Genomic DNA, 188,245 nt, shown 5'->3' on the forward strand with positions numbered 1-188,245 from the left:
TCAGGCATAGACTTTGATTCCTGAAAAAATAGATGATACTTAAAGCACCAATAATCAAAGTAAGAAACAGCGACTTGATTATCCAGTCATAGTCTATCGGTGTAAATCCATTATTTAGGATAAAACTGATCGGCACTAAAAGACTAAGTGCAATTGCACTTCTTTTAAATTTAAAATAGCCTGTAAAAATCTTCTTCACCAATATTGAAATGAGGAAAAATTTAACCAACTCGCCAAATAATTCGCCAATTACAATTCCAATAAGACCAAACCTGATAGAAAGCAAATACATAGTTAAACAACCACAAAAGGTTCCTGTAATAGATGCATAGCTTAAAGCATTATTCTTTTTTCTAATTAGTATACCTGTAGATATTAGATCAGACATTCCATAGAGTATATAGGCTATAGATAAAATTCCTATTAAATACTGACTATCGGCAAACTTTTCTGAGGCAAAAACAATTAATAATTCCTCGCCAAACAGAATCAAAACAACAGCTATTACAGAGGCAATAAAGGCAAAGAAATTGTAAAAATCATTAAACAACGCCTTGCTTTCCTTGTTCTTGTAATTATCAAAAGTATATGGATGCCATGCCATTTTTAAACTATGGGTCAATAGCAACAATGGTAATAATACTTTTGTTGCAATTGCATAGATACCAATCTGACTTAAGGAAAATAGAAAGATAATTAAGATTCGTGCCACATACTTTTGCCCCCATTGAGCAAGAACTACCGGAATTAATGGAACTCCATAAGTCAACATTTCCTTTAAAACAGGAAAGGATATATTTAATGAAACATATTTTTTGGCTTTAAAGAGAGCAATTCCTGCAAATACAATACTGACAACGCATCTACTAATTAAAAGACCAAGCAATCCATATTTAAATATCGCAACAAATATTATCCCTAATAAAGCATTACAGAAAACATAGATAAGATTGAATATCGTATATCCTTTTCTGTTAAATTCAACCCTAAAAACAATAACAGAATATTCCAATACATTCTTAAACATCAGTTCACTTATCGCGATAATAAGAAGAATGCTATGATCTGTTGATTGCAATATTAAATTTGCCAGAGGTTTATTGAATGCAATCAGCACCAATGATAGAATGATACTTCCCGGGATAATTATCCATAGTCCGGAAGAAAACAGATTCCTCTTCTGCTTAGTTTCTTTCTTATCAAAGAAAAGCCTTAAAAAACTACTCTCAAGCTGGAAAGTCGACAAAAATGCCAAAAGAACCATAATTACCGAGAGTATTTCTAGAATTCCAAAATCAGCTTTAGATAGAAATCTGGTATAAATTGGAATGGTGAAAAAGCCTACAAATTTGCTTATTACACCTACTGTTCCATAGGAAAAAAAGTCTTTTAATAAATTGCTTTTCATTAATTAGGTTGGATCCTATTCTTAGAAACTAATTTTAGCTTTTTATAAACTGTAAAAGGTTAATTATTTTAAGAATCACTTGCAATTACTATAGTCTTCTATCTACTAAAGATTTTGGATATATTGCCTTCACATCATATATAACTGCATCATGTCCATTTTTTAATTTCTTCACATCTACTTTCTTGATCTCATCATGTGCTACGGCAGCAACAACCGCATCATATCTATTTCCATTCAAATACGGTATTATATTTAAATTGTACTTCTCTCTCACTTCCATTGGATCAGCTAAAGGATCATAAACGTCTACCGTACAACCAAATTCCTCTAAGTCTCTTATCAAGCCAATTACTTTTGAATTTCTAATGTCAGGACAGTTTTCCTTAAAGGTAACACCCATAACCAAAACTTGAGAACCTGGTATGCGGAATCCTTTTTTTACCATTTCTTTAATCACATTAAAAGCTACAAACGAACCCATTTCGTCATTTAAACGTCTTCCGGCAAGAAGTATTTGAGGATTATATCCAACTTCGAGCGCTTTATGTGCCAGATAGTAAGGATCAACACCAATACAGTGTCCTCCAACTAAACCTGGTTTAAATGGTAGAAAATTCCATTTTGTTGACGCAGCTTCTAGAATTTCATTTGTATCTATTTCTAAACGATTGAAAATAACAGCAAGTTCATTTACAAATGCAATATTAATATCTCTCTGTGCATTTTCAATCACTTTTGCAGCTTCTGCCACCCGAATTGACGATGCCCTAAAGGTTCCAGCAGGAATAATCGATTGATACAAATTATCAACAAAATCTCGAATTTTTGGAGTAGAACCGGATGTTATTTTCTTTATCGTTGTTAATGTATGTACCTTATCTCCAGGATTTATTCTTTCAGGAGAATAACCACAGAAAAAGTCTTTATTGAACTTTAATCCGCTGTAGCGTTCCAAAACCGGGACACAATCTTCTTCAGTTGCTCCTGGATATACAGTAGACTCGTAAATAACCACATCACCTTTCTTTAGGACTTTTGAAATGCTAATTGAGGCATTGATCAAAGGACTTAAATCGGGATGTTTGTTTTTATTTAATGGAGTGGGTACAGTAACAATAAAAACATTACAATGTTCCAGATCTTTAGTGTTATCGGAAAGTTCCAAAAACTTTGAAGAAGTTATTTTATCTCCACCAAAGTCTTTTCTCCAATCTTTCCCTTTTTTAAGATCATTCACTCGTTTTGAGTTGATATCATATCCCAATGTAGGATACCTCTTCCCAAACTCAATTGCCAAAGGCAAGCCAACATATCCTAATCCCAGAATTGCAATTTTTATCTCTTTCATAATAACTCCGTCCTCCTCTAATCAAAAAAAACCTTAGTTGCCTATACTCAAATTCGGTTGTTCAAACTATCACTTCGTATTTCTGTTTTTACATTATTTATGTGCACCTGCACATTATCATTTATCGGTTTCTTTATTTCTTGTAAATCACGCAATTGATAAATTCTTTCAATAATATCAACCACTTTTAGTCCTTCAAGAGCATTAGTGGCAATTGAACCATTATTTTGCAGTTTGTTTACTACATTTCCTATTACATAATGGTGATTCTGAGCCGAACCTTTGTAGTTTCCGTAATCAATTGGTGGATTTGATGGTTTTAGTTCAGGCATTGCGTAATTATCAATATCACAATACACCACTTCGTTCATATATTGACCGGCAACTTTAACAGTACCCTTCTCACCAATAACAATTACTGAACTTTCCAAATTCTTATTATGAACAGATGTTGAGTAATTTAAACATCCAATACCCCCGTTTACAAACTCGAAACTGACAATTCCTGAATCTTCAAAATCTGTTAAATATCTATGATTAAAATCTTTAAATATTCCATTCACTTTGGTTATATCTCCAAACAACCAATACATGATATCTATAAAGTGTGAAAATTGGGTAAACAAAGTTCCTCCATCTTCCAATTGTTTTCCTCTCCATGAATTCGATTCATAGTAACGATGATCACGGTTCCAGAAGCAATTCATCTGTACAATATAAATATCTCCTAATAAATTTTGATTGATAATATCTTTCAACCAAATAGCAGGAGGTGAATACCTGTTCTGTTTTACAACAAATATGTGTCGTGATACTTCAAGTGATTTGTATAGCATTAATTCAGCTTCCTGTTTACTTAATGCCATTGGTTTTTCACATACCACATGAAATCCTGCCTCCAAGGCATCAATTGCAATTTGAGCATGAAGTCCATTAGGCACACAAATATTTAAAACATCCATTTCCGGATGATTTTCCAGTAACTGTTTATAGTCCCGATAAAAGGAAATTCCTGGTATATAAACATTCAGTTCTTCCAGAGGCAATAAATCACAACAAACCACAACTTTTGCATCTCTATTGTTTCTTATCATTTCTAAATGCCTCTTACCTATATGTCCTAACCCAACAATCCCAAAACGGATTTTCCTCTTCTCCTCCATATCCCTTTAACTTAAAAGTTAGATTTCTATCTTAAAAACTTCATTATTATCTAATTTGTACTGACAGCCACTTTCCACACAGTTAACCAGATCTGTTCCATTAAATAATAACCTATGCCCATATTCACTCATCCAACCTATTTGCTTAGAAGGATTCCCAACAACAAGGGCAAAATTTTTAACGGATTTAGTTACCACTGCCCCAGCACCTACAAATGCATATTTTCCTATTTCAATTCCACAAAGAATTGTTGCATTAGCTCCAATACTGGCTCCTTTTCGTATTATAGTTTTTTGATATACACTCTTTCTAACAATAGCAGATCTGGGATTAATAATATTAGTAAAAACCATTGATGGTCCCAGAAAAACGTCATCCTCACAAATTACACCTGTATAAATAGATACATTGTTCTGAACTTTAGTATTATTCCCTAATTTTACTCCACTAGCAATAAATACATTCTGTCCAATGTTACAATTTTCGCCAATTACGCATTCTTTCATTATATGACTGAAATGCCAAATTTTTGTACCTGATCCTATCATACAACCCGGGTCAATTACAGATGATTCATGTTTATAATAATTCATAACTAATTCTATATTTTCGTCTTAATACCGACTTTACAATGATTATAAGCAGCACTAAAAGCATTGACTACCTTAGTTGCTCCTAACCTATTTATCTCTGTATGCATTGGCAAAGACAGTACAGATTTTGTCAGATTTTCAGTTATGGGTAAACTATTCTTTAAAAATTGCTTAGATAAATAAGCAGCTTGTAAATGAACCGGAACCGGATAATAAACCACACTTGGTACTCCTATTTTATGCATTTCTTTACGCAAGTGATATCGGAATTCTTCAACATTAATATCTCCCGATTGTTCAATTACTATTGTGTATTGATTAAAAACATGTGATGTATAGGATTCTGTAAAAGGAGTTTGTATCCCCATTAAATCCTTTAGTCCATTATTATAAAACTCCGCAACTTTTTGTCTTGCCTTCGTAAATTCATTTAAATATTTCAACTTTACACGTAATACAGCGGCTTGTATACTATCTAATCTAGAGTTACAACCCACTATTTCATGAATGTACTTCACTTTTTGACCGTGATTGGCAATCATTTTAGCACGCTTGGCCAATTGGTCGTCATTAGTAAATAGTGCACCTCCATCACCATAACAGCCTAAATTTTTTGATGGAAAGAATGATGTAGTTCCAAATGTTCCCATACTGCCAGCCATATATGTATTTCCATTAGAATTTGTGTATTTAGCCCCTATTGCTTGGGCAGTATCTTCAATACAATATAAATTGTAATCTTTGACAATTTTCAAAATCTCCTCCATTTGAGCACATTGACCAAACAGATGTACCGGAATAATGACTTTAGTTCGTTGTGAAATTTTCTTGACAAGATCAGGAATACTAATTGTAAATGTTCGGGAATCGACCTCAACAAATACTGGTTTATAGCCTAATAGTCGAATAACTTCTGCACAAGCCACATAAGTAAAAGATGGAACAATTATCTCATCACCTCTATTTAGTTCAAGAGACATAAGTGCAATTTGTAATGCATCAGTTCCATTTGCACATGGAATTACATGTTTTACTTTAAGGTATTTTTCCAATTCATTCGCAAATAAACCTACCTCTATCCCATTAATAAATTCTCCTGAATTTAAAACTGATTGTATTGCGAAATCGATCTCAGATTTAATTCTTATATACTGAGAATTTAAATCCACAAATTTTACATCATTTTTCATATAGATATTATAAAATGAGACATAAATCAACGCATCATCTACAAAATGACGTTTTATAATTTAAGATTTAGAAAAGGGTAATGGGAGGAAAATAATAGAACAAGTCCCATTTTGAACTGAAGTAAGGGCACAACTTCGTTTCCTCAGTCACATAATTGGGATTTACGTGATAAGTGGATTTTGTTTTATTGGGGCAAATAAAACATGATATTAATTGTATAGTTACGAAATGTTACAAAAACACTCTTGCTATTGTACAATAATATAAAAACCTAGATAATACGAACAGTTATAAAAGGGACGTATTATAAGAGCGAGTAATACAATTTCAAACCATTTTAAATAAAAATCAAGCTTGGATCGCATGAATCTTTTTTTTTGACAAGTTTCTTTTATGAATTAAGAGTTTATCTGGATTAACACATGATTCAGATCCATAAGAAAAATTAAACAAATTAGCTAAATATAAGGCCGTTACTAGCTTTATTTGTTACAAATCTTAAAAGATATTGTTTAAAGCTAGTAAGTGGTTATCGTTTAATTTGCTAGTAGTCTTAAATTTTTATAATCTAATAAATACTCATAACTTAAGAATTCTTATTCATTTTTTTATTTTGAACAATGCATAAACACGGATTTTTAATAACTGCTTATAAAGATCCAACTCAATTAGAGAAGTTAATTGAGTCACTGGATTGTGAATACTCATATTTTTATATTCATATTGACAAAAAAAGTAATCTTTCCAATCATAAAACAATTGTCAATTTAAAAGCAAAATATAATGTTAGTATTCTTGAAAATTCCATATGCGTTAATTGGGGAGGGTTTTCTCACTTGGAAGCAATACTTGAACTTATTAAAGAATGCTATAGTATTCCTGAAATAAGTTATTTTCATTGTTTGAGTGGTCAATGTTATCCTATAAAGTCAATTGAGGAAATTTGTTCATTTTTTGAAATAAACAACAATTCTGAGTATATAGAGTATTACAAAATGCCAACAAATAAATTATTTGATGGTGGCATGAGTCGAGTTCATTACTATAGACCCAATGATTTACTAAACGAAAAAGGGAGCTTTTGGGAAAGAAAAATCTACACTCTAATAGTTAAATCTCAACGCTTATTTAGTATTGTTATTCCCTACTCAAAAAAATTTCCCCCGCTTTACTGGGGAAGTACATGGTGGTCTTTAAGCAGAAACAGTATTGCATATATCTTGAACTACATTGGTAAGAATCGATCATTCTTAAAACGCTTCCATCATACCTTTTGCGCGGAGGAAATGTTTTTTCAAACCATACTTCTTAACTCTAAGTTCAAAAATAGAATTGTAAATAGTAATCTTAGACACATTGATTGGGAGTATAAAAATGGCAACTCTCCTGCCATTCTTGATGAATCAGACTTTAAGGCTATAGTAAAAAGCAAGCATTTGTTTGCACGTAAATTTGATTCTGAAATTAGTAGTAATTTGATTCTAAAATTAGAAGAATATATCGAAGCAATAAATAGCTGAACATAGTAAAGAAATTAAGCACAATTATATTAGTATGTCAAAACTAAAAGAAGCTGCCGATAAAAATCGACAACTTCTTTTAGTTATATTTTAATTTAGCATTTTCTGTCTATATATATTAAATTTCATCAGCACCAACATTCTGACTCGATTTAGATCTGTTATTACCATCAAAATCAATATCTGGGCAATCCTTAGCCTCCACATTAAATTTCGACGCATCAGAAGAAGCAGAAATATGTAGATTTCGTGCTTGAAAGTCAACAAAACCAACATCATCAGTATCAAGCAAATTATAAGCCTCATATTCAGCCGGATGTTGAGGTGATACAAACAAACAATTTTCCGAGTCTTTAGTATTAATTAAAATGTTACCATAAATCTCAAAGTTTGCTTCCATATAATAACCAGAATCCACCCATAGAGTTTTTTCATCATTACTACTTACAATAGTGTTAAATCTAATTATAGCTTCACCAATATGAGACTCGTTCGGTCCTCCCATGATATGAATACCCTTTCGATCATTATCGTAAATAATATTGTTCTCAATTAGTAAACTACCATTAAAACCAGGATGATCACAAGAATAATCAATTCCAGATCCAGTAACATTATAAATTTTATTTCTACTAAGAGTTCCGTATGTTCTGGATGTTATACCTGCCGCTGCACCCTCCCCAATATCGTAAATCGTATTGCCTTCAACGTGAAAACCTTCTCCAATCAAGTATACTCCATGTGGTCCTTTTTCTGGATCTAAGGCTGTGCGATAGATTTTATTATTTAAAATCTGAACGTTAACATGCCCTTCTTGAGTAAGTATCCCACAATTGTCAATATCATAAATTTCATTGCCCTCAACTCTAATATTATTGGATGTTCTTGTAGTTGCAAATCTAACTGCATTACCTGTAATATTTCTAAATGTACATCCTTCCACTATTACCTCGTCAACATCACCTAAGATTAGTCCTTCACCGGTAATATTCTCAAACGTACAGTTTCTAATTACCAGACTATCATATTCATGACCATAATAAGTAACAGTTTCTGTAAAAGTCATATTCTCTATTACAGTTCTGTTTTCATCTCCAGTTTCACCATCATTATTATTGGAATCATCATCCCCTCCTTCATCCTTCTCACCATCAGAATCTTCCCCGTTGTTATCATCATCTCCAGGCTCTACGATCTCAGGAGAGTTTGTATCTTCAACAAACTCATCATCGCAACTTGCGAATGAAAACCACATTGCCAATATCATTACAACCATACTCACTTTTCCAACTATTCTCATTGATATTCTATTTAAAGATAATTATTTCTTATTTAAATTTTACACAAAGAATTCTCTGTCTATACCATAAATTATGGCATGAATGTGAACTTTGGGATCTGCCATAAAGGCTTAAATCGCACCAATATTCAAGATTCTTATCTATTATTGGGAAATTGTAACGGAATCCGCCATATACTTTTCTCGGAAGGCGAACTGTTCACTAATTTTATTGTGGTTATGGAAAGAAAATTCCTTAGGTTTAAAAAAAATATCAAATACTACTTTGGGTAAATGCTTTTCTTTACTTGTTATCATGCTTATTCAATTAGATGTTTCAACTTCACAATTCTTACAGAGATTTCTATGCCAAAATCCATTCACACAGGGATCTAATCGTTTAATTTTCTTTAACGTTCAAGTTTTCTGAATGTTACAAAAAACACTTATTTCTTACTAAGACCTATTAAAGATTATAGAATCTTTAAATGAGGAAATCATCTACAAAAATTGTAGAAACATTCCTCTTTTTTAACTCTCAGTATATCAATCGGTGACAAAAAAAGAGATTATTTTTAAATAACTTAAATAAAAAATTGTATTTTCTTCTATATTAAAGAATTTTAACATCTAGATTTTGAAAACATGAAAAAGATAGCCCTACTACTATTAATATTTCTTCCTGGATTAATAAGTGCTCAGGATATAAGATTTGGTGTAAAAGGAGGTTTCAATCTTGCTAATTTTCAGGGAGAAAATAACGGTGGACATTATAAATTTGGTGGATATGCAGGTTTATTTGCATCCTATAACTTTACAGATATTATTGGCTTACAAACCGAAGTAATGTATGCACAACAAGGGTTCAGAGATCATATTGATGGTGAATCAGCAACCATCAGTTTAGATTATATTACCGTTCCTCTTCTGGTAAAATTTTCATTACGTAATTACGAGCAATTCAAATTTTTACTTGGACCTCAAGTTGGTTATTTGCTGCGTTCCAAGGAAGATCCTGATGTTTATTCCGATGACAATCCAGTTGCTCAGATCTTACCAAAATCTGATACTTTTGAAGATTTCGACTATGGTGCCGTACTTGGATTGGAATACGAATTTTCTGATCAATTCCTTTTGAATGCAAGATATTATCATGGCTTGGCAGAATTTTTCAATCAGGATAAAGTTGAGTCAGAAGCTCAAAATAGAGTATTTTCTTTAGGTATTGCTTATCGCTTTTAAAAAAATACAATTGTTGGAGATTCTATTGTTGTGATTAAATAAAAATTACTTTACATTTCGAAAAATCCAAAGCATCACATTTTTTTTATGAATATTCCTTATTTAATTCTTTTTTGTTCAGCCCAAATTGTTGGTCTGATCCTAATCTTGCTACGAAAAAAATTTAGAACACTTCCCAACCATATTTTAAAGCTAATTTTTCTCAATATTATATTCCACTACGTTTATTATTACTTCTTTTACAAAGGATTTGTAAATCTAGATTCAAATTGGCCGTTTGTTATTGTTCCGATTGCTACCGTTGCGCCATTGGTGGTATACTACTATGTTATGTCGGTTTTATATGGCAAACTTAAATATACCAAAATCAGTCTTCTTCATACCATACCATTTCTGATTAACGGAATTATCTATATTTTCTATAAGAATTCCGATTTATATAAGAATGTCTATTTGCTAATAGCAAAGAATGTACTTGTCTCACTATATATCATTTATCCATTTTTAATATTAAAGATGATTGGTAACTTTTATAAGATTAAAGGCTATTCTCTTACTATCTTTAATTATAACAAAAAAAGAACAGCTCTAATCAAATTACTTTGTATCATGATGACCATTCATTTCGTGATTTTAGAGCTTAAAACCAACCTTCCTCTGGTAATATCTGGTACAGAACCGACCATGGACATCATCAATATAAGCTTTCTAATGATTTTAGGATATGCAATTAGTTATGTAATTGTTAGTGAACCAAGATCCTTACATCTAAGTACAGAAAAAATAGGTTTAGGCGGTTTCAAGAAATATGACAAATCGAAACTTACACGTAGACTGGCCGAGGAGAATGTAATAAAGATGAATCAGGTCATGGAGAGTGACAATTTATATTTAAATTCTGAACTGAATCTGTCAAGTTTTTCTCAGCAATGCGATATTCCTACTCACGAATTATCTGAAACATTAAACGGATTATTGAATCAAAGTTTTAATGATTACATCAATAATTACAGGGTGGAAGAATTTAAAAGGATCGCACGACTTGAAAAATTTAAAAACTATACCATACTGGCATTGGCATTTGAAGCAGGATTCAAATCAAAAGCTACCTTTAATGCAGCTTTCAAGAAATTCACAGGCAAAACTCCTTCACAATATATAAAAGAATCTGAATAACTGTTTTTCAATTTTTTAAAATGATCTTGCCAAGCCTTAATTAATTGGCAGACGTCCGAAATTATTGGCTCTGTCGCTAAATCAGTGTTTTAACTGCAGTTTTGAACTGGATCAAAAACATTGACGTAATGAGCAAAATCAAAAAACAAGCAAAATTAAATCGAAGGGATTTCTTTAAAATTGGAGGAATTTCAGCTGCAGTGGGAGCATCAGCTTTAACTACTTTACCGCAAAAAACTGCAGCCAAAGAATTAGATAAACGTCTTGTGGATAAAATTGTAACCACTCACGATGATTTTCCTGCTGAAGTACGTGACGATTATGTACCTCCGAGAAATTGGGATCACGTACAGGCACGTTCATTTTTCGTAAATGAAATTAAAGCCATTGGAGAAACTGTAGAGGATGATATCGTAGCAGATGGAAAAGCTTTTGTTGAAAAGATGAATTTTGCCTACGACAATAATAAACCAGGATACAATCAGGCTGATAAAGCCCTGCTTGCAGGTGCCTGGGCCATGAATAATTATGCCGCGGGTCCAAGCCCGGCAGCCATTCCAAACTTTGGAGTTAATTCATGGGAACAACGTGATGAAAAAGTTCAATTCGCACTTTTCGACAACGACTATGTAGTAAAGGAAAAATATAAGTTTAAAAATAAACAGGAAGCAACGAACCAAATCAAACGTGCAGCTAAATTATTTGGTGCCGATTTGGTGGGTATTACCCGAAGAGACAAAAGATGGGATTACAGCAAATTTTTAAATCCAATTCCACCATTATTTAGAAAACCATTATTAGCTCCACCTAGCAAAGAGCAAATGGAAGAACTTCACAATTGGGGGCCTGATAAGTTTGTAACCGATTGGAGTGATTTTCCTTTCGAGCCCAAAACAGTAATTGTAATGGCATTTAATATGGATTACGAAGGAATATCAACCTCACCTTCCTTTATTGGTAGTGCGGCAGCCGGTGCAGGCTATTCTGATATGGCAAAGGTTCCTTACCAATTAGCAGTCTATTTTAAAAATTTAGGTTTCAATGCGGTTTCTGCAGGTAATGATATGGGGTTAAGTGTTCCTTATGCTATTGCGGCAGGATTAGGTGAAGCCTCTCGTTTAGGACAAGCTGTTACCTACAAATACGGACCAAGAGTAAGATTGGCTAAAATTTATACCGATTTTGATTTTGTAGAATACGACAAGCCTAAGTCTTTTGGCGTAATGGATTTCTGTAAAAATTGCATGCGTTGTGCTGATGCCTGTCCTACTAAAGCTATATCATTTGATAAAGAGCCATCGTTCGAACCAACTCACGATAATAAAGACAATGCCTGGTACAATGTTAAGGGTGTTAAGAAATATCATGTAGATGCTAAGAAATGCTTCAAACTTTGGGGAGAACTTGGAGATGATTGTGGTATGTGCATGGCTTCCTGCCCATACAATAAACCGGACTTTTGGCATCACAGGTTAGTCGACAGTATTACAGCAGCTATGCCAGGACCTGTTCATGATTTAATGCGTGAAATGGATGAGCTATTCGGTTATGGAAATGTGGAAGATAAAGAATCAATTAAAAAATTCTATAGTCCCGATGGCAAAAGTTACGATGGGCATTAATTCATCTTACTTTTAGAATTGAAACATTCAAATTTATCACAATTAAAATTCAAACTTATGATATTTACAGGAATAGAAATATTGTTTTTTTCCTTAGGCGTGATCACTACTTTAGCCATAGGACTTATATATTATTACAATCAAAAATTGAAATTTAACATCTCCACATGGATTAGCAGTTGTATTGGAATCTTCTTATTCATTTTTGGAATTGCATGGTCATTTAGTTCTATACTGGAAGGTGAGCCCAGAGCAGCAAGTATGGGATTGATTGTTTTTGTGATTCCCTCATTAATTCTTCTTGTGTTTTCAAGGAAATTGGCATTAAAAAAAGCGGTAAGCAAATAGTTTTTGTTCTAAGAGAATCGAAGTCATACAGAGTTATGACTTCGCTCTCTATTCATTAGGATTCAATATAGTACATGAAAAAATATATAAATTGGTTTGCCTGGATAAGTTTGGGTTTGGCTTTTTGCTATGGCGTAATATTTACAAATAACACGCAAGAACTTGAACATCTAAAAGTATTACAATCGGCAAATCTTAAACTGGGAGAAGCAAACAAAGGTGTTCATCCTGTCTACAAAAATGATAGTCTGTTTGGTTTTTTGGCAACAGGTTCATCGCAAGGATATGGTGGTCCTTTGCAGGTTGCTGTTATTAGCAACACAACAGAAGGAATTGTAAGTACTGAATTGTTGAAAAGTTTTGAAACCCCTTCGTTTGTGGCAAAACTTTCGAACAAAAAATATTACCAACAATACGAAGATAAAAATCTAACAGATCATTTTCAGATAAAACAGGATATTGAAGCTGTATCTGGTGCTACAGTAAGTTCTTTGGCAATAGCCAATGCTGCTCGCGATGCTTCTTATCTAATTGCCAACAATGTATTTAAGCTCCAAACCCCAAAAATAGAGAAGAATTGGAGATTAACTCCAAAAGAAGGAATTGTTGCTGTAATCATTGTTATCGCATTCTTAGCCATCTATTTTAAGAGTAAGAAATTGATTTATTTCAATCTATTTTTGGGATTGGTGTTCATCGGTTTTCTGTTTAATGCATCACTTTCCTTAACTCACTTCGGACGAATATTGTTAGGGTATTTCCCTGAGATTCACTCCCATTTAAGTTGGTGGTTACTTGTTGCGGCAACACTTAGTTTAATTATTGTTTGGGGCAAAAATGTATATTGTACAGCAATTTGTCCATTTAGAGCAAGTCAGATGTTGCTGCATCAAATTTCTGGGATCAATATCAAAATGGATAAAACAATCGGGAAGATATTAACTCACACTCCCCTGGTTTTAATTTGGTTGTCTCTTCTACTGATATTTATCTCACAAAATCCAAGTGTCTCTTCCTATGAACCATTTGCGATGTTGTTTTCCTTAAAGGGTGCAGGAATTCAGTGGTATATATTACCTACTTCACTTATAGGGGCATTGTTCTTTTCAAATTTCTTTTGCCGATTCTTTTGTCCGGTAGGTGGTATTTTAAATTGGTTGATAGCCAGAAGAAATCAAGTTAAAAATCTGATTCAAAAATAGAAACAACATGCTTAAAAAGATCAAAATCAATAAAGAAACAATGGCTGGATTTGCTCTGTATACAATCTGTCTGCTGTCTATCCTTCTTTATATAGCTAGTAACTTTTAAATAAATATAGACTTGTAGTTGGCGCTTGGGTTTATAAAAAAACGGTTTTACTGCACTTGCAGTAAAACCGTTTAATATTTTCTATATCTACTTCAATAAATGAAGATTTCTAAGACATTGTTTGCAGACAACACTGCTTGTATTTTTTACCTGATCCGCAAGGACAAGGATCATTTCTGTTCACCTTCCCTCCTTGCTCAATAGGCGACTCAGTAGAAGCAAATAGGTGCTCCATATGCTGGTAATGATTTTTCCATTCAGGATCGCGCATTTCACAAAAAGCTACTCCTTTTTGAAAATCTGTCACTCTTCCCTCCATCACATCAATATAATACTGCAATTCAATTGCCGTGTGTTTTCCTTCGAATTTAGGTAAGAGCTCTTTGAACTTTTTAAGTGTATCTTCTCTCATCAAGTCCCCTAATACTCTTATGTAATGATCCAACCAATGAAAGTTTTCTTTTTCTAAAATGGAGTGAATTCTGCCAAATTGCTCTTCCGTTGCATAATATAAAGCTTCGAAACAAAAAATGTAAGGAGTTTTGTGTTCCTTCTTAATATTCTCCTCGATAAAGTACAAAACCTTATCTACAAAAGCACTAGGATATTTCTTTGCCAGCAGTCCAGCCAAATAAACAGCTTGCTCATTCATCAAATCCCAATCCTCCTCGGTAGTGAACATTTCCAGTAAAGGCTCAAACAGATCTTCTGATAAATGTTTCTCAGCAACAATAGCATACCACAAAGGTGCTGGCAACATTATTCTCAATTCATCGGAATAATATGCTTCACCATTATAGGCATTTTTTAATGCATAAACTAATTTCTTGTTAATGTCATCATTACTTTCCTGATTTCTCAAGTAATCAATAGCCTCGTAAGGAATTCCCTTCGATTGGGTATCTAATATTTCGAATGCGTGTATTGTGGAACGAATCATATATTCAAATTTTATGGGGCAAAGATATGGATTTTTATATGCTTACACAGTTTGCAAACTCTACTTTAAAACAGTTTTTATAATCGGTATCTATTCAATTTGCGGATATGAGCGTCAATAAAAAAAGAAGCTCTTCAATTCACAGATATTATTACAAAACAAAAAATCAAAATCATTATCAAAATAAATGAGATTTTGACTGAACAATTCATGTACAAAGACACACTTCAATCAATTTATTAAACTCTCAGCAGCTTTAAACTGGGCTATTTCACATGTTTCTCACTGATTTTCTGATGTTAAATACGCTTTAGATTTGTTTAAGAAAAATTACCATCTAGAATAATCCTATACAAAATGGTGATTCCAACTATTTTTAATGATAAAAAAAATCCCAGGACAAATGTCCTGGGAACAAAATCAAAAAAACTAAACTTTGTGGATTAATTTTCCACTTTAAAAACTTTCTTTAAGATATCATCCATTAAACACCATTTGGTAATGGACGATTGTAAGAGATTTAAACCAACAAATGCTGTTAATAACAACCAGTTGATGTTCACATAAAATGCCAATAAGATACTTACTAGCACCATAGTTCCGGCAATTGCTCTTATAATTCTCTCTCTCATTTCTTTATATTATTGATTTTAAATAAACTTTTCCACATCAAGCATGTATGCGTGTATTGGGCTACAGCAATCAATACCTGAGTTAAATGTCTCAATATGTTTGAGTAAGCTATCCCCTTTTTCTTCGTTTAAAAATGCGAATGTAGCAGTGGAATCGTAATGGTTTTTACTGGAAGCAAACCAATTGGGAGCTTCACAATTTCCACCTTGCTTTTTCGTATATCCTTTCACATCAAATTCACTGTAAGCATCAACGCCTGCTTTATTGTAAATTTGCTTTAACTCTTCGTAAAAGGCTTTTACACAAAATATAATAACAACTTTCATAGATTAAATATTAAAATTACTGATCATTATTTTCTGTTAATTCTACATCATTTTTCACTTCAGGATACTTCTTCTTCTCTGTCATGTAATAGGTTAATGGTACAATTACCAATGTTAGGAATGTTGAAGCAATAGAACCTCCCATTAATGAAATGGCTAGTCCCTGAAAAATAGGATCGAATAGAATTACCACAGCACCAATCACCACCGTACCTGCAGTTAGTAAAATTGGAGTTGTACGAACTGCACCCGCTTCAATCACCGCTTCTTTTAATGGCGCACCATCCTCTAATCTTAAGTTGATAAAATCGATCAGCAGAATGGCATTTCTCACCATTATCCCTGCCAGGGCAATCAATCCAATCATTGATGTTGCTGTAAAAAATGCACCCAACATCCAATGACCAACCAATATTCCAACTAATGATAAAGGAATGGAAATCATCATTACAAATGGTACTTTAAAGTTTTGGAACCAACCGATAATTAGCATGTAAATTACCAGAAGAACAACTGCAAAGGCAGTTCCCAAATCACGGAATACTTCGTAAGTAATTTGCCACTCGCCATCCCATTTCAGACTGTAATTATCCTCGAAAAATGGTTGCTCGGTATATTCTTCCATCAATTCATATCCTTCAGGAACCTGAACATCTGATAAATGTTCTGATATTTCCATGATACCATAAACCGGACTTTCCAATTTACCTGCAACATCGGCAGTTACATAAACCACACGTTTCTGATTCTTACGATAGATGCTCTTCTCCTTAATTTTTTCTTTAATTTCAACAATATCACCTAGAGGGATTAATTGCCCCGTTTTGGTTAGGATATTGATTTTCTTCAGATCACTTAAGCTGCTTCTATCCTTCTCCTGCAAACGTAGATCAATTCCCACCTGCTCGTGTTCGTGCTGCTGATACAACTGAGAAACCTCATGACCACGAAGCGCCATATTTAAGGTATGCACAACCTGCTGAGTTGATACTCCAGCCAACATTGCCTTTTCCTTATCCACATTAAACTGGAATTCGGTTTGATCATCTTCTACTAACCAGTCGATATCAACAACATCATCGGTTTGCCCAAAAATAGATTTCACTTGTTTCGCAACTTGAATTTGTCCTTCAGTATCTGGTCCGTAAATTTCGGCAACAAGGGTTGACATTACAGGAGGTCCCGGAGGAACTTCAACTACTTTAACATTGGCATTGAATTTCTTTCCTATCTCTTGTAAGCCCGGACGAATTGCTTTCGCGATATCATGACTTTGTAAATCACGATCTTTCTTATGTGTTAAATTCACCTGAATATCAGCTACATTTGAACCTCTTCGTAAATCGTAATGACGAACCAATCCATTAAAGTTCATTGGAGCCGCAGTTCCTACATAAGTTTGGTAATCTATCACATTTTCCTGCTGAGCAATGTAGGCAGCCAATTCTTTAGCAACAACCGCAGTTCTTTCCAAAGTTGTTCCCTCAGGCATATCAATCACCACCTGAAATTCATTCTTATTATCGAAAGGCAACATTTTAACAGCAACAGACTTAAAGTAGATCAAAGTCATAGATGCCAATAACAAGACACTTACAAAACTGATGAATCCCCATCGCTTTAATCTAGACTCCAACATTGGTCTGATGGTAGCGCCATACATTTTGTAGATTACAGAATCTTCCAATTTAAATGCTTTCTCATTTTTATCCTCTTTCACATTAAATTGCAATAATCTATATGCCAAATATGGTGTAATGGTTAAGGCAACCAAAAGTGAAAAAATCATGGCTATAGAAGCACCAATTGGCATTGGACTCATGTAAGGTCCCATTAATCCGGAAACGAAAACCATTGGCAATACCGCTGCAATTACGGTAAATGTTGCCAAAATTGTAGGATTACCAACTTCGTCGATTGAACGTAATGCCGCCTGCATAAATGGCAATTGCTTCATTTTAAAATGCCTGTGCATATTCTCGGCAATGATTATGGAATCATCTACAACAATACCAGTTACAAATACCAAGGCGAATAATGTAATTCTATTTAATGTATAATCTAGAAAATAGTAACTGAACATGGTTAGTGCAAAAGTAATTGGTACCGAAAGGAATACAACCAGTCCACCACGCCATCCCATGGCAAGCATTACAACAAAAGTTACCGCCACAATAGCACCTAAAAGGTGTAATAAAAGTTCGGAAACCTTATCAGAGGCAGTTTCTCCGTAATTTCTGGTTACATCAACTTGAACATCAGAAGGAATTAAATCTTTCTGAAGCGCTTCTACTTTTGTTAGTATTTGTTCTGCAACTTTCATTGCATCTGCGCCTCTTCGTTTAGCTACCGAAACGGTTACTGCAGGGTATTCTCCTCTGAAATTCTCTTTCGCCTCATTTACTTTTCCGTATCCAAAACTTACATACTGTGAAGATATTTCAGGTCCATCGATAACTTCAGCAACCTGCTTCAAATAAATCGGACTTCCCTTATAAACACCCACAACCAAATTGGAAACATCTTCAGCATTTTCGAGAAATTTTCCAGTCTCAACTAAGTATTCGGTATCATTACTATTGAAAGCTCCCGATCCTATTTGTTGATTTGAGATTTGAATTTGTTGAGAAATACTTAAAGCATCGATATTGTAACCAGCCATCTGTTCGCGGTTCAAAACAACACGAACTTGTCGCGAACGACCCCCAATTACCTTTGTTTCCGATACTTCGCTTACTTTTTCAATCTCATCGTTCACTTCCTGAGCAATTCTCTTCAACTGAAAATCGTCGTAAGTCTCGCTCCAAAAAGTCAAACCAAGCACAGGAACATCGTCAATTGCCCTGGTTTTAATCAATGGCATAGATGTGCCTTTTGGCATCTCATCCATGTGTTTCATGATCTCATTGTACATTTTCACAAGAGATCTTTCCACATCTTCGCCTACATAAAACTGAACAATTAACATAGCTTGTCCCGGCATTGATGTAGAATAGACATACTCTACTCCCGGAATATTTGCTACCACCTTTTCCAATGGCTGCATCACACGCGATTCTATTTCTGAAGGACTAGCTCCCGGATACATTAAGAATATATCAGCAATGGGAACATCAATTTGTGGTTCCTCCTCTCGAGGCGTAAGATAGGCGCTATACACACCAATCACCATAAAGGCAGCCATTAATAAAGGAGTTAATTTTGAATTTATAAATAGTTGGGCTATACCACCCGCAAATCCTGTTTTCATCTATTTTTGTTTTTAGGAATTCATAAAGAGATCAATTCAAATTCGGATCATCATTAAACCGAAAATTAATTGTCTTTACTTTATAACTACACTTGCACCATCCCAAATTTTCCCCTTGTAGGAAACAATGTATTGCTCACCATCACTTAATCCCGATAGAACTTCAACCATATTATCGGTAGATTTTCCGGTACGAATCCAACGTAGCATTGCTGTTCCCGATTGACTTACAGTGTAAAGCCCTGTTAATTGTCCTTTTCTTACTAAAACATTCTTGGGAATCATGATGCTCGGCATTCCGCCCTTTTTAATCATTACATTTGCATACATTCCACTAAATAATTTCCTTTTCTGTTCTTTTGTAGGATTTAAAACTATTTTGGCTTCGAACTGATTTCCAGTGTACAAAGCGGAAGGGTTAACCTCAGTAACCATGCCTTCAATTTCAATATTGTTTAAAGCGCTAATTTTCACTTTTACAGCATCATTCTTTTCTATCTTCGAAATTTCAGTTTCAGGTATTCTGGCAATCACTTTATATTCTCCTGGCTTTTCAATAGCAACCAAAGGCATACCTGGCGAAGCCAAATCACCATCATTCATATATTTTCTAGTGATAATACCGCTGTAAGGAGCTTTAATCGCAGCATATTGTAGCATTTCATTAACTTCTTCTTCCATTTGCTTTACCGCTTCCAATTCAGCTTTTGCCATATTGTAATTGGTGCTTACATCATCCATTTCCTTTTGAGAAGCACTTTTTTGTTCAAACAAAACAGTAAAACGATCAAAATCCTTTTTTGCATTATTGTAAGCAGCTTCCGCTTTCAACATATTTGCTTTTACCTGTAATTTTTTAGCCTGAATATCTTTATCCTGAATTTGAACTAATAGCTGACCTTTTTTTACTTTTTGACCAGACTCCACATAAATTTTAGCAATTTGTCCCATAATTCGAGTACTTAAATTTGAATGTGTTTCGGCTTCAATTTTACCCGAAAAACTCAATATTTCAGGTTGGTTTTCCATTTTAACAGTTGCAACCGATACAGTAAGATCAGTCTTAGCATTTCCATTTGCATTAGACTTCTCTCCGCACGATTGGAAGCCAACAGCCAGAGTTGCCACAATTGCTATGATAAAATATTTGTTAAGTTTCATATCTGTAAATTCTTTGAGATTAGTTTTTATTATTGTAGATCTTTTTCAAGAAGTAGTTCTAATTGAAATACCGACACATGATATTTATATAAAGCACTTATATATTCCAGGTTCTTAAGCAATGAAACAGATTCTGCTTGAAGAACATCGGTAGTTTTCTCTAAACCTTGCTTGTAACGATCATTTCGAATCCTAAATGCTTCTTCGGCTTGAACTTTTGCCAGTTTACTTAAATTAATTCTGTCATAAGCAACCTTAAGATTACGCTTCGCTCCTTTTATTTCCATGCTATTTCTAAACTCGTAATCGGCTAAGTCTAATTCTGCAATTTTTAATTCGGCTTTTGCCTTTTGAACTTTTCCAGCATTTTTATACCCACTAAATAAATTCCAGGAAAGACTGGCACCAATCATATAATTATTAGCTGATGTTCCCAATAGCTGATCATCGTTCCATTCGTAAGCACCAAATGCATTTAATCGAGGAAGAAATCTCATCTTTTCAGATTTCAACATATTTTCTCTTGCTTCCATTCCTTTCTTGTAAGCCATTAAATCCGAACGAACTCCTTCATTCTGGTTATTATTAAGGCTCTGAAGTATCGAAGGTTTTCTTTCTAATTTATCTACTGTAACAATCGACGTTTGAATATCAACACCCAACATGTAAGCTAAGAATTCACCCGCTTGCTTTCTATTATTTTCTGCATCAGCCAGCTGAGTATTTATTTCCAGAACTCTTACTTTGGCTGCCAGAACATCGGCATCTTTCACATAGCCTTGTTTCAAATTGTTTTCGGTAAGTTCTAATGCAGACTGTGCAGTTTCCAATGATTTTTTATAGACTTTTACCGCCTCATTCGCCAATTCCACCTGATAATATGCTTTTTTAACTTCGAAATTGGTGAAGTAGATCGTTCGTTCTGTTCTAAAATCTACAGCTTGTCTTTTTGCATTGGCTGCCTTTCTTCCATAAATCCCATCGAAATTGATTAATGGTTGCTCAATAGCAATCTTTGTATTGTAATTCTCAATGCGATCCGGATTATTTAATAACACAGGATTAAAATCAGCCTGTGTTGTTATTTCCTGCTTTAATTTAAATCCAAAAACTGTGAGTGGATCATTTGTTGTTATCGCGGTGTGTGAAAGATTAATAGTAGGTAAAAAAACAGAATTGCTTTGTCGGAACTCTGCTTTTGCTACTTGTCCTTGCTCCTTAGCCTTGTTTATTTGCCTATTATTTTCCGATGCCTTAAGCAAGGCATCTTTCAAACTTAATTTCAATTCTGTTTGCTGCCCCATAACTGGATTGTAATTTCCAACAAGCAGAATACTGATAATTAGATAGGTGAAGTTTCGCATGTTTTTTGTCTCTTTTTTTTGATTTCAGATCAAATCTATATTGTTTTTTCTATATATCCAAATATCTACATGTTTCGGATTTAAATTTAAATTTATAAGTTCTTATTAAAAAACAGATTAGTTACTGAAATTTAGGATATTAAAAATCAAAAAACAATAATTACTTTATATAATATATGCTAACTTAACATGAAATAAAAAAAGCTTTCCATAAATGGAAAGCTTTTTTCTCTTAAATTCGAATGAGATATTTTATTCTTTCAACTCGATAAGAAGGAGATTCAGAACTTTTAGTGCTGCCACACGAATGTTTCGTTCTCGAACTTTGTAAAGTGATAACTTTTGAGAAATTACTTTTGATTTAGATGCTAAAGCAATCCATACCGTTCCAACCGGTTTTTCTTCTGTACCTCCATCTGGTCCCGCAATTCCAGATGTTGCAAGTGCATAGTCCACATTTAAAGCCTTTCTCGCTCCTATTGCCATTTGTTCAACAACCTGTTGACTAACCGCACCAAAGTTGTTTAAATCCTCAACATTTACACCCAGAACTTTTTCCTTAATTTCATTGCAATAGGATACAATACTTCCTTTAAAATATTCTGAACTACCAGAATGTGAAGTTATCAAATGTGCGATATAGCCACCTGTGCAACTTTCAGCTGTACCCATTGTCAAACCTTTTTCTTTTAAAAGTTTGGCAACACTTTCCTCCATTGGAGTATCATCAAAACCAAAAATATTTTCAGGAATAATTTTCTCTAACAATTCAACTTGTTTGTTGATTGCAAGCTCCAAATCTTCTTTATTTTCACCTGTAACGCTTAATCGCAATCGAACTTGTCCTGGTGATGGTAAATATGCCAGTTTCATTCCTTTGGGAAGATTTCCCTCCCAATCTTCTAACATTTCAGCTAATAAGGATTCACCAATCCCTTGAGTCATAATTGTTCTATGAACAATTGCTGGAGTTGAATAGCACGTACGTAAAGCATTTAATACACCATTCTCCATAATTCCTTTCATTTCGAAAGGTACGCCTGGCATGGATATAACTACTTTGCCATCACGTTCGAACCACATGCATGGTGCCGAACCAAAATTATTATCAATAATTCTGGCTTGATCAGGAACAAGAGCCTGTTCCACATTAAAATGATTCATTGGAATACCATAACGCGACAATCTTTCCTGAATTTTTAGGTACAACTTATCATCTTGCACCAATTTCATCCCAAAATAATCACTCAATGTCTTTTTCGTAATATCATCATTGGTTGGTCCCAATCCTCCTGTCATTAACACCAATGAAACTCTCTTAAATGATTCTTCTATGGAATTAATAATATCATTTTTTTGATCTGAAATACTATTGATTCTGGAAACATCGATACCAATTTTATTCAGTTCTTTTGCCATCCATGCTGAATTGGTGTCTACGACTTGTCCAATTAGTATCTCATCACCAATGGTTATTATTTCTGCTTGCATGATACTTGAATTTCTAATAATAAAACTAATTATTTAGGATTCTTTTTTATAATTAATTGCTTTTAATCGTTGTAATAGTGTTGGGTGTGAGTAATAAAAGAAAACGTATGCTTTGTGCGGTGTTAAATTACTTAAGGAACTAATTGACAGTTTTATCAATGCATCACCCAATGCTTTTCCATTGTAATTTACATCAGCAAATTCATCGGCTTGATATTCATTATGTCTCGACCAAACATTCATAATCAATCCTAAAATTGTTGAAATTGGCGAATACAATATGCCAAAGGCTATTAAACCTAAATGAAAACCATGTACTTCGGATCCTAATGCTTCTGATAAAGCAGGATTACCAATAAAAATGGAAAAAATATAAAACATTAAACCGGTTTGCATCAAGGATAAAGCGATTCCACTTAAAGTATGTTTTTTCTGATAATGACCAATCTCGTGAGCCAAAACCGCTACAATTTCTTCTGTTGTGAGTTCATTAATTAAGGTATCAAATAAAACAATTCTCTTTTTAGCTCCTAATCCACTAAAATAGGCATTTCCTTTAGATGATCTCTTTGAACCATCCATTACAAAAACATTGTCCAGTTTAAAATCAGCCTTGTTAGCAAATTCTTCTATTGCCGATTTTAATTCTCCATCTTCCAAAGGAGTTTGCTTATTAAAAAAGGGTACAATCACAGAAGAGTAAAACATGGTCATAAAAATCATAAAACCTGCAAGAACAGACCACGCCATCCACCAAAAATTATCGGTAGTTTGCAGATATATCCATATCAATAATGCCAATAAACCTCCGCCAATTATTATTCCTAAAATACCGCCTTTAATTCTATCTAAAATGAAAGTTTTAATGGTGGTTCGATTGAAACCATACTTTTCTTCAATCACAAAGGTAGAGTAATAAGTAAAGGGCATTCCAACAATACTTGAAGCAAGCATAATTACACCAAAAAACAATAGTGCAATTAAAATTGGATGATCTGTAAATTGTCTTGCCAACTCATCAACCCAGGCAAAACCGCCTAAAACAATCATTAAAAAACTCCCTATAAAGCTTATAGTTGATGATAAAAAACTCAGTTTGTATTTTGCACGTTGATAATCTTGGGATTTTTTATATTTCTCTTGGTCGTATATACCTTCTAAAACTATAGGTAATTCTGGCGTCCAATTTCTAAGATTTAAAACATCCAATATCCTTTCTAAAAAGAAATCAAATGCAAGAATACTCAAAATTACATATAGTATAACTGTCGGTGTCATTGATATTTTTTTTAATGAATTAACAAAATTAAAAAACCCCTAAAAGAATCAACCTTTAGGGGGAATATTTTTATTGTTTTTATTATTTTTCACCAAAGAACTTGTCCAATCTGTAGTTATTTTGTGTTCGTTCTGTTAACAATTTGTAATACTCTTTTACTATTTTATATTCAGATGGTTTTTTCTCCAAATTACGATAAAAATTAATTGATTTTCTCATCCAATGATTAGCTTTTGAAAATTCTTCTTTTAATTCATATCCCATTGCCATATTGTAGGCAGCTCTTCCGGCAATTTTAACTTTTTCAGATTTTGATAATTTCTCCCAAAGCAACATAGATTGCTCTAAATCATCATTTTCAAGATAATATCGAGCCAAACCAAAATCCTTATCTCCTGCACTAAAGTACTTTCTGGAAATGGTATTCCAGGTCGGAGAAATCAACTCAGCATATTGTCTACCAATTTCGTACGAAACTTCCGACATTAACGTTATTCTTCTTGGTAACTTCTCCTCCACCAGAGTTTTATGCGATGTAGAATTCACTTCTGTAAATAAACTATCCGTAATTATACGTTCATCATGATATTTCTTTACCAATGGATCATAAATTCGCCAAATCGAGTAATAATTTATATCTGTTATTCCCCAATATTCCTCTTCTTCCAACACTTCGTACTTATTAAAAATTTGAATATCCTCCAAGCATATTAACACATCTGAACCTGTTAATTCACAAACACTATCAACTTGTGCCCATGACATTGGTTCAAAATTCCTATCCCCTACAATATATTTAGGAGGTAATTGTATAAAAGGGATTGTATCAACTTCCAAATATTCTGATAAATTTTCAGATAGACCTAAATGACAATTTTCTGCTTTGATACTATCATAATTTGTAGAATCGAAATAATTTAATGTGTTAAGTTTAAAATATTGCCCTAATGTATCAATATCAAAATTTGTGTTTCGGTCGACAAAACCATAAGTTTTTACATCGGGTGGGATAATAATATCAGGTGCTCTTAATGCTTCAAACTGATACAATGCCGTAGTTTGGCAGGATGATAATAAAAACAGAGAAAATACTACACAGTAATATCTCCAGAGTATTTTGCTTTTGTTAATAAAATAATTAGTCATTTGGCAGTTATATTCTTTAGATTTGGATTAGTTTCCTAACCAATATTTTCGCAAAAACCATTCCAAAATCATTATTATGACAATAAAACTTAATAAATATACTAAATCAACAGCATAACCATAACTTACTTCTGTTGTAACTGTAGGTTTCGTTCTTTTTTCGGATAACAGAAATTTCTTTAATTTTTCCAAATTAAGCAATGTAAAATACTCACCATTGGAACTTTTCGAAATTTGTTTTAATAATTTCCCATTTGCCTCCAAGTTCTTTGATTCAAGATTATTATCTCTTACGACGAATGCGCCATTTGCTTTTAATTCTTTTTCTAGACCAACAGTTTTAATCTGATATGTATATTTATCTTTCTCAAGAAAATTTAAAGATAAAGAATAAGCAAGATCATCTTTGTTAAAATTATAATTGTAATTTTTCCCTTTGCTATCTGTAAAAACAATATTTAAATCCGGTTTGTTCGTAATCTGATAACTTTTATTATACAATTCCGCATCAATTTTAATCACATCGCCTTTAATAAAATCTTTATCATGCTTCAAAATCAATTGATCTTTATTCACTTTAAGAGCCTGATATTGCACCATTCTATTTAAAAGCTCATTAAAAGAATCATTCGATTCATACATCTGAAATTCATACAGTTTCCATCGCCACAATCCCTCTCCAAAAATCCAAGCAATTTTTTGATCGTAGATAGAACTAAAAGAAATTAAAGGATATTTAGTACTAATTCCTTTCACTTTCTGATTTGCCAAAACTTGATTTTCCACATTAAAATTTACCATTCCAAATGGAGCTTGAAGTGGCGGCAATTTTTCAAAAATATTATCCTTAGAAATATCAGATTGGAACAAACTAAATAACTTATTTCCATCATAAACTGCATTCTGAACCAAGTCGCTATTTTGGGGAAAGTTTACACCTAATTCCAATATATTTAATTCTGCTAAGCCTGAACTTCCTCCAATAATCATCAACAAAGGAATTTTTTGTTGAACCACTCTTTGAAACAAAGCAGCATAAGAATTTTCTGTAGATGGAATCTGATACATCACGCACAAATTCACATTTTTTAAATCAACATTTTTCTCCGATACATCAATTAATTCTGTATTGAAGTTTTTGTTTTCATCCAAAGCCGATTTTATAGCCGCAAGATCAGGATGATATTGATCAAAACAAATTGCTATTTTTCTTTTACTTTCCAATACTTCTACAACAAATTCGCTTGAGTTATTCTTTAATGTATACTCTTCGGAATCACTTATTACATTAACCACAAATCGTTGAATTCCTTTTTTATTAGCTTGTATAAAATAATCCTTTTCAATATAAAATGATGTTTTTTCAGAACTGATTTCATCCTGGATTAAAACTTTATTTTCTCTTTTAATCTCAATTTGAAAATTACCAGAAGTGATATTATTTGCTTTAATACCAACTCTAACCGGCATTTTATTATTTGTAAATGCAATTTTATTCGATTTTACAGAATAGATAGAGACATCACTTATTGCACTTGTATCACCCAATTGTATGGTATGTATAGGAATTCCTAGTTTATTTACCTCATAAGCTGGATTCTTTCCGGTATTGTACAATCCATCACTAGCTAAAAGAACCTGAATATTCTCATTTGCACCATAATTATCTTTTAAAAAAGTCAAGAATTCTGAAAAGTCTGTTTGCGAATCTTCGAACTGAAAAGTATCCAGGTTTTTTACATTTTCGCCAAATGTGAATTTATTGATTTTGTATTTCCCTTCTACATCCTTAAAAAAAGTTGTGATTTCATTGGGATACTGATTTAAATAATAAGAGGAATCTTTAGAAAAACGTATGGATGAAGAATTATCCTGAGCGAAAATAAGAATAGGTTTATTCTCTACTCTTTTATTGTATTTTACCCGTGGTCCTAAAAGAAGAGATAAGATTAAAAAATAGGCTGTAAACCTAAGACCTGACAGCATTAAAACTTGCAATCGAGACAAGTTATTATGATATTTATTTTTGTGAAAATACTGCCAATATACAAGTCCTAAGGAAACTAATATTATAGGCAATAACCACCATAAAGATTTTTGTGTTACAAGAGATACGTCCAATTCTAATATTTTTATTATTAAAACAAATGTAACAAACTATTCCTGTCGATTATTAAAATACAAACCGATATTTTATTAGAATTGTCATTTTTCAAAAGAGTACAAATTCAACTAAATAATATTCAATCATTTCATAAATCAATCTCAAATGCAATTTTTAAAATAGACTTTTTAAATGCAATAAGAATCTAGTCAATCTATTGATTTTAAAATGTGATTTCACCAATAATATTCCATTTAAATAGATTGAAATCACAAGATTTAGCACCAAAATCTATCTTGAATTAATCTAAAGAAGCAAGATAATTAAAGTTTTAAACTTCTTTAACACTTTTTCAGTCCATTTAACCCCAATCTCAGCTACATTTGTAATAGACAAAACAGAAAAGTGGTTTTTTCATAGAAGAGAATAGGGTTATAAAGTGAATAGAAAGAAGTCGGGGTGGTTCCCGACTTTTTTATTTAATAACCATCTGTTTTAAATCCTTCCATTTTAGCTCTGCAAACAGAATCCCACAGAAAATCAATAATCCTCCTATAATTGTTCTCTCAGTTAATGCTTCGTTTAAATAGAAATATGCGGTTATTGCAGCAAATAATGGTTCAAATGAAAATATAATGGAAGTTGTAATTTCTGATATGTATTTCTGATAATAGTTTTGCACCGTATACATAAATGCTGTTGCAAATAAAGCAGTAAACAAAATTGCCTGCCATAGTTTATATTGCGTTGGAACATATAAATCTCCATTTATTCCCGCATAAACAATGCATACAATTCCAACCAATAAAAATTGTAACAGCGATAACAAAACACCATCACATTTTTTGCTGTATTTCCCAACCATAATTATATAAATGGCAAATAAAATTGCAGATAAAAACACCCAGCTATCACCTATATTAAATTCTATTTTACTCCCTAATGTTAGCAAACTTAATCCTGAAGTTGCTAAAACAACAGCTATTAGAATATTAATTGAAGGTATTTTCTTCTGAATTATGGCTAAAATAATTGGCACAAAAACAACCGACAAGCCAGTAATAAAACCGCCTTTTGATGCACTGGTATATTGCAACCCAATGGTTTGAGCCAGAAAACTAAATAGAAGTGGGAGTGATAAAAGAGAAGCATTCTTAAAGGTTTCCCAATTGATTTTTCTAAGTCTTTTTATAAAAATAAGACCAAGTACAAGGCTTGCCAATAAAAAGCGATACCCAAGAAAGCCAGCAACACTAATTAATGATACGGCATCTTTAATAAACACAAATGTCATTCCCCAAAAAATGGTTCCTAACAGAAGTAGTAATATTGATTTGTTTTTTATACTCATATTTCAACTGATTTGATATTTACATGTAAATTATTCACATTTTAATTGAACTATACAATTAAGCATGTGAGACCGAATGCAATATCCACTCAGCAATCTACTTGTAAAAAATATCCAAAATAACTTGTTGAATTTGTCCCAAATCAGCTTCATAACTTATCAATTAATAAGTGAAGCTATGGTACACAGTGTAGATCTGTGATGAGCTAAGATGATATTCGAGGTCTTCCATAGCATGGAATATCATCAACTGTAATTCTTATAGATGCTCAATCTGTTGCGAAGGTAATTTTTTTAATGAAATACTCAAATAATTTTGATTTTTACTTACAAAAAAATAAAACTCAATAAAATATCTACAATTAGTATCTTTCTAAATATCAAATCCCGGTCGTACAAAATCTCTTGAGTTAGGAAATACTTCTTCAACCAATGATCTCATACCAGAAAGTAATAATAACATTGGCAACATTCTGTCTTCCGATTCCGGAAATCGATTCAAATACAAGGTCCAGGCATCAATAGATTTATCAATGGATATTAATGCTACTTTTCCTGAAGCTATACTATCGTGTTTATAGAATTCATTTCCTGTTTCTTCGGTATTGGCACGACTTCTTAACGAACGAAATAATTTACTAGGAATAATGAACTGATACCAACGTATAATTTCTGACACATTAAAAACCATTCGCTCATCCTCATTCATTTCCTCTTCTTCCTTAAAATCAAAAAGTTCTTTCAAGCTATTCGATCCGACATATATCAATGTTTCGTAATCAGAAAACCATGCATCAACCAACTCTGAATATTTGTCTGCCTGTAGCATAATTTGACTCTTAAAAATCAACTCATCCTTTTCTTCCTCTTCTTCAGCATCAAAATCCAATGCCTTTTTGGGCAATTCCATACCCAAATCCTTAGCTGCTTGATTTAAAAGTTCCATACTCAATTCGAACATCTCATCGAGATTTTCCATTGCAGATGAAGCTTCAGAGTCGGATTCTGTAGATTTAATATCAGGAACTCCTTCCTCCATCATTTTATAGTTAAGGCAATTACCGGTAAAATCACAGCGTTCACACCAACCATCGCAATAGTTATAAATGCCAGGAATTAAATTCGGATTTTGAATAAGTGCAAAGAGTAAATCTTTATTCATGTAGTAGTTTTGATCTTAAACAATAGTATTTAGGAAAATTTTAGTTTAAATGATATTTAGTTTTAATCAAAAAACGATTGACTTTTACTTCGTAAAAGTTTATGTTGTTGATAATAAATGATCTATTACATAAACCTTGCCCTCCTAATTATTTCGATGCTTATTCAGCAATAGTAAGCATTCTTGGTTATCAAACACATTGTACTAATTATTGTTCATTTAGTTTCATTAATTCGGCATGTTTTTTAAAAATATTTTACCACATAAAAACTCTTCATCAAGCAATACTCTATTGTTCAGTATAATTATTGCAATTCTTGGTGGATTTTTAGTTGGTGGATTTTTACCAAATATTGCAATTAAATTTTCAATTTTTGGAGAGATATTCCTGAATATACTAATGATGTTGGTCGTTCCAATGGTAATATTATCAATGTTGGTTGGAATTTCTAAACTCGATGATTTAAGAAATCTTGGCAGCATAGGAAGCAAAACTCTCCTTTATTATATGCTAACAACTGGAATTTCGGTTTGTATTGGAATTCTTTTGGTTAATCTTATTCAGCCGGGAAGCCATATAAACATACCTCTCCCTGATGATGGATTGAATGTAATATCAAAAAATATACAAATATCAGAAACCCTAAAAGAATTAATTGTTGGAAATCCTGAAAATGAACAACAAGGTATAGTTGCATACAACCTATTTTTAGCCATGGCTAAAATGGACATTCTTCCATTAATAATGTTCTCTCTCTTTTTTGGAGCAGCTTTGGCATCATTAGGCAAAAAAGCTAAAAGAACCATTGAATTTATATCCGTTTTAAACGATGGAATAATGAAATTGGTAAATTGGGTAATGTATCTTGCTCCTATCGGAATTTTTGGATTAATAACCGCCAGAATTGGCAAAGCAGGAGGTTATGAAGGCTTTTTACCCGAATTGCTTTCGCTTGGAAAATTTAGTCTTACTGTTTTATTAGGATTATCAATTCATGCTCTAGTAATTTTGTGTATTGCTCTCAAGATATTTGGAAAACGAAATCCCATTAAATATGCCAAAGGTGTTGCAACTGCGCTAATGAATGCATTTTCTACTGCCTCAAGTACCGCAACACTTCCACTTACATTGCAAGGTGTAAATCAACAAAATAGAATTTCCGAAAGAACCAGTAATTTTGTACTCCCTTTAGGTGCAACCATTAATATGGATGGTACTGCCCTATACGAAGCGGTTGCTGCCATATTTATTGCACAACTTTATGGATTGGATTTAAGTTTTGCACAACAGTCAGTAATATTCTTAACTGCCACATTAGCTGCAATAGGTGCTGCAGGAATTCCAGAAGCCGGACTAGTTACTATGGTTATAGTATTAAAAGCTGTTCACTTGCCAATAGAAGGCATTGGTTTAATACTATCTATCGATTGGTTGTTGGATAGATTCAGAACCACAGTAAATGTTTGGGGCGATAGCGTAGGTGCTGCAATTATCGAAAATTACACCAAAAAGAAAGCCACTTCGGATTGAAATGGCTTGATAGTAATAATTGAATTCTATTTATAGTTCTTCTATTTCAGACATGTATTCCGAAGTATGAACTAGTAACTTTTGCAATTCAACCAAAAGTTCTGTTTTATTCTCCTCTTCCATTCTACTCATTGGTGATCGAAATTCTTCCTTAACTTTTCCCATAAGGCTTAAACCTGTTTTTACAGGAATAGGATTGGATTCGATAAAACACAATTGAATAATTTTCAGATATTTTAAATGTAGGTCTCTTGCAGCTATTAAATCACCTTTTAAAGCAAAATTCATTAAATCATGAAATTCTTTTGGAAAGAGATTTGCAATCACAGAAATCACACCATCAGCACCTAAACATACAGCTGGAAAAGCCAAAGCATCATCTCCTGAGAAAACCATAAAATCTTTTGGTTTATCTCTTAAAATACAAGCCATTTGCTCTAAATTACCCGATGCTTCTTTTATTCCGGCGATATTATCAAATTTATTAGCCAACTCAATTACAACATCACAAGGGATATTGCAAGCCGTTCTGCCAGGAACATTATACATTATTACAGGTATGTCAATCGATGTCGCAATCTGCGAAAAATAGTCAATCAATCCTTTTCTTGTAGGTTTATTGTAGTATGGAGCAACGACAAGAACTGCATCAGCACCTAAAGATTCTGCCAAAAGTGAATTTTCAATAGCTGTAGCCGTGCAGTTAGAACCAGTTCCAACAATTACAGGCACCTGTTTATTCACTTTTTTCACCACAAATTGAATTACTTCAGCATACTCTTCTTTCGATAGAGTTGCTGCCTCACCTGTGGTGCCGCATACAACAATCCCGTTGGTTTCATTTTCTAAATGAAAATTAATTAAACCGTCGAATGATGCGTAATCAATACTTCCATCTGCATTAAAAGGTGTTACCACAGCAACAATTGATCCCTGCCAGTTTTTTCTCATTTTACTTCTTTTAATAATTCATAATATGAATTGAAATCTAAAATAACCCCAATAAACTCCTGATTTACATTACATCAATATACAAAACAAACAGAAGCTTATTGGTATTATTCCTTGATTAAAAATCCTACTTGGTTAATGTAGGGTTGTGGTTTACGGCTGCAAATATAGAATGGGAAGGGATATCAATAAAATTTTTAGAAAATTTATTCAAAAATTCTACATTCTGTTAGTTTTTCAACATATTTGTAGAGAAATTCAACAAACATTAAGAATAATGATAACAATTCCACAAGTTGTAGAAAAAATTGTAAGTGCTCAACCCTTTTTAGCAGAAGCTTTGGTTGAAGGTTTGATCAACGTTTCGTCATTGGCCCGCAAAATACAGAATCAAGTTGAACAAAGTGTAAAAAAACCTGTGAAAATTGGTGCAATTATAATGGCTCTAAATAGATTGGCTCCTAATCTTGAGGTAAAAATTAATCCTGGATTAAAAGAAGTAATCACAAATGTAGGTGACATAATTGTGAGATCTCATCTTGTTGATTTCACTTATAAAAACTCAAATACACTGATTGAAAAACACACAGAATTATTAAAATCTATTGGTCCAAACCAAGAGTTTTTTTACACAATGGTACAAGGTGTTTTTGAATCGAATCTGGTTGTTTCAAGTTCCTTACAGGAAAAGGTTGAAGAAGCTTTTTCGGGCGAATACCTGGTGTCTAGAAGTCAACAGCTATCGTCGGTAACCTTAAAGTTACCTGCTGCCAATAGCCAACAACTTGGTTTTTATTATTTTATTCTGAAAAATATTGCCTGGGCTGGCATAAACATACAAGAAGTAGTTTCTACAACAAACGAATTTACTTTAGTTGTTAACGATGCCGATATAGATAAGACATTTTCTGTTCTAAAAAATATGGGGAATCATTAGTAGATTCCCCTTTTATCTTATTTGCCAAAGCAACACTTCTTGAACTTTTTACCACTTCCACAAAAACAAGGCTCATTTCTGCCTGGTAAACTTTCTTTCGTTATTGTATTAGGAAACTCTCCCGAAACATAAACCCAACTTCCATTTTCCTTTATAAAATATGATTTTTCATGAATAAATTCACTTAAACGATTCTCAAAGAAATGAGCTTTAAATTCAACAATACCTTCAGTATCGGCTTTAGTACCCAACTTGGTTTTCAAAACCTCCAACCTAATCCATTTTACCGATTTAGCCCAATTGAGAATTCCTTCTCTATCTTCTGTTGGTCTTGTTTCCGAAGCATAGGTTTTTAGAATATAATCAATATCCGCTAGAACAAAGGCCGAATATCTGCTTCGCATTAGTTCTTCTGCCGTTTTAGCTTCTCGAGTACCATTATGAATTGCCCCACAGCACTCCTCGTACGTTAAACTATTACCACAATAACAAAATTCATCCATAGTTATTTAATTTTCAAATTTCGCAAAAAACTGATCCAGTTTATCGAAATCCTGCTCTCCAATTAAGCCTAAAAAATTGGCAAAATTAGGTGTAATACTTTCTAAAGATTCTTTGATCTTAAACATAGCATTAAATTCAGTAATGAACTCTGCGCGCATATCAAAAGAACTTACCAAAGTCTCGTAGAAAACTCTAAACAAACCAGCATCACTATACAAAACCTGATCATCGATAGAAATCACCTTAAGTAAATTCATTAAAAGTTTTTTATCTTTTAATTCGACAGCTACAGCCAACCCTTTGGTAAAGTTGGCAAATAACATCTGTAGGGACTCCTTATCGTTGTATTCAGGAATTGGAACTGGAGTAAACTTGCAGTTCTCATACACATTAATTGCATTCTCTTTATCTCCAGCTGTTAGATACATAAAAGCACGAACATTTATCAAACTCAATTGATAAAATTCCTGATATTTATCCTCTGGTAAATCAAGTAAAGCCTTATCTATAACCTCACCACCTTTAGCCATAGCTTCCTTAATCTTTTCCTCTCCTCTTTTAAAAGAATACTCGGCCATATATTGCAAAGCCCAATTCAATCCATACACCCATTTTCCAAGCTTAGAACATGATGAATATCCCTTTGCATATTCGTCACCTGCCTCGTTAAGTTCTCCAAATAAAGAGAATGCTCCGGCACGTAACTGTAAAATCTCTAAATAAAATTGAGCCTCCTCTTTTAGCTCCTCTACTCTATTGTCATTAAGAAATTGACGAATTATTTTTGGATCTTTTCCTTGAATTCCTTTGTTGTACAACTCAATTAAAGATTGGTATGTTTCCTTACTTGTCTGCATATTATATTGATTTATTTATTCTAATTAATTGAACAAATCCCAATGATACCACACTTAAAAATGCTCCAGCTAAAAATGGTATCTGAGGGTTTATCATCCATAAAATTCCGCCAATAACGGGAATTACCACTGCCGAAATATGATTAATTCCAAATCCTACAGCCATGGAAGGGGCAATATCTTTTTTATCTCCTGTTTTTTGAAAATAGGTATTAATTCCCATTGAAAATCCGAAAAAGATATGGTCTATAATGTATAAGGCAGCTATCACAATTCCATTATCGATAAAAGCATATCCCAAGAACACAAAAATCAGAAAAGAATACTCGGCTGATAGCATTTTCCGTTCACCAAATTTATTAATTCCTTTCGCAATATAAGGGGATATGAAATAGGTAATTATATTATTTACAACGAATAATACTGCAATATTACTTACAGTGTAATTGTATTTTTCTACCAACATAAACACTGCAAAAACTACAAATATTTGTCTTCTCGCACCACTTAAAAAGTTAAGTACATAAAACAACCAATATCTTTTTCGAAGCACCATTCCTTTATTCTGTGGAACGATATTTTTATCAACAGGATCCCAAAATAAAGCCCACACACCAAGAGCAAAAACAGCAACTCCAATTAGTATAAAGCTGGCTTGTAGCGATATGATTTGAGAAATACCGAAAATAAAGGCTCCCATACTAATGTTTGCAACTGCTGTCCAGCTTTTCTGTTTTGCAAAAACAAAAGGTGATTGTTCAATCGAAAAATATTGTAGCGTAAGTGATTTATTAGTTGTTTCGAAGTAATGAAAACCAACCGACATAATAAGAGTGGTAAATACCAAGCCCAAAAAACTTGGAAAAAATCCAGTAAGAGCAACTCCCAATCCAACAAACAATACAGAAATCGCAGATAATCGATGCTCTTTAATAATCAATAATAAATAGATAACCAGAAAAACTAAAAAACCGGGTATCTCACGTACTGACTGTATTACACCTACCTGAAAGCCATTAATACCAACCTGATCAACTGCAAAGTTGTTAAATAAAGTTCTCCATCCCTGATGTCCTGCCGTAGCTGCAATTACCAATAACATTAAGTACTGGTACATTATATTTTTTCTCAGCTCTCTAGTCATTCTCAAAATCTATTTTCATTAAGCCGCGAAGGTACAAAAATGTACGCAGAGAATAGTTTCTTTAGACGATGAAAAGATAATTTCACAGAAGGCTTTTGTCTTGATCATTAATTTCTCAATTTTGTACTCAAATCAATAAAAAACGAAAAGCATGGATTTTAAAACATTGATATCAAATCGTTATTCTGTACGATCCTATTTACAAAAAGAAGTTGAGGAAGAAAAACTAATTAAAATTCTTGAAGCTGGACAAATTGCTCCTTCTGCAGTAAATTTTCAGCCCTGGCATTTCATTGTAGTAAGTGAACCTGAGAATCGTGAAAAATTTTCTGAAATTTATCACCGTAATTGGTTTAAAGAAGCGCCTGTGTATATAATTGTTTGCGGTGATCACAAACAAGCTTGGAAAAGAAAAGAAGATGGGAAAGATCACACTGATGTTGACGCAGCCATTGCTATTGATCACATGACATTGCAAGCAGTTGAATTAGGTCTTGGTACTTGTTGGATTTGCAATTTTTTTGTAGATAAATGTAAAGAATTTTTCAATTTACCAAAACATATTGAACCAATTGCAATTCTTTCATTAGGATATCCAAATAATGATAAGATACCTGCAAAAAAAAGAAAATCACTGGAAGAAATTGTTCATTGGGAAAAGTTTTAATTTATGAGTAAAATTCCAGTAACTGTAATAACAGGCTTTTTAGGAGCAGGTAAAACCAGCTTACTCAACCATTTAATTGATATTTATCCTGAAAAGAAATTTGCCATTATCGAAAATGAATTTGGCGAAGAGAATATTGATTCCCAATTGGTTGAAAACATCCAAAACGAAGATATTTTTGAATTAAGTAATGGTTGTATCTGTTGCAATTTAAATCAGGAGTTGTTCCTTGTTTTACAAAAATTGATTGATTCTAATCATTCATTCAATCATTTGTTAATTGAAACAACAGGAATTGCTGATCCTGGAAGTATTTTGGCTTCATTCATTAGCGATCCGATTGTTAAAAAAGAATTTGAGCTCGATAGTGTAATTTGTCTGGTTGATGCCTCCGTTTCGAAAGTAGATCCAGAAAAGGATGATATCTTAAACAAGCAAATTGCCGTTGCTGATCTACTTTTAGTCAACAAAACCGATTTGGTAGATAAAAAGCACTTACTTGAGTTGAGAAATTCTATTCAAATGAAAAATAATTTTGCCCAAATTTTAAATTGTGTTCACTCCAAACCAGAATCAAAAAAAATATTGGATAGATACGCCTACAATCCTTCCAATATATTCCAGCATATTCTAGGAATTGAAAAAAGAGAATCATCGACTACTAACTCTCATGGAATTCAGAGTATGCTTTACACTTCAGTAAAGCCTTTGAATCAATTTAAAATTGGCATGTGGCTCGATGCATTCCTCCAATTCAATCAAGATACTATTTACAGGGTGAAAGGTATATTGAATATTTCGGATGTTGATAATCGAATAGTACTACAATCGGTGCACACGCAGATACAAGCAACAGTTGGAAAAGCTTGGCAAAAGGAAGAAATACGAGAAAGTAAAATTGTTATTATTGGAAAGGATTTAAATCAAGATGCAATTCGAAAGAATCTGAAAGAACTTAGTGAATAAAAAAACGAGAGCCGCGGCTCTCGTTTTCTTTATATATCATCCGGTTTCACTAATTCGTTCCAATTGATCAAAATCTATAACACTAAGCTTTCGTCCATCTAGTTTTATAATGCCCTCGTTATGGAACTCTTTTAATATTCGAATGGCACTATCTTTCGACATCCCAGTAAGATCTGCTACATCCTGTCTTGAAAGGTGTAAATTAAACTCGGCACTCTCGTAAATTTTACTTGTAAGATAGATTAATCCATCTGCTATTCTTCCATGCATTTGTTTTTGTGAAAGACTAACCATTTTTTCAAACGAATAAATGCCTTTTTGAGTACAATTTCTAATAAACTCTTCTGCAAACAATGAATTTGATTTGATCAAACTTTTAAATGACTCAATATCAATAAAGCATGCTGTACAATCATCCAATGCCGCAATAGAATAGTGGTGTCTATTATCAAAATACAATGATGCTTGACCAACAATCTCCCAGGGTTTTACAATTCTAATTATTAATTGCTTATCTTGAACGCCTTCAACATACAATTTTGCCAATCCTGTCGTTAATATTAGCAAATGAGTAGCTGAGGTACCTTGTTTAAAAATTGTTTCGCCAGCTTTAAATTTAACTTCAAATCGGCTTTTATTTAATTCAATTAACTCATCATGTGAAAGCAAACTCAATTGGGGGATTCTCATATTGCAATCAACACAGTTTTTGCAATTATCAGATTTAGAAAATTTAGCCATAGTATTAGGTTAGAAATAGGGGTTTCAAAAATGGGTATTTAAAGCTATTTTAAAAAAAATTAAAATCAAATCATTTTTCACCCAAAATACTAGTGAATCATATGCTTCGTAATTAATATTTTCTATCAAACAACTATTAAATATAGAAAAAAGAGTGAGATAAGCCTAGTGAAACACTGATAAATGTCGATTTGAAAGAGACAAATTCCTTTTTTTCATAAAATAAATCTCGCCACGCCATAATCGCTGCTATAATTCCAAATTTTTACCTTTAGAATGAGGTGAAAAACCTTAAAGAACCTAATCAGTACTTAATCTAAAATCTAAATACTATGCAAAAGAGCAAATTAGTACACCTGTTACCGATTTTTGCGGCACTGCTCTGCTTTGTCTCCTGTGAGTACGATACAGTAGAATTCGATGAAATTGTAATTCCACCAGATCAAGAGGTTACTTTTGGTAATGATATCCAACCGATATTCAATGCTAATTGTGTTGATTGTCATGATGGTGGAATAGATCCGGATCTAAGAGAAGCAAATGCATACACTGCTCTACAAAATGGTGGTTACATCAACACCGAAACACCTGCCGATAGCGAACTGTATAAGGTTTTACTGGAAGGATCTCATAGTACAAGGGCTTCTGCCACCGAAAAGCAGTTGATTCTTGAATGGATAACCCGAGGTGCTAACAACAACTAAAAATTAAGACTATGAATACAAAATATATCAGTAAAAGAGATAAATATTCCTTTTTATCGATTTTCCTTCCATGTCTATTAATATTGACTTTTATTATTGGAATGTCGATACCAACTCTTGCCCAAGAAGATGAATTCGCTAACGAACCTGTAAGTGGCACATTCGAATCAGGCTTATTAGGTGAAACACAAACTACTGAAACTCCATTTGCAGGTGAATTTGGTTTGCATATTCAGCACCGTTTTGGTTTAATCGAAAATGGCTTGGAGGATGTTTTTGGAATATATTCTACATCTAATATCCGAATGGGTATTGATTATGGTATAACCGAAAAATTCATGATTGGTTATGGTTATACCAAAGAGTTCAAACTACAGGAATTTCATGGTAAGTACAGAGTTTTTACACAAACTGAATCGAATTCTATTCCTGTATCAGTTGCTCTGTATGGAAATTTAGCCATTAATTCCCAAGATGAAATGGTATTTGGAAATGACTATACATTCTCGGACAGATTAGCCTATTTCTCACAAATTATTGTAGCTCATAAATTCAACGATAACATTTCACTTCAGTTAGCTCCAAGTTTTACACATTTTAATAAAACAGATTCTCTTGTTGAACACGATAAGTTTGCAATTTCATTAGCAGGTAGAGCTAAAGTTACACCTTCAATGTCAGTATTCTTTGAATATGATCAACCTTTAAACATTGATGATATGAGAGAATATGAATCTGATGAGAACGATCCAGAAGCAAATTTATCTTTTGGTATAGAAATTGGTACTAGTACGCATGTATTCCAAGTGTTTATGTCGAACTATGAGGGAATTACTCCGCAGAGGAATGCTTTATACAATAAAAATAAAATTAGTGACGGAGATTTTCTTGTTGGATTCAACATCTTAGTAAGATTTTAAAATCTCTCATAAAAAATTAAGCTTATGAAAACGATAAAAATTTTTACCTTAATTGCTATTGCGATAGTTGGTTTCGCATTTACAGTGCAACAAAAGAAGGCGGGACCGTGGGAAGTTCCTGCAGAATATATGAGTATGGAAAACCCTATTGCAGATGATCAAGCCAGCATTAAAAAAGGTAAAATGGTTTACATGAAACATTGTCGCTCTTGTCACGGGAACCAAGGATTAGGTGATGGACCAAAAGCAGCTCGTCTTAAAACATTTCCTGGAGACTTCTCTTCAGCAGAATTTCACGCTCAAAAGGATGGTGAAATTTTATACAAGTCTATTATTGGTAGAGATGAAATGCCTAATTATGAGAAAAAAATACCTAGCAAGAAAGACAGATGGGCTGTTGTAAATTACATGCGCTCATTTAAAAAGTAAAATTATTTTAAGGATTAAAAAGGGTATAATTACATTGCATTATACCCTTTTTTTATCTTTTACCAGACCCGATTTATAATTAACCCAAGTAACAAAACCATTATGCTAAAACATTTAACGGTTTTTATCGGATTAATCTTCACCATTACCTTACTACATGCGCAAGATAATCCTTCTGCCGACACAAAAAAGAACCATGAATGCCTAAAGTGTCACGGAAACAGTACATATAAGTATATGAATGAGGATTTCGGAATGGAAATCAAAGAGTCGATGTGTGCGAATAGAATGATTGATACCATTGCCTATGCTCAATCTAATCATGGAATGTTTAAATGTACTGATTGTCATTCACCCGACTATGAAACTTTCCCACACGCAGGAAACCTTCGCATGGAAATGATGTATGCTTGTAATGATTGTCACGCAGGTGATCCTGAATATGAAAAATTTCATTTCGAAGCTATTGAAGAGGCATTTTATGAAAGTATGCATTACAACCGCTCCCCTGATGCTTTTACCTGTTGGAGTTGTCACAATCCACACACGTATAAAACACAAGCAAGGATTAGCAAAAAAATCTCTGAAACTGTCCTTTACGATAATAACATTTGTTTAAGTTGTCATGCTGATATCAGTAAATATGAGCTATTAACGGAAAGAGAAAACATTAATATTCTTAAAACACATGACTGGTTGCCAAATCAAGAGTTACATTTTAAGAATGTTAGGTGTATTGAGTGTCACACTCAATTAAATGATAGCTTATTAGTTAGCCATGTTGTGATGCCAAAAGAGAATGCGATTCGAGAATGTACTTCATGCCATTCGGAAAATTCTCATTTAATGGCAAGTTTGTACAAGTATAAGAGTCTCGAATCAAGAAAAAGTGGCGGATTTCTAAATGCTGTAATTCTTAACGATTCGTACGTAATTGGTGCAAATAGAAATCAATATCTAAACATATTAAGTGTAATTCTTTTTGGACTGGTATTAGTTGGAATATTTACACATAGTCTTTTCCGAATTTTTAAACGCAAATAAAATGGCTGACGAAAAATTATATTTATATCCTGTTTGGATTCGAATTTGGCACTGGTTAAATGCAATCATATTCATTATTCTACTTTTAACCGGTGTTAGCATGCAGTACTCAAATCCTGAAAATCCGTTATTGATTCCATTTGAACTATCTGTACAACTTCATAATATTTGTGGTATCCTTATAAGCATAAATTACCTGATATTTATTATCGGGAACTTGTTTACTTCAAATGGGAAACAATACAAAATGAAAACGAAGGGTTTATTTAAAAGATTATTTGATCAATCCATTTTTTACCTGTTTGGAATGTTTAAAAAACAGGAAGCTCCATTCCCGATTTCACTTGATAATAAATTCAATCCTCTTCAGAGATTTATTTATTCTACTGCAATGTATATTGGCTTTCCAATAATTATTGCAAGTGGTATAGCAATGCTATTTCCTGAAATAATTCTACCTCAAATATTTGGATTAAGTGGACTTTTACTTACTGCTTTAGTTCATGTTATTATAGGGTTTGTACTTTCACTATTCCTTTTTATTCATATTTATGTATGTACAATCGGAAGTTCTATTAGTAGCAATTTTAAAAGTATGATTACGGGTTGGCATTAATTCTACCTGTTTTTAAGATATAAAGACCGAACAATTAGTTGTTCGGTCTTTTTTATTGCGATAAACAAATTCTCTTTAATAATGATTTATAAACTGTTAATTTACTCCTAAGAATAATAAAAACTATAACATTATTAGATCTCGCTACGTACTTAGAATCAATACATTTCAATAATATCGAAAAAATTTAACAAAAATTTAGCTATTTTGTTTCACCCTTTTTATAATTTTGCCTGTCTATATAACAAATACATTAAGTTATTAAGTATCGAGTAAGCAAATGAAACAACCGCTTAAAAATATTTTTTCTATGATTCTGTTGGTTTTTTACCTAACAGGAATATGCGGTATTCATTTCATTAAACATAGCTGTTTTTCATGTAATCATTCAGATCTTCACATCACACTTAGTGCTGATAATTTCGCAACAGAAAGCGAACATTGCTGTTGTGAGAGTCATGATCATTCTCGTGAATCGCATTTTGAATCAACTTCGAATACATCTCAAATATGCTGTGATTACGATTTTGTTTTTCTAAAAACTAATCCGACTACTACCATTAGTAAAAATAGTAAAGCTCCCAATATTTTGGAGTTAAATATATTTGTTACCGATAATTTTAAATTTCTTTCATTTTTAACTCCTGTAATTCCATCATTGGAATACATTGATTCTTATCCAGATTCTTCAGATAAAATCATGCAGGATTTCCTTTGTTGCTTCCTTTGTTGATATTCAATCAAATACTTTGATTCATGATTTCAATCAATATTGAAACCATTTAATATTCTTATAACAACAAACATTTATTCTGGAAATATTTATTAGACTAAAGATCAATATAACTTGGTCTTAAGGTTCTAATACTTTACAATTACTTTTTATGAAGATTAGAATTATTACGATAATCCTTTCTCTACTTCCCTGTATAAGTTTTGCAAAAGATATAAAAGGGAAAATTATAGAAAAACCAAATTCAGGAGAAATCATCCCTCTGGCAGGAGCTTCTGTGTTCTGGAAAAATACCAATATTGGTACTGCTGCCAATGCCGATGGTGTATTTAACTTGAGTGCAACCGCTAAATCAAACACATTGGTTGTGCAATTCGTTGGTTACGAAACCAAAGAAATCTTAATAAATGAGAGTAACAAAGATGAGATCCTGGTAGAATTAGTTCCAAACATTTCTTTAAATGAAGTAGTAATTTCTAAAAGGAAAGTAGGAACCGTGTTAGATCGGGACAATCCAATACAATCACAAAGTATTACGGGTGCAGAACTGTGTAAAGCTGCCTGTTGTAATCTTTCGGAAAGTTTTGAAACCAACGCTTCTGTTGACGTATCATATGCCGACGCAGCTACCGGTGCTAAATCGATTAAATTATTGGGACTCACCGGTAAATATATCGAAATGATGACTGAAAAAAAACCCAATTTTAAAGGCTTAGCTTCAGTCTATGGAATGGTATATGTTCCTGGTCCGTGGATGGAATCAATTCAAGTATCAAAAGGTGTAGGCTCGGTTATAAATGGATATGAATCTATCACCGGACAGATTAATATTGAATATCAAAAGCCACAAAAATCACCAAAATTCTATTTAAATACCTATGCAAATAGTATGGGAATGGCTGAGGCAAATATTATTACATCAGCCAAATTATCACCTAAATTGTCTACTTCTATATTGGCACATGTTCAGGATAATGATAAAGAAATTGACAAAAATCATGATGATTTCTTAGATGATCCAATGGTAACGCAATACAATTTTATCAACCGATGGAATTGGGATGCAAGTGAGTTTTTAAAAGTACAATTTGGTGCAAAATTTATTGATGAGAAGCGAATTGGAGGTCAAAAAGGGTTTGATGAAAGCAAACCTAATGATTCTAACAATACCTATCGCATTGATATTGACACCAGAAGATACGAGGCTTTTGCTAAATTTGGTTATATCTTTCCAAATGATGATGATAAAAGTATTGCCTTGATTACCAACTTTGCCTCACACGAGCAAAATTCCTTTTATGGACTAAGGACTTATGATGCGAATCAGAAGTATTTCTATGCCAATTTATTGTTCCAATCATACATTGGTAATTTAAAACATAAATACACAGCAGGTTTATCCTTTGTATATGATAATTTTAAAGATCACCTTAGCGGCGATAATTTAGGTACTAACAGAACTGAGAAAGTGGGTGGAGCTTACGTGGAATACACCTGGTTACCTAACGATAAAATAACCTTGCAAACAGGTTTAAGATATGATGATCACAATATTTACGATGGCTTTTTAACGCCTCGTGTTCATTTCAGATATCAATTTGCTCCTAAATCCACAATACGCCTTGCTGCCGGTAGCGGAAGAAGAACATCAAATCCGATTGCCGAAAACAGTTTCTTGTTAGCATCGAATCGTTCATTTGAAATTTTAGAAGATTTAAAACAGGAAAAAGCATGGAATTTTGGCTTAAGCATGACTCAATATTTTAATTTATTCGGAAAAGGTTTTACGCTTTCAGCAGATTTCTATCGAACTTCTTTTGAAAATCAAGTTATTGTTGATTTGGACCATAGTGTAAACACAGTACAATTCTATAATCTAGATGGTAAATCGTGGGCAAACAATTATCAGGTAGAATTAAAATTTGAACCGGTTGAAAGGTTTGATGTAACAACGGCAATTCGATTTTCTGATGTAAAAGCAGATATTAATAATGAGTTTCAAAAAGTTCCGTATGTAAATCAATATAAAGGTTTAATCAATTTATCTTATGCCACAAACTTTAACAAATGGCAATTTGATTTTACAACGCAATTCAATGGTGATATGAGGATTCCTTCAACTCAGGAAAATCCAACACAACACCAGAGAAGGGAAAAGTCTCCAACTTATGCCCTGATGAATGCTCAGGTAACGAAAAGGTTCAGAATTTGGGAAATTTACGTAGGAGCAGAAAACCTTGGAAACTATACTCAGAAAGATCCAATTATTTCTGCAGACAATCCATTTAACGAAAATTTTGATGCCTCAATGATTTGGGGACCCATACAAGAACGTAAATTCTATGTTGGCGTACGATTTACAATTGACCGAGAATAAACAATACTAATACCTAAACCATAAAAAATTTAAACATGAAGAATTTAACACAAATTTTTAAAAGCACAATTTTAGCCCTTAGCATTATCTTACTTTCTAACGTTGCTTTTGCAGGAAACAAAGATGCCAAAAAAGTAGAATCTGTTGTATTTAAAGTAGAAATGGACTGCATGGGATGCGCTGGCAAAATTGAAAAAAACATTCCTTATGAAAAAGGAGTTAAAGAATTAAAAGTTGATTTTAAGAATCAAAAAGTAACGATCAGCTATAAAACTGATAAGACTAATAAAGAGAATTTAAAAAAGGCTCTTGAAAAGTTAAAATTTAAAGTTAAGGAAGTAAAATCATAACTTATAAAAAATAGCAAAAGGGCTGTTGTATTGACAACAGCCCTTTTTGATATCTAGTAAATTGTTTTAGTTAATCAAATATAGCAATTGATTCTTCTAGTAACGCTTCTGTGTAACGTGGATTATGAACTCCTAAACTTTGGTCTTCCAATACAGTTTTGTAATTGTATAATGCACCTGCTTGTTCAGCTGGATAAGTTCCAAGAACAATAGCTCCGTCAACATCAAGCAAGCCAGCCGTTGTAAGTTCCGCTTTTAAATCATCCATCAAACCTTGGATTTTTGTTTGGAATCCATTATGGTCAAAAGTTGTCAGCGATGTGTGACAAGCTGTACAAGACTCAATTGTAGGAACCCAGTCGTGAGCTGCTACATCATCTTTATCTGCCATGTGACAAAGAACACAAGAACCAGCTGTTGCATGCGTAGATGTACCTGCGGTTGGATATTCTCCTGTTAAAGTTTCATAACCTGCGATACCCGCTACCATAGTTGCTTGAGGTGAATGATGAGGTCCATATCGAGAACTAGTAACTTCGAAATTACCATCACCGTCAGGTACAGTTGGTCCTGTTCTTGGTTGATGACAATTGGCACAAAGGTTACTACTATTGCCAAAATCAACTTCTGCATTCTTATCAATTAATAAGGCTACAGGGATATTTGTGCTTAATGCATAATCCTGACCATCTGTCTCAAAATCCAATGTACCATGAGTTGAATGGCAAGTATTGCAAGTTATATTTGTTGGAATCTCGAAATCTGCTGCTGTGGTATCTCTACCTGTCTTTTGAGTTTCTATAAATCCTTCGTGTGAGTGACATTTTGCACAATCATTTCTTGCACCAGCATAATCAGAAACCAATGGACTTCCTGGGTAGAAGTTTTGACTACCTCCATGAGTAGATGATTCGTATTGCGTAGTTATTAATGTTTGAACAGCATCATTGTGACAGGCTAAACAAGTAGTTGTTCCATCCGTTCCATTTGTACCATTTGTTCCATCGGTCCCATCAGCACCTGCTGGTCCCATTGGTCCCTCCTTTGTACAACCAACAATAATTAATGATATAGTGAATATTCCAATTCCTATAAGTTGAAAAAACAAGCGAGCTTTTTTCATAATCCAGAATATAAGGTTAATATTTGATAGTTACATTTTCATAGAAAGAGGAATTCCTCTTATACCTTTAAATATAGAAGAATGTAAAAAGCTTATCAATAATTACCTAGCGAGATATGTAAACGAGAATAAAGAGGTTTACGCCATTAAAAATACGATGATTTTGGTTTTAGAATCGATTTTTATCTATAATATATCGGCGTATGTCGTTAATTCTTATTCATGAAATATACCAATAGGAGCAGGAATAAGAAATACTTCTATATCTCTGGCTAGTTGATTACTAGCATCAAAACCATCATTAACAATAAAGCTAATTGTTCGATTGCCAGTAGTCCTTGAGCTGTCATTTTTAGTATTTCTATATTTAACCGTGATTAATGCATTCTGCATATTAGTAACACTTGAAGAACTCAATTGGATGGTTTGATCTGTTATTGTAGCAGTAACACCAGATACTGTTGAATAAATCAATTGATCTTCACCAGCAATAAAACCTCCTGAAATAGTTATTGTAGCTGTTAGCATATCATTGTCATCGTCAGCAACCGTAATTGAAGAACTTACTACTTCATCTCCATTACAGTATTCTATGTTGGTTGCTTCAATATTTGTTAATTCAGGAGCCGAATTTAACTTTCCAAATGTAAAATATTGTCTATTGACAAAATCAAAATCTACTTCCCAATTGCTACCATTAGAGTTTAATGCAATTTTTTCAGTTGCTGTTGTATTCGGAAATGATACATCTGAACTTACAAAAAGTGTGGTAACTCCTGCGGTAACACTACTTTTTGGTATCTGTAAACTAACAGTTCCTATAGTTCCCGTTTCAGATACTCTCCATATTCTGTTAATTCCATTATTGGAAACACCTAAATAATCTCCTGTCATATCAGTTGAAGTACCGCCATTATTACTCCAAATTAAAAAAGAATTATCAATCGAAATTGCTGTAGGATTATCTATATCTGTACCATTTGCGATTGTTACTATAGCTGTAGAATTAATACTCTTGGATTTAAATTGAGCCAAACTAGTATTTACATCCAAACCAATACCAGTAATATCATTGTTAAATAACGAATTATCAGTTCCATTCCATACTACAGTTCCGTTTGACGACATATAATTTTGAGCACTACTTTGATCTAAAGTAATACCATATTTTAAAGCTAAATAAGTTTCAATCTTGTTTCGTTTATCTGTGTCCAGATACTCTTTTGCGTAAGAAATTTCTGCAAAATGTCCCTTGAAAAAATAATTATTACCTGATTGATTGTTAACATTGGGCTCAAAGTAGGAATCTCCAACCATACCTCCAACTCCAATATCTGCTCCGTGAGCATACAATCGACCTACACTAGAAATGGTCTGCCTCACATCTCCAGCCTCTACTAACTCAATAATTCCATTTTCTGAATTCGTTCCATTAAAATTAAATGTTAACAGATATGTTTTGTTTGCAACAATACTTATTTTCTGAGAAAAATACCCCCATGGAGAACCTGCTCCATCATTATTTAAATTCCAGGCACCAATATATAATTCTCCATTAAAAATATATGTATTAATACCACGAGCTGTTCCTCCTTCTTCATATAAAACCTGTCTGGTATTTATATCGCTACCCGCAGTAAATACAATACTAAAAGCCTTCTCTAAAGTAGAAGTCATATTATTCAGCTCATCTGAATCCGGAATGGTTAATACTCTATTTGTAGAGCCTGAATAGTCTAAAATAGGATTAAAATTTAACCTATTAGTTCGATAGATAGGCTGAGAAATACCAGACCTTTGAACAGCATTATTACCATTCAATTGATCAGACCATGTAGTAACTGCTACCCCATCCGTCGTTGTACTAGTTCCTGCATCAGCTTTAAGCCAGAATTCCAGATTTGCTTCTCCACCTCCGGGAGCTGGCTTTGGTTTTGTAGCTAAAGTAATATACTGATTATTTGTTACTGATACATTTGTAAAAGTAAGTACATCCTGACTAGCATTTAAACTTATACCTGTAACATGTTCAGTTGCACTTGTAAAATCCTCTGAAGAACTAATCAACAATGCAAAATCATTAACATTTGGAGAACTTATCCCCAAACTTGCCAAATCAAAACTCAATTCTACAGTTCCAGGATTACCAGACCTGGCTACTTTCCATATTCTTGCAATTCTCTCTCCTCTGCTTGATGGCACCTCCGTGCTTCTATCTGTTAGGGTAGCATTATCATTTCCAAATATCAAGTAAACCCTATCACTTAAGGTTGATTCAGCTTGAATATCAAGTGCTGCATCACCATTAATACTTTTTGATTGAGATTGATTTAAAAGAGAAATATTATCACGACCAATACCAAAAATATCGTTATTATAAGCGCTGTTTGATGCGGAATTCCAAACTATACTGCCATCTGAATTGATGTAATTTTTATTCTCAAGGGTAATACCATATTTAATGGCTAAATAAGTTTCGATCTGATTTTGTTCCTGGTTAGATAAACGGTCGTCATAGGAAATAATCTCAGCGATATCTCCATAATATCCTCTATTATTATAATATCCACCAGCATAAAATTTATTTGTGTGTGAATTTCCCCTTTCCTGATAGACAATATGCCACTCTCTATCATGCTGATATCCAGCAGAACCATTAATAAATGAATTTCCACCACTATTCCAATCATCATTATTATAACTTCCCCAATAATTACTGTCATCAGCTTTTCGAATTCCTTTATCACCTTCTAACCCAACAAGACCTGCAAGACTATTGGTAGAATTCGATTTTGTTACAACTACAATAGTTTGTGCCTCAACATTCTCATCTGACACAAGATTACGATTCGTATTATTCATTCGAACCACTGCATTATAATTCAATAAATCTCCACTTGAATTTTCAAAAGATGCATTGGTATTTGCTCCCTGTATCTTTAAATAATTATTAAAAGCAGCTAAATTTTCCCATGATTTCAATTGTTGTCCATCTCCAATACTTCCAGATAAATTGTCATTTGGAAAAATGTAATTTGGATCTGCCATAAACCAAATTCTTAGACCATCCAAATGTCCTCCAGGACCTCTTACTGGATTAACTCCAGGCACTTCAGGATCAATAACAATATCTATCGGTTCATCCGTTCCCTCATTTCCAGAATGATTTCCTCCAGTATTATCTTCACCATCTGCACCATTACTACCTGAAGTATTCACTCCAGAAGGAAAAGCTATTGATGAATAGATCAGACCAGATCCACCACCACCACCACCACCATGAGCAGCACTTGAACCAACATTTCCACCATCACCACCATCAACAGTTAAATTTATCTGACAAGAATTAGGTTGATAATTTTGTGTGTGAATTAGTATAACTCCTCCAGCTCCGCCGCCGCCGCCGCCATCATTCCCAGAATTGCCTACAGAATTTCCTAAAGCTGAAATTACATGGTTCGCACTGCAATTTGTAGTTAAAGTATTTACAATTAATATAATTATACCACCACCATTACCACCATTAGTTCCAACGGAGTTATTTTGCTGACCACCACCTCCACCACCACCAAAGAATAATCTTTGACTAGTTTTATTATAAGTCATTGCATCTCCTGCTGTTCCTCCAGCATAATTAGATGAGGTACAATTCCAACCTATTCCACCTTGACCACCTTGTCCGTGGTTAGATCCTCCACCTCCACCGGCATTGTGAGTAGATCCTCCACCTCCACCATTGGCTATAGGACCTTGACCTCTCAAATTTGATGAATAAGTAGATATTCCTTCTCCTTTTTCTCCGTAGATACTACTGTTACTTCTATAAATTGTAGTACAACCATTTCCATTGTTACTACTTCTTGCACCACCAACGAACCCTTGACCATCAACACTAATATTTGCTCCCAATGTAAGAGTATTAGCTTGCAGTATTAACACACCTCCATAGCCATTGGATTGATTCCAAGCTTGAGATGTTAAAGTTCCATTCGTAGTTACATTATTATATTGTGGAATACTAATCAATTGAACCATTCCATTCGTAGAGTAGGAATTCACTACACTTGTAAAAGTAACAGTATTCCCACTTCTTGATTGCACAGTTGCTATTTCGTAACGACCTGCATTTCCTAAAGTGCTTACTTGTCCAAATGAAGAATTATTACCAGTATTAATGCTAGCACCTTTAGCCTGATAAATAAGTATTTTTTTCCCAGTATCAAAATCACTTAATGATGCTCCGGTTTTACCAGCAGGAGTCCCAATTGTAAATTGATTTCCTACAATATTTGTTACTCTAGCATAACTATTCACAATACCATTTATGGTTTGTGAATAAGTCAAGTTAACAACAAGTAATAAAATTATCAAAATAAAAAGTGAGGATATCTGGCTTAACTTCATACTTGCTATTGTTTATTTTTTATTAATCGGTAAATATATAAAATACCACTAATATTGTGTCCTTAATCGATTATAACTGACAGAAAAGACTAATTTTACTACGAAAAAAAAGAGGACATGTTATTAATAACATGTCCTCTTTTTTTATTTAAAATGATTTAATATTGAAGGATTTCTGTTTCATTACGAACAATCATACTACCATAATGGCTAAGTGCTCCTAAAACTTCCGCTCCCGGATATACCGTAACAGGTGCTATTTTCTCAACCCTGATCCGAATTTCTCTAACAAACTTTTCATCCTTAGCCATTCCTCCGGTTATAATTATTGCATCAACTTTTTCATTTCCAAAAACGGGATACATTCCTCCAATGGATCTTGCAACCTGATAAGCCATGGCTGAAAGCACATCTGCTGCCTTCTGATCACCAGCATCTCTCATTTTACAGACATCATATCCACTGTGGGTATTAAAATAAGCATATAAGCCTCCTTCTCCTGTTTGCATCTTCATCATCTCTTCCTGAGAATACTTACCTGAAAAACACATTTGAATCATTTCGCCCATTGGCAAACTACCACTTCTTATTGGTGAAAATGGTCCATCTCCGTCATAAGCTTGATTGGAATCAACTACCTTCCCTTTCTGATGTGCACCAATACTAATACCGCCACCCAAATGAGCTATAATCAAATTCAATTCTTCATACTTTTTATATATGCTTCTTGCATATTTTCTTGCGCTTGTTTTTTGATCCAAAGCATGAAATATAGATTTCTTTCTGAACTCTGGGCGCCCGGTAATCCTAGCAATTTCTTCTAATTCATCTACTACAACCGGATCTGCTATATATGCCTCTGCACTTTCAATTTGAGCGGCAATTTTATTTGCCAATAAGCCTCCAAGATTAACAACATCGTTTCCAAATTCGCAATCGGAAAGATCATTAACCATAGATTCATTTACTTTATAAACACCAGATTTGACAGGCTTAAGCAAACCACCACGACCAATTACAACCTTAATATCTTCAAGTCTGATATCATTAGATTTCAACTCCTCTAAAATAATATTCGCCCGCCAATCATCTTGCTCACAAAAACATTTAAAACCTTCTAATTCTTCCGGTTTGTGATTAATTTTCTTCAAAAAAACGGTTGTATTCATCCGGTAAACAGCAATTCGGGTAAATTGCATGCGTGGATTCAAGGCTAGTATCAATTCTCTACTCATAGTGCAAGTATTTTGGGTTAAACTAATAGTTATTTCACTTTTATTTTAATCTATTCATTCAGAAGATATCTTGATATCACCAAGCGTTGTATCTCCGAGGTTCCTTCGCCTATTTGTAACAATCGCTGATCTCTGTAAAAACGTTCCACCGGATATTCCTTCATCAAGCCATATCCTCCATGAATTTGTACAGCTTCATCAGCAACCTCTTTAGCTATTTCAGAGCAATACAATTTCGACATTGCAGCCTCTTTAGCAAATGGTTTCCCATTATCTTTCAACCAACAGGCTTTATACAATAGATTTCGTGCCAACTCTATCTTTGTAGCCATATCAGCCAACTTAAAAGATATGCTCTGAAATTTTGCTATCGGTTTTCCAAATTGTTTTCTTTCTTTAGAATACTGAAGAGCCATTTCATAAGCACCTTGCGCCAATCCTAGTCCCATGGCTGCTATAGATAGACGACCAGAATCTAAGGTTTTTAACATGATTTTAGATCCCATTCCCCTTTCTCCCAGCAAACTGTCTTTTGGAATGCAGCAAGTATCAAAAAACATTTCTGCAGTATCGGAAGCTCGCCACATTAATTTGCCGTGCATGGCTTTCGACGACCAACCTGGGGTTCCCTTTTCTACAATAAAAGTGGAAAATTCCTTTTCTTCTCCATTTATAGCTGTCACAGCCTGAACCGTAACGCCAGAACACATTTCACTTGATCCATTGGTTATAAAAATTTTTGAACCATTGATCTCCCAGTTGCTACCCTTATCCTTAGCAAAGGTTTTTGATCCTCTTGAATCAGATCCTGCATCGGGTTCGGTTAAACCAAACGCCCACAATTGCTCTCCTGTGCATAAGCCAGGTAAATATTTCATTTTCTGTTCTTCGGTTCCGAACATATACAATGGACCAACTCCTAATGAATTGTGAGCGGCCAATGTAGCTGCATGTGATCCGTCAACCCTTGCCATTTCTTCAACAGCAATTATATAAGAAAGATAATCCGTAGCCTGTCCGCCATACTTTTCAGGAATAAACATCCCAAACAAACCCATTTCACCCATCTTTCGAGTTAAGTCTATCGAGAATTCTTCTTTCTCATCGAGCTCGTGTGCCAATGGTTTAATCTCCCGTTCAGCAAAATCGCGAACAGCTTTTCTTATGATATCATGTTCTTCGTTTAAATCGAAATTCATATGATCTAATAATCTTTAGTCAAGAGCTATCAAATATTGCTTTTCAATATTTAAATTCACTCACTTTTAAGTTAGCAATAATCCTGAACTATCCCAATCAAATCAGCTAGTTCAAGACATTATTTTTGCGCCTCAGCTTCCATTTTTGATGAAAGTAATTTTTCAGGTATCATGATTTCCTGATTCAAAAGTGCGGATGCAAATGTTTTTCCCTGAGCATCAATCATTAAAGATTTGGTACCACCTCCATCCAAAGATTCTTCTAAAAGGAAGTTAAGTGCCAACAAATTATCTATTTCAAATCGGGTAACTTTACCTTTGGTTAATCCTCCAAACATATTCTTTACCTTTTTCGCGCTTAAATCATGCTTTAAATATTGATAAATCTCTTCAGATCTTGCCAAAACACCAACATTTACCGTATCACCCTTATCACCAGAACGTGCCAAACAAATCTCTCGCAATGGAACTGTTATCAATCGATCATCCTCCCAGGCAGGATCAACAAAATCAGTATGTTCAGTAATGTCCATAAAGATCAATTCTTCTTCATTACCTAAAACAGAACCAATATCATGACTTTCAGTCACCACACCTTTCTCATTTAAAACATGAACTGCAGATACAATGCACTCCTTAGGAATTAATGTTGGCCAATAAGTAATTACCTGTTGCATTCTTGCTCTGCCTCCTATTACCGCAACTCCAGGAGGTCCGCTTAAAATTAAAGGTGCAATACTCATCGAGAAATTCTTAAGTTTACTTACATCAGTATCATAAACCGATAAACGCAATAAAACCTCATTTGGATCGATATCCTCAGCCAAATGCTGATGACAGGCGTTATACCCTACAAATTCGGTGTTCTTTTTCAGATATTGAGTATTCAAGCGCTCCCAAAAAATCGTTTCAAATTCCTGTGCTTTATTCAGAACACGTCCGCCACTAATTACAATAGAACTGGTAGCTTTGTAACCATCCTCGAATGCCATAGACACTTTCAGATATGGCGTAGATGGATATCCTTTTGCACCACTTACCAAAACCTTATTGGTATCCAGCTCCTCTAATTTTAAATGCGTAAAATCCGCAACCACGTCTGGACTAATGTACTGATCCGGATTTCCCATTTCGTAAACCAATTGTTCACAAATGGTATCAATGCTAATCAGCCCACCAGTATTCTCATGCTTGTAAACCGTGAATGCGCCAGATTGATCCATTTCAACTATCGGATAACCCATATTGTCCCAGCGAGGCACTTTTTGCCAGTCGGTAAAATTACCACCTGTTGATTGCGCACCACATTCAATAATATGCCCCGCAACCAATCCTGCTGCCAGCTTATCCCAATCATTCAATTTCCATCCCAATTCATGAATCATTGGCGCCATTGTAACCGAAGTATCAGTAACACGACCAGCTAGAATTAAATCGGCACCACTTTCCAAAGCTTTCAGCAATGGCGGTACACCCAAATACACATTTGCGCTTTGAATATTATCGATAATGGTATCAAAATCCTCACCTGAATCCATATTCTTAAAATTGGCTTGTCCAGGATAAAACTCACCTATCCGTTCTACGATATTATCACCATCGACCACGGCAATTTTAAGGGATACACCTTTCTTTTCCAACTCTGATAAAATCTTGCGAGCGCAACCAATAGGGTTAATTCCCCCTGCATTGGTAATCATGCGAACACCCTTAGATTTCATCAGATCTGCCACATCCACAATCTGATCGACAAAATCAGTTACATAGCCTAGAGACTCATTCTTCAATTGCTGTTTTCGAAGAATACTCATGGTAACTTCAGCTAAAAAATCGGACGAGATGTAATCTATTTCTCCACCTTCCAACTGTCGGCGAAGTACTCCCAGGTCATCCCCCCAGAAACCTCCGGCATTTGCAATTCTGATTTTGGTCTTCATCTGTTGTGTTTTAATATTTAGTATTCCATCTATTTCTCTGTATTTTCCTCCTGCATGCTGCAGGAACCTTTATTGCAACCGTATTTTTCATGCTGCAGGCTACAGCAAACATTTTACACCCTGTATTTTCCTTCCTGCAGCTTACAGGAAGCTTTTTACATACTGTATTTTTCATCATGCAGGTTACGGCAAGAAAAATACAGTATCAACTAATGATTCACATTTATCAGCTGAATCAACTCCATTTCATTCTTCACCTGTTCACCCTCTTCTACAAACACCTGCTCAATTTTCGCTTCGAAAGGAGCCAATATGTTGTTCTCCATTTTCATGGCTTCCACAATAATCAAAACATCACCTTTGGCAACCATTTGCCCTTCCTTTGCCTCAATTTTTACCACCTTTCCCGGCATTGGGGAAATAATTCTTCCATCATTTTGTCCAATATTTGATCCTCCCTCGCTCGCCTTTGCCTGAATCTCTGACCATCGTTCCAATTCACGAACAATTCCACGACAACTTACAAAGCTCTTTCCTTCAGAATTTTTAGAACGATAAAAGCGATAGCGAGCTCCTTCATATTCGAAGGTCATATAAACCTCGTTAAACTGAAGATTATCAATAAGGTATTCACTCTCATCTATTTTGATTCTGTAAGGATTCTCCTCTAGTATTTCTACGTCAACAGTACTTTCGTCAGTCACTCGCAATATCGTTCCATTCTGGCGCCAATAACCAATCTCTTCCCAAACCGAATTGGCTTCTTGCCTGTTCAATTCGAACAAAGCAAAGCTGATATGAAACAAAAATGCCGGAACATCTTCCTTCTCTTTCAGCATGATATCATTCAGCTCTTCGGCATGTTGCTGACAAAAATGAGTGGAGATTTTATTCTGTTTGTAAAAATCTGTATTCAGAAGGGTATGTAAATACATGATATTGTTCTTGATACCATGTATCTGATAATCGTGCAAAGCCAAATGCAAGCGCTCTATTGCCAAATCACGATTCTCATCCCAAACCACTAATTTGGCTATCATAGGATCATAATCGGGATGGATGGTACAAGCTCCGGTTATTGCAGAATCCAATCTCAATCTTCCCTCAAATAATTTAGGGGGATTGTAAAAAGTAATCTCCCCAGGAGAAGGAATAAAATCCTTTTCGGGATCTTCGGCATAAATTCTTGCCTCAATGGCATGTCCATTTATCAAGATGTTCTCTTGTTTCAATGGCAATGTTCTACCCGAAGAAACAAGCAACTGCTGCTCTACTAGATCAATTCCAGTAATCATTTCCGTTACCGGATGTTCTACCTGAATTCGGGTATTCATCTCCAAAAAAAAGAAATTCAAATCCTCATCCACCAAGAATTCAACCGTTCCTGCATTGCTGTAATTCATTTCTTTTGCCAGAAGAACTGCTGTTTCACCCATTTTTGTCCTCAATTCGGGTGTTAATGTTGGTGATGGCGCTTCCTCAATCACTTTCTGAAACCTTCTCTGTATCGAGCACTCCCTCTCAAATAAGTGAATCACATTTCCATGCTGATCAGCCAATACCTGAACTTCTATATGACGAGGGTTTTCTATATATCTTTCTATCAGAACAGAGCCATCGCCAAAATAGCTGGCTGCCTCTCGAGAGGTAGATTCCAATGCTGCCTGCAATTCCTCTTTTTTGTGAACAATTCGCATTCCCTTACCACCACCACCTGCAGCAGCTTTTATCAGTATTGGGAATTGCATTTTATTACTCTCCTCTATCAGTTTAGCATGATCTCCAACCACACCTTCTAAAACAGGAACTCCAATTGATTTGGCGAATTCCCTTGCATTAATCTTATTCCCCATTAACTCAATTGCCTCGGGTTTGGGACCAATAAAATCTATTTTAGCATTGCTACACAATTGGGAAAATCCGGCATTTTCAGCCAAAAATCCATAACCTGGATGAATGGCATCTGCTTTTGCCTTATTGGCAATCTCTACAATTTGTTGTGCATCGAGATAGGTTGTTTGCAAATCCGATCCTTTCAAAGGATATGCCTCATCCGCTTGAATCACATGCTGAGCATCTCTATCCAAATCGGAATAGAGCGCAATGGTATGAATGCCCAAATCTTTTGCTGTGCGCATAATTCGTAGGGCAATCTCACCTCGGTTTGCTACTAATATTCTTTTGTAATACATATTTTATTTATGTGGTACAAACGCACGGCAGTGCGTCTCTACAAATATTAATTATCCAATATCCAATTTGGTTTGCGTTTTTCAAGGAATGAACTCATGCCTTCCTGTCCCTCATCCGATTGACGCAAATCAGCAATCATTTTAGCAGTATTTTCCATCGCCTCTTCATGTGTCCATTCATTCTCCACATCATAAATCAGACGTTTACAGGTTGATACCGCAACAGGACCACTAGTCTTTAATTTCGAGATTAAATCAGTCAGTTTGGCTTTCAATTTCTTATCTCCATGCGACCAATTTGCCAAGCCAGCTTCCTGTGCTTCCTTTCCATTAAAGCGCATTCCAGTCAGCATTAACTCTTTCGATTTGTATTCACCTACACGTTTCATCACGTAAGGAGAAATACAGGCAGGAACAATTCCTATTTTTACTTCACTTAGCGAAAAAACGGTATTCTTATGAGCCAATACAAAATCACAGGCAGCCAACAATCCATTTGCACCGCCAATAGCAGCTCCATGCACCACAGCTATGGTTGGAAATTTGCATGAATACACCGCATTAAAACACATCGATAGCTTATAACTCTCCAAATAGTTTTCCTGATAAGAGTATTCTGCAACCCCTTTCATCCAGTTCAAATCTGCCCCAGCACAAAAGGATTTACCTTTACCTTGCAAAATCACAACACGTAAATTGTCATAATCCTGTTTTTCAATTTCCTCGAAGCAATCAATGATCTCTGCAATCATGGTTTCATTGAATGCATTGTGAATATCAGGACGATTTAATGTAATCGTACCTATTTTATTATCGATGTTGAAATCTATTGTATTGTATGTTTTCATTTTATTATAATTTCGCACCTATGGTGCTTTTATCCAAATTTTGTTTCTTTTCTACCATAATGACGTGCTGATGGCACTCAATTAAATTCCCTTTAGCTCTTTAGGACGATATTATTCATCAATAAAATCAAATACATATTCATCTTGAAATTTAATTTCAAACTTCTCTAATAAATCCAGGTACTCTTCTTTAAATGATCTCATTTTATGATGTTCTTCTTGTGTCATTATATATTGAATGACATTATTCCTTTGAGATTTGGAATATGAAAATGCTCCATATCCTTCTTGCCAGAGAAACTTTCCTAAAACAAATTTGTTTTGATTCATCCATTTAGATGAATTGGATTTTACTATTCTCATAACATCAGATAAAGCCATAGTAGGATTCAATTCAAAAAAAATATGGATATGATCAGAATAACCATTAACAGCCAAAGGAAACTGTTTAATATTCTTCAAAATACCATGAATATATTTAAACAACTCTTCTCGAACATTTTGCGTTAAAATATTTTCTCGCCCTTTGACCGAGAAAATCGCATGTATGTTTATTTGAGAATATGTGTTTGCCATATTAATTCTGATTTTCAATTATGTCGCACCTACGGTGCTTTTTCTAAAACCTCATCTTTATCTACCATAATAGCGTGTCTACGACACTTTAATATTTAGCCTATTAGGGCGATATTATGGTAGCAGTCAATTGTGAAAATTTCATTAGTCCCATAGGGACGATATTATTCTTTTCTCCTATTCAATTATTTTAAAATTACATTCTAAACACTCCAAAATCTGGTTCTCCAAATTCTTTGTTTAATGATGATGCAATCCCCATGGCTAAAACCTTACGTGTATCTGCCGGATCAATAATTCCATCATCCCACAATCGTGATGTGCTGTAATAAGCTGATCCTTCTTCCTCATATTTTTTAAGGATCTTTTCACGCAATTTTACTCTCTCTTCTGAATCGAATTCCTGTCCTCTGTTCTTCAGTTGCTGTTCTTTTACCTGAACCAAAACTCCTGCAGCTTGCTCACCACCCATCACAGATATCTTGGCATTCGGCCACATAAACAATAACCTTGGTTCGTAGGCTCTTCCTGCCATGGCATAATTTCCAGCTCCAAACGATCCACCAACAATTACCGTAAATTTGGGTACCTGAGCATTGGCAACGGCGTGAACCATTTTTGCTCCGTCGCGTGCAATTCCTTTGTGTTCATATTCCTTACCCACCATAAATCCAGTAATATTCTGAAGAAACACCAATGGGATCTTGCGGAAACTACACAATTCAATAAAGTGAGCTGCTTTTAATGAGGTCTCTGAAAAGATAATTCCATTATTGGCAATAATTCCAACAGGAAATCCCATAATCTTAGCAAATCCAGTAACAATAGTTGGTGCATATCGCTCCTTAAATTCCTGGAAGGAACTATCATCAACGATACGAGCAATTAATTCTCTGGCATCAATGGGTTTCTTTAAATCCAAAGGAGCCAAACCATACAGCTCTTCAGCTGGATATTTCGGTTCTTTAACCGCTTCTCTTTCCAAAGGATATTTCTGAACCTTTGGCATTGATTCGAAGATATCTCTGCAAATTTGAATGGCATGTCTATCATCTTCTGCCAAGTGATCTGCAACCCCGGAAATGGAAGTATGAATCTCCGCTCCACCTAACTCTTCGGCAGTAACTTCTTCTCCGGTTGCAGCTTTTACCAAAGGTGGTCCACCAATAAAAATGGTTCCCTGTCCTTTTACAATAATGGTTTCATCACTCATAGCAGGTACATAGGCACCACCCGCAGTACATGATCCCATCACAATAGATATTTGTGGAATACCACGAGCTGACATCTTTGACTGGTTGAAAAAGAATCGCCCAAAATCATATTTATCAGGAAAAACCTTTGATTGCTCTGGAAGGAAAACACCCCCTGAATCGACCATATAGATACAAGGCAAATGATTCTCCATTGCAACCTCCTGCGCTCGGATGTGTTTTTTGATGGTCTCCTTGATATAGGTTCCACCTTTAACTGTTGCATCGTTAGCCACAATTACACATTCACGACCATGAACAACACCAATTCCTGTAACAATACCTGCTGATGGAAACTGATTTTCATATTGATCGCAAGCTGCCATTGCTGATAATTCCATAAAAGGAGTATTCTTATCCAATAAGAGCTCAATTCGATCTCTAACCAACAATTTCCCTCTTTTCAAATGTCTATCCCGAGCCTTTTCATCAACGCCTTTCAGCACTGAATTCAAACGCTCCCGATATTCCTGCATCAAGAGATTATAAGACTCTTTATTCTTTAAAAAGTCTTCAGATTTTGTGTTTATTTTTGATTTTAATTGTTTCAATTTATCATCGATTTACAGTACAGACGCAAGGCATTGCGTCTCTACCAATAAAAATTACATATTTCGTCTATATTGACCACCTACCTCGTACAGAGCATTTGTAATTTGTCCAAGTGTGCAAAATTTACAAACCTCCATTAATGCAGCAAAGATGTTCTCGTTCTTCAATGCTGTTTCTTTCAAATTTTGAAGAGATTGCTCTGCTTTTTCTTTGTGGTTAATCTGAATCAGTTCTTTGAACTTCACCTGATTTTCCTTTTCTGAATCATCAGATCGAATGACCTCTTTGGGTTGAACGGTTGGTGAACCTTTTGAGCTTAGGAAGGTATTCACACCTACAATTGGTAGATTCCCATTATGTTTCAAACTCTCATATTGCAAGGATTCTGATTGAATCTTACTCCGCTGATACATGGTTTCCATTGCACCCAATACTCCACCACGTTCTGTCAATCGATCAAACTCAACCATTACGGCTTCTTCAACCAACTCAGTCAGCTCATCTATAATAAAAGCTCCCTGTAGTGGATTCTGATTTTTCGCTAATCCTAATTCCTTGTTAATAATCAACTGAATTGCCATGGCTCTACGCACCGATTCTTCTGTTGGCGTAGTTATCGCCTCATCGTAAGCATTTGTATGCAATGAGTTACAATTGTCGTAGATTCCTGTTAAAGCTTGCAATGTGGTTCTGATATCATTAAACTCTATTTCCTGTGCATGTAGTGATCTTCCCGAAGTTTGAATATGATATTTCAATTTTTGAGAGCGATCATTTGCCTTGTATAAATATCTCATCGCCTTTGCCCAAATGATTCTTGCCACACGTCCAATTACCGTATATTCAGGATCCATTCCATTGGAGAAGAAAAAAGACAAATTTGGAGCAAAATCATCCACATTCATTCCTCTCGAAATGTAATATTCCACCAATGTAAATCCATTTGCCAATGTAAATGCCAATTGAGTAATTGGATTTGCACCTGCTTCCGCGATATGGTAACCCGAGATCGATACGGAATAAAAGTTCCTCACCTGATTGTGAATGAAATACTCCTGAATATCTCCCATCATTTTCAGAGCAAAATCAATAGAGAAGATACAAGTATTCTGTGCCTGATCTTCCTTCAGCATATCCGCCTGAACCGTTCCCCTTACCTTACAAATGGTTTCTGCTTTTATCTTCTCGTAAACATCTTTCGATAAAACCTGATCACCTGTAACGCCTAATAGCATCAAACCTAAACCATTATTGCCTTCCGGCAGATCTCCAATGTATTTTACTCGATCTTTCCCTTTATAAATTTCCGCAATTTTATCCTCAACCTCATTTTCTAATCTATGTTCTTGAATGTATTTTTCACATTCTTGATCAATAGCTACATTCATGAAATAACCAACCAACATTGGAGCTGGTCCGTTAATGGTCATAGAAACAGAAGTTTTTGGATCGCAAAGATCAAAGCCTGAATACAATTTCTTGGCATCATCTAATGAGGCGATCGAAACACCTGAATTACCAACCTTTCCGTAAATATCAGGACGATAATCAGGGTCGGCACCATAAAGAGTTACCGAGTCAAAAGCCGTTGACAAGCGCACTGCTGGCTGAGCTTTTGCCAGGTAGTGGAATCGCTTATTGGTTCGCTCAGGAGCACCTTCGCCAGCGAACATTCTGGTAGGATCTTCTCCTTCACGCTTAAATGGGAATACTCCAGAGGCATAAGGAAATTCTCCAGGAACATTTTCCTTCAAATTCCATTTTATGATATCCCCCCAACTCTTATAATTCGGTAGAACGATTTTTGGAATTCTATTGTGTGATAAGGTCTCTATATGTGTTTCAACACATATCTCTCTTCCTCTTACTTTATATTTAAATATCTCTTCTTTGTATTTTCTTCTCTTCTCTTGCCATGAATCAAGAATTTCCTGATGCTTAAAGTCTTTTTCAATCTTTTCGTATTCCTTATTTAAACTTCTACGACTCAATTCATCATCAATCAAATTTGCGGATTTATTTAAAGCATACAATTGATCTGCAATTTCAGCCTGATCTTCAACCTTTCTATTGTATTTACGAACCGTTTCCGAAATATCCGAAAGATATCGAACTCTTGAAGGAGGAACAATTTCTATTTTATTACTAGTCTCTAATAATGGTTTTCCGTTAATAGTAAAACGCTCAACTCCTTTTTCTCCCAGAAAATCGATTAAGGCATGATAGAGTTCATTTACTCCATGATCATTAAATTGAGAAGCAACGGTTCCATATACTGGCATATCATCAGGATCCTTATCCCAAAGTAAATTGTTACGTTGATATTGTTTTTTTACATCACGTAAAGCATCTTGAGCACCTTGTTTGTCGAACTTGTTAATCGCTACCAAATCTGCAAAGTCGAGCATGTCAATTTTCTCCAACTGTGTTGCAGCTCCAAATTCAGGAGTCATCACATAGAGTTTCACATCACTGAAATCAACAATTTCAGTATCCGATTGACCGATCCCAGAACTTTCCAGAAAAATGCAATCAAATTCTGCAGCTTTCATGATCATCAAAGCGTCATCAACATGCTTTGAAAGCGCCAGGTTAGCACGTCGAGTCGCTAATGAACGCAGGTAAATATTTGGATTCTGAATGGCATTCATTCGAATTCGATCCCCAAGAAGAGCACCACCACTTTTCTTACGAGATGGATCTACAGAGAGAATTGCCAATTTCAAATCAGGATAATCAATCTGAATTCTTCGAATCAATTCATCCGTTAAAGAGGATTTTCCTGCACCACCAGTACCTGTAATTCCAATAACTGGTGTTCGACTGATTTTGGCATTGTTCTTTATTTTAAGATATACATCAGAATTCTGAATCTGATCTTGTTCTGCTAAAGTAATTAGACGAGATAGGAGATTTACATTTTTATATTTGATTTCTGAAATCTCCGTCAAATCGACCTCATTCAATTTATAGTCAGCGCCAAGTAAAACTTCATTAATCATTCCTTGTAAACCAAGATTACGTCCGTCATCAGGTGAATACAATCCAGCTATTCCGTATTTCTCCAATTCTTCAATCTCGGCTGGAAGAATTACACCTCCACCTCCACCAAAAATTCGAATATGTCCTGCATTTTTCTCTTGTAATAAATCGTACATGTACTTGAAGAATTCAATATGACCGCCCTGATAAGAACTAATTGCAATGGCTTGTGCATCTTCCTGAATAGCACAATCTACAATCTCTTCAGCAGAACGATTGTGTCCCAAATGAATGACCTCAGCACCCGAAGCCTGAATAATTCTTCTCATGATGTTAATAGAAGCATCATGTCCATCGAACAATGAGGTTGCTGTTACGATTCTTACAGAGTTTTTTAATTGATATGCAGTAGGTGTATCCATTTTAGGTGTAATTACAGATCTAGAGCTTTTTCGATAATTTCAGCTACATCCAGATTTTCTAATTCGTTCTCTTTATTCTTTAATTTGATTCCATCCGTTAACATGGTCATGCAAAACGGACAAGCAGAAGCTACCTTATCCACTTTTCTGTCAATAATTTCTTCGGTACGTTCAATATTTACTTCCTTATTCCCCTTTTCTGCTTCCTTAAACATTTGAGCTCCACCAGCACCACAGCACAATCCAAAACTTCGGGATCGCTTCATCTCCTTTACTTCTCCAAATACTGCTTTCACAACATTTCTTGGAGCTTCGTAGATATTATTTCCTCTTCCCAAGTAACACGGATCATGATAAGTAATTGTTTCTCCCTTGAAAGGATTATCCTTTAAATCCAATTTCCCATTCTGAATCATCTCATCCAGAAATTGAGTGTAATTGATCACCTCATAGTTGCCACCCAATTCAGGATATTCATTCTTTAAGGTATTGTAACAGTGAGGACAAGTACAGATAATCTTTTTAATTTCATATCCATTTAAAATCTCAATATTTTGCATGGCTTGCATTTGGAAAAGCATCTCGTTTCCGGCGCGCTTGGCAGCATCACCAGTACAACTTTCCTCTTTTCCTAAAACTGCATAGCTCACTTCCAAGTGATTCAAAATTTTAGCAAAAGCACGAGCTACTTTCTGATATCTATCATCGAAAGCTCCGGCACATCCAACCCAGTAGAGATATTCAGGTTGTTCACCTTTTGTAGCCAAATCAGCCATTACCGGCACGTGTAATTTTATGTCTGTCATATATATTTTTTTCTGTAGGGACATACGATCGTATGTCCTTACAATTGTATCATTTATCCTTCAGTCCATTTGAGGCGATCCTCAGGCGAATATTGCCATGGTGCACCGTTGTTTTCAATATTGGTAAACATGGTATTTAGCTCTGCCGGAGCAGCAGCCTCTTCCATCACCAGATATCTGCGCATATCCATAATTAAATTTGGATGACTGATATCAATTGGACATTCCTGAGCACAAGCATTACAAGTAGTGCAAGCCCACAATTCCTCTTCCGAGATATAATCTCTTAATAATGATTTTCCATCCTCTTTTCCCTTCACAGCCAATGGACCAATTTCATCCATTCGCTTTCGCAGATCAACAAATATTTTTCTAGGAGAAAGCAATTTTCCAGTGATATTAGCAGGACAAACATCCGTACAACGACCACATTGTGTACATGCCAGGGAATCCATGTAATTCTTCCAGGTCACATCTTCAATGTCCTTAACACCGAATCGAGAAACTTCTTCATTCTCATCATACGCTGCTTCCGGATCCAGCATCAATTTTACTTCTTTAGTAATACTCTCCAGGTTTGGATACTTGGTAAGTGGCTCAAGATTTGCCAGGAATACATTTGGTACAGAAAGGAAAACGTGGAAATGCTTAGAATAAGGCAAGTAGTTGGCAAATATAAATATCAGTAAGATATGCACCCACCAACCCGGTTCCTGTAACCAGCTAAAATCCCATCCAAATAAATTAACCAGTGTAGTCGAAACAGGATAAATACCTTCATAATTATTTGGATGATTACTGACATAGCCCATGTTGAAGCAAAGCAAGGAAACCATTAAAAACGCAATAAGATAAAGTGATATTTGCGCATCCCATTTAGATTTTAAGTTCATTTCGACACCAGAAAACCGTTTAATATTCATAAAGGTTCTACGAAGTATAAATAGCTTTATAAAAGCAATAATAAGCAAAGCAAAAATATCTCCAGAAGCTATTACAACATCATAAAACCATCCTGTAAATGCAAAAGATCGTTCAACACCAAACGCTCCATCAACAACTATTTCAATACTCCCTAATGTGATTACTAAAAATCCCCAGAAAACCAATGCGTGCATTAATCCAATTACTGGTTTACGAAAGATTTTAGTCTGTCCAAAAGCAATATCCAGAGTATGCGATATCCGCGCTCCAATATTGCGAATTGGATAGGAAGGCTTTGTCAATTTAAAGAAAGCCCACAATCGCTTAACGGAATAGGCAAAAACGCCTAAGGTTATTGCCAATGAAATGATAAAGAGGATTTGTTTGGTCATTGTTTCTGATTTTAGGTGTACAAATTCAAGTTATTATGCCATCTATTTTTGATTCCTCTACAATTTTAGAAGATTCAAGCTCCAAGCCTCAAGCCACAAGTTTTCTTGGTACTTGAAACTTGCCACTCGAAACTATTATCATGATTTTGAGTTTCGAATTGCTTCTGTTATTTTAGGTAATACTTCCATCACATCTCCCACAATACCGTAATCAGCAACACTAAAAATTGGTGCTTCAGGATCGGTGTTAATAGCTACAATACACTTGCTTCGACTAATTCCTGCAACATGCTGAATCGCTCCGGAAATACCAGCTGCGATATATAAGTTTGGAGCAATTACCTTTCCGGTTTGTCCAACATGCTCTTCATGTCCACGCCATCCTTCATCCGAAACCGGACGAGAACAAGCCGTAGCGGCACCTAAAACCTCTGCTAAATCTTCTACTGGTCCCCAATTCTCAGAACTTCTCATTCCTCTACCTGCAGAAACAACTATGTCAGCATCGGAAAGGATTACTTTATTCTTCTGCTCTTCTTCTTCAATCACCTGAACTTTAAATAGATTAGCATCTACTTCAGGAGTGAATTCCTCAATTACAACATCAAGTTTATTTTCAATTAAACCAAAACAGTTCTTAGCAATGGTTAAAACCTTCTTTTCAGAATCGATTTGAACATGACCAAAGGCTTTTCCTGAGAATACTCTTTTCTTTACAATGAAAGGATCAAAAGAAACAGGCATTTCCTGAACTGCCGCTACCATACCAGCTTTCATTTGAACAGATACACGTGGTGCAATCGCTTTTCCACTGTTATTATCACTTAAAACCACAATTGTCGCACCTTCTTTATCAGCAACCTGAGAGATTACCTTAGCATAAACACGACTCGTTAGGGTATTCAATTGAGGATCGTTAACAGCAATTATTTTATCTGCTCCGTAATTCCCTAATGTATTTAATTCATCAGTAGATACTTCCCCAATAGAAAGTACAACCAGATTTGTATTTAATTTATTGGCTAATTCTTTAGTATATGATACCAACTCGTAACTGGAATTCTTAAATTTCCCATTCCAATTTTTGGCAAATGCAATTACAGACATAGGCTCATTTTTAATTCGTTAATAATAGGATTCATTAAGATTTCAATTACAAAACCTTGGCTTCATTCTTTAGCAATTCAACCAATTGTTCGGCTGATTCTGATTCGATCATTTTACAAACACCTTTTTCTGCAGGCAATTCAAATTTTACCGATTTTGTCAGTATTTCAATATCTGCAGATGGCTTTACTTCTAAAGGTTTTTTACGTGCCATCATAATTCCTCTCATCGAAGGAATTCGAGGTTCACTAGCAATACCTTTTTGAACAACAGCAACAAAAGGAGTCTCAGTTTTTAAAACTTGCTTTCCGCCTGGAATGGCACGCGACAATTGAATATCGTCATCGTCTAAATTTACTGAAGTAACAGAAGAAATACCTGGGTAATCCATAAACTCGGCAATCATTGCTCCTACTGAAGAACCGTTGTAATCACTCGATTCTATTCCACTGAATACAATGTCAAAAGGATTCTCTTTCAAGTATTCTGCAATTTGTCCTGCAACATAGTAGGCATCCGCAGCACAGGCATCAATTCTAATGGCTTTATCAGCACCAATTGCCAAAGCTTTTCTTAGAGTAGCATCGGCACTTGCAGTACCAACATGGATGACACAAATCTCATTCACAGAATTTCCAGCATCCTCCTTAAGTTCCAATGCTCGAGTTAAAGCCAGCTCATCCCAAGGATTAATAATCCATTGAACTCCTGAATCATCAAATGAAGTATGATCGTCCTTAAACTTTACCTTCGTTGTCGTATCTGGAACATTACTTATACAGACTAATATTTTCATAAGCGATATTTTATATATAATAAACTAAGAGAAACGAAATACCAGATTCTTTTCTCTTATATTTTTAAAAATTTTAATCGATTAAACCTCTTGAAATTACAATTTTTTGAATTTCAGATGTACCTTCATAAATCTGGGTTAGTTTGGCATCTCTCATCAATCTTTCCACATGATACTCTTTAACGTATCCATATCCGCCATGTATCTGAACCGCTTCTGTTGTTACCTTCATTGCTGTATCAGCCGCATATAACTTTGCCATTGCACTTGCCTGTCCGTATGGTTTGCCCTGATCCTTCAACCAAGCCGCTTTTAAACAGAAATAGCGGGCAGCTTCAATCTCTGTAGCCATATCTGCTAGTTTAAATGCAATTGCCTGATGATTGATAATCTCTTTCCCAAAAGCTTTTCTTTCCTGAGCATATTTTAGTGCTAATTCGTAGGCTCCCGATGCAATTCCCAACGCCTGAGATGCGATACCAATACGTCCTCCTTCTAAGGATTTCATTGCGAATTTAAATCCAAATCCTTCCTCTCCAAGAAGATTCTCTTTAGGCACTTTAACATTGTTAAACATTACCGAGTGGGTATCCGAAGCACGCATTCCCATTTTATTTTCGTGAGGTCCTACCGAAATTCCTTCCGAATCTGCTTCAACAATCAAAGCATTTATTCCCCTGTGTTTTAATTCAGGATGAGTTTGAGCGATCACTACATAGGTAGAAGCTGATTTTCCACTTGTAATCCAATTTTTTGTTCCATTTACCAGGTAATGATCTCCCATATCAACAGCAGTCGTTCTCTGGGATGTTGCATCCGATCCTGCCTCTGGTTCTGATAGTAAAAAGGCACCAATCTTCTCTCCACGAGCCATTGGTTTTAAATATTTTTGCTTCTGCTCTTCGTTTCCATATTTTTCTACCCCCCAGCAGACCAATGAATTGTTCACCGACATGATAACAGAAACCGATGAATCGATTTTAGAGATTTCTTCCATTGCCAATACGTAAGAGATGGTATCCATACCACCACCATCGTAATCCAATCCAACAAGCATTCCCAGAAAACCAAGTTCCCCAAGTTTCTGAACCTGTTCTGTAGGATATATTGCTTTTTCATCTCTTTCTATTACACCAGGCAACAATTCTCTTTGCGCAAAATCTCTTGCAGCATCTCGAATCATCAACTGTTCTTCGGTGAATTCAAAATTCATAATTTAATTTTTTAGGTGTGATAAAATAAGCTAACAGCTGTTAGCTCCCGATAACTATTAGAATAGCTATTAGCTTATTTACATTATTTCTATTTCATTTTAATCGTTTTCGTGCTACTCACCTCTCTTGTATACAATTGCTACAAGAGATTTATCATCTCCTCCCATATTTACGGTCATACCGTATGGTCTGTCTTCTTTCATTTCAATTTGCGCATCACCGGCATTTCCTGTTAATTGTTCCCAGATAGTAACCGCCTGATGAACTCCTGTTGCTCCTGTAGGATGCCCCCAACCAATTAAACCACCAGTTGTATTGAAAGGCACTTTACCACATCTTGAGGTATGACCTGCTAAAACAAAGTCGACTCCTTTTCCTTCTTCAGCAAAACCAATCGCCTCAGCTCCCATAATACCAGCAATTGAGAAGCAATCATGCACCTCAACAGTACCGATTTGATCAACTGTAATTCCAGTCATTTCCATTGCTTTTGCAGCAGCAGCTTTCATGGTTGTAAGGCTTGTCATATTTTCCGGATCTTTAGTAATATCAGCAGCAGCCTGACCAAAACCTACAACTTCAACAGCAGCCTTTGGGTCTATTCCAACCTTTTTCAATCCTTCTTCGGAGACAATAGCAATTGCCGAAGCTCCATCAGATACCTTTGAACAATCCGAATAATTCAAATGATCAACAAATTTTTTAGGATTTACAGGCATATTCGCCGCTCCTTCTAAATCTTTATTTCGATTGTGATACTCCTGAGCAGTTTCACATAAACGAGCATTCTCAATGGCATTACAATACCATTTAGCCATTGCCTCGCGAGTCTTTTCTCTACCAAATTTCTCATAGTAAGCACCTGCTCGATTACTGAATACTCCTGGGAAGAAATAGGCATGCCCATCTTTTCTGGTCTTCATCCAACCAGCACCTGCAAGAATATCCGCACCATACATTGCTTTCATCGTATTTTGCACCTCGAAACCAACAGCAAGAACCACATCGGCAGTTTCTGCTAAAATTGATTTTATTCCTGTTGCTAAAGCTAATCCTCCCGATGCACAAGCACCTTCAACACTAATAGCTGGTTTGTGATTCAATCCTTCATCAATCATTGGTAAAAAGGCTGGCAAATTTGCTTGCTTGTTAAAACGAGAAGCCATAAAGTTTCCAATAACGCCCTCATCAACATTTTTAGCACCACCAATTTTTTCCAAGGTTGCTTGTCCCGCTTCTTTGATATAATGCTCCATATCCGGACGCGGTTTCTTTGGATGAAACTCTTTTCTACCGGTTCCCATTGAAATGGTATTGTAACCGGCTACCATATATATTTTTTTGCGTAAAGCTTTCATGTTTGTGTTTCTTTGTGCTTTTAGAAATAATCATTAATTGGACCGTATGCATGGAAAAATCCTGTTTCCAGTACAGTATTTACATCTTCAGCAGAAGCTGCGACTTCAGTATTAACAAGCATTTGACCAATCGCTTTTGAATTTTTACCATAAGCAACTGCAAGGTTTGCACCCATACTGTCAATTTTGTGCAACTCTTCGAAAAATTTCCCCAAAAGCTCTGCTTTGTTTTTCTCTCTTACTACCGATTTCCAATAAACTTTCAAGGTTGGTAATTCACCAAGCTTAGCCGCACAATCCATTTCTATCTCTTCAGTAGAAACATATTTTCCTGTAGCTAAATCGTAAACCTCTTTAATTCTTCCTTTTTGATACTTGAACACACCATCCTTTTGTGAACCATCAGCATATTGACCACCTTTTACATCAGCGCCAAGCATTTGATTTAGTACTGTATGCGATAAAGTTTCATTTGGAAATGATGGTTGCATACTATCTAAGATAAATCGGGTAACATCAATTCCCACATAATCCAACAATTGGAAAATCCCCATAGGACGAACCAAAAGATCTCTACTAATAGTATCAATCATGAAGAAGGCTTTTGCCCAACCTATTGTCTCAGATAATTTACTTGCCTCATTTAAAGCATACAAAGCATCACGCATAAAGTGACCATTACCAATAAACCCGGCAACGTCTCTTGAAGGAACTACAATTTTACGCATTGACTTTGCCAAAGCAACTGAAAAGTCGTTCAATTCATCGGAAGTATTCTCACATCTAATAATTTCTAATAATCTTTGAACCACTGGTGGGTTATAGAAATGATAACCCAGAATATCTCCATTTAAACCTGCTTCTTGTTCAATTTCCCCAATCGGAACTGAAGAAGTATTGGTTAAGAACCATGCCTTTGGATTGTTCTGTTTGATTTGTGAAAATAATTTTACTTTAAGTGCCTTATCTTCTTTAATGGCTTCAAAAATCAAATCTGATGAATAAGTTGTCTCAATTCTTGTTGAAGTTTGGATCATAGCCATTACATCCTCAACAAACTGATTGATTACCTCTTCATTATCTACAAGGTCAGCTCTCTCTTTGTACCATTCTCTTAACTCTACAATGTTCTTTTCGGCATGCTTTACCAACTGTGAACGAACATATCCCAACAAATCGATTAAAGCTGGCTGTGATACATCAATTGCATTTAAAACAAACTCTTTATCTTCCTTTTTGCCAAGTTTTAACTTCGCCATCTCAAAGGACAATAGTACCAGAATACCGCTTCCCATTTTTCCTGCAGCTCCCAGCACACTTACGTTTTCCATTCTTCGGACTAAATCCATATTGTTTTGTTTTTTAATTTTGATTCTTCTTAATCTAAACAAGATATAACTCTTCCAATTGAGCTACTCTATAAAACCCATCACCTCTACCTGCTTAGTATGTTATTCTACTAAGTCTCCCCACAAAAAATGATTATTCCCAATTTGGATGACGCTTCTCTAAAAAGGCATTGATTCCTTCTTCCCGCTCCAAATGATCTTCTTTAAAAAGACGTCCAAATTCTTTGGATTCCATCTTTCCTGCTTCCTTGCTATTCAGTTCCAAACCTTCGCGTACCATCTCCTTTATTAATCGCAGAGCATTAGGTCCTTTGGTAACTATTTTTTCAGCAAGAGCAACAGCTTCATCAAGTGTACTCTCAGGTGGAGTTAGCTTCTGAACAATGCCCAACTGATAAGCCTCAGTGGCAGTAATTCCTTCGCCTAACATCATTAAATACATGGCATTTCCTGCTCCAACAAGTCGTGGTAATCTTTGAGTACCATTAAATCCAGGTATCAAACCCAAATTAACTTCTGGCAATCCCAAGCGTGCTTTCTCACTAGCTACACGAATGTCGCAAGCTAATGCAAGTTCTAACCCTCCCCCAAGGGCAAAACCATTTATCGCAGCAATTACGGGAACTTCCAGATTGGCTATTTTATCAAATACCATTTTACCTGTTTCTGAAAAATCATAAGCCGCTTGAGGAGAATACTCCTGCATGGCTTTGATATCAGCTCCGGCAATAAAGGCTTTTCCTTCGCCAGTAATAACAAGTGCACGTGTTGATTTTACATCCTCACTCTCGAGGAAACAGGTCAGCTCTTTAAACACTCCCTCATTTAGGGCGTTTAAGGCTTTTGGGCGGTCAAGAGTTAGAATTCCAATTCTACCTCTTTTTTCAAATTTTAAATAATTAAATTCCATAGGTGTAAGTAAGACTTTTTTTCATCTACATATCTAAATATAATAAAAACTCTCAAGACTCAAAAGGTAAAATATCATACTTCTGAACCACTAAGCTACACCCCTTAGATTTACAAGGCTTTAGGAAAATAAAAAAGTTAAAAAAAGACCTGTTTTTCTTTTTATATAAACTGCAAAATAAAAAAGCCTGACTCCTTATTCAGGGGCAGGCTAATTATATCGTAATATAATTATAATTTTATTCTATTATGCCATGTTGTGATAAACATTTTGCACATCATCATTGTCTTCCAATTTCTCCAATAGTTTTTCAACATCAGCAACCTGATCTTCCGGAAGTTCCTTTGTATCCATAGGTATTCTTTCGAATCCTGAAGAAATAACTGTCATGTTATTTTCCTCAAGATAAGATTGAATTCTTCCGAAATCAGTAAATTCACCATAAAGCATAATACCATCTTCTTCGGCAAAAACTTCTTCTACTCCAAGGTCAATCATTTCCAATTCTAGCTCTTCCACATCCTGACCAGCATTTTCAATCTTGAAATGGCATTTACGTTCGAACATGAATTCTACACTACCTGCAGTACCCAAACTTCCTTTACATTTATTAAAGTAAGAACGAACATCAGCAACAGTTCTGGTATGATTATCAGTTGCAGTTTCTACTAAAATTGCAATACCATGTGGTGCATATCCTTCGTAAACAAGCTCTTTAAAGTCTTTCTGCTCCTTTGATGAAGCTTTCTTAATCGCACGTTCAACATTATCCTTAGGCATGTTGACTGCTTTAGCATTTTGAATCACAGCACGCAAACGAGCATTTGATGTCGGGTCAGGGCCACCTTCTTTTACTGCAATAACAATATCTTTCCCAATTCGGGTAAAGGCTTTAGCCATCTTATCCCAACGCTTCATCTTACGCGCTTTTCTAAATTCAAATGCTCTTCCCATGATTTATGTATAAAATTTTCCGCAAAAGTAACACATGTGATCCAATCTGTAAAGCAATTTGCCATTTTTCTTCTTTAACAGTGTACAAAGTTTAGTATTCAGCAGAACGATTCCTTTAGACATGATTAATGAGATTGCTCATTGTTTGGTTTCTCTCAATTCGTTACTTTAGTCGCATAAATTCAAATCATAGATAACAAACCTAAATCAATGAAAAAGATTATTTTTCTTTTTACAGCATTACTGGTTTTATCCATTTCGGGTAATCCAGTTAAAGCAGAACAAAAGGCAGATGCATCAAACATCTCCTCTGCAACTATCAGTAAAACAATTGAAGAATTAAGCAAAAACGCTCCTGAGAAAAACCTACTTGAAAAAGGTGTGAAGCACGCGGCAAGTTTATGGCGCAAGAGTGATGGATCGGAAGCCGATTTTAAAGCTTTTTGTACAAAAAACTTCATTATAGATAAAGCAGAAAAAGAGTTGGTATTTCAGAAAATATCAAGAAATATCGAGATTATCACAGGACATTTTAATAAAATCACATTGGATTTATTGGAGCCTGTACACTTGAATATTTTCGAACAACATCCTATCGACAATGCTTTTGGTGCTTACAGTGTAGGTTCGCATTGGATGAACGATTTTTATAACAACAAAATCGCTTTCAACATTGCTTTGAACTTCCCATCGTTTAGCTTAAAAGAAAAAGAGGCAAATGCAAAAAACTGGACTCGTCAGGAATGGGCATACGCTCGTTTGGGTGATTACTTTACTGCAAGAGTTCCTTCTGAATTGTTACAAGCTGCTGGAACAGCTGCTGCTGGTTCTGATGTTTACATTGCCGATTACAATATTTATGTTGGTCACTTAACCGATAAGAAAGGAAATCGTTTCTTCCCTGAAGATAAAGTTCTTTTATCGCACTGGAACCTGCGTGATGAAATCAAGGCAAACTATGCCAACAAAAATGATGGGTTGGAAAAGCAAAAAATGATTTACCAGGTGATGCAGCGTATCATCTCTCAGGAAATCCCTGAAAAGGTAATTAATAGCGGTGCTTTTGAGTGGGACCCATATGCAAATGTGGTTTACAAGGATGGAAAAGCAATTGATGCAACTCCAGAACCAAACGAAAGATACCAGCAGATTCTGAACAACTTCCACGCTAATAAGGCAATTGATCCTTACTATCCTGACCAAAATACTTTCATTAAGAGACAGTACGATGGTGCTAAAGAGATATCTGCGGAAGCAACTGAAAAGATTTTTACCGATTTCTTGCGTTCTGATGAGACCAAGAAAGTTGGTAAATTGATTCAGAAAAGATTGGGTCGTAAATTACAGCCATTCGACATCTGGTACGATGGATTTAAAGCACGTAGCGGAATGGATGAGTCGAAATTAGATGCGCAAACCAGAGAATGGTATCCAAATGCTGCAGCTTTGGAAGCTGATTTGGCCAACCTATTGGTAAAATTAGGTTACGACAAAGAGAGAGCGCAATGGTTAGCTGACAGAATTGCTGTAGATCCAGCTCGTGGTTCAGGTCATGCCTGGGGTGGCGCTGCAAAAGGACAAAAAGCTCACTTGCGTACTCGTATTGGTGCAAAAGGAATGGATTACAAAGGCTACAATATTGCTATCCACGAATTTGGTCACAATGTAGAACAAACCATCTCATTATACGATGTAGACAACTTTGTAATGAACGGTGTTCCAAATACAGCATTTACAGAAGCTTTGGCTTTCATCTTCCAGAAAAGAGACATGTTGCTTTTGGATATCAACGATGATTCGCCACAGAAAGATGCGTTAAAGAAATTAGATTTATTCTGGAGCGCTTACGAAATTATGGGTGTATCGGTAATGGATATTCGCATGTGGAGATGGTTGTATGCAAATCCTGAAGCTACAGCTGCTGAACTTCGCGATGCTGCCATGGACATTGCCAAGAAAGTATGGAACGAATTCTACGCTCCTGTTTATGGCGTAAAAGATCAAACCATTTTGGCTGTTTACTCACACATGTTGAACAGTCCGTTGTACTTATCGAACTATGCTTTTGGTAATGTAATTGAGTTCCAATTGGAGCAACAATTAAAAGGAAAAAGCTTCCCGAACGAGGTAGATCGTATCTTTAAACAAGGACGTTTAACTCCGAACCAATGGATGGTTGAAGCTACTGGTAATGATTTATCGGCTCAGCCACTATTGAATGCGGCTAAAGAAGCTTTGGAAGAATTAAAATAGAAGTTAAGGTATTAGCGATTGGCTTTAGCCATTAGCTTAAACAATAAGAAGAGGCCGTCCCAAATGGGATGGTCTTTTTTGTATCTATTCCGTTTTATATTTTTCTTGATGAACATCCTCTGTGAGACTTTGTGATCTCTGTGCTGAATCAGTAAACCATTAGTAATGTTCAATTATTAATGAACCACAAAGCACACCGAGCTACACTGAGAAAAAACAATTAATTTTACGCCAAAACTATAAATCAAACCTTACTTAGAATTTGATACTAGAAAAAACATATCATCCCTTTTCCCCACTCAATCAGTTTGTGGATGTTATTTGGTTGGGTAAATCCACGGAACTAAATGTGGAATCGAGTCATCATGCAGCTTTGTTTACCGAGCTGATCTTCAATTATGGCGATAACTTTCAGGTAGATGGGCAAAACATCGAGAACATCATTAACAAGCACGATCATCAAATTATATCAGGGTTAAAAACAGAACCCTTTCAAACCAAAATATCAGGCACTTATGGAAGCATCGGATTGCTACTAAAACCATTTTGTTATGGCATTTTAATCGAGAAGTTTGGTTCCCGTGCTATGGAGCAAATTTCTGAGATACTTTACGAGCACATCTTTGTTCCCAAGGAAGCAGATTTTAAGCTGGCAGAGCAACACCTGCTCCAATTGTTCTCGGGCAAACATATCGATCCCGACTTTATCAAATTTGAGAATTACATTTCATCCAATTTATTGGGCAAAGGAGCGCTTAAAGATTTTAACCTCTCCTTATCAATTACACAAAAAAGCTTTATCCAAAAATTTAAGAAGCATTACCTCTTAACACCTAACGATTACCTGAAACTAACAAGAGTAAACACCGCCATACAATTGCTTCAGAATAACAAATCAGAGAAATTGATAGGTGTAGCTTTGGATTCCGGCTTTTACGATCAATCCCATTTTATCAAGATATTCAAGAAGTTCTGTGGTTGTACTCCAAAAAAGTTTTATAAATTGTAGTGTAGGGTAAATTCTGTACAATTTTATCGGTAGTAAATCAAAGACATTTGCAGAAACTAAAAACACAGCAAAATGAAAGGTAAAAATTACGTATTTATAGCAAACAGTTTAGACGGGTACATTGCAGATAAAAATGGAGGTATAGATTATTTAAACACTGTTCCCAATCCAGATCATGATGATGCAGGCTACAACAATTTCATGAAAAAAATTGATGCCATTGTAATGGGTCGCTCCACTTTCGAAATTGTGCTGAGCTTTGGTATCGATTGGCCCTACCAGGTTCCTGTATTTATCTTGAGTAACAGCCTGCAAGAAGTTCCGAAAGATTACATCGGGAAAATTGAAATCGTATCTGGTACGCTTACCAATATTGTGAAAAATCTCAATCAAAAGGGATACCATCACCTGTATATCGATGGCGGCAAAACCGTGCAAAGCTTTCTACAGGAAGACTTGATCGATGAAATGATCATCACTACTATTCCTATCCTTCTGGGCGGTGGAATTCCTTTATTTGCAGAATTGCCAAATGAAATGAGATTTGAGCATACCCATACAGAAATCTATCTGAAAGAGATGGTTCAGAGCCATTACATTCGTAAAAGATAAAACTTACAAATAAAAAACCCCTGATTCAAAATCAGGGGCAAGTATTATATATTTTAGAGTTTACAAGCTAGCCCCCAACTGCCACAAGTCAATTATATAGTATTTATTGGGGATGTGTAACAGTTACTTTTGTTGTAGTCTGTTGTTATTCACAATTCGATAAAGATTCATCTAAATAACTGCCCAATAAAACCAATTCATCCTCTTCATATTTAAGCTCTATTTTCTTCTCATCAATAGGTTCATACCCTTTATTTTTACCAGAAGTTCCTCCATTTCTAGTTGGTGTGATAGAAATATCATTTTCTTTTCGATATATCTCGACTAATTTTGAAAATGACATTTGTTTTCTTATTGATGATAATCCAGTTTTCTTTTTATAATTCTCAGACATCTTCACAAAATCGTAATGCTTTTCTCTGACTGATTTTGATAATTCTAAATGTTTTAAGATTAATTCCTTTTTTCGCTCTGAACTTATATCTTTAGATTCAATCGTTAATAAATCTGTCTGCTTCCAAAGACCGCTTTCTATTCTGTAATAACTTTCAAATACAATTTGATTAGGATAATCGATTACAGTTATAAGATGTTCTTTAATGTTTTTATTAAAAATATTTAATAAGCTAATCATAGTATCGGATTTATTTTCTTCACTATATCATTTAGTCATTTTATACTGAAGTCTAATTCAATAGACTACAACGTTGTTAATAAGTGGTCGTGGGCTGATTTGAAAAACTAAACCTTCAAAATCCCACTTAGCCGAAGCTTTTGTTTGGATGTAAATTTATTCTTTTCACTAGCCGAAACAAAAGTATCGGCGATTTTATTAAACGAGCTAAACTCCCAAATTACATCTGACAGCCTATGACCTTTATTTATTGTTGGACACTGGCATTTTTTATTTACTTCAAGGCATTATTAAACTTTCATTCTCTATGTCAATTCTAAAATACCTCTGATTTTTTTCATAAAATTCCCCAAATCCAAATGACATCATTCTGTCAAAACATTCAAAATAATGCTTTCCTCTCCTTTTTCTATTTGCCAATAAAACTACGCACCATTTTTCTCCTGTATCAGAAAAGTACCCTAAGTATTGTCTATCATATTTGTTTAGAAATCTACCTACGTTTCTTTTTCTTTTATATTCTATTACACGAGAGTCTTTTAAATGAACTTCGTTGTACTGAGTTATTAACACTGATTCAATTAGTACTATTTCATTTTCACTTAGTCTAAATGTGGTTTTATTTTTATCAACTAGGTCGCCATGGTAACCTTCGGGGAAAATATAACCAACAAATCTTCTAGCTTTTACAAAGTAAGAAGTGTCTGAGAGCAATCCTTGTTCTTTGAGATATTCATATTCTTCACATTGAGAAAAGGCTGGTCGAATGATGACCAAAACCAATATTAATAATATATACGCTGTCTTCTTCATATTGCTGTATGTACAGGGAGATAGTTTACAGTTGTACAAATCACATGGTTTACACTATATGATTTGTTAACCGAATACTCTTTTATCTGTATTTTAAAAGTTTGTCGTTTAAGTAGCATAAAAATACATTTCTGTAATAGACCTTCCAAATTCCATTGCCTTTATGTTCAAATTCAAGCTGCTTTCCTACTAAAAGCAACAGATCCATTTTAAGACCTCAATAATTTTACTTTTTCAAGAACTGAAAGCAAAAAACAAAGCCTTAAAAGCTTGCCAAGAGACAAACTTTTAAGGCTTTTATAATGTAATCATCTAATTTTATGTGGATGCGCAACGGTTACTTTTGTTAGGCACTGTATTATTTTAATTCAATTCTAAATTCCTTCATCAATGTTACAGTTTCATCAATAAGTGACTCTTTAATTTGATCTTGGTTGTCCTCGAGAAACTTTTCAATTAAAAGAATGTCATGTTTGCTAATTAATTCCCTTTCATATTTTAATAACAATTCAAAAAGATTTAAACCTAGAAGTTGCTCTTCAAGCAAATAGAAGTCAGGATTGTCAATTTGCTCTATGATTGAGAGTTTTGCGTATTCAATGAATGTGAAAACTTTATTGTCATCTGAAAGGAGGGCAAGTGATGCAAAACAAAATGCTCTGCGTATTTTCATTCTTCTATTTTCAGTTGAATCCTCATATTCCCATAAGCTATTTTTATATAAGTATTTGAAAAGTTTTTCAATATCTCTGTTGAATTGTCCTGTTTTATCAAAATCCGTTCTTTTAACTAGATTTCTCTCAAATACATTTACAATGGAATCTGATTCTGGTTTGTGTGATGGATTTTGATCACAGTAGATAAAAGTCTTCAAAATTAAATTCTGTGTCTTCTTTGCTATAACTTCATTTTTAGCAAAAGCAGTTACCCAGAATAATCCAAGTATTAATATTGAAACTATCTTTTTCATCTTTGCGCTATATGTTTGTTAAGGCACATCCTTTACACAAGTTAAAGATTAGCCTTTACACTAAATTAATCTCTACCCTTGTTGATGATTCTTTTGATCTTAATTTATTTTCGTTAAAGTAGCCTAAAAATACATTTCTGTAATAGACCTTCCAAATTCCATTGCCTTTATGTTCAAATCCAAGGCATTTTCCTTCTAAAGCTGTAGATCCATTTTAAGACCTCAATAATTTTACTTTTTCAAGAACTGAAAGCAAAAAACAAAGCCTTAAAAGCTTGCCTATTGACAAATTTTTAAAGCTTTTATATTCTATTCATCTAATTTTATGTGGATGCGCAACGCTTACTTTTGTTAGCCACTGCTTTATTGTGTCAATTTCATTCTTCATTTCAATTTTGATTCCTTTACTATAGTTAGGATCCTCAAATTGAATTTCGATTCTAGAATTCTTTTCAGTCCATTGAATTATTCTGGCCTTTGGTAGACTTGTCATTCCTACATCAAATATCAATTCCACAGGGTAAGCAAATCCTATGAAACCAAGCCCAAATCCTTTTCCCATTAGTATTATCGATTTTTTCGTTAGAACTAAATCTGAGTTATTAAAGTCATAAATTGTTTTATTGATATTTGGAGGGAATATTTTTTTTACACTGAATAAGTCAAACCCTTTGATGTATACTTTAACTTCATTGAGAATTATATATTTACTATCACTTAATTCTCTAATAGCCTCACCACCTCTAGAATACATTTTATAATTCATTCCATATATAAATCCTTTCATACCTATAAATGCAAGTGAAATGAATGAAACTCCAACCAATAATGAACCAAGATTCAAATTAATAGTTTGAATAATTACAATTAATAATAGTATAAAGAACCCCAAATTAAATGGCCAAACAAATATGAATGGAAGTTTTGTGATCCTTATAAATGTTAGAAATTTTTCCTGCCTAAATTCCATAATAATTTAAAGTTATGGCTAACGGTCTTGCTACAATTTGTGGGCGATTCACAACTGCCATCTTATCAAAACCGCCCTGGGTTTATTGTTTTTGTAAAATTATCTAATTGAGCGTCACCACCCATTAATTTTACTTTTGTTGTAACCTGTTTTAACGGCACAACAATATCATCAATTACTTAATTTTTATCAAGAAAAGATTTTTTTAATTCTTCCTCCGTAATATATCCATGTTTTATCCAGCTTATATGAGCTCTTTCTTTAAAATTTGAGTGAAACTCCTTTATGATGGAATCATTTTCATTTTTAATTTCGAAGAATGTCAATATAGTATCATTAAGTCGTATTAATGTATCAGAACGAGAATTGCTATTAAAAATAAAGATGGAATCTGTGTTATTAATGATGGTTGCTTTATAATCAGAATGAAAGTATTGAATAGTATCGCCTTTAATTATATATTTTTGTGGAAACATATTTCCCATTACATGCATGTATGGATGTACAGTATCTGAATTTATATAGTATTCAACATAGCCGTCCTTTCTTGAAAAACTATACCATTTACCTTTTATATCATATGATTCACTTTGATTTCTACACGAAATTATATTAGCAAGTATTAAGACAGTACAATATATAATTAAAAGTCTCATAGAATTAAATTAAAATTGGCTACAACGTTTCGCGGGTATGGCGTCGTGCCGCCTTGTCCGCAGGTCTGTTGTTTTAAGTTCTATCGTTCAAATCTCACTTCTGCATCCAGCCGAGCCAAACTGCGGCATGCGCTATGACCCGCTGTTAGCGCAAGTTTTTATTTAATTATTTCAATTCTTTTCTGCCCCTCCACTTTTGGAAGAGCTTTGTTTACGAAAAATTTGTTCATATCAGAGTTAGTCTCGTAAAAAGTCACAAAATCCGTATTGAATTGCATACTACAAGCCGTAATTTGATCACCAATATTCCGATACTTCTTTAATTCGATTTCAACTGAATGCAGAGTCTGACCGATAATTTTTTTCCAGCTTTCTTCCTCATTTAATTCTACTCGTCTCCAAGATATTATGTCTGTCTCTGATACATTGAAGGACTTTGGCTCTGTTAGTTTTTTATTGTCTGCCTTTATTGTTTCAGCGTCTCCCTTTCCTGTCAAGCTCAAAAAAGAATTGTCAACAAACTTTATTTCTAAATCACCAACCCCATCTTCATCTTCTTGGTCATTTAAGTAGGTTTGAACTCTCGCAACTCCCAGAACAGTTTTACCTATACAATTCTGGATTGACTTTATGGTCTCTGTACAGTCTTTTGTTTTTGTCATTTAAATTTGCGCTAACTTGTTTGTTAGCTTAATAAAGTTGTGTTTATTTTTCTTTTATTCATTCAATTTATCAGTTTACACATCCGATATGGCTGTGTAAGCTGATAAGTTGATGACGAATTCCAGAGTTCATTAAGAGAATTAATAATTTTCTTTATTAAAATCATAAATGCAAATCTTACTAATTCTTACTCAAATCAGATCAAAATAATAGGCAAACATGCATGTCTTTCGAACACCATACTCTTTCTATTATTTATAATGTGCACAATCAGTACATTTCATCCCCTCCAGTACTCCTCAAACAAAGCTATTTACAATAGCTACTGCTTATCATTAAAGCTTTGTTAAAGTTAACAAATTGATTAAACCAAACAATACATATTATAATATATAAATAAGCTATTCCAATTAAAAATCACAAAATTATCAACGATTACTTCTCTTTCAACAAGCAATCCATATTGCTTTGCAAATTCTGATAAATCCTAATTCTTAACAACAACACAATTTGCAATCACAAATAGAGAACTAAAGCACAACAACCATTAAAAGCCACCTTACCTGATAAGTATATGCCCATTCAGTAACAAATCAATAGTACTTCACATATCATCGTTCATTTCATTTTTCCATTCATCCTTTTTCAATCCGCAGCATTCTTTTTACAATCAGAAGTATTTTTTTTAAAATCAGAGTCATCCTTTTTTCATCAGAAGCATTCTTTTTAAAATCAGAAGCATACTTTTTACAATCAGAAGCGTTCTTTTTAAAATCAGAGTCATCTTTTTTTAATCAGAAGCATACTTTTTAAAATCAGAAGCGTTCTTTTTAGAATCAGAAGCATACTTTTTTAAATCAGAGTCATTCTTTTTATCGGCAGGCTATACAATTTTGTAGAATCACAATTCTAAATCTTCACAGAATGCATATTTTCATTAAGCTGCCAATACATGATAGAATCAATATCACAATCGATAAATAAATGGCTAGTACTGGCTGTAGTGTCAACAGCACAGATTTTTGCGGATGGTAATTTTCAGTCAGTCTCATAGTAGTAGTCGAAATAAAGTTTAGTAATATTTTTGATTATCTATTCAATTTCAAAAAATCACATGTTCAAAGCGTCTTCTATTCATTCCAATCCTTTTAGAATTCATTCTAAGCTCACCCTCTCCCATCACAATACTTCCCTTTCACACTTGCTACCCACTTCACTTAAAAATTATCTAAAAATGCAATCCAAATCAACATCATCATTCTAATTAATAATTTTTAAATATTTATATTATCTACTATACAGAACAATACGAGATCACTAACTTCCAGAAACACATTAGAACCTCTCCATTCGGCATCATGAAAAAGATCATTAGAATTGAAGCAATGCCTTAGTAAGATCGGGAAGCTAAGAACTTGTTCGAAGATCATCCGATCGCACTTAGGTATTGCAATAAGAATCATGATCTTTTTAATGTAGCCTTGACCTTTTTGCTTCGTTTTTGGGTCAAGCCAAAAATGAAGAGCCCGTCCGGCTTAAGGACAAAGCATATTTTTAATTAATCATTACAAAACACCCCTCTCCCTATCGGGATCTCCCCTAAAAGGGAGAAAACCAAAATCAACCTTCTCAACCATTCAAACGAAACCACCGACCCGCATCAGACAAAAATCCCGTAAAGAAAATCGAAAGAATGAAGCGTTAAAAAAACTGGCGTGTTTGAGGAACGTTAGGCTCGATCCGAAAGTAATCGGAATCGAGTCTAAAAGGACGAGTTCCAGGTTTTAGCGAAGTGATTCGATTTTTAGAGATTTTTTCTGCCGCGGTAGATTTTTGTTTACTTTTCATCAATGGAAAAGTAAAAGCCCGTCCGGCTCAAGGACAAAGCATATTTTTAATTAATCATTACAAAACACCCCTCTCCCTGTCGGGATCTCCCCTAGAAGGAGAGAAAACCAAAGTCAACCTTCTCAACCATTCCAATAAAACCACAACCCGCATCAGACAAAAATCCCGTAAAGAAAATCGAAAGAATGAAGCGTTAAAAAAACTGGCGTGTTTGAGGAACGTTAGGCTCGATCCCGAAGTAATCGGAATCGAGTCTAAAAGGACGAGTTCCAGGTTTTAGCGAAGTGATTCGATTTTTAGAGATTTTTTCTGCCGCGGTAGATTTTTGTTTACTTTTCATCAATGGAAAAGTAAAAGCCCGTCCGGCTCAAGGACAAAGCATATTTTTAATTAATCATTACAAAACACCCCTCTCCCTGTCGGGATCTCCCCTAGAAGGAGAGAAAACCAAAGTCAACCTTCTCAACCATTCCAATAAAACCACAACCCGCATCAGACAAAAATCCCGTAAAGAAAATCGAAAGAATGAAGCGTTAAAAAAACTGGCGTGTTTGAGGAACGTTAGGCTCGATCCCGAAGTAATCGGGACCAGCATAGCTGGAGAGACTAAAAGGACGAGTTCCAGGTTTTAGTGAAATGATTCGATTTTTAGATTTTTTCTGCCGCGGTAGATTTTTGTTTACTTTTCATCAATGGAAAAGTAAAAGCCCGTCCGGCTTAAGGACAAAACATATTTTATAATTAATCACTAAAAACACCCCCTGCTAGCACGAGCTTGTAGCTCGTGTTTTGCGAAAGCAATAGAGTTAATAGTTAAAACAAAAAAAATCTACAGAGAGAGTTTTTATTACTACATTTTAAATCTGCCATGGCAGAGTACGAGCTATAAGCTCGCACTAGCAAGAGCAGGAAAAATGTGCTTGTAAAAATCGAACATAGAGTCATATTCTTGCTTCTTCGGATACATATAAAACCTGATAGCTTCGTTTTATACTAAAAGTGATGAATAAGAAGCCATATAAAACATTATCTCATCTATTTTGTGTATTATTAGGACTAATTATAAATAGTAGCATTCTAGAATGGCAAGATCACACGGAACAGACACCTCAAATATTCCCAAAGGAAAAATTAATAAAACAGGCTTACGCAGTGCCTTACGACTTTACAAATACATTAAACCCTACCGGGGACAGTACTTTTTAGGTATCTTCTTCTTACTGGGATCGAGTTTGGCAAGTCTGGCTTTTCCAAAGCTCTTAGGCGATTTGGTAAATACCGGAAATAGCACAACACTTGGTCAGAGTTTGAATCAAACTGCCTTTTTAATTGTTGGAGTCTTAATTGTTCAGGCAAGTTTCTCCTATTTGCGTATCGTATTGTTTGTAAATGTAACCGAGAAATCGTTGGCAGCTTTGCGTCAGGCAAGTTACAGGCATTTAATAAAATTGCCTCTGCAGTTTTTCGAGAGAAGAAGAGTTGGAGAACTCAATAGCAGAATATCGGCAGATGTGGTGCAACTTCAGGAAACCATGACAAGTACCCTAGCCGATTTTATTCGACAGATTATTGTGATTACAGGAGGAATTGTTCTATTGGCAATTATTTCCCTTAAGCTCACTGCATTTATGCTGATTACTCTCCCTCCTACTATGATAGCAGCGAGATTCTTTGGCAGATTTATCCGTAAATTCTCTAAAGATGTACAAACCAAGCTAGCCGATTCCAATACCATTATTGAAGAAACCCTGCAAGGAATTCAGAGCGTAAAGGCATTTACCAACGAATACATAGAAATTGCCCGCTACAAGAAAAAAACATTGGAAATTGCCGATTTGGGAATGACACGGGGCAAGTATCGAGGAGCTTTTTCTTCTTTTATTATTCTGGGACTTTTTGGTGCCATTGCAGCCATGGTGTGGCAAGGATCAAGATTGTTACAGGCAGGTGAAATGGCTGCAGGAGATTTGTTTTCTTTTGTGATCTACTCCGTTTTTGTAGGTGGAACCATTAGTGGATTGGCAAATGTGTACACCAACATTCAAAAGTTTATTGGTGCAACCGAAGATCTTTTCAAAATTTATGACGAGGAACCGGAAGACATTCAGGATGTCAACCATATCGATCCTAAGTTTAAAATGAATGGAGAAATCAGCTTTCGAAATTTGAATTTTGCTTATCCATCGAGAAAAGAACAGTCGGTTTTAAACCATATCAATTTAGAAATTAAAAGTAATAATATGATTGCTCTGGTGGGACACAGTGGAGCTGGTAAAAGTACCATGGCTGCTTTGCTATTGATGTTGCATCGCCCACCTAAGGACAGCCTGTTTTTCGATCAGTTGGATAGCTATGATTATCCTCTTTCTGCATTAAGAAGTCAGATCTCCCTGGTGCCACAGGACATTTTCCTATTTGGTGGAAGCATTAGCGAGAACATTGCCTATGGGAAGCCCGGAGCTAGCGAAGAAGAGATTTACGAAGCGGCAAAAAAAGCCAATGCTTTGGAATTTATAGAACGTTTTCCGGAAAGATTTGATACCATTGTTGGAGAACGTGGTACTCAGCTATCAGGCGGTCAGCGACAGAGAATTGCCATTGCACGTGCCATTTTAAAAGATCCTAAAATTCTAATATTAGATGAGGCAACCTCTTCTTTGGATTCTGAATCTGAAAAATTGGTGCAGGAAGCTTTGGAGAAATTGATGAAAGGAAGAACATCTATTGTGATTGCTCACAGATTGTCAACAGTTAGAAAAGCGGATGAAATTGTGGTGTTGGAACAGGGTGAGATTGTTGAGAAAGGCACTCATGAAGACTTGATGAAGATCACCGAAGGAAAATATAATAAATTGATACAGTTGCAGTATTCTAATTAATTCGAAGATTAAGATATCTCTTTCGAATTGTAAGTATCATAAATTATTTATAATTTCATTCAATACAAACTAACCCGCTTTTTTTGAAACTATGTCGGCAAGTAATATTTTTCTTATTCTAATCAGTGGTCTTGGAGTACTTCATGGCTTATTTCTAGCAGTTTATCTGCAGATACAAGAGAAATACAATACGACATCGAATAAATTTTTGGCGCTATTATTACTTGTTCTCTCCTTTCGTGTGGGGAAATCAGTTTTCCTGGAGTTTGCAGATACATTGGAACTTTGGTTTATATTTATTGGATTAGCTGCCATAATGACTATTGGTCCCCTATTTTATTTCTATATAAAATCATTAATCAATTCTGAATTTAAACTCAAGGCTAAATATTACCTGCACTTTATTCCTGCCTTAGGCGGTATTGCTTTTAGTATTTGGACCAATACTCAATCTATATTTTCCATTCCAAAAGTGGTTTTGGTAGTGGCTTTTTTATCCTATTACATTCACTTTTTACTTTACCTGATAATTTGCTATCGATTTATTCGTAAAAACCGTAATAAGGGTTTGGATACCAATTCTTACTCCCTTCTAATGCTTTTGTTCTATTCATTATTGGCAGTTTGGTTGGTCTACGTACTTAATTTGTTCGACGAGTTTATTCCCTATATCATTGCTCCAATTCTATATACTATTATTGCTTATGCAATTAGTCTGATAGTGATAAAAAAAGGCTATTTAAAGACAGAAAAATACAAAAGTTCAAATGTATCAGAAGAACTTATTAATGAGATTTGGTTGAAAGTTCAGAGGCTGGTTGTAAATGAAAAGCAATTTAAAAATGGAGATCTTACTCTAAAATCATTAAGTAAACAGCTAAATGTAACGAGTCAAACTCTTTCATTGGTGATTAATAAAAAGAACCAGACGAACTTTAATAGTTTTATCAATAAATACCGCATTGAGGAATCCATTCATCTCTTTAAAGATGAAAAATACAAGGATTATACAATAGCTTCGGTATCCTACGAGGCTGGTTTTAATAGTGTTTCAAGTTTTAACAATGCATTTAAACTATTTACCAACAGCACTCCATTGGCTTACCGAAAAAGCCTGATCAATTGACCATTTAGTTTATCGAAATGATCATTTTATAAAAATGAATCATAGAATTTACCTTGATTTGAAGCAATAATCAATCAAAAGTAAATTCTATGTTGAAGTTTAAGAAATATCCCATTTTAAAATGGTTATTAAGCATTATTAGCTTACTAATTGTATTCCTAATCGCTTTCGGATTTTGGTTCATTAGCCTAATTCCAGCTGGTCCCAATCAGGCAATTTTAAATCAAACACAAGCCAAAGATCTTCCCTACATAATCAATAATAATCAAACCAAACATGGCAAAATACTAGCTGTGCTTACCAGTTGTGAAACCATGGGAAACAGTGGAAAAGATACCGGTTATGAATTGACGGAACTGTCACGCGCCTACTATGTTTTTCAAGCAAATGGTTTCGAAGTTGACATTACCAGTCCAAAAGGTGGAAATCCTCCTGTTGTAATTGATGATGACGATATGGCTGAATTTGATTTCGCCTTTTTAAATGATCCTATTGCTCAACAAAAAATTGAAAATACAAAACCATTAGCAGAAGTAGATGCAGAATTGTATGATGCCATTTATTTTGCAGGAGGAAAAGGTGCCATGTTCGATTTCCCGGATAATGCAAATATTCAGGAAATCTTAAGAAATTACTACGAATCAGGAAAAGTGATTGGAGCTGTTTGCCATGGTCCAGCCGCCTTAGTTAATGTGCGCCTTAGCGATGGCAGCATGCTAGTGGACAAAAAGAAAGTCTGTTCCTTTACCAACCAGGAGGAACTGTTCTTACTATCCGATGCCAAAGAGATATTTCCTTTTTTATTGCAAGATCAATTAACAGCCAGTGGAGGAATTTTTATAGAAGGAGATCAATATCTAAACAATGTAACTGTAGATGGCGATCTGATCACGGGTCAGAACCCTTGGTCTACCTGGACCTTGGCAGAAACCATGATCGAAAAACTTGGATATATTCCTGTAAAAAGAGAAATAACAGAAGAAGAGATTGCCATAAATGTTCTTTTGACTTATGAAACCAAAGGATATCGAAAAGCCAAAGAATTGGTGAATAGCATTGTAAAAAAGCAAGAAAAAACTGTTAGCAGAAACCTCTTGGGTATTCATAGTATAATTGCCATCATGAAGTTGGATCTCAAAAAAAGTTTTGATTTGATTCGACTCTTGAAATACACGAGTGATATTGCTGAAAAGAAATAGTAATCTATTTGGCTTGATAACATTTGATTAGAATTGAACTTTAATCTAGTCTTCAAGCCAGGTAGACTTTTCTTTCATGCATTCTCTCTTTAATCTATAGATCTTTTACCATTACTTCTGGAAAGCATTTTACACCCAATTGATCGCAGCCATTGCAACCGACATGAGGAGCTTCCGATCTCACAATTGTTGAAAAACCTTGAGTTCTAAAAAAACCAGGAGCTCTTGCACATAAGAATAGTTTTGAAGCATTTAATGCCTTTAGATGAGTCAGTGCCTTATCCAGAAGGCGTTCTCCTATGCGTTTTTTTCTATAATTTGAATCTATAGCTATACCATCAAGAACATAGTCACCATTCCTAATTCCTAAAACGCATGCACCAACTAACTTTTCACCATCGAGCGCTTCCCAATAATTGATCACCTTGTCTGTAATTTGTTTTTGATCCTCGGTGAATTCCAATTCATTGTCAATAAAAAACTGAATGATTTCTGTATATCGACTTGACTTTTGGATATTTATCATCTCTTTTGTCTCCTATAATTAGAACATATAAGTTTGAATTGCCATTACGAAATAAATCATGATAACAGTTCTATGCAAGTTACTGGATTTTATGAAAGTTGCTCCGCCCCTTTATAAATTTCTTCAATACAGTTGCTCCATGACTAGGATATTCCTTATCGTTCCATTTTTTCATGTCTTCGAAATATGGACCAGTGGAGCTGTATGGACAAAATATATTACGAAATTTGATAGCTTTGTGCTTTCAAATCCTGTTGTAACAAACTCATAATTTTCGAGCTTGTTATTCGCAACAGGAATTATTTAAAAATCAAGCAATAAAAATGCAAACAAAAATACTTAGCAATCAAGATAAACTTCCTTTAACCTGCTCTCGTACCGGAAACTGCTGCTTTGGGAAAGTTATTTACCTAAATCCATGGGAGTTGTTCCACCTTGCTACAGAGAAAAAAAATACAGCAAAAGAATTTCGTGATCTCTATACAGATTTTAAAGGCATTCGTTTGAAGTTTGATGGCGAAATAGGCTATAAAGGACAACAAGCTTGTTCTCAATATGTGGCTAATTTTGGATGTGATGTGCATTTAGGACGTCCGCTAGCCTGTCGTTTGTACCCACTGGGTCGACAAGTACAAAGCGAAAAAGTTCATTACATGTATCAGGGAGATGAATTTCCTTGCTTGGAACCCTGCCCTGAAGTGGTCGATTTAGAGCAATTGCAAGTAGGTGAATATCTTAAAGGTCAGAAGACCGATGCTTTTGAAAAGGCTCAAGATGCCTATTTGGAAATGATGCAAAACATTGCTGATTTAGCATTTGAATTACTTCTAGATACAGGTTTGGCTGAATCTGGAGATAAGAAAACATTGCCACTATGGAGAAAAATGGGTGATGAAGATCCTGAGGAATTAACGGAAAGAATCGGAGAAGAGTGGTTAGATTGTCTAATGATTCCAAATATTTCTGAGACAGACCCTATTGGCTTTGTTTCGAAGCACAACAATTTAATTTTATCAAAAGCACAGGAGAAATTTGGAGCCATACAAACACATCAGGAATTGCATGAAGCTTCTGTTTTAATGATGGCAGTTGCTCTGCATCTGGCTCGTGGTTTAGGTGCTAATCCAAAAGAACTATCTGAACTTTGGGTTGATATTGCCAAGAACAATGGGGCTCAGGAATAGTATTTCAATCTTGTCTTCATTAATTTTATAAAAATATGCACAAAAAAAAGGCAACACCCAAAGTGTTGCCTTTCCTATATCATATCAGTTCAACTTACAATCCGAAAAAGTAAGTAAATACATTACGAACGTAAGTATTGTCGGTTACACCACCAGTTTCGCGAACAGAGTGCATTCCGAACATTGGATTTCCTATGTCTACGGTACGAATATCAACCTGACCAGTTGATACATTTCCTAATGTACTCCCACCAACTAAGTCGGAACGGTTCACAAACTTTTGGTAAGGAATATCTGCATTCTTACAAAGAGTTTCGAATACAGTTCCCGAATCACCATCGGTTGTGTACTTCTGGTTGGCATGAATCTTAATTACCGGTCCTTTGTTAATGAACGGACGATTGGTAGGATCATGCTTCTCTGAAATATTTGGATGAACAGCATGAGCCATATCCGCAGAAATCATAAATGAGCTATAAATGGCACGGTGAAGTGCTTCCATATCTTTACCCAATTTAAATACGATACGTTGCAATAAGTGACGCAACACAGGAGAACCCGCTCCCTGCTTGGTTACACTACCTACCTCTTCATTATCAAAAATGGCAAGCATCTGAGTTTTCTTACTTCCTTCGTTTGCCAATAAAGCTTTTAATCCAGCATGCGACATCGCCAAATCATCCAATCGAGGTGAAGAAATGAACTCATCATTCAGTCCAAAAATACATCCCTTTTCTACTTCATAAAGATTCACATCAAAATCGATGATTGCATCTGCATCTATCTTCAATTCTTCAGCCATTAACTTTACCAAACAATTGTCTTTCTCCATCTCCTCAGTAATCATCGAAAGTAGAGGAAGCATATCTTTTTGCTTGTTCAATGCAACACCGTCGTTTACAGCGCGATTCAAGTGAATTGCCAGGTTTGGAATCACCATCAATGGTCTGTCAATCTTAATATACAAGTGTTCAGGGTGTAAAGGATCATTCGATTTTACTGATACTCTACCAGCAATAGAAAGTGGACGATCCATCCATGTATTTAGAATTGGACCACCATAAACTTCTGTATTTAGTTTGATGTAATTTCCTTCAACTTCAATCTCTGGGTTTGGCTTAATTTTAAAACCAGGTGCATCAGAGTGTGCACAAATCAATTGGAATCCTTCTTCCTCAATCTCACCTGTCCCAATTCGGAAAGCAAAAATTGCTGAACCATTTTTAGTTGTAAAATATTTCCCTCCTTTGGCAATCTTCCATTCATCACGAAGGTCTAATTCCTCAAAACCAGCTTCCGTTAATTCTTCACGGATATTATTAATGGCATGATAAGTACTTGGACTACGATGTATAAAATCGATCAGTTCCTGTGCTTGTTGTTTTTCAATACTCATGTGTATGTTTATTTTGTGTTTTCTAATTTATTGAGTCCCAAATCTACATTATTTTTAAGAATTAAGAATTAAAAAACAGACTTATTGATACAATTAAATTTTGAGTAAATTAATTCATAATTTATGTCTCGCTACTCATAATTTCATCAATAATCTTATATTTGCTGTAATCTGTTACCCTAATAAAAACTAACTATGACAAGCGATCCAATTCTGGAACTCTATAAGCATCAATTTGCAATTATCTCACTAGAAACTACTGGTATTTCTCCTCAACATGGAGATCATTTGGTAGAATTAGCCATTCAAACCGTTAATTGGAATGGAGAATTATTAGACAGTTATGAAACATTAATTCATCCAGGAATTGATGTGGAAGGATTTCAAATTCACGGAATCACCGATTCAATGGTAAAAAATGCACCTTCGGTATCCGAAATTGTTCCTGACATATTATCCAGATTAAATGGTAAAACGGTTGTTGCGCATGATTTAGATTTTGCACTTCGATTTTTAGAACCCGTTTTAAATGGCAACCTAATAAAATTACAAGGCATTTGCACTTTAAAGCTTTTCAATTTGGTTGCACCAGATTCTGGTTTGCGTAGATTGGAACAGCTTTGTACCTATTACGATATAGATATTTCTTTGCGACATTCAGCAAAATCAGATTCCTTGGCAACAGCAAAACTTTTCTCAATATTAAAGAACCTTTACTCCCAGCAATTTGAATTGGAGAAATTTGTGGATGATTTTCTTCATACGACAGAAATAGATAACTGTCCGAATGAGCGTAATGTTTTTATGAGAAGAAAAGAAGCGAAAAACATTGCCAACATTCAGAAAACCAAACTGTACGATTTACTAAACAGATTGACATCTAATGCTGGTGATTCTGTTCCCGTTCGTCAGTATTTAAATGTTTTAGATCGTGCATTAGCCGATAGGATATTAGAAGAAAAAGAAATCATTTCATTAGTTGATTTGGCTACCGATTACAAGCTCTCCAAGGAACAGGTAATGGAAATTCATGAAGAATATTTACGAAAATTGATTCGTATTTATCTTTTGGATGAAATTTTAACCAATATGGAAATGGACGATCTCAACTTGGTTTCTGAATTACTTTGTATTCTTCCAAAAGAATTGGATTTACTGATTAAGTACGAACGCACAAAAATTCCAATTACAACACCGGGCATTCAAAAGCAACTGAAATCATTAGCTGGTAAGAGCGTGTGTTTCTCAGGACATTTGAATTGCAAGATTAATGGGAATAGAATTGATCGTGAATTGGCTCAGCAATTGGTAAAAGAACGTGGTTTGTTTGTAAAACGCGTGGTTTCTAAAAATGTTGATTACCTAATTACCGCTCATGCCGAACAATTCTCGGCAAAAGGTCGCAAAAATCGTAAAGCCATGGAATACCATGTAAATGTAATGGACGAAAAAATATTTTGGGAGATGATTGGTGTTCTCGTTGATAATGAATAATAGAAGTAGCGCTCCTGCAAATTGGTAATTTGCAGATTTCGAAAATAGGGATTTGTAATCGCGATAAGCACAAGTAGCAAACTGAAACTTCATGCTCCAATACCCCAGATTACAAATCTGGGGTGGCTATTCAATTCAAATTAGATTCTGACAACTAATCAAAACTTTGTCAAGTCTTTGCTAGAAAAGTGACACAAGAATTTTTAGTTTGCATCTTTCAGATTAATTAAACCAAGCTTTTTAACCAACTTACCAATTGTAAGACCTTGAATTATTATAGAAAATAGGGCTACAGAATACATTAAAAAAACAAATAGATCACCAAAATCTTCCGGTGGGATTGATAAGGCCAGAGCAATTCCCAAAGCACCTCTTAGTCCTCCCCATGTTAGCATAATAATAGTTTTTCGATTGACTTTTTTATTGGAGTGTTTTATCAACTGAAATGGAATAAGAACCGAAATATACCTGGAAATTAAAACTACGGCTATTGTAATAATTGCAAAAGGAACATGGACAACATCAGGATTAATGATCGTTATAAAGAATCCTAAAAGAACAAACAAAACTCCATTTAAAATCTCATCTAAAACGTCCCAAAATCCGACCAATTGCATCAAATTTTTCTCCGAATATTCTTTTGTGTGAATCTTTTTACCCAAATACAAGCCAGCAGCAACCATTGCCAAAGCAGGAGAAACATGGATATTTTCGGCCAAAGCATAACCTCCTGCGGCCATAACAATTGTAAGCATCACGTGTGCCTTTGCATTAGCCTCGGTTCGTTTTAGTATCTGAAAACCTAAAAAACCAATCAAAAGACCAAAGCAAATTCCTCCAATTGCTTCTCTAAAAAACAGGAAAATAACTTCGTCAACATGTATGTTCTGATAGCCTCGGTTAATAATCTGTAAGATAACAACGAAAAGAACCATACCTACACCATCGTTAAAAAGAGATTCACCTTCGATATTCATCTGCAAATCTTTCCTAACACTGTAGTTTTTTAAGATACTGAGAACAGCAATAGGGTCGGTTGGGGATATTAAAGCACCAAATAAAAGGGAATAAATAAAGGGGATGTTTATCGCAAAGAAATGCGCAACATAGTAGGTAAGCGTTCCCACAAGAAAGGTAGAAAGTAAGGTGCCAAAGATGGCAAAAACAAAAACCGCTTTCCGTTGCTTCTGTAATTCTTGAATATTAATATGCATAGCTCCTGCAAATAGCAGAAAACTAAGTATAATTTCTAATAAAAATTCTCTAAAATGGATGTCTCTTTCGAAAGTTGGAATAAACTGATAAACCGAAGGCGATAATTCTTTTAGTAAAAGAATAAATACGGACATAATAAGTGCTAAAATCATCATACCAATGGTGGAACTAAACTTCAGGTATTTAGAATTTACAAGGCTAAAAAAAGCGGCAAAAGCCAAAACGATTACAAAAGAATCAAACATTTTAATTTTTATTATTAGTTATGTGTCAGAATCTAAGATTTAGACTCAGGAAATAAATACACTTTATTATTCAACCAATAGAGTAAGCTAAAGTCAATTTCCTATTAAATAATTTCAAAAGGTCAGAAAGCTCATTACTCTATTAACAATAAGAGAATGAGACTCTCTTATCATCAAGGAAAACTTATAAAGGTGTTCTAAGTTAATTGCAAACTAACTTTTGTTGATTTTGAGAGGGATTAAAATCAAGTTAAATCTTACAATGATAGAATTCTTAATCGGTCGCGAATTTATAGAAAACTAGATGCTAAACAAAAAAAAAGACTATTTGTTTATCAACCACAACTAATTTAAATGCTAGTCTTTTGAATACAATTCAAAACTCGTACAATACGGAAACATTAACTTTCAGTAGCTTCAAATCCATATTTTGTACTGTATAAGAATAAAATAGAATTTAAAGTACTATTGAACTTCTGCATTTGTTTTTTCTTTAAGATACAATGATGATTTCATTACCTCATTTAATGCAGAGCTGGCAAAAACCAAAGGGTACATATCCTCAAAATACCAAAGGGAAGCAAAATACAAACCTATTGGAGTGGCTTTTATATCATTTAAATCATTAGGTAAGTGCAGATTTAACCAAGTCAATCCTTTCTCAATTTCTTCTTTTTTATTGTAGGATGTTAAAGCTCTAATGGCTAGAGATGTTTCTTCAATTGTAGAAATGATATTTGCATTTCCACCCCAGCCACCATCCGTATTTTGAGCAGAAATAAGAAAGTCCATAGCTTTATCTCTTACTTTATCAAAACCACTTAAACTATCTGGCTTTAAGCCTGATAAATAATACAAAACAATTGATGTTCCATAAACTGGATTTTTATGCTGCTGATCGTTCTCATTTCCGAACCATAGTGGCAACCAGGATCCTTCATCTTGCTGAGAAGATTTTAGATATCTCCAGGTATTTTTAATGCTTCGATCAATTTTTGTCTTCATATTAGAATCCAGATTCTCTCTCCACAAACTAAAAGCCTTAATGGCATGTGCTGTAATATCCGGACAAGAACAATCAAAAGGCAATTTTCCCCATCCTCTGCAAAATGTAGGCATTCCTCCATCACTATTTTGCATTTTGATTAACCAATTGATACCATTTTCAATTGCTACAATAGAAATTTTCTTGGATTCTTTCAATCGATGTAAGGCAATTAATGCTCCCGAAGTATCATCTGTATCAGGAACACCTCCTTGTAGATGAGTCCAAGCCCAACCTCCAGCTTGTGCTTTTGTAAAAGGATGAACCGTTTTCAATTGCTGATCCAGAAAACAATCCACCAACTTGTCTTTGTCCGATAAATTCTGAAAACTTTCCTCACTAAGAGCATTAACCGATAAGGATGTTACCCAGGTTGCCAAATGCGTATCAATTGGCCAGGATCCATCTTGTCGAATCGATTTTTCCAGAAAATCAGCGGCTTTGGAACAAATTTCCAGATCCTTCTCTCCTGCTCCAATCAAACTCATCAATACAAAGCCAGTTAAAGGAGTCGCCTCTAAAAAACCCCCATTATCGGGTTGTTTTTCAGCAAGAATTCTTAAGACTTTTGGTTTTACCGATTTATTTATAAATGCAACAGGTTTGGCTACTTTACTATTGGTGGCTTTTACCAAACCAATTGCTATTAAAGCTGGAATAGCATAACTAACCACCGAGAGATTCAATATTTTAAAAAACTTGTCAGGAAAAACCGCCATTTGAAATGGCAATTGAGGAACCAAATCCCATCCTTTATTGCCCAATCGACCTGATAAAGCACACATGGCTAAAATGGGAACCGAAAAGGTTTGATCTTTTTGATAATGGTTCAAAATGGCTGAACTGATGGATTTTGGATCTAGTTTTTTCAACCGATCTGTCAACCAATTTTCAGCATTGTAAATGGTATCTGCATATTCGGACCTATCTTTGGCAATAGACAAGCATGCCCATGTTAAAAGAGTGGTGCTTAAATTACTTTTGCTACGAATCGTATCGCCCCAACCTCCATCTAAATTTACATTGCTAGCCAACCAATTTAACCCTTGGTTGATCTGAAAATCATATTTCCTTTTATCATATCTCCATAATGCAAAAACCGCCACCGCTGTAGATAAAGCACTACTGGATAATTTACCATCCCAGCTTCCTTTGTCGTTACGAAGAGAAATGATGTGATCATCTAATTTTTGTTTGAGCTGTAGTATGTTTTCTGATGATGCGTTCATTTAGAAGAAAGTATCAAGTAAATAGAATCAAGTATCAAGACAAAACACCCAATCCTAAAAGAGCGTAATAGGTGTATTCTACATCACAGGTCATATCGGCGATACTTCCGAAGAAGCCACCAGACTGATCCCAGTGAAGGTTGATGAAATTTACGGAATTTTCAGCATAGTTTTGCATATTTTCTCCATCCAATTTCAGAGCCAACAAAGCTGTTGATGTGGATAAAAGATCGGCTATTGGAACTCCGGTAGCAGCCATAAATCCACCTCTTTTTGATCGCATTTGAAGCAACCAATCTTTACTTTTTTCAGAATAGGTATTCATTATCAATCCAGCAGCAGTGGCAGAAGTAACTCCATCTGCACTATTGCCTTCATTGGCATAAGATCCATTCTTCAACATTAATACTCGATTTGCATTTTGAATTTCCTCGAGTGTTTCTGTCTCCATTTCCAGATCCTGATACAAAGTCCACATTAAATAATTGGCATAAACCGTAGATTTCTCTGCACCTTTTTCATTATGGTTGTACCCATCATCTTTTGAAAGATAGGTTTCCAATTCCCAAAGTACTTTCGGGCAATCACTCCTTGTTTTACTTACCAATTTTCTTGTTATAAGATTTTTAGCAAAACTAAAACCTAAGAACTTTGTAGCCTTAAAACCCGATTTCTGCTTTAAATCGATGAGATGAATCAAAAAGAAAGCTCGTACCAAACAGACAGAATGAACAAAATCCAGATTTTGCTGATCGAAACTTTCAAGATATTTTTTCTCTGTATTGATATCCAATTTTAAATCAAACACCAATGCAAGTGTATATCCAAAAACCGAATAGTATAAATCCGATTGGCTGGCTCTATCGACAAAGCCTCCACCATCACTCTTCTGAGAAAGCAGAAACGATTTGATATGATTCTGTGCTTCTTCACTTAAAACTTCTATGGATTTAAGCAGGGCTTCTAAAATAGATTGATTGCAATTGACTTTAGGGTCTTTTGATATTGACATATTTATTCTGGAACTATCCTATTCAACAATCGGCTTAGTAATATTTTAAGCGTTGGATTCTTTAATGGCTTGAGCGCTTTAAGTGCATTTCGCTTGTATAGATCAAGCATTTCCTCAGCCTCTTTCATAGCTGCTTTCGTCTCATCCCAAAGGAGAAATTCAGTTTCAATACTTTTATCTTCCTTTTTGTTCCTTTCCAGCCATTCCTGCATTTTTTTAGGATGCTTTTGATTCAACAGAGTAGAAACCAATGAGGGTTGTATGGTATTGAATCCACCTGGAATCGATTCCTGTTTGAAATCATCCAGATCATCATTTATTTGGTAAGCAATTCCCATTGCTGTGCTATACTTTGAAATGATCTTTTGCACTTCTTCATCAGCATCTGCTAAAATGGCTCCAAACTGCAAGGCAACTTCGAATGCAGGTGATGTTTTATTACTGAAAATGCGTAAAATCTCTTCCTCACTCAATAGTTTTTCATTGCTTCTCCACAACAATTCCTCACCTTGACCTAAAGATAAATCTCTGTGACCGTGTGAAGCAACTTTCAATAACTTTCGAATGTGTTTAGCTCCCGATTCTGCAATCATTTGATAACCATATCCAAGTAAAAGGTCACCGACATTTAGAGCAACAGGAATATCATATTCCTTATGAAGGGTTGGTTTGCCATATCTTTCATCATCTTCATCGGCAATATCATCATGAACCAATGAAGCTTTGTGAAAACATTCGATGGAAACGGCTAGTTTTTGAATTGCCTCATCGTACTCTCCAGATTTACCGGTTAAGGCTTCGTAAACAGCAAGCATGATAATAGGTCGCCAACGCTTCCCATCCTTTTCCATCCAATTAATGGCAATATCAATGGTCTTATCATTTTCTCCAAACAAATGATTCAGATGATCAGTTGCAAACCATTCTCTAACAACCACTTTTAGCGAATCCAAATCAATCCATCCTTTCCAATTGCTCTCTTTACGGATTGCCAAAATCTCATCCAGCCAAATCTTGTCAACCTTAGAATCTTTACAATCGTTATTATATAATGGAATTGCAATGGATGGAACAGCTTCTTTTACTGCCAATGGAAAAGATCGTTCAAAAGAATGCAAACAACCGACCCCAATCACACATTCTACCTGTCCTGAGGATAACAACAAGCTTGCTGAGGTTGTTCCCTCGCTAACTATGGTATGATAGCCCAATTCATCAGCCTGGGAAATGATTTCGGATAAATCGCAACGCCCACATTGTTCGCAAAGCAAACCCAACTCGTCGTACTTTGCAGGACATTGGGTTGAATGAGATATACATTTGGGCAACAATAGAATTCTGCGATTAAAAGGAATGCCTGCAACAATCTGACTCCATGCATAATTATTAATCATTACAGCCAACAATTTCTGATACAAGAACAACTCAGGATGCCTGCTAATCAACTCGCCTGAATGGAAAATGACTTCCTCTTCCTGCATAGGTGGAACCAATTCACATTCCGCAGCATAATCACGAATTAAATCGCGAATTTGCTTCAGCTTTTCGGGCTGTTGAGGTAAATCGTTACCCAGATTTATATTTGGTTTGTTGTTTCTTAAAATCATAAATTAAGTATCAAGTAAAAAGTATCAAGTAAAAAGAATAGTGCAGTGGCAAATTCAATTATTCATTGATAATTAATCATTATTAATTTATTATCCGTATGCTCCAAAACCAAAGAACGAATACTTCTTGGCAAATCGATACACCCAGCTTTTCTCCGGAATTTCCTTTCCTGGAATGTGATGACCTGCACATGGCTTCATTTTCTTTAATTCTTCAAAAGATGCGCTTCGTTTAGAAGAATCATAAGCATTTACATCCTTAAGCATGGTGTGTAAATGTTCCGGATCATCTAAAAGAATACAACCTTTGGTCCTTTCATTAATTCCTTTTCTCAATCCTGAAATGTAATCCGATTTCTCGATTACATTCACGATGTCCGATCCATCGCCTACATTCTCGCCCGCGAACTGAATTGGTGGACAGAATTCAATATCACCGTAAGGATTGATATGATGCGACAAACCAATAGCTCCAGGACACAATGCCTGACCTTTCTCATCCCAATAGGTATCTATTATCATCAAAGGAGCTTTAACACGAATATCGACCATGAATTGCCTCAATTCCAGTATTTCCTCTTCAGATAACGCCAACTCCGTAGTTGGACGTTCTCCAACAGGGCGGTAAATGTAATACCACAAATAGTGAATTCCTTTTTCCACGCAAGAGTTCACAAATTCTTCGCTCACCAAATCCTTAAAGTTCGATTTACAAACACTTGTAGCAACACCTGTAAATAATTTATTCTTAGTGGAAGCCTCAATTCCTGTCATGGTTCTACCGTAAACATTCTTCGCTCCGCGTCGAACATCACTAACATCTTGCAATCCTTCCACACTAATCAGTGGAGAAACATTTCCCAATTGTCTTAATCGCGCTGCCACATCATCAGTAAGTAATGTGCCATTGGTAAACATTTGGAAATAACAATCAGAATGACGTTCGATAACATCCATTAAATGCGGATACATTAGTGGTTCACCACCCAGTAATCCAAAGAAATACGATCCCTTCTTTTTACTTGACACAATGATATTCTCCAATGTTTCCACATCCATTCCTTTGGATGTATTATCGATGGTTACCCAACAGCCCTGGCAATTCAGATTACAATTATCGGTCACCGATATCATCATAAAAGCAGGATACAATTCACCATTTTTCAAGCGTTTTTTGTGCTTGACAACGGCTTTCATCCCCTTCCATCCCAAATTGTAGCCCAGCTTCCAAAGCAGGCGTAAATCAACTTGTCTAAGTATTCTTGATCCTAATGAAATTATCATCCTTAGTTTATTAAAAACCTGTCAGGTTTATATCATATTAGCAACAACAAGAGTTCGATCCATCTTCTTTACAATCGCAATCGCAACTGCTTTCGGTATTCTCTTTGCAATTGCAATCACAATCGCATTTTTCCTCTTTCTTCTCTTCTATTTTTTCAGTACCGCCACAACATGCTCTTCTCTCTTCTTCAGCCATTTTAAACTGATCGTTCTTCAGCAGTGATACTTGAAAATTCTTTCTTCTGGCACTCAAAACAGAATACACATCCTCGTTCTGAATTTGCTCCAGAATATCCGTCTTTTCATTTTCAGTTCCGTCACCTTCTCCTCCATCGATAGGACTTTCGGCATGTTTTGGAAAGATGATTGCATTTTGAGGGCACACTCGTGCACATGCAGGACACATATCTTTACAATTGGCTGAAGCTGATACTACAACCGTTCCGTCATCCTCAACAGAATACACACTAAACAAGCAAAAGTTCAAACACTTTCTGCATCCATTACAACGATCGTAATCGATAACCGGATACCAGGGTTTCCATGAGTCAGAATATTTAATCTTTATTGGTTCACCTGTATTCGATTCAAGGCTGGAAATCAACTCCTCCTGTCCTTCATCATCAACATGATGATAGTCAGTCGTATTTTCTTCAATCTTACGCCCCGAATTGTCCACCAGGTGTTGCATGGCACGAGCCTGACAGCCAAATACAATTGCATTTTCAGCCTTATACAAACCTTCCAAATCATCAGGATTTTTCAAGATTGTACCACACATATCCTCGATATAAGTATAGGCTATATTCTTCTCATTTAAAGTACTGATGAGCTTTTGAACCGACTCTTTCTCAATCTTTCCATCCTTCTCACAGCCACAAACAAATACTTGTTTAGTCATGTTGTTGTATTTAATTCTTTATTGATTTCTCAATTAACTCTTCTTCTTAATATCATAAGCCAACAAAGCATCTCCATGACGCACATACAAAACACCATTGTTGATGATAGGTTGAGCAAAATGTTCTTTGGTTCCTTTTGTCACTTTAAATTTGCTCACCAACTCCATATTTTCAGGTGTTACCTTCACAAGACCAACCTGACCTCTTTCGTTGTAACAATATAACATTCCATCAGCTGCAATTGTTGCACCTCGTCCAAATTTTAAAGTATCTCTTGTTTCACCAGTTTCGGCATCAACACTTTTCCACACTTTCTTGCGATGACCTGAGGCAATAATTTTACCATTCAACTTCACAGCTCCACCCATAATGTTATCTAGCTCTTTATTTCTCCAAACTTCGGTGATACTTCCACCGTCTTCAGCAATTTTCATTTTTACAGTCCCATTACCACATCCGGTAACGTAATACAGATAACCATTATCGAAAATTGGAGTATTTCCATTTATATCACAAAGGGTATCCTGCATTTCAGTCCACAATACTTCACCAGTTTGCGATTCTATTCCTATTAAAGCATGTTCCGAGAAAGTTATCAATACATTTCTGGTAGGAAATTCAATCAATAATGGAGAACAGTAAGCAGGTACTTCACCAACACCTGCATTTGTCCATTTTGTCTCACCTGTAAAACGATCTAAGGCAATAATGTTATCTTCTGTTCCACCTGGAGCAGCATATACCAAATCACCATCAACCAATAAAGATTGTGAGTAACCAAAACGAGTATTTTTACCTTCGAATTTCTCCAGCATGTTAATCTTCCATTTCAACTCACCTGTTACTGCATGAATACAAGCCACATCACCTAAACCTGATGCCACATATACCATATCATCAACAACAGTCGGAGCCGAACGAGATCCGATAAAATTCTTCATCCAATCGTGACCAAACTCTGTCTTCCATTGAACCTTTCCTTGTAAATCCATTGCAATCAGATAAGCAATGCTATCAATTTCACCATTTACATACAAAGTATTACCACTAATAACAGGAGAACCATATCCATTTCCAATTCCTTCGGCATCCCAAAGAAGATTTGGACCATCCTTTGGCCATTCCTTTAAAAGATTCGTCTCATTGTAAATTCCAGAGCGATTATCACCTCTCCATTCACTAACTTTTTTCTGCTTTGGGGTACACGAAAATAGCGATACCGCTACCAATAGTAAGATATAGTTTTTCATAGGTTTGGGGTTTTATTTATATTTCAAACAATTTACCGTTATCAAGCTTGTATATTTTTTTCATCTTTTTTGCCAATTCTATTGAGTGGGTTACAACAACAAGAGTAACCTTCTGTTTTTCGTTGATTGATACCAATAAATCACCCAACTGATCGGCAGATTTTTTATCCAAAGATCCTGTTGGCTCGTCTGCCAGCAATAATCCTGGCTCATGAATCAAAGCTCTTACAACTGCAGCTCTTTGGCATTCTCCGCCCGATAGTTGTCCGGGCAATTGATACTTTTGATCTTTTAAGCCAACAAAATCGATCAATTGCTGAGCTCTCTCCTCTGCATCCTTTCGCATTTTCTTATCCTTTTCAGGGATTAACGGAACCAATACATTCTCAATCAAACTCAACTGTGGCAACAAATGATGCGATTGAAAAACAAAACCTAAATTCCTGTTTCGAAACTGAGACAGCTCTTTCTCTTTTAGATTTTTGATTTCATCACTATCATGTAAAATGCTACCGGAACTAGCATGATCCAAAGAACTAATCAGGTTCAACAATGTACTTTTACCCGATCCAGAGGGACCTACAATAGCAACCGAATCGCCAGACTTAATGGTAAGCGACAATTCATCTAAAACCGTTCTTTTCTCACCAGAACCGGCGTGCTGATAATATTTCGATATTTTATCTAGTTCTACAATCATATATCAATTCTTTAGGAATGCTTAAATTATTAATATTCCCTCTGTTTATCACATTTTTTCGTTCTACAGCTCATATCTGCCGATAAAATGAGAAAACGAGCTTTCTTCACTATTTATTAGCCCATTCGATTCCGAAAGGCTCCCTGCGCAAAAATCAAGTCTTCTATCGTCTGATCTTCCTTCCCATAGCCTAAAGTGGGCTCTCCATAGCTTAATTTTCAGCTTCCTTCGTGTTTTTTACCCGTCCATAGCCTAAGTATGATCTTCCATAGCCAAAATTACCCTCCCATAGCCTAAGTGACCTAGCCTGCGCGGGGCTTTCAGAAGGTTTTTACTTCTCACCAAAAGCATAAATACTTCCATCCATAGCTGTTACCACAATCATACCCTCCACCACGGCAGGGGTTCCTACAATGGCTCTTCCTATCTCGTATGACCAGATTTTCTGACCATTCTCCTTGTTCAAAAGGTAAATTCTTCCATCTCCCGATCCCATAACTACGGCGTTAGCAGCAATCACTGGCGAGGCTTCTATTTTATTTCTGGTTTTAAATTGCCATTTGATATTTCCACTCTTTTTATCGAAACAATACACTTGTCGGTTTTCCGCTCCAATAATTATTTCCTTATCGGATATGGCAGGCGATCCCAAATAGGATATCGCACCTTCCTTTTTCCAATCCACTTTGTTTTGGATATAATCAACACGATAAAATTCACCATCGTGGTTACCAAAATAGGCTTGGTTTCCATCCAATGCCACCGAAGAAGCAATATAGGTTTGAATATCCAGTTTGTTTTTCGACTTTCCGGTTTTTACATTCACCTGATGTAGAAAACCATCACATCCGCCAAACACAGCTATTTCTCCATTGCAGGATGCTGCACCATTAATATAATTGTCCGATTCATAAGTCCATTGCAATTTCCCTGATTTGGCATCCAAACAATACATTTTGAAATCATAGGATCCGAACAGAATCTTCTTTTGTTTGCTCGCCTTATCGTAAAACCAGGTTGCCGATCCTGATATCTGTCCTTCCGTTGTGTATTTCCATTTCACCTCTCCAGTACTGGCATTCAAACAAAAGAAAATTCCTTCCAACGATCCGAAATAAACATTTCCATCCAGATATAAAGGGGAAGCCTCCACCGATGTTTTGGCATTGAATTTCCATTTCAGTTCACCTGATTTGCTCAATGCGTATAGATATCCATCATTCGATCCAACAAAAATATTTCCATTACTGATAATGGGTGATGATTTAATTGCATCTCCCGTTTTGTAGGACCAAAGCAATTGAGGTGCTTTAGGCACAATAGCACTGGTCGTTCCTTTCAAGCTTGAATTCCCCCGAAAGGATAGCCAATTGTTTTTGTTTTGGCTTTGTGCTTGTAAACTTATAGTTCCAATAAACAGTACCACAAGTAGAATCACTCTCAATTCTTTATTAAAAAGATATGAAATGTGAGATATGAGATGTGAGATTTTTTCCATTCCTAATTCGTAATTATTCATTCGTAATTCTAGTGCAGCGCTATCGCACCTGTCGGACAAGCCACCGCACATTCTTTTGCCGCTACAGTTAAAGCCTCGGTTAATTCCTGATCGAACGGCACCGCCACTTTCACCGTAAATCCGCGACCAATATTGGTCAAACCTGTTTTCTCACCATGTTTTGCCGCAATTTCTATGCACAAACCGCATTTAATACACTTTTCAGGTTCATAAATTACCGATTCATGATTAAAATGCTTCACCACCGAGTTTCGTTCTCCAAAAGCAAACCTTCTTCTATCTATTTGATAAACTTCCGCACAATCTCTCAATTTACAATTATCAAGCTTTCGGCAATCGCAATGCAAACAACGTTTGGCTTCCGCAATAGCTTCTTCCTTTGTAAATCCTTTTGATGATTTGGCTTCTACTCTTTCTCCCTCAACGGATTCTTTCAGATATTCTTCCAATTCATCCTTTCGCAATGTTCCAAAACGCGAATTGAATAAACGTTTTGTAGCTTTTCCTTCTCCATTGTTTAAGTAATGATCAACCGACCAGGCAGCTTCTTTTCCCATAGCCACAGCTTTCACAGCCATCTTCTGAGTTCTGATTACACTTCCACAGGCAAATACTTTCGAATCTGATGTGGCATAGGTCTCTGCATCCACCTTAAGTCCAGTCTTTCCTGTCTCTAAACCAAATGTTTCTCCATCTTTTCCATTGGCAAGAATTACCGCATCGAACTTTTGTTTTAAAGAATCAAATTGTTCTTTTGAGATTTCATTGCTATTATTCGTTACCAAACCAAGTTGATCCAAACTGTTAACCTCCCTAACTATTACGTCGGTTGGCAACTCACCCTTTATAACTGATGCCAATAACATACCTCCTACACCATCAAGTGCCTCAAACAATTCGCATTCGTGCCCCTTTAATAATAAATGATAGGCTGCAGATAATCCAGATGCTCCTCCACCAACAATTGCTACTTTCTTTCCACTTGCCTGTTTTTTCTCTGGCAGATATCTATGGGTTTCCTCTTCGGAAAAACGTTTTAACAAACAAATGGAAATGGGCTGATCCACATCTTTTCTTCTACAAACTTTCTCGCAAGGAGCAGAACATACATATCCTAATATCCCGGGAAAGGCGATTTCCTCTTTTACAATCTTCAATGCCTCCTCAAATTGTTCATCAGCAATTAAACGATTCATTTTCGGAATATCCATATAGGCAGGACAAGCCACGCGACAAGGTGCTTCGCAATCTCCAACATGATCACTCATTAGCAACTCAATCGCTTCCTTTCGGGCTTCCTTCACCTCTGAATCCTCACTCGCCAAATCCATCCCATCAACTACTTTTGTTGCACAAGATGGTATCATTTGCTGATTGGCATTATTCTTCACCATGCAAACCATACAGGTTGGATGATTGCTGCATCCCTCCAAGTAACACATGCTTGGAATCTCAATCCCAACAGAATGTGCAGCATTTAGAATGCTTGTTCCTTCCGGAATGCTAATGGCTTGATTGTCTATTTTAATTGTTGGCATTTTTCGTTCTATTTCAAATACCACGAGCTAATGCTACATGGCTATTCATCTATTTTATTTCTACTGCATCAACCGGACAAATCTGCTTACAGATATCACATTTAATACACAATTCATTATCCACTTTGTGCAATTCGTAAGGTTTTGCTTCAATTGCATCTACCGGACAACGCTGTGCACATTTGGTACAACCAGTACAATCGTCGTTTATTTCGTAGCGAATTAAATGTTCACACTTTCCAGACGGGCATTCGCCTTTAATGTGGGCTTCATATTCGTGTCGGAAATACTTTAAGGTGGATAGAACTGGATTTGGCGCTGTTCCTCCTAAAGCACACATACTACCTTTTTTAGTATTAAGTGCCAATTGTTCCAATAAATCCAAATCGCTCAATTTTCCTTTGCCTGCCTTAATCTTATCAAGGATCTCTAGCATTCTTTGTGTTCCGATTCTACAGAAAGTACATCTCCCACAGGATTCCTCCTGTGTAAATGATAAGAAATAATGAGCGATATCAACCATACAATCCGATTCATCTAAAACAATCAATCCACCGGATCCCATCATGGCGCCGACTTCTTTCAGGGAATCAAAATCAATTGCGGTATCAGATAGTTCAGCAGGAATACATCCTCCTGAAGGACCACCAATTTGTACAGCTTTAAATTTCTTTCCGTTGGCAATTCCACCGCCAATCTCTTCTACAATTTGACGAATAGTAATTCCCATTGGCACTTCAATCAATCCACCACGATTGATCTTTCCTGCCAAGGCAAATACTTTGGTTCCTTTGCTGTTTTCCGTCCCAATTTTCTTGAAACTTTCCGCTCCATTACGAATAATGTAGGGAACTAAGGAAAGCGTTTCCGTATTGTTGATTAGAGTTGGCTTGCCCCATAAACCTTTCTCTGCAGGATATGGTGGTCGCAAAACAGGAATTCCTCTTTTTCCTTCTATTGAAGCAATTAATGCTGTTTCCTCTCCACATACAAAGGCTCCTGCACCCTCAAAAACTTTCAAATCAAAAGAAAAGCCTGAATTCATGATATTCTTACCAATCCAACCTTCCCTTTTACAGATTTCTAATCCTTCTTTAATGCGTTTTACCGCCAAAGGATATTCTGCACGTATGTACAATCGTCCTTCTGTTGCACCAACTGCATATGCCGCAATCAGAATTCCTTCAATTACGCGGAATGGATAGGATTCCAATAACATTCTGTCCATAAAAGCTCCCGGATCTCCCTCATCGCCATTACAGATGATGTATTTCTGATCTGCTTGAGCATTTTTCACCATATTCCACTTGATGAATGATGGAAAACCTGCTCCACCTCTACCTTTCAGTCCACTTTCTTCAATTTGGGCTATAATCTCACCCTGAGACATCTCCTTCAGACATTTAGTAAAAGCTTCAAAACCATTTTTGTCTTTATACTCTTCAAAATCCGAAGGTTTGATTTCACCTCGGTATTCTGTTGCAATATTCACCTGACCTTTAAGGAACTCGGCTATTGGTGTATGTTCTTCGTTAGCATTGTATCGATTTGTACTCTTTGGAATATCCGAAAAAGTAAGATTCTCCGCATAATTATAGAATCGATTTTTGAATCGACTCATCCAATTTTCGGAGCGAAAGTGTTTTTCTATAATATCACTTACCTCATTCGCATTGATTTTGGTATAAAAGGCTGCCTCTTCCCCATTTTTATGGATCTCCAACATTGGAACCTGATTACAAACACCTACACAACCAACTTGTTTTACATCTACTTTAATTTGATTATCAGCCAAAGTTCTTTCCAGCTCTTCCTTTACGCCTGAACTTCCACTGGCAATACAGCAGGATCCTAAACCAATTCGAATCTCCCCTTGCGAGATTCCTTCTTCTGTTACTTCACGAACTTGTTTTTCTTCGCTTGGCGCCAAATTCTTAAAATCTTCAAGAATCTCTGCTACCTTTCCTGTTTCAACATGCCCATAGGTAACATCATCAATTTGAACAACTGGTGCAAGCGTACAACATCCCAGACATGCTACTTCTTCAACTGTAAATTGCTTTTCCGAATCGGTATCGGTTCCTTCTGCAATCTTCAATTCACGACGAAAACTGTCATAAACCTGCTTGGCTCCTTTCACATGACAAGCAGTTCCAACACATACTCTTACAATGTGCTCTCCTACTGGCTGATGACGGAATTGAGAATAAAAAGTAGAGATTCCGGTAATCTGAGCTTCGGTAATTTCCGTTAAATCACAAACTTGCTTTAATGCATCTTCGGGTAAATAGTTAAATTTTCCCTGAATGGCTTGCAAAATGGGTATTACCTTATCCGGATCACCTCCTTTTTCTGCAACAATATCATTGACTATCTCACGTATCTTCTCCATAATTATTTCCCTATGCAATAAAGGTTCTTCTCTCCACGGATATAAATTTTCCCGTCAGCAAAAGCCGGTGACATATCCGATTTCTCTCCCAGTGCAGGTGCACCAATCTCAACATATTCTTTGTCTGCTTTAAAAATGTGCATTACACCTTCCCTGTCAAGCAGATATATTTTCTCATCCACCAAAATTGGCGAAGCATAAAAGCCATTATCAAACTCCTGTTCCCAGCGAATTTCACCAGACTTAGCATCGTAGCAAACTACAGCTCCATAACTGGTCACAATAAACAGATTTCCTTCATAAGCAATTGGGCTTGGTACATCCGATAAATAATCATATGCTTCCCAAAGCACTTCCGGATTTGTACCCGGTTTGATAGCAACCAAACTAGCGTATTCATTCAAAGCATAAACAATTCCATTATCATAGGCTATAGAAGGACCAACTTCACCTGTAATGCAATCCAAACTCCATAACTCCTTACCTGTCTGAACATCGTAAGAAGCAACAGAAGGATCCGCAGCCAGTATCACTTCAACATTTCCTCCATTTTGAACTATTACAGGTGATGCCCATGAAACTCTAACCTTTCTCTTTGTGCTCCATACTTCATCTCCATTAGCTATCGAAAGTGCCATTACTTTTGCAGCCTTTTTGTGATCGAACTGAACAATCAGCTTGTCTTCAAATACCAATAAGGATGAAGAATGACCATAATGATTACTAGGAACACCTAAGTTCTTTGCCCATTTCTTTTTTCCTGCAAAGTCTAAAGCAACGATATCGCCATTAGCGAAAATGGCAAATACAGATTTTCCATCGGTAGTAACTGTAGATGCAGCATGTCCAGTATCCGGCGTTACTTCAGGTGATTTTGCAGGAGAACCAGCAATTCCCTCAACCTTAGCTGTCCATGCTAATTTACCATTATTTCTATCGTAGCAATACACTTCTCTTTGAGAAGCATTGGCACCAGATAAAAACAACTTATCTCCCCAAATTACCGGAGAATTGTAGGCATGAATAGGAACAGGCACTTTCCACAATACATTTTTATTGCTTGCTCCATCCCAATCGGTTGGGATATTGGTTTGATATCCGATTCCATTACCTCCAGGACCTCTGAATGATGGGAAGTTTTCCATCATCTCCTTGGTAGGATAGTCTGCCATTGTAGATTTAGGAGTTTTTTCTATTTTATTATCTGTTCCTTCAGAGTGATCTACCGTTCCTTGTGCTTCCTCAAGCATTCCTTCGGAGTGATCTACCGCTCCTTGTGCTTCCTCAAGCTCTCCTTCGGGATGATCTTCCACTCCTTGTGCTTCCTCAAGCACTCCTTCGGGATGATCTTCCGTTCCTTGTACTTCCTCAAGCTCTCCTTCGGAGTGTTCTTCTATTCCTTCTGATTTCCTGGCTATATCTTGAATATGATTTTCAGCATCTTCGACCTGCGTAGGATTAGAATCAGCCATTAAAGCAGCTTCTGTAAATTTATTTCCCAGTTCTTTATGAGTTAAAAATGCAAAAAGCAAGGTAATGCCAACCAAAACAAATCCACCTACGACAATCCATTTGCGGGCTTTTTCTCTGAAAAGAACAATATTCTCTTCTTCTTTCTCAGTAACCTCTGGTAATTTTTGTTTTCCAGCATAAAACATTTGCAATGCAATAGCAGTAACAATTACTCCTAATAGCAACAAATATCCTCCGGCTTTCACTTGCCATTGATTGGTAAAATATGCTTTACGTACCAATAAATCCATCTCCCGAATTTGTTCTCTTAATTGAGTATCACTTGGATTCTCCTCTAATCGTTGAACCAAAGAATTGATCAATTCTGTATTGACCGGATCAATACGATTGATTTGAATGTAATTTACCAAAACCAACATGCAAATGATGAAAGAAAATGTTCCAGCCACAATGGCTATGTTTCTCCATAAGGATAGGTTGATTTTTCTTATTTTGAATTTGTTACTCATATTGTAATTATTTAACCACAAAGGATTCTCAAAGTATATTTAAAGACACTGCCAGGTTTTTAAAACGCTGTCAGGTCATCTTTTATTTCTCGACTGGACAATATTTCAAGCACCTGGCACAGCTCACACAATCTCCTTTGTCTGGTGTATAATCTTCACGATAGCGATAAGTTGATAATCCTGCTAAAGCTAAGCCGAATACCAAACCTATAAAAGCTCCCAAAATCCAAGAGCCATAATAGAACTGCTTCATAATATCCGCAGCTTCCAGATACAATTCATTCACCGTTTGACCAGATGTTCTAAAGCCTTCTATCTCCAATGTTTCTGTCATAGTTTGAGGATCGAAATGCAACATTTCATCCGCCAAGCGAACTTTTGTGTTTACCATAGCCAGGTTCTCATGGAAATTTGAAACAGTCCATCCTCCAATAATCATCAAAGCGGGAACAATTAGGCTTAAAAGAATAAATCTTCGAGTTGCAGAACGTTTATCCTCCATTTGTTTCACTTCAACAGGCTTGTTGATCGCATCTAAAGGACATGAATTATCACATAACTTACATTGAATACAACTTGCAGGTGTTATTGTCAAATGATTTTTGGATACTCGGCTGACGAGATTTAAAATCACGCCGTAAGGACAAAGAAATCTACAATATGGACGTGCTATAAAAATGCTAATCAATAGGAAGGCAGCACCAATGGCAAACATGAAAAATGTTGCATTGAATCGGAATATACCAACAAATGGATCGTATCTGCAGATGATGAAATCGGTGGCGGTAGCTGCGTATAGAACGGATAATCCCAAATAAATATATGGAATGAGTCCCAACACTTTCTGTAACCATTTCTTCAAACTCACAGGTCTTAACAAAAAGACATCCTGAATGGCTCCCAAGGGACAAACACCTGCACAGAAAGTTCGACCAAAGAATAATGTAAAAACCAAAGGAATCACAAAAAATGCCAATGCCGATAAAGGGATGTGATAGCCGGGATTAAAAAGTGCGAGTACAACATTTTGAACCGATCCTACAGAACAAACGCATCCTTCTCTGAAGAAACCAAAATACAGAATCGAAAACAAAGAAATGGCTACCACTCCTGTTCGTGATCTTTTCTTTAAAATGAACCAGGTAATTAAACTCAATGATGCGATTAAAACAATTACATCAAGATAGACAAACAATCCATCTCTTGGTGCTGGCATTGAGGTTACTGGCTGTGTATATCCTGATTCAAACTCAGGTTTAGGAAATCGTTGCGTTTGAGCAAAAGCAACAAGATCCATTAGTAGTAATATCAATAATGAGATAAAGGCAAGGCTTTTCTTCATTTCTTAAATCTTTTTGTTGGTTTTGAAGCCTGTAAACTGGTAAGCTTCTTCAATAGGAACTCTTTTAAATGCATCGGATGGACAATCTTGTGCAATGGCACATTGATTGCAATTCACACACAGATCATGACTGATCTGTAATTGCAGAGAACCATTTCCAAATGCACCGCAACCTTTCACACATTTGCCACAGCCAATACACAATTCATCAATGATATCATACTTAAAATAAGGATCCTCAACATAAGTTCTCTTTATAGCACCTGTTGGGCAAAGCTGATTTTCTGCTCCTGTAGACAAATCCTTCACATTTGGTCTGAAATATCCTCCACATAAATCGCAATATCCACACATATCATACACATGAATACATTTGACTGCCGATGGCGTTACCACACAACTTGTTGCACAACGTCCACATTGAGTGCATTTAGTTGGATCTAACTGCCAAAAGAAATCCCCTTTTGCGCTTTTGTTAACCAAAACTCCCGCAACTCCCACGATGCTGGCTCCTGCTGCAAATCGAAAACAAGTATTTATGAATTCTCTTCTGTCTTTTTTCATCGATTACCAATCCTTATTAAATAGTCTAAAAAAGTTATTGGTCTTGTTTGTACTTTATGCCTTCTGGCAAAGTACATCCTTCCAAACTCTTGCAATCTTTGCACATATTTTTAAAAGTGCAAGTCTCTTCGGTTGTGTTGTTTCTATAAATAAAAACACCACTCATCACCGCAAGTCCTCCAAGAATCAGACTTCTCATTCCATTTCTTAAAAAATCTCTTCTATCCATTTTATTTTGCTTCAAATACTCTTATCATTTTCTTCACTGGATCCAAAACATAGATTCTGTCCTCTGAATCAACAGCCAAATCAATACCTACAGTTTTTTCCTCGAACAGATCGGGAGCGGCAACAACCGATTTAAAATCGCCGGAAGGAAGATGAATTTTCACTCTTTCAATTCCCTTCTCTACAGTCACAAATGAACCATCGGAAAGCATGGCGATATTGGAAGGATTACAACAGCCACTAAAACCATCAACACTCATAGATGTTCTGTTCCAAGATGATATTTGATCTCCATTAGTATTGTAGGCTTCAAATGCATGTCTGCCCGGATTCACTGCCCACAATTCTCCTTGTCTGCCAATTAGTACATCGAAATATGGACTTGGGATCACAAATCCCTTTATTCCTGCTTCCTTATCTTGTTCACCAATCTCTTTAAGCTTATTTCCATCCATATCGTAATGATGAATGATTTTTTGTCCTGCATCAGCAATGAATATATTCTCCCCCTGAATGGCTATTGATGTAATGAAAGTCCTATCACCAGCTACCAAAAAGCTATTTTTTAAACTGCCATCAGGTTTGCGAATATCAACTCTGTTTCTCATGCCTACTGCAATATTTCCATCTTCGGTAATCGTAAGGCAACGGGCACTTTCTCTTAATTTTAAGGCATTGATCTGTTTCCCATCAGAGCTATATACAAACACATTCTTATCTGTACTGATATAAATTTGATCATTTTGATCGATCGCAATTCCATGAACACCTTCGGCACTCAATCTAATTTGCTTTGTCTCTTTATGACTTATTAGTTCGGGATTTATCTTTTTCAATTCCGCCAAATCGTATTCATAGACATTCTTCTGTGAATTTTGCGTATCAACAAAGAGATCCTTTGCCATAACGGCGATTAAAATCACTAAAAGAACAACCGACAACCACAATACAAGCTTGTTTTTCATCTGTTTATATTTTAATTGGCTCTTATATCAATACAAAGCATGTGTTTGGAATCTCTCATTAACAATCTACCATCAGTAATCACCAAAGGTCCCCATGCATCATGTCCATCCAATATTTTAGTTTTATCCAGTAATTCAAATTCCTTAGTTGAAGCTCTTGCAATAGTCATTGTTCCATCATCTTTAAGGATGAAAAACTTATCATCAGCAATTACATATGGACCCAATCCAAATCGTTCACTTGTTCCGCTTGTCCAAAGAATATTTGTACAATCATTCGGATCAACACAGACAAATCGATTTCGTACTCCGCCGGCATCCTTTGGTAAAATTGAAAACATGCGATCCTTATAAACCACAGGAGTTTGCTGCTCGGATGCAACACCATCTTTTGGTTTAAATTTCTGTAAAGTTTCCACAGTATAGCTATCTCCTGATTTTTTCACCTGAAGTAATATTGATCCTGCACCATATCCAGCGGTCATGAATACTTTACCATTCTCGAAAACAACAGGTGAAGGAGCCACTACCGAAGGAGCAAAATCTTTTGTCTTCCATAGAATTTGTCCCAAATCATCACCTTCTGCTGAAACTCCAACAATTCCACCAACTGCAGCATAAACCCACATCTTTTTACCATCCAAAGTCATTGGCATGATAGAAGAGTGTGACATTTTCCAATTGTCTGGATTTGGTGTTTCCCACAGCACTTTACCTGTGGCACAATCCACTCCTATCATCAAAGATTTTCCTCCTGGAGCCAAAATGGCAACATTATCGACAATAATCGGACATTGACCTGTATACCAAAAAGGTATTTCGGACATGTATTCTTTTACCAAATCGATTCCCCAAAGAAAATCACCTGTATTTGGGTCGATACACATCACATGACAGCGAGGTCCCATGGTAATTAAATACTTGTCGTTAATGGCAGGAACAGTTCTCGATATTCCGTGGTTACGTTTAATGCGAACACGATACCATCTTCTCCACAATTCCTCTCCTGTTTCCAATGAGAAACAACGCAAAGCATCTGCTTTTTTCACCTCATCGTAATCTAATACATATACCTTACCATTATATACAACAGGCGCTGCATGTCCTTCTCCCAAATCAACCTGCCAGTCAATTTTCGGTCCTTCTCCCCAGGAATTGATCAATTTATTTTGATCCTCAGAGATATTATCAGATTTAGCTCCTCGAAACTGTGTCCATTTTCCTTTTAAATCAGAAGTAAATTCTTTGAAAAAATCGAAACCTTCCCCAATGACCACTTTTCCTCCACTTGATGCACTCTCCTTAGGTCTGTTATCCAAACCCGGAACACTTGCATGCATATCTTTAACAGGATTGTAAGCCAACCAATACACAAACAGAACTATTGCAATAACAATAGATAAGAGGATTAAACCTTTTTCGCTTCTTTTCGACAGCATATACTTTATCGTAATAAACCTGACGGGTATCAGAAACCTGTCAGGTCTGAAAAATAATTTATGATTCTTTTATAGAATAAGCCATTAAAACATCTTCATGACGAACATACATCACTCCATCTTTAATTACTAAATGTGACCAATGCGGACCTTTTCCGTAAGGAACTTTAAATTCGCTAATCACTTTAAATTCTTTAGGATTTGCCTTTACCAAAGCAATGTTTCCATCTTTTTCATCGTAGCAATACAACATCCCTTCTGCTGAGATAATAGAACCTTTATTCTCCCATTCGGTTTCGAACATTTTCTCACCGGTATTCCAATCCAAACAGCACCAACGTCCCATACGATTGTGTTCCCAGTTGGCTCCATAGATGTAACTATCGACCAAAACAGCACCTCCATGATGAACGTCCAATAAGGAATCAACATACGCCAATTCAACTCCTGATGCATCTTCGTTTAAGTCTAACATTACAGATTTGTGATCGTATCCGTTAGTTACATATATCTTACCATCCTTATACAAAGGAGTATTGGTATTGATATTTGCTTTCCATTTGCCGCCAGCATATTTTCCGTAATCGAATTGCCAGTCAATGTTTCCATCAGATGGATTTACACCTATGATATTGGTTTCGGTAACTGTTACGATTTGCTCCTTACCATTTTGGTTAATTAACAAAGGAGAAACATAACCAGGTTTATCATTTATGCTTTTTGATTTCCAAACCGTTTCACCAGTCATTTTATTAAGTGCAACCATAGTTGTCTTCTCTCCACAAGGAGTAAAATACACCAAATCTTTCCAAAGCAATAAAGATTCAGATAATCCCCAACGACCAAATTCACCTTCAAATAGATCACTAGCTTTTACTTTCCAAGTTATTTCACCAGTATGCGCATTAATACAAGCCAAATCGCCTTTACCACTTGATAAGTAGATTCTATCATCTTCAATAGTTGGTGTTGCGCGACTATCGGTAAAAGTACCATCCCAACCTCTACCATAAGGAATTTGCCATTTTTCCTTACCATTTAGATCCAAGGCAATTAAAATATCCATTGAATCCTTTAATCCGGTAAAGTAAATTGTATTGTGCGCAACTGCTACTGAAGAATATCCGACAGGAATACTATCCAAATGCCATAACATTTTTGGACCATCTGCTGGCCATTGCTTCAACAATCCAGTTTCCTGATATATTCCGCTACGATTTGGTCCGCGCCAATCGCTTGTTTCAGGTTTCAAAGTACATTGACTTAGGATTAAAATAGCTAATGCTCCAAGAATTAAAATACGTTTCATAAGATTAGGGCTTATTATAGATTTATGTAGTGTTCTAATTAGCTTTTAATGAATATATCATTAAAGAATTTCCATGACGAACATACAGGCGCTTGTTGTGAATTACAAGATGTGCCCAATGCTGCTTTTGTCCGTACGGTACTCTAAAAGAGCTTACCTTATTAAATGAATCTTCGCTAACATCAACCAATGCAATTTCGCCACTATCTCCATAACAATACAACATGCCATCAGCGTAGATTACGTTTCCTTTTGACAGCATTTTAGCAGCAAACAATTGCTCACCAGTTTTCCAATCCAAACAAAACCATTGACGATTTGAATGACCCGAGCCATAAATTTTACCATCCAAAAGAATGGCTCCTCCCATTTGGTTATCCAAAGTTTCATTTCTCCAGACTTCCGCCACACTTGATCCATCTGCAGAAAGATTCAACATTACTCCACCTTTTCCATATCCGGTAAAACAATAGATCATACCATCTTTATAAATAGGAGTATTGGGATGAATTGAATATTTATTTGGGAAATCAACATTCCATAGGAACTCACCGGTATCAGCATCAATACCGATAATGTTATTTTGAGTATGAGTAACCAAAAGTGATCGGTTAGGTAGTTTTACCATTGCAGGAGAACAATAGGCTGACTTGTCTCCATTTCCTTTTGCTTTCCAAATCAAACTTCCATCTTTTTTATTTAATGCAACCATACTAGCTTCATCTCCACCAGGTGTACAAAACAACTTATCACCATCGACAAGTAAGTTTTCAGTCACTCCCCAACGGATATTTCCTCCATTGAATTCATCCAGCATGTTTTTTGACCAAAGCTTGTCACCATTAGAAGCGTTCATTGCAACCAATTCTCCATAACCACTATATACATACAGCATTCCATCGTTTACCATAGGTGTTGTTCTTACGCCATCATAAGAATCCATCCATTCTTTTCCATAAACACTTTTCCACAATTCATTTCCTGTATGATCTAAAGCAACAATGAAACCATTGTCACCTTCGGTTCCTGATGTATAAACTACATCTTTGGTTACAGCTGCAGAAGCATGTCCTTCTCCTAAATTATCAAAATGCCATAAAAGCTTAGGACCATCAACTGGCCAACTTTTTAACAATCCAGTATCTGGATATTTACCATCTCTGTTTTCACCACGCCATTGTGAATTATTCTGAGCGAATGTTGTTGTAACAATTAATATTAGGGCAAACGAAATAAGGTATCGTAACATGTTCTTTTTTTTTATTGATTGAAATCACCTAAAGATACTGGCATTTCATCTTTATTTATTCATACTATTCAATTCTTCACTAAATCTATTTTAGGTCTAAATAAAAACGAACAAAATTCAGCAACATCTTTTATACCAAAAGATCAAAAACCTTATTTTACAAAGTACTACTTCAACTCTTCTTATTTAGAATCAAAACAATCTTGTACGATTTCAATACACCGCTGTACGTAAGCGAACTTAAAAGACCCTCAAGTCTTATTTTATTTACAATATCAAATAAAATGACCATGAGCAATTAAGTAATATTATCGCTTAAACAAGCCAATTAAGACTTATTTTAACAAGTTTTTAACGCATCTGCAAAGGGTAAAATTCCATGATAAAAACAAAGCATATCAATAATTACATTATCTTGTTATGCGTATAACTAAATTGGACATTTAATATTAAATTACACTTCGATGAAAAATCCTTTCTTCACTCTTTTGATCCTATTGATTGCTGTATTCTCTAGCTGTCAATCGGAACAAGCAAAAAAACAATATGATGCTATTCCTGAAAATACCAATAAAATAACGGTAACTGAAGCTATTCCAGGAAGTACTTATACCTATTTAAATGGAAGCAATGGAACAAATAACATTTGGGTAGCCATTCGCAATCAACCCATCGAAATTGGTAAAACATATTATTATACAGATGCCTTGGAGATGAAAAACTTTCACAGCAAGGAATTGAACAGAGATTTCCCTTCTATATTCTTTCTTAATTCTATTTCTGAACAAGCAATTCAAGGAAAAGCAATCCAGGGAGAAACAAAAATGAGCACCTCTCCTATGATGAAAAATCCAGCTAAAAAAATTGAAGTAAAAATGAATACTAAAGCTGGAGTTACTAATTTGTCCGAACTCTTCGAAAACAAAAATAAATTTGAAGGAAAAGATATTATTGTACAAGGTAAGGTGGCAAAATTCAACAAAAATATATTGGGTAAAAACTGGATTCACATTCAGGATGGAACAGATTTCAATGGAGAATTTGATTTAACCATTACAAGCAAAGAAGTTGTATCTGTGGGAGAAACAATTGAAATTAAAGGCAAAATAGCCATCAACAAAGACTTTGGAGCTGGTTACACTTATGATATCATTATGGAAAATGCAACACTCCAATAATAATTTTTCATAAATTTTATTGTTATATTAAATATTTTTTCTAAATTTAATATAGTAATCTCAATTACTACATACAACTGATAATACCCACTAGAAAAAGCGACTAGCGTCGCTTTTTTTCTTTCACAGAACAACATTCTATTTTTTCTCCCTCCTAATGAAAACCAAAACCTTTTAAAGATTTGCTTTTTATTCATGATTGAATTGTTAATTTTAAATCGTATTCCAATTTGATTTTCATGAAGAAAAACCCTAACCAATACATTCCCCGATTAAGCTTATTGCTGTGTTTGCCATTATTTCTCGTTAATTGTAATCCAGACAATCAAATACTATATCAATCGGAACATTTCTCCTTACACCCCAACCGGGTTGAACAAGGTGATCTCACTGCTATCGCTATTAATGATGAATCTATAAAATCTAACTATCCAATTTCGACTCAATCCAATGAAACCATTTGGGAATTGAGTCAGAACCTAGACAGTTTGCCAAAGTACGAAAGTAGTTCAAGTCTACTTAATGCACTTTACAAGTTAGCTTTAGATGAATCTGAAATGATTATTTCTAATGACACTATCTTTACATCAAATAAAAAAATACAAGCTGCCAATACCAGTGATCTGGCATATGCAACCATACTATCCATGGCAATAACACATCCAAAAATTGCCATGAAAAACTTATTAAATAAAGTTAAACATGGCAAAATCGTTCAAAACTCGGGAACAGGTGGTTCATGGCCCATAAGTAGCGATCGAATGATATGGTCAACAGCTGCCTGGGAACTGTATTTAAGTACTGGCGATTTAGATTGGTTAAAAAAAGCATATTTTATCATCAAGAATTCTACTGAAGATGATTTGAATGTAATTTGGGATTATAAAAATCATCTCTTTAAAGGAGAAGCAAGCTTTTTAAACAAAAGAGAACAGAGTTATCCTGCCTGGATGGAACCAAAAGATATTGCAGAATCCTACTCATTAAACATACAGGCAATTCATTACAATAGCCTGAAAGTTTTAATTAAGATGGGTAAAATATTGAGTAAGGATACTCAGAAATACGAGCACGTAAGCCATGCTTTAAAAGGCAGTATTAAGCAAAAATTCTGGCTTACTGATAAAAATCGTTACTCACAATTTCTTTATCAATCAGATCATTTAAGCGCTTCCAAAAAATCAGAAAATCTAGGAGAAGCAATGCTTGTTTTATGGGACATTATACCGCTGGAAAGAAAAACTGCTATCGTAAACAACACTTCTGTTAGCGCTTATGGTATTTCTTGTTTTTCTCCACAAATTGCAAATGTTCCTACCTATCACAACAATGCAATCTGGCCCTTTGTACAAGCCTTTTGGAATCAGGCTGCTGCCCAAACCAATAATATGGAAGCTGTTCACTGGGGATTGTCTTCTAGTTTAAGATCTACTGCTCTTTTCCTTACCAACAAAGAGTACTTTCATATGACTACGGGTGATTTTAAAAACAGTGAGAAAAACCAGGATGCTCACCTAAAAAGCTCTACCGGTTTATTGTCAAACTATTATAAAATTCTACTTGGCTTACATTACAAAGAGAACCAATTGGAATTCCATCCATTTATTCCAAGGGAATTTAAAGGTCGACAAAAACTAACAGGATTAAAATATCGTAACACAACTCTTGATATTGAAGTATTAGGCTTTGGAGATAAAATAGCATCATACAAATTAGACGGCACACACTATAGAACTGCAATTGTTCCTAAAGATTTAGAAGGTCATCATAAAATTACCATAATGATGAACAACATAATTGCGCCTAAATCTTCATTTAAAACAAGCGAACCAATAATTGCTCCAAGAACCCCTGTTCTGACTTACAAAGATCAGCAATTAAATTGGACAGCAATTGATGAAGCAGATCATTATAAAGTATATCAAAATGGAGAATTACTTCTAAAAACACAAGACACCTACATGTCTGAAGTCCAATTCAATGAACCAGTAGAATTCATGGTTCAAGCGATAGATAGCATGGGAAATTCATCTTTTTACAGCAAGCCTCTAAAATTGTTTACATCAAGCTATCAAAAATTTTTAGAAGCTGAAGATTTCCTTATTCACAGGAAAAAAAATTACGTTGAATTCAACAAAAAGGACAATCGTATTTACTATTTTCAAGTAAAAGCACCTAGAATTGGAACTTATAACATTAGCTTTTTATATGCCAATAGTAACGGTCCTATCAACGATGGAGACAAGTGTTGCACAAGAAGTTTTTGGCTAAACAATGGGTACCTGGGAAGTATTGTATTCCCACAAAGAGGAAAAAACAATTGGAACAACTATGGTTACACCAATTCCTTTACGGTTGATTTAAAAAAAGGGAACAATTTTTTTAAAATTAGTTATGAGGATTTCAACAAGAACATGAATGAAAAAATTGATAAAATAAGAATAGACAAAATCAGATTATTGAGAAAAGAATAAACAATATTCCATGAAAATAATTTTGGAAACAGATAGACTTACACTACGAGAATTCATACTCTCAGACGCAAAAGCCATGTTCGAATTAAATGCCGATCCTGAAGTCGTAAAATACACGGGGGATGAAGCTTTTAAATCTCTAGAGGAAGCCAAACTTTTTCTTTCGAACTATACAGATTACCAAATCAATGGTTATGGTCGCTGGGCAATGATTACAAAATTAGATCATGAATTTATTGGCTGGTGCGGATTAAAACTAAATGAGGAGTTGCATATAGATCTTGGATTTAGAATTTTTCGTAATCATTGGAACAAAGGATACGCAAGTGAAGCTGCAAAGGCTTGTCTTGATTATGGTTTCAATCATTTGGGTTTTGAAAAGATTATTGGCAGAGCTGTAAACGATAACCTTGCCTCCATAAAAGTATTGGAAAAACTGGGTATGAAATTTTGGAAAAATGATACTTGCCATGGCTTCGAGAACGCCAGATACTATCAAATTACAAACAATGAATACAAATTACAAAATAAGAAAGGCTAAACCAGAAGAATTCAAACACATTGGCTCTTTACTGATTAAGGTTTACTCACAATTGGATGGATTTCCGAAACAGGAAGATCAACCTAACTATTATTCTATACTTTCCAATATTGGTGAATTAACCACGAATCCGCACATCGAGCTATTAGTAGCTGTAAATGCTAACGGAAAAATAGGTGGAGCAGTAGTATATTTCAACGATATGCAATATTACGGTTCTGGTGGAAGTGCTACGCAGGAAACAAACGCATCTGGATTCAGATTATTAGCCGTTGATCCTGAAGCACAAGGAATGGGACTTGGCAAGCAACTAAGTTTAGAATGCATCCGAAAAGCAAAAAAATTGAAACAAGCTCAAGTCATCATCCATTCAACCAAAGCCATGCAAGTTGCCTGGAAAATGTATGAAAAATTAGGCTTCAAGCGTTCTCTTGATTTGGATTTTATGCAGGAGGAATTGCCTGTGTTTGGTTTTAGGCTACATTTATAATTGATTCTCAATACTTAAAATAAATTCAGCCGAAACAGAAAAGTTTCGGCTTTTGTTTTGATGCCTGAATCTCTTGTTATCATTATGAAAAATGAATATATTTGATTACATATCAATAAACTTATTTATGAAGAACACCATCTTACTTCTATTGGCAGCAATACTATTGTGTAGTTGTCAAACCGATCAATCTAACACCTTAGGTTTGGAATTTGCTGCTGAAGATGAAATGATTCCAGTGACACGCCAAACCAAATCCATGGCAGCTCCCAATCCAAATACTCCCATCTTGCAACAGAACACGAGTGCAAAAATTATCAAAGATGGAAATATGAGTCTGGAAGTGAATGATATTCACGCCTCAAAACAACAAGTAGATTCTTTATTACATCAAAATAAAGCTTACTATTCCAATGAAAGATTCAACAATTCAACCTACGAGTTCAATTATATTTTAACATTAAGAATCCCAAATAATCATTTCGAACTGTTTATTGCTTCTCTGGAATCTGGAAATGCCAATGTCACTTTCAAAGAAATTACAGCACGAGATGTAACCGATCAATTTATCGATTTGGAAGCTCGTTTAACCAATAAAAAGAGCTATTTAAAGAGGTATCGTGAACTACTTTCAAAAGCCAAAACAATTAAAGAAATTCTCGAAATTCAGGAGAAAATAAGAAATCTGGAAGAGGAACTAGAAAGCACTGCAGGTCAATTAAAATACTTAAACGATCAGGTTAACTTTAGCACACTTCGATTGGTCTTAACACAAAAGAAGGATTACAAATACAAGCCAACGGAACGTGACAGTTTCGCTGAAAGATTAAAACAATCTTTCTCAAAGGGTTGGAATGGATTTGTTGATTTCATTCTAATTGTAATCAAAGCTTGGCCATTCTGGTTTATCCTTGCAGGAGTAATTTATGTATTCCGCAGAATAAGGCGAATAAAAAAACTAAAAAAGACAGACTCTTCGAAATAACACAAATATCCGGGTAGATTGAAACATCATGATTTGACCTACTCGGATTCTACAATTATAAACCTGCAAATGAGTCTCATATTGAAAACGAACAAACTCTTCTCCCTTATTAACATCTCAATTGCTTTTCTTATTTTAATTTTCGATCTGATAATTTATATTGTACTGGGTATGATGTTAATGAATTATGATGATTCCTATGAGGAAAGCAAAGGTATTTACTGGAGTTACGAGAGCATGACTTCTTCTGAAATTTTATCTTCATCTGCTTTTGCAGCCTGGAATCTTATCAATTTGATTTTTATTGGATTTATCCTTTATAAATTGATTAGATACCTCAAACAAAAATGAGATTCAGTAAACCAAATTTCATTCTTACATTCTTAAAAAAACTTGCTAAAATGAATCCTCAGACATCGTTTGATCCAACAAATAAAAATAAACGAAAGCCATTAGAACAATAAGAATATAAGTCCATCTTAATTTCAACCTTTTCAAATCTTTAAATATTGATTTTGCTCCCAATTTTTCATTTTTAACAATTTGGGTGTTTGCCAAAAAATCTCCTATTCTCCTCTGAGGATAAATCAAACAGATTATTACTTCTATTGGCCAAGCAACACAAATGGTCAAATTACGAACGAAGCACTGCAATTCACTTGCATTCTCGCCAGTTTTTCTGTCAATTACCTGAAATCCCATTATTCTTTTCGCCAGACTTTTTCCACCAACAAAATCTTTATTCAAATAAAGAAAGACAAATGAATAAAAAATAAAAATTCCAAATTCATTGCTCATCATATTGGGATATTCTGTTCCAATCAAAGCCAATATTATCATCAGTGGAACTATTATACCAATCATTATAGCATGATCGAGAAACATACTTATTAAACGACGATCTTTTGGAATAGCACTTACTCTACTTTTAATTGAATCTTCCATAATTCTTTTAATCGTTGGAAAGAACAATTTCATACTTCCCTTTCTCACTCACATCAAAAATGAACTGACACATTTTTCTTTGATTAAACCCTGTCTTTATGCTATAGTTAATTTCACAGGTAAACGGACACTGATAATGACTAATTGTAAACTTTTTACCCAATTGCATAATCTGACCATTAAAATTACGAATCTCTAAATCATCAGGCATAAAATCGGTCATAGAACTCTTTATTGAAAAAAGAATCACTTGATCACTTTCATGCCCTTCAACTTTTTTGATACTGTAATTTAAAATTCCTGATGATAACGTTACTCTATATGGTTCATCAACTTTTTGTTGTCCCACATATTCATCATTCTTCCAGTATCCATTCAAAATTTGTTTTTTACCATTTACAGTATATTCAAACTTCCCTTTCCCTTCTTTACAACCACTTTTAAAATATCCTTTAAAGACATTTCCATTACTGTAAACATACTTACCTTTCCCATTTGGTAACCCATCCTTAAACATTCCCGAATAAGAATCTACACCTTTTGATTTTCCTTTTCCATTGGCCAATCCATTCTGACAATTGCCAACGTATTCACCAGCTATCTTTTCATGTAAAACCTTACAGGTTATATCTTGTGCATGTACACAATTCACATGATACAATAGTATCAGAATTAAGCTCACTTTTTTTATCATTTCCCTACTGACTTAACTTGTGAAAATAACATAATTTTGATAAAATTCTTCCTAATTAAAAAACGATTACAACACTTTCTCTATCTCACGAACAAGCTCCCTTCCATCTCCATTCATAACATTACCTTCCTTATCAAGTTGCTGATGAATACCATCTAGAATCTGATGAACTTTCCCTTCCTTAGTAAGAATAATATTTTTTGGGTATGCGGTAATGCCAATCTTATCAATTAAGCTTCGGGCATTGGTTAAGTGCTTAAAAGTAAACCTGTGATTTTTAAAGAAATGATCCAATTCCTTTTTATCATGAAATGATATGGATAAACAAATCAACTGATCGCCATATTCTTCCTGAATACTGCTAAGTGCAGGCATTTCTTTAATACATGGACCACAACCTGTAAACCAAAAGTTCATTAATACTACTTTACCCTTCAATTCCAATAAGCTCACCTCTTCTCCATCAAGAGATTTCAGACTAAAATCAGGAAACTGTTTACCAAACAGGCTGTATATTTTCTCTGCCGATGCATTTGGAGAAAACCTGATGCCATTTAATACCCTTTCAAACTTATATATATAAACAATTGTTTCACCATTTTGAATCGAATCCAGTATCGTTTCTTCCAAACTCATTTGCATACCTGATTTCTCAAACTTCTTTATCTTCACCTGCTTCATCATCTCATATTCCGAACCAGTTAAAAGTTGAGTTTTCCCAAGTTCCTTATACAATTTCTCTTGAGCAAATGCGTGCGAACATGCGATAAGTAAGAAGCTGATTAGTATTAATTTTTTCATATTTTTCTTCATTTTGCAATCCCTATCCTTTTTAAAAATAATCATTAAACATCTTCATCCTTACGCTCTTTCACATATTTCAATACAGCTTGCATATTTGTAAAATCATGCTCACTACTAACCTCCTCAAGCCAAATATTTACCTTTATACCGCTTACCATCTCATATTCCATTCTCACAAAACCATATTGTTCAGAATAATAACTCTTGAGTATGGCAGTTCCAATTTTTGAAATGGCAGTACTTTTAATTACATAACAATTCAAACTACCTATACTCGTTTGAAGCTTACATTGCTCACATACTTTGTAATGATAAATCAATCGTAGTTTTCCTCTCCATTCACCCCACAGTTTATTACTCCAGGAGTTTGAAATCTTCATTTCATCGCTCCACTCCTGTCCCATTTGCAATGGCAATTTCACGTAAGGAAAAGGACAGGTTTCTAAGGCGCCAAAAAAGCCTGATCGCATCGGATGCAACCAAACATTCTGCTCATTCTCCACCAATCCGGTAGAGGATATGGATGAAAACACCGGATCTTCCAAATAGAGAATCTCTGTTTGATTCTTATTGGTTCGTTCCTTACTGATCACCGGTTTAACCAAGAGGTGTAATTTATTAACTCCAATGGAATCTTTATCAGCATCAACCAGGTCGAATCGACAAGCCGAAGCCATTCCATTGTTGGTCTTCAACTTCCACTTCACGCTATCAATCACAATCTCGTAATCGAATACGAAAACAGATCCTGTCTTGTATATTTTGTTATTTCCATCTACATTATCTTTCTCGATAACAAGCGAATTGTATTGCTGAGCAAAGCTGAATTGCCCAATCATTAAGAATAGAAAAATGAATGTTGCTTTCATAATTTAATTCACCTTATTTAAATACAATTCTGAACGTAGTTCAATCAGAATCTATCTTACTATAAAAATTCTAATATCAATTGTAAAAACTCTCCTTAAGATTTTTAGCCTGATTCTTAGCCTGCTCATCATCATTAAATTGAAAAGTATTCGCATAAACAGAACAAATTATAAAATTAGCAGCTTCTCTCCATGCCTGTTTGTCTTTATAATATTGCTCCCTATCCTCTATATCCAATATTAATTTTGGAAATACCATTCCCTCATTCTCCATCTTACTTGTATAAACGGCTTTTTTAAAATAATCGGAATAACTTTCCAAAAACAATGATTTCCTATTCCTATCAAGCATTTCAATTATTGAATCTTTCATATATTTAGGATTATTAACCACTGAATAATCATTGAACTGATATTGAACAATATTACCAGTTTTAAATCCTTCCATAGCTTGAAAATTAGCAAGAGTATATCTACATAATTTACCTTTAAACATACATTCTTTCAACAAAGTCTCTAACTCCTGGTCATATACTAGTTTATTTTCCAGATGCTTGTAAATAGGAAACTTACTAACAAAGGATGAATTTTTTGAAACCCTCTTTTTTAAACCCTTAAACTGATAGTAGTGTACTATAGGCAAATACAAAGCTGAGGTATTTATACTAAAGTTTGAATATTCATTGTCTTTCACACCTTTTAGTATCTGCTTAATTTTACCTACGTTCAACATTACAACCCTAAAATACTCTTCATTATCAAAATACTTTTTCCCATTGGCTATTTGATCCGTCTTTAATATTTCATCACACTTTTTATACAATTCTTCATCTTCTTGAATCGACTCAACATTTGAGTATTCCGATGAAAACTTTTTAATAAATGGATATTTCTTAGCGTAATTCTTTTGATACAAATCAGTAAAAACATTCATAGCTTGGCTAGTATCGCCAAGTTTTAAGGACAAAACTCCAAAATTGTATTTCTCTCTTGCATGAACTTTAACATCAATCAGAAATAGAGAATCGAAGTACATTTTAGCGTTTTCAAAATCGTCCTCACATAAACACAACTCCGTCTGATTTGCGCAAGAAGTGTATTTTAAAAATCTTTGCTCCAAACCTTCTTCTGGTTTGATACAGCTATATGTAATCAAAAAAACAGTAAGTAATAATATAAAGTGTTTCAATTTTTATTTTTTTATTGTTATAAAAACTCTTCTGATACATCGACTCATTCTCTTGTTTCTTAACCTTTTGAAGCTAAGACATAAGTTTGCATACAATGCCTATTTTTTTAGTCCTAACTTTTAACAGTGGCATTAGCCACAATTTCCTCATCAGTAATCTTACGGAAAGAGAACTTGTATCCCTCATAAATGGCAATACCATAAAACAACAGGTCAATTGGGCTCCCCGTTTCAACTAAAAGCGATGGTACCAAACTCCAGTCAATTTGGCTAAGTATTGACATAAATGATAAGCCTTCCTGAGTGGCGATATAACTAACAATTGTAAAAACATTTCCTAATAAACAGCCAACCAAAGAAAGTGCTGCACCAATGTATCCGAATATTTTATCCATGCCTTTCCCGGCAATTCGCATCGAAAAACCAACCAGGAAACCAATAGCAACAGCCATCCATCCTATCTGATAATTGGTAGCAATGGTTATGGCAGCCCAAATACCTGCACCTATAATTGCAGCAAGAGCACCCGATAGAGAGCCGAACAGTAGGTTTTGCTCCAGTTTTAATTCTTCCAGATAGCGTTCTAGTTTGCCTTCATCAATCTGTACTTCTGCAGAAACAGCTTCCTGCTCGGATGTAGCTTCCATGGCTACTTGATTTTCTTCTTGGGTTTTAGGTTCCATTTTGTTTATTTTTTGGGTTAGATAATTTTATTGGTTTGGGTTTATTTCTTTAAATCATTTTTCTCTTAATCATTCACTAATCAACATTTCTCCTCTGGCGACACTAAAGGCGACACTCGACAAATTAAGTTCCATTCACACTAATGAATTCTCTAGCGTTTCCATTCTTAGTTAGACTATTACTCCCCTAGAAACCACGAAATATGCGTGCAATTGGCACACACAAAACAGGTAGCTGAACGATTTGCCCAATCCAAATTGAAAAAAGAAGCCACCGCAGTATTTAGTTGTGCTTCTCTCTTGTAAAACAACGTTTCACCACAAACCGAACATTTCAACGAATGCCCTTTTATCTCAACGCTTTGTGCTTCCTCTTTTTTGAATAGTCCCATAAATCTGTTTTTTAGTACTACTAATTCACGATTTAAAGCAGACTATAACACATCGAAAATGCATAGCCTGCTTATTCTTTATTCTTATATCTTCGTGAATGCTCCTGTTGCTATATCAACATTATATTTTCTTTCACCCTTAATTCCATTCTCAAGAGTATAATTAATGATGCAAACAACAAAATCAGTTTCTGTATGCTCAAATTCAACTTTATCTATCCTGATATCTGCAGGCAAATCCGTAAGAGGTTCTTCACTTTCCCATATAGTTTTACCTGTTTTATAATTCACTCGTTTAAAGCTTGAACTAAAATAGATACACTCCTCCAAATTAATTGGAATGCGATCATTACCCATATATCTACCATCAACTTCATAATGTTCTACACCATCCATTGTAAAACATCTCCACTTCGATTTAATATCAAAATCACAATAGGTTTGAACCATAAAAGCATTCTCGAACCAGGGAGAAACAATATTAAAATAGTATTCTTTTTGCGGTATAGAAGAACTTGTCACTTTAGTCTTAGTCATCTGACCAGAAACAATATACAAATCGCAAGATGCAGCTTTTTGAGCCCATCTCGGATCATCACTCGTCCATCCCCATAAAATAAAGGAACAATCATCTCCGTACTTATGGATAGAATTGATTGAAAAATTAGTAATTTGATGATTCGAAATTACACCATAACCTTCATCAACATCTATAATGGTATCCAAAACCAAACCTTCGTAGGAATAAATATTAGTCTTACTCTTTCTGTTAAAACCATTGATTATCAACTTATCCTTTACACGACCATTAAAATAAACTGTATTGGTATCTACTCCTAAGGAATAACTTTCATATTTTACACTTGTGTTAAACAATCCAAAATCCGCCAGCAACTCTTCAAATGCAGTAGATGGCATCTTTTCTACATCTTTCTCCGAAGAATCACTATCCGAACAGGATGTCATTATACCAACAAGTAGCAATCCAAGTATCAATCTTTTAATTTTCATTCTCATAATATTTAGTAGTTATTTATTTCTTTTTTATTTGATGCGTAAACCTGGCGTTCACTGGTACAATTCATCAATGTACTATTCAAGTATTACTCAAATATCATTTCAAAAACTAGGTAATGTTTTATGCCAAACTCTTTTCCCCAATTCTCAATATCCTTACCGCTGCCTTCCACTGCACACCAATATTTCGATCCATCCTTTTCGTAAGGTAAAATGTAAGCCAGCAAGTAGAATTTTTTCCCATATTTAATTTGTTCACCAGTAACAGCAGCCACATTTCTCAAACTGTAATCATCCGAATCAACTGCCTTAAACTTTTTTGTAGTAGAAAAACTCGGAAACTTAAAGGTCATTTTCAATTGGTGATCATCGGTTAACTTCGAAATAATTTTCATTCGAAATATCGTATCGTTTATTTTCGAAAACTGATCTATACCAATGTTTGCACTATTCATTATGGTACTTTCCGAACTTACTTCTCCATCCCATATTTCCTTTACCGATAAATGAAAGCTTTTATCTCTCAACTCCTGTCCTTCAAAACTTAATTTCAAATACTCAATTCCTTCAAATTGCAGAATATCATTAATATCTGAATTCTCTAACGAGTAAGAAGATTTCATCTTTACTTCTTTCACAGGTTCCTGTGCACACAATACTCCCGATATCATCAGTAGGATTAGTAGTAGTTTGCTTTTTCTCATATTTTGTTTTTAACTCTATTTGAAGAACTAATGCTTAAAGTAGCATTCAATTCACTTTTTTGTACTTCCTCACTCAACTATTTCACCTCAAATTTCACCGATTCCAGTTTAATCTGATCCGGTAAATTTTTAAACAAACTTCTATCAAATTCGAACACACCCTTTTTCTTAAGAATAAGGGTATACTCCGAAACACATGAATAGACACCATCCGTTACGCTGGTACTTATCGAACTACCATGTACCTTAAAAATTTCATTCTCTTTATCCAAGGCAGTGAAAGATCCATTCGAATTCCCAATTATCTTGATTGTAATTTGCTCGCCAACTTTACCCTCCTTAGGCATTTCAATTTTAAATATCTCTTCGGGCTGTTCAATCACCTCCACACTCACCTTGTTTGATGTAAATTCCTTTCCCAACAACTTTATTTTATAAGGACCCAAACTGTTTTGCCCAAAGAATTAGGACTAACCGTTACAAAAGTTCTAAAATCATGGTTCTGCTGATAGTCACCAAAGAATCCATCCAAAACATCTTTGTCTGTCTTTTCTCTGCCCTTAAAAATATCACTCTCAATTCCCTCCAGACTCAAGCGTACTTTAACACTTTTACCCATTACAATGGTATCGCTTAAAGCAGTAGCTTTTAACTTAAATTCCTTTTGTGCACATGCCGAAATACTACAGCAAAAAAGGATTAATACCAGTAAATTCAATTTATTCATCATTCTATAATATTCTTCTTTAGTTTACGAATTAGATATAATATTTTAGTAGTATATACATCACTACAAATCACCAATTAGATTTCTCGCAGTACAAATCGAATCAATCTTTACCCACTGCTTTGTTTCATAAAATTCTCCGGATATGATTTCATTAGCCGGATAATTTACCAAGCTATCAACAATACAATCGCAATACCCTTCAATATCTAAACGCTCCTCCAAATCCGTTCCACGCATCTCATTTCGAAAACCGCCTTTAATTGCAATTTTCACATTATCTGTCCACTCAATATTTGTTACAAATCCAAAGCATCCCTCTAGCCCCATTGTCCCTCCTAAGCCTCGACTTTTCATTGAATTAATTATTTCACCAAAATCACCATTCAATAACAAATCCTTATAATCCGTTAGCACAGTTTCATTATTTGCTAAGATTCCAGCCATGCAATCACAATAATTTATTCTCTCCTCTTCCGATTCAATCATTCTCACATTTCCACGAATGCATTTGTCAAGAGGAATTTTCATACCATTATAATCAGCAACATACTCTTCTGTTTTATCTTGTCCAGAATTAAGTACAAAACCAATTATCCCCAAAATCGAAACAACTTTTATAAAATTCCACAAATAGATTTTATTTTTATTTTCCTGAACAAATCTATCCTTAGGTTTAAATGCACTTCGAATCAATAAACCACTAAGTAGTAATGCAACAGTTAGCATGATAATTACAAACCATGCATCTCCTGTCTCTTTAAATGCATTCAATCCCTCTCTCATAAAAGAGATGAATATCAAAATTGCCAATAGTATTTTACCTGATTTCATAGACTTGTGTTAATTGGTTTTAGCAATAGATGCTATAAATTATGGCAGATTGTATTGTCTTTATTAAGCCAGCCCACTATTGCTATTTAATCGCAATAGGTAAAATATTCTGCCTTTTCAACATCCCATTATTACTTGTCACATACAAGTAATAGTCAGCAAGTCCGTACTCAATATTTATATCCAACTTAAGCTCTATAAATTTCAGATCTTCAGCATCAGTTTCGAGTTTATATCTCATGGTCTTAACCAAACCTTTATCTACAACCTGAAACAGTTTATATTTTAAAACTTTCCCAATAATTTTAGGAATCATCTCATACGTCTTACTATACAATTCAGAATTATGCATTATTCTGCCATGAACCATTGGTGTCATGTAATCTTTGTGCAATAAAAATCTAGCCCCATCTGAATGATTTATCGATGCAAGAATGTCCTTAACAACTACATTACCTCTCTTTTTTAGTTTTAGATCAAGACTATCCAAAGGAATTTTTTCATACTCATTAGTACCACACGAGCTAATACAAACAAGCCCTAGAATCAAAACAATTAACTTACTTATTGCTAAAGTATATCTCATAATATATTTTTCAAGTTTTCTTCAACTACTTTAGCCAGATAATTTATCAACCCTTGTACAAGAGTTTAACTAAAGTATTGAACATTTAACTATCTCCTAGCTAAACTGCAACATGTACTATCCACACCTCATGGTTACCCTTTGTTTCTATTTCTTTTTAATCAATGTATAGGTTTCAAAACTAAAAACCCCAATTGTCCACATCAACAATATCAAAATAACCAAAAGCCAACTCGTGGCATTCGACAAGCCAAAGTCCTTTATAAAATTTGCACCAATTGCACTAAACACCATTGGAAAAAAGGCAATTAAACTCACAACAAAGCGTCTACTAATACTAAATGATAATTCAGATTTACAATTTTCACAAATCCATTTTGAATCACTTAATTTTAAAACCACTTTTAATACATGGTGGAAAAAGGAATATTTGTGACCACAATTTGGGCAAGTTCTTATTTTCATTTATTTAACAATTACATCGTTCATTTCCCTGTCAAACCATCACACAATTTAAGCGGGCTACAAAGCTTAATATTTACACATCGCCTGTCATCACTTACACTAAACACCCACAAGTGCTATTCTAATCCTTGTAATACCAAAATGGAATTTCCTTAATGGTAACAATAGAGTCGCTGCCCGGATGTTTACGTCTGGAATAAACCAGCACATGTTTCCCATCTGCCAAATTGCTTGTCCCAATATAGCTTTCAAAACCAATGCTGCGATTCTTGTTATCATCCTCATTAACAATTACAAAATCTGGTTGGCACCGTATCGAATCTATTTTAATGCGATATACATCCTGAAATGTTTTCATAAATTCCAGATGCAAACTGTCCGTATCACCTTTAAAGGTAGATTCAATCCTATTTCCATCTATATCCATAGTGGTTTTATATCTATTTTTGTCCTGATAAGGCTTTAGACTTTTATTAAATTCTAAAATTCGATTTTCAATTGCATTCGTAAGAGGAATTTTAATTTTGATATAAGGATCAGTTATCACCTTAGATTGCAGGCACAGAACTGAAATAAACAAATCATTTTTATCTACTAAATCTTCATAATTTCGACTGCTGGCTCTAATCGAATTCGATGTCACAGAACCATAAGTAATAAAGCCAGATTGTTCTTTGTACAGGCTACTAATAAACAGAACCGACATATAAAAGGGCAGTAACATAAAACTAACCCTCCTCCCAAACTTAATATCTATCAAATTGTAATACAAAGGGCGGTATAAAAACGATAGGGTTAAATAAGAGAATACCCAATAAAAAGGGAAATAAACCATAGAAACCCATCTGTTCTTTTTAAGCAATCCCTGGCTCAAGTAATCGAAAAAGGTAAGAACAGCACCTATAACTAAGAAAAAAATACAAGCAATTCGAAGAACATACAGGAAAGTTGAAGTTTCTGAGCCAGCGGATCCAACAAAATTCAATGCATATTGAACAAGTACTGCTGCAATAACATAGAAGATGAGCAAAAAGGAAATCGCAAAAATAACACTGCAAAGTTTTTCAAGCTTTTCGATATAATCATCAAAGGAACCAACTTTTTTGTTCAGATAATTCGTGAAACGCTCAGAATAATTTAACTTCTCAATTTCAACCTCACCCGATAAATAGCGCAAGCCCAGAGCTCCAATCCAAAGACTTCGCAGAATGACGTGTACAATTAAATTGAAAATCAAGATTAAAATAGCCGCAAATACCGTCTGATATACATCTTTAAGCAGATCACCTTCGTTCAATGCTTTTTGAAATGCATCACGCACAGGTCCCAATGCATAAAACAATCCGAAAATGGTAAAACCCGAAACCAGCAATTCCAATTGCCAGGAATCCTCCTGTAATCTATCCAGTAATTTCTTTAGTAAATTTTTGTTTTGATTTTCTTTCATTTTCTCTTCTTAAAATAGTCTTGGATATTTCCTGCTTGCAGGCGCTAAATATAAAATAGCAGCCGATTGCAAATTTCATTTCTACTTATGTGAATAATAATGGCAAAGACCTCTTTCAGTGGAATATACCATCAAGGACGAATCACATTCTATTTTCTTCGAATTAATCGAAAACCTACAGCTGGCAATAGAGTTCCTAAAAAAACTAATGAGGCAAATAAATACCTGCCTTCCATTTCATAAAAATCGGATGCTTTTACCAATAAAAGCAACATTGACAGTAACCCTAAAACAACCAATACAATACCCAATGATTTGTATTTTTTTCTCATAACTAATTCTTTTAAATTTTATTAAATGGTGGCAACTGGTTATTTTATTAATTCTAAAGCTTTATCTAGAAATTCATCTCTACCTTCTATTATTCCATTAATTGTTTTTTCTATTCTTACATCTGGCAAAACACCTATAGCATGATGCTGACTACCATCACGTTTCAAAACTTTCATACCTGTCCAATTAATATGATATTCTCCTGGAAGTCGAAACCTATTCACATTACCATTTGTGCCAGCCGTTGGTTGTCCGATAATGGTTCCCAACTTAAATCCTTTTATAAAGCTTAAATAACTCTCAGCAGTACTTATCGCCCTCCCATCTGTTATAAAAATCACTTGCTTACCTCCCAAATAAGGTTTTTTGAAATCTATAGCCCATTCTTCCATTTGATAACCACAAATATTTTCTAAATCGGGGTAAACGATTTGAGGAATCTGAAAACAAGTTGGATCATTTTCATTTTTCTGTACTAAGTGAGATAGAAAATTACTTGTTCCTCTCGGGTGCCCTCTAAAATCACAAATAATCGCTTTTGAATCCTCAAGATTTGACATTAACGAGTTAATTGCATCCATTTCAATCAAATCAAAATTCAGATACACGATACTACTGTCCCTATAAAATTTATACTTTACTGGAGAGATATCATTACTTTCTACAACTCGTTGATAAGTAAAGTCTCTGGTTAACTCATACATAGTGGAATCAATTTGTAAAGCTATAGTACTGCCTTTTAAACCATACAATGATTTTCTCTGTGCCACGTAATTAAGCCAACCATCTGTTGCCGCAGAAATACGCTCTTCTGTTGCCTGGAAATAATCATGAGGTGAAACCCCATTTATTTTTTCAATTATAGCACCTCTCTTAAGATGTGAATCCTTATCCATTACATAGGTGATTACCAATCTATTCTCGACCCACTCCCACAATATTGGAGGAATATAATTTTTATGATCCCCCCCCCTAACACTTATATGTCCATCTTTCAGCTTTGCGGTAAATCTCTCTAAGGTTTCTAAATGATCATTTCTATTCTTATCAAGATAAGATTGCTTAATAGCAGATTGAAATGCTGCATCCCAATCAACAGGAATCACATCAAAATATGGGTAGAAATGTTGAAATATATTGTAAGTGATAATTACATTTCCTAACCTAGCAAACAATTCATTGGGATTAGCACTTTGCCCAGAAACTCTCTTTTTTAACCGACTTAAATTTGTCCTGTTGGAAACAGGATAAGTTCCTTTTTTATTGCCATATAAAACAAGAGGGATCTGACAACAAACATTCTTAACGATTTCTTTATCGATAATTGTTCCCATATTTGGTTTGGTATGAAAAAGAGGCTTCCCTTCTACCACTTTTAAATTCCCTACATGATGGATTCGTACAGATTTTTCGCCCGAGTATTTTTCCTTATCCTCCAAGTCAATTTCATAACCAACACCCTGACCATACCATGATGTTTTCTTCTTCCATTCAGATGATATCCTTTCCTCTTCGAAATCACCATTTTTTACTGGCACATTAACCCACTCTCCATTCTCTTTAACCAACAAGCCAACATGATCAAATAATAATGATCCTTTCCCATCTAAATAACAACCAAACGATAGGTTTGCAGCAAGAGAATCTATTTTTCCCTTAATCTCAAATCGTTCCCATTTATCTTTTACAACAGGAGTATTTAGGGTTTTATCGAAAAAAGTAATTTCATTATTCAAGCGCTCTACCAATACCCATAAGTAGCCTTTTCCTACACTTCCAGCCTTTAATTTAGCCCAGCCTTCATATTTAAATTCTTTTCCTCGAATATCTTTTGGATCAATCGAAGTTCGAACATTACCCGATCGTGCAGAATGGTCAATATTATCGGTTTTATTTACCCTTATACTCTTATATGGTAATTCTCGTCTTCCATTACCAAACATTCCTAAACTAAGCCCATTGTGCTGCCAATAGATTTGCTTATAATTTTTAGTTTTTTCAGGGCTTATTGTTTGTAGAGCATAAGCAGATTTATCCTGTTTCAATACAAATTTTGAGCTTGGGGCAATGGGACTAAAAATTTTATTTAATGTAAAAACCAGCTCTTTATCATTCTGACAGTTTTGAACTTCTTTAGAACCATAAATTGCAAATAAATCCCAGTCCAGCTGATATGCTTCATCACTTGGATGAAAATATTTTACATATCCATAAGCTTTTGAAAAAGCTGTTAAATTTTTAATCGACTGATCGCTTTGGGAATAAGCAGCTTGTAATGCTAGAATACTTATTAAGAGTATGAGTTTAATTTTGATCATAAATAGACTTTCGTGTTTGTTTTATTTGTTACTAGCATGTGCATAACACCCCATACATTTTACACACCTTAACTGATTAAATTCTTTATTCTATCTCTAGTACGCCAGCCAAAAAGTCTCCCTCTCATCACACATTTACAACAAGCGCACTTTCTCCTTCTAACCTTTCTACTTTTTCACTTTTCCCACCTTCTTTGCGAGCTTTTCAAATGTAGCAATCCCAAATCACACATTCAAATTTTATGCTTAGTTTATTGTCTATAAAAACAAGTCTTACGCACAACTTATGCCGTTAAATTAAAAAGCAGAGTAAATATTAGTATTTTAATCTACACAACAACTCACAAAACGATTATTACACTGCCAACAAAATAGCAATTTAGAGGTAGAATTACTCCAATCAATCATGCATTAACAACACTCAAACTTCTTTTTATCATCAAATTAGAATCGCTCATGCAAATTTCAATCCTTTCGAATGAAATTAGTTCATTTTAACCCTCCATCATATTTTGATTAATTCTAAATAATCAAATAATCGAAATACTGTAATACAGTCTTAGTGCTAATAAAATCGAATAAAGCACAATATTATTATCAACAAACAAATGAAAATTTATTAAAATTATTTTGTTTTGTTAATAATGTTTTTCTAATTTCATAATGTGTACAAGTAAACAATACTAGGATATAGTATCAAATAAAATTTTAGGATGGAAATTTAAGTATTGTGCAATTATGTCTGAAAGCTAAGCAGTACAAATGTGTTTAAAGTCGCTCACGGGTATTGCTTAGCCAAAGGATGTGTTAAAGCAACAAAAAATAAATTTACGCTTTCCAATCGACACCCACAGAGCAATCAAATCCCACTACAAGCTCTGTTCAAAGTTTATCACCTAACAAAATATCAATATACTTCCGTAATTTCCAAATAAACCCACGACCCGCATCAGATAAAAATCAAGTGGAGAAAACCGCAAGAATAAAAAGAAGTATTTCCTTACGACATCATGAAAAATATCATTAGAATTGAAGCAAGACCTTAGTAAGATCGGGAAGCTGAGAACTTGTTCACAGATCACCCGACCGCACTTGGGTATTGCAATAAGAATCATGATGTTTTTAATGCAGCCTTGACTTTTTTGCTTCGTTTTTGGGTCAAGCCAAAAATGAAGAGCCCATCCGGCTTAAGGACAAAACATGAAAAAGAAATTCCGTGAAGCAAGGAACGAGCTGAACCATCATTTCTTTCTCCAAATCGTCATTTGCGCTATCGTATGCTGATACTTCCTCGAAGTTTCCCGAATTACAAAAGGAACATCCGATGGTTCTTCCAGCAGTTCAAACCGATTCGACAACAGATCTTTCAAGCCATCAAAAGTAGTATACGGCTCGCCATCCTTTCGATATCCACCAACCCATTGTTCCATCTCGGTAAATTCCTCTAGCCAGGTATAAGGAGATGTAATTACCAGAATTCCCCCAGCATTTATCCTATCTGGAATCTCACTTAAGAATTTCTTCGGATCATACAGTCGATCGATCAGGTTACCTGCAAAAACAAGATCATAGCCAGAGTACAAAGTTTTCAGATTACAAGCATCTGCTTGGAAGAATTCCACCTTCTCTCGCGAGTGATCCAAATCGAAGTCCGTCAGTTTAAACTCCTTAAAAGTGTTCAGTTTTCCTTCTTCCCTTCTTAAATAATTCAGTTTTCCTGATTCTTTCAACTGAGTTCCAATTCGAATAAAGCGAGTCGAAAAATCTAGCCCCGTTACTTTATCAAAATGCTTTGCCAATTCAAAGGTCATTCGTCCGGTTGCACATCCCAAATCCAAAGCAGTACTTTTATTGATACCTTTTAAATACTTACTCATCAAACCAATACATGATAAGGCATAATTTTCTACACCAAAGTACTTTTCTCCATACTGAAACTCACAATATTGCGACACCAACTCGTCGGTTTCATAATAATCAGCTTGTACCTCTACCTCTTCTTCCGATTCGATATATCGGAATCCGGCGTGCTGAAAAAAGTGACGACGAAAAGCATAACGAGAATCACGAATCGCCAGGTTTCCTGTGGATATCCACGATCCTCCTTTAATCAGGTTGTGCTTGGCATCAAAGGTAGGAGTTGAAAAATCGTCGTAAAACGGATGAATCTCAAATCCATCCAATCCGGAAATTGGCATTTCGGTCCATTGCCAAACATTACCAATCACATCATAGAAACCATTCGTTTCAAATCGATTCACCGGACAAGAAGAAGCGTAATGCTCCAAATTGATATTCCCCGGTGCCTTCTCCCAATAAGGCTGATCATCAATTCCAGCCTGATCTCTCAACAAATAGTATTCCGCCTCACTTGGCATACGTAAGCTTTTTCCTGTCTTCGCAGATTTCCAATTGCAAAATGCTTTCGCTTCCAGATAATTGACCTCAACAGGCCAATCCATTGGAAGAGCAATCTCCTCACTCATCAGCCTAAGTTTCCAATGGTTTTCCTCTTGTTTCCAAAATATTGGATAGGTACATTTTTTGTATTGCACCCAATTCCATCCCTCTTCGGTCCACCATTTTTGATTCCCATAAGCCTCATCTTCTACAAACTCCATAAACTCCTGATTCGAAACCAAATACTTAGATGCATTAAAAGATTTGATTTCAGTTTGATAGCTTCCAAACTCATTGTCCCAACCATACAAAGCATTGCTTCTATCTTTACCAATAGTTACATTGCCCGAATCTACTTTTAACAATTCATTCTTAGGTGCAATATGGGTTTGTTGGCAAACTTTAAACAGATCAATGTTCTGCACCTTCTCAATTGGCAACTGTCGAATCAAAACCGAGGACGTTTCAACATGAATTCTCTGATGTTCAATTCCCATTAGAATCACCCAAAAATCCGTTTCCCAATCAATTGGCATTTGCAAAGGCAATTCTCGTATCAACTTCTCCATCATCACCTTCACCTCAGCTCTGTACGCCTTAACTTCACTTACCTCTGGCCAATCGTAATGTTGTTCATTCAAATCATCCCACGACATTTCATCTACACCTACGGCAAACATCGATTCAAATTTGGGGTGGATACGATCATTTATAATTCCAGCTAAAATCAGTTTATTGATATAAAAAGTAGCAGTATGTCCGATGTAAAAAATCAAAGGATGACGCAGTGGATCTGCACGAAGATAAAAAGCTTTATCATCAACCAAACTGTCGTACAGTCTGTCATCCAATTCCCAGGTCGCCTTAAAGTAGTTTAAAATCTCCTCCCTTTTTTCCTGAGGCGATCCTTCATTCAAAATAGGTGTTTTGGTAGCTAAAATATCCTGATATACTTTTGTTTTAATTGTATTCTTCATTACTTCATGTGTTTTTGTCAACAATAATGAAGTTAACGAAAAATACATGCTCAACAAAGACATTCAATTACAGATATGGCTTTTAAGAAAGAATTAACATTTCACCAACACTTGACACAACCATTATAAAATGATCGTTCTATTGCAGAAAACAATGCATTTTCTATTTTTCGAAAAAAGTTTCCGATTCCACCTTACAAATTCTAACTGAATAACTCTTGTACCACTCTTCTTTGCCCCTGTTTTGAGCAATTTGATGTGCCGGATGTGCTTGCCATCTCTTAATTGAATCAAGACTTTCCCAGTAAGACACTGTTATTCCCAATTCTTCCCGTGCCGATTCAACACCTAAAAAGCCGGGTTGTGTGTGAGCCAATTCTATCATTGTATCAGCCATTTCAGAATAACCATTATCACCTTCCGATCTCAGGGATGAAAAGATAACAGCATAATAGGGTGGTTTTATTGTCTTTTCAATCATTTCTCAACAAAATTAGTTTTTACAATCTCCTTCTTTTCCTTACTCAACATGTGCTTGGGAATACTATCCTGAATGGTTTCCATGACTGAATTCAACAAATTCCTTCTCACCTCACTCTTAAGGTGAATCAAACTGACCTCCCGAACTTTTTCTATCCCATTAATATCTTTCAACATCTCTTCCTGATCGGCAGGAATGGTAAGCGTTGCCAATTCCGGCATAAAGGTTATTCCTCCCTTATATTCCACTATCCTCCTTAAGGCATCAATATTGTTACTTTCGTAGATTAAAGAACCATTCTTTTGAAAATCAACTGCACAAATATTGGTTACCTGATCCATAAAACAGTTCCCCTCTTTAAGCATCCAGATATCATTAAAATCGATCTCTTTCACTGCAATCTTATCCAATTTAAACAGCTCATGTCTATCTGAAATATACAAATAAAATCTTTCGTAAAAGATGGGCTGAATTTCAACATTGCTTTTCGATTGAATTGGAGTTGAAATAATTCCTCCATGCAAACTACCATCTTTCACACCTTGCAATATCTCCTCGGTAATAGCCTCTTTAATTCTCAAATTAATTTTCGGATATCTTTTGTTGAGTTCATCAACAAACAAAGGAACTAAAAAAGGCGATAAGGTTGGAATAATACCCAGACATAAATCTCCCTGAACTTCCTCAGAAAGTTGAAGGGCAAAATCCTCTAAATGTTTCGATTCGGTTAGTAAAGATTGTGCTTTCTGCAAGAACAAAGCACCATTAACAGTAGCTTCAACACGTTTCGTGTTTCTGTCAAACAACTTTATTCCCAACTCCTCTTCCAATGCCTGAATTTGCAAACTTACAGCTGGCTGCGAAACCCCCATCGATTTTGCTACCCGACCATAACTACCCAAATTACCCAATGCAATTGCATACTCAAGCTGTTTTAACGTCATTCTTTATAATATTTTATTATTGGAATATAAATCTAATTAAAATATCTAATACTAATCTTCAGCATATGGATTATACTCACATAAATATAGAATATCAACTTTTATTGCATCCCAAGATGCTAAAAAAGCGGTTTGTTTACTAACTTTGCAAATCAATAAAATCGCGTATCGTTTATATGATACCATTACTTGGTACTATAAGATTATGAAAGTAGGAATAATAGGTGCTATGGAAATCGAAGTAGTAAAACTTCGAGCTCTATTAGCCAATAAAAATGAACAAAAAATAGGCGGATTCGTCTTTTATACTGGCAATTTAAACGGAGCAGAAGTTGTTTTATTGCAATCAGGAATTGGTAAGGTAAATGCCGCTATTGGTGCAGCTTTAATGATCGACAATTTCAATCCTGATTTTGTAATCAACACAGGTGCTGCAGGTGGATTTCCTGGTGACTTAACCGTTGGTGATATTGTAATCTCAACTCAGGTAATTCATCATGATATGGATTGTACCGTTTTTGGCTACAAACACGGTCAGGTTCCCGGAATGCCAGAAAGTTTTATTGCAGATGAAAAACTAATCGATTTAGCTGACAAGTGCATTCACCGATTGACCGATTTAAAAACCAAGAAAGCAAGCATTCTGACTGGTGATCAGTTCATGAACAATGCCGATGCCACCAAGAAAATAAAGAATATGTTTCCTGATGCCGAAGCTGTGGAAATGGAAGGTGCTGCCATTGCACAAACCTGTCATCGCTTTCAAATTCCTTTTGTAGTTATCCGATCAATTTCGGATATTGCAGGTCAGGAAAATGCTGTAGAATATGAAGAGTTTGTCGAAACAGCAGCAATAAACTCAGCCAAAATGGTTGTGGAAATGACAAACGAATTGGGAAACTAGAAAAAAAAGAAATTATGGAAAAAATAGCAAGCTTTACAGTAGATCACAACAAACTAAAGCGTGGAATATATGTTTCTCGTCAAGATACCGTAGGTGCTGAAACAATTACCACTTTTGATATCAGAACAAAATTAGCAAATCAGGAACCTGCAATGGACATTCCTGCAATGCACACCATGGAGCACTTGGGAGCAACATTCTTGAGAAACCACAAGGAATGGTCGGACAAAACGATCTACTTTGGACCAATGGGCTGTAGAACAGGATTCTATATTATCTTACACGGCGATTTAGAATCAAAGAATATTATTGATCTTACCAAAGAAATGTTCGATTTTATGGCTGAGTTTGAAGGTGAAATACCAGGAACAAATAAAATTGAATGTGGGAATTATGTGAGTCATGATTTAACTGTTGCCAAATGGGAATCAGACAAATACAGAAAAGAAGTTCTTTCTAACTTACAAGATGAGAACCTTTCTTACCCTCAATAGTAAAGCTAAAAATATTTCGAGAAGGCTGTTACATATAAAAAGTAACAGCTTTTTTTTGCTTAATTTTTCATAAATTTAAGCAATTGCAATTAAAAACAACTCATGAAGGTTTCAACTACCCGCTTTTGTGTTATTACCATTCTAATTTTATTAATTCCCATTTATGGAAATTGGAAGTTATTGCTTAATGGTGAAAAAGCAAGTGGAATTGTCGTTAAAACCGACAAAGAAAGGATGGGACAATTGTTCTCCTACTATTCCATCATTAAATTTGAAGTTGACGAAAAAACTTACCTCATAAAAGGACCCGAAAATATTGAACTGCCAACAGGAAAAAAATTCACTATTCTTTATCATCCAAAACAACCTACTGATTCAATAATATTCAATCTTCGTGGCATTTACTTTAACCGACTAACTGCCTTCTCATTAGTATTGTTTATTTTGTGGATGGCATTTTACCTTAGTTTTTCTCCAAAAAGTGAAAAACGAAAATCCAATCAAGAATGGTTCAAGCCACCTCGATATGAAAACAAAAATAAACTAACGTAAATCGTAGTCTTTAAACCTATTTTCAATCTTTTTAAGTTTTGTTCACATTCAGTTGGCACACTACTTGCATTTCCCCTAACGTCCGAACAATAAATCGGCATTAGTATAAAATAAATCAACTGATAAAAATATAAATATGAAGACAATACTTACAACGGCAATTATTATTGCATTGGGATTAACAAATTTCTCCACTAGTTTTGCTCAAGAAAAACAACTCAGTAAAGAAGAGAAAAAAGAACTTAGAAAAGAGAAGAAAGCGAAACGAAAGGCAGAAAGAAAACTATATGAAGAAGCCAGACATAAAGAAGCCTATCAGGCACTTAAAGATCTAGACTTTGTTTTAGAAGCTCACACCTTATATAATAAACGAGGATATTCAAAAAACGTATCTGATAACTTAAACTTTATCTCTGTAAAAGGTAAAAAAGCCGTAGTTCAGCTAGCATTTAACAACCACAATGGTATAAACGGACTTGGTGGAATTACAGTAAGTGGCAAAATTTCTAACGAAGAATATATTGAAGATAAAAATGGCAATCTATTGCTCACATTTAATGTGATGGGATCTGTTCTGAATGCTGAAGTTCGCATCTCTTTAGGTAGTTCCAATAATGATGCTGATGCGAATGTTGATGCAACTACAAAAAGTGGTAAAATCAAGTTTAGAGGTAAATTACTTCCCACAGATAAATCAACAATTTATAAAAGTGGAATAGAATATTAATTCAGCTACAAATAAATTTGCCGTTCTTACTAAAGGAGAACGGTTTTTTTGTACCCAAAACTCGCATAGCACAAATATCGGTTCTATCTTTGCAGGCTGAACAAAGATGAGAAAAATGAATAAGCCTGAATTACTATTACCCGTTGGAAATCCTGAAATGTTTCACGCTGCTGTTAAAGGTGGAGCTGATGCTGTATATCTTGGACTTCGCCAGTTTAATGCTCGCGGACGAGCTTCTAATTTTACAACCGGACAACTTCAGGCTCTCTTAAAGATTGCTAAAAAAAACAATATCAAGGTTTATCTAACCCTGAACACGGTTATTAAAAACGAAGAGTTATCTGACTTACTCGATACTTTATTCCTAATCCAGAAAACTGATATTAGTGCCATAATCATTCAAGATTGGGGAGTTTATCATTTGGTGAAAAAGCATTTCCCGAAAATTACGGTTCATGCAAGCACACAAATGGCTCACCACAATTCATTGGGTGCTATTTATTGCAAGCAGAAAGATTTCGAAAGAGCTGTAATGGCTCGTGAACTAACCTTACCTGAACTAAAAGAGATCAAACAAAAAACAGATATTGAATTGGAAATATTCATGCACGGAGCTTTGTGCTACTCCTTCTCAGGCATGTGTTTGTTCAGTAGCTTTTTGGGTGGTAGTGGTGCTAACAGAGGTTTGTGTGCTCAACCTTGTCGTAGATATTTCGAAACGGGCAATAAAACCCAATACGTCTTCAGTTTAAAGGACAATCAAGCGGTTGATGTCTTACCAGAATTGATGAAAATGGGTATTGAATCCATAAAAATAGAAGGAAGATTAAAGCCAGCTGAGTTTGTTTACAATGTTTCCAAAGCCTACCGTAAAGTTTTGGATGATAATGATGTAAAATCAGCTAAGGAAATTCTTGCTTTTGATATGGGTCGTGAGAAAACCGGATATTTTTTAGCTGGAAACGTAAATCAGGCAATAACAGAAAATACAAACACAGGTATTTTAGTTGGATCTGTTGAAAAACGAACCAAAGATGCCATTATCTTCACCTCAAGCCACGAAATTCAATTAGGAAATAGAATACGCTTTAAGCAACGAAATGGTGAACCTCAAAAAGCCATTAAAGTAAAAGATTTTAAATCCTTAAGCGAAGGATGTTATCAAATTGATGCTGGAAACACCAAAGCACAAAGAGGAGATCAGGTTTATTTAGCTGGAATGAATCAAGAAAAATTCCCGAGCAAGTTTCAAGACGAGGGAAAACCGTTTAAAGCAAGCATGCACAGAACTGAGAAAGCAAAAATCATTAAAGGCTTAGGTTCTAAAAACATTCCTCAAAAGGAACAAATCTATGTTCGTATCGATTCATTGGCATGGCTTCGTAAAATTCATTTAAATGAGATGAATTATCTGATTTTAAATCTAAAGAAATCAGAATGGGAAGAGTTGAAATGGGATGTTCCTTTTCTACAGAAGAATGCTCATAAAATAATGATTGAATTGCCTAAGTTCATTCCTGAAAAGGATTTACCTTTTTACAAACAGCTTTGTAAAACAGCAATGAGAAAAGGCTATCAGAATTTTATGCTGAGTCATATCTCTCAGAAACTATTACTTCCTAAAAAAGCGAGAATTGCTTGTAACGAAAATGTATACTTATTTAATGATGCGGCAGTAGCTCATCTTCGCGAGGAAAGAATTAATCTATTCACACATCCTCAAGAAAATGATTTAGAGAACCTGATCAAAGGAAACGATCGATTCGGAATTGTCCCGGTCTACTTCTACCCTCAATTGTTCTATTCTCGTATGCCTGTTAAAACAGTAAATGATGAACTGATTGATGACATGCAAGGTGAATACGACAAGGAACTTCGTGATGGAATCACCATTGTTTATCCGAAACATCCAGTAACATGGATGCAACAAAAAAATAAACTGCACAAAGAAGGATTTCGTCGTTTCTTAATTGATCTAACTCATGAGAAAGTATCCTCGAATACTTTTAAAAGATTAATGAAGAATTTCCAGCAAGCCAAGCAGGTTCAGCCATCCACCAGTTTCAATATGAAAAAAGGCTTGAAATAATGAAGAATTAAAAATGAATAATTGTCAATTGATAATTACTCATTTTTAATTGAAAAAGTATGTTACGAAACCGTTTATTTCATAAGGAAAAGCTATCGATTTTTATTACTTTGGCAGTCGAACAATTTTAAGTATTAATTACTAAACCTAACAAAGTGAAAAAGACGTTCCTTTACGTACTTATTGCAGGTATCGGTTTCACCGCCTGTGATGGTAAAAAAAATGAGCAAAAAGCTGGAAATCCGTTTTTTGCAGAGTATAACACTCCACACCAAACACCTCCATTCGATTTAATTAAGTTCGAGCATTTCGAGCCTGCGTTCACTCAAGGAATGGAAGAGGGTCGTACCGAAATTGATGCAATTGCAAACAATACTGAAGCTCCAACTTTCGAAAATACGATTGTTGCTTACGAAAAAGCTGGTGAATTACTAGGTAAAGTAAGCGATGTATTTTATAACATCAAAGGATCGGAAAACAACGATTCAATTGCTGCTCTTGCTAAAAGATTATCTCCACTAATGACTGCTTATAGTGCAGATATTAGTTTGAACGAAAATCTTTTCAAAAGAATCAAGTCTGTTTACGAGCAAAAAGATCAATTAGAGCTTTCTGTTGAAGAACAAACTATGCTTGAGAAAATGTATCAGGGTTTTGTTCGCGGTGGTGCTAATCTTCCTGCTGACAAGAAAGATCAATTGCGTAAAATTGACGAGCAACTTTCTAAGTTAACTCTTCAGTTTGGCGAGAATGTTTTGAAAGAAACAAACAACTTCGAATTGGTTATTGATAACGAAAAAGATCTTGCAGGTTTACCAGAAGGTGTAATTGCTGCTGCTGCTGAAACTGCAAAAGCTGCAGATAAAGAAGGCAAGTGGTTGTTCACAACTCAAAAGCCAAGCATGTTGCCTTTCCTACAGTATGCTGATAACCGTGACTTGCGTAAGCAATTGTACATGGGTTACGTAAACCGTGGTAACAACAACAACGAATTCGATAACAAAGAGAATGCTAAGAAGATTGTAAATCTTCGTATTCAGCGAGCTAAATTGTTTGGTTACAACAACCATGCAGAATACGTTCTTGAAAAGAACATGGCTAAAACTCCTGAAAAAGCATTTGAGTTATTGAATAAACTTTGGAAAGCTGCTCTTCCTAACGCTAAGAAAGAAGTGAAGGAAATGCAGAAAATGATTGCTAAAGAAGGTGGTAAATTCAAGCTTGCTTCTTGGGACTGGTGGTACTATGCTGACAAAGTAAAGAAAGCGAAATACGACTTGGACGAAGAAGAGTTAAAGCCATATTTCGAAATCAACAATGTTCGTGATGGTGCTTTTGCTTTAGCTACTAAATTATATGGTATCAAATTCATTGAACGTAACGATATCGCTAAATTCAATCCTGCAAACCAGGTTTTCGAATTGCAAGAAGCTGATGGATCTCACATTGGTATTTTCTATTTGGATTATCACCCACGTGCTTCTAAGCGTGGAGGTGCATGGATGAGTTCTTTCCGTAAGCAATCAGGTTTCGGAACTGCTAAGCCTGTTACTCCGGTTATCTTGAACATCTGTAACTTTACTAAGCCTGTTGGCGATACTCCTGCATTATTAACTCCAGATGAAGTTGAAACTTTATTCCACGAGTTCGGTCACGCTCTTCACGGATTCCTTTCTAAGTGTGAGTACAACTACTTATCGGGAACTTCTGTTTCTCGTGATTTTGTTGAGCTTCCATCTCAGGTTATGGAAAACTGGTGCTTCGAACCAGAAATGTTAGCAATCTATGCGAAGCATTACAAAACTGGTGAAGTAATTCCTGCTGAATTGGTGAAGAAAATTCAAAATGCTGGTAAATTCAACCAGGGATTTGCTACTGTTGAATATCTTGCTGCTTCTTTATTAGATATGAAATATCATACAATGTCTGAAGAATTAACTGAAGATGTAATGACTTTCGAAAAGAATTATTTAGGTGAGCTTGGATTAATTGACGAGATCTACTCAAGATACCGTTCTACTTACTTCAACCACATTTTCGCTGGTGGATATTCTGCTGGTTACTATGCTTACATTTGGGCAGGTGTTTTAGATTCAGATGCATTTATGGCATTTAAAGAAACTTCTTTATTCGATAAAGCAACTGCTAAAGCTTTCCGCGATAACGTATTGGCAAAAGGTGGTACTGAAGATCCTATGAAATTGTACAAGCAATTTAGAGGTGCTGAGCCTAGCATTGATCCTTTATTGATCAAACGTGGTTTAAAATAAAAAATAGCGATTAGCAATAAGATAATTTGCTCAAAAAATAAAATCCGATTCGTATTACGAATCGGATTTTTTGTATTATTAATTTTCATTTACTCATTCCTAATTAATATCACTCTTCATATTCTGCCTTCTTTACATACATATTTAAAACTTTTTGTTGCATGGCATCAATAGGATAACCTTCGGGTTCCAGAACAAAATTCATCGCAATACCTTCCAACATCGAAGTTAAAAACTCTGTTTCCATTTCGGGATCGGCTGCACCACTCTGACTAAAGTACTCATTCAACACATCGAATTTCATGCTTACAATTTCATCCAATTCTTGTTTGTATAAAGGAACCACTCCTGGCTGAAGTCTAAGCGCATAAAACAACTTAAAGAATTTGAGATTCTTCTCTACAGAATCAAAATAATCATTGATAAAAAACAGCAATTCTACTTCCTGCAGTTCGCCATCTTCATTAGGATCTATACCATCAAATAGCAAATGAACTGCCTCTTCAACAATGGTATGTAGCAAATCTTCTTTGGTCTCGAAATAAGAAAAAAGTTCTTTCTCAGAAATAACAATGGCTTTGGCTATACTTGCTCCAGTAGTTGAAAAATATCCTTCCTTCACAAAAATCTCTAAAGCCGTACTTAGAATTTCCCTCCTCTTATCCACATCATCAGGTAATTTTTTATTAGGAGCCATAACAACAATAACTTAGGTTTAACTATCCGTTTTTACCCAAGTTACAACAGAAATCTAGTTTCCTCCAAAAAATTTTGAATCAATAATGATTTAGGGTTCTGACAATTAGATAATATTTGCTACTCAAATATCCAATTGACAGCTGCATGCTCGCTTGAAAAAGGTTTTATTATTGCTTCTTCAGTTTTTGCTTGTGCCATCATAGGAATGACAATTTTATCTGGAGAATTAACAACTACCGCAAGTTTAACTTGATGAAATTCAGGAGTTGTTTTCAGGTATTTAATTACTTCTTGAAGTTGTGATAAGTTGATATTCATTACACTCTCATCAAAATTAGTTACTACTCCAAGCACTTTTTCATCAAGCATTTCTTTTTGGATATACTTAAAAGAATCCAATACATCTTCCACATCAACAATACCATTGAATTTTCGAATAACAACTTTCAAGTCATTTTTAGTAATGATATCGTACGTGACTTCACCCATAATAAAATACAATTGTATTAAACTTGCAATAAAAAAAGGATACAACTTAATGTATCCTTTACAACTTACGCGAATAATTGGTTTAAGTTACTATTAATCAAAACCAATTTCCATTAATATAAATACTTACTTATCTGACCGGCATCAACCATTATAAAACGGAAAACTATCCCTCCAAAAAGAATTAAAATTGCTGGCAAAGCAACAGGTATTTTCCTACCCCTTAATTCCAAAATTTCGAGAATAGCCGGAATCAGTAAACCTAAAACAACAACTCCACCCCAAAAAGGAAGAGTATAAGCTCCACCTAAAAACAATTGAGCTGCTTCAATTTGTGCGGCATTACTTGCCATGAAGCCCATAAATAGGTGTATAATAAAGAATATTTCTATTCCAATCAACAATAGATCAATCTTGCTGAACAATGTTCTTTCCAAATGATCTTTTGACATCCACATGATTACCGCAGCTCCTGTTGATAAACCTGAAACTAGGAACAATGGTCCTAATATGGAAGTATTCCACAACGGACGCGCATTAAAAGCAGATAATAATATTCCTGTGTAAATACCAAGAATCACCGCTGAAACAATCATTACCCAGGCTAGTGGCTTTCGATAAGCATTAACCTGCTTTTCAATAAACTCCAGCCATCCCACTTTAAATTTCCAGTTCGGAATCAAATCACGCCAATACGCAACACACCAAACAATCGAAAGAGGTGTGATTAGCATTAATATCCAGGCTCCCCATGACATTGGAGATTCAATACGAATTGTAGTATACAGTTGCCAGAAATACAACTTGTGTTTCAAATCGAGAAATAAGGCAAATAAGCCAATAACCAGAATTGCCGGAACTAAAAAAGTGGCTCTTCTAACTGCGGTTGGCAATTCCTTTTCTCTACCAAGAATGGTATATAAAGCAGCAAAAAACATGATTCCTGCCGCTAATCCTCCTAAAAAAAGATACAATGGAATTTCCCATCCCCAAATTGCCAAAACCGGATCAATATGAGAATTCATTCTTCCACTCACTATAATTTCTTCGTTCATAATTTGATTGTTTTTAGATTCCGTTCATCAAGATTACCCCAGCGCAAAGAATCTTGACAAACGGAACCCGATATAAAACTTGAACTTGTTAAACCTGATCGCCAACTGAATACAACAACCAACTTGAATACAGCGAACAATCATTTTCTTAAATATCTTATATCAGATAGTAAACATGTGGCTTCGTTCCCACCTCGGGAGCCAATATTTTCCAATCTCTATTTTGTAATAATTGATAAACCTTACTTTCCTTGTCATCAAGATCTCCGAAATACATGCATTCTGTTGGACAAACCGATACACAAGAAGGTGATTTACCTTCCTTCACTCTATGTATACAGAAGGTGCATTTATCAACGTAACCATCAGGGTGAGAGTAACGAGCATCGTACGGACATGACTGAACACAAGCTCCACATCCAATGCACTCATTGCGAGTAACCTTTACAATTCCTCCCTCCTCGTAATGACTTGCTCCTGTAGGGCAACATCTTACACAAGGTGAATTTTCACAATGGTTACATCTCTCCGATCTCAATTCAATATTTACATTCGGAAATTTCCCTTTGGCATTTTCAACTACCCAATCACGGCAATATCCAATAGGCACACGATTTTCGTTCTGACAAGCAACTACACAGTCACTACATCCAACACATTTTTTTGTGTCAATTACCATTGCATATCTCATGATATCACCTCTCTTTCAGGTTTATTGGTTACAAAGCTTACAAAGTTTCCTCTCATTCCAGTTCCCCCCATTACAGGATCAACCATTACATTGGTTATCAATTGAGAATCACTAATTCCTTTTCCAAAAGATCTCTTCAATTTTTTATTTCCACGTCCGAATCCATGAATCATGTAAACATTATCTTTCCCTATTCTCTCTGTTACACGAACTTTTATCGGGAAATCAGAAATCACTCCATCCTGGTTCTTTAACCAAACTTCCTGATCATTCTCTAAATTGTTTTCAGCAGCGACTTTTGGATTCACCCAAAGTTTGTTCTCACTCATCAGTTCATTTAAGTTTGGATTATTTACCGTTCTACCAAATGTATGCATTGGCGCACGACCATAATTCAATCTATAAAAACCTTTAGGAGGCTCAGGATGTGGTGTATAATTTGGTATTGGATCGAATCCTTCCATTTCAAGATCTAAAGAATACAATTCAATCATTCCTGTTGATGTTCCAAATTCATGATAATCATCCTCAGCCATAAACATTGGTGTTTTTCTATCCAATTTTAAAACACCTTTCTCTTTCATTTCAGCCAATGAAGATCCCATTTGCTTCAATTGCCAATCGATAATCTCACCGTAACTTTCATACTTAAAATGACTTGAAATCTTTAGCTTTTTAGCTAGTTTTCTCACGATCCAATCTGAAGGCTTCGAAAGATATTTAGGCTTAACTGCAGGAACTCTAACTGCAACATTTGGTATACGGTTTGGGGAGCTTCGCATGTCATCGTAACGCTCCAGATAAGTACATTCCGGTAGAATAATATCAGCATAACCCGTTATCTCCATTGGCATGGTATCTACAACAACCAATAAATCGAGATTTTGAATAGCTTCTAGAGTTCGTTTGGTATCAGGAATGGTAGAGATTAAGTTAGTACCAACTACAAACCATCCTTTAATCTTGTAATCCGACTCATTATCAGGATGCGACATGTCCACAAAAACATTTGCAATTGATGATCCTGCTAATGCATACTTGCCATCCAAATGCTCTTTCCATGTCCAACTTGCAGCAGGATACCCAGGATGCGGATAAGATGGGATTTTTGCCTTTTCTGGGAAATAGAAGCCGCCTTCACGTCCCCATGATCCCAATAGTGCATTTAGCATTGCCATAGCTCTTAATCGCTGCGTATCATCTCCATACCAGGTAACATGTCGTCCCGGATGAATTAATGTAGCAGGTGCATGGAATGCCATTTCTCTAGCTGTCTGACGAATTACGTCAGCGCTAATAGTTGTAATTTCTTCTGCCCATTCAGGCGTTTTATCAGCAACATGAGCTTGCAGATCTTCCAATCCGTAGGCATATTGCTCTATATATTCTTTGTCGTATAATTCTTCAGTTACAATAACATTCATCCAAGCCAAAAGCAATGCAATATCAGTAGCTGGTTTAATAGGCAACCAATATTTCGATTTACTTGCCGCAGTTGATAATCTTGGATCAACCGTAATAATTGTTGCTCCTCTATCAATAGCTTTTGACATTTCCTGCACATGAGAATTGTGCATGTTCTCTCCAATATGATTTCCGATCAGAACTAAACACTTGGTATTTTCTAAATCGACAGGCTCGGGAGAATTAATATTTGATCCGAAAGTAGTTTTGAAACCTACTTCGCGTGGACCTCTACATTGAGCATAGGAAGGAGCAGTAATATTTCTGGATCCGAAGGCTTTAAATAGTTTTCCGAAATGAGCGCCACCTGAACCATGCTTAAACAATGCCAGGCTTTCAGGACCACTTTCGTCCTTTATCTTATTCATTTTCGCTGCGATAACACGAAATGCCTTATCCCAACTAACTTCTTTAAAGGTTTGCTTTCCATTCTCTTCAACACGCATTAAAGGAGTTTTCAAACGATCCGGATCATTGTACATCCCAATACCGCCAGTTCCTCTCGGACAAAAGCGACCATTGCTATGAGGATCATCCTCGTTTCCTTCAATCTTCCAGATTTCACCCTTATCGTCGGTATAAACCCAACCGGCACATTTCCAGAAACATACTTCACAGTACGTTGGGAAGCGCTTTATTTTTGAAGCATCCATTGGCTCTGCCGCATTAACTTGCCCAATCATGGCATTTAATAAAGGATTGGCAAGCACCAAACCTCCGGCACCAATAGCGGATAACTTAATAAATTCTCTTCTTGACTTCTTCATCAGATTGATGTTTTAAAATTGAACTGATGCTTAGTATACAAACATTAGTTTGTTGGTTTTCTTTGCGTTTTCTTTAATTCACACATGATTCTTTCGAATCAATAATTACCTGGTGAAGGTAATTGTAGTAGTAGTGTTAGGTAAATTCATATCCTCCTTTAAAAGAAGGATATGAAAACCGATTTATGAAAAAAAGAATCTACTTTTGAACTACTTCGCTAGCAGTCCATTCAAATAATGCACCATCGTATACTTTTACATTTGGATATCCTAAAGCTGATTTAAGAGCCAAATACATAATACCTGCACGAACACTCGATTCGCAGTAAAGAATAACTTCTTTATCCTTTGTAATACCTGCAGCTGTAAATAATGCTTGCAAGTCTTCCTTTGATTTTAGTAAACTTTTAGTTGTAAGTACCTTCTTAAATTCAAGGTTAATTGCTGATGGAATATGCCCTTTAGGTAATTTTGATTCTTTAATACCTTTGTACTCATCAGCTGAACGAACATCAACAATAATTGCTGCTGCATTGTTACTTGCCTTTTTTACTTGTGCAATAGTAGCAATAGCACCCTTGTTTAAATTCACAGCAAAAGTTGTTGCTTTTCTTTTAACAGGATTTTTGGTTACAGGCTTACGAGCCATTCTCCATGCTTTCATGTGTCCATTTAAAATTTTCACATTCTTTGCACCCATATATTTTAAAATCCAATAAACACGACCAGAATATTTACCTGATCCATTATCGTAAAGAACAATTGTATTGGTATTGCTAATCCCCTTTTCGCCTAGTATTTTTGCAATTTCAGCTGTAGATTTTAATGTACTTTTAGGAGTTGCCTTATAAAGATCCTTATGATTTACATGAATAGCTCCATCAATATGCACTTTAGCGTAATCGGAAGCCTTACGAGTACTTACCAATACAACATTAGCATCTTTTTTAATTTTCAGGAAATCTTTAACAGAAATCACGTCTTGAGCGAAGGTCATTTGCATGCCTAGAAAACAAACAAATGCAAGTAATATCATTTTTTTCATAATCGTATTTTTTTATAAATAGTAAACAGTAGTAAAAGGAAGCCTAAATGACTTCCTTTAATTTAATTGTTAAAACTTAACAGTTACCTGCAACATGAAAATATCATTGTTAACTTCATTATCTCTCTCTGCACGATAAACGTAATTCGCTTGAATTTTTGTCCAATCATTTAAGAAATAATTCAAACCATAAGTTGTACAGAATTCAGTATTGTTACCCATATCTTTATCAGAATCGAAAAATTCGCATTTTAATACAGGCTGAAGGTTGTTATTGAACTTATACATTGCCATTAAGAAACCACCATCACGCTTCACACTACCTTCATGAGTTGCAAGTTCTTCACCACAACCACCACCGGTTGTATAAGTACCTACATCTTCACCATAAAGATATTCTCCTTGCAACATGAAAGCTCCTTTTTTGTACTGAACATCAGCACCCCAACGTGTTCTTTCATCATCTGGCATACCTTCTGTAGCTGAAGCTGATTCTCCATACTTATAACTAGCACCAATTTTCACATTCTTATGCGGATTCAATACAATACGAGCAGCGTAATCCTTTTTCTTATTGTCATCTTTATCAAATAAGCCTGTACCATTTGTAACAGCAAAACTATATTGCAATAAAGTAGTATCAGCTCCACCCAAAACCATAAATCCACGATCTCTATCAGGAGATGCTAATTGATTTACAACCTTTGAACGATTAATTGTATGTAATTTGTGACAAGGAGTATTCAATTCCAAAGAGATTGGTGATTTAAAAGAACCCATTGAAATTTTTGCAAAATCATAACGAGAATAAGTTACAAATGCATCCAGTAAATAAGCATCTCCATCATGTCTTGTATTATCAGGACTTGCTTCTAAAACTACATAGTAACTAATGTCATAAGGAATCTTCCCCATTACACCAATTCTAGCTCGGTTAAAATCGAAAGTACTGGTATTGTCATCACCAGCTATTTCATTAAATTCATATTTAGGTTGAATAAAACCAAAAACGTTAACACCTTCACCCGAAGGCTCATCACATCCTTGTGCACTAACTAATGCAGGAAGACAAAAAGCGACTGCAAAAAGTAAAGCATATATTTTTTTCATGATAGTATTTTTTAGATTTTGGGAATTACATGTCGAGTAATTCTTAATGCAATTCCCGGTATTCGGTTAGTTTTATGAAATCTATCTTAACTCCTGATTTAATTCACTAATGGTAAATCTGTTGTAGGAGTAACAAACTGATGACTCTCCAATGTTGGATAAATCATTTTGTTAGAACCAAACTTTAATGATACTGCGTCATAACCCAATACATTTAGGTAAGCCGTAATCATAGATGAAGTTTGACCAGTCCAACAATAAGTACATACTTTAGCTGCAGCATCCAGATTTGCCATTTCACCATTCTCAAGGCTTAATGGTTGAACTCTGTAAGCACCTGCAATATGTCCGTAATGATCTACATCTGCCTGTGCCCAGTAATTATTAATGAAATAGTCAGTTGGTGTTGTTAATACATCTGTTGCATTTACTCCTTTAAAACCACCTGTAATCATTGCAGACACTCTTTCTTGAAGAATGGCAGCTCCACTAGTTGCTGATGACGTTAAGCTAGGATAATCGAAAGTTTGAACGCTTGCAACATCTGTTGTTACCCAGTTTGCATGTCCTTCACCAACAGCACCATTTGTAGCACCTGAATTACTTTCCCAAGAACCAGAAAGAGTTGAATTCCAACCACTCATTCCCCATTTCAATACCTTAGCATCTGTGTAACCACTCAAACGAAGAGCCACAACAGCATGAGAAGCTGTTTGTCCTGTATAACAAGCAACCAAAATTGGTTTTGTTGTATTAGCTGCATCTGTAAGAATATTAGTCAAAGATGAATTAACAGCACCTTCGATATGTCCAGCATTATAAGCATCTGCTGCACGAATGTCTAAAATATCATAAGTAGAAAGGAATGTACTTAAATCAGCCTCAGCAGGAGCACCTGTAATCCAACTGGTTAAAACGTCTGGTAAATCAAGATCGTTTGCAACTAAATAGTCTGATAAAGTCTCAAAAGTATTGGTTTCAATTACATCAGAAGTTACTAATGGTAAATCTACTGTAGGTGTAACAAACTTATGACTCTCCAATGTTGGATAAATCATATTGTTCGAACCAAACTTTAAAGAAACAGCATTGTAACCAATAACATTTAGATAAGCTGTAATCATCGAAGAAGTCTGACCAGTCCAGCAGTAGGTACAAACGGTAGCATCTGCATCCAAATTCGCCATTTCACCATTTTCAAGACTTAATGGTTGAATTCTGTAAGCTCCTGCAATATGTCCGTAATGATCTACATCAGCTTGAGCCCAATAGTTATTAATAAAATAGTTAGATGGAGTAGTTAAAACTGTAGCAGCATCAACACCTTTAAAACCACCTGTTATCATAGCAGTAACTCTTTCCTCTAAAATACTTGCTCCAGTTGAAGCATTAGTTGTAATTCCAGGATAATCAAAAGTCTGGTTTGTTGCAACCGGAGTAGTTACCCAATTTGCATTTCCTTCTCCAACAGCGCCATTTGTAGCTCCCGATTTACCTTCCCAAGGTGCAGATAAAGTAGAATTCCATCCACTCATACCCCATTTTAAAACTTTTGCATCGGTATAACCGCTTAAACGAAGCGCAACAACAGCATGAGATGCAGTTTGTCCTGTATAACAAGCAACCAAAATTGGTTTTGTTGTACCTGCTGCCGTAGTTAGAATATTATCTAAAGAGGTATTCACTGCCCCTTCTATATGACCTGCTGCGTAAGCTTCTGCTGATCTTATATCTATAACATCATAATTTGCAAGGTAGGCATCAACATCAGCAACAGCTGCAGGTGCACCTACAATCCAATCTGTTAAAACGTCAGGTAAATCAAGATCATTAGCAATCATATATGCTGATAATGTCTCAAAATTTTCTGTAGGATCCGGACCTACAACAGGAGCGGCAACATCATTATCCTCCTTACAAGAAGTTAATAACAATGCGGGCACCAAAGTAAAAATAAAGAAATACTTCATTAATTTTTTCATGTCTCAATAGTTTAGATTTGTAATAGTTGGGTTATTTTATTCAGGTTTAGAAGTTCAATACTAGCATCCGCCAGAATCTTCTTCTTCGGCTGCAGCGGAAATCATTCCACCTTCTTCTATATTATCTTCGCTGATTTCAGGATAAGCTTCGTGCCAGCCATGCCAGCCTCCGCTAATTACTTTCACATTTTTGTATCCCAATTGCTGCAAACGCAATGCTGCTAAGGGGCTACGGTTACTTTTCTTACAATAAAGAATTAATAATTCTTCTTTTTCAGGTACGTACAATCCTTCTTCATCCCAAACCTTCTCGCTTCCAATTCTAAATTCCAAAACTCCTCTTGGAATAGAAACAGAACCAGGAATAAAGCCCTTGTCATGTTCTTTAGGCAATCTAACATCTAATAATACATATGGATCTTCACCATTCATCAGATCATTAAAATCCTTCACAGAAATTTCTGATACATTTTGCTTGATATCAGCAACCATATCATCAACACTTGCATAGGATTTAACAGGACCGTTAGAGTTAGAGCTACATCCTGCCATAGCTATAAGGCAGATAAAGAAAAAAGCCTTGATTGTTTTCATAGATTCAATATTTAAGTTCAAAAACGGTAACATATTTTATAAGAAATTCTTACTTTTGCACTCCCTCAATCGTTTTCGTCCATTCTGATAAAAAAAATCGACTCCGATTTAACTTATTTAATGGTCTTGTTTGAAATGCTCAATAAAGATTTATTTCTCTATTACAATATTACAGGATTCAAAGATCAGAGGCGAGCAAAACGAATGGCAATCCCTCAAGCATAAATTTGTAATTTGAAACTATTTTCTTGACCTCAGAAAGGTGTTTTCTTGATCTATTACATGTTTTTTTCTGTTGTTTGACATGCCATAGTACTCTAAATTTGTATATATTTACAGGACTAGATACAACAACCTAAATCCCCTAGCCTATGGCTATCCCAGTAAAAACAACCTGTTGCAAGGAATGCGTTAGTAAGTCCGCTTGCTTCAAGGAGTTATCGGAAGAGGAGTTAATTCTGATAGACAAAGGACGCTTCGAAGTCACCTTTAAAAAGGGTGAAATAGTCTGCAAACAAAGTATGCTAGCATCACATTTGATCTACATTAAGAAAGGATTTGTGAAACTTTACATCGAAGGAGGCAACAATAAGAACATCATTTTAACCATCGAAAAGGATGGTTACATGATCGGATTACAGTCTCTTTTCGGTAATAGTGTTTTTCATTACACAGCCGTTGCTTATGAAGATACCACGGTATGTTTGTTCGAAATGCAATCCATCAGTGAAATTATTGAACAAAACTCAGGTTTTGCCTCAAAACTAATTGCCAGATTGAATGAAAATACGATTCGTGGGTATGGACGTCTTTTCTGCCTTACTCAAAAACAATCCAGCGGTCGTTTGGCTGACATCTTACTTTGCTTATCGGATAGATTGTATAAAAGTAACAATTTCGAAATGGCACTTTCGAGAAAAGATTTGGCAGAAATTACGGTTATGTCTGTAGAGAGCCTTTCCAGAGTCATCAAGGAATTCAAAGATGACAAAATCATTAAGCTTGATGGAAGAAAGCTTGAGATAATAGACAGGGAAAGATTGGAACGTATCTGTGAAACAGGATAATCATTGTTTAAAATATAAAAAAAGGGATCTCAAAATTGAGATCCCTTTTCTTTTAAAGTAACTTTTTATCTTTTAGTACTTTCTTCAGTGTATTGTGTCGCTTATTAAACTTCTCTTTTAGAATATCCATAAAATTCCTAAACTCTTTTGTTTTATTTATATCATCAAACAAAGGATCATCTTCCAAAAATAGGATTACCCATATTGAATATTGATCTTCTTTAGCAAAAAGTGCCAGCTCCTTAAATGCTTGCTCTTGGTCTCCTTCTTGTACTGCACAAACTGCCAGACTTAAATGTTTGTAAATTGAAGAATGAGTGTTAGCAAATTCTCTATAGGCATCAAAAAACATTTTGGCTTCTTGAAACTTTCCCACTTTTGCATATACATGAGCAATTTTACAATCTTCACCATGATAAATATTCAATTTTCTATCCTCTCTGGCTTTTACAAAAATGCTGTAATATTTATAGGCTTCCTCATAATCTCGCTGAGCGTAACAAACTTTTCCTATCTCTTGCAAAATATCCAATCTAGTTTGATCTTTATTCCATGCAGCAATAAGAAGTTTCTTTGTCTGCTTCAAGTTTTTGTTTTTTGCATATAATATATAAGCTTTTAAGTATTCGGAATACAGATTATTTGGATTGTGATCTATAGATTTATCTATATACATTTCCGATTCCTCAATAAATCCTGATTGAATCAATGCATTACTTACATGTAAGTAAATAAAACTAGCAGTTACAGAATCATTGGAGCCAATGTTTAATTGAATTCCTTTTAATGCATACTCCAAATATTTCTCAGAATTAGGCATATGGTTTGCATAAAAATCCGAAAGGTAATTTAATACGTAAGCTGAATTAGGATTGTACTCCAGAGCTCTTTCGAAATAAGGTACTGCCTCTGCATTTTCTCCTTTTGCTAAATACGATAAAGCCTTTGAAATCAAGCTTTGATAATCCTTTGAATCAAATAACATCGCCTTATCTGCATTAGCAACAACTTTATCAATATGTTCCTTCTTCGCTTTAAAAATGTCTAAATAGTAATAACCTATAGACTTAAATGCATAAGCACGGGCAAACTGATCATCCAGTTCAATTGCTTTATCAAGATGAGTAATTGCTTCGAGCAACACCTCTCTTTTTTCTTGTCGCATCAATTCCAATGCTTTTAAAAATTCATCATAAGCTTCTAAATTATCAGTAGGTGTTTTATCAATTAATTTCTCCTCTTCAGGAGTTATTATTGCTTCCACACTGTTTGCAATTTTCTTAGCAACCTCTTTCTGTAAATTGAAAATATCTTTGGCTTGTCGGTCATACTGTTCTGCCCACAAATGCCTATCGTTACTTGCTTTTATCAGCTGAACGTTCAAGAAAATCTGATCCCCAATTTTCTGTCCACTTCCCTCTACAAAATAACTTACATCCAATTCATCCGCAATTTCAGGAATAGTGAGGTTTGAATTTCGATATTTCTCAACCGAAGTTCGGCTGATCACCCTAACATCCTTAATTTTTTGTAGGTGATTTAAAACAGACTCCATTAATCCGTTTACGATATAAACATTTGATGAATCTTTGCTATCATTCTTAAAAGGTAAAACTGCAATTGATTTATCAACTTCATTATTAAATTGAATTGGATTTAGAATAAAATAGGTAGAGAAAATGCTAAGCAAAACAGCTATTACAATTATAACTGGTCGTTTTTGCTTATTTGATTTTTGCGGAGTGCTTTCTTTTTCTTCTAACTCATGCTTGCCTATTTCCCCTGGAGGATACCCATATAATTCTCTAAAGCATTTTATAAAATAAGAAGTGCTACTAAAACCAACCTGATAAGCCACTTCGGAGACATTAGATTCTCCTGTAATTAAAATTTCTTTAGCATTCTCGAGTCTTATTTTTCTAATAAATTGACTTACAGAAAGATTACACAGTTTTTTAACTTTTCGTAAGAGATTGGAACGACTCATTCCTATAGCATCAGCCAATTCAGAAACACCAAAACTTTCGTTTGATAGGTTTTCTTCAACAATGGATTTCAGCTTTAGTAAAAATTCATTCTCTTCAAATAGATGATTGGTCATTATAATGGAATAAAAAAACACTTCTTAATTCGCGAAAAAGATACAAATAATATCAACATCATTACTTAAATAATTCTGCCTCTACCAAGCCAGATTCATGGCTAAAACATTCAACCTGCAACATACTTTATACAAATGCGTCATAATTCACACTGATTCCCAAAAGCTTATAATCTTGGATTAATAAATGATATGACCTGCATCACGATTTGCCAGACCTTTACATCAAATAATTGTTGAACTAAAAACCAGTAAAAATGAAAGCACATAGATTATTAGCATTTGGAATGTATGTATTATTTGTATTAGCAGTTTATTCTTGTGAAACTAAGAATTCGAAAACAACAAATAAATCGTATACTGCTGAGAAAGTAAAAGCTCCTTCAATGGATATTCATGCAGCCACATTCATGGGGAATACAAAATTGGTAAAACAACACATAGCAGCGGGAACTAATTTAAATAGTAAGGAACCAATGGGAGGATCAACTCCATTAATTACAGCTTGCTTATTTGGAAAAACTGAAGTAGCTCTTGAATTGATAAAAGCAGGAGTAGATTTAAATCTTAAAAATAATGATGGTTCTACAGCACTACACGTTGCAGCATTCTTTTGCAGAACGGAGATTGTTGAAGCTCTAGTAAAAAATGGAGCTGATCAAATTCTTAAGAACAATGCAGGAGCAACAGCTCTGGAAAGTGTATCTGCTCCATTCGCTCAAGTAAAAGGCATTTATGAATTCTTCGGTAAAGAATTGGGACCTCTTGGGTTAAAGTTAAATTACGATAGAATTGAAAAAACAAGACCAGAAGTTGCTGAATTGTTAAAAAACAACAGCTAAATAGGAAGTAATAAATTTTAATGTCTTAGAAATACAAATCATGACAACAACAGAAAGAAGATACGATATAGATTGGCTGAGAGTGATTACAATTGGGTTGTTATTAATATATCATATAGCCATTGTATTTCAGCCTTGGGGCGTGCTTATTGGCTTTATTCAAAGTGATACTTCTATGGAAAGCATTTGGATTCCAATGTCTGCATTAAACATTTGGAGAATACCTCTACTCTTTTTTGTTTCCGGAATGGGCGTTTGTTTTGCCATGCGTAAAAGAAATTCAAAACAGTTATTGCTGGAAAGAAGCAAAAGAATCTTACTTCCCTTTCTATTTGGAATGATTTGTATTGTCCCTTTACATTTTTTGATTTGGAAAACTTATTACAATCAAGATCTGAACTATCAAATCAACCCAAGTCATTTGTGGTTTTTAGGAAACATCTTCATGTATGTATTACTACTACTTCCTATATTCCAACTCATTAATAAGTACAATGGGAAAATTCAGGTTTGGCTAAAAAATCTTTTCAAAACTCCTTTGGGATTATTAGTAATTCTGATTCCGTTCATCTTAGAATCAATTATCATCAATCCTGATCCTTTTGAAATGTATGCCATGACATTACATGGATTTTTATTGGGATTTTTAGCCTTTTTCTTTGGTTTTTGCTTTATACTGGCAGGAAACACACTTCGGAATACATTAATAAAATGGAGGTGGCCATTTCTAATCACTGCTATAGGTTTATATGGAATTCGCCTAATTACATTTCAGTTAAAATCACCTAATTATTTAATGTCAATAGAATCGAATATCTGGATTTTTGCAGTTTTTGGATTCGCGTTCCAATATCTTAATAAGCCGGGAAAAGTATTGACTTACTTAAGCGAAGCTGCCTACCCAATTTATATCCTTCATATGCTATGGTTATATGCAGCCTCTTATATAATTCTACCTATGCAAATGCCAGTTATTATCAAGTTCATAACTATTAACCTGCTAACATTTATTGGATGTTTTGCGATGTATGAATTTGTTATCAAACGCAGTATTATTTTACGCCCACTATTTGGATTAAAAATAAGTATGAAATCCAAACCTAAGGTAGAACTTAAAATTTCCTAAAATCAAAACCCCGCTACTTTGAATACGATTCAATTAGCGGGGTTTATCTACACCAAGCGCTTACACTACAAACGTCCCAAATCTTGAAGTTGTTGGTATAAATCTTTCATTTTTGTTAATTCTGTAATCAATTTATTATCACCTGCCTTTTTTAAATAAACTTCTGATTTTTCAAAGTTTCCCGTAATCATGTATAATATACCAGAATTTTTGGCAGCCATAAGAACAGCTCGTTTATCCGCAGCATTGTCTGCTACTTCTGCAAACAAATCTGCAGCTACGGCATAATTCTCTTTTTTAGTTAGTTTATAAGCTTCCTTCTGCGTTTTAGAAAGCGCCTTGTCCTTCACCTTTTTAACTTTCTTTACATCATACTCTTTTGTCATCAATTTAGGAGTCAACTCTGCCTTAATCGATTTTAAATAGTCAGAAATACAATTCATCGTCAATTCTCCATCGGGAATTTCTCCTTCAAAATCTCCATCTTTGGTCAATTTTGGCGCACCTAAATATTCTTTCGAATAATGATAAGTCATATTCATTTTAGAATACACCTTAAGCGCAACACCCGATTTGTTTGTAAACTGTAAATCTACAGAAGCGTCAGCATCTTTATTTCTTGAGTATTTCTTTACCATATAAGGCAATTTATGCGTAGCAGTATAATATTTCCCTTTCATACCACTCTCATCACTTTTAGTTAAGCTAGAGCGAATGGTTCCCGAAATAACCAAATCGGCTTCTCCCTCACTATTTACCAACTGATACAATTGCGTACTCATCCATGGCAATGTAATTGCATATCCTTTTTGAGCTCCCAATTGAGCATCTTTAATGTTCTTTTTAATCAACTCAGTTACTGTTCCTCCAGTCCTTACATTCCAAGGTTCCGAATCTTCAACTGTAATATTTTTTACAAATACTGTTTTAACACCATCAAATACATGTGAAGGCATTTTCATGGTATAGGTTTTGATTTTCTCTGCATTACTAACTGTAGTTGCAACAACTAATAATGTTAACAGTACGAATATCTTTCTCATAATTCTATCTTAATTGTATTTTAACATGTACTTATTGAACTCTAAATAACTTCCACATCGATTGATCACCTTCTGGTTTACTTTTAAAAGTGATTCTTTTACCATCAGGTGTATCAACAAGAGTTAGATATTTAATGTCAGTTAAAGTATAATGATCCAGGGCTTTTGCATCATCAAAATGCGGCTCTTTTTTTCCATCGTAAAAACGAACATGCTCTCCGTCTTCACAAATTTCAACAAACATCAAACTAGCATTTGGCAAGTCTAAATCAGCAGCAATTCTAAGTTTTAAGAAGCTATCTTTATCAATAACCAAACCACTCGATCCTCGCAAAACCTTTTTAGTTAAGAGAACCTTTTTAGCCAAATTATCCTTCGATTTATAGATGTAAATTTGTTTCTGTAAACTCTTGTCCTCAGCAGGCACCTCTTTTAGCTTAAAAACAGCGGCTGATTGTTCATCTCCAACCGTAAAAAGAAGATTTAAAATGTCATATTTCACCAAACCTTCTTCCGATTTGCATTTAATATTGAAATAGGGTTCCCCTAACATTCGTCCACTTTTATTCGTACTTATTTGTGCGTTAATTGCATTTCCGCATAGTAAGATTAAAATTCCTACAAGTAATTTTTTCATGTGTCTTTATTTATTTAATTGATATTTTCTAGATTTTTCTCTTCTAATGCCCCCGGAAAATATGAGCCACACTCCCCGGGGACCAACTTGGTTTTAGTTGTGAATAGAAAACATATGTATCTTTTGACTTAATTGTTTGTAGCAGGCTCAATGCGTTTTCCGCATCCAGTAGTCTCTACAATTTTATTTACATTCTTAGTTATAACGTGCTCAAAAGAAGTGTACTTTTGGTAAGATTCTTTGATTTTTGCAGTTTCATTCTTGATGTTATTGTACTCATTTTTTACAACATCCAGCTTCCCTTTCAACTCATCAACTCCCGGAATCTTAGGAAGACTGATTTTCAACTTCTTCATTATTGGTTCTGCAGCCTTCATTCCAATTTCTGCAATTTTTCCAGCTATATAACCACCAGCAGTAAGTGCTTTATGAAGAGACATTTTTGTCAATTTAAAATCAAACTCTTTTTTTAAAACCTTATCCATTTGACCAGTTACCTTACTCACTTTATCAAGAGTAGGCTTAATTTTTTTCATCCCTTTCTTTACCTTCTGAGCAGGCGAATGAAGTACAGCTAAAGCTTTTGCTCCTTTTTCAAAACTTGTTAAGCTGTTGTTTAAATTTCTCATTTGATTCGAAGTACCTTTTAATCCCTTATTTATTTCTTTTATAGCACCTTCCACCTTCTTAAAATCACTTTCTAATTTTAATGTTTTAATACAGTCATCAATTCCTTTAACAGTAGCTTCACTCTTCTCCAATACAATTTTCGTGGTTGCCACCATACCTTTTATCGCATCAACAGTATTTTTAACTTGTCCCACCGCCGATTTAGTTGGTGTAATAAAAGGACGATCAATTGCATTAAACTTTTCAACTAAACCACCAACTGGCTTTTGTGCTATGGATAATGATTTAGAAGTAAAACCACTTACCGTACCTACAACAGGAATTGCATTTAATGCTTTTAAGGTACTTCCAACATTTTTCATTTTGGTATTTAAACTTTTGGTCTGACTCGAAATGTAAGTCACCACCTCCATTACCTCGTAACCTTTATCTACCGATGCTGAAATGGTTCCAATACGATTGGTTAAAGCTGTGTATTGTTTTCGTGTTTCAGCCAGGTTCTTTTTTAAAGTGATCAATTCACTTCCAACATTCAAAGAGTAAATACGATACATGGAATCTTTATAATCAGGAATCCATTTTTGGGCACTTCTGTAGAAGGCAATAATTTTATCCTTTTCCTTTTTAGAAGATTTCTCCAACTTTATAGCAGAAGCATAATAAAATTCAGCAATTTTTTCTTTTGCTTTATCAATAGATTTTCTGGCATCATTATGGTTGGCGTTCCATTTTACAGCTAATTTAAACTGATCAACAGATTGTATATTCTTATTCACATCCTTTGATGTCAACAATTCCGAACCCTTCTTGTAGTACAATTCCGCAATTTTTTTTGCCACCTTATCTTTTGCATTAATTGCCTGAGCTAAGGAAGGTGTAAATTTAAGAGCATATCCCCAGGCTTCATGAGCTAAAACAAGAGTTGCGATATCCGAAGAGGTCTGATTTGAACTTGCGAACTCGGTATAATAAGTGCTTATCTTTTTAGCCGTTTCAATTCTAATATCCGAAGAACAATATTTACTGTAAGCTTTTCTCAACTTTTCATAGGAATCCTTAATTAATGAACGATCGATATCCTCTTTCCCTTTTTTCATTATTAAATTAAAGGCATATTCAACCGAAGCTTTCGATTGCACTGAGTAATCGACAAATTCGGTTGTCCACTCCCATTTTCCTTTCGGGTCGACAAATGGCAACTCAACCTGCTTAAGCTTTCCATAAACCGTCTCTAATAAATTATAGGTTTCTACCCTTTTTTCTGCCACTGCAATTGATTCTGTATTTTCAGAATTACCTATATAGGATTTCGTTTTGGCAAGCGTTGTATTAAAATTCGTATACATGAATTTCTTGAATGCCTTAACATCAGGATCGATAATTATTGCATTAAAAGCATGGTCGAGACCTTTAAGTGCATTTCCTTTGTTCATTTCTTCATTTGCAAGGTTAAACTCACTTCTTCCTTTCGAAAACAAGCTAGAAGTAACACCACAACTGGTAATAAAAATTGATACTGCAAGAATGCAAGCACCTACAAAAAATAGTTTTTTGAGTGTAAAATTCTTCATCAAGTAATGATATTTAATTAAGATTTGGGTTTAGTTAAATAGATACCAAAACATCAATTGAATAATTTCATTGATCTACGAATTTGATCTGTTAATCACAATTAATTTTTATGTATCTATTAGGCTTGGCAAATATGTAAACTTCCTATCAGTGAGTAAAAAAACAGCAATAGACAAAGTAATAGACATAAGAAGCCCTCCATCATTAAGCACACTTAGTCAGACAATTAACTCTTGCGAGGCAAAAACTCTTACTTTTGTTGGTATATCATATTTTATATATTTTTGATATCATCTTAACAATATTATTTATTATATGCGATCTCTTCTACCCATATTTATCCTGTTCTTATTTACCATTTCGGAAGTTAGCGGCAATCAAAAAATAGATTCACTTCTTCTTATCTCAAAAAAACAATTGGGACAAGAACATTTAAATACGATACTAAAAATTGCAGAAGATTATAGTTATGGTTATAATGGTGATACCATAATTTATTACTCAAAAATGGCTAATCAGGAAGCACTTCAATTAAGAGATTCCATATCAATTCTAAAATCAAATCTTTATTGGAGTTCTGGATTGTATTCGAAAAAAGAATTTAACAAATCCCTTACCCAATTAAATAAGGTTTTACACCTATCTGAAAAGCTAAATAAACCCAAAGAAAGATTAAAAGCACTTTATCTAAAAGCAAGAAATTACCAAGGCTTAAAAGAGTATGAAAATTCAATCGTTCACTTTATTGAGGCTTATGAATATTCCGTTTTCCTTCTCAATAAAAATGATGACAGACTTACCAAAGAATATTGCAAAGGCATATTGAGACAATTGACTTACACCTACTGGTATGCCTCAAAACTTAAAGAAGGAATTGCCTATTTTACCGAGATAATAGGCGATAATAAAGATGCTTCTGATGAAATTATGCGGTCCTATTTCTCCAACATATCGTTTCTATACAATAGAGGTATTGATGTTGATAAAGCTGAATATTATCTCCTAAAGGCTGCGGAAATAAGTAATAAAAGTGACAATCAAAACGATATTTACCAAGACCAGGCTTATCTGGGTGCATTATATGCTAATATAGGAGATTATCCAAAAGCAATTGATCATTATGAGCAAGCAATGCTCATTGCAAGACAACAGAATAATAGCAATAAAATCTCTTACATTCTTCAAAATCTTGGTTTGTGTTACAACGCAAATGGCGATCTTCAGAAAGGTGTAGATATGATTTTTGACGGAATTAAATTGTTCATTAAAAAAGATGATCAAAAAGCAGTTGCAAAAGCCTACCAACACCTTGGCAGAGTGATGATTAAATGGCATAATTTTAAAGATGCAGACAAATATCTTCAACAAGCTGCCAAATTGCATAAAGAAACAAATTTCAACGTGGAAGAATCTATTGATTATATCAATTTGGCAGTTTCAAAATACCATCAACAAGAAGCAGATTCTTCACTTATTTACCTTGAAAAGCTTAATACCATTCCAACATTAAAAGCAAGTACAAACAATGAATGTATGTATTTCTTAAATAAGGCTTTTGTGCATCTCGACTTGCAGAAAAAGCCTGAATTAGCCAGCACAAATATTAAAAAAGCAATGGAATTGGTTCAAAAAACCAAATCGCCTACAATTCGAACCTACGTTGAGAAACTACAGGGATCTTATTATTTGGCTTTGGATAGTGTTGAACAAGCAAAAAAGCATTTAGTAAATGCCTGGAACAATCACAAAAGTACAAGCATGCTTATCGATCAGGCTACAATTGCAAAACAATTATCATCTGCATATAAAAAGTTACATCAAACCGATAGCGCCTACTTTTATTTACAGAAAGCGGATAGCATTAATGCTAAACTTCATTTACGGGAAGATGTACTAACACTTTATAAAAAGGACAATGATTTTGTTGTATACCTGGCTAAAAAAGAACAAGCCGTTCTAACAAAAGAGAACAAAAGATTGTCCAATAGAATCATCCTGATTAGAGTGTTTTATATTCTTTTATCGGCAAGCGTAGTCGGCTTTTTGATTGTATTTATAAAGAAACGCACAAAAAGATACAAAAGTGAAATTCACAAAAAGGATACCCATCGTAAGCAACTTCAAAAACAATCAAAATTAGACAAATCAATCATAGACAAAAACAATAAATTGATCCAGGCAAAAGAAAGCATTATTGCAGAATTAAACGAAAAACTCTTAAATAGTAAGTTTAATGCAAAATCGACTGATGATTTCAATGAAATAGAAGCTTTACTAAATGCCAAACTAACAACAGAGGAAGATTGGGATCAATATCTACAATTGTTCACCTTAAAGAATCCTAGCTTTATTCCAGAATTGAAAAATAGGTTTCCCAAGCTATCTCGAAATGAAATTAAAATATTCATTCTTATAAAATTAGGACTAACAACCAGAGAAATGGCTGGTATATTAATGATTTCGACATCGAGTGTGAATACGGCTCGCTATCGCCTTCGTAAGAAATTAAATTTGGATACAGATCAAAAAATTGAAGACATAATTGAGAATGAAATTTTATCCATTAAATAAGTAATCCTATTGTTATCATTCAGTTTTAATCCCTGCATCGCTCTACATAGAAGCATCTTACATATAATAAATAATATTTATTAATTTCTCTGTAGTCAAATGATGTTTTCATTCGTCATATCGTAAGGTAATTGATAATCTTAATACGATTAACAATTACAAACTATCAATTTAATGACAAAAACACCTAATAATGAAGCAGCTAATCCTAAGTTTACTCGTATTCACCCTATTTATTCTTCCAGCCAGAAGCGAAAAATACGATATCATCATTCAAAACGTAAATATCGTTAATGTTGAAACAGGTAGTATCGTAAAAAACCAGGATGTTGGCGTTCAACAGCAAATCATAAAAAAAATAAGTGCTGGAAATCGATTATTAGCAAGTGATAGCACTCAAGTTATTGATGGAAATGGTAAGTACTTAATCCCTGGACTCTGGGATATGCACGTACATTTTTATTTTCCCGATAAAGAATATCTAAAAATGTATTTGGCAAAAGGCGTTGTTGGCGTGAGAGAAATGACCGGCTATCAGATGGAATGGAAAGACAGTACCAAACAAAATTGCAATGTCCCAAGAATCATGTTTGCCAGCCAGATAATGGATGGTCCTACTCCTTGGTTTAAAAGTAGTATTCCTGTTAAGGACTGTGAACATGCAGTTGAAATTGTTCAGGAAGCCAAAAGAAATGGAAGTGAATTTGTAAAATTACTCAGTTTGGTTCCGAGAGATCAGTATATGGCAATTGTGAATGAATGCAATCGATTAAATTTTGATTTTGCAGGTCATGTGCCCTACAGTGTACGTTTAATTGAAGCCGCAAAATTAGGGCAAAAATCAAATGAACACTTAAACGGCTTGCTCCTATCCTGTTCAAAAAAGGAGAATTTTTTACATGCAAGGTTAGACAGCTTGCTCTCCATATCCTCAAAAGAAGAAAAGCTATCAAAAATTTTGAAAATGCAAATCATGGGTTGTAGAACCAAGGCACTACGGTCATTTGATCAGCAGAAAGCTGATTCTGTAATTCATGAGTTATGCAAATACAACATGTACCAGTGCCCTACTCTTGGCGTGAAACATCGTTTTCAGTACAACGAATTGGAATGGATTTATACCGACAATAGATATGACTTTTTTCCACCTCCTGTTACGAAAAGATATCGCCCTGATGCAGAAACTCTAAAAAAAGTAAAGTCTTTTGATAGGGAGTTAATTCTGCAGGAAAAGTTACTTTTACAGATGCATACCGAAGGAGTAAAAATTATAGCTGGTTCCGATCAGGGATGTGCTGGTTTTAATTTACATGATGAGCTTGAATATTTGGTAAATGCGGGACTTTCGAATGCTGAGGCGCTTAAAACAGCTACTATAAATCCAGCCTCATTTATGAACAAGGAAAAAAGTATGGGAAGTGTTAAAGTAAATAAATTGGCTGATTTGGTTCTATTGAATGCGAATCCGCTCGAAAACATTCAAAACACACGCGATATCAAACTGGTCATTTTTAAAAATAAAGTCATTCAGCCAGATCAACTTCTTCAGGAAGTGAAAGAAGTCAATCTTAAAATTTCAAATGAAGATCCCTTTGAAAAGAAGTTTGATTAGGAAGATCGTTTCGAATGAAACACTCAAACATCCTGGTATGATTTAGAAGGCGGTACAATCACACACTAGCTTTGGCTTTTTGTATACCTCCAATTTTATGTGGATGTGTAACGCTTACTATTGTTAGCCTTACGCTATCAATGTTGTGCTTATTTATCCAGTTGTTGACGTTTAAGTTTTTTTCTCTTCTTCGATCCATTTACTATTTCCAATAGGAAGTAAATTGCCGAATGCGTAAAAAACTTTGGTTCTATTTACAAAAAATTGTTAACTAAATTCAATTAGTTCTTATTGGAATTGGATAATTTTTCTCTGTATTCTTTAGCGATTTTAAGATATTGGTCCAAACTATCTTTTTGCTTCTTCAAATCAAATAATGCCTGGTTTATTAACTTTTTCAAGTGCAGTATCTCATTTTCCAGAACTGATGTTAGATTTTCATTTAGCTCTAATTGTTTTAGGGCAAAATTAAATTTGTAATCAATATCTTCAAGCATCTGTTTTATTTTAGTATCGCTTTTATAAGGCAAATAATAGTTATTTGAATAACTAATATATTCATTCAACATATAAATACCATCATTGTAATTATTAAAAGCAATATTGTGAATTTCTTTGGCAATATTGAATCTAATACTATGAAGATTATGATAATCTAAATAACAACTAATCCCATTTGATTCAATTCTTAGGCTACTTGAAAACAATCGTTCGATATCTGACTGTTTTTCATGTATTTTGACAGTGTCAATAAAATTAAAATAAGCTGTTTGTTCTTTAATAGCCTTTGACATTCCATTGCGAAACTCTTGTTTTGTGATTGGATAATTTAAAAACTGCCAAAGAGGATCAAAAGGCACGTGCGTTTTTATAAATCTATTGGGTTTTATTTTAAAAAATTTATTATTTATTTTTTTTACATAAAGAGAATTTTGAATATAACCAGATCCCCAAGTCGGATCAGTCATATACCACAATGAATCTATCATTGATACACACCATGAATGTGGATTTGGATCTACTAGTTTCTTATTTCTTGTGTACCCTGATATAACGTATGTTTTAACGCCAACTTTATTGGCAATATCTGAATATAAACTTGAAAAATTTGTACAAATTCCTCTTCTGGTTTTAAGAGTTTCATCAGAGCTAATATCAGAATTATACATATTAATGGCATACATATTATCAAAGTCATATTGAATATTTTCTGCAATCCAACAAAAAATGGCTCTGGATTTTTCTTCTTGGGAGTAAAAATTTATATTTATATAATTGGCAATATCTTGTGATGAATAAGTCAATGAATCAGGGATTTGAAGAACAATTCTATTGACCTTAACGAAACCCGTACTTGTTTGTGAATTGGATATGTTATTAAAAACTAATTGTAAGAATATTAATAAAACTAATGTTTTCACTTTATTCATAATTTTATTTTTTTATGCTCATATTGTAAATTCAAGCAATTCTTTAGCCATTACCGAAGTTAGCATAAAAATTAATAATTTAATATATTTAACAAATAAACTTCTATTTGCTTTGAAGAGCCAAAGCACATTGGAAAAAACTAAAATAATTTACTTTCCTACTTACTGAACCAATCTTTATAGTTTATTTTAAAACTTTAAGACAGATATAGAAAAAAGTGAAATAAGTATATTAAATTATTTGCTCATGAAAATGCATTAAAGTGCTCTGCTGCAGGATTCTTAGAGACTTATTTATAACGGTTTTGCTAAACCTTTGTTAACAAAGGTTTAGTTCTTATTCATTGCAAAAACAATGACAGAATTTGCTTGAATGACAATTTCTTTTTTCAATTCATGTGCCTTTTTCGGCAAAACACCTTGATGTCTAAGCCACCAAAAATTATCTAGTACCAAATCCTTTTCAATCGTAAGTACTAAATACTCTGTATTCAGTTCTGACTTATAATGGTAATTAATTCCATTTACTACCATGTCACTGGCTCCATCATGAGAGCCAATTTTAAAAACTCCAGTAGACAATTCAATTGACAGTTTATTTGCTGAAGAATAAGTAGAATAGAATATTCTAGTTTTTCCACTTGTTGTCCAACCAACATACTCTTTAGTACTTACATCGTACATCATTGATGAGTCACGAACAATATTCAATTCGGATTTACCAGCTTGAAAATCTAGAATTACTTCTTTGTCTTTTGTATTCTTTATGAAGAAAACACCATTAATCGTTCCTACGAATTTTCCCTTTTCAAGATTTTGAAAGATTGAATTAAAATTCTCTCCAATCTTATATTTTCCATATTCTTGGGCATAAGCATTTATAATTAGAAAATTCAATAGTAAAACTGTAATTGTTCTTTTCATGTTCTGTAATATTTGCTTACGTGTTGAACATGGTGCGATTGGGTTTTTGAAACCTTTATTTTTCAATCTGCAACTTGTCTTATATGTTGTTTCTATCTTCATTTATTACTTATTTACCCCAATTGCACTATGTTTTTTGTTAGTGGCTGGCGTTATTCAATTATCGACCAGATTTCTTGAATCAATAATTTATCATCTTCTAATTCAATTACATATGCATCAGAACCATTATTTCTGGAAAACTCAACGTATGCTCTCTGTTTATCATCGTGTAAGATTTTAAAAAGCTCGGAATCACAACAATTTTCAACTTTACTATATAAAAGTTTCTCCAATTTTTTTGGGTCTTTAATAAGTGATATAATATTTGTATAGTTAGTTATTAATCTAATCAATTCGTAATCTTTTTTAAAGAGGTGCTCATCAAGGTCTTGATTGTGAAATGTTGGAAATTGGTAATTACTGATGAAAGGATAAGTTTGGGTCAATTTTAATTTCATCAAGAAATCATCACTGAAATCTTTATGCCCAAGCTTGTTTAGCGCTCCAGCAATTTGAAATGATATAAAATTACAATCAACAATAAAGTCTTCAGGTTTTAATTTTAGAAGGTCATTAAGGTTTTTCGTAGCACTTTCTTGCCTGTACTCTTCAATTGTTTTGTATTCCTTGGGAGATGTTTTCTTCGCAAGCTTTCTCCACTTGTAATAATCAGATTCGAGAACTTCGACAAGTCCATTTGGTTTATAGAAAACTAATAAAGCCAATATATCATCAAGGTCAATATATGCGTTGTAAATTGTATCTGATTTTATATGTTTGGGTAGTGATTTGTAATATTGAAATATTTTTTCCAAAGCGTACTCGTTCTTAAAATCTGTTGCAATCTCAATTGAATAAGTAGGTATATGACATACAGAAATGCCTAAAGAATCTTGATGTGGCTTTATTAGATTTGTTGAAAATTCCTTATCGATTATTGACTTAGCATTATTCTCATTGAGATATACTAAATTAATTGGTTGAGTGTATCTTTCCAGATTATTTAAGCCTTGATTCACGATGATATTAAGAGCTTCCTTTTCTGATAAAATTACAACATCTAAATTCTGCCCGAATAAATTAATTCCGCAAAAAATTAATAATATAGTTATTAGGTTTTTCATTTTGTTTTTTTCGCTTGCCACTAACGATCTTGCTAAAATTTTGTGAGCGATTTGCAACCGCCGCCTTAACAAAACCGCCCTGCGTTTATTGTTCTTGTTACATTATCAAGTTGAGCGTCACTGCCCTTTAATTTTAACTTTTGTTAGCGTTTCGGTTTTTATTGTATTTGTTGTTTTATAAATTCTTTTCTGTCAATTTCCTTAAGAGTCTCAAGAAACAGTAATTTACTTCTGTCTTGTTTATATTTTACAGTCAATTCTTCAATTCTCTCTGAAAAACCTAGGGTGTCTTTTAGTATGAAATCATTCATAAGAACTGTGAGTTCAGACTCAATGTTTTTGGGTTCTTTTTCCGAATAGCTTTTGACCTTTAAATAATTTTTGTCTGCTTTTGAAATCTGATTATTCAATTCATAATAAAACCCTTGCAGTCTAATAGCTTGAATGTCGTTTGGTTCAATTTCTAGCCATTCGTTAATTGTATTAATTGCAAAAGTGTTGTCGCCAAGAATACTTTGAATCCTTGATTGATTGTAATAAATTAATTTATTTCGCTTACAATATTTCTTGGCTTGTTCTAATTTTTCAATAGACTCTAATCCAACATTCTTTTCTCCGTAATGTCTTACCCAAAAATCATTTACAGCCGTGTCATTTAGATGAACTCCATAAGAATATTTTAAAAAGAAGCCAATTGGAATTAATAAAATGCAAAATCCAATTGCTACAAACTTCAATTTATTTTTTATTTCTTTTTCCATTGTCTAAATGTGTGTGTGTGTGCTCTTTTTAACTGAACGCTAACTTGTTAGAAAAATGCACAATACTGACCTATAGGGCATGTATTGTGCACTTCCAATTCAGAGTCTCTCAAATTTATGCAAAACTAATAGCAAACAATAAAATCAAAAGAGGTAAAATAATCGGCAAACATAAAATAGAATAGGTCTACATAATTACAAGAGGATATAAAAAAGCTGTGGTAGGAATACCACAGCTTAATCTTGTTTGCTCCTAACAAGTACAATATTTTTAATACAAATCTTCGTGTAAACGTGAAGTCTGTTTCAAGTCTTCAATATAGTTGGATGCATCCTCATTACTACATCTCGCTTCTTCCTGAACCAATGACAAAAGATTGCTTAGAACCGATCTCCCCATGGCAATAGATCCACAGATATATAAGTGGGCTCCATTTTCGAGCCATTGATAAACTTCCTTCCCCTGAAGTGAAAGGACATCTTGTACATACACTTTTTTTGCTCCATCGCGGGAGTAAGCTAAATCCATTTTATTCAGGGTGCCGTCTTTCACAAAAGTTTCCAGCTCCTTCTGATATAAGAAATCATGTTCTCTGTATTTCTCACCAAATATCAACCAATTGTTAGCTTTCGATTTAACGGCATTTCTTTCCTTCATAAAAGATATAAAAGGTGCAATGCCTGTTCCTGCACCAATCATGATAATCGGTGCCTCATCCTCTGGCAATCGAAAATCATGGTTCGGAATAAGCTGTACTTTAAGAGTTGAATCCACCTGTAAACCTTTGTTGATATAAGAAGAGCAAGCCCCTATTCTATCGCGTCCAAATACGGAATAGTTGAACTGTTTTACACACAGGTGAACTTCATCGGGTGTTTCGCTTGAACTCGATGCGATTGAATATTCTCTACGATTCATTTTATTGAGAATCTGAGATAAATCCTGTGCTTCGATTGAAGAGGGAAAATCGTGAAGCATATCGTAAACATCGGCTAGTTGAAGGTATTTAAACAATTCTCTTTCATTATTGAGCAAGCTTTTTAAAGCCTCATTTCGCGTATGCTCCTGATAAGCCTTTATCACATCTTCGCTCAAATTGGTTAGCTCCAGCTTGGTAACCAATAACTCCTCAATACTTATCTTTTTATCCTTATACCGCACCATTGTATCGTGCGAATAATCCTGTAAAATCAAAATTTTAACCACCAATGAATAGGGATTCTTAGGCTTAATACGAATGGAATCGCCAGGCTGATAGGTGAAATCCGGGTGATCGGTTTGAAGGATTAGATGATTGATTTCACAAGTAGATTTTTCACTGGTCAGCGGATATTTATCCTTAACCCGAAGGGTAAAAGTGGGTCCCAATTCTGGTGTTCCAAACTTTAAATCAAGCAGATCGCCATTTCGTCTGTTTTGGAACTTATTTAGCAGGAATGATGCCCAGGATTCCGCATTTGCCTTGAAAGCCAAATCGCATGTTACCAAAGAGGAATACCGCTTAGCGCCCAGTTTTTCCAATTGTGCATCGATATCCTTACCGGTTTGACAAAAATGCTCATAACTCGAGTCTCCCAATGCACAAACAGAATAGTTTAGATGGGGCAATTGACCAACTTGCTTCCCAAATAAATGCTTGTGGAAAGCTTTGGCTTGTCCTGGTGGATCCCCTTCTCCACGCGTGCTTACTACAATAAAAAGATACCGCTCATCCGCCAAATTAGTAACATCGTAATCGCTCATGCTAATAACAGAAGGATCCAATTCATATTTTTGGAATTGTTCTCTTAGCTGTTCTGCGATAAATTTAGAGTTACCCGTTTTTCCGCCATATAAGACAGTAACCGGTGAAGCAAAACTTTTGATATTTTGAATTGAAAAAGCTTGTGGCTCTTTCTTATATATAAATTGATGCATTAAGTTCTATTTAATTCGGGACTAAGATATCCTTTATTATTCGTATTTGGAATAATTCTAAATAAAAAATAATGCAATTGTTCTTCTGTTTTGTACAGATTGGTATGTAAATGATCGATGATAGGTTTTTAGATTGTGGTCCAAATTTGTTTTTTGTAGTATCCGTATTTGGGTTGGTAGAGACGCAATGCATTGCGTCTCTACGTGCATTGCATCATTAAATAGTATAACTTTTCCTTATTAAATTTTGATAGTAGAAATCAAAGGCAATTCGGGTGAAGCAAAGCAGAACCGCATATACACTGTTAAGTGATGTAACGGCTATTTTAATCCCTGCTGCTATCACAATAAATTCTCCTTTGCACAAAATTCATCTGTCTTTTTATCAATTCCTATTGAAACATTTTGTTTTCTTAATTCCGTATGCTCTATATCATTACCATCATATAACTCAAAGATATGATCTAAATATTTATGAGCATTCTTTACAATATCCACTACTTCAATAACTTGCCCATCTTCATAACCCATACAATTCATTATTCTGGTATCAAGATAATCGTTAAATTCTTGTTTATATAAGAAATCAGATCGATGATGAATAGTATCAATACACTTCCCCTGATTAAGTTTCTTACAATTTTCACATATGTCATCATTTTTAATTACTATTTTAATCGTACTTGTTTTATTCTCAAAAAGTTCATTCCCTATAGTATGATATGAGTGACCATAGGCATGTTCACTTAAAGACTTTCCTGAACCATAATCACGCATTATATCAAAAAAATGATGTATCCTTAATTCTCTCATCTGTATTTCTCTCTAATAGTTTTATTATTATATTACTTAACGGTCTTGTTAAAATTTGCGAGTGATTAACAACCACCACCCTATAAAAACCACTTAGGTTTATTGTTTTTGTTACATTAGCACGTTGAACGTTACCGTCTATGCCATTTATCTTTTGTTATGCTCTAGCATTTAATAACATAAACCTACCAATCATCATCACTCCCAATGTTTTTAGGCTCAAACATTTTCAGGAAAGTATAATCGTAAATCGGCACTGAATTTTTACTAAATAATTTTTCAAAAAAACCTTTATTAGTTATTGCATGCGAATTCAGAAGTACGATACTTCCATGACATCCTGACGAATTATTTTTTTTAGTCAAAGTAATTTTATTAATGGTAACACGATATCGAGATTCTTTAAACTGTATTGAAACAAAAGCAGAATGATAATATCCGAAAATTAAATCCGGAGTTTTGAATAAAGTATAACCTGCACCTTTATAGTCTGGTTCGAACAGTCGCAATTCACCCCTTAAACCATTTTCTGTAAATTCAATTTCTTTAAAGATACCTGAGTTTTGAAAATACTCTTTAATGACACTCTTTTGAAGTTCACTTTCAAATACTTTTTGCCAAGTGACTTCGCCTCTTACATTTTTAAAATAAAATTCATTTTCCTGACTATAACAAGAAAAGCTTAGCGTAATAACTGATAGGATTATAAATAATTTTTTCATCAAATGTGATATTAGTTGAAATGTGAATAATTAGCCGACATTATTTCAATTGAAATATATCGTCTTTCATTTTTTCTATATTGAGCTCATATCCCTTAGCTACCGCACGAAACGAAGTTCGATGAAATCAATCTTTTCGTGTGGTTTTGCTTTAGATATGGAACGTGATCGAATCGCGCACCAGCGGAGGTAATTTATTCATTTTTAACCTGTTTAATTTTATCCCTCACATCCCATATCTCCTTAATGCCACAAGATTTTTCATAAAATTCTAATGCTTTGCTTTTGTCTCCTTTCATCAAATAAACTTCTCCCATAAAATAATAAGTCTCGTATGGAACTTTATAATTCTCCAGGTTTAATTGCAATAGGTCGAGTGCATCATCATACTTTTGTTTCGTACAAAAATGCATAGCATATTCATTTACCAGCTGTTCGGGTAATGCTACATGAATCTTATATCTGTCTTCATTATTCTTTATATGATTTAGGATACTCTCTTTGTCAAACGAATGGATATATGTGTTCGGAATTTTATAATCGGAGTACAACTTTTCTAAAGCGTCATACATTGCTTTTAGAGTCATAGAAATATGATCTTCACTTGTGTAAAACTTAAAATCCCAACTTATTTTTTCAGAATATTTGGATTCTATCATTTTTGATAGTTTGATATTCGGTACAATTGTCGTTGAATCAACCAATCCACATACTGATAGAAAATAACACGACTTTATTGTGTCTTGCTTAGAAATATAAGATTCCAAATCTTTTGCAATTGTAGGGTCTATAAATATGGCAGGGTCGGCAGCAAAATACACATTAAAAAGTTCGTTCTGATTTGTGAATATATGATTAAGGCAGACAGCAGCTAACGAGTGACCAAACAGTAATCTATAATTATTTGTCCTGAAATCATCATCTATTTTAGGAATTAATTCCTTCTGTAGAAATTTTGTAAATTGGTCAGCCCCGCCACCATTCGATAATATCTCTATCTGATTAGGTGTATAATCTCTAACTCTGTCATTATCCGTAGAAACAATACCAACAATAATCATTCTTGGCATCCTTTGAACGAGCCTGGACATGTGATTTACAACTCCTGTAATTTGATGAAAGTGTTCTTGTCCATCCAATAAATACATTACCGGATAATCATATTTTGATTCATCATAGTCCGATGGTAAATACAGCCAATATTCTCTACTTTCATTTAAAATCTCTGATTCAATTACATACTTCTGTCCAATGGTTATTGGTTCTTGATTCTGCCCAAATGATTTAGCAAATGAGAGTAATACAGTTATTGATATGATTATTATTCGTGTCATGTTCGTTTTTATAGCAGCCAACTTTTATCTAAACGTAAGTAATTGTCTTTTTCTCCATTATCCAATCATAGTATTTTATTTATTCAATAAATATTGAATTCATCATTTACCCAATTTTGTGGATTTGCCCGAATGTATTCCTCTATCCTATGGTAGGATTCTTCGGAACGGATAATGTGATCGTGGAAACGCGATTGCCAGGCAAAATCGGCATGTATTTTTCTGGCATTTTTGCACACCCCAATTTTAAATCCACGAATGATTGATGATAGGTTTTTAGATTGTGTACCAAATTTGTTTTTTGTTGTATCCATATTGGCATTGTATTGATTATCACCTATGATAATTATGGCATGAAAATGATTGGGCATGATAATGTAGGCGCCCCTTTTTAAATTCATATCCGGGCGCATTTCAAATGTTTTTAACCATTCAGCATCTACAATTTTTCCTATTTCGGACAATTGCATGCTGCCATCCACAAGATCGCCAAAATAATGTTCGCGGTTCTGTGTACAGATCGTTACAAAATAGGCCGCATGCCATCCATCCTCCCAATTTTTCAATCGGGAGGATGCAATGCGGTATTTATTTTGAAATTTTTCTGTCATTGGTCATGGTATTTTCCAGGTATCCGGGTAGAGACGCAATGCACGTGGAGACGCAATGCATTGCGTCTCTACAATAATGGTTGCATCAACCATTTAATTATCACACCCATCATCAGATTTATTTTTCACATTGTATCATACCTTAGGTATCGCATATACCATCTATAATTTCAACCTAAAATCCATTTTAAGGCTCTAATCATGTATTCATCTTATTTTATGGGGATGCGCAACGCTTATTTTTGTTACCTGCTGTATGTATTCAGAAATGGTATGGATTGGGATAGCCAAGCTCTTCTCGTAAAATTTGGTTTGATGCAATAGCATCGAACGGTTTACGAAAAGAGCTTGATTATGAAAGGTTGTCATTATTTTTATCTAATAATTTACAACTATAATCTATCTTTCGAATACATCCAGATAAAATAATTTTCTCACTTTCCGTTTAAGTACTTTTAACCAGATTTTGTAGCTTGAATGATCTACAAAATTTAATTATCCCAAAATATGAGTTGATGCTGATATGACATGTATCCTACTCAAAAATGTGAAAAATTACAAATAACCTAATCCTTCAGGCAACGAACACTGCACCCATTGTACTTACCTATGCCGCCTTTCATAAGGACTGAGCCACAGTAATAAAGTTCGCGAGACCATGCGCCCGTTTCCCTAGGTGATATATTGTATAAACTACTAGACCACCATGAGCCAGCACGACTCTGGGCGTTGAATATACCAACACCTATCTCGCGATCACCACCCGGAAGGGCAGAAAAACCACTAGTGTTATTCTCTTGCTGGCGATTACCAATATGACCTGTTTCTGAACTAGTTTCCCAACCCGTTTTTGTTGCCAGTGACTTGGCAATTGAATTACCTGATGTAGAACCATCATAATTGTAGCCATTGGCGATCAGGTAATTTTGCAATTCAAACCACTCGCTATCAGAAGGCAAATGCCAACCACTCGGGCATACACCTTGTGCCATTTCAATAGTACTACCATTCATGGCAGCTGCCCAGTTATATAAAGCTCCATATTTTTCTTTATTGCTTATGTCATTATCGTACCAGCAGTATGCATTATTATCATTAAGGTTTTTCCAAGAGGAATTATTTGCTACCAGAGAAATGGCAGTTCCATCGCTATATTTGGTTGTTCTTAAGTTTTCAGCCATCCATTCCTGATTACCTATTTTAACAGTTTTGTATATGTTACCTTCAATATCAGTGACTGATCCACTTATAGATACTTCAATCTTATCAGTTATTGAGCCACCTGCATTATCTACTGCCACGGCTTCTAGTGTGTGATTACCTACATTTTCACTAGAGGTATTCCAAACATAATTGTATGGATAACTACTTGAAGAACCAACTTCAGATCCATTTATGTAAAAATGAACCTTTGTAATATTGCCATCACTATCGTCAGCCTCCACTGATATAGTTACTATGGTTCCCTGTTGTATCTCCTGACCATTATCAGGACCAATGAAAGTACAAAAGGGAGCAATATTTTCAGTTTCTTTTTCTTCACAAGAATTTAAAATAATTATAAATAGGAAAAGAAAATTTACAAGTGCAAATGTTTTCATAATTAATCTATTAGTGTTTATTATTCAGCTTTTTATGTTTTTCTTGCATTATGCAAAATCAAATTATTCTTAATAAAAGAAGTGTAAAACAAATAATTTGCCCTACTGGCAGATCATTCTTTGCACTTATTTTGCGACATTTTAATAAGCATCTGCAATATTGCAGGTAACGGCTTAGTGGTCGAGTAGGCAAAGGGAGTTTCACCCTAAGCCTCTCACAGAACCGTACGTGATAGTCTCCCATCATACGGCTCTTCTAATTTTATTTACAAGTAAATGCTCATCCTCTTTCAAGTTGGCAAATTGTAAAATATATTAGCTGACCCCTTTGCTCCATTCCCATTACAGGAACTTCAACACTACTACGGATCAGTCCGCCACTGCGTTTGCCCATCGCTATTCGGTCTCTAGGTTGTTCCTATTGTACCTTTCACTTCACATGGCAAGGCAGCTTCCCAAGTTCCTTAATTGAGCCTAAATAGAAGTCATGCCACCTGAACACCGCCTGCCGTGCAACCAATAAACAGGTTTCCGTTGCACTCATCATCGCATAACATACTTTGCGACTTTTGACAGAATATTGCTACGTCTCGACACCTCATCAGTGGTTCACTTTCGTTCATCTCTTCTATTAATACCTGACTAATTCTTGACTAGCCGTTTCCCAAACGCTCAATACAATGGCTCTTTACCAAAGCACCTTTAGGTGGTTTAGAGCCCTTTCCTGTAAAACGACTTTGGTGGGTCAAGCCTACAAATGCTTTCCACCATCTCAAATAAAGCATGCAGCACTATTTTATGCCGACGTGCTGCTTCTTGGCACACTATGGTGTCGTAATGGATTGCGGGCTTCGAACCTATCAAGTTACCACCCAAAATTGAAGCGGGTGATGTCGCTCGAAAACCTCTGAAACCCTTATGCACTAAACACATTGTTGTGCGGTCGTTTATTCTTACTTAATCACTGACTCTAAAATATTGAATATTTCCTTCGCTTTTTCATCTGAATATCCTTTACTAATTCCAATATAATCCTCATTATCATCATAGTTAAAAGCTACCTGAAAAACACTATTTCCTTTGTCAACCATTCTTAACTTGCAAATCTTGGAATAATTATATTTTTTGGAGAATCTGAATCCAATTAACTTATAAGTAATTATCAAACACTTCTCGTCAGATTCTATTATAAAATCACCCATCATTCTTGCTGTCAATCTCCAAACAAAGACAATTGCAACTGTCCAAACAATAAACGCAAACGGAATCCATAGTAAATATCTTTCATCTCCAAAAACACTATGAACCTTAGCAGATTCTGAAATCAAATCTACCCACCAGATAATATATAAAATTGATAATGTCAATAATGATAGACCTATCGTTCCGAGTTTATCTTTATCACTTTTATGGCTTATCAAATAGCTGTGTTCTTTCATTATCAAAGACTATTAATTTATCAACTAAACTTAATCAAATCGTATTATCTATATCTTAAGTACAACGTATCCTAGATGCTGCTGAAAATGCCGCACAACGGATGGCGCTATGTAACGTAGGCGCCTTAGTTGATTTATGTTTCAGATTTTATAAAAAGGCAAGGTAGCTATTTTAGGATTACATTTAACTATAACTATTCTAAAAAAGCTACCTTGCCGTTGCTCATTAAAAGCACAAAACCTGTGGAAACCTACTACCCGCCTATGGTATATAGCGTGTGTTGTGCATAGTTGTTTCACTATCTGTATTTTGCAGTAGATCTATTTCAAATTCAAGAACAGCAATAGCTGAATGCCAAGCATTTTGTTTCTCTAGAGGTAAAGTTTTTAAAAGTTCTTTCAATAGTGTCAATTCCTTTTTGGCAATAGAAAAATTTCTCTGATAAAGGTTATAAAATGATTTCAACCAATGACAATTTATTTTATCACCCTCCTTTTGCTCCGCCTTTTCAAATAAACTGACCATTTTACTTTTGTCATCACACATTCCATTAAATATATACAATTGAAGGAGTGATAGATGATCATTATTATTGAGAAATTTCTCCTCGTCTTTCATATCTAATGTGAAAATGCCACCAATTACTTTGTTTTCATATATTTTGCATGCACTAGCGTAAGAATAAGGTTGACAAGTTTCTTCAAAACATCTATTTTGAGGATTATAGTTTGTTAAAAAAGCCAATCCTTTAGTATCATTCTTTCCGTTTTCGATAATTGATACAGAAAATCTATATGGTACAGATTTTCCTGTTTTTACAAAAAACTGAACTCCTAAAGACAATCTTAAACCTGCAACAATTTCGTTTGAAATATAAGTTAGTTCATCAATAGATATTTGTTCATATATTCCACCTTTCAGGAAGCAATTTGAATAAATAGCATGATTTAAATAAAACCTATCTAATGGAACTTTATATTCAGCTCTGGATTTTATGTAGCGCATTTCTACATTTGAATGTTTTTGTCCAATTACATTAAAATAGGTACAAATTAATAGGAATAAAACTAACTTGATTTTTTTCATATTTGATTTTGATTCTGTCCTTAAGTACAATTATGCACAACGGCAGTTTGTCTAAAAACTGATTAAACTGCTCAATTAAGCTTTAAATATAGCAGTTTTAAGGATACATAAAAATTGAAAATCCTTTTAATTTGAAATAGAATTGAGGTTCTTATTTGAGCCAAA

157 protein-coding genes (1 of these 157 running past the window's edge) are annotated in these 188,245 nt (G+C 34.9%); 42 read left to right on the forward strand and 115 right to left on the reverse strand.

Annotation, left to right across the window (positions count from 1 at the left end):
- From GCQ56_RS14910 to GCQ56_RS14930, 5 genes are all read right to left on the reverse strand, one after another.
- Positions 1–1,408: the 5' portion of a lipopolysaccharide biosynthesis protein gene (locus GCQ56_RS14910; protein ID WP_152735329.1), read on the reverse strand. The gene continues 53 nt to the left of window position 1, outside the view; the window shows 1,408 of its 1,461 coding nt (coding positions 1–1,408); the start codon lies at positions 1,406–1,408; its stop codon lies beyond the left edge, outside the window.
- A gap of 88 nt (positions 1,409–1,496) precedes the next feature.
- Positions 1,497–2,759 carry a nucleotide sugar dehydrogenase gene (locus GCQ56_RS14915; RefSeq protein WP_152735330.1) on the reverse strand — a complete coding sequence of 421 codons (1,263 nt, stop codon included), beginning with the start codon at positions 2,757–2,759 and terminating at the stop codon, positions 1,497–1,499.
- A 47-nt stretch (positions 2,760–2,806) separates the two neighbouring features.
- On the reverse strand, positions 2,807–3,922 hold the full coding sequence (locus GCQ56_RS14920) for a Gfo/Idh/MocA family protein (RefSeq protein ID WP_152735331.1): 1,116 nt from the start codon (positions 3,920–3,922) through the stop codon (positions 2,807–2,809).
- Positions 3,923–3,940: 18 nt separating this feature from the next.
- On the reverse strand, positions 3,941–4,516 hold the full coding sequence (locus tag GCQ56_RS14925; RefSeq protein WP_152735332.1) for an acyltransferase: 576 nt from the start codon (positions 4,514–4,516) through the stop codon (positions 3,941–3,943).
- A gap of 8 nt (positions 4,517–4,524) precedes the next feature.
- Positions 4,525–5,706 (reverse strand): DegT/DnrJ/EryC1/StrS aminotransferase family protein, encoded by a 1,182-nt coding sequence (locus tag GCQ56_RS14930; protein WP_152735333.1) that lies wholly within the window; start codon positions 5,704–5,706, stop codon positions 4,525–4,527.
- Between the two features lie 621 nt (positions 5,707–6,327).
- Between GCQ56_RS14930 and GCQ56_RS14935 the strand changes: the two genes are divergently transcribed.
- Positions 6,328–7,227, forward strand: coding sequence for a beta-1,6-N-acetylglucosaminyltransferase (locus GCQ56_RS14935; protein ID WP_152735334.1), 900 nt, complete (start codon positions 6,328–6,330; stop codon positions 7,225–7,227).
- Positions 7,228–7,345: 118 nt separating this feature from the next.
- Here GCQ56_RS14935 and GCQ56_RS14940 read toward each other — a convergent pair whose 3' ends face one another.
- Positions 7,346–8,527, reverse strand: a complete 1,182-nt coding sequence (locus GCQ56_RS14940) for a right-handed parallel beta-helix repeat-containing protein (RefSeq protein ID WP_152735335.1) — start codon at positions 8,525–8,527, stop codon at positions 7,346–7,348.
- A 624-nt stretch (positions 8,528–9,151) separates the two neighbouring features.
- Between GCQ56_RS14940 and GCQ56_RS14945 the strand changes: the two genes are divergently transcribed.
- The 5 genes from GCQ56_RS14945 to GCQ56_RS14965 all read left to right on the forward strand — a co-directional run bounded on the left by GCQ56_RS14945 (position 9,152) and on the right by GCQ56_RS14965 (position 14,096).
- Positions 9,152–9,748 (forward strand): porin family protein, encoded by a 597-nt coding sequence (locus GCQ56_RS14945; RefSeq protein ID WP_152735336.1) that lies wholly within the window; start codon positions 9,152–9,154, stop codon positions 9,746–9,748.
- A gap of 330 nt (positions 9,749–10,078) precedes the next feature.
- Positions 10,079–10,924, forward strand: coding sequence for an AraC family transcriptional regulator (locus GCQ56_RS14950; RefSeq protein WP_193323802.1), 846 nt, complete (start codon positions 10,079–10,081; stop codon positions 10,922–10,924).
- A gap of 128 nt (positions 10,925–11,052) precedes the next feature.
- A complete protein-coding gene (locus tag GCQ56_RS14955) occupies positions 11,053–12,546 on the forward strand; it encodes a reductive dehalogenase (RefSeq protein WP_152735338.1) in 1,494 nt (497 codons plus the stop codon).
- Positions 12,547–12,603: 57 nt separating this feature from the next.
- A complete protein-coding gene (locus tag GCQ56_RS14960; RefSeq protein ID WP_152735339.1) occupies positions 12,604–12,894 on the forward strand; it encodes a hypothetical protein in 291 nt (96 codons plus the stop codon).
- Between the two features lie 74 nt (positions 12,895–12,968).
- Positions 12,969–14,096, forward strand: coding sequence for an FMN-binding protein (locus GCQ56_RS14965; protein ID WP_152735340.1), 1,128 nt, complete (start codon positions 12,969–12,971; stop codon positions 14,094–14,096).
- A gap of 218 nt (positions 14,097–14,314) precedes the next feature.
- Here GCQ56_RS14965 and GCQ56_RS14970 read toward each other — a convergent pair whose 3' ends face one another.
- From GCQ56_RS14970 to GCQ56_RS15025, 12 genes are all read right to left on the reverse strand, one after another.
- Positions 14,315–15,145: a YecA family protein gene (locus GCQ56_RS14970; RefSeq protein WP_152735341.1), complete on the reverse strand. Its 831-nt coding sequence runs from the start codon at positions 15,143–15,145 to the stop codon at positions 14,315–14,317.
- Between the two features lie 443 nt (positions 15,146–15,588).
- The gene (locus tag GCQ56_RS14975) at positions 15,589–15,777 is read right to left on the reverse strand and encodes a DUF2892 domain-containing protein (protein ID WP_152735342.1); all 189 of its coding nucleotides are present in this window, start codon (positions 15,775–15,777) and stop codon (positions 15,589–15,591) included.
- Positions 15,778–15,795: 18 nt separating this feature from the next.
- Entirely contained in the window at positions 15,796–16,104 is a 309-nt protein-coding gene (locus tag GCQ56_RS14980) for a hypothetical protein (protein WP_152735343.1), read from the reverse strand.
- 16 nt (positions 16,105–16,120) lie between these two features.
- Positions 16,121–19,354 carry an efflux RND transporter permease subunit gene (locus GCQ56_RS14985; RefSeq protein ID WP_152735344.1) on the reverse strand — a complete coding sequence of 1,078 codons (3,234 nt, stop codon included), beginning with the start codon at positions 19,352–19,354 and terminating at the stop codon, positions 16,121–16,123.
- 75 nt (positions 19,355–19,429) lie between these two features.
- On the reverse strand, positions 19,430–20,515 hold the full coding sequence (locus GCQ56_RS14990; protein WP_152735345.1) for an efflux RND transporter periplasmic adaptor subunit: 1,086 nt from the start codon (positions 20,513–20,515) through the stop codon (positions 19,430–19,432).
- Positions 20,516–20,544: 29 nt separating this feature from the next.
- Positions 20,545–21,879: a TolC family protein gene (locus GCQ56_RS14995; RefSeq protein ID WP_152735346.1), complete on the reverse strand. Its 1,335-nt coding sequence runs from the start codon at positions 21,877–21,879 to the stop codon at positions 20,545–20,547.
- Between the two features lie 252 nt (positions 21,880–22,131).
- Positions 22,132–23,370, reverse strand: a complete 1,239-nt coding sequence (locus GCQ56_RS15000) for a competence/damage-inducible protein A (RefSeq protein ID WP_152735347.1) — start codon at positions 23,368–23,370, stop codon at positions 22,132–22,134.
- 33 nt (positions 23,371–23,403) lie between these two features.
- Positions 23,404–24,648, reverse strand: a complete 1,245-nt coding sequence (locus GCQ56_RS15005) for a M48 family metallopeptidase (RefSeq protein WP_152735348.1) — start codon at positions 24,646–24,648, stop codon at positions 23,404–23,406.
- A gap of 82 nt (positions 24,649–24,730) precedes the next feature.
- A complete protein-coding gene (locus GCQ56_RS15010) occupies positions 24,731–25,795 on the reverse strand; it encodes a DUF6340 family protein (protein ID WP_152735349.1) in 1,065 nt (354 codons plus the stop codon).
- A gap of 27 nt (positions 25,796–25,822) precedes the next feature.
- Positions 25,823–27,916 (reverse strand): VWA domain-containing protein, encoded by a 2,094-nt coding sequence (locus GCQ56_RS15015; protein ID WP_152735350.1) that lies wholly within the window; start codon positions 27,914–27,916, stop codon positions 25,823–25,825.
- Positions 27,917–28,374: 458 nt separating this feature from the next.
- Positions 28,375–29,250 carry a DMT family transporter gene (locus tag GCQ56_RS15020; protein WP_152735351.1) on the reverse strand — a complete coding sequence of 292 codons (876 nt, stop codon included), beginning with the start codon at positions 29,248–29,250 and terminating at the stop codon, positions 28,375–28,377.
- 373 nt (positions 29,251–29,623) lie between these two features.
- Positions 29,624–30,412 (reverse strand): hypothetical protein, encoded by a 789-nt coding sequence (locus GCQ56_RS15025; RefSeq protein WP_152735352.1) that lies wholly within the window; start codon positions 30,410–30,412, stop codon positions 29,624–29,626.
- A gap of 238 nt (positions 30,413–30,650) precedes the next feature.
- On the opposite strand from GCQ56_RS15025, the gene GCQ56_RS15030 reads away from it, so the two are divergent.
- On the forward strand, positions 30,651–31,943 hold the full coding sequence (locus tag GCQ56_RS15030; protein WP_152735353.1) for a dicarboxylate/amino acid:cation symporter: 1,293 nt from the start codon (positions 30,651–30,653) through the stop codon (positions 31,941–31,943).
- Positions 31,944–31,973: 30 nt separating this feature from the next.
- On the opposite strand, the gene dapA is transcribed toward GCQ56_RS15030, so the two are convergent.
- Entirely contained in the window at positions 31,974–32,894 is a 921-nt protein-coding gene (dapA, locus tag GCQ56_RS15035; RefSeq protein WP_152735354.1) for a 4-hydroxy-tetrahydrodipicolinate synthase, read from the reverse strand.
- A 277-nt stretch (positions 32,895–33,171) separates the two neighbouring features.
- On the opposite strand from dapA, the gene GCQ56_RS15040 reads away from it, so the two are divergent.
- A complete protein-coding gene (locus GCQ56_RS15040; protein WP_152735355.1) occupies positions 33,172–33,831 on the forward strand; it encodes an aspartate kinase in 660 nt (219 codons plus the stop codon).
- A 17-nt stretch (positions 33,832–33,848) separates the two neighbouring features.
- Here GCQ56_RS15040 and GCQ56_RS15045 read toward each other — a convergent pair whose 3' ends face one another.
- From GCQ56_RS15045 to GCQ56_RS15055, 3 genes are read right to left on the reverse strand one after another with little or no spacing between them, the layout of a single operon-like run.
- Positions 33,849–34,334 (reverse strand): YchJ family protein, encoded by a 486-nt coding sequence (locus GCQ56_RS15045; RefSeq protein ID WP_152735356.1) that lies wholly within the window; start codon positions 34,332–34,334, stop codon positions 33,849–33,851.
- Positions 34,335–34,340: 6 nt separating this feature from the next.
- Positions 34,341–35,192: a hypothetical protein gene (locus tag GCQ56_RS15050; RefSeq protein ID WP_152735357.1), complete on the reverse strand. Its 852-nt coding sequence runs from the start codon at positions 35,190–35,192 to the stop codon at positions 34,341–34,343.
- 1 nt (position 35,193) lies between these two features.
- Positions 35,194–36,336 carry an MFS transporter gene (locus GCQ56_RS15055; RefSeq protein ID WP_152735358.1) on the reverse strand — a complete coding sequence of 381 codons (1,143 nt, stop codon included), beginning with the start codon at positions 36,334–36,336 and terminating at the stop codon, positions 35,194–35,196.
- 151 nt (positions 36,337–36,487) lie between these two features.
- On the opposite strand from GCQ56_RS15055, the gene GCQ56_RS15060 reads away from it, so the two are divergent.
- Together GCQ56_RS15060 and GCQ56_RS15065 are read left to right on the forward strand one after the other, a co-directional pair.
- A complete protein-coding gene (locus GCQ56_RS15060; RefSeq protein WP_152735359.1) occupies positions 36,488–37,003 on the forward strand; it encodes a nitroreductase family protein in 516 nt (171 codons plus the stop codon).
- Between the two features lie 3 nt (positions 37,004–37,006).
- A complete protein-coding gene (locus GCQ56_RS15065; protein ID WP_152735360.1) occupies positions 37,007–37,969 on the forward strand; it encodes a GTP-binding protein in 963 nt (320 codons plus the stop codon).
- 36 nt (positions 37,970–38,005) lie between these two features.
- On the opposite strand, the gene GCQ56_RS15070 is transcribed toward GCQ56_RS15065, so the two are convergent.
- Positions 38,006–38,710, reverse strand: a complete 705-nt coding sequence (locus GCQ56_RS15070; protein WP_152735361.1) for a Crp/Fnr family transcriptional regulator — start codon at positions 38,708–38,710, stop codon at positions 38,006–38,008.
- A 332-nt stretch (positions 38,711–39,042) separates the two neighbouring features.
- Between GCQ56_RS15070 and GCQ56_RS15075 the strand changes: the two genes are divergently transcribed.
- The 8 genes from GCQ56_RS15075 to GCQ56_RS15110 all read left to right on the forward strand — a co-directional run bounded on the left by GCQ56_RS15075 (position 39,043) and on the right by GCQ56_RS15110 (position 45,883).
- Positions 39,043–39,414: a hypothetical protein gene (locus GCQ56_RS15075; RefSeq protein WP_152735362.1), complete on the forward strand. Its 372-nt coding sequence runs from the start codon at positions 39,043–39,045 to the stop codon at positions 39,412–39,414.
- A gap of 11 nt (positions 39,415–39,425) precedes the next feature.
- The gene (locus GCQ56_RS15080; protein WP_152735363.1) at positions 39,426–40,334 is read left to right on the forward strand and encodes a DUF5777 family beta-barrel protein; all 909 of its coding nucleotides are present in this window, start codon (positions 39,426–39,428) and stop codon (positions 40,332–40,334) included.
- Positions 40,335–40,358: 24 nt separating this feature from the next.
- Positions 40,359–40,763: a c-type cytochrome gene (locus GCQ56_RS15085; RefSeq protein ID WP_152735364.1), complete on the forward strand. Its 405-nt coding sequence runs from the start codon at positions 40,359–40,361 to the stop codon at positions 40,761–40,763.
- Between the two features lie 102 nt (positions 40,764–40,865).
- On the forward strand, positions 40,866–41,807 hold the full coding sequence (locus GCQ56_RS15090) for a cytochrome c3 family protein (RefSeq protein WP_152735365.1): 942 nt from the start codon (positions 40,866–40,868) through the stop codon (positions 41,805–41,807).
- A gap of 1 nt (position 41,808) precedes the next feature.
- Entirely contained in the window at positions 41,809–42,423 is a 615-nt protein-coding gene (locus tag GCQ56_RS15095) for a cytochrome b/b6 domain-containing protein (protein WP_152735366.1), read from the forward strand.
- Between the two features lie 310 nt (positions 42,424–42,733).
- Entirely contained in the window at positions 42,734–43,156 is a 423-nt protein-coding gene (locus GCQ56_RS15100) for a hypothetical protein (protein ID WP_152735367.1), read from the forward strand.
- 151 nt (positions 43,157–43,307) lie between these two features.
- Positions 43,308–45,533 (forward strand): TonB-dependent receptor, encoded by a 2,226-nt coding sequence (locus GCQ56_RS15105; RefSeq protein ID WP_152735368.1) that lies wholly within the window; start codon positions 43,308–43,310, stop codon positions 45,531–45,533.
- Positions 45,534–45,568: 35 nt separating this feature from the next.
- Complete coding sequence (locus tag GCQ56_RS15110; protein ID WP_152735369.1) at positions 45,569–45,883, forward strand: heavy-metal-associated domain-containing protein; 315 nt, start codon at positions 45,569–45,571, stop codon at positions 45,881–45,883.
- A gap of 70 nt (positions 45,884–45,953) precedes the next feature.
- Here the strand turns inward: GCQ56_RS15110 and GCQ56_RS15115 are convergent, their stop codons facing one another.
- From GCQ56_RS15115 to GCQ56_RS15205, 19 genes are all read right to left on the reverse strand, one after another.
- On the reverse strand, positions 45,954–47,006 hold the full coding sequence (locus tag GCQ56_RS15115; RefSeq protein ID WP_152735370.1) for a hypothetical protein: 1,053 nt from the start codon (positions 47,004–47,006) through the stop codon (positions 45,954–45,956).
- Positions 47,007–47,222: 216 nt separating this feature from the next.
- A complete protein-coding gene (locus GCQ56_RS15120; protein WP_152735371.1) occupies positions 47,223–51,410 on the reverse strand; it encodes a hypothetical protein in 4,188 nt (1,395 codons plus the stop codon).
- A gap of 158 nt (positions 51,411–51,568) precedes the next feature.
- On the reverse strand, positions 51,569–52,645 hold the full coding sequence (gene buk, locus GCQ56_RS15125) for a butyrate kinase (RefSeq protein ID WP_152735372.1): 1,077 nt from the start codon (positions 52,643–52,645) through the stop codon (positions 51,569–51,571).
- 50 nt (positions 52,646–52,695) lie between these two features.
- Complete coding sequence (locus tag GCQ56_RS15130; protein WP_152735373.1) at positions 52,696–53,844, reverse strand: acyl-CoA dehydrogenase family protein; 1,149 nt, start codon at positions 53,842–53,844, stop codon at positions 52,696–52,698.
- A gap of 119 nt (positions 53,845–53,963) precedes the next feature.
- On the reverse strand, positions 53,964–55,781 hold the full coding sequence (locus GCQ56_RS15135) for an acyclic terpene utilization AtuA family protein (RefSeq protein ID WP_152735374.1): 1,818 nt from the start codon (positions 55,779–55,781) through the stop codon (positions 53,964–53,966).
- A 209-nt stretch (positions 55,782–55,990) separates the two neighbouring features.
- Positions 55,991–57,973, reverse strand: coding sequence for a biotin carboxylase N-terminal domain-containing protein (locus tag GCQ56_RS15140; RefSeq protein WP_152735375.1), 1,983 nt, complete (start codon positions 57,971–57,973; stop codon positions 55,991–55,993).
- A gap of 47 nt (positions 57,974–58,020) precedes the next feature.
- Positions 58,021–58,821 carry an enoyl-CoA hydratase-related protein gene (locus GCQ56_RS15145; RefSeq protein WP_152735376.1) on the reverse strand — a complete coding sequence of 267 codons (801 nt, stop codon included), beginning with the start codon at positions 58,819–58,821 and terminating at the stop codon, positions 58,021–58,023.
- A gap of 111 nt (positions 58,822–58,932) precedes the next feature.
- On the reverse strand, positions 58,933–59,397 hold the full coding sequence (tnpA, locus tag GCQ56_RS15150) for an IS200/IS605 family transposase (RefSeq protein ID WP_152735377.1): 465 nt from the start codon (positions 59,395–59,397) through the stop codon (positions 58,933–58,935).
- A gap of 196 nt (positions 59,398–59,593) precedes the next feature.
- Complete coding sequence (locus GCQ56_RS15155; protein WP_152735378.1) at positions 59,594–61,201, reverse strand: carboxyl transferase domain-containing protein; 1,608 nt, start codon at positions 61,199–61,201, stop codon at positions 59,594–59,596.
- Positions 61,202–61,255: 54 nt separating this feature from the next.
- Positions 61,256–64,606 carry a methylmalonyl-CoA mutase family protein gene (locus tag GCQ56_RS15160; protein ID WP_152735379.1) on the reverse strand — a complete coding sequence of 1,117 codons (3,351 nt, stop codon included), beginning with the start codon at positions 64,604–64,606 and terminating at the stop codon, positions 61,256–61,258.
- An 11-nt stretch (positions 64,607–64,617) separates the two neighbouring features.
- On the reverse strand, positions 64,618–65,412 hold the full coding sequence (locus GCQ56_RS15165) for a (Fe-S)-binding protein (RefSeq protein ID WP_152735380.1): 795 nt from the start codon (positions 65,410–65,412) through the stop codon (positions 64,618–64,620).
- Between the two features lie 53 nt (positions 65,413–65,465).
- Positions 65,466–66,728, reverse strand: a complete 1,263-nt coding sequence (locus GCQ56_RS15170) for a (Fe-S)-binding protein (RefSeq protein ID WP_152735381.1) — start codon at positions 66,726–66,728, stop codon at positions 65,466–65,468.
- 138 nt (positions 66,729–66,866) lie between these two features.
- Positions 66,867–67,835 carry an electron transfer flavoprotein subunit alpha/FixB family protein gene (locus GCQ56_RS15175; protein WP_152735382.1) on the reverse strand — a complete coding sequence of 323 codons (969 nt, stop codon included), beginning with the start codon at positions 67,833–67,835 and terminating at the stop codon, positions 66,867–66,869.
- Positions 67,836–67,881: 46 nt separating this feature from the next.
- Entirely contained in the window at positions 67,882–68,631 is a 750-nt protein-coding gene (locus tag GCQ56_RS15180) for an electron transfer flavoprotein subunit beta/FixA family protein (protein ID WP_152735383.1), read from the reverse strand.
- 73 nt (positions 68,632–68,704) lie between these two features.
- Positions 68,705–69,844, reverse strand: coding sequence for an acyl-CoA dehydrogenase (locus tag GCQ56_RS15185; protein ID WP_152735384.1), 1,140 nt, complete (start codon positions 69,842–69,844; stop codon positions 68,705–68,707).
- Between the two features lie 114 nt (positions 69,845–69,958).
- On the reverse strand, positions 69,959–71,203 hold the full coding sequence (locus GCQ56_RS15190; RefSeq protein ID WP_152735385.1) for a thiolase C-terminal domain-containing protein: 1,245 nt from the start codon (positions 71,201–71,203) through the stop codon (positions 69,959–69,961).
- 20 nt (positions 71,204–71,223) lie between these two features.
- The gene (locus GCQ56_RS15195) at positions 71,224–72,552 is read right to left on the reverse strand and encodes a 3-hydroxyacyl-CoA dehydrogenase family protein (RefSeq protein ID WP_152735386.1); all 1,329 of its coding nucleotides are present in this window, start codon (positions 72,550–72,552) and stop codon (positions 71,224–71,226) included.
- Positions 72,553–72,685: 133 nt separating this feature from the next.
- Positions 72,686–73,462, reverse strand: a complete 777-nt coding sequence (locus tag GCQ56_RS15200) for an enoyl-CoA hydratase/isomerase family protein (protein ID WP_152735387.1) — start codon at positions 73,460–73,462, stop codon at positions 72,686–72,688.
- 246 nt (positions 73,463–73,708) lie between these two features.
- On the reverse strand, positions 73,709–74,416 hold the full coding sequence (locus GCQ56_RS15205) for a YebC/PmpR family DNA-binding transcriptional regulator (protein ID WP_152735388.1): 708 nt from the start codon (positions 74,414–74,416) through the stop codon (positions 73,709–73,711).
- A 210-nt stretch (positions 74,417–74,626) separates the two neighbouring features.
- Here GCQ56_RS15205 and GCQ56_RS15210 point away from each other — a divergent pair, with 210 nt between their 5' ends.
- The 3 genes from GCQ56_RS15210 to GCQ56_RS15220 all read left to right on the forward strand — a co-directional run bounded on the left by GCQ56_RS15210 (position 74,627) and on the right by GCQ56_RS15220 (position 78,290).
- Complete coding sequence (locus GCQ56_RS15210) at positions 74,627–76,669, forward strand: hypothetical protein (protein ID WP_193323803.1); 2,043 nt, start codon at positions 74,627–74,629, stop codon at positions 76,667–76,669.
- Between the two features lie 262 nt (positions 76,670–76,931).
- On the forward strand, positions 76,932–77,678 hold the full coding sequence (locus GCQ56_RS15215; protein ID WP_152735389.1) for a helix-turn-helix domain-containing protein: 747 nt from the start codon (positions 76,932–76,934) through the stop codon (positions 77,676–77,678).
- A gap of 72 nt (positions 77,679–77,750) precedes the next feature.
- Complete coding sequence (locus GCQ56_RS15220) at positions 77,751–78,290, forward strand: dihydrofolate reductase family protein (protein WP_152735390.1); 540 nt, start codon at positions 77,751–77,753, stop codon at positions 78,288–78,290.
- 145 nt (positions 78,291–78,435) lie between these two features.
- Here GCQ56_RS15220 and GCQ56_RS15225 read toward each other — a convergent pair whose 3' ends face one another.
- From GCQ56_RS15225 to GCQ56_RS15250, 6 genes are all read right to left on the reverse strand, one after another.
- The gene (locus GCQ56_RS15225; RefSeq protein ID WP_152735391.1) at positions 78,436–78,924 is read right to left on the reverse strand and encodes a hypothetical protein; all 489 of its coding nucleotides are present in this window, start codon (positions 78,922–78,924) and stop codon (positions 78,436–78,438) included.
- Between the two features lie 279 nt (positions 78,925–79,203).
- The gene (locus GCQ56_RS15230; protein WP_152735392.1) at positions 79,204–79,737 is read right to left on the reverse strand and encodes a hypothetical protein; all 534 of its coding nucleotides are present in this window, start codon (positions 79,735–79,737) and stop codon (positions 79,204–79,206) included.
- A 358-nt stretch (positions 79,738–80,095) separates the two neighbouring features.
- Positions 80,096–80,707, reverse strand: coding sequence for a hypothetical protein (locus tag GCQ56_RS15235; protein ID WP_152735393.1), 612 nt, complete (start codon positions 80,705–80,707; stop codon positions 80,096–80,098).
- A 313-nt stretch (positions 80,708–81,020) separates the two neighbouring features.
- Positions 81,021–81,677: a hypothetical protein gene (locus GCQ56_RS15240; RefSeq protein ID WP_152735394.1), complete on the reverse strand. Its 657-nt coding sequence runs from the start codon at positions 81,675–81,677 to the stop codon at positions 81,021–81,023.
- A gap of 179 nt (positions 81,678–81,856) precedes the next feature.
- Complete coding sequence (locus tag GCQ56_RS15245) at positions 81,857–82,333, reverse strand: hypothetical protein (RefSeq protein ID WP_152735395.1); 477 nt, start codon at positions 82,331–82,333, stop codon at positions 81,857–81,859.
- Between the two features lie 158 nt (positions 82,334–82,491).
- Complete coding sequence (locus tag GCQ56_RS15250) at positions 82,492–82,995, reverse strand: hypothetical protein (RefSeq protein ID WP_152735396.1); 504 nt, start codon at positions 82,993–82,995, stop codon at positions 82,492–82,494.
- A 2,931-nt stretch (positions 82,996–85,926) separates the two neighbouring features.
- Between GCQ56_RS15250 and GCQ56_RS15255 the strand changes: the two genes are divergently transcribed.
- From GCQ56_RS15255 to GCQ56_RS15265, 3 genes are all read left to right on the forward strand, one after another.
- Complete coding sequence (locus tag GCQ56_RS15255) at positions 85,927–87,723, forward strand: ABC transporter ATP-binding protein (RefSeq protein WP_152735397.1); 1,797 nt, start codon at positions 85,927–85,929, stop codon at positions 87,721–87,723.
- 91 nt (positions 87,724–87,814) lie between these two features.
- Entirely contained in the window at positions 87,815–88,849 is a 1,035-nt protein-coding gene (locus tag GCQ56_RS15260) for an AraC family transcriptional regulator (RefSeq protein WP_152735398.1), read from the forward strand.
- Positions 88,850–88,938: 89 nt separating this feature from the next.
- The gene (locus GCQ56_RS15265) at positions 88,939–90,048 is read left to right on the forward strand and encodes a type 1 glutamine amidotransferase domain-containing protein (RefSeq protein ID WP_152735399.1); all 1,110 of its coding nucleotides are present in this window, start codon (positions 88,939–88,941) and stop codon (positions 90,046–90,048) included.
- A 94-nt stretch (positions 90,049–90,142) separates the two neighbouring features.
- On the opposite strand, the gene GCQ56_RS15270 is transcribed toward GCQ56_RS15265, so the two are convergent.
- Entirely contained in the window at positions 90,143–90,574 is a 432-nt protein-coding gene (locus GCQ56_RS15270) for a GNAT family N-acetyltransferase (protein ID WP_152735400.1), read from the reverse strand.
- A 323-nt stretch (positions 90,575–90,897) separates the two neighbouring features.
- On the opposite strand from GCQ56_RS15270, the gene GCQ56_RS15275 reads away from it, so the two are divergent.
- Entirely contained in the window at positions 90,898–91,758 is an 861-nt protein-coding gene (locus GCQ56_RS15275) for a YkgJ family cysteine cluster protein (RefSeq protein WP_152735401.1), read from the forward strand.
- Positions 91,759–91,852: 94 nt separating this feature from the next.
- Here GCQ56_RS15275 and GCQ56_RS15280 read toward each other — a convergent pair whose 3' ends face one another.
- Positions 91,853–93,154, reverse strand: a complete 1,302-nt coding sequence (locus GCQ56_RS15280; RefSeq protein WP_152735402.1) for a M18 family aminopeptidase — start codon at positions 93,152–93,154, stop codon at positions 91,853–91,855.
- A gap of 195 nt (positions 93,155–93,349) precedes the next feature.
- Here GCQ56_RS15280 and GCQ56_RS15285 point away from each other — a divergent pair, with 195 nt between their 5' ends.
- A complete protein-coding gene (locus GCQ56_RS15285; RefSeq protein ID WP_152735403.1) occupies positions 93,350–94,648 on the forward strand; it encodes an exonuclease domain-containing protein in 1,299 nt (432 codons plus the stop codon).
- Between the two features lie 203 nt (positions 94,649–94,851).
- Here GCQ56_RS15285 and GCQ56_RS15290 read toward each other — a convergent pair whose 3' ends face one another.
- From GCQ56_RS15290 to GCQ56_RS15380, 19 genes are all read right to left on the reverse strand, one after another.
- Positions 94,852–96,108 (reverse strand): sodium:proton antiporter, encoded by a 1,257-nt coding sequence (locus tag GCQ56_RS15290; RefSeq protein ID WP_152735404.1) that lies wholly within the window; start codon positions 96,106–96,108, stop codon positions 94,852–94,854.
- Positions 96,109–96,573: 465 nt separating this feature from the next.
- The gene (locus GCQ56_RS15295; protein ID WP_152735405.1) at positions 96,574–98,382 is read right to left on the reverse strand and encodes a prenyltransferase/squalene oxidase repeat-containing protein; all 1,809 of its coding nucleotides are present in this window, start codon (positions 98,380–98,382) and stop codon (positions 96,574–96,576) included.
- Positions 98,383–98,416: 34 nt separating this feature from the next.
- The gene (locus GCQ56_RS15300) at positions 98,417–99,394 is read right to left on the reverse strand and encodes a prenyltransferase/squalene oxidase repeat-containing protein (RefSeq protein ID WP_152735406.1); all 978 of its coding nucleotides are present in this window, start codon (positions 99,392–99,394) and stop codon (positions 98,417–98,419) included.
- Positions 99,395–99,396: 2 nt separating this feature from the next.
- A complete protein-coding gene (locus GCQ56_RS15305) occupies positions 99,397–101,001 on the reverse strand; it encodes a polyprenyl synthetase family protein (protein ID WP_152735407.1) in 1,605 nt (534 codons plus the stop codon).
- 90 nt (positions 101,002–101,091) lie between these two features.
- Positions 101,092–102,285, reverse strand: coding sequence for a radical SAM/SPASM domain-containing protein (locus tag GCQ56_RS15310; protein WP_152735408.1), 1,194 nt, complete (start codon positions 102,283–102,285; stop codon positions 101,092–101,094).
- Between the two features lie 37 nt (positions 102,286–102,322).
- Entirely contained in the window at positions 102,323–103,186 is an 864-nt protein-coding gene (locus tag GCQ56_RS15315) for an ATP-binding protein (RefSeq protein ID WP_152735409.1), read from the reverse strand.
- A gap of 33 nt (positions 103,187–103,219) precedes the next feature.
- On the reverse strand, positions 103,220–104,437 hold the full coding sequence (locus tag GCQ56_RS15320) for a PQQ-binding-like beta-propeller repeat protein (RefSeq protein WP_152735410.1): 1,218 nt from the start codon (positions 104,435–104,437) through the stop codon (positions 103,220–103,222).
- A 16-nt stretch (positions 104,438–104,453) separates the two neighbouring features.
- Positions 104,454–105,137, reverse strand: a complete 684-nt coding sequence (locus GCQ56_RS15325; RefSeq protein WP_152735411.1) for an ABC transporter ATP-binding protein — start codon at positions 105,135–105,137, stop codon at positions 104,454–104,456.
- Positions 105,138–105,468: 331 nt separating this feature from the next.
- A complete protein-coding gene (locus GCQ56_RS15330) occupies positions 105,469–106,656 on the reverse strand; it encodes a PQQ-binding-like beta-propeller repeat protein (protein ID WP_193323804.1) in 1,188 nt (395 codons plus the stop codon).
- A gap of 8 nt (positions 106,657–106,664) precedes the next feature.
- Positions 106,665–108,194, reverse strand: coding sequence for a 2Fe-2S iron-sulfur cluster-binding protein (locus GCQ56_RS15335; protein ID WP_152735413.1), 1,530 nt, complete (start codon positions 108,192–108,194; stop codon positions 106,665–106,667).
- 49 nt (positions 108,195–108,243) lie between these two features.
- Entirely contained in the window at positions 108,244–110,586 is a 2,343-nt protein-coding gene (locus GCQ56_RS15340) for an NAD(P)H-dependent oxidoreductase subunit E (protein ID WP_152735414.1), read from the reverse strand.
- 2 nt (positions 110,587–110,588) lie between these two features.
- Complete coding sequence (locus tag GCQ56_RS15345) at positions 110,589–112,568, reverse strand: PQQ-binding-like beta-propeller repeat protein (RefSeq protein ID WP_152735415.1); 1,980 nt, start codon at positions 112,566–112,568, stop codon at positions 110,589–110,591.
- Positions 112,569–112,650: 82 nt separating this feature from the next.
- Positions 112,651–113,910 (reverse strand): 4Fe-4S binding protein, encoded by a 1,260-nt coding sequence (locus tag GCQ56_RS15350; RefSeq protein ID WP_152735416.1) that lies wholly within the window; start codon positions 113,908–113,910, stop codon positions 112,651–112,653.
- A gap of 3 nt (positions 113,911–113,913) precedes the next feature.
- Positions 113,914–114,474 (reverse strand): ferredoxin, encoded by a 561-nt coding sequence (locus GCQ56_RS15355; protein WP_152735417.1) that lies wholly within the window; start codon positions 114,472–114,474, stop codon positions 113,914–113,916.
- 34 nt (positions 114,475–114,508) lie between these two features.
- Positions 114,509–114,703 (reverse strand): hypothetical protein, encoded by a 195-nt coding sequence (locus GCQ56_RS15360; protein WP_152735418.1) that lies wholly within the window; start codon positions 114,701–114,703, stop codon positions 114,509–114,511.
- A 1-nt stretch (position 114,704) separates the two neighbouring features.
- Positions 114,705–115,667, reverse strand: a complete 963-nt coding sequence (locus GCQ56_RS15365; RefSeq protein WP_152735419.1) for a hypothetical protein — start codon at positions 115,665–115,667, stop codon at positions 114,705–114,707.
- Positions 115,668–115,678: 11 nt separating this feature from the next.
- Complete coding sequence (locus GCQ56_RS15370; protein ID WP_152735420.1) at positions 115,679–117,106, reverse strand: PQQ-binding-like beta-propeller repeat protein; 1,428 nt, start codon at positions 117,104–117,106, stop codon at positions 115,679–115,681.
- A gap of 58 nt (positions 117,107–117,164) precedes the next feature.
- Positions 117,165–118,415, reverse strand: coding sequence for a PQQ-binding-like beta-propeller repeat protein (locus GCQ56_RS15375; protein WP_152735421.1), 1,251 nt, complete (start codon positions 118,413–118,415; stop codon positions 117,165–117,167).
- 34 nt (positions 118,416–118,449) lie between these two features.
- A complete protein-coding gene (locus tag GCQ56_RS15380) occupies positions 118,450–119,664 on the reverse strand; it encodes a PQQ-binding-like beta-propeller repeat protein (RefSeq protein ID WP_152735422.1) in 1,215 nt (404 codons plus the stop codon).
- A gap of 464 nt (positions 119,665–120,128) precedes the next feature.
- Here GCQ56_RS15380 and GCQ56_RS15385 point away from each other — a divergent pair, with 464 nt between their 5' ends.
- From GCQ56_RS15385 to GCQ56_RS15405, 5 genes are all read left to right on the forward strand, one after another.
- Positions 120,129–120,842 (forward strand): hypothetical protein, encoded by a 714-nt coding sequence (locus GCQ56_RS15385; protein WP_152735423.1) that lies wholly within the window; start codon positions 120,129–120,131, stop codon positions 120,840–120,842.
- 239 nt (positions 120,843–121,081) lie between these two features.
- Entirely contained in the window at positions 121,082–123,316 is a 2,235-nt protein-coding gene (locus tag GCQ56_RS15390) for an amylo-alpha-1,6-glucosidase (RefSeq protein ID WP_152735424.1), read from the forward strand.
- 10 nt (positions 123,317–123,326) lie between these two features.
- On the forward strand, positions 123,327–123,857 hold the full coding sequence (locus tag GCQ56_RS15395; RefSeq protein WP_152735425.1) for a GNAT family N-acetyltransferase: 531 nt from the start codon (positions 123,327–123,329) through the stop codon (positions 123,855–123,857).
- The gene (locus tag GCQ56_RS15400; RefSeq protein WP_152735426.1) at positions 123,826–124,347 is read left to right on the forward strand and encodes a GNAT family N-acetyltransferase; all 522 of its coding nucleotides are present in this window, start codon (positions 123,826–123,828) and stop codon (positions 124,345–124,347) included. The genes GCQ56_RS15395 and GCQ56_RS15400 overlap by 32 nt, the downstream gene beginning before the upstream one ends.
- Before the next feature lie 127 nt (positions 124,348–124,474).
- Entirely contained in the window at positions 124,475–125,332 is an 858-nt protein-coding gene (locus GCQ56_RS15405; RefSeq protein WP_193323805.1) for a DUF4349 domain-containing protein, read from the forward strand.
- Positions 125,333–125,728: 396 nt separating this feature from the next.
- Here the strand turns inward: GCQ56_RS15405 and GCQ56_RS15410 are convergent, their stop codons facing one another.
- The 20 genes from GCQ56_RS15410 to GCQ56_RS15505 form a co-directional block, all read right to left on the reverse strand.
- Positions 125,729–126,277, reverse strand: a complete 549-nt coding sequence (locus GCQ56_RS15410) for an RDD family protein (RefSeq protein ID WP_193323806.1) — start codon at positions 126,275–126,277, stop codon at positions 125,729–125,731.
- 7 nt (positions 126,278–126,284) lie between these two features.
- Positions 126,285–126,971, reverse strand: a complete 687-nt coding sequence (locus GCQ56_RS15415; protein ID WP_152735429.1) for a hypothetical protein — start codon at positions 126,969–126,971, stop codon at positions 126,285–126,287.
- A 66-nt stretch (positions 126,972–127,037) separates the two neighbouring features.
- Positions 127,038–127,772, reverse strand: a complete 735-nt coding sequence (locus tag GCQ56_RS15420) for a TlpA disulfide reductase family protein (RefSeq protein ID WP_193323807.1) — start codon at positions 127,770–127,772, stop codon at positions 127,038–127,040.
- Between the two features lie 44 nt (positions 127,773–127,816).
- Entirely contained in the window at positions 127,817–128,644 is an 828-nt protein-coding gene (locus tag GCQ56_RS15425; protein ID WP_152735431.1) for a hypothetical protein, read from the reverse strand.
- A 76-nt stretch (positions 128,645–128,720) separates the two neighbouring features.
- Positions 128,721–129,833, reverse strand: a complete 1,113-nt coding sequence (locus GCQ56_RS15430) for a hypothetical protein (RefSeq protein WP_152735432.1) — start codon at positions 129,831–129,833, stop codon at positions 128,721–128,723.
- 113 nt (positions 129,834–129,946) lie between these two features.
- The gene (locus GCQ56_RS15435) at positions 129,947–130,516 is read right to left on the reverse strand and encodes a hypothetical protein (protein WP_152735433.1); all 570 of its coding nucleotides are present in this window, start codon (positions 130,514–130,516) and stop codon (positions 129,947–129,949) included.
- Between the two features lie 179 nt (positions 130,517–130,695).
- Positions 130,696–130,908 (reverse strand): hypothetical protein, encoded by a 213-nt coding sequence (locus GCQ56_RS15440; protein ID WP_152735434.1) that lies wholly within the window; start codon positions 130,906–130,908, stop codon positions 130,696–130,698.
- Between the two features lie 84 nt (positions 130,909–130,992).
- Entirely contained in the window at positions 130,993–131,919 is a 927-nt protein-coding gene (locus tag GCQ56_RS15445; protein WP_152735435.1) for a hypothetical protein, read from the reverse strand.
- 92 nt (positions 131,920–132,011) lie between these two features.
- A complete protein-coding gene (locus GCQ56_RS15450) occupies positions 132,012–132,629 on the reverse strand; it encodes a hypothetical protein (RefSeq protein ID WP_152735436.1) in 618 nt (205 codons plus the stop codon).
- Positions 132,630–132,706: 77 nt separating this feature from the next.
- Entirely contained in the window at positions 132,707–133,051 is a 345-nt protein-coding gene (locus GCQ56_RS15455; RefSeq protein ID WP_152735437.1) for a hypothetical protein, read from the reverse strand.
- A 5-nt stretch (positions 133,052–133,056) separates the two neighbouring features.
- Positions 133,057–133,359, reverse strand: a complete 303-nt coding sequence (locus tag GCQ56_RS15460; RefSeq protein WP_152735438.1) for a hypothetical protein — start codon at positions 133,357–133,359, stop codon at positions 133,057–133,059.
- Positions 133,360–133,419: 60 nt separating this feature from the next.
- Positions 133,420–134,190, reverse strand: coding sequence for a hypothetical protein (locus GCQ56_RS15465; RefSeq protein WP_152735439.1), 771 nt, complete (start codon positions 134,188–134,190; stop codon positions 133,420–133,422).
- A gap of 82 nt (positions 134,191–134,272) precedes the next feature.
- Positions 134,273–134,776, reverse strand: a complete 504-nt coding sequence (locus GCQ56_RS15470) for a hypothetical protein (protein WP_152735440.1) — start codon at positions 134,774–134,776, stop codon at positions 134,273–134,275.
- Between the two features lie 147 nt (positions 134,777–134,923).
- On the reverse strand, positions 134,924–135,241 hold the full coding sequence (locus tag GCQ56_RS15475) for a hypothetical protein (protein WP_152735441.1): 318 nt from the start codon (positions 135,239–135,241) through the stop codon (positions 134,924–134,926).
- A gap of 121 nt (positions 135,242–135,362) precedes the next feature.
- Positions 135,363–136,688: a hypothetical protein gene (locus GCQ56_RS15480; RefSeq protein ID WP_152735442.1), complete on the reverse strand. Its 1,326-nt coding sequence runs from the start codon at positions 136,686–136,688 to the stop codon at positions 135,363–135,365.
- Positions 136,689–136,837: 149 nt separating this feature from the next.
- Positions 136,838–137,020, reverse strand: coding sequence for a hypothetical protein (locus tag GCQ56_RS15485; RefSeq protein ID WP_152735443.1), 183 nt, complete (start codon positions 137,018–137,020; stop codon positions 136,838–136,840).
- Positions 137,021–137,059: 39 nt separating this feature from the next.
- Complete coding sequence (locus tag GCQ56_RS15490) at positions 137,060–139,339, reverse strand: S41 family peptidase (protein ID WP_152735444.1); 2,280 nt, start codon at positions 139,337–139,339, stop codon at positions 137,060–137,062.
- 1,241 nt (positions 139,340–140,580) lie between these two features.
- Entirely contained in the window at positions 140,581–142,716 is a 2,136-nt protein-coding gene (gene ovoA, locus GCQ56_RS15495) for a 5-histidylcysteine sulfoxide synthase (RefSeq protein WP_227006087.1), read from the reverse strand.
- 163 nt (positions 142,717–142,879) lie between these two features.
- Positions 142,880–143,197 carry an antibiotic biosynthesis monooxygenase gene (locus GCQ56_RS15500; RefSeq protein WP_152735446.1) on the reverse strand — a complete coding sequence of 106 codons (318 nt, stop codon included), beginning with the start codon at positions 143,195–143,197 and terminating at the stop codon, positions 142,880–142,882.
- Positions 143,194–144,141 (reverse strand): hydrogen peroxide-inducible genes activator, encoded by a 948-nt coding sequence (locus GCQ56_RS15505; protein ID WP_152735447.1) that lies wholly within the window; start codon positions 144,139–144,141, stop codon positions 143,194–143,196. The genes GCQ56_RS15500 and GCQ56_RS15505 overlap by 4 nt, the downstream gene beginning before the upstream one ends.
- A 205-nt stretch (positions 144,142–144,346) precedes the next feature.
- Between GCQ56_RS15505 and mtnN the strand changes: the two genes are divergently transcribed.
- The 6 genes from mtnN (at position 144,347) to GCQ56_RS20795 (ending at position 151,177) form a co-directional block, all read left to right on the forward strand.
- Positions 144,347–145,045, forward strand: a complete 699-nt coding sequence (mtnN, locus tag GCQ56_RS15510; protein WP_152735448.1) for a 5'-methylthioadenosine/S-adenosylhomocysteine nucleosidase — start codon at positions 144,347–144,349, stop codon at positions 145,043–145,045.
- Between the two features lie 14 nt (positions 145,046–145,059).
- Positions 145,060–145,539: an S-ribosylhomocysteine lyase gene (locus GCQ56_RS15515; protein WP_152735449.1), complete on the forward strand. Its 480-nt coding sequence runs from the start codon at positions 145,060–145,062 to the stop codon at positions 145,537–145,539.
- Positions 145,540–145,641: 102 nt separating this feature from the next.
- Entirely contained in the window at positions 145,642–146,091 is a 450-nt protein-coding gene (locus GCQ56_RS15520; protein ID WP_152735450.1) for a DUF3592 domain-containing protein, read from the forward strand.
- A 136-nt stretch (positions 146,092–146,227) separates the two neighbouring features.
- The gene (locus tag GCQ56_RS15525; RefSeq protein WP_152735451.1) at positions 146,228–146,818 is read left to right on the forward strand and encodes a DUF4251 domain-containing protein; all 591 of its coding nucleotides are present in this window, start codon (positions 146,228–146,230) and stop codon (positions 146,816–146,818) included.
- A gap of 115 nt (positions 146,819–146,933) precedes the next feature.
- Complete coding sequence (locus GCQ56_RS15530; RefSeq protein WP_193323808.1) at positions 146,934–148,907, forward strand: peptidase U32 family protein; 1,974 nt, start codon at positions 146,934–146,936, stop codon at positions 148,905–148,907.
- Positions 148,908–149,062: 155 nt separating this feature from the next.
- Positions 149,063–151,177 carry a M3 family metallopeptidase gene (locus tag GCQ56_RS20795; protein WP_299994433.1) on the forward strand — a complete coding sequence of 705 codons (2,115 nt, stop codon included), beginning with the start codon at positions 149,063–149,065 and terminating at the stop codon, positions 151,175–151,177.
- A 109-nt stretch (positions 151,178–151,286) separates the two neighbouring features.
- Here GCQ56_RS20795 and GCQ56_RS15540 read toward each other — a convergent pair whose 3' ends face one another.
- The 9 genes from GCQ56_RS15540 to GCQ56_RS15580 form a co-directional block, all read right to left on the reverse strand.
- Positions 151,287–151,874, reverse strand: coding sequence for a TetR/AcrR family transcriptional regulator (locus GCQ56_RS15540; RefSeq protein ID WP_152735453.1), 588 nt, complete (start codon positions 151,872–151,874; stop codon positions 151,287–151,289).
- Positions 151,875–151,993: 119 nt separating this feature from the next.
- On the reverse strand, positions 151,994–152,365 hold the full coding sequence (locus GCQ56_RS15545) for a hypothetical protein (RefSeq protein ID WP_152735454.1): 372 nt from the start codon (positions 152,363–152,365) through the stop codon (positions 151,994–151,996).
- Positions 152,366–152,478: 113 nt separating this feature from the next.
- A complete protein-coding gene (nrfD, locus tag GCQ56_RS15550) occupies positions 152,479–153,420 on the reverse strand; it encodes an NrfD/PsrC family molybdoenzyme membrane anchor subunit (RefSeq protein ID WP_152735455.1) in 942 nt (313 codons plus the stop codon).
- Between the two features lie 157 nt (positions 153,421–153,577).
- The gene (locus GCQ56_RS15555; protein ID WP_152735456.1) at positions 153,578–154,111 is read right to left on the reverse strand and encodes a 4Fe-4S dicluster domain-containing protein; all 534 of its coding nucleotides are present in this window, start codon (positions 154,109–154,111) and stop codon (positions 153,578–153,580) included.
- A complete protein-coding gene (locus GCQ56_RS15560; protein WP_152735457.1) occupies positions 154,108–156,342 on the reverse strand; it encodes a molybdopterin-dependent oxidoreductase in 2,235 nt (744 codons plus the stop codon). The genes GCQ56_RS15555 and GCQ56_RS15560 overlap by 4 nt, the downstream gene beginning before the upstream one ends.
- A gap of 199 nt (positions 156,343–156,541) precedes the next feature.
- Positions 156,542–157,387 (reverse strand): sulfurtransferase, encoded by an 846-nt coding sequence (locus GCQ56_RS15565; protein WP_152735458.1) that lies wholly within the window; start codon positions 157,385–157,387, stop codon positions 156,542–156,544.
- A 69-nt stretch (positions 157,388–157,456) separates the two neighbouring features.
- Positions 157,457–158,497: a porin gene (locus GCQ56_RS15570; RefSeq protein WP_152735459.1), complete on the reverse strand. Its 1,041-nt coding sequence runs from the start codon at positions 158,495–158,497 to the stop codon at positions 157,457–157,459.
- Between the two features lie 98 nt (positions 158,498–158,595).
- Positions 158,596–160,479, reverse strand: coding sequence for a rhodanese-like domain-containing protein (locus GCQ56_RS15575; protein ID WP_152735460.1), 1,884 nt, complete (start codon positions 160,477–160,479; stop codon positions 158,596–158,598).
- Positions 160,480–160,539: 60 nt separating this feature from the next.
- A complete protein-coding gene (locus tag GCQ56_RS15580; protein WP_193323809.1) occupies positions 160,540–161,073 on the reverse strand; it encodes a rhodanese-like domain-containing protein in 534 nt (177 codons plus the stop codon).
- 371 nt (positions 161,074–161,444) lie between these two features.
- On the opposite strand from GCQ56_RS15580, the gene GCQ56_RS15585 reads away from it, so the two are divergent.
- On the forward strand, positions 161,445–162,140 hold the full coding sequence (locus GCQ56_RS15585; RefSeq protein WP_152735462.1) for a Crp/Fnr family transcriptional regulator: 696 nt from the start codon (positions 161,445–161,447) through the stop codon (positions 162,138–162,140).
- 52 nt (positions 162,141–162,192) lie between these two features.
- On the opposite strand, the gene GCQ56_RS15590 is transcribed toward GCQ56_RS15585, so the two are convergent.
- The gene (locus GCQ56_RS15590; protein WP_152735463.1) at positions 162,193–164,241 is read right to left on the reverse strand and encodes a helix-turn-helix domain-containing protein; all 2,049 of its coding nucleotides are present in this window, start codon (positions 164,239–164,241) and stop codon (positions 162,193–162,195) included.
- A gap of 257 nt (positions 164,242–164,498) precedes the next feature.
- On the opposite strand from GCQ56_RS15590, the gene GCQ56_RS15595 reads away from it, so the two are divergent.
- Positions 164,499–165,083, forward strand: a complete 585-nt coding sequence (locus GCQ56_RS15595) for an ankyrin repeat domain-containing protein (RefSeq protein ID WP_152735464.1) — start codon at positions 164,499–164,501, stop codon at positions 165,081–165,083.
- A gap of 40 nt (positions 165,084–165,123) precedes the next feature.
- Positions 165,124–166,209 (forward strand): acyltransferase family protein, encoded by a 1,086-nt coding sequence (locus tag GCQ56_RS15600; RefSeq protein ID WP_152735465.1) that lies wholly within the window; start codon positions 165,124–165,126, stop codon positions 166,207–166,209.
- 65 nt (positions 166,210–166,274) lie between these two features.
- Here the strand turns inward: GCQ56_RS15600 and GCQ56_RS15605 are convergent, their stop codons facing one another.
- From GCQ56_RS15605 to GCQ56_RS15615, 3 genes are all read right to left on the reverse strand, one after another.
- On the reverse strand, positions 166,275–167,252 hold the full coding sequence (locus GCQ56_RS15605; RefSeq protein WP_152735466.1) for a hypothetical protein: 978 nt from the start codon (positions 167,250–167,252) through the stop codon (positions 166,275–166,277).
- Between the two features lie 31 nt (positions 167,253–167,283).
- Positions 167,284–167,889 (reverse strand): hypothetical protein, encoded by a 606-nt coding sequence (locus GCQ56_RS15610; RefSeq protein WP_152735467.1) that lies wholly within the window; start codon positions 167,887–167,889, stop codon positions 167,284–167,286.
- Positions 167,890–168,017: 128 nt separating this feature from the next.
- Entirely contained in the window at positions 168,018–170,090 is a 2,073-nt protein-coding gene (locus GCQ56_RS15615) for a hypothetical protein (protein WP_152735468.1), read from the reverse strand.
- A 316-nt stretch (positions 170,091–170,406) separates the two neighbouring features.
- Here GCQ56_RS15615 and GCQ56_RS15620 point away from each other — a divergent pair, with 316 nt between their 5' ends.
- Positions 170,407–172,662, forward strand: a complete 2,256-nt coding sequence (locus tag GCQ56_RS15620; protein WP_152735469.1) for a tetratricopeptide repeat protein — start codon at positions 170,407–170,409, stop codon at positions 172,660–172,662.
- A gap of 193 nt (positions 172,663–172,855) precedes the next feature.
- Positions 172,856–174,274 carry an amidohydrolase family protein gene (locus GCQ56_RS15625; RefSeq protein ID WP_152735470.1) on the forward strand — a complete coding sequence of 473 codons (1,419 nt, stop codon included), beginning with the start codon at positions 172,856–172,858 and terminating at the stop codon, positions 174,272–174,274.
- A gap of 281 nt (positions 174,275–174,555) precedes the next feature.
- On the opposite strand, the gene GCQ56_RS15630 is transcribed toward GCQ56_RS15625, so the two are convergent.
- The 13 genes from GCQ56_RS15630 to GCQ56_RS15685 all read right to left on the reverse strand — a co-directional run bounded on the left by GCQ56_RS15630 (position 174,556) and on the right by GCQ56_RS15685 (position 188,080).
- On the reverse strand, positions 174,556–175,704 hold the full coding sequence (locus GCQ56_RS15630; RefSeq protein ID WP_152735471.1) for a transglutaminase domain-containing protein: 1,149 nt from the start codon (positions 175,702–175,704) through the stop codon (positions 174,556–174,558).
- A gap of 330 nt (positions 175,705–176,034) precedes the next feature.
- Positions 176,035–176,628, reverse strand: coding sequence for a hypothetical protein (locus GCQ56_RS15635; protein WP_152735472.1), 594 nt, complete (start codon positions 176,626–176,628; stop codon positions 176,035–176,037).
- A 152-nt stretch (positions 176,629–176,780) separates the two neighbouring features.
- The gene (locus tag GCQ56_RS15640; protein WP_152735473.1) at positions 176,781–177,794 is read right to left on the reverse strand and encodes a hypothetical protein; all 1,014 of its coding nucleotides are present in this window, start codon (positions 177,792–177,794) and stop codon (positions 176,781–176,783) included.
- A gap of 158 nt (positions 177,795–177,952) precedes the next feature.
- Positions 177,953–178,555 (reverse strand): hypothetical protein, encoded by a 603-nt coding sequence (locus tag GCQ56_RS15645; RefSeq protein ID WP_152735474.1) that lies wholly within the window; start codon positions 178,553–178,555, stop codon positions 177,953–177,955.
- 271 nt (positions 178,556–178,826) lie between these two features.
- Positions 178,827–180,473, reverse strand: coding sequence for a sulfite reductase flavoprotein subunit alpha (locus GCQ56_RS15650; protein WP_152735475.1), 1,647 nt, complete (start codon positions 180,471–180,473; stop codon positions 178,827–178,829).
- Between the two features lie 342 nt (positions 180,474–180,815).
- The gene (locus GCQ56_RS15655; protein ID WP_152735476.1) at positions 180,816–181,286 is read right to left on the reverse strand and encodes a DUF1284 domain-containing protein; all 471 of its coding nucleotides are present in this window, start codon (positions 181,284–181,286) and stop codon (positions 180,816–180,818) included.
- A gap of 185 nt (positions 181,287–181,471) precedes the next feature.
- Entirely contained in the window at positions 181,472–182,008 is a 537-nt protein-coding gene (locus GCQ56_RS15660) for a hypothetical protein (RefSeq protein ID WP_152735477.1), read from the reverse strand.
- Between the two features lie 194 nt (positions 182,009–182,202).
- Positions 182,203–183,342, reverse strand: coding sequence for an alpha/beta hydrolase-fold protein (locus GCQ56_RS15665; protein WP_152735478.1), 1,140 nt, complete (start codon positions 183,340–183,342; stop codon positions 182,203–182,205).
- A gap of 83 nt (positions 183,343–183,425) precedes the next feature.
- On the reverse strand, positions 183,426–183,953 hold the full coding sequence (locus GCQ56_RS15670; protein ID WP_152735479.1) for a transposase: 528 nt from the start codon (positions 183,951–183,953) through the stop codon (positions 183,426–183,428).
- A 566-nt stretch (positions 183,954–184,519) separates the two neighbouring features.
- Complete coding sequence (locus tag GCQ56_RS15675) at positions 184,520–185,554, reverse strand: FISUMP domain-containing protein (RefSeq protein ID WP_152735480.1); 1,035 nt, start codon at positions 185,552–185,554, stop codon at positions 184,520–184,522.
- Positions 185,555–186,207: 653 nt separating this feature from the next.
- The gene (locus GCQ56_RS20645; RefSeq protein ID WP_255473229.1) at positions 186,208–186,339 is read right to left on the reverse strand and encodes a hypothetical protein; all 132 of its coding nucleotides are present in this window, start codon (positions 186,337–186,339) and stop codon (positions 186,208–186,210) included.
- A 168-nt stretch (positions 186,340–186,507) separates the two neighbouring features.
- Positions 186,508–186,993 (reverse strand): hypothetical protein, encoded by a 486-nt coding sequence (locus GCQ56_RS15680; RefSeq protein ID WP_152735481.1) that lies wholly within the window; start codon positions 186,991–186,993, stop codon positions 186,508–186,510.
- 262 nt (positions 186,994–187,255) lie between these two features.
- The gene (locus tag GCQ56_RS15685; RefSeq protein ID WP_152735482.1) at positions 187,256–188,080 is read right to left on the reverse strand and encodes a hypothetical protein; all 825 of its coding nucleotides are present in this window, start codon (positions 188,078–188,080) and stop codon (positions 187,256–187,258) included.
- Positions 188,081–188,245 lie beyond the last annotated feature (165 nt).

Origin of the sequence: Marinifilum sp. N1E240 (genome assembly GCF_009295825.1) — a bacterium.
GTDB classification, from domain to species: Bacteria; Bacteroidota; Bacteroidia; order Bacteroidales; family Marinifilaceae; genus Marinifilum_A; species Marinifilum_A sediminis.

Bases quoted from the DNA above. Each gene is read 5' to 3' on its own strand.
- GCQ56_RS15645 (WP_152735474.1), bottom strand. From the start codon at position 178,555: ATGGAAAAAGAAATAAAAAATAAATTGAAGTTTGTAGCAATTGGATTT.
- GCQ56_RS15090 (WP_152735365.1), top strand. From the start codon at position 40,866: ATGCTAAAACATTTAACGGTTTTTATCGGATTAATCTTCACCATTACC.
- GCQ56_RS15635 (WP_152735472.1), bottom strand. From the start codon at position 176,628: ATGAAAAGAACAATTACAGTTTTACTATTGAATTTTCTAATTATAAAT.
- GCQ56_RS15655 (WP_152735476.1), bottom strand. From the start codon at position 181,286: ATGAGAGAATTAAGGATACATCATTTTTTTGATATAATGCGTGATTAT.
- GCQ56_RS15270 (WP_152735400.1), bottom strand. From the start codon at position 90,574: ATGATAAATATCCAAAAGTCAAGTCGATATACAGAAATCATTCAGTTT.
- GCQ56_RS15350 (WP_152735416.1), bottom strand. From the start codon at position 113,910: ATGAAGAAAAGCCTTGCCTTTATCTCATTATTGATATTACTACTAATG.
- GCQ56_RS15170 (WP_152735381.1), bottom strand. From the start codon at position 66,728: ATGACCAAACAAATCCTCTTTATCATTTCATTGGCAATAACCTTAGGC.
- GCQ56_RS15140 (WP_152735375.1), bottom strand. From the start codon at position 57,973: ATGTATTACAAAAGAATATTAGTAGCAAACCGAGGTGAGATTGCCCTA.
- GCQ56_RS15425 (WP_152735431.1), bottom strand. From the start codon at position 128,644: ATGAAAGCAACATTCATTTTTCTATTCTTAATGATTGGGCAATTCAGC.
- GCQ56_RS15185 (WP_152735384.1), bottom strand. From the start codon at position 69,844: ATGAATTTTGAATTCACCGAAGAACAGTTGATGATTCGAGATGCTGCA.
- GCQ56_RS15505 (WP_152735447.1), bottom strand. From the start codon at position 144,141: ATGACGTTAAAACAGCTTGAGTATGCAATTGCATTGGGTAATTTGGGT.
- GCQ56_RS15010 (WP_152735349.1), bottom strand. From the start codon at position 25,795: ATGACTAATTATTTTATTAACAAAAGCAAAATACTCTGGAGATATTAC.
- GCQ56_RS15575 (WP_152735460.1), bottom strand. From the start codon at position 160,479: ATGAAAAAATTAATGAAGTATTTCTTTATTTTTACTTTGGTGCCCGCA.
- GCQ56_RS15520 (WP_152735450.1), top strand. From the start codon at position 145,642: ATGAAGGTTTCAACTACCCGCTTTTGTGTTATTACCATTCTAATTTTA.
- GCQ56_RS15375 (WP_152735421.1), bottom strand. From the start codon at position 118,415: ATGAAACGTATTTTAATTCTTGGAGCATTAGCTATTTTAATCCTAAGT.
- GCQ56_RS15160 (WP_152735379.1), bottom strand. From the start codon at position 64,606: ATGGATACACCTACTGCATATCAATTAAAAAACTCTGTAAGAATCGTA.
- GCQ56_RS15670 (WP_152735479.1), bottom strand. From the start codon at position 183,953: ATGACAGAAAAATTTCAAAATAAATACCGCATTGCATCCTCCCGATTG.
- GCQ56_RS15515 (WP_152735449.1), top strand. From the start codon at position 145,060: ATGGAAAAAATAGCAAGCTTTACAGTAGATCACAACAAACTAAAGCGT.
- GCQ56_RS15105 (WP_152735368.1), top strand. From the start codon at position 43,308: ATGAAGATTAGAATTATTACGATAATCCTTTCTCTACTTCCCTGTATA.
- GCQ56_RS14965 (WP_152735340.1), top strand. From the start codon at position 12,969: ATGAAAAAATATATAAATTGGTTTGCCTGGATAAGTTTGGGTTTGGCT.
- GCQ56_RS15530 (WP_193323808.1), top strand. From the start codon at position 146,934: ATGAATAAGCCTGAATTACTATTACCCGTTGGAAATCCTGAAATGTTT.
- GCQ56_RS15145 (WP_152735376.1), bottom strand. From the start codon at position 58,821: ATGAAAACATACAATACAATAGATTTCAACATCGATAATAAAATAGGT.
- GCQ56_RS15625 (WP_152735470.1), top strand. From the start codon at position 172,856: ATGAAGCAGCTAATCCTAAGTTTACTCGTATTCACCCTATTTATTCTT.
- GCQ56_RS15675 (WP_152735480.1), bottom strand. From the start codon at position 185,554: ATGAAAACATTTGCACTTGTAAATTTTCTTTTCCTATTTATAATTATT.
- GCQ56_RS15540 (WP_152735453.1), bottom strand. From the start codon at position 151,874: ATGGCTCCTAATAAAAAATTACCTGATGATGTGGATAAGAGGAGGGAA.
- GCQ56_RS15110 (WP_152735369.1), top strand. From the start codon at position 45,569: ATGAAGAATTTAACACAAATTTTTAAAAGCACAATTTTAGCCCTTAGC.
- GCQ56_RS15685 (WP_152735482.1), bottom strand. From the start codon at position 188,080: ATGAAAAAAATCAAGTTAGTTTTATTCCTATTAATTTGTACCTATTTT.
- GCQ56_RS15420 (WP_193323807.1), bottom strand. From the start codon at position 127,772: ATGAAAAAATTAATACTAATCAGCTTCTTACTTATCGCATGTTCGCAC.
- GCQ56_RS15045 (WP_152735356.1), bottom strand. From the start codon at position 34,334: ATGGATGAATTTTGTTATTGTGGTAATAGTTTAACGTACGAGGAGTGC.
- GCQ56_RS15555 (WP_152735456.1), bottom strand. From the start codon at position 154,111: ATGAGATATGCAATGGTAATTGACACAAAAAAATGTGTTGGATGTAGT.
- GCQ56_RS15220 (WP_152735390.1), top strand. From the start codon at position 77,751: ATGAAAGGTAAAAATTACGTATTTATAGCAAACAGTTTAGACGGGTAC.
- GCQ56_RS15315 (WP_152735409.1), bottom strand. From the start codon at position 103,186: ATGACTAAACAAGTATTTGTTTGTGGCTGTGAGAAGGATGGAAAGATT.
- GCQ56_RS14970 (WP_152735341.1), bottom strand. From the start codon at position 15,145: ATGATTCGTTCCACAATACACGCATTCGAAATATTAGATACCCAATCG.
- GCQ56_RS15180 (WP_152735383.1), bottom strand. From the start codon at position 68,631: ATGAAAATATTAGTCTGTATAAGTAATGTTCCAGATACGACAACGAAG.
- GCQ56_RS15600 (WP_152735465.1), top strand. From the start codon at position 165,124: ATGACAACAACAGAAAGAAGATACGATATAGATTGGCTGAGAGTGATT.
- GCQ56_RS15440 (WP_152735434.1), bottom strand. From the start codon at position 130,908: ATGGGACTATTCAAAAAAGAGGAAGCACAAAGCGTTGAGATAAAAGGG.
- GCQ56_RS14985 (WP_152735344.1), bottom strand. From the start codon at position 19,354: ATGAAAACAGGATTTGCGGGTGGTATAGCCCAACTATTTATAAATTCA.
- GCQ56_RS15320 (WP_152735410.1), bottom strand. From the start codon at position 104,437: ATGAAAAACTATATCTTACTATTGGTAGCGGTATCGCTATTTTCGTGT.
- GCQ56_RS15345 (WP_152735415.1), bottom strand. From the start codon at position 112,568: ATGAGTAACAAATTCAAAATAAGAAAAATCAACCTATCCTTATGGAGA.
- GCQ56_RS15325 (WP_152735411.1), bottom strand. From the start codon at position 105,137: ATGATTGTAGAACTAGATAAAATATCGAAATATTATCAGCACGCCGGT.
- GCQ56_RS15040 (WP_152735355.1), top strand. From the start codon at position 33,172: ATGATAACAATTCCACAAGTTGTAGAAAAAATTGTAAGTGCTCAACCC.
- GCQ56_RS15405 (WP_193323805.1), top strand. From the start codon at position 124,475: ATGAAGAACACCATCTTACTTCTATTGGCAGCAATACTATTGTGTAGT.
- GCQ56_RS15005 (WP_152735348.1), bottom strand. From the start codon at position 24,648: ATGACACCGACAGTTATACTATATGTAATTTTGAGTATTCTTGCATTT.
- GCQ56_RS15380 (WP_152735422.1), bottom strand. From the start codon at position 119,664: ATGTTACGATACCTTATTTCGTTTGCCCTAATATTAATTGTTACAACA.
- GCQ56_RS15525 (WP_152735451.1), top strand. From the start codon at position 146,228: ATGAAGACAATACTTACAACGGCAATTATTATTGCATTGGGATTAACA.
- GCQ56_RS15465 (WP_152735439.1), bottom strand. From the start codon at position 134,190: ATGAAATCAGGTAAAATACTATTGGCAATTTTGATATTCATCTCTTTT.
- GCQ56_RS15480 (WP_152735442.1), bottom strand. From the start codon at position 136,688: ATGAAAGAAAATCAAAACAAAAATTTACTAAAGAAATTACTGGATAGA.
- GCQ56_RS15360 (WP_152735418.1), bottom strand. From the start codon at position 114,703: ATGGATAGAAGAGATTTTTTAAGAAATGGAATGAGAAGTCTGATTCTT.
- GCQ56_RS15385 (WP_152735423.1), top strand. From the start codon at position 120,129: ATGAAAAATCCTTTCTTCACTCTTTTGATCCTATTGATTGCTGTATTC.
- GCQ56_RS15615 (WP_152735468.1), bottom strand. From the start codon at position 170,090: ATGAAGAATTTTACACTCAAAAAACTATTTTTTGTAGGTGCTTGCATT.
- GCQ56_RS15310 (WP_152735408.1), bottom strand. From the start codon at position 102,285: ATGATAATTTCATTAGGATCAAGAATACTTAGACAAGTTGATTTACGC.
- GCQ56_RS15410 (WP_193323806.1), bottom strand. From the start codon at position 126,277: ATGGAAGATTCAATTAAAAGTAGAGTAAGTGCTATTCCAAAAGATCGT.
- GCQ56_RS15115 (WP_152735370.1), bottom strand. From the start codon at position 47,006: ATGAAAAAAGCTCGCTTGTTTTTTCAACTTATAGGAATTGGAATATTC.
- GCQ56_RS15065 (WP_152735360.1), top strand. From the start codon at position 37,007: ATGAGTAAAATTCCAGTAACTGTAATAACAGGCTTTTTAGGAGCAGGT.
- GCQ56_RS15610 (WP_152735467.1), bottom strand. From the start codon at position 167,889: ATGAAAAAATTACTTGTAGGAATTTTAATCTTACTATGCGGAAATGCA.
- ovoA (WP_227006087.1), bottom strand. From the start codon at position 142,716: ATGAAGAATACAATTAAAACAAAAGTATATCAGGATATTTTAGCTACC.
- GCQ56_RS14950 (WP_193323802.1), top strand. From the start codon at position 10,079: ATGTCGGTTTTATATGGCAAACTTAAATATACCAAAATCAGTCTTCTT.
- GCQ56_RS15230 (WP_152735392.1), bottom strand. From the start codon at position 79,737: ATGAAGAAGACAGCGTATATATTATTAATATTGGTTTTGGTCATCATT.
- GCQ56_RS15240 (WP_152735394.1), bottom strand. From the start codon at position 81,677: ATGGAATTTAGGCAGGAAAAATTTCTAACATTTATAAGGATCACAAAA.
- GCQ56_RS15060 (WP_152735359.1), top strand. From the start codon at position 36,488: ATGGATTTTAAAACATTGATATCAAATCGTTATTCTGTACGATCCTAT.
- GCQ56_RS15470 (WP_152735440.1), bottom strand. From the start codon at position 134,776: ATGAGATATACTTTAGCAATAAGTAAGTTAATTGTTTTGATTCTAGGG.
- GCQ56_RS15595 (WP_152735464.1), top strand. From the start codon at position 164,499: ATGAAAGCACATAGATTATTAGCATTTGGAATGTATGTATTATTTGTA.
- GCQ56_RS15665 (WP_152735478.1), bottom strand. From the start codon at position 183,342: ATGACACGAATAATAATCATATCAATAACTGTATTACTCTCATTTGCT.
- GCQ56_RS15490 (WP_152735444.1), bottom strand. From the start codon at position 139,339: ATGATCAAAATTAAACTCATACTCTTAATAAGTATTCTAGCATTACAA.
- GCQ56_RS15500 (WP_152735446.1), bottom strand. From the start codon at position 143,197: ATGATTGAAAAGACAATAAAACCACCCTATTATGCTGTTATCTTTTCA.
- GCQ56_RS15475 (WP_152735441.1), bottom strand. From the start codon at position 135,241: ATGAAAATAAGAACTTGCCCAAATTGTGGTCACAAATATTCCTTTTTC.
- GCQ56_RS15485 (WP_152735443.1), bottom strand. From the start codon at position 137,020: ATGAGAAAAAAATACAAATCATTGGGTATTGTATTGGTTGTTTTAGGG.
- GCQ56_RS15165 (WP_152735380.1), bottom strand. From the start codon at position 65,412: ATGACAGACATAAAATTACACGTGCCGGTAATGGCTGATTTGGCTACA.
- GCQ56_RS15000 (WP_152735347.1), bottom strand. From the start codon at position 23,370: ATGCAAGCAGAAATAATAACCATTGGTGATGAGATACTAATTGGACAA.
- GCQ56_RS14995 (WP_152735346.1), bottom strand. From the start codon at position 21,879: ATGCGAAACTTCACCTATCTAATTATCAGTATTCTGCTTGTTGGAAAT.
- GCQ56_RS15590 (WP_152735463.1), bottom strand. From the start codon at position 164,241: ATGACCAATCATCTATTTGAAGAGAATGAATTTTTACTAAAGCTGAAA.
- GCQ56_RS15370 (WP_152735420.1), bottom strand. From the start codon at position 117,106: ATGCTGTCGAAAAGAAGCGAAAAAGGTTTAATCCTCTTATCTATTGTT.
- GCQ56_RS15630 (WP_152735471.1), bottom strand. From the start codon at position 175,704: ATGAATAAAGTGAAAACATTAGTTTTATTAATATTCTTACAATTAGTT.
- GCQ56_RS15195 (WP_152735386.1), bottom strand. From the start codon at position 72,552: ATGGATTTAGTCCGAAGAATGGAAAACGTAAGTGTGCTGGGAGCTGCA.
- GCQ56_RS15130 (WP_152735373.1), bottom strand. From the start codon at position 53,844: ATGAATTTCGATTTAAACGAAGAACATGATATCATAAGAAAAGCTGTT.
- GCQ56_RS15210 (WP_193323803.1), top strand. From the start codon at position 74,627: ATGAAAAAGATTATTTTTCTTTTTACAGCATTACTGGTTTTATCCATT.
- GCQ56_RS15225 (WP_152735391.1), bottom strand. From the start codon at position 78,924: ATGATTAGCTTATTAAATATTTTTAATAAAAACATTAAAGAACATCTT.
- GCQ56_RS15300 (WP_152735406.1), bottom strand. From the start codon at position 99,394: ATGTCAATATCAAAAGACCCTAAAGTCAATTGCAATCAATCTATTTTA.
- GCQ56_RS15075 (WP_152735362.1), top strand. From the start codon at position 39,043: ATGCAAAAGAGCAAATTAGTACACCTGTTACCGATTTTTGCGGCACTG.
- dapA (WP_152735354.1), bottom strand. From the start codon at position 32,894: ATGAGAAAAAACTGGCAGGGATCAATTGTTGCTGTGGTAACACCTTTT.
- GCQ56_RS15395 (WP_152735425.1), top strand. From the start codon at position 123,327: ATGAAAATAATTTTGGAAACAGATAGACTTACACTACGAGAATTCATA.
- GCQ56_RS15290 (WP_152735404.1), bottom strand. From the start codon at position 96,108: ATGTTTGATTCTTTTGTAATCGTTTTGGCTTTTGCCGCTTTTTTTAGC.
- GCQ56_RS15390 (WP_152735424.1), top strand. From the start codon at position 121,082: ATGAAGAAAAACCCTAACCAATACATTCCCCGATTAAGCTTATTGCTG.
- GCQ56_RS14960 (WP_152735339.1), top strand. From the start codon at position 12,604: ATGATATTTACAGGAATAGAAATATTGTTTTTTTCCTTAGGCGTGATC.
- GCQ56_RS15245 (WP_152735395.1), bottom strand. From the start codon at position 82,333: ATGAGACTTTTAATTATATATTGTACTGTCTTAATACTTGCTAATATA.
- GCQ56_RS15285 (WP_152735403.1), top strand. From the start codon at position 93,350: ATGACAAGCGATCCAATTCTGGAACTCTATAAGCATCAATTTGCAATT.
- GCQ56_RS15265 (WP_152735399.1), top strand. From the start codon at position 88,939: ATGTTGAAGTTTAAGAAATATCCCATTTTAAAATGGTTATTAAGCATT.
- GCQ56_RS15365 (WP_152735419.1), bottom strand. From the start codon at position 115,667: ATGAAAAACAAGCTTGTATTGTGGTTGTCGGTTGTTCTTTTAGTGATT.
- GCQ56_RS15435 (WP_152735433.1), bottom strand. From the start codon at position 130,516: ATGGAACCTAAAACCCAAGAAGAAAATCAAGTAGCCATGGAAGCTACA.
- GCQ56_RS15460 (WP_152735438.1), bottom strand. From the start codon at position 133,359: ATGATGAATAAATTGAATTTACTGGTATTAATCCTTTTTTGCTGTAGT.
- GCQ56_RS15205 (WP_152735388.1), bottom strand. From the start codon at position 74,416: ATGGGAAGAGCATTTGAATTTAGAAAAGCGCGTAAGATGAAGCGTTGG.
- GCQ56_RS15275 (WP_152735401.1), top strand. From the start codon at position 90,898: ATGCAAACAAAAATACTTAGCAATCAAGATAAACTTCCTTTAACCTGC.
- GCQ56_RS14925 (WP_152735332.1), bottom strand. From the start codon at position 4,516: ATGAATTATTATAAACATGAATCATCTGTAATTGACCCGGGTTGTATG.
- GCQ56_RS14930 (WP_152735333.1), bottom strand. From the start codon at position 5,706: ATGAAAAATGATGTAAAATTTGTGGATTTAAATTCTCAGTATATAAGA.
- GCQ56_RS15135 (WP_152735374.1), bottom strand. From the start codon at position 55,781: ATGAAGACCAAAATCAGAATTGCAAATGCCGGAGGTTTCTGGGGGGAT.
- GCQ56_RS15255 (WP_152735397.1), top strand. From the start codon at position 85,927: ATGGCAAGATCACACGGAACAGACACCTCAAATATTCCCAAAGGAAAA.
- GCQ56_RS15305 (WP_152735407.1), bottom strand. From the start codon at position 101,001: ATGATTTTAAGAAACAACAAACCAAATATAAATCTGGGTAACGATTTA.
- GCQ56_RS15400 (WP_152735426.1), top strand. From the start codon at position 123,826: ATGAATACAAATTACAAAATAAGAAAGGCTAAACCAGAAGAATTCAAA.
- GCQ56_RS15585 (WP_152735462.1), top strand. From the start codon at position 161,445: ATGGCTATCCCAGTAAAAACAACCTGTTGCAAGGAATGCGTTAGTAAG.
- GCQ56_RS15055 (WP_152735358.1), bottom strand. From the start codon at position 36,336: ATGACTAGAGAGCTGAGAAAAAATATAATGTACCAGTACTTAATGTTA.
- GCQ56_RS15580 (WP_193323809.1), bottom strand. From the start codon at position 161,073: ATGAAAACAATCAAGGCTTTTTTCTTTATCTGCCTTATAGCTATGGCA.
- GCQ56_RS15660 (WP_152735477.1), bottom strand. From the start codon at position 182,008: ATGAAAAAATTATTTATAATCCTATCAGTTATTACGCTAAGCTTTTCT.
- GCQ56_RS15085 (WP_152735364.1), top strand. From the start codon at position 40,359: ATGAAAACGATAAAAATTTTTACCTTAATTGCTATTGCGATAGTTGGT.
- GCQ56_RS14955 (WP_152735338.1), top strand. From the start codon at position 11,053: ATGAGCAAAATCAAAAAACAAGCAAAATTAAATCGAAGGGATTTCTTT.
- GCQ56_RS14915 (WP_152735330.1), bottom strand. From the start codon at position 2,759: ATGAAAGAGATAAAAATTGCAATTCTGGGATTAGGATATGTTGGCTTG.
- GCQ56_RS15235 (WP_152735393.1), bottom strand. From the start codon at position 80,707: ATGAAAAAGATAGTTTCAATATTAATACTTGGATTATTCTGGGTAACT.
- GCQ56_RS15330 (WP_193323804.1), bottom strand. From the start codon at position 106,656: ATGAATAATTACGAATTAGGAATGGAAAAAATCTCACATCTCATATCT.
- GCQ56_RS15200 (WP_152735387.1), bottom strand. From the start codon at position 73,462: ATGGAATTTAATTATTTAAAATTTGAAAAAAGAGGTAGAATTGGAATT.
- GCQ56_RS14945 (WP_152735336.1), top strand. From the start codon at position 9,152: ATGAAAAAGATAGCCCTACTACTATTAATATTTCTTCCTGGATTAATA.
- GCQ56_RS14940 (WP_152735335.1), bottom strand. From the start codon at position 8,527: ATGAGAATAGTTGGAAAAGTGAGTATGGTTGTAATGATATTGGCAATG.
- GCQ56_RS15295 (WP_152735405.1), bottom strand. From the start codon at position 98,382: ATGAACGCATCATCAGAAAACATACTACAGCTCAAACAAAAATTAGAT.
- GCQ56_RS15640 (WP_152735473.1), bottom strand. From the start codon at position 177,794: ATGAAAAACCTAATAACTATATTATTAATTTTTTGCGGAATTAATTTA.
- GCQ56_RS15335 (WP_152735413.1), bottom strand. From the start codon at position 108,194: ATGCCAACAATTAAAATAGACAATCAAGCCATTAGCATTCCGGAAGGA.
- buk (WP_152735372.1), bottom strand. From the start codon at position 52,645: ATGAGTAGAGAATTGATACTAGCCTTGAATCCACGCATGCAATTTACC.
- GCQ56_RS15605 (WP_152735466.1), bottom strand. From the start codon at position 167,252: ATGAGAAAGATATTCGTACTGTTAACATTATTAGTTGTTGCAACTACA.
- GCQ56_RS14990 (WP_152735345.1), bottom strand. From the start codon at position 20,515: ATGAAACTTAACAAATATTTTATCATAGCAATTGTGGCAACTCTGGCT.
- GCQ56_RS15120 (WP_152735371.1), bottom strand. From the start codon at position 51,410: ATGAAGTTAAGCCAGATATCCTCACTTTTTATTTTGATAATTTTATTA.
- GCQ56_RS15280 (WP_152735402.1), bottom strand. From the start codon at position 93,154: ATGAGTATTGAAAAACAACAAGCACAGGAACTGATCGATTTTATACAT.
- tnpA (WP_152735377.1), bottom strand. From the start codon at position 59,397: ATGGCAAACACATATTCTCAAATAAACATACATGCGATTTTCTCGGTC.
- GCQ56_RS15650 (WP_152735475.1), bottom strand. From the start codon at position 180,473: ATGCATCAATTTATATATAAGAAAGAGCCACAAGCTTTTTCAATTCAA.
- GCQ56_RS15050 (WP_152735357.1), bottom strand. From the start codon at position 35,192: ATGCAGACAAGTAAGGAAACATACCAATCTTTAATTGAGTTGTACAAC.
- GCQ56_RS15250 (WP_152735396.1), bottom strand. From the start codon at position 82,995: ATGACAAAAACAAAAGACTGTACAGAGACCATAAAGTCAATCCAGAAT.
- GCQ56_RS15445 (WP_152735435.1), bottom strand. From the start codon at position 131,919: ATGAAAATTAAAAGATTGATACTTGGATTGCTACTTGTTGGTATAATG.
- GCQ56_RS15095 (WP_152735366.1), top strand. From the start codon at position 41,809: ATGGCTGACGAAAAATTATATTTATATCCTGTTTGGATTCGAATTTGG.
- GCQ56_RS15565 (WP_152735458.1), bottom strand. From the start codon at position 157,387: ATGAAAAAAATGATATTACTTGCATTTGTTTGTTTTCTAGGCATGCAA.
- mtnN (WP_152735448.1), top strand. From the start codon at position 144,347: ATGAAAGTAGGAATAATAGGTGCTATGGAAATCGAAGTAGTAAAACTT.
- GCQ56_RS15450 (WP_152735436.1), bottom strand. From the start codon at position 132,629: ATGAGAAAAAGCAAACTACTACTAATCCTACTGATGATATCGGGAGTA.
- GCQ56_RS15100 (WP_152735367.1), top strand. From the start codon at position 42,734: ATGATTCTGTTGGTTTTTTACCTAACAGGAATATGCGGTATTCATTTC.
- GCQ56_RS15680 (WP_152735481.1), bottom strand. From the start codon at position 186,993: ATGAAAGAACACAGCTATTTGATAAGCCATAAAAGTGATAAAGATAAA.
- GCQ56_RS15340 (WP_152735414.1), bottom strand. From the start codon at position 110,586: ATGGAGAAGATACGTGAGATAGTCAATGATATTGTTGCAGAAAAAGGA.
- GCQ56_RS15355 (WP_152735417.1), bottom strand. From the start codon at position 114,474: ATGAAAAAAGACAGAAGAGAATTCATAAATACTTGTTTTCGATTTGCA.
- GCQ56_RS15070 (WP_152735361.1), bottom strand. From the start codon at position 38,710: ATGGCTAAATTTTCTAAATCTGATAATTGCAAAAACTGTGTTGATTGC.
- GCQ56_RS15020 (WP_152735351.1), bottom strand. From the start codon at position 29,250: ATGAGTATAAAAAACAAATCAATATTACTACTTCTGTTAGGAACCATT.
- nrfD (WP_152735455.1), bottom strand. From the start codon at position 153,420: ATGAACGAAGAAATTATAGTGAGTGGAAGAATGAATTCTCATATTGAT.
- GCQ56_RS15030 (WP_152735353.1), top strand. From the start codon at position 30,651: ATGTTTTTTAAAAATATTTTACCACATAAAAACTCTTCATCAAGCAAT.
- GCQ56_RS14980 (WP_152735343.1), bottom strand. From the start codon at position 16,104: ATGAAAGTTGTTATTATATTTTGTGTAAAAGCCTTTTACGAAGAGTTA.
- GCQ56_RS15570 (WP_152735459.1), bottom strand. From the start codon at position 158,497: ATGAAAAAAATATATGCTTTACTTTTTGCAGTCGCTTTTTGTCTTCCT.
- GCQ56_RS14920 (WP_152735331.1), bottom strand. From the start codon at position 3,922: ATGGAGGAGAAGAGGAAAATCCGTTTTGGGATTGTTGGGTTAGGACAT.
- GCQ56_RS14935 (WP_152735334.1), top strand. From the start codon at position 6,328: ATGCATAAACACGGATTTTTAATAACTGCTTATAAAGATCCAACTCAA.
- GCQ56_RS15080 (WP_152735363.1), top strand. From the start codon at position 39,426: ATGAATACAAAATATATCAGTAAAAGAGATAAATATTCCTTTTTATCG.
- GCQ56_RS15545 (WP_152735454.1), bottom strand. From the start codon at position 152,365: ATGGGTGAAGTCACGTACGATATCATTACTAAAAATGACTTGAAAGTT.
- GCQ56_RS15025 (WP_152735352.1), bottom strand. From the start codon at position 30,412: ATGAATAAAGATTTACTCTTTGCACTTATTCAAAATCCGAATTTAATT.
- GCQ56_RS15560 (WP_152735457.1), bottom strand. From the start codon at position 156,342: ATGAAGAAGTCAAGAAGAGAATTTATTAAGTTATCCGCTATTGGTGCC.
- GCQ56_RS20645 (WP_255473229.1), bottom strand. From the start codon at position 186,339: ATGCTTTATTTGAGATGGTGGAAAGCATTTGTAGGCTTGACCCACCAA.
- GCQ56_RS15190 (WP_152735385.1), bottom strand. From the start codon at position 71,203: ATGAAAGCTTTACGCAAAAAAATATATATGGTAGCCGGTTACAATACC.
- GCQ56_RS15620 (WP_152735469.1), top strand. From the start codon at position 170,407: ATGCGATCTCTTCTACCCATATTTATCCTGTTCTTATTTACCATTTCG.
- GCQ56_RS15260 (WP_152735398.1), top strand. From the start codon at position 87,815: ATGTCGGCAAGTAATATTTTTCTTATTCTAATCAGTGGTCTTGGAGTA.
- GCQ56_RS15175 (WP_152735382.1), bottom strand. From the start codon at position 67,835: ATGTCTGTAATTGCATTTGCCAAAAATTGGAATGGGAAATTTAAGAAT.
- GCQ56_RS14975 (WP_152735342.1), bottom strand. From the start codon at position 15,777: ATGAGAGAGAGAATTATAAGAGCAATTGCCGGAACTATGGTGCTAGTA.
- GCQ56_RS15415 (WP_152735429.1), bottom strand. From the start codon at position 126,971: ATGATAAAAAAAGTGAGCTTAATTCTGATACTATTGTATCATGTGAAT.